This is a genomic window from Opitutus sp. sgz309028 (assembly GCF_059821195.1).
This window is the reverse complement of record NZ_JCAMRR010000006.1, coordinates 1-192,150: the sequence shown is the minus strand read 5'-3', so window position 1 is coordinate 192,150 and position 192,150 is coordinate 1. Positions and strand designations below refer to the sequence as shown.

The 192,150-nt window shown below is 63.4% G+C and carries 154 protein-coding genes and 1 tRNA gene; 59 read left to right on the top strand and 96 right to left on the bottom strand.

Features of this window, described 5'->3' with window-relative positions; all coding sequences use genetic code 11:
* Together tnpB and tnpA are read right to left on the bottom strand one after the other, a co-directional pair.
* A partial coding sequence (gene tnpB, locus AC6RV7_RS20145; protein WP_500095999.1) for an IS66 family insertion sequence element accessory protein TnpB occupies positions 1 to 238 on the bottom strand: 238 nt, incomplete at its 3' end.
* A 4-nt stretch (positions 239 to 242) separates the two neighbouring features.
* A complete protein-coding gene (gene tnpA, locus AC6RV7_RS20140; protein ID WP_500095998.1) occupies positions 243 to 521 on the bottom strand; it encodes an IS66 family insertion sequence element accessory protein TnpA in 279 nt (92 codons plus the stop codon).
* A gap of 43 nt (positions 522 to 564) precedes the next feature.
* On the opposite strand from tnpA, the gene AC6RV7_RS20135 reads away from it, so the two are divergent.
* Together AC6RV7_RS20135 and AC6RV7_RS20130 are read left to right on the top strand one after the other, a co-directional pair.
* Positions 565 to 1,134 carry a hypothetical protein gene (locus AC6RV7_RS20135; RefSeq protein WP_500095997.1) on the top strand — a complete coding sequence of 190 codons (570 nt, stop codon included), beginning with the start codon at positions 565 to 567 and terminating at the stop codon, positions 1,132 to 1,134.
* Between the two features lie 219 nt (positions 1,135 to 1,353).
* On the top strand, positions 1,354 to 3,159 hold the full coding sequence (locus tag AC6RV7_RS20130) for an ATP-binding protein (protein ID WP_500095996.1): 1,806 nt from the start codon (positions 1,354 to 1,356) through the stop codon (positions 3,157 to 3,159).
* 1,003 nt (positions 3,160 to 4,162) lie between these two features.
* On the opposite strand, the gene AC6RV7_RS20125 is transcribed toward AC6RV7_RS20130, so the two are convergent.
* The 5 genes from AC6RV7_RS20125 to AC6RV7_RS20105 form a co-directional block, all read right to left on the bottom strand.
* Positions 4,163 to 4,291 (bottom strand): hypothetical protein, encoded by a 129-nt coding sequence (locus AC6RV7_RS20125; protein ID WP_500095995.1) that lies wholly within the window; start codon positions 4,289 to 4,291, stop codon positions 4,163 to 4,165.
* A gap of 496 nt (positions 4,292 to 4,787) precedes the next feature.
* Positions 4,788 to 5,303 carry an ATPase gene (locus AC6RV7_RS20120; RefSeq protein ID WP_500095994.1) on the bottom strand — a complete coding sequence of 172 codons (516 nt, stop codon included), beginning with the start codon at positions 5,301 to 5,303 and terminating at the stop codon, positions 4,788 to 4,790.
* A gap of 46 nt (positions 5,304 to 5,349) precedes the next feature.
* Positions 5,350 to 8,658 carry a ribonucleoside-diphosphate reductase subunit alpha gene (locus AC6RV7_RS20115; RefSeq protein WP_500095993.1) on the bottom strand — a complete coding sequence of 1,103 codons (3,309 nt, stop codon included), beginning with the start codon at positions 8,656 to 8,658 and terminating at the stop codon, positions 5,350 to 5,352.
* Between the two features lie 227 nt (positions 8,659 to 8,885).
* Positions 8,886 to 9,971 (bottom strand): ribonucleotide-diphosphate reductase subunit beta, encoded by a 1,086-nt coding sequence (locus tag AC6RV7_RS20110; protein WP_500095992.1) that lies wholly within the window; start codon positions 9,969 to 9,971, stop codon positions 8,886 to 8,888.
* Between the two features lie 422 nt (positions 9,972 to 10,393).
* A complete protein-coding gene (locus AC6RV7_RS20105) occupies positions 10,394 to 13,738 on the bottom strand; it encodes a TonB-dependent receptor (RefSeq protein WP_500095991.1) in 3,345 nt (1,114 codons plus the stop codon).
* Between the two features lie 567 nt (positions 13,739 to 14,305).
* Here AC6RV7_RS20105 and AC6RV7_RS20100 point away from each other — a divergent pair.
* The 6 genes from AC6RV7_RS20100 to AC6RV7_RS20075 all read left to right on the top strand — a co-directional run bounded on the left by AC6RV7_RS20100 (position 14,306) and on the right by AC6RV7_RS20075 (position 25,226).
* Positions 14,306 to 14,584: a hypothetical protein gene (locus AC6RV7_RS20100; RefSeq protein ID WP_500095990.1), complete on the top strand. Its 279-nt coding sequence runs from the start codon at positions 14,306 to 14,308 to the stop codon at positions 14,582 to 14,584.
* Between the two features lie 190 nt (positions 14,585 to 14,774).
* Complete coding sequence (locus AC6RV7_RS20095; RefSeq protein ID WP_500095989.1) at positions 14,775 to 15,344, top strand: hypothetical protein; 570 nt, start codon at positions 14,775 to 14,777, stop codon at positions 15,342 to 15,344.
* A gap of 37 nt (positions 15,345 to 15,381) precedes the next feature.
* The gene (locus tag AC6RV7_RS20090; RefSeq protein ID WP_500095988.1) at positions 15,382 to 19,302 is read left to right on the top strand and encodes a matrixin family metalloprotease; all 3,921 of its coding nucleotides are present in this window, start codon (positions 15,382 to 15,384) and stop codon (positions 19,300 to 19,302) included.
* A 125-nt stretch (positions 19,303 to 19,427) separates the two neighbouring features.
* A complete protein-coding gene (locus AC6RV7_RS20085; protein WP_500095987.1) occupies positions 19,428 to 21,923 on the top strand; it encodes a glycoside hydrolase family 9 protein in 2,496 nt (831 codons plus the stop codon).
* A gap of 124 nt (positions 21,924 to 22,047) precedes the next feature.
* Positions 22,048 to 23,958 (top strand): apiosidase-like domain-containing protein, encoded by a 1,911-nt coding sequence (locus AC6RV7_RS20080; RefSeq protein ID WP_500095986.1) that lies wholly within the window; start codon positions 22,048 to 22,050, stop codon positions 23,956 to 23,958.
* Between the two features lie 176 nt (positions 23,959 to 24,134).
* Positions 24,135 to 25,226, top strand: coding sequence for a glycoside hydrolase family 88/105 protein (locus AC6RV7_RS20075; protein WP_500095985.1), 1,092 nt, complete (start codon positions 24,135 to 24,137; stop codon positions 25,224 to 25,226).
* A 19-nt stretch (positions 25,227 to 25,245) separates the two neighbouring features.
* On the opposite strand, the gene AC6RV7_RS20070 is transcribed toward AC6RV7_RS20075, so the two are convergent.
* Complete coding sequence (locus tag AC6RV7_RS20070; protein WP_500095984.1) at positions 25,246 to 25,620, bottom strand: TraR/DksA family transcriptional regulator; 375 nt, start codon at positions 25,618 to 25,620, stop codon at positions 25,246 to 25,248.
* A gap of 6 nt (positions 25,621 to 25,626) precedes the next feature.
* Positions 25,627 to 25,863 (bottom strand): hypothetical protein, encoded by a 237-nt coding sequence (locus AC6RV7_RS20065; RefSeq protein WP_500095983.1) that lies wholly within the window; start codon positions 25,861 to 25,863, stop codon positions 25,627 to 25,629.
* Between the two features lie 235 nt (positions 25,864 to 26,098).
* On the opposite strand from AC6RV7_RS20065, the gene AC6RV7_RS20060 reads away from it, so the two are divergent.
* The 6 genes from AC6RV7_RS20060 to AC6RV7_RS20035 all read left to right on the top strand — a co-directional run bounded on the left by AC6RV7_RS20060 (position 26,099) and on the right by AC6RV7_RS20035 (position 31,459).
* Positions 26,099 to 26,563: an aminoacyl-tRNA deacylase gene (locus AC6RV7_RS20060; protein WP_500095982.1), complete on the top strand. Its 465-nt coding sequence runs from the start codon at positions 26,099 to 26,101 to the stop codon at positions 26,561 to 26,563.
* 110 nt (positions 26,564 to 26,673) lie between these two features.
* Positions 26,674 to 27,921, top strand: coding sequence for a pectate lyase (gene pelA / locus AC6RV7_RS20055; protein WP_500095981.1), 1,248 nt, complete (start codon positions 26,674 to 26,676; stop codon positions 27,919 to 27,921).
* 264 nt (positions 27,922 to 28,185) lie between these two features.
* Positions 28,186 to 29,400, top strand: coding sequence for an FG-GAP repeat protein (locus tag AC6RV7_RS20050; protein ID WP_500095980.1), 1,215 nt, complete (start codon positions 28,186 to 28,188; stop codon positions 29,398 to 29,400).
* 286 nt (positions 29,401 to 29,686) lie between these two features.
* Positions 29,687 to 30,499, top strand: a complete 813-nt coding sequence (locus tag AC6RV7_RS20045) for a hypothetical protein (RefSeq protein WP_500095979.1) — start codon at positions 29,687 to 29,689, stop codon at positions 30,497 to 30,499.
* Positions 30,500 to 30,587: 88 nt separating this feature from the next.
* Complete coding sequence (locus AC6RV7_RS20040; RefSeq protein WP_500095978.1) at positions 30,588 to 31,127, top strand: hypothetical protein; 540 nt, start codon at positions 30,588 to 30,590, stop codon at positions 31,125 to 31,127.
* 104 nt (positions 31,128 to 31,231) lie between these two features.
* Entirely contained in the window at positions 31,232 to 31,459 is a 228-nt protein-coding gene (locus AC6RV7_RS20035) for a DUF2835 family protein (protein WP_500095977.1), read from the top strand.
* Between the two features lie 2 nt (positions 31,460 to 31,461).
* Here AC6RV7_RS20035 and AC6RV7_RS20030 read toward each other — a convergent pair whose 3' ends face one another.
* The 4 genes from AC6RV7_RS20030 to AC6RV7_RS20015 form a co-directional block, all read right to left on the bottom strand.
* Positions 31,462 to 31,899, bottom strand: a complete 438-nt coding sequence (locus tag AC6RV7_RS20030; protein WP_500095976.1) for an ExbD/TolR family protein — start codon at positions 31,897 to 31,899, stop codon at positions 31,462 to 31,464.
* A 221-nt stretch (positions 31,900 to 32,120) separates the two neighbouring features.
* Positions 32,121 to 32,747, bottom strand: coding sequence for a DUF4142 domain-containing protein (locus tag AC6RV7_RS20025; RefSeq protein ID WP_500095975.1), 627 nt, complete (start codon positions 32,745 to 32,747; stop codon positions 32,121 to 32,123).
* A 68-nt stretch (positions 32,748 to 32,815) separates the two neighbouring features.
* Entirely contained in the window at positions 32,816 to 35,116 is a 2,301-nt protein-coding gene (locus AC6RV7_RS20020) for an AI-2E family transporter (protein ID WP_500095974.1), read from the bottom strand.
* Between the two features lie 136 nt (positions 35,117 to 35,252).
* The gene (locus AC6RV7_RS20015) at positions 35,253 to 35,879 is read right to left on the bottom strand and encodes a hypothetical protein (protein WP_500095973.1); all 627 of its coding nucleotides are present in this window, start codon (positions 35,877 to 35,879) and stop codon (positions 35,253 to 35,255) included.
* 70 nt (positions 35,880 to 35,949) lie between these two features.
* Here AC6RV7_RS20015 and AC6RV7_RS20010 point away from each other — a divergent pair, with 70 nt between their 5' ends.
* Together AC6RV7_RS20010 and AC6RV7_RS20005 are read left to right on the top strand one after the other, a co-directional pair.
* Positions 35,950 to 36,936 carry a helix-turn-helix transcriptional regulator gene (locus AC6RV7_RS20010; protein WP_500095972.1) on the top strand — a complete coding sequence of 329 codons (987 nt, stop codon included), beginning with the start codon at positions 35,950 to 35,952 and terminating at the stop codon, positions 36,934 to 36,936.
* A 77-nt stretch (positions 36,937 to 37,013) separates the two neighbouring features.
* A complete protein-coding gene (locus AC6RV7_RS20005) occupies positions 37,014 to 38,387 on the top strand; it encodes a Gfo/Idh/MocA family protein (RefSeq protein WP_500095971.1) in 1,374 nt (457 codons plus the stop codon).
* A gap of 34 nt (positions 38,388 to 38,421) precedes the next feature.
* Here the strand turns inward: AC6RV7_RS20005 and AC6RV7_RS20000 are convergent, their stop codons facing one another.
* The 3 genes from AC6RV7_RS20000 to AC6RV7_RS19990 form a co-directional block, all read right to left on the bottom strand.
* Entirely contained in the window at positions 38,422 to 39,288 is an 867-nt protein-coding gene (locus AC6RV7_RS20000) for an alpha/beta hydrolase (RefSeq protein ID WP_500095970.1), read from the bottom strand.
* Between the two features lie 67 nt (positions 39,289 to 39,355).
* On the bottom strand, positions 39,356 to 40,093 hold the full coding sequence (locus AC6RV7_RS19995; protein ID WP_500095969.1) for a TrmH family RNA methyltransferase: 738 nt from the start codon (positions 40,091 to 40,093) through the stop codon (positions 39,356 to 39,358).
* Positions 40,094 to 40,141: 48 nt separating this feature from the next.
* Positions 40,142 to 41,155, bottom strand: a complete 1,014-nt coding sequence (locus tag AC6RV7_RS19990) for an SAM-dependent methyltransferase (RefSeq protein ID WP_500095968.1) — start codon at positions 41,153 to 41,155, stop codon at positions 40,142 to 40,144.
* A gap of 106 nt (positions 41,156 to 41,261) precedes the next feature.
* On the opposite strand from AC6RV7_RS19990, the gene AC6RV7_RS19985 reads away from it, so the two are divergent.
* Positions 41,262 to 42,143 carry a ThuA domain-containing protein gene (locus AC6RV7_RS19985; protein ID WP_500095967.1) on the top strand — a complete coding sequence of 294 codons (882 nt, stop codon included), beginning with the start codon at positions 41,262 to 41,264 and terminating at the stop codon, positions 42,141 to 42,143.
* 18 nt (positions 42,144 to 42,161) lie between these two features.
* Here the strand turns inward: AC6RV7_RS19985 and AC6RV7_RS19980 are convergent, their stop codons facing one another.
* Both AC6RV7_RS19980 and AC6RV7_RS19975 read right to left on the bottom strand, forming a co-directional pair.
* Positions 42,162 to 43,688: a methyl-accepting chemotaxis protein gene (locus AC6RV7_RS19980; protein WP_500095966.1), complete on the bottom strand. Its 1,527-nt coding sequence runs from the start codon at positions 43,686 to 43,688 to the stop codon at positions 42,162 to 42,164.
* Between the two features lie 295 nt (positions 43,689 to 43,983).
* Complete coding sequence (locus AC6RV7_RS19975) at positions 43,984 to 46,515, bottom strand: ATP cone domain-containing protein (protein WP_500095965.1); 2,532 nt, start codon at positions 46,513 to 46,515, stop codon at positions 43,984 to 43,986.
* 410 nt (positions 46,516 to 46,925) lie between these two features.
* Here AC6RV7_RS19975 and AC6RV7_RS19970 point away from each other — a divergent pair, with 410 nt between their 5' ends.
* From AC6RV7_RS19970 to AC6RV7_RS19950, 5 genes are all read left to right on the top strand, one after another.
* Positions 46,926 to 47,609 (top strand): DUF2062 domain-containing protein, encoded by a 684-nt coding sequence (locus AC6RV7_RS19970; protein ID WP_500095964.1) that lies wholly within the window; start codon positions 46,926 to 46,928, stop codon positions 47,607 to 47,609.
* Positions 47,610 to 47,615: 6 nt separating this feature from the next.
* On the top strand, positions 47,616 to 49,010 hold the full coding sequence (locus tag AC6RV7_RS19965; protein ID WP_500095963.1) for a DUF1343 domain-containing protein: 1,395 nt from the start codon (positions 47,616 to 47,618) through the stop codon (positions 49,008 to 49,010).
* A 122-nt stretch (positions 49,011 to 49,132) separates the two neighbouring features.
* Complete coding sequence (locus AC6RV7_RS19960) at positions 49,133 to 49,471, top strand: hypothetical protein (protein WP_500095962.1); 339 nt, start codon at positions 49,133 to 49,135, stop codon at positions 49,469 to 49,471.
* Positions 49,468 to 49,923 (top strand): Spy/CpxP family protein refolding chaperone, encoded by a 456-nt coding sequence (locus tag AC6RV7_RS19955; RefSeq protein ID WP_500095961.1) that lies wholly within the window; start codon positions 49,468 to 49,470, stop codon positions 49,921 to 49,923. Before AC6RV7_RS19960 ends, AC6RV7_RS19955 begins: the two co-directional genes overlap by 4 nt.
* 32 nt (positions 49,924 to 49,955) lie before the next feature.
* Entirely contained in the window at positions 49,956 to 50,561 is a 606-nt protein-coding gene (locus AC6RV7_RS19950) for an RNA polymerase sigma factor (protein WP_500095960.1), read from the top strand.
* 151 nt (positions 50,562 to 50,712) lie between these two features.
* Here AC6RV7_RS19950 and AC6RV7_RS19945 read toward each other — a convergent pair whose 3' ends face one another.
* Positions 50,713 to 51,468 carry an energy transducer TonB gene (locus AC6RV7_RS19945; RefSeq protein WP_500095959.1) on the bottom strand — a complete coding sequence of 252 codons (756 nt, stop codon included), beginning with the start codon at positions 51,466 to 51,468 and terminating at the stop codon, positions 50,713 to 50,715.
* 155 nt (positions 51,469 to 51,623) lie between these two features.
* Between AC6RV7_RS19945 and AC6RV7_RS19940 the strand changes: the two genes are divergently transcribed.
* From AC6RV7_RS19940 to AC6RV7_RS19930, 3 genes are all read left to right on the top strand, one after another.
* Positions 51,624 to 52,667, top strand: coding sequence for a sugar phosphate isomerase/epimerase family protein (locus tag AC6RV7_RS19940; protein ID WP_500095958.1), 1,044 nt, complete (start codon positions 51,624 to 51,626; stop codon positions 52,665 to 52,667).
* Between the two features lie 111 nt (positions 52,668 to 52,778).
* Positions 52,779 to 53,861, top strand: coding sequence for a Gfo/Idh/MocA family protein (locus AC6RV7_RS19935; RefSeq protein WP_500095957.1), 1,083 nt, complete (start codon positions 52,779 to 52,781; stop codon positions 53,859 to 53,861).
* 95 nt (positions 53,862 to 53,956) lie between these two features.
* Complete coding sequence (locus tag AC6RV7_RS19930) at positions 53,957 to 55,126, top strand: Gfo/Idh/MocA family protein (RefSeq protein ID WP_500095956.1); 1,170 nt, start codon at positions 53,957 to 53,959, stop codon at positions 55,124 to 55,126.
* A gap of 124 nt (positions 55,127 to 55,250) precedes the next feature.
* Here the strand turns inward: AC6RV7_RS19930 and msrB are convergent, their stop codons facing one another.
* The 3 genes from msrB to AC6RV7_RS19915 all read right to left on the bottom strand — a co-directional run bounded on the left by msrB (position 55,251) and on the right by AC6RV7_RS19915 (position 57,967).
* The gene (msrB, locus tag AC6RV7_RS19925) at positions 55,251 to 55,808 is read right to left on the bottom strand and encodes a peptide-methionine (R)-S-oxide reductase MsrB (protein ID WP_500095955.1); all 558 of its coding nucleotides are present in this window, start codon (positions 55,806 to 55,808) and stop codon (positions 55,251 to 55,253) included.
* Between the two features lie 174 nt (positions 55,809 to 55,982).
* Entirely contained in the window at positions 55,983 to 57,215 is a 1,233-nt protein-coding gene (gene xseA / locus AC6RV7_RS19920; RefSeq protein ID WP_500095954.1) for an exodeoxyribonuclease VII large subunit, read from the bottom strand.
* Between the two features lie 50 nt (positions 57,216 to 57,265).
* Positions 57,266 to 57,967 carry a TVP38/TMEM64 family protein gene (locus AC6RV7_RS19915; RefSeq protein WP_500095953.1) on the bottom strand — a complete coding sequence of 234 codons (702 nt, stop codon included), beginning with the start codon at positions 57,965 to 57,967 and terminating at the stop codon, positions 57,266 to 57,268.
* 162 nt (positions 57,968 to 58,129) lie between these two features.
* On the opposite strand from AC6RV7_RS19915, the gene AC6RV7_RS19910 reads away from it, so the two are divergent.
* Together AC6RV7_RS19910 and AC6RV7_RS19905 are read left to right on the top strand one after the other, a co-directional pair.
* Complete coding sequence (locus tag AC6RV7_RS19910) at positions 58,130 to 60,220, top strand: O-antigen ligase family protein (RefSeq protein WP_500095952.1); 2,091 nt, start codon at positions 58,130 to 58,132, stop codon at positions 60,218 to 60,220.
* A gap of 6 nt (positions 60,221 to 60,226) precedes the next feature.
* A complete protein-coding gene (locus AC6RV7_RS19905) occupies positions 60,227 to 61,648 on the top strand; it encodes a sugar transferase (protein ID WP_500095951.1) in 1,422 nt (473 codons plus the stop codon).
* A 22-nt stretch (positions 61,649 to 61,670) separates the two neighbouring features.
* Here the strand turns inward: AC6RV7_RS19905 and AC6RV7_RS19900 are convergent, their stop codons facing one another.
* From AC6RV7_RS19900 to AC6RV7_RS19870, 7 genes are all read right to left on the bottom strand, one after another.
* Positions 61,671 to 62,573, bottom strand: a complete 903-nt coding sequence (locus AC6RV7_RS19900; protein WP_500095950.1) for a glycosyltransferase family 2 protein — start codon at positions 62,571 to 62,573, stop codon at positions 61,671 to 61,673.
* The gene (locus AC6RV7_RS19895; RefSeq protein ID WP_500095949.1) at positions 62,570 to 63,514 is read right to left on the bottom strand and encodes a glycosyltransferase family 2 protein; all 945 of its coding nucleotides are present in this window, start codon (positions 63,512 to 63,514) and stop codon (positions 62,570 to 62,572) included. Before AC6RV7_RS19895 ends, AC6RV7_RS19900 begins: the two co-directional genes overlap by 4 nt.
* The gene (locus AC6RV7_RS19890; protein ID WP_500095948.1) at positions 63,511 to 64,584 is read right to left on the bottom strand and encodes a glycosyltransferase family 4 protein; all 1,074 of its coding nucleotides are present in this window, start codon (positions 64,582 to 64,584) and stop codon (positions 63,511 to 63,513) included. The genes AC6RV7_RS19895 and AC6RV7_RS19890 overlap by 4 nt, the downstream gene beginning before the upstream one ends.
* Complete coding sequence (locus AC6RV7_RS19885) at positions 64,581 to 65,357, bottom strand: glycosyltransferase (RefSeq protein WP_500095947.1); 777 nt, start codon at positions 65,355 to 65,357, stop codon at positions 64,581 to 64,583. The genes AC6RV7_RS19890 and AC6RV7_RS19885 overlap by 4 nt, the downstream gene beginning before the upstream one ends.
* The gene (locus AC6RV7_RS19880) at positions 65,348 to 66,601 is read right to left on the bottom strand and encodes a glycosyltransferase (protein WP_500095946.1); all 1,254 of its coding nucleotides are present in this window, start codon (positions 66,599 to 66,601) and stop codon (positions 65,348 to 65,350) included. The genes AC6RV7_RS19885 and AC6RV7_RS19880 overlap by 10 nt, the downstream gene beginning before the upstream one ends.
* Positions 66,598 to 68,853, bottom strand: coding sequence for a polysaccharide pyruvyl transferase family protein (locus tag AC6RV7_RS19875; protein WP_500096003.1), 2,256 nt, complete (start codon positions 68,851 to 68,853; stop codon positions 66,598 to 66,600). The genes AC6RV7_RS19880 and AC6RV7_RS19875 overlap by 4 nt, the downstream gene beginning before the upstream one ends.
* A 72-nt stretch (positions 68,854 to 68,925) precedes the next feature.
* Positions 68,926 to 70,284 (bottom strand): flippase, encoded by a 1,359-nt coding sequence (locus AC6RV7_RS19870; protein WP_500095945.1) that lies wholly within the window; start codon positions 70,282 to 70,284, stop codon positions 68,926 to 68,928.
* Between the two features lie 188 nt (positions 70,285 to 70,472).
* Between AC6RV7_RS19870 and AC6RV7_RS19865 the strand changes: the two genes are divergently transcribed.
* The 4 genes from AC6RV7_RS19865 (at position 70,473) to AC6RV7_RS19850 (ending at position 75,870) form a co-directional block, all read left to right on the top strand.
* Positions 70,473 to 71,162 (top strand): glycosyltransferase family 2 protein, encoded by a 690-nt coding sequence (locus AC6RV7_RS19865; RefSeq protein ID WP_500095944.1) that lies wholly within the window; start codon positions 70,473 to 70,475, stop codon positions 71,160 to 71,162.
* 51 nt (positions 71,163 to 71,213) lie between these two features.
* Entirely contained in the window at positions 71,214 to 72,629 is a 1,416-nt protein-coding gene (locus AC6RV7_RS19860) for a hypothetical protein (RefSeq protein WP_500095943.1), read from the top strand.
* An 83-nt stretch (positions 72,630 to 72,712) separates the two neighbouring features.
* Positions 72,713 to 73,657: a glycosyltransferase family 2 protein gene (locus tag AC6RV7_RS19855; protein ID WP_500095942.1), complete on the top strand. Its 945-nt coding sequence runs from the start codon at positions 72,713 to 72,715 to the stop codon at positions 73,655 to 73,657.
* Positions 73,654 to 75,870: a hypothetical protein gene (locus AC6RV7_RS19850; protein WP_500095941.1), complete on the top strand. Its 2,217-nt coding sequence runs from the start codon at positions 73,654 to 73,656 to the stop codon at positions 75,868 to 75,870. The genes AC6RV7_RS19855 and AC6RV7_RS19850 overlap by 4 nt, the downstream gene beginning before the upstream one ends.
* 5 nt (positions 75,871 to 75,875) lie before the next feature.
* Here AC6RV7_RS19850 and AC6RV7_RS19845 read toward each other — a convergent pair whose 3' ends face one another.
* Entirely contained in the window at positions 75,876 to 76,607 is a 732-nt protein-coding gene (locus AC6RV7_RS19845) for a class I SAM-dependent methyltransferase (protein WP_500095940.1), read from the bottom strand.
* Between the two features lie 61 nt (positions 76,608 to 76,668).
* On the opposite strand from AC6RV7_RS19845, the gene AC6RV7_RS19840 reads away from it, so the two are divergent.
* Positions 76,669 to 78,675 carry a hypothetical protein gene (locus tag AC6RV7_RS19840; protein WP_500095939.1) on the top strand — a complete coding sequence of 669 codons (2,007 nt, stop codon included), beginning with the start codon at positions 76,669 to 76,671 and terminating at the stop codon, positions 78,673 to 78,675.
* On the opposite strand, the gene AC6RV7_RS19835 is transcribed toward AC6RV7_RS19840, so the two are convergent.
* From AC6RV7_RS19835 to nadD, 4 genes are all read right to left on the bottom strand, one after another.
* Positions 78,663 to 80,516: a glycosyltransferase family 39 protein gene (locus AC6RV7_RS19835; RefSeq protein WP_500095938.1), complete on the bottom strand. Its 1,854-nt coding sequence runs from the start codon at positions 80,514 to 80,516 to the stop codon at positions 78,663 to 78,665. The two genes, AC6RV7_RS19840 and AC6RV7_RS19835, sit on opposite strands and share 13 nt — an antisense overlap.
* Positions 80,517 to 80,568: 52 nt before the next feature.
* Positions 80,569 to 80,913, bottom strand: coding sequence for a prepilin-type N-terminal cleavage/methylation domain-containing protein (locus AC6RV7_RS19830; RefSeq protein WP_500095937.1), 345 nt, complete (start codon positions 80,911 to 80,913; stop codon positions 80,569 to 80,571).
* A 173-nt stretch (positions 80,914 to 81,086) separates the two neighbouring features.
* Positions 81,087 to 81,563: a ribosome silencing factor gene (gene rsfS, locus AC6RV7_RS19825; protein WP_500095936.1), complete on the bottom strand. Its 477-nt coding sequence runs from the start codon at positions 81,561 to 81,563 to the stop codon at positions 81,087 to 81,089.
* The gene (gene nadD / locus AC6RV7_RS19820; RefSeq protein WP_500095935.1) at positions 81,560 to 82,147 is read right to left on the bottom strand and encodes a nicotinate-nucleotide adenylyltransferase; all 588 of its coding nucleotides are present in this window, start codon (positions 82,145 to 82,147) and stop codon (positions 81,560 to 81,562) included. Before nadD ends, rsfS begins: the two co-directional genes overlap by 4 nt.
* A 239-nt stretch (positions 82,148 to 82,386) precedes the next feature.
* Between nadD and AC6RV7_RS19815 the strand changes: the two genes are divergently transcribed.
* Both AC6RV7_RS19815 and AC6RV7_RS19810 read left to right on the top strand, forming a co-directional pair.
* Entirely contained in the window at positions 82,387 to 83,652 is a 1,266-nt protein-coding gene (locus AC6RV7_RS19815) for a tyrosine-type recombinase/integrase (RefSeq protein WP_500095934.1), read from the top strand.
* Between the two features lie 13 nt (positions 83,653 to 83,665).
* A tRNA-Leu gene (locus AC6RV7_RS19810) sits at positions 83,666 to 83,751 on the top strand.
* Between the two features lie 69 nt (positions 83,752 to 83,820).
* Here the strand turns inward: AC6RV7_RS19810 and AC6RV7_RS19805 are convergent.
* The 6 genes from AC6RV7_RS19805 to AC6RV7_RS19780 form a co-directional block, all read right to left on the bottom strand.
* Positions 83,821 to 84,795 carry a ComEC/Rec2 family competence protein gene (locus tag AC6RV7_RS19805; protein ID WP_500095933.1) on the bottom strand — a complete coding sequence of 325 codons (975 nt, stop codon included), beginning with the start codon at positions 84,793 to 84,795 and terminating at the stop codon, positions 83,821 to 83,823.
* Positions 84,792 to 85,424: a hypothetical protein gene (locus AC6RV7_RS19800; protein ID WP_500095932.1), complete on the bottom strand. Its 633-nt coding sequence runs from the start codon at positions 85,422 to 85,424 to the stop codon at positions 84,792 to 84,794. The genes AC6RV7_RS19805 and AC6RV7_RS19800 overlap by 4 nt, the downstream gene beginning before the upstream one ends.
* On the bottom strand, positions 85,421 to 86,212 hold the full coding sequence (locus AC6RV7_RS19795; protein ID WP_500095931.1) for a hypothetical protein: 792 nt from the start codon (positions 86,210 to 86,212) through the stop codon (positions 85,421 to 85,423). Before AC6RV7_RS19795 ends, AC6RV7_RS19800 begins: the two co-directional genes overlap by 4 nt.
* 625 nt (positions 86,213 to 86,837) lie before the next feature.
* Positions 86,838 to 87,626: a LamG-like jellyroll fold domain-containing protein gene (locus AC6RV7_RS19790; RefSeq protein WP_500095930.1), complete on the bottom strand. Its 789-nt coding sequence runs from the start codon at positions 87,624 to 87,626 to the stop codon at positions 86,838 to 86,840.
* A 117-nt stretch (positions 87,627 to 87,743) separates the two neighbouring features.
* A complete protein-coding gene (locus AC6RV7_RS19785) occupies positions 87,744 to 88,097 on the bottom strand; it encodes an HNH endonuclease (protein ID WP_500096002.1) in 354 nt (117 codons plus the stop codon).
* Positions 88,098 to 89,082: 985 nt separating this feature from the next.
* Entirely contained in the window at positions 89,083 to 89,631 is a 549-nt protein-coding gene (locus AC6RV7_RS19780; protein WP_500095929.1) for a hypothetical protein, read from the bottom strand.
* A gap of 491 nt (positions 89,632 to 90,122) precedes the next feature.
* Between AC6RV7_RS19780 and AC6RV7_RS19775 the strand changes: the two genes are divergently transcribed.
* Complete coding sequence (locus AC6RV7_RS19775; protein WP_500095928.1) at positions 90,123 to 90,620, top strand: hypothetical protein; 498 nt, start codon at positions 90,123 to 90,125, stop codon at positions 90,618 to 90,620.
* A gap of 232 nt (positions 90,621 to 90,852) precedes the next feature.
* Here the strand turns inward: AC6RV7_RS19775 and AC6RV7_RS19770 are convergent, their stop codons facing one another.
* The 15 genes from AC6RV7_RS19770 to AC6RV7_RS19700 form a co-directional block, all read right to left on the bottom strand.
* Positions 90,853 to 91,677 carry a hypothetical protein gene (locus AC6RV7_RS19770; protein ID WP_500095927.1) on the bottom strand — a complete coding sequence of 275 codons (825 nt, stop codon included), beginning with the start codon at positions 91,675 to 91,677 and terminating at the stop codon, positions 90,853 to 90,855.
* A 793-nt stretch (positions 91,678 to 92,470) separates the two neighbouring features.
* Positions 92,471 to 92,785 carry a hypothetical protein gene (locus AC6RV7_RS19765; protein WP_500095926.1) on the bottom strand — a complete coding sequence of 105 codons (315 nt, stop codon included), beginning with the start codon at positions 92,783 to 92,785 and terminating at the stop codon, positions 92,471 to 92,473.
* Positions 92,782 to 93,237 carry a helix-turn-helix domain-containing protein gene (locus AC6RV7_RS19760; RefSeq protein ID WP_500095925.1) on the bottom strand — a complete coding sequence of 152 codons (456 nt, stop codon included), beginning with the start codon at positions 93,235 to 93,237 and terminating at the stop codon, positions 92,782 to 92,784. Before AC6RV7_RS19760 ends, AC6RV7_RS19765 begins: the two co-directional genes overlap by 4 nt.
* A 431-nt stretch (positions 93,238 to 93,668) precedes the next feature.
* Positions 93,669 to 94,475 carry a hypothetical protein gene (locus tag AC6RV7_RS19755; RefSeq protein ID WP_500095924.1) on the bottom strand — a complete coding sequence of 269 codons (807 nt, stop codon included), beginning with the start codon at positions 94,473 to 94,475 and terminating at the stop codon, positions 93,669 to 93,671.
* The gene (locus AC6RV7_RS19750) at positions 94,472 to 95,236 is read right to left on the bottom strand and encodes a hypothetical protein (RefSeq protein ID WP_500095923.1); all 765 of its coding nucleotides are present in this window, start codon (positions 95,234 to 95,236) and stop codon (positions 94,472 to 94,474) included. Before AC6RV7_RS19750 ends, AC6RV7_RS19755 begins: the two co-directional genes overlap by 4 nt.
* 28 nt (positions 95,237 to 95,264) lie before the next feature.
* Positions 95,265 to 96,950, bottom strand: coding sequence for an autotransporter outer membrane beta-barrel domain-containing protein (locus tag AC6RV7_RS19745; RefSeq protein WP_500095922.1), 1,686 nt, complete (start codon positions 96,948 to 96,950; stop codon positions 95,265 to 95,267).
* 220 nt (positions 96,951 to 97,170) lie between these two features.
* Entirely contained in the window at positions 97,171 to 98,700 is a 1,530-nt protein-coding gene (locus AC6RV7_RS19740; RefSeq protein ID WP_500095921.1) for a type IV secretory system conjugative DNA transfer family protein, read from the bottom strand.
* Positions 98,700 to 99,236, bottom strand: coding sequence for a hypothetical protein (locus AC6RV7_RS19735; protein ID WP_500095920.1), 537 nt, complete (start codon positions 99,234 to 99,236; stop codon positions 98,700 to 98,702). The genes AC6RV7_RS19740 and AC6RV7_RS19735 overlap by 1 nt, the downstream gene beginning before the upstream one ends.
* Positions 99,233 to 99,955, bottom strand: a complete 723-nt coding sequence (locus tag AC6RV7_RS19730) for a P-loop NTPase family protein (protein WP_500095919.1) — start codon at positions 99,953 to 99,955, stop codon at positions 99,233 to 99,235. The genes AC6RV7_RS19735 and AC6RV7_RS19730 overlap by 4 nt, the downstream gene beginning before the upstream one ends.
* 267 nt (positions 99,956 to 100,222) lie before the next feature.
* Positions 100,223 to 100,627 (bottom strand): hypothetical protein, encoded by a 405-nt coding sequence (locus AC6RV7_RS19725; RefSeq protein WP_500095918.1) that lies wholly within the window; start codon positions 100,625 to 100,627, stop codon positions 100,223 to 100,225.
* A gap of 105 nt (positions 100,628 to 100,732) precedes the next feature.
* A complete protein-coding gene (locus AC6RV7_RS19720) occupies positions 100,733 to 101,077 on the bottom strand; it encodes a hypothetical protein (protein ID WP_500095917.1) in 345 nt (114 codons plus the stop codon).
* A gap of 1,369 nt (positions 101,078 to 102,446) precedes the next feature.
* Positions 102,447 to 102,764 (bottom strand): hypothetical protein, encoded by a 318-nt coding sequence (locus tag AC6RV7_RS19715; protein WP_500095916.1) that lies wholly within the window; start codon positions 102,762 to 102,764, stop codon positions 102,447 to 102,449.
* A 72-nt stretch (positions 102,765 to 102,836) separates the two neighbouring features.
* A complete protein-coding gene (gene mobF, locus AC6RV7_RS19710) occupies positions 102,837 to 105,773 on the bottom strand; it encodes a MobF family relaxase (protein ID WP_500095915.1) in 2,937 nt (978 codons plus the stop codon).
* Entirely contained in the window at positions 105,770 to 107,155 is a 1,386-nt protein-coding gene (locus AC6RV7_RS19705) for a replication protein RepA (RefSeq protein ID WP_500095914.1), read from the bottom strand. The genes mobF and AC6RV7_RS19705 overlap by 4 nt, the downstream gene beginning before the upstream one ends.
* Positions 107,156 to 107,172: 17 nt before the next feature.
* Positions 107,173 to 107,442 carry a helix-turn-helix domain-containing protein gene (locus tag AC6RV7_RS19700; protein ID WP_500095913.1) on the bottom strand — a complete coding sequence of 90 codons (270 nt, stop codon included), beginning with the start codon at positions 107,440 to 107,442 and terminating at the stop codon, positions 107,173 to 107,175.
* 174 nt (positions 107,443 to 107,616) lie between these two features.
* On the opposite strand from AC6RV7_RS19700, the gene AC6RV7_RS19695 reads away from it, so the two are divergent.
* The 3 genes from AC6RV7_RS19695 (at position 107,617) to codA (ending at position 111,295) form a co-directional block, all read left to right on the top strand.
* Positions 107,617 to 108,123 carry a hypothetical protein gene (locus AC6RV7_RS19695; RefSeq protein ID WP_500095912.1) on the top strand — a complete coding sequence of 169 codons (507 nt, stop codon included), beginning with the start codon at positions 107,617 to 107,619 and terminating at the stop codon, positions 108,121 to 108,123.
* A gap of 696 nt (positions 108,124 to 108,819) precedes the next feature.
* Positions 108,820 to 110,025: an MFS transporter gene (locus AC6RV7_RS19690; RefSeq protein ID WP_500095911.1), complete on the top strand. Its 1,206-nt coding sequence runs from the start codon at positions 108,820 to 108,822 to the stop codon at positions 110,023 to 110,025.
* Between the two features lie 10 nt (positions 110,026 to 110,035).
* A complete protein-coding gene (gene codA / locus AC6RV7_RS19685) occupies positions 110,036 to 111,295 on the top strand; it encodes a cytosine deaminase (protein ID WP_500095910.1) in 1,260 nt (419 codons plus the stop codon).
* Between the two features lie 719 nt (positions 111,296 to 112,014).
* Here the strand turns inward: codA and arr are convergent.
* From arr to AC6RV7_RS19560, 25 genes are all read right to left on the bottom strand, one after another.
* The gene (gene arr / locus AC6RV7_RS19680; RefSeq protein ID WP_500095909.1) at positions 112,015 to 112,452 is read right to left on the bottom strand and encodes an NAD(+)--rifampin ADP-ribosyltransferase; all 438 of its coding nucleotides are present in this window, start codon (positions 112,450 to 112,452) and stop codon (positions 112,015 to 112,017) included.
* Positions 112,453 to 112,648: 196 nt separating this feature from the next.
* Positions 112,649 to 113,977, bottom strand: a complete 1,329-nt coding sequence (gene xylA, locus AC6RV7_RS19675) for a xylose isomerase (protein WP_500095908.1) — start codon at positions 113,975 to 113,977, stop codon at positions 112,649 to 112,651.
* 70 nt (positions 113,978 to 114,047) lie between these two features.
* A complete protein-coding gene (locus AC6RV7_RS19670; RefSeq protein WP_500095907.1) occupies positions 114,048 to 115,127 on the bottom strand; it encodes a LacI family DNA-binding transcriptional regulator in 1,080 nt (359 codons plus the stop codon).
* Between the two features lie 148 nt (positions 115,128 to 115,275).
* On the bottom strand, positions 115,276 to 116,739 hold the full coding sequence (locus AC6RV7_RS19665; protein ID WP_500095906.1) for a tetratricopeptide repeat protein: 1,464 nt from the start codon (positions 116,737 to 116,739) through the stop codon (positions 115,276 to 115,278).
* Complete coding sequence (locus AC6RV7_RS19660; RefSeq protein ID WP_500095905.1) at positions 116,736 to 118,046, bottom strand: FG-GAP repeat domain-containing protein; 1,311 nt, start codon at positions 118,044 to 118,046, stop codon at positions 116,736 to 116,738. Before AC6RV7_RS19660 ends, AC6RV7_RS19665 begins: the two co-directional genes overlap by 4 nt.
* A 130-nt stretch (positions 118,047 to 118,176) precedes the next feature.
* A complete protein-coding gene (locus AC6RV7_RS19655; protein WP_500095904.1) occupies positions 118,177 to 121,782 on the bottom strand; it encodes a TonB-dependent receptor plug domain-containing protein in 3,606 nt (1,201 codons plus the stop codon).
* 603 nt (positions 121,783 to 122,385) lie between these two features.
* The gene (locus tag AC6RV7_RS19650) at positions 122,386 to 122,985 is read right to left on the bottom strand and encodes a hypothetical protein (protein ID WP_500095903.1); all 600 of its coding nucleotides are present in this window, start codon (positions 122,983 to 122,985) and stop codon (positions 122,386 to 122,388) included.
* Between the two features lie 138 nt (positions 122,986 to 123,123).
* A complete protein-coding gene (gene yicI, locus AC6RV7_RS19645; protein WP_500095902.1) occupies positions 123,124 to 125,454 on the bottom strand; it encodes an alpha-xylosidase in 2,331 nt (776 codons plus the stop codon).
* 48 nt (positions 125,455 to 125,502) lie between these two features.
* Positions 125,503 to 126,654, bottom strand: a complete 1,152-nt coding sequence (locus AC6RV7_RS19640) for a carbohydrate ABC transporter permease (RefSeq protein ID WP_500095901.1) — start codon at positions 126,652 to 126,654, stop codon at positions 125,503 to 125,505.
* 4 nt (positions 126,655 to 126,658) lie between these two features.
* Complete coding sequence (locus AC6RV7_RS19635) at positions 126,659 to 127,573, bottom strand: carbohydrate ABC transporter permease (protein WP_500095900.1); 915 nt, start codon at positions 127,571 to 127,573, stop codon at positions 126,659 to 126,661.
* Entirely contained in the window at positions 127,570 to 129,054 is a 1,485-nt protein-coding gene (locus AC6RV7_RS19630; RefSeq protein ID WP_500095899.1) for an ABC transporter substrate-binding protein, read from the bottom strand. Before AC6RV7_RS19630 ends, AC6RV7_RS19635 begins: the two co-directional genes overlap by 4 nt.
* A 158-nt stretch (positions 129,055 to 129,212) precedes the next feature.
* The gene (locus AC6RV7_RS19625; protein ID WP_500095898.1) at positions 129,213 to 132,263 is read right to left on the bottom strand and encodes a sensor histidine kinase; all 3,051 of its coding nucleotides are present in this window, start codon (positions 132,261 to 132,263) and stop codon (positions 129,213 to 129,215) included.
* Positions 132,264 to 132,453: 190 nt separating this feature from the next.
* A complete protein-coding gene (locus AC6RV7_RS19620; protein WP_500095897.1) occupies positions 132,454 to 133,803 on the bottom strand; it encodes a GH1 family beta-glucosidase in 1,350 nt (449 codons plus the stop codon).
* Between the two features lie 52 nt (positions 133,804 to 133,855).
* Complete coding sequence (locus tag AC6RV7_RS19615; RefSeq protein ID WP_500095896.1) at positions 133,856 to 134,461, bottom strand: molybdenum cofactor guanylyltransferase; 606 nt, start codon at positions 134,459 to 134,461, stop codon at positions 133,856 to 133,858.
* Positions 134,431 to 134,934: an MOSC domain-containing protein gene (locus AC6RV7_RS19610; protein WP_500095895.1), complete on the bottom strand. Its 504-nt coding sequence runs from the start codon at positions 134,932 to 134,934 to the stop codon at positions 134,431 to 134,433. Before AC6RV7_RS19610 ends, AC6RV7_RS19615 begins: the two co-directional genes overlap by 31 nt.
* The gene (locus AC6RV7_RS19605) at positions 134,921 to 137,110 is read right to left on the bottom strand and encodes a molybdopterin oxidoreductase family protein (RefSeq protein ID WP_500096001.1); all 2,190 of its coding nucleotides are present in this window, start codon (positions 137,108 to 137,110) and stop codon (positions 134,921 to 134,923) included. The genes AC6RV7_RS19610 and AC6RV7_RS19605 overlap by 14 nt, the downstream gene beginning before the upstream one ends.
* Before the next feature lie 38 nt (positions 137,111 to 137,148).
* The gene (locus tag AC6RV7_RS19600; RefSeq protein ID WP_500095894.1) at positions 137,149 to 138,708 is read right to left on the bottom strand and encodes a DmsC/YnfH family molybdoenzyme membrane anchor subunit; all 1,560 of its coding nucleotides are present in this window, start codon (positions 138,706 to 138,708) and stop codon (positions 137,149 to 137,151) included.
* A gap of 4 nt (positions 138,709 to 138,712) precedes the next feature.
* The gene (locus tag AC6RV7_RS19595; protein WP_500095893.1) at positions 138,713 to 140,458 is read right to left on the bottom strand and encodes a sulfite reductase subunit alpha; all 1,746 of its coding nucleotides are present in this window, start codon (positions 140,456 to 140,458) and stop codon (positions 138,713 to 138,715) included.
* 8 nt (positions 140,459 to 140,466) lie between these two features.
* Positions 140,467 to 142,332 carry a NirA family protein gene (locus AC6RV7_RS19590; RefSeq protein WP_500095892.1) on the bottom strand — a complete coding sequence of 622 codons (1,866 nt, stop codon included), beginning with the start codon at positions 142,330 to 142,332 and terminating at the stop codon, positions 140,467 to 140,469.
* A 128-nt stretch (positions 142,333 to 142,460) separates the two neighbouring features.
* Positions 142,461 to 143,690, bottom strand: a complete 1,230-nt coding sequence (locus AC6RV7_RS19585) for an alginate export family protein (RefSeq protein ID WP_500095891.1) — start codon at positions 143,688 to 143,690, stop codon at positions 142,461 to 142,463.
* An 86-nt stretch (positions 143,691 to 143,776) separates the two neighbouring features.
* Complete coding sequence (locus AC6RV7_RS19580; RefSeq protein WP_500095890.1) at positions 143,777 to 144,625, bottom strand: ABC transporter ATP-binding protein; 849 nt, start codon at positions 144,623 to 144,625, stop codon at positions 143,777 to 143,779.
* The gene (locus tag AC6RV7_RS19575) at positions 144,622 to 145,557 is read right to left on the bottom strand and encodes an ABC transporter ATP-binding protein (protein ID WP_500095889.1); all 936 of its coding nucleotides are present in this window, start codon (positions 145,555 to 145,557) and stop codon (positions 144,622 to 144,624) included. Before AC6RV7_RS19575 ends, AC6RV7_RS19580 begins: the two co-directional genes overlap by 4 nt.
* Positions 145,558 to 145,567: 10 nt before the next feature.
* The gene (locus AC6RV7_RS19570) at positions 145,568 to 146,530 is read right to left on the bottom strand and encodes an ABC transporter permease (protein WP_500095888.1); all 963 of its coding nucleotides are present in this window, start codon (positions 146,528 to 146,530) and stop codon (positions 145,568 to 145,570) included.
* 29 nt (positions 146,531 to 146,559) lie between these two features.
* Entirely contained in the window at positions 146,560 to 147,906 is a 1,347-nt protein-coding gene (locus tag AC6RV7_RS19565) for a CmpA/NrtA family ABC transporter substrate-binding protein (protein WP_500095887.1), read from the bottom strand.
* The gene (locus tag AC6RV7_RS19560) at positions 147,866 to 148,945 is read right to left on the bottom strand and encodes a CmpA/NrtA family ABC transporter substrate-binding protein (RefSeq protein WP_500095886.1); all 1,080 of its coding nucleotides are present in this window, start codon (positions 148,943 to 148,945) and stop codon (positions 147,866 to 147,868) included. The genes AC6RV7_RS19565 and AC6RV7_RS19560 overlap by 41 nt, the downstream gene beginning before the upstream one ends.
* 111 nt (positions 148,946 to 149,056) lie before the next feature.
* Here AC6RV7_RS19560 and AC6RV7_RS19555 point away from each other — a divergent pair, with 111 nt between their 5' ends.
* From AC6RV7_RS19555 to AC6RV7_RS19520, 8 genes are all read left to right on the top strand, one after another.
* Positions 149,057 to 149,995 (top strand): LysR family transcriptional regulator, encoded by a 939-nt coding sequence (locus AC6RV7_RS19555; RefSeq protein ID WP_500095885.1) that lies wholly within the window; start codon positions 149,057 to 149,059, stop codon positions 149,993 to 149,995.
* 130 nt (positions 149,996 to 150,125) lie between these two features.
* Positions 150,126 to 152,558 carry a sodium-translocating pyrophosphatase gene (locus AC6RV7_RS19550; RefSeq protein WP_500095884.1) on the top strand — a complete coding sequence of 811 codons (2,433 nt, stop codon included), beginning with the start codon at positions 150,126 to 150,128 and terminating at the stop codon, positions 152,556 to 152,558.
* A 250-nt stretch (positions 152,559 to 152,808) separates the two neighbouring features.
* A complete protein-coding gene (locus AC6RV7_RS19545) occupies positions 152,809 to 153,516 on the top strand; it encodes a hypothetical protein (RefSeq protein WP_500095883.1) in 708 nt (235 codons plus the stop codon).
* 269 nt (positions 153,517 to 153,785) lie between these two features.
* Entirely contained in the window at positions 153,786 to 156,158 is a 2,373-nt protein-coding gene (locus AC6RV7_RS19540; RefSeq protein WP_500095882.1) for a TonB-dependent siderophore receptor, read from the top strand.
* A gap of 168 nt (positions 156,159 to 156,326) precedes the next feature.
* Positions 156,327 to 157,199 (top strand): helix-turn-helix transcriptional regulator, encoded by an 873-nt coding sequence (locus AC6RV7_RS19535; protein WP_500095881.1) that lies wholly within the window; start codon positions 156,327 to 156,329, stop codon positions 157,197 to 157,199.
* An 86-nt stretch (positions 157,200 to 157,285) separates the two neighbouring features.
* A complete protein-coding gene (locus AC6RV7_RS19530; protein WP_500095880.1) occupies positions 157,286 to 158,275 on the top strand; it encodes an aldo/keto reductase in 990 nt (329 codons plus the stop codon).
* A 28-nt stretch (positions 158,276 to 158,303) separates the two neighbouring features.
* Entirely contained in the window at positions 158,304 to 158,672 is a 369-nt protein-coding gene (locus tag AC6RV7_RS19525; RefSeq protein ID WP_500095879.1) for a hypothetical protein, read from the top strand.
* 88 nt (positions 158,673 to 158,760) lie between these two features.
* On the top strand, positions 158,761 to 159,246 hold the full coding sequence (locus AC6RV7_RS19520) for an N-acetylmuramoyl-L-alanine amidase (protein ID WP_500095878.1): 486 nt from the start codon (positions 158,761 to 158,763) through the stop codon (positions 159,244 to 159,246).
* Here the strand turns inward: AC6RV7_RS19520 and AC6RV7_RS19515 are convergent.
* Complete coding sequence (locus tag AC6RV7_RS19515; protein WP_500095877.1) at positions 159,243 to 159,524, bottom strand: hypothetical protein; 282 nt, start codon at positions 159,522 to 159,524, stop codon at positions 159,243 to 159,245. The genes AC6RV7_RS19520 and AC6RV7_RS19515 overlap by 4 nt on opposite strands.
* Positions 159,525 to 159,704: 180 nt before the next feature.
* Here AC6RV7_RS19515 and AC6RV7_RS19510 point away from each other — a divergent pair, with 180 nt between their 5' ends.
* A complete protein-coding gene (locus AC6RV7_RS19510; protein WP_500095876.1) occupies positions 159,705 to 161,315 on the top strand; it encodes a hypothetical protein in 1,611 nt (536 codons plus the stop codon).
* 49 nt (positions 161,316 to 161,364) lie between these two features.
* A complete protein-coding gene (locus tag AC6RV7_RS19505) occupies positions 161,365 to 161,853 on the top strand; it encodes a hypothetical protein (protein ID WP_500095875.1) in 489 nt (162 codons plus the stop codon).
* Here AC6RV7_RS19505 and AC6RV7_RS19500 read toward each other — a convergent pair.
* The 8 genes from AC6RV7_RS19500 to AC6RV7_RS19465 form a co-directional block, all read right to left on the bottom strand.
* Positions 161,832 to 162,173 (bottom strand): antibiotic biosynthesis monooxygenase family protein, encoded by a 342-nt coding sequence (locus AC6RV7_RS19500; protein ID WP_500095874.1) that lies wholly within the window; start codon positions 162,171 to 162,173, stop codon positions 161,832 to 161,834. The genes AC6RV7_RS19505 and AC6RV7_RS19500 overlap by 22 nt on opposite strands.
* A 31-nt stretch (positions 162,174 to 162,204) precedes the next feature.
* Complete coding sequence (locus AC6RV7_RS19495; protein ID WP_500095873.1) at positions 162,205 to 162,972, bottom strand: class I SAM-dependent methyltransferase; 768 nt, start codon at positions 162,970 to 162,972, stop codon at positions 162,205 to 162,207.
* Between the two features lie 293 nt (positions 162,973 to 163,265).
* The gene (locus AC6RV7_RS19490; RefSeq protein WP_500095872.1) at positions 163,266 to 163,829 is read right to left on the bottom strand and encodes a hypothetical protein; all 564 of its coding nucleotides are present in this window, start codon (positions 163,827 to 163,829) and stop codon (positions 163,266 to 163,268) included.
* Between the two features lie 121 nt (positions 163,830 to 163,950).
* On the bottom strand, positions 163,951 to 165,174 hold the full coding sequence (locus AC6RV7_RS19485; protein ID WP_500095871.1) for an ABC transporter permease: 1,224 nt from the start codon (positions 165,172 to 165,174) through the stop codon (positions 163,951 to 163,953).
* A complete protein-coding gene (locus AC6RV7_RS19480; protein ID WP_500095870.1) occupies positions 165,171 to 165,917 on the bottom strand; it encodes an ABC transporter ATP-binding protein in 747 nt (248 codons plus the stop codon). The genes AC6RV7_RS19485 and AC6RV7_RS19480 overlap by 4 nt, the downstream gene beginning before the upstream one ends.
* A gap of 13 nt (positions 165,918 to 165,930) precedes the next feature.
* Positions 165,931 to 166,659, bottom strand: a complete 729-nt coding sequence (locus AC6RV7_RS19475; protein ID WP_500096000.1) for a LytR/AlgR family response regulator transcription factor — start codon at positions 166,657 to 166,659, stop codon at positions 165,931 to 165,933.
* A 10-nt stretch (positions 166,660 to 166,669) separates the two neighbouring features.
* Positions 166,670 to 167,800: a sensor histidine kinase gene (locus tag AC6RV7_RS19470; protein ID WP_500095869.1), complete on the bottom strand. Its 1,131-nt coding sequence runs from the start codon at positions 167,798 to 167,800 to the stop codon at positions 166,670 to 166,672.
* A gap of 91 nt (positions 167,801 to 167,891) precedes the next feature.
* Entirely contained in the window at positions 167,892 to 169,256 is a 1,365-nt protein-coding gene (locus tag AC6RV7_RS19465; protein ID WP_500095868.1) for a POT family MFS transporter, read from the bottom strand.
* A gap of 173 nt (positions 169,257 to 169,429) precedes the next feature.
* On the opposite strand from AC6RV7_RS19465, the gene deoC reads away from it, so the two are divergent.
* Positions 169,430 to 170,125, top strand: a complete 696-nt coding sequence (gene deoC, locus AC6RV7_RS19460; RefSeq protein ID WP_500095867.1) for a deoxyribose-phosphate aldolase — start codon at positions 169,430 to 169,432, stop codon at positions 170,123 to 170,125.
* Between the two features lie 14 nt (positions 170,126 to 170,139).
* Here deoC and AC6RV7_RS19455 read toward each other — a convergent pair whose 3' ends face one another.
* Positions 170,140 to 171,897, bottom strand: coding sequence for an ABC transporter ATP-binding protein (locus tag AC6RV7_RS19455; RefSeq protein WP_500095866.1), 1,758 nt, complete (start codon positions 171,895 to 171,897; stop codon positions 170,140 to 170,142).
* A 10-nt stretch (positions 171,898 to 171,907) separates the two neighbouring features.
* Here AC6RV7_RS19455 and AC6RV7_RS19450 point away from each other — a divergent pair, with 10 nt between their 5' ends.
* Together AC6RV7_RS19450 and AC6RV7_RS19445 are read left to right on the top strand one after the other, a co-directional pair.
* Positions 171,908 to 172,453, top strand: a complete 546-nt coding sequence (locus AC6RV7_RS19450) for a nuclear transport factor 2 family protein (RefSeq protein ID WP_500095865.1) — start codon at positions 171,908 to 171,910, stop codon at positions 172,451 to 172,453.
* A 14-nt stretch (positions 172,454 to 172,467) separates the two neighbouring features.
* Complete coding sequence (locus tag AC6RV7_RS19445; protein WP_500095864.1) at positions 172,468 to 173,184, top strand: hypothetical protein; 717 nt, start codon at positions 172,468 to 172,470, stop codon at positions 173,182 to 173,184.
* Here AC6RV7_RS19445 and AC6RV7_RS19440 read toward each other — a convergent pair.
* Entirely contained in the window at positions 173,181 to 174,398 is a 1,218-nt protein-coding gene (locus AC6RV7_RS19440) for a hypothetical protein (RefSeq protein ID WP_500095863.1), read from the bottom strand. The two genes, AC6RV7_RS19445 and AC6RV7_RS19440, sit on opposite strands and share 4 nt — an antisense overlap.
* Before the next feature lie 74 nt (positions 174,399 to 174,472).
* Positions 174,473 to 175,486, bottom strand: coding sequence for a Gfo/Idh/MocA family protein (locus AC6RV7_RS19435; protein WP_500095862.1), 1,014 nt, complete (start codon positions 175,484 to 175,486; stop codon positions 174,473 to 174,475).
* 85 nt (positions 175,487 to 175,571) lie between these two features.
* Between AC6RV7_RS19435 and AC6RV7_RS19430 the strand changes: the two genes are divergently transcribed.
* Together AC6RV7_RS19430 and AC6RV7_RS19425 are read left to right on the top strand one after the other, a co-directional pair.
* On the top strand, positions 175,572 to 176,324 hold the full coding sequence (locus tag AC6RV7_RS19430) for a TrmH family RNA methyltransferase (RefSeq protein WP_500095861.1): 753 nt from the start codon (positions 175,572 to 175,574) through the stop codon (positions 176,322 to 176,324).
* Between the two features lie 54 nt (positions 176,325 to 176,378).
* The gene (locus tag AC6RV7_RS19425) at positions 176,379 to 177,266 is read left to right on the top strand and encodes an alpha/beta hydrolase family protein (protein WP_500095860.1); all 888 of its coding nucleotides are present in this window, start codon (positions 176,379 to 176,381) and stop codon (positions 177,264 to 177,266) included.
* A gap of 9 nt (positions 177,267 to 177,275) precedes the next feature.
* Here the strand turns inward: AC6RV7_RS19425 and AC6RV7_RS19420 are convergent, their stop codons facing one another.
* From AC6RV7_RS19420 to AC6RV7_RS19405, 4 genes are all read right to left on the bottom strand, one after another.
* The gene (locus AC6RV7_RS19420) at positions 177,276 to 177,527 is read right to left on the bottom strand and encodes a hypothetical protein (protein WP_500095859.1); all 252 of its coding nucleotides are present in this window, start codon (positions 177,525 to 177,527) and stop codon (positions 177,276 to 177,278) included.
* Between the two features lie 416 nt (positions 177,528 to 177,943).
* Positions 177,944 to 178,855, bottom strand: coding sequence for an MBL fold metallo-hydrolase (locus AC6RV7_RS19415; protein WP_500095858.1), 912 nt, complete (start codon positions 178,853 to 178,855; stop codon positions 177,944 to 177,946).
* A 46-nt stretch (positions 178,856 to 178,901) separates the two neighbouring features.
* Positions 178,902 to 179,981, bottom strand: a complete 1,080-nt coding sequence (locus tag AC6RV7_RS19410; RefSeq protein WP_500095857.1) for a phytase — start codon at positions 179,979 to 179,981, stop codon at positions 178,902 to 178,904.
* Between the two features lie 20 nt (positions 179,982 to 180,001).
* Positions 180,002 to 182,791, bottom strand: a complete 2,790-nt coding sequence (locus AC6RV7_RS19405; protein WP_500095856.1) for a TonB-dependent receptor — start codon at positions 182,789 to 182,791, stop codon at positions 180,002 to 180,004.
* Positions 182,792 to 183,078: 287 nt separating this feature from the next.
* Here AC6RV7_RS19405 and AC6RV7_RS19400 point away from each other — a divergent pair, with 287 nt between their 5' ends.
* The 6 genes from AC6RV7_RS19400 to AC6RV7_RS19375 all read left to right on the top strand — a co-directional run bounded on the left by AC6RV7_RS19400 (position 183,079) and on the right by AC6RV7_RS19375 (position 191,694).
* Entirely contained in the window at positions 183,079 to 183,654 is a 576-nt protein-coding gene (locus AC6RV7_RS19400) for an RNA polymerase sigma factor (protein WP_500095855.1), read from the top strand.
* A 74-nt stretch (positions 183,655 to 183,728) separates the two neighbouring features.
* On the top strand, positions 183,729 to 184,559 hold the full coding sequence (locus tag AC6RV7_RS19395) for a zf-HC2 domain-containing protein (RefSeq protein WP_500095854.1): 831 nt from the start codon (positions 183,729 to 183,731) through the stop codon (positions 184,557 to 184,559).
* Positions 184,560 to 184,675: 116 nt separating this feature from the next.
* Entirely contained in the window at positions 184,676 to 185,686 is a 1,011-nt protein-coding gene (locus AC6RV7_RS19390) for a hypothetical protein (RefSeq protein WP_500095853.1), read from the top strand.
* Positions 185,687 to 186,560: 874 nt separating this feature from the next.
* The gene (locus AC6RV7_RS19385) at positions 186,561 to 190,001 is read left to right on the top strand and encodes a hypothetical protein (RefSeq protein ID WP_500095852.1); all 3,441 of its coding nucleotides are present in this window, start codon (positions 186,561 to 186,563) and stop codon (positions 189,999 to 190,001) included.
* Positions 189,998 to 190,456 carry a response regulator gene (locus AC6RV7_RS19380; protein ID WP_500095851.1) on the top strand — a complete coding sequence of 153 codons (459 nt, stop codon included), beginning with the start codon at positions 189,998 to 190,000 and terminating at the stop codon, positions 190,454 to 190,456. The genes AC6RV7_RS19385 and AC6RV7_RS19380 overlap by 4 nt, the downstream gene beginning before the upstream one ends.
* On the top strand, positions 190,453 to 191,694 hold the full coding sequence (locus AC6RV7_RS19375) for a 5'-methylthioadenosine/S-adenosylhomocysteine nucleosidase family protein (RefSeq protein WP_500095850.1): 1,242 nt from the start codon (positions 190,453 to 190,455) through the stop codon (positions 191,692 to 191,694). Before AC6RV7_RS19380 ends, AC6RV7_RS19375 begins: the two co-directional genes overlap by 4 nt.
* The last annotated feature ends 456 nt before the right edge of the window (positions 191,695 to 192,150 follow it).

The following is a 192,150-nucleotide window of genomic DNA, read 5'->3' as shown; positions in this document are numbered from 1 at the left end:
CCGGCCAGGAGAACCGGCCTTCTTCGAGCCGCTTGGCCAAGACCCACACGCCCGTGCCGTCCCAATACAAAAGCTTCAACCGTGTGCGCTCGCGATTGATGAACGCGAACACCGCGCCGCTCTTCGGATCCTCGTGCAACTGCTCGCTCGCCGCCGCCCACAGCCCGTTGAACGACTTCCTCATGTCCACCGGCTGCACCGCCACGTAGATCCGGATCGCCGCAGGAAACGCCAGCATCGCTTCAGCCCCGCAACCCTCGCACCAACGCCGCCACCTCCGCCGCGACACGGCCCCGCACCGTCGTGCCGTCCGGCAATCGCACTTCCAACCGATCGTCCATCGCATCACCCCGCGTTCCGGTCTCAGGCATCCGCAGCTTCACTTCGGCAAATCGGATCGGCGCTGTCGCGGGCGCAGTCTGACGCGCCCTCATCACCCAGTGCGCCAACGTCGTGTAGTTGATCCCTTCGCTTCGCGCGAACGCCGCCATCGTCATTCCACTGCTCTCATACGCTGCCATCAACTCTGCTCGACGCTCCGCCGTCACTCGACGCCGCCCACGATTGTCGCGCTTCTCCCCATCTTCCACCAACTCCGTCGAGATCGTTCCCATCCACCGAGACTACCGCATCCCGCCTCAACCGCCTACGAGGCACCTGTTCGGACGTTTACAAACATTCGCAGCTCAAACTGGAGCAGTCATCATCAAAGGTTATAGCAAGATCGGAGATGTGAAGGGAATGGGAACTGTGGACGTGGATTGTCGTGAGTTCACGAACGCGCAGACGGGCGAAAAGAGCTATGGAATGGTCATAAAGATCACGGAGGCCGGCAGGCTCGAGCGCGATGATAGCTCTTTCATCGATCTCGCCGAGATTCCGTCTCTCATCACAGGGATTGACTACATCGCAAAGATTAAGCCCGACGTAACCAAACTGCACAATTTCGAGGCGACATACTCCACGCGTGGAGATTTCTCCGTCACGGTATTTAATGACTCTCGAGGCAAGTTAGCTATTGCAGTCAGCTCGGGCCGCATCGGCCGTGCGACGGCATACTTGAGTCTGGAACAACTCGCTCAGCTTCGTGCCTTGGTGGTTGGCGCTCAGGAAAAGATTGAGTCCATCAAATAAGAGGAATTTCACATGCCACCGATTCCGAATCGTGTCGAAGAATGGCTGATTGCCGGAGCTGTGGCGCGGCGAATTGGGTGTCTGTCAATAGTCAACCCATGATCCCTTCGGCTGCATCCGATTCCGAAGCGTGTCGAAGATCGCCTGATTCCTCGAACGGACAATCTCCTGCGCAGCCTCGGTGCCGCCTATACCGGAGATCGGTGATATATTTTTAGCATGAAACTGCGTCGCATAGAAATAGAGAATTTTAGAGGATTCTCGCCAGCCATTGAAATCGAGGTCGATGATTTTACGGCCCTAATCGGGCGGAATGATATCGGCAAATCGTCCATTCTCGCAGCCCTTGCGATCTTTCTCGAAGGCGATGGCATAAAGATGGAGCCCGACGACGGCTGCATTCATGGAGGTAGAGAAGCGGTCAGGATCACCTGTGAGTTCGAAGAGCTGCCCGAGAAGGTGGTTCTCGATGACCAATTCGAGACATCCCTCGCTGACGAATACCTCCTCCTGGCAAATGGGCGGCTTCGCATCACCAAGCTATACGATTGCACGAAGTCGAAGGTCGGGCCGCCATCCATCTATATCGACGCGCCAACTCATCCGGTTGACTCAGCAGGCAGATCGCTGCTCCCGCTGACACTGCCCGAGTTGAAGAAACTGGCGGCCAACAACGGCGTGGAACTCGAACCAGGTGAAGCGCCGGTCAAAGCAAAGGTGCGGCGGGCCTTGGTGAACCGTGGCACTGGGTTTGAGTTCAAAGTAGCCCAAGTCTCGGTCGGCAAAAACGATTCGGAAACATTGTGGAATCAGCTGCTAAAAAAGCTTCCACTCTGCGCTCTGTTTATCTCGGATCGCGCCAGCAGCGATAAGGACAAGGAAGCGCAAACGCCCTTGGGAATCGCAGTCGAGACCGCGTTGGCAGAGGTGCAAGCAGATCTGGATGTCCTTGCTTCGCATGTTGCGAAACATGTCCAGGGTGTCGCGGATCGGACTCTCGCAAAATTACACGAAATGAATGCCGAATTGGCTTCGGCGCTGTCAGCCTCGCTGCGTGAGAAGCCGAAATGGAGGGATCTCTTCAAATACACCTTGAGCAGCAATGACGGGGTGCCTCTTGACAAGCGCGGTTCCGGAGTGAGGAGGCTTGTGCTGCTGAACTTTTTCCGAGCAGAGGCAGAGCGAAGGGCTACAGTAGAAGGGACTCGGCCGGTGCTTTATGCGATCGAGGAGCCGGAAACGGCGCAGCATCCGAACCACCAGAAGATGCTAATGCAGTCGCTTCTCGAGATTTCAGCGAAGGGGGGACAAGTTCTCGTCACGACCCATGCTCCGGGCCTTGCAGGCGAGGTTCCACTCGCCAACATCCGCTTTATAGACAAGGACGATGATTCCCGCAGGATCGTTCGCTCAATGAACGACGGCGGTCCCGAAAACTTGTTCGAGGAAATCGCAGATCGGCTTGGGATGCTGCCAGACAATCAGGTGCGCGTGCTCGTTTGCGTTGAAGGCGTAAACGACGTGCGCTTCCTGAAGCACGTAAGTCATACCCTTCATCAAACAGACGCTGCGCTGCCGGACCTGAGCAAAGATCCTCGATATGTGTTCGTTCCGATGCGAGGCGCCAATCTGAGGGATGTTGTGAACCAGCATATATTCCGGAACTGCAGGAAGCCTGAGTTTCATTTATACGACCACGACGGAACGGGCACCTACGCGGGCCAAATCGCGGAAGTTCGCGCTCGGGGCGATGCTTCGACGGCGCTTCAAACGCAGAAGCGATACATCGAAAGCTATATCCATCCAGCCGCGCTTATGCGGGTGAAAGGGGTAGCCGTTGTGATCAATGATGTCGATGACTACACAAATCTACTCGGAAGCCAACTTGGTGAGAAGAAAGCCCGAGTGAAGGCGATGCTATGCGATGAAATCGCACCGAGGATGAGCGCGGAGGAAATCGGTGAGCGCGATGGCGCAAACGAAATCCGGCTTTGGCTGCATACATTGGCTAGAATGGCCGAGTAGCCCGTGGGGCCAACTCTCCTGGCGTTCGAGCCGTCAATGGTTATCAGGGTGGGTCGGAAGGGGTCATGTCTGAACTTTTGACAGCATCCGCTCCGAGGTGCCGTGACAGGCGGCGGCGAGCGGGCGCGGGGCTGCAGCGACTTTACCGGCTTGCAGGTATTGCCTGGCAATAGCTCTTAATTCCATCCACCCGCCCCCCCATTGCGTCAGCATTACGATCGGGAATGCCCCCGTCGCTATGGGCGGCGTTCGACGGCAATGTAGTGTTTTCAGCGATCAACACCTTACGGTGCGGCGGGGCTCAAACGAAGGCGTTGTCGGAGTCTGACCGAAGGTTCTCCGAACCGTTCAAGAAGGCTTCCCGAAGGTTCGGACCAAAAGACAGCCGCCCTTCCCTTTTCTGACGTAGCCCGGCAACCGGGCTCAAATGCGGTGGCAGAGAAACGCACCGGACGGTGATCGTTGCCTTCGCGAAACTTCGCCAGCTTGGCGTCTTTGCGCTGAATCTGAGTTCGGCGTCGGACTAGGCGCGAAGGCGCGAAGATCGCGAAGATCGATCCGCAAAGCCGAGCCGACCGAACCGACCGCACGCCGCCCGGCGCTTGTCGCTTCGCTCCGGTGATGAAGGCCAAGCCAAGGTCCAAGGGTCCTCTGTTTTCCTTCGCGAATCTTCGCCTGCTTGGCGTCTTCGCGCTTAAATCCGAAAGCCAAAGGTGCGGGGTGCTGAACAAGAGAGGCGCAAAGTTTTGGCTGGTTTTCGCAGACGCAAATCAGCGTTTGCGCTCCTCCAGCTTTCGTGAGCCCGCCCTGCTCAACCCCGCTTTCGTTTTCCGCCCGCGCTCCGGATTGGCCTGCCAGCATCGCGAGCGTGATCGGTTCGGCTGCTCTCGTGTTCGGTGAAGGCATCCTCCGCTCAACTCACTGTATCACATGCCAGCGATTCCGAAACGTGTCGAAGGCCAGCTGATCGCCGGGATCCGTGGCGCTTCGAGCTACGGCTCTGTCAATAGTCAACCCATGACCCCTTCGGCTGCTTAAGCTGCTGGCCGGTGAGTTCGTGCGGCTTCATCCATTCCTCGAGCAGGATCTCGCCGGGGGTGTTATCAGCCAGAACGGGACGATTCGTTTTCATTTCAGTGATAGTCGATGATGGCTACGATCGACGGCTGTGCCGTGGTTGAAGCTCAAAGTGTAAAGTGGCAGGTCCGATCGGGCCACGAAAAAGCCGCGGGGTTTAGCGCGGCTTGAAAAGCAAGCCCGCTCGGAGAGCGGGCTCCACCTGGCGGTCGGGACGAACGCCGCTACCTTATTGGCAAGCTTCACACTCCCCGCCGTTCGGACGGCTGCGCCGTGTTGAAGTCGGAAGTTTAGGTTGAAGAGCCGATCACTGGCAGGGCGGCCACTTCCCTCCATTCGATGGCTTCGACGAGGCAGGCAGGATTATGCGGCACGGGGTGTTTTCAATCTAAGCCGTGCGCGAACTGAGGGGCGGACGTGCGCAACTTTTCCGTCCTTCCACACGACCAAAGGCACGTGCGTTTCATGCGCGCGTTGTGCAGCGACTTTCGCCGCGCGGCGCAGCGCGCGGGCGGCGGTGACGGCAAGAGAGTTGTCGGATGCAGAGCGGCTCATGGGAAATGTTTCAGCAATTTGCCGGGCAGAGTGGAATTGTCGAACACGCTCCACGCATCCGCAAGCGGCGCGTAAACCGTCTCGAAATTCCGCCAACCTCGCTGGTAGCGACGCACAATGTCCGCGGGCGGAACATCGTGTCCTCCCTGGCGAACCCGCGAAGCGACACGCGCTTTGGCAAGTTCGGGAGAAGGCAGCCACAGAAATACGATCTCTATTCGATAGCCTTGCTCCTTCCACCTTCTCAGTCGCGAGGCATACGTCCGACCGCTCAGCGTCGTCTCGAAGGCGAAATCCTCGCGCGCTGCTGCAAGCCGATCAATTTCCCGCAAATAAACACGTGCGGCAGTGGATTGCGCGAGCATCGGCGCAAAAGGCGACAGTCCGGCCGCTATCAAATCCGCGTTCACGAAATGCGGGATTCGACGTTCCTGCACCAGGAACTCGGTCGCGAACGTGGTCTTTCCCGCGCCGTTGGGGCCGGCGATGATCACGCATCGTGGTGCTTTCATCAGGTAATGAAAAGCCCCGACTTTTGTCGGGGCTTAAGAACGAGGCTTATTGGCAAGCTTCACACTCACCGCCGTTGCGCATCGCTTCGATGCTGCAGGCGAGTTTCTGCTCCTGCGTATATTCTTTCTTGGGCGTCGTGGCAGCGGTAGGGGCTGACTCGGCGCCGGCGTGGCCGCGGACTTCTTTTTTGATCGAGACCGTCGCTTTCTCGATGTTCGAAGCACCGAGGGAGCGGAGGTAATACGTGGTTTTCAAGCCGACGTGCCAGGCTTGGCGATACATGTGGCTCAGGGTTTTTAGGTCCGGAGTTTTGATCCACAGGTTTACGGATTGGCTTTGGTCGATCCACTTCTGGCGACGCGCGGCGGCGTCGATGATCCACTTGGCGTCGATGTCGAAGGCGGTCAGGTAACGCGCTTTCAGGTCCGCCGGGATGCGTTCGATGTCCTTCAGCTCGCCGTCGAAATACTTCAGGTTGTCGATCATGTCCTGGTCCCACAGGCCGCGCGCCTTGAGATCGCGCACGAGGAAGGGGTTCAAGACAATGAACTCGCCCGACAGATTCGATTTCACGAACAGGTTCTTATACGTCGGCTCTATACAGGGACTCGTCGCCGTTATATTCGAAATCGTCGCGGTGGGCGCGATCGCGAGGACGTTGCTGTTGCGCATGCCCTGCTTCGCGATCTTCGCGCGGAGCGGCGCCCAATCCATCTTGCCGCCGCGCGGAACTTCGACTTCCACGCCGCGTTCCTGCTCGAGGATTTCCAGCGTATCCTGCGGGAGGAGGCCGCGGTCCCACTTCGAGCCTTTATAGCTCGAGTAGGTGCCGCGCTCAGCCGCGAGATCGGAGGACGCTTCGTAGGCGTAGAAGGCGATCGCTTCCATCGCCTCGTCGTTGAACTCGACCGCTTCCGGCGACGCGAAGGCGTGCCCGCGCAGGTAGAGCGCGTGCGCGAGGCCCATCATGCCCATGCCGATCGGACGGTGGCGGCGGTTGGACGTCTCGGCGGCCTTCGTCGGGTAGAAATTGATGTCGATGACGTTGTCGAGCGCGCGGACCGCCGTGCGGATCGTCTCGCGGAGTTTCTCGTGATCGATCGAGCCGTCGGGCTTGAGGTGCGTCTCGAGGATGACGGAGCCGAGATTGCAGACCGCGGTTTCGTCGTTGGACGTGTTGAGCGTGATCTCGGTGCAGAGATTCGACGAGTGGATGACGCCGACGTGGTCCTGCGGGGAGCGGAGATTGCAGGCGTCCTTGAACGTGATCCACGGGTGGCCCGTCTCGAAAAGCATCGAGAGCATCTTCTTCCAGAGCTCGAGCGCCTCGATCTTCTGGCCGAAAATCTTCCCCTCCTCCGCCATCTTTTCATAGCGGAGATACGCTTCCTCGAACTTCTTGCCGTAGAGCTCGTGGAGGTCGGCGACCTGGTTGGCGCGGAAGAGCGTCCAGTGCTGGCGGGCTTCCATGCGCTTCATGAACAGGTCGGGAATCCAGTTCGCCGTGTTCATGTCGTGCGTGCGGCGGCGGTCGTCGCCGGTGTTTTTGCGCAGCTCGAGGAACTCGAAGATGTCGTTGTGCCAGGATTCCAGATACGCGCAGCCGGAGCCCTTGCGCTTGCCGCCCTGGTTGACGGCGACGAGCTGGTCGTTGTGCAGCTTCAGGAACGGGATGACGCCCTGCGACTCGCCGTTGGTGCCGCCGATGTAGGCGCCGGTGCCGCGGACCGCCGTCCACGAACCGCCGAGGCCGCCGGCCCATTTCGAGAGGAACGCGTTTTCGGCGATGCCGCGGAGCATGATGCCCTCGATCGAATCGTCGACGTAGTAGAGATAGCAGGACGAGAGCTGCGAGTGGAGCGTGCCGGAATTGAAGAGCGTCGGCGTGCTGCTGCAGAAACGGCGGGACTTGTACAGATCGTAGAGCGAGGTGACCTTTTCCTCGCGGTCGCCCTTCTCATCGAGGAACAGGCCCATCGACACGCGCATCCAGAAGAACTGCGGCGTCTCGATGCGGCGCGCGGGGCTGCGGGTTTTGTCGATGATCAGGTAGCGATCGTAAAGCGTCTGGATGCCGAGGAAGTCGAACTCGAGGTCGGACGACGGATCGAGGACGCCGGCGAGGCGCGTGAGATCGTAATCAAGGAGGCGCGGGTTGAGGCGTTTGATGGCGACGCCGTGCTCGAGGTATTTCTTGAACGCGCGCTGGTGCGCGGCCTTCAACGCGCCGATGCCGTCGCGCATGATGTCCCAGCCGAGCACTTCCTCGTAGATATAAGTGAGCTGAATACGTCCCGCGAACTTCGCGAAATCGGCGTCCTTCTCGATCAGCGTCTTCGAGTTGAGGACGATGGTGGCGTCGAGGTCCTTCTGGGAAATCTGATCGTAGACGGAGCGGCGGAGCTCGATCTCGATTTCGTCGTTGGAGAGGCAGAGATCGAGCCCGATGCGCGCGAACTCGATGCGCTTGCGGAGATCGGCGCCGTCCCAGAACACGTTGGAACCGTCGGCCTTCTTCACGACGATCATCGACGCCTGGCCGGCGATATCGGCGGGCGGCTGGCTGAGGACGGCGGTGTCGGTGTCGAGGCCGGCGAGACCGTCCATCGTGCCGTTGTCGCGCGCGATGGCGCGCTGGGCGCGGAACAGGATGTAGGCTTCGGCGACCTTGAAATGGCCGGCCTTCATCAACTCCTCCTGCACCATGTCCTGGATTTCCTCGATGTGGACGAAGGATTGTTTCGAGGCGTGCACGCGTTCGGTCACGGCGCGCGTGATGGCGACCGCGGGCGCGGAGTCGCGCTGGAGCGAGAGGAAGGTTTTGCGGACGGCAATCTCGACCTTCTGATCACTCCACGGGACGACCTGGTTGTTGCGACGGATGACGCGCAGCGACGAGACGGCGGCGGCGTCACGGTTGCCGGAAATCTTGCGCGCGCGATTGAGCAGGAGGCTCTTCGCGACGAAGTAGGCGTTGTTGTCGACGAGCGTTTTTTCGATGAGCTCGTAGAGGCCGTCGAGGGTGAGCTTCAGCGGCGAGGAGACCTTCGCCATCGCGGTGAGATTGGCGGCGAGTTCGCGGCAGATGCGCACGATCCAGGCGCGGTTCTCGTCGTTGAAGATATCCTTGTCGCCGCGCGCGAGGCACACGTTGGTGAGGGCCTTGCCGAGGGTGTCGGCGACTTCGGCGAGCACGAAACGCTCCTCGCCGTGCGGGCAGATCAGGGTGAGCGGCGGCAGCGGGATCGCCTCGGCCGTGAGCAAGTCACGCCAGGCGTAATGGGGTTTCTGTTCAACGGGGGCGTGGACGGTGCGTTTGAGGGCGAGGTCGTGCGCGAGGGAAGGATTGCTCATGGCGGCGGGCGGAGACGGGCGGAGGGACGGTTGGGACGGGAAGACAAAACGCCTGCGGCAGACGGCGCTGCGCAGCGCGGAAAAGGGAACGACGAACGAACGAAACTAAATCGAGACGGGGGCTAAGAACGCGGAGTGGAACTGCGGACGGATCTGATAGGGGAAAATGAAAAATCGGCGGGAGCGGTGCGGACGCCTCGGAGAGGCGTCCCGACCCGGATTTCCGATTACAGCTCGTCGTCGTGGGCGACGTTCAGCGAGGAGGCCTTCTGGTATTCGGTGACGCGACCCTCGAAGAAGTTCTGCTCCTTCTTGATGTCCATCATCTCGGCGAGCCACGGCAGCGGGTTCTTCACGCCGTTCGCGAGCGCGGCGAGGCCGCAGCCCTCGAGGCGGCGGTCCGCGATGAAGTCGATGTAGCTCAGGAATTCGTCGGCCGCGAGGCCGACGGCGTTCACGGGCAGGCAGTCCTTGATGAACTCCTTTTCGAGGGTGATCGCCTCGCGCATGAGGCCGCGGAGCTCCTCCTTGAATTCGGGCGTCCAGATTTCGCGGTTCTCCTCGATGAGATCCATGAACAGATTGCGGAACACCTCGATGTGGTTCGACTCGTCGCGCAGCGTGTAGCGGAACATCTGGCCGATGCCGGGAAACTTGTTCTGCCGGTAAAGCGAGAGGATCATCCCGAACAGGCCGTAGAACTGCGTGCCCTCCATGCACTGGCCGAAGACGAAGATGTTTTTCGCGAGGAGCTGCTTGTTCTCCGGCAGCGTGAGGTCGAGGTCGCGTCGGAGAGATTTGGATACGCGGGTGACGAACTCGTTCTTGCGGACGATCGTCGGCACGTCCTCGAACATCGCCTCGCACTCGTGCGGGTTGATGCCGAGGGAGGCGATCATGTAGAGCAGCGAATCGGCGTGGATGTTTTCCTCGTGGGCGTGGCGGCCGAGGACGAGCTTCAGCTCGGGGGCGGTGACGAGCTCGCGGACGACATGCTGGATGTTGTCACCGACGATGCCTTCCGCGGCGGAGAAATAGCCGATGCCCATGCGGATGATCCAGCGCTCGACGTCGGACACGGCCTTCTCGTCGCGCCACTGCTCGATGTCCTTGCCCATCGGGATGTCCTCCGGCTCCCAGTGGTTGGCCTTCATCTTTCGGTAGAGATCGTAGGCCCACTGGTATTTCAGCGGGAGGAGATTGAACGTCATCGTCTCGCGACCGTTGATCACCTTCTTGGCGGCAAACGCAGCTTCTGCTTTGGCTTGATCGAGCACGAAAGTTTTGGCGCCGACTTGGAAGGTTTTGTGCATGGGAAGACGTGACGGAGGGTTTAGCGGATGGACGGGAAAAGCGGGTGTTTTTGACGCAAGCGAGGGCTGAGCGAACAAAAGTTATTCCTACTTATGCACGGGTTGCTGACCACAACCGGTGGTGGTGTCGCCCCGCAACGACCACAACCTATTGGTTTCGGAAAAAATCGCGTCAACAGGTTTGTGGGCGGCTATCGGTAAATTTCCCGCATTTTTTGGCTTGCCGAAAAATCGTCTGCGGCCTGCCGAGGGAAAGCCGCCGATCGGCGACGCGATTACAACCGGAATCGCGCTCTGGCGGTGGAACCCGACGTCCTCGGCGGGTTGGTTCGCGAGCGCACGCCGCTAGGTGCGCCAAAAAAAAACGGCCGCGGAAACCGCGGCCGTTGATGAGAGAACTGAAGTTACGTTCTGCGGATCGATCAGAACCGGAGCCGCACGCCGGCCTGCACGCGCCAACGGCTGTCGCCGTTGTTTGGCTGGATCTGCGAGGTCGACGGCAACGAGATGTTGCCCGCGGGATCGAGCGTAGCCGTGGGAATGATACGGCCATCGGCGCCGTAGCTGGCGTTGCCGAGCACGCGGATCTGGTTGCTGTTGGTGCCGCTGGCGTTGATCGTCTCGATGTAGTTGAAGAGGTCCTTGCTCACCCAGGAGCCGAAGTTGATGAAGTCGGCGAAGACCTCCATCGAGACCGGGCCCCAGACGCGGACTTCCTGCGAGACGTGCAGGTCGAGGCGGTTCTGCCAGGGTGTGGTGAACGCGTTGCGCGGCGCATAGCCGCCGGCATAGGCGCCGAGACCGCTTTCCTTGATGAAGCGGAAATACGCATCGCGCACCGTCGGGTTCATGCCGCTGAAGTCGAAGCGACCGTCGTTCGGATCGGACGGCACGGCGACGACATCGTTGGCGTTGTTGCCGTCGCGATTGAGGTCGCCGGAGTAAACGTAGCTGAACGGCTGACCGCTGCGGCCCTCATAGTAGAGCGAAACGATCGTGCGCAGCCGGCCAAAATACTTGAACTCCTTGCTGAACGTCCCCTGCACGCGATCGCGGATCTCGAAGTCGGAGCGGGTGACCTCGACGACGCCCTGGTTGAAGAGCGTGTTGAAGGCCCAGCCCGACGACGCGGTGGAGCTGCCCTGCGGTTGCGCCTCGGTCGCGCGGCCGCGGGTGTAGGCGAGGTTGTAGGCCCAGCCGTTCTTGAACGGGCGATCGAGCACGAAGGCGACGTAGTCGGACGAACCAGCGCGGACGTTGCGCAGGCGCAGGACATTGCCGTAGCCCGGCACGAGCGGAGCGCTGCTGGCGGAGCCCGCAAAACGCAGGCGGCCGTCGGCGCCGTAGCTGGTGGCGGTCGGGCGGTTCTGCGCATCGCCGTTCAACACCTTGAGGTTCAAGTTGTCGTAGAACATCGCGTGCATGACCTCGTTGTGGATGTATTCGACGGAGAACGTCGCATCGAGGCCGGGCAGTTTGCGGTCCACCGCGAGATTGCCGCGCAGATTGGTCGGCAGCTGCAGGCCCGGATCGATCATGTTGATCGTGACGGAGCTCGCGGAGGTGGGTGACGTGGACGTCGTGCCGCGGGGATTTTCCGGGTCGAACTTGAACGCGGCGTCGCCGTTCGCGAACGAGCCCTGGAGGTATTGGCTGAGGGTCGGGGCGTTGGCGCTGGGGGCGGAGACGACGAAGCGGCCGAAGCCGGCATTGCCGTAGGAATTCGAGATCCACACCCACGGATTGCGGCCGAGGAACACCCCGACGCCGCCGCGGAGCTGCGTCTTGCGATCCTGGTCGAGGCTGTAGTTGAAGCTCAGGCGCGGTGCGACCCGGCTCGTGCCGTCGATCGTCCCATTATTCCGGATACCGGGATAGATCGAATTGAAGGCGGAGCTGAACGCCGGGTTGTAGGGCGGTTCGATCGGGCTGCCGAGGACGTCGTAGCGAAGGCCCAGGGTGACGTTCAGACGCTGCGACGGCTCCCAGCGCACCTGCGTGAAATAACCGGTCTGCTCAAGCCGGCTGACATCGGTGCCCGGGAAACCTTCCTGGGCGACGTTGCGGACGAAACCGATTGGTTTGTCGTTCGCGAGGTTGAGCGTCGGACTGTAATTGTAGGCGAAGACGCCGTAGGAACCGTTGCGGAAGAGATTGTCGAAATCGGTCTCCTCGCGGTCGAAGCCGACCTTGAAGGTGAAGTCACGCCAGACATACTCGGCGTTGCCGCTGTAGCTGATGCCGTTGATGATAACGCCGTTGCCCATGCTGCTGACCTCGGTGCCGAAGGTGAACGCGTCGTTGGTGGAGACAGGCGTCTGCGCCGAGGTGCTGGAGGTGCCGGGCACGTTCAGAATGCGGATCTCGGGGAAGATGGCGGGCGTCGCGCGCAGCGACTGCGAGTCGTTCTTGGAGAAGCTGAACTGCGTGCGCAGATCGTTCGTCCAGTTGCTGAACAACTGCGCGGCCCAGACCTCCTCGACCACGGAGAGGCTGTAATAAGACGACGAGAGGCTGGTGATGCCGTTGGTGTAGCCGGTGTTGGAGGCGCCGGGCACGGTGACCGCGGAGCTGAAGCCGGTGCCGGGATTGAAGCTGCCGAAGCTCGGACGCGAACCGCGGGTGTCGCTGTAGCGCACGGTGAGGCGGTGGTCGGCGTTGATATTCCAGTCGAACTTCAGGAGGCGCTTGATATCCGACTCCACGTTCGTGCCGGCGCTACCCCACGAGCCGAGGTCGGGCGAACCGGGCAAGGCCTTGATCTGGCCATCGACCCAGGAGAGGAAATCGTTGGACGGATTGAAGCCGGCGCTGGCGGGGCCGCCGGAAGGATTGATGAAACGCTCGTAGCTCGCAAAGAAGAACAGGCGGTCACGGATGATCGGACCGCCGAGCGTCATGCCCTGCGTGCGCTCGAGAAACGAGGTCGGACGGCGGCCCGCGGTCGAACCGGCGACGTCCTTCCCCTGCCATTCGTCGGACGTGTAGATCGCGTAGAGCGAGCCGTGAAACTCGTTGGTGCCGCTCTTGCTCACAACGTTGATCGACGCCCCGGCGAAACCGCTCTGGGCGGCGTCGTAAGGCGTGAGCGACATACTGAACTGCTCGACGGCATCCAGCGAAAAGGGATTGCGCAGCGAGAGGAGTCCGGGACCGCCAGTGCTGAGGCCGAACTGGTCGTTCAACCGCGCGCCGTCGAGCATGATGCTGTTGAAGCGGTTGTTCATGCCGAGCGCCGTGGCCTGACCGGACGCGCGCAGGGAGATGAAGGGGTTGGTCTTCATCATGTCGGCAAACGAACGTTGCGTGCTCGGCTGCAGTTCGATGCTGCGGGTGCTCAACACCGACGACGAGCCGCTGGCATTGGCGTCGAGATCGCTGAGCGAGGCCGTGGCGACAAACTTCTCCAGCACCACCACCTCGGACTTTCCAATGAGTTCCACATCGATGTCCTGACCGAGCGTCGTTTGCACGTCGGCCAGCGAATCGAAGGCGTAGCCCTCCGCGCTGGCCGAAACCGTGTAGGGGCCGCCGACCGGCATGCCCCGCAACGAGAAGCGCCCGTTGGCGCCGGTCACCGCGGTGAAACGGGTGTTGGTCGGTGTGTGCACCGCCGCCACCGTCGCGCCCGCCACCGGCGATCCGCTGGTATCCAGGAGCGTGCCCCGCATGCCGGAGGAGACGACCTGCGCCTGCGCGGTCGAAATCGCAAAAGTCAGCAGAGCTGCTGCCGCGAACAGCAGTCTCGCAATACGTAGTGTATGCATATGTGCTAAGTGTTGGCGAATGCGTCAGCCAGGCCATCACCTGATGACAAAACCGCGCCGCCGTGTGCGGTCGTAGCAAGAAACTCGCCGCTTTTTCCGTCAAGCTTCCTCCCCCCGCGCGCACCGGGTGTTGCGCAGATGTAACGGGCGTGGACCGACGGAAACCAGAGTGGCCCGGGGCATTGATCGCCGCTAGCAACCGCGCTTCTAACGCGCTCCACCCCGTCCCGCGGCAGACCCCGGAGCGATTAATACAATCCAGTGGCAAGGATGCGCAGAAGCAGGAGCGAACGCGTGCCCCCGCCCCCGCCGTCATTTGGCACACTATATAAAACCCCAAAGCGGCCGCAAGAAACCGACACGTTGGTCGCGGTGATCGTCCGGATCGCCAACGCCCACACCTCCGCAGGCCGAGGCGACCAGCCCGGCGGGGACGTCGGGCTGCACCTTGTTCCGCAGAAGGCTGCTATAGTATTAAAACCGAAACGGAGCCAGGTTTGATATAGCGGCCGACGTTCCAGCTCAGGTGCGGCTTGAAATCGCGCGAAGCCCCGTGGACGTTTCCGCATGCCCGATCGCGCCAACTATCTTGCCCGGACCTTGATTTCCCGGCTGTCGAACCTCCGAACCCGCTTTGCGGAGGAAGGCCTGCGCGAGCCGGATCGGCGGCAGCGGATTGACGAGATCGAAAAGGTGCTCGTCGTGGAACTGGGGACCGTCGACCCGGCCACCCTCGCGTCGATCGAAGCGGCCGAACCGAACCCTCTCCCCGGCCAGGCCGCCGGCGAGCGCGAAGTCGCCGCCTTCGCCGCTTTCCTCCGGCGCCAGCTGGCCGCGCTGCTTTAGCGTTCGTGACGACCGGCTGTCCGGGTCGCAAAACAATGGGCGCCAGGTCCAGTGGGCGGCGGAGATAGCAGCGGATCGTCACAGGAGGTCCGCAGCGGCGCCTACGGGAAAAGCGGAACGCGGTCTGTCGCCATGCTTTGGCTCGATTAAGGCAAGCATTCTGCATAGTCAGGTGCAGCTTACTCTCATCATGCTGCGCTCCTCCCTCTGTCTCCTGGCACTCTGCTGTGCCCTCTCCGCGCCGGCGCTCACCGTGCGGCCTCCGTCCTTCGAAGAACTCACCCGCGCGGCCGAGGCCATTCTCATCGCGGAAGTCAGCAACCTCGAAATGAAGCTGGAGCCGGTCGAGGGCCGCCCGGTCCCCTTCACCTACGTGACGCTCGCCGTGACGGAAACATTGAAAGGCCCACCCACCGCGACCGTAGTACTTCGCTGCCTCGGCGGGCAGGTGGGTGAAAACGCGTTGCGGGTCGTGGGCGTGCCGGAGTTCGTCGTCGGCGACCGGGGCTTCTTTTTCGTGCAGAACAACGGCACGCAGTTCTTCCCGCTCGTGGGCATCACCCACGGTTTGTATTGGGAAATCCACGACGCGGTGACCGGCGTCGATTTCGTGACGCGCGCCAACGGCGCTCCCCTGCACTCCACCGCCGACGTCAGCCGGCCGCTGCCGGATACCCGCCAGACACGAACGACTGGCGGCATGACGAGCGCCCTCTTCCGTGAAAAAATCAAAGCGGAGATGAAACATGCGACCCGCTAAACTGTTTGGAGCGCTGCTTGCGCTCTGCGCGGCCAGCATGGTCACGCGCGCCTTTGTCCTGATGCCGAAGCGGAACTTTGCCGCGTATTGGAATCCTGGCGAGGTCACGATTTCGCTGAGGTTTGGCCCCTCCAAAACGCTCCAGGACAACTCCACCTGGAACGAATCGGCGCAGGCTGCCCTCGCCGAATGGAACCGCCACATGACGGTGCTCAAGCTTCAGGGCGTGCCGTCGGAGGAAACGGAAGGCGGAATGGACAATGGCATCAGCGAAGCCTACTTCGCCGCGACCGCTTATGGACAGATCCTCGGTCCTGACGTAGGCGCGGTCACCTTGATAATCCCGAAGGGCAATCCGCAGCGCAATGTGGAAGCCGACGTGATTTTTAACACCGCGTTTCTTTGGGATAGTTATCGGGGGCCGCTTCAAACCTCGAACGGCAAACATCTGCTGGATTTCCGCCGCATCGCCCTCCACGAGTTCGGCCACGTCGTCGGGCTCGATCACCCGGATCAGGACGATCCCGCTGCGGCCCCGGCGATCATGAACTCAACGACGGGCGACCTTTATGCCCTGACTGCGGACGACATCGATGGCGCACAATTTCTGTATGGTGATGGAGTCCCGCCGCGTTTCGTCGAGACGCCGACCCTGAACGCGATTCCTGAACTCGGCAGCAAGCTCTCGATTGTGCCCAGGATTTCCGGGACGCCCCCGTTTCGCTGTGAAATATTCCGCAACGGGCAACTCGTCGATACGCGACACGCACAGCCGAGCTTTATTGATCATTACCCCTTCGATCTGCGATTCAACTCCGAGCGCGATTTCGGAACCTACCGCTTTGACCTCATCAACCGGGTCGGCCGCGCGAGCAGTCCGCTCTATGATCTTCGCGAGGACGGAGAGCGCGCCATTCCGATCGTGAAAACGGAGCCCGAGAATATGGCCCTCGCGACCGGCGAATCCGGTTGGCTCCGCGTAATCGTGACTGGCCGCCCCGCGCCCCGCTTTCAATGGTTCAGAAATAATCAGAGGCTACTCGGAAGAACCGCCGCAGCCTTGCGCCTCCTTGGGGCCCCCGAGGATGCGGGCGTTTACCACGTTGAGGTGACAAACTCCGCCGGCACGACCCGAAGCCGGGACGCACGGGTCACCGTATTGTCTCAAAGTTATCAGAGCACCGAATGGACCACCCTCTTCCCCTCGACCACTGGCCTCAACCCGACAGACGTGAGCTACGGCAATGGAGCTTTTGTCGCGGTCGGGTACGATGGTGCCGTTCAAACTTCGCGGGACGGCATCCTCTGGACCCCTCGCTATCTCGGAACGAACGAGAGCTTATACGCCACGGTTTTCGCAAATGACCGCTTCATCGTGGCTGGAAGCTATGACCGGGGCACCGGCCGAACACCTTTCTATATTTCTTACGACGGCGTCGGGTGGAGCAAAGTCGAGACGAGCGAGTCGCTCTACGCTATTATCCAGAGCTTGACCTATGGGAACGGTCGCTTTCTAGCCCTTGATCTTTATGGACGAGCCCTCACGTCCACAGACGGTTCGGTCTGGGAGGTCAATCCCCTTCCCGGGTTCGTGCAAAACGAAGGCGTGGTGGCTGCAACTTACGGCAACGACATGTTTGTCGCCCTTTCCCGACAAGGCAGTATCTGGACCTCTCCAGATGGGAAAAATTGGAGGCACCAATATATCGATGCACCGGTGGAGTTTGCCTCGATCGCATTCGGGAACGGCACGTTCCTCGCCGCCGCAGGCGACAAATTTCCTTCCCGGTCAACCAGCGCCACCGCAACCCTCGCGACGTCGAGAGACGGAGTGCATTGGCAGCTCGCACAGCTGCAGTCGGTTCGCGGTCTTCCGAGGGTGTGCTTCTTGAATGGCCAGTTCAATATCACGACTGTAGACGGCGATCGCCTCATCTCCACCGACGGCACCACGTGGACACAGAGGAATTTTGCTTCTGAGGACGCCGCAATTCTTGGTTACGGAAACGGAATGTATACTGGAGTCGGCAATTTCGGACATTTCTATTTCTCGGCCGATGGAACGACGTGGACCCCCACCGCGGACAGCGAAAGAACCTGGATTAGCAGTGTAGCGGCCGTGGACGACCGCTTGGTTGCGCTTGATGCGTCACTGGTTTCCACCGACGGCATATCCTGGAGCTCAATGAAGTCGGCTGGCTCCAATAATCAGGGCTGTGCCTCGGGAGAAGGCGCTTGGGTCGCAGTAGGATCCTACATCTCGAGGTCCGTCAATTTCGGCGCCTCATGGACCACGGTTCGCTGGGCAGGCGATACCACCTACGCGGCCGTTGCGTTTGGAGCGGGACGGTTTGTGGCCGCTGGCGCGAAAAACTGGCCGCACGACGGCGCGATCGCCTACTCCGACGATGGCACGTTGTGGACGAATGTCGCATTGAACGCAGCACCTCAATTGAGAGGGCTGACTTATGGACCCCACGGCTTCGTGGCCGTCGGCGCCAACGGCACTATCCTCCACTCCCTCGACGGCGCCACCTGGCAACCTCGCGACAGCGGTACGCCCAAGGAACTGCATGCGGTGATCTGGCATTCGGACCGCTATATCGCCGTCGGGGGAGACTATTACGGATCGGTTCGCGTTATAGCACCAGGCACGCCGATCGAACCCAATGTCGCAATTTGCACCTCGAAAGACGGCATTAACTGGAGCGCGAGCCTGTTACCTTACGATGATATTGTCTGTACGGTGACCGCTGCGGGAAACCTCGTCGTCGCCGGAGGAGTCGGTGGTGTCACCTTCTACTCGTTGGATAATGGAGAGTCGTGGAGGCGGGGCCCTAAAGCTCCGGGCGAGCTGTGGCGATTGGCAGCATTGGGCGACTACATTTTCGGAGCCTTCAATTTCAATCTGTATCGGATTCCGGTATCCGCCTTCCGCCCACGGTCAACATTTGCGTCGTCCCCGCGGGTTTCCCGCACCGCAACCGGAGATGTCGTGGTAAGCCTCTCCGTTGTCGACGGGATTCCGGAAACCGTCCGCTGGTTCCTCGGCCACGCCGAACTCGCGCAGTCGAATGGCACTACCTGGAAAATCCCCGCCGGCAATCTCGCACCATCCATCTACTTCGCCGCATGGGATGATCCTCCGCATCGTTTGCCGGTCGTCATCGCCCCCGCAGCGCCCGATCTCCCCTCGGGCGATCTCACGCTGGTTCGCGCCGATATCCAGCATCCCAACGGCAATATCTATGACCAGTATCTGCTCACCGGGAGACAGGCGCAGCTCCGTGCCCGGCCGGATCGGATCGCGCGGATCTCCTATATAGATCTGAACGATGATATTGTACAGGTCGAGTTCTCCGGCCACGGCGCCCTCACGCTAGTGATCGAGAATCCAGGCAGCCCCGCCAAGCCCCTGAAATACAATCAAGATATCGCTTACGTGAAAGGACACGCCCGGATCTTCATTTCCGACGCCGACGAAACGACCAACATCTCCGTCTTCAGCCTCGGCCCGCTCACCGCACTCGACCCGACACTCTTCAAATCCGACGTCACCTACGACGGCATCGCCGACATCGGCCTGCTCGCGATTCATTCGCGTAACGGCCGCTTCGGCGGCGCGCGGCTCGGCAACGCCGCCATCTGGGATCGTGCCGATACCACCGGTTTCTGGGCGCCCAACACGTCGTTTATCGGCCCCATCGTGATTGGAGACATCTCGGGTTACGACGACGCCATCGCAGGCCTCCACGTTCGCTCCGCCGCTTTGGTCACGATTGCCGGCGGCGATCTGCGGCAGGAGAACCACCGTGCGATTTCGGTCGATGCCCTGCTGGCATTGAAATTCGCCGCCGGCACCACGTCCCACCGTCAGGAACTCCCCGCGCAACTTAACCAGGCCGCGTTCCAAAAAGACCAAGAGGACGTCACGTCCCAAATGACCCTGCTGCGCTAACGCGCGACCTCCGCGTTGACTTCGTTCTGACCGGCCGGCGGGTTCGGCTCCTGTTCTATTGAGAGAGCTATCTCTCTCGGCTTCCGCCATCACTTTTCGTCGGAGGCCTCGTCTTTCTTCGCACGATGCGCCCCCCACTTCGTGCCCTGCTTTCGCAGACCCCTTACCTCGGCCTCACGCTTCTCGCACTCTCCTTCACCCTCTCCGCCCGCGCCGCCGCGCTCCGACTCAACGACCGCGGCTACTTCGAAACGCGCGGCCTCAACGTCCTCGTTTTCAGCAACACCTACGATGGATTGTTCAGCGACGCCAAGATCGCCGGCATCGAGCTCATCCACCACGGCGTGCGCACCGCCACCAACGGCGACGTGCGTCTCGCGCCCACGCCCGGCCAGTGGGACGCCGCGCCCCAACTCGTCGCGCGTCGCGTCAACACCGACGGCTCGATCGAAGCGCACCTGCGTTATCCCGATTTCGATTTCGACTTCACGATTCGCGCCGAGCCGCGCGGTGACGGACTCGCGCTCAGCGTGAACCTCGCGCAACCGCTGCCGGCTGCCCTCGTCGGGCGCGCCGGTTTCAACCTCGAATTCCTGCCGTCCGCCTATTTCCGGAAAACGTTCTTCATGGATGAACGCACCGGGAATTTCCCGCTGCATCCGACCGGTCCGATGACGCGCTCGCCGCGTGGCGAACTCGAGCCGCGTCCGCTCGCCACCGGCCGCACGCTCGTCCTCGCGCCCGAGGATCCGGCACGCCGCGTCCGGCTCGCCTCCACCAGCGGCGACGTCTCGCTCTACGACGGCCGCAATCTCGCCCAGAACGGCTGGTTCGTCGCCCGCACGCTGTTGCCCGCGAACCGGACCGGACGCGTCGTCGAATGGACCTTATCTGCGAACACGATTCCAAACTGGGTCCGGCCGCCCGTGATCGGCCGCTCGCAAGTCGGCTACCATCCCGCGCAGACCAAGCTCGCCGTCATCGAGCTCGATCCCAATGACCCGCCCGCCGCCACCGCACAACTCCTGCGCCTCCAGCCCGACGGCCCGGCGACTGAAGCGCTCGCCGCGCCCGTCCAGCCGTGGGGCCCGTATCTGAGATATCATTACGCGACCTTCGATTTCAGCGAAGTGCGCGAACCGGGGCTCTATGTCATCGACTACGCCGGCACGCGCACGGCCGCGTTTCGGATCGCCGACGACGCCTACGCGGACATCTGGCACGCGAGCAGCGACGTCTATCTGCCGGTGCAGATGGACCACATGTTCGTCAACGAAGGTTATCGCGTCTGGCACGGCGATCCGCATCGCGACGACGCCCGCCAGGCGCCGGTCAATCACGTGCACTTCGATCTCTACGCGCAGGGACCCACCACCGACACGCGTTTTCAGCCCGGCGAACACATCCCCGGGCTCAATATCGGCGGCTGGCTTGACGCCGGCGATTTCGACATTCGCACGCAGACCAATTATCACGTCGTGCAGCAACTCGCGCACATTTGGGAACGCTTCCAACCCCGCCGCGACGAGACCACGATCGACCAAACGCGCCGCTACGTCGATCTGCACGTGCCCGACGGGATTCCGGACCTCCTGCAGCAGATCGAGCACGGCACGCTGCAACTGCTCGCGCAACACCGCGCCGTTGGCCACGCGATCAACGGCATCGTCGAACCCGATCTCGGCCAATACACGCATCTCGGCGACGCGGCGTCCAAGACCGACGGTCTGATTTACGACGCCTCACTCGCGTCCGGCCAGTCCAACGGCACCCACAGTGGCACCCCCGACGATCGCTGGGCGTTTACGAGCAAATCCACCGCGCTCAACTACGGCTCGATCGCCGCCCTCGCCGCCGCGAGCCGCACATTGCGCGGTTATCGCGACGCGCTCGCTGACGACTGCCTCGCGACCGCGCTGCGCGTCTGGAACGAGGAACACGCGCAGCCGCCGCATCTTTTCCGCCACGGCAACACCACCGGCGGCATCCTCGAGGACGAGGAATTCCGCGCCGCGGTCGAACTCCTCCTTGCGACTCGCGAGCCGCGGTTCGGCCTGCGGGCCGAGGAACTCTGGCCAGTGGTCCAGCAACGCCTCCCGGCCAACGTCCCGCACGCGGTCCGGGCGCTGCCGCTTCTCGGCGAAACGTTTCGTGCGCAACTCGCCGCGAGCGCACGCACGTTTCGCGACGAAGCCGCGGCGCTGGCGAAGGCAAATCCCTACGGCGTGCCGATTCACACCGGCGGTTGGGCGGGCAGCACACAGGTGCTCCGTTTCGCGAACACGGCGTATCTTCTACACCGCGCGTTTCCGGATATCGTCGACACGCAGCCCGTGTTTGACGGTCTGCATTACCTGCTCGGCCGGCATCCGGGCTCCGAGCTGTCGCTCGTCTCGGGCGTCGGCACGCAATCGAAGGAAGTCGCCTACGGCAGCAACCGCGCGGACTTCTCGTTCATCGCCGGCGGCGTGGTTCCCGGCGTGCTGATCATCAAACCGGATTTCCCCGAAAACAAAGAGGACTGGCCGTTCTTCTGGGGCGAAAACGAATACGTGGTCAACGGCGGCCCCGATTTCATGTTCCTCGCGCTCGCTGCGCAGGACCTCGTCGACGCGCCGTAGCGTTTCGCCCGGCTCCGGACGGCGCAGCCATGCCCGGCACGGCGCCGTTCAATTGTTGGCTTCCCACGCGCTTCGACGGCCAGCCCGAGAACAAGTTTTATTTCACAGAAGCTTTCACCCCGCCATGCCTGCATCCCTTCGTCTTCTTCTCGGCCTTTTGCTGCTCTTCCCGTTCGCGCCGCTCGCCATGGCCCGGCTCCAATCCGGCGAGGTGCATGTGTGGGAGATGCAGGAGATCATTTTCGAATCCGCCCGCGACTACGCCAATCCCTACGCCGAGGTCGACTGCTGGATCGAGCTCTCGGGCCCGAACTTCACCCGACGCGTTTACGGTTTCTGGGACGGCGGCCGCACGTTCAAGGTGCGCTTCGTCGCCACCGCTCCCGGCGAATGGTCGTGGCGCTCCGGCTCGAATCAGCCCGGCGATGCCGGGCTGAACCACGGCGGCGGCAAACTCACGGCCGTCGCGTGGACCGACGCCGAACTCGCCGCCAACCCCAATCGTCGCGGCTTCGTGCGCGCGTCGGACAACGGCCACGCGTTGCGCTACGCCGACGGCTCGCCGTTCTTTCTCGTCGGCGACACGTGGCTCGCGGCGTCGACGTGGCGTCTGCCCTACAAAGGCGCGCCCGCCGCCGCCGATTACCAGCCTGGTCCCGGCATCGGCTTCGAGGAAGCCGTCGCCTGGCGGAAGCGCCAGGGCTACAACTCGATCTCGTTCATCGCCGCGTTTCCGCACTGGACCGCCGATCATCACGGCGCCACCTACGCGAACCGGGACGGCGTTTACCTGCGCAACGCCTGGGAGAAGTTCGGCACGTGGGCGCCCAACGCCCGGATCTCCACCGCCGACGGCGCCACCACGACGGCCAAGAACATGGAGGACGAACACGGAAACCGCCCGTTCGCCATTCTGCCCGATCGCGAGGGTCTCGCCGATTTCGACCGGATCAATCCGGCGTATTTCCGCTCGCTCGACCGCAAGCTCCAGCATCTCGCCGCCGAGGGCTTCGTGCCGTTTCTCGAAACCGTCCGCCGCGACCACGGGCCGGCGTGGAAGGCCTACTTCGATTTCAATCCCTCCTACGCGCGCTTCGTGCAGTATTTGATTTCTCGTTACGGCGCGTGGAACCTGATCTTCAGCGGCATCCACCTCGACTGGATTCCCCGCGACTACAGCCTGACCGGTGACGAGTTCAACGCAGCCCTGACGTATCATCATCAGAAATACGGCCCGCTGCCCTTCGGCCAGCCCTACACCACGCTGATCGACAGCTCCACGTTCAAGGTTTTCGGCCACGGGAAGCAGGCGCCGTGGCTCACGATGCACACCGTCGGCAACAAACCGCGCAATCACGCGATCTACCCCTCGCTCGAGGAGATCTTCCGGCTCGAGCCCGCTTATCCCGCCGCGAATCTCGAGCCCTACTACACGGGGTGGAACCATTCCATCAACCGGCCCGGCGGCGAAACGCCCGAGGAGAACTCCGATCGCGACAATTATTTCGCGCGGGCGATGATGTATGGCTCGGTCCTGTCCGGCGGCCTCGCCGGCCACGTGCACGGCACCGCCGCTTACGACGTCACCAGCACGGGCGAGCCCGCGGGCTGGCGGCCGCACATCTGGACGGCCCTGCGCTACGACTCGGGCGCGCAGATGCAGCATTTGAAAACCTTCGTTCTCTCTGAGGGTGCACGTTACCAGCAGCTCGTCCTCGCGTCGCACGACGTCTCGACCCGACGCACCGCCAATCCGCTCGACGAGGGACTCGAAGGCTGGACGTTTCTCATGCGCACGCCGGCCCGGGATTTCGCGCTCGCGTATTTCGAACTGCAGGCCGCGCGCGCAGAGCTCACGGGCTTCGTGCCTGACGCCCGCTATCGGTGGCGGTGGTTCGATCCCCGCAACGGAGTGTGGCTGCCCGAGCTGATCGTGAGCGCCGATGCGTCCGGGATGCTGGTAGCTCCCGTTTTTCCCGCCGGGGGCGATCGTGCGACCGAGGATTTTGCGGCGAAGATTTCGCTCGTTCGCTGACCGCGCCCTCGCGCAGGGCTGGGGCTCCGACGAGACACCCGCAGCCGTCGGAGTCGCAGAAGCGCGTTTTCGGGATATTTGACGGTTCGCACACGACCGCATCGAAAGCGTCGCGGCGGCACCTAGGTTTCGCGTCGCGCCGATCGCGCGCGGAACCCGTTGCCATTTTTCACCCCATGAAACGCCTCGTCCTCCTCGCCGGCCTTTGCGCCGCGACTTTTCTCACCTGCGCCTCCTCCGCCCTGGCGGCCTATGACTTCGGCCCGTGGGAGCCCGGCACCTCGCCTCAGGAAATCGGCCGTCGTGTCGCGGGCCGCTTCCTCACCAGTCCGTATGTCAACTGGACGCAGGAACGCCGGTTCATCATCTATCCCGAGGTCTGCACCTGGTATGGCGCGCTCACCTTCGCGGAGCTCGCCCACGAGCGTTCGCTGCGGCAGCGGCTCGTCGAGCGTTTCGAACCGTTGTTCCTTCCGGAAAACAGCTGGCGCATTCCGCCGATCAATCACGTCGACGCATGCGTCTTCGGCGCCGTGCCTCTGGAAATTTATCAGCAAACCCGCGACTACCGCCATCGCATGCTCGGCTTGGCGATCGCAGACGGTCAGTGGGATAATCCCCGGCCCGATGGGCTGACGAACCAGACGCGTTTCTGGATCGACGACATGTATATGATCACCGCGGTGCAGGTGCAGGCGTTTCGGGCGACCGGCGACCGCCACTACCTCGACCGCACCGCGCACGAGATGCGCGTTTATCTCGAGGAGCTGCAACAGCCCAACGGGCTCTTCCATCACGCGCCCGACGTGCCGTTCTTCTGGGGCCGCGGCAACGGCTGGATGGCCGCCGGCATGACGGAGCTCCTCCGCTCGCTGCCCGAGGATCATCCGGACCGCGAAGCCCTGCTCGCCGCGTATCGGAAAATGATGGACACGCTGCTCGCACTGCAGGCCCCCGACGGCATGTGGCGCCAGTTGCTCGACAAGCCCGAATCCTGGGCCGAGACGTCGGGCACGGGCATGTTTGCCTTCGCGTTCATCACCGGCGTGAAACACGGCTGGCTCGACGCCGCCACCTACGGGCCGGCCGCGAAGAAAGCCTGGCTGAAGCTGATCACTTATCTCACGCCCGACGCCGACATCCGCGAGGTCTGCGTCGGCACGAACAAGAAAAACGACTACCAATACTATCTCGATCGTCCCCGCGCCATCGGCGATCTGCACGGACAGGCGCCGCTGCTCTGGTGCGCCTCGGCGCTGTTGCGTTGAGCGCGCGCGACCGTCGGCTTCAATGCAGCACCCCCTGCGCGACGCGCATCGCCCCGCGGCGGCTCAGGCGCGTCCACGGGATCGCGCGCAACCGGGCCGGCGAGATCGGCTGGCCCGTCAACTCGCAGATGCCGTAAGTTCCGTCGCGAATCCGCCGGAGCGCCGCCTCGACTTCCGCGAGCTCGGCATCCTCCAGCTGGATTTCCGCCAGCAAGGTGTCGCGCTCGCACTTGTCGTTCGCGCGATCGACGTCGTCTTCGCCGCCGCGATCGAGCGCGGAGCGAATGGCGGAGGCATGCTCGTCGCGCTCGCGCAACAGCTCGTCGCGAATCTGCTGCAAGGCCCGTCGATGCCACTGCCACTTCCGGTCAAGGCGCGAGGCCGGCTTCTTCATGACAAGTCATCCTTTCCGGTCCGCGGGGAACAGCGTCCGCGGCTCCTTCGCGTTGCGGCTTAACTGCCACAACCATGTGCTCAGAACCGCCGTGAGCAGTGCCGCCACGAGGCTCATTCCCTGGCTCACCGTGAAAGCGCCGATCTGCACGTCGATCCGGCCCACCACGCGGCCGACATGGGCCAGGCAAACCAACGCAAACAAGACGCTGGCAACGCGCAATCCGAACGCAGGCGAGTTCATGGGTGGTCCGGCAAGAACCGGACGGCGCAATTTAGCGCAACGCATCCTCCTTGATGCGCAGTTCTTGCCGCATGCTCCGCATCGGTTGCCCGCCGCATTCTGACGCGCGGCGGTTTTACATCGCCCAACATCGGACTAGATTGTTTTCACGCCAGACCGGAACCGCCGCGGGCAGCCGCCCGTCCCCACCGGCCGGGCCGTGCCACATCAACGTTCACCACGAGAGGAGGAGCGTATGACAACGAATCGACTCAAGGCGTTTCTCGACGCCAACGGGGTCAAATACGTGAGCATCCAGCACTCACCCGCCTACACGGCATCGGAGGTCGCCGCTTCGGCGCACGTCGCCGGCCGCGACTTCGCGAAGACCGTCGTCGTCCGCATCGATGGCCGACCCGCGTTGCTGGTCCTGCCTGCAACCCGGCGCCTGCTGTTGCACGAGCTGCGCGAGATGTTCGAAACGGAGGAGGTGAAACTCGCGACCGAATCCGAGATCCGCGACCTGTTTCCCGATTGCGAGGTCGGCGCGATGCCGCCCTTCGGCAATCTCTACGGGATGGAGGTCCACGTCGCCGCCAGCCTTGCCTGCGAGCGCGAGATTGCCTTCAACGCCGGCACCCACACCGAGGTCATCAAACTCAAGTATGAGGATTTCGACCGGCTGGCCAAACCGCGTATCATAGATCTGGTTACAACCTGAACCGCCGCCCAGTGTCGGGGCGGGCAATGCCGCCGGCCGACGGTCTCATCGTCGACCGGCGCAAGAGTGGGCTTTTTTCGGCTCAATCCGCCCGCCACACTGTCGCGGTCATGACCCCGCCCCGCTCTGCCGCCCTGTTCGCATTCGCCCTCGCCGTTTCCATCCAGGCAGCTCCCGCGCCTTACGGCTGGCCCGAGCAGGCCTTCTCCCCGCTGACCGCCGAGCGCATCGCCGCCCTGCCGTCGGAGGAACGACCGGCGTGGCAGGAATATTGGGACCGGTCTGAAACCTTTCTGCGACAGCTGCCGGTCCGCCCGAAGCCCGACGCCTCCCCGCTCAAGCCGATGTCGACGCCGCCGCTCGGCGGCGCGCATAGCAAGGGCCTCCGGCTCAAGGAATCGCCGGCCTGGTATGCCGGCGCCGACGCGGCCGCGGTGGCCGATCGCGTAGTCGAGGCCCAGACCGCCGCCGGCGGCTGGACCAAGGGCACCGACTATTCGCGGCCCATCCCGCCGTCCGCGACGGAGAAGGCCCAGCCGATGTTCGACAACGACGCCACGGTGTCTGAACTGCGTTTCCTCGCGCAGGTGCTCACCGCGAGCCCGCGACACGCGCAGGCGAGGACCTGGCATGAGGCGTTCGGCCGCGGCATGAGCTACGTCTTCGCCGCGCAGTATCCAAACGGTGGATTCCCGCAGATTTATCCGCTCGTCGGCGGCTATCACGACGGCGTGACCTTCAACGACGACGCCATGGCCAACGTCCTCGCCCTGCTGCGCGACGTCGCCGCCGGCGCCCGGCCCTTCGCCTTCACCGCGGCTCCGCTGCGACAGGAAGCGGCGCGGCGTTTCGACCGCGGCATCGACTGCATCCTTTCCGCCCAGCTGCGCCGCGACGGCGAACGCACGGTCTGGTGCCAGCAGCACGACCCTCTCACCCTCCGCCCCGCCGCCGCCCGCAATTTCGAACCGATCGCCGACTGTGCGCGCGAAAGCGCGACCCTGGTGCTGCTGCTGATGGAGCTGCCGCAGCCTTCCGCGGACGCGATTGCCGCCGTGCGCGGGGCCGTGGCTTGGTTTCGCCGCACCGCGCTCTCCGATCTGCGGATCGCCCGCGCACCGGCCGATCTCCGCGGCCACGCGGTGCCTTCGCCCGGCGCGCCCCTGCTGTGGGCCCGCTTTTACCAGCCGCGGACCGCGACGCCGGTCTTCGGCGATCGCGACCGGACCGTGCACTACGATTTGAGCGAGATTTCGCCGGAGCGCGTCGCCGGTTACGCCTGGTATACGGACCTGCCGAACAAGGTCTTGGCGACCTTCGACCGCTGGAACCGGAAGGTGGCGGCGGCCGTCAACTAGCGAAGCGTTTCGCGGCGTTTTTTCAGAACATTTTGAGGCTTCCTAGGGAGCTTGGCCGTGAGACGAAGTCGGCCCATTTACGGCTTCGGGCTCCGCCGGTGCCGCGGTCGTTGACACCGGGGAGCGCCGCCCGGTTACTGCGCTCGTTGCCGAGAGAGTATCCAACTTTGGATACAGCGCTCTCACTTGCCGAACCCATTCCGTCCGCAACGCCGCCGGTTTACCCCGTTCGACGGCGTCGCGGCCGGTCAACCAGCACACACCATGAACTACGACTCCGTCCGGAGGCTGTGGACTTGCAGCCTTCTCGCGGCCTGTGTGGCCGTTTCGCTTCCCGCCGCGCTCGTCGCCGGCCAAATCAGGCTCGCCCCGCCCGAGGCATCGATCGGTGCCCGCACGGGCGCCTCCGTCAGCCTCGACGGCAACACCCTTGCGCTCGGCTCGCCCGATGACGATGCCGCCGGCCCATTCGCGGGCGCGGTGTTCGTCTTCGCGCGCGACGGAGCCAGCTGGCGCCAGCAGGCGCGACTCCTCGGACCTGCGACCACCGGCCACCGTTCGTTCGGGGAATCCGTCGCAGTCAGCCGCGACACCCTCGTCGTCGGGGCACCCTTCGACGAAGTCACCGGCGACGCTTCCGGCGCGGCTTACGTTTACGTGCGTCAGGGAGAAACTTGGGTGCAACAGGCGAAGCTGGTTCCCGCCGACCGCACTGCGGACCAGCTTTTCGGCGACTGCGTGGCCATTCATGGCGACACCATCGTGGTCGGCGCATTTCTCGACAGCGGCCGCGCGCCGAATGCCGGCGCAGCCTATGTGTTTACCCGCAGCGGGTCCGCCTGGACGCAAAAGGACAAGCTCACCGCGTCGGACGCGAGCGAGCATGCATTTTTCGGCTCCGCCGTGGCGATTCGCAATGGCACGATCGTGATCGGCTCGCCCGTTTCGGAGACGGCGTATATTTTCAAATATAGCAACTGGCACTGGCGGCAGCAGGCCCGGCTCGCGCCTGCGGACGCCGTGCCCGGCGACTACAGTGGTTTCGGCGCCGCCGTGACCGTGGATCAGGACACGATCGCGATCGGAGCGCCTGCGCAAAGCGGCGCCGATCTCGAGACCGGTGCCGTTTATCTCTATCAGTGGGACGGATCTCGCTGGGCCGCACGCGCCAAGCTCGCCGCGAGCGACGCGGCCGCGGGCGACGAGTTCGGCACGAGCGTTTCCTTGGAAGGCCATGTGCTCGCGGTGGGTGCGCCGTATTGCGGCGCCAGTAACGAGGGAGCCGTCTATACGTTCCAACGGCGCACCAGCGGCTGGTCGCTAAAAGCCCGGCATGTCGCGCAAACCACCGAGTTTTCGGCGTTTCTCGGCGCGTCGGTCTGCCTCTGCAATGGCGAGACGGTCGGCGGTGCGCCGGGATTCGTTGAATATGCCGGACGCAAGACCGCCGGCGCGGCCTACCTCGATCCGATTTGGTGACCGAACGCGAACTCACAAAAAGAGGGCGGACCGCCTACCCCTAAGCGGTCCGCCCATTATTTGCTTGGTTACCCCAAAAGTGCCTTCCCGCTAGGCGGGCAAAGCACGGCGTTAATTTAGCACGTCTCAGGCCAACTTCCAGACGCACGGAAAATCTTTCCAAAATGCGCGCCGCCTCCATCGGCAAGCTTGCGCAAACCAGTGTCGTCATACAAACGAGAGCCGCGCCTGCTCGGAGAATCCTGTCTCGTCAGCCCCGTCCCGCCGAGATGGATGCGCGTGATCCATGCTTTCGAAAAACGAACACCCCACCCCGGTCGGCGGGTTAGGCACGGGCGCTGACGCCAAACTCGCACTCGCCGCCGCTCGCAACGGCAAGGTCGCCGCGACCGTGAATCGCGTGGGCGAATTGATGCTTGGCATCCGCCAGCATGACGCGCTCCGCGACTTGCTGTCCCAACAGGGCGTCACTCCCGGCGCCTGGGAAATCGGTGGCGAGCTCCAGGTGCGCGCTCGCCAGGCCTGCGAGGAGTGCCACGGAGCGCTCGCCCGCTTGGCCGCGGCGAAGGCCGCTGTGCGACCCCAGTTGCAGTGTGCTCAGTCGCACTACCGGCAGTTTCAACATGCGCTCGCACAGGCATGCGAATCAGGAGAGGTGACGATCGGCCGCGGCCTCTCCGCTCACCTGAGGCGCGGTTTCGTGATCGAAACGGCGGCTTCCTATCTTGCCGCGATGAACACAATTCCGTCGGAGCTGCTCGCGAAGCACGGCTTCGGCCTCCACCGCCTTCACCAGGCATTGCTTCAGTTGCAGCACCTCGCCTCCTGCCAAACCGATCTGGCGGCGTGCGGCCGGCGAGTCGCCGGTTCGACCCGGGGGCGCGACATTGCCGTCCGGCAGCTCAATCTTTGGATGGAGCGGCTTCTTCACGCCACCCGGTTCGCACTCGGCCCAGCGACCCCGCCGACCGATGCCAAATCGCAACGACGGCCGCGCTCGGTGCGCCGGCGCCCCACTTCCGCCGTGCCGCCGCCGTTTTCCGCCGCCCAACCCGATCGCTTTTCGCCACCCTTTCCCGGTCCGCAGTTTCGCCCCTGAGCGCCTCGGACAAGGTCGAAAATGCTCCGGTCACGGCGGCTGGATTTCGCCCCATTTTAAAAATGCGGCAGGCGGTGAACAGTAAGGGATGAACACCGCACAACTTTCCCGTGGCCTCGGTTGGTTCAGCATCGGACTCGGTCTCGCCGAACTCCTGGCTCCGCGCCATGTCGCCCGCGCCATCGGCGTGAACGAAGAATGCGATCCCCTGCTTCGCTTCCTTGGCGTGCGCGAAATCGCCGCCGGTCTCGGTCTGATCGGACGTCCCAAACCCACGGGTTTCATGTGGGCACGCGTGGCCGGCGACGCCATGGACCTCGGTCTGCTCGCCGTCGCACTGCGGCAGCATGATTCCCGTCCGCGGCTGCTGCGCCAGTTCCGCGAGGACGACCGCCGCCGGCTCCTGATCGCGATGGCCATGGTCGCTGGCATCACAATTGTGGATACAGTGGTCAGCCTGAGGCTTTCCCAGTCGCCCAGGACCGAACCGGGCTGGCGCTATACGCCCGCGGGCGGCCGCGCCGGCATCCGCGCCGAGGCAGCGGGCGGAGTCGCCGGCCCGCGCCCTGAGGAACCGGAACGGGAACCTGCGGCGGCCGGAACCTGCACTGGCGGCGAAATTCACTGAACCGGCCAACGTCCGGCCGTGCGCCGCCCGCCGGCGCGGCGGCCGGATCGCGCTCGCCTCCACGGCGGGCGCCGGACACGCTGAGCGCGTTTCCTGCCTCAGCCATGTCCGAGCTTCTTGTATCCGTAAACCTGAGTCGCGACCAGATCGCCGCCTACTATCGCGGCGAACTGCGGGCCGTGGTGGCCCGCGCCAGCAACGGCCAGACCGTGCAGTTTCCCGCGTCGGTGCTGCACAAGTTCATCACCCTGGACGGCGTGCACGGAAAATTCCGGCTCCGCTTCGACGAGCGCCACAAGTTCGTGGGCATCGAGCCGCTCGCGCCCGCGTAGCGTCAGCCGCCGGTGTGACTCACGAGCGTTTCCAGCGAGACGTCGCGCACCCCCGCGCGGCGGGCCTCGTCAAACAGGTGCACCGCGCTGCCGTAGGTGGCCTTGTCGTCGCCGCGCACCAGCACTCTCGGCTGGGAGACGCGGTGCTTGTAATCGGCGAGGCGGACCGCGAGCTCCGCTTCGTGAACGGGCCGGGGAACGCCCGTTCCGCCTTCCTTCCAGTAGATCGCGCCGCTGGCCGAGGCCCGCAGGTAGACGGTCGTGTCGATGCCCGACGCCTCCGCTCGGGACACCGGCACCCCGATCGCCGTGAGCCGGTGGAGCGAAATCATGAGGATCACGAAGGTGGCGAGCAGATAGAAAACCACGTCGAACAATGGGCTGATCTTAATCCGGTCGCGGCACGCCGGCGCGCAGGTCAAGTCGTTCAGTGTATTCATGGGATAACGACACGTGAAAGGGCGGCGAGGGAGCCCGGACGGAGGGGTTCGTCCGGGGCCGGCCGCAGGGCTGCGCCAAGATAGCCGCTCTTCTCGATCCCGCCAGTGGAAACCCGGAAGATCACCTTGAAAGATCGCGCGGCGCGGAAACGAAAAAGGCGAGGCCTGCGCCTCGCCCGTGAATTCCGCCGAAAACGGCGGGATCGAACTGATGGCGACGATCAGTCCAGCGCCCGTTCAAGCTGCTTGGCGTGTTGCAGATGCGCCTGCAGCTTGGGCAGAGTCTTGTTGGCAAACGCGGCGATGTCCGGATCCTCGCTTTTCGAGGCTTTTTCGAAGAGGTCCACCGCGTCCTTATGGTCCGAGACCATTTCCTTCATGTAGTCCTCGGCCAGATCCTTGCCGTCCTTCTTCGTCGACCATTTGTTCGTCAACTTCGACAGGTCGTCCTTCGCCGGCAGCACCACGCCTTTCTTCTGGGCGAGCGCCATCAACTCGGCGTTCGCCTGCGAGTGATCCTGCACCATCGTCTGCGCAAACTGCTTCACCTGCTGATTACCGAGCCGGTTCATCACGGATTCCGAGACGGCTACCTCCTTGATGCCGGACTTGGAGGCTTTCTCGAAAAAGTTCCGATCCGCACGGCTCAGGTGCTCGCCGCCACGCATGTCCGCCCGGCGTTCCGTCGCCATCGGAGCCGTCGGATCGGAGGTGGCGCGCGTCGAGGTGGTGTTCGTTTCAGCCAACAACGTGCCGCCCAGCGACACGGCAGAAGCAAGGATCGCGCATCGAAGCGCGGGAGCGATGTGAGTTTTCATACGAGGCCATTGTGCGGCGGCGACGCGCACAGTTTCCGCCAAGCCTCCGGCAAGGCGCATGCGCTTTTTACCGCAGGACATTTCCCGATTCGCGGCACTCAGGCTTTTTCTGCCGATGGGGGAGCCGGCGCGGCCGCCGAACCGGGCGGAGGCACCGCCACGTCCAGCACCTCCATCAACTGCCCCGCCAGCGCCTCAATCAACTCGCGATCCGCCGGCGAAAACTCGCGCGGCTTCGTGTCGAGCACGCAGAGGTTGCCGACCCGCGAGCCGGTGCGGGTGCGCAGCGGCGCGCTGGCAAACGCATGCACGCCGCGCTTCACCAGGAGCGGATGCGTCGCGTAACGCTCATCCTTCGCCAGATCCTCCACGATGCACGCGGCATCGAGTCCGACGATCCCCTCGAAGCCGATCTTTTCTCCCGGCGCAGTGCCCCCTGCCAGACGGCTCCAGAATTCGGGATTCGTTTCGACAATCGTCACCAGCGACACCGGCACGTCCAGCGCGCGCGCGAGTTCGCGCATCACCGTGTCGGTCGCCTCGTCCGGCGAAAGTCCGGCGAGCTTGCGCTCGGAGCGATCCAGGGTGCGGCTGGTCGGCGTTTCGCTCTGCGGCGCGTTGGCCTCGACCGGCACGCTGAGCAGCGTCCGGATCTGGGCCAACGCGTCCGACAACCTCGTCACGATGCCATCGGCGCCGGCTTGTTTCAGCCGGCGATGCAGGTTCTCCATCTCGCCGCCGGCCGCCCACACGCCGACCACCACCGTGGTGCTGCGGCGGCGCTCCTTCACGCGACGGCACACGCGCGCCGCGGCGCTCAAGGTCGCCGGCGGCAGGGCCGAGATGAACACGACCGGCTGCTCCTCCTCGGTCTCCAACCACTCGTGTCCCGGCGCCACGCGCACCGGACGCACCCGCGCCCGGAATCCGTTCTCACGTAAAAGATGCCCGAGCATGAGGGCCACCAGTTCGTCGGCCTCGTCGCGCGCCGGCAGTCCGATCACCTGTCCGGAGCTCGCCTCGGGTTTCTCCGGCGCATTATCGTCGTCCGGTCGCTGGCTGAGGTCCTCGATCAGTTCCTGACTGGACTCGAAGATGAACCGTTGCCGCACCTCGGCGAGCGCGCCTTTGTGACGATCGACTTCGGACATCAGCAGCGCCGGCACGAATACATCGTCGTAAAACCCCGCCAGCCCGCGCTGCTGCACGTGCGCCTCGGCCTGCAAAAACATTTCCTCCTGATCCATCGAGAGCATCACCTGGTAGAACTGCGCCGTCGGCTCGAGGGGCGGCTCGCTTCCGATCAAGACGCCGAGGAAACGCATCCCCGGCACATACTGGCCGAGCACCAAGAGACAGACGGTGAGCGGCGTCGACAGAAACAACCCCGGCAAGCCCCACAGCCATGACCAGAATACCGCGGCCGCGAGCAGCGCGAGCGTCGAAATGCCCGTGCTCGTGCCATAAACGAGGACCTCGATGATGTTGTTCGTCACCAACTCGGCCACGATGTAGAGCCCCGCGGTCCAGAAGAGCATCGTCCAGCCGGGATCGACCGCGCACGACAACGCCAGCGGAAACGTCACTGCAATCAACGGCCCGAGAAATGGGATGAAACGCAGCAGCGTCGACGTGAGTCCCCACAACGGCGCATGCGGCACGCCGATGAAAAACAGGCCCAGCCCCACCGCCACGCCGAAAATCGTGTTCACCATCAGCTGTGCGAGCAGGTAACGTGAGACCCGGCGCGAGGCGTCGTCGATCGCCTCGATCGCGGTGTTCAGCTGCCCGCCGCTGATCACGCGGATGAAGCGGTTGCGGAGGTCCTCGCGCTGGAACAGCGTCGCGATCACCAGCACGATCACGACGCCCGCGATCCCCACCGGCTTCACCAGTCTCCGCACCACCTCGGTCGCCATCTCCATCGGCGTGTCGGAGTCCTTCACCTGCACCGGCACCGGTTTCTGCCCATCGGCCGCGGCCGGCGCGTGACCTTCGTCATCCTGTTCCAGGCTCGCCCAGAACCGCTCCACCGTGCCCAACGCCCGCGACAAGGCCCCGGTCGATTCCGGATTTTTCAACGCTGCGATTTTCGCCGTCACGTTCTGCTCATACTGCGGCAGATCGCGCAGCAGCTGCATCGCCTGCGTCGTCACCAGCCAGCCGATCGCCCCGATCGTCAGGAACGCACAGGCGGCGGTGGTGATGACCGCGAGGGTCTTCGGCACCCGCCAACGCGTGAGTTTCACCACGAGTGGCGATAGCAGAAACGCGAGCAGCAGCGACAGCGCGACCGGCATCATCACCTCCTCGGCAACGCGCAGCACGAACACGACCAGCACAAACGACGCAAACGTGATGAAACGCGACAGTCCGGAGGTTTCCTTGTAGAGGCGCATCGGGGTGCAACGCCGCCGCCGCCCTCGCGACGGTTTCGGATGTTGCGCGCGCCTCGCAGACCGACCCCCGCCGGCGCTGTTCCTTCGCCGACGCGGAGTGCAGGTTTCGCCTGCCGCCGGCAAAACCCGCCGCGCGTCAGGCGGCGAGCGCGTGCCGCGTCCGCACCAATTCGCGATCCGTGATCGCCGGCAGCCGCTGCAACGCGAAGAGCGTCGTCGGCTCCCACAACATGCTGCGCACCGGCTCCAGCAGCCGCTTGGGCAGGTCCGGATCGACGATATTCTGCAACACCGACAGCGTCTGCCGCGACGCCGGCAGGCCCAGCCACTCGAGCAGACCGAAAATGCCGCTGCGCTCATGCACCGCGTTGATCTCGTCCCAGCATGCGCCCTCGCTGCCGCGCAGGCTGGCGTGCGACGCGACGAACGCCGTCAACACCGGCGTCTCCGTCAGCGCGGCCAGCAGCTCCGGACTACGCGCTGCCACCTGCAGCGCCTCCATACGCGTGAACTTGAACAACTCCAGAAACGCGCGGACCTCCGCCGGCACGAATTCGAGATACGGCTTCCACGCCGCTGCCCCGCATTCCTGCGCCGCCGTGGCAAGGGCGTCCTCGGTGGGCGACGTCGGGATCCATTCGTCGCCATAGAGACATTCGAAGCGAACCTCCGGCCACGCAGTCACCCGATACAGGGCGCCGCAATGCGACCACGAGAGCGCGAGGGGAACGTAGCATTTTTTCTGACGGCGGAGCGATTTCATGCGCCCACTCTAGGCCCAGGGGTGGGACATTGCTTGACCCAGGCCACGGGAACCTGGTTTTTTCTTTGTTATGACCCCTCGCGCCCAGCTCTCGCGGCCCCCGCTCGAACGCATGTTGAAGATTCACGACGAGCTCCGCCGCGGCGCACTCACGAACTGCACGAAGCTGATGAAGCTGCTGGAGGTTTCACGAAAGACCGTCGTGCGCGATATCGCCTTCATGCGCGACCGGCTCGAGCTGCCGATCGAGTTCGACGTGCAGATCCAGGCCTACCGTTACACGCAGCCGGTAAACGCGTTTCCGACCGTCAACGTCACCGAAGGCGAGCTGCTCGCGCTGCTGGTCGCGCAACGTGCCCTGCAGCAATACCGCGGCACGCCGTTTCACCGGCAGCTGGAGATCTCCTTCGAAAAACTTTCCCGCAGCCTGCGCGACCGCATCTCCTTCTCGCCCGCCGACGAGCTGCAGACCGTCTCGTTCAAGAACATCGGGCTCGGCCGGACCGACCTCGCCGTCTTCAACGCTCTCAGCGCCGCCGTCCTGCGCCAGGAGGAGGTTGCCTTCGCGTATCGAAAACCTGGTGACAGCCGCAAGTCGCTGCGTCACGTGCGCCCCTACCATCTCGCCAACCGCGAGAACCTCTGGTATCTGGTCGGGCACGACCGTCAGCGCGATGCCCTGCGCACATTCGCGCTGCCGCGCATCGAGGAGGTCGCGAACACCGGCAAACCGTTCACGCGCCCCGCCGATTTTTCGCCGGAGAAATTCTTCGCCAACGCCCTCGGCGTGCTCGGCGGGGCCGGCGATTTCCGCGTCGTCATCCGTTTCTCGGCCGCCGTCGCCGAACGCATCCGGGAGCGTGAATGGCACGAATCCCAGGAAATGAGCAATCTTCCCGACGGCGGCCTCGAGCTGCGCCTCCGCCTGGGCGCGTTGTCCGAGGTCGAGCAATGGGTCCTCAGCTGGGGCGCGAACGCAGAGGTCATCGCCCCCGCCGAGCTGCGCGCGAGCATCCGCCGCGCCGCCACCGCGCTGGTTCAGCGCTACGATCGCTAGCGCCGCGTTTTCACGCGCCGCGTCAGCCCGCCACATTGCTTGCATCCGCGGCCCGCGTCGTTCGTCTTGCAGGACGCATGAAATCGGCCCCTCCTTCCGACGCTCCCGCCCCGTTCAACGTCACGCGTCGCTCATTCCTCAAGCGCTGCACGATGCTCGCCGCCGCCACCGGCCTCCCCTTGTGGTTCGTCGAGCGCCAGCTGCGTGCCGCCGAGGACCCCGTCAAAAAACTCTCCGCCAACGACCGCCCGGGCATCGCGCTCATCGGCTGTGGCGGGATGGGCAAGGTCGACGCCGCCAACGCCAGCAACTACGGCGACATCGTCGCCGTGTGCGATGTCGATTCCGGCCGCGTCGCCGAAGCCGTCGCGAAGTTCACCACCGAGGACGGGCGGAAGCCCGATGGCTACGGCGACTTCCGCCGACTGCTCGAGCGCGGCGACGTCCACGCGATTGTGAACGGCACGCCCGATCATTGGCACTCGTTGATCAACATCGCCGCCGCGCGCGCGAAAAAGGACATCTACAGCGAAAAGCCGCTCACCCTCACGATCGACGAGGGCCGCCACGTCATCAAAGCCGTGCGCGACCACAAGGTCATCCTCCAGACCGGCACGCAGCAGCGCAGCTCCACGCGTTTCCGGCTCGCGTGCGAACTCGTGCGCAATGGCCGCATCGGCCAGCTGCGCGAAGCGAACGTCTGGCTGCCCGCCGGCCTGCGTGACGGCCCGTTTGCCACCGCACCTGTGCCCGCGGGCCTGAACTGGGATTACTGGCTCGGCCAGGCGCCTTTTGTCGAATACGTGCCGCAACGCTGCCACGGCACCTTCCGTTTCTGGTATGACTACTCCGGCGGCACGATGACCGACTGGGGCGCGCACCACAATGATATCGCCTACTGGGCAATCGGCCTTCTCGCCCCGACGCACGTCGCCTCCACCCGGCTCGCCGAACCGATTGCGGGCGGCTACGACGCCTATTCCGAGTATACCGTGAACTACACGTATGCGAACGGCATCCGGCTCAACATCCACACGACGCGCGACGACTCGATCTACGGCGCAGTGATCAACAAGGACGGCCAGCGCAACGGCATCCGCTTCGAGGGCTCCGACGGCTGGATCTGGGTGAATCGCGATCGCATCGAGGCCAGCGATCCCGAGCTCCTCCGCACGCCGCTCCCCGAGGGCGCCGAGCGGCTCTACGTCAGCAAAAACCACCACCAAAATTTCTTCGACTGCATGCGCACGCGGCAGCAGCCGATCTGCGACGTCGAGACCGGCCACCGCTCCGCGACGATGTGCCACCTCGGAGCGATCTCGCTCCGCACCGGACACGCGCTGACGTGGGACCCCGAAACGGAAAGATTCACCGGCGAGCACGCCGCCGAAGCCAACGGCTATCTCCGCCGCGAAATGCGCGGGCCTTACGACTACAGTTTCGTGAGCTGACCCGCGCCCGCGGCTTCGACGCGCCGCACCGGTCTCACCGCGCCGCCCGGTGAGCCGGGTCCGGATCGAGGATGGAATTGTCCGCCATCCAGTCGTGCACTCGCTCGCGCCAGTGCTGGAGCGTCGCGAGTTTCGAGCGCTGCCCGAGATTGAAGCCATGTCCTCCTCGCGTGAAGACATGCGCTTCCACGGGGACGCCGGCCGCGCGGTATTTCGTCAGGAGATCGATCGTGACCGGCGCAAGATCGTCGTCGCCCGCCACGAGCAGAAACGCCGGCGGCGCCTCGGCCGGAATCTTGTCCGGCACGCCCAACGGCCCCGGATAAATCGCGACCGAAAAATCCGGCCGGCAACTCTCCCGGTCGATCGGATCCGTCGCGTCCGCTTCTCCTTCCGTCGGCGAAAACACGACCCACGACACCACCTCGCCGCCCGCCGAAAAGCCGAAGATGCCGATGCGCCGCGGATCGAGGCTCCACTCCGCCGCGCGATGACGCACCAGCCGCAACGCCCGTTGCGCGTCCTCGCGCGCGTGTTCGCCGAGCCGATACGGCGAGCCGTCTTCACGAGCCAGGCGATACTTCAACACAAACGCCGCCACCCCGATGCTATTGAGATAACGCGCGACCTCCACGCCTTCGGCATTGAACACCAGCAACCGATGCCCGCCGCCCGGCACGACCACCGCCGCCGCACCAGTCGCCTTGTCCTTCGGCGGCAAAAATATCGTGAGCGACGGATCGTGAATGTTCTTCACCCAGTAATCCTGCGCCTGCTCCGGCTCGCCGCGCCGCGCCTCGGATCCCGGCGCGCCGTCCGGCCAGAGCCGGATCACGTCCGGTTCCGCAAACGCTGCACGCAATGAAACCAAGGCGACCACCAAACAGCAGAAAACACGCATGGGGGGTAAGGGTTCGCCTCAACCCAACGCCTCCGCCGCCGGCTGACAAGCGAGCATTCGCCCGCCGTCAGCGCCGCCCGATCAACTCCCACATCAACACCGCCGCTGCCACCGACACGTTCAGCGACTCCACTTTTCCACTACCGGGAATCGTGACCAATCGCCCGCACGCCGCCTGCACCTCCGGCGCCAATCCCGTTTCCTCGTTGCCGAGGACCAGCGCGACCGGCTTGCCCGCACTCGCGCCCGCCTGCGGCCGCCCGCCCCGCGTCGCGGCCCCAACCACGTCGTAACCCGCCGTCGCCAGCTCACGCAAAAATTCCGGCAGCCGCGGCACGCTCAGCACCTCGACGTGCGCCAGCCCGCCTTCCGCCACGCGAAAGGCCGCCTCGCCCGGACGCGCCGCCGCCGCGTCCGCCGGCAGCACCAGCCGCGGCACGCCGAAAAATGCCGCCGTCCGCGCGATCGCGCCGAGATTGTGCGCGTTGCCGATGCGATCGAGCACGAGCAACGCTTCGCGTTTTCGCACCCAGGTTTGCAGTTCGAAGAGCGCCGGCGCGCGCAACGCCGGCGCGCTGATCACCGCCACGATGCCGCCGTGGTGCACGGTGCCCGCGATTTTCTCGAGCTCGGCCGGCTCGACGCAGCGATAAACCTTCTTCGCCTGTGCGAGCGCCTTGCACATCACGCCGATCTTCCGGCTCGTCGCGTAATCGAAGAACAGCCGCTTGATCGCGCCCGGATCGGCCGCGAACTGCGCGCGCACTGCCGGCAACCCACATACGGTGACTTCGTTCGATTTCACGCGCTCAGCAAAGGGCTCCGCTCCGAAAAGACACGCCAAACTCCACGCTCAACGCCGCACGTCGCCCACGACGGTGAATTCCTCGCGGTCGTGAAACAGATGCACGATGCGCACGTTTTCCCCGTGCAGCAGCAACGGCGAATTCGCCCCGCGCAGTTCGCGCAGCAGCGCGATCGGATCCACGCGGCCAAACTTGAAATTCAACACGAAGGCCCGGCACCACCCGCGCGCGAGCCACGGTTCCACGATGTGCCGCAGCACGTGATGCGGCTCCTCGACCATGTCGCAAAACAACCAGTCGAACGCGTGCCCGTCCGCCGGCGCGAACTTGAACGCGTCCTCGCGCCGGTGCTCGATCTGCGGGTGATCCGCCGCGCCGCCTTTGAGCGGGCCATTGTCGATCGCCACCACGCGCGCGCCACGCTTCGCCGCGCTGTAAGACCAGCCGCCCGGCGCCGCGCCGAGATCGCACACCGTTTCGCCTTCCGCCGGCTCGCGTCCAAGCACGACGTAAGCCTCTTCGACTTTCAAATAGCTCCGCGACGGCGCCAGTGGATCGTCCGCCATGCGACGCGGCCCGTGCACGTGCGCCTCGCGCGCCACCCACGCCCGCCCGAAATCCACGAAGAAAACAAACAGCCCCCGCGCCACGCCGATCCCGCGCGGTCGCTCCGACGTCGCGAGTTTCGCCACGCGCGAGAGTTTCTTTTTCAGCAATTCGCCAAACGCCGCTTCCACCGCGCTCATCCGGCGGCCAAGTCCGACGAGCTCCGCCGGCCCTTGCCAAAGATTCGGCCACGCCGCCTCGATGCGTTCGCCCCGCAGCGCGCCGAGAAAATAATCCGCGATGCGCTGCGCGAGCGCGTTCACCGATTCGCCCTGCACGAGGACTGGTTCGCGCAAGGTCAGGTGCCCAAACGCCAGCTCCGGCACGTCTCGTTCCGATCCGCCGTTTTCAACCCGCACCCACCCGGGGCCTTGCTCCGCGATGGCCGTCTCGTGCAGCTCCCGCAGTTCGCGCGCGAGCAGCGATTCGAATCCGGCCTGACAGGTGTGCAGCATCCGGCGAACCTGTTCCGCGCCCGAATGGCGTCCACTCAAAACTCCCGACTGCGTCCTTGACTCCCACCGCGCCGCGGCGGCAATCGCAGCTCACCCCACGTTCGCCATGTCGCCCCGCATCCTCGTTCTCACCCTCGCGTTGCTGCTCCCGTTTTCCGCCGAGACCGCTCTCGGCGCCAACGCTCAACCCAAACGCGCCCTCCTGATCGCCGGCCGGCCCAGCCATGCACCGGGCGATCACGAGCACAACGCCGGCGTCCTGCTGCTCCAGCAATGTCTCCGCGACATCCCGCATCTCGTCGTCGACGTTTCCCTCAATGGTTTCCCCGCCGATCTCGGCCTCGTCGATCGCGCCGACACGATCCTCATCTACGCCGACGGCGGCGACGCCCATCCGGCGCTCGAACCGAAGAATTTCGCCGCACTCCAGCGCGCGATGCAACGTCGCGCCGGCCTGGTGCTGCTGCACTACGCGACCGAGCCGACGATCGAAAACGGCGAAACCGAATTCCTCGCGTGGGTCGGCGGCGCCTTCGAAATCAACTGGTCCGTCAACCCGCACTGGACCGCGAATTTCAACGCTCTACCAGACCATCCCGTGACGCGCGGCGTCGCGCCGTTTTCGTTGCTCGACGAGTGGTATTTCCACCTTCGCTTCGCGTCGGGCGTCACGCCGCTGCTCGCCGCCGTGCCGCCGCTTTCGACGATGCAGCGACGCGACGGTCCGCATTCCGGCAATCCGCACGTGCGCGCTGCCGTCGCGCGCGGCGAACCGCAGACGGTCGCGTGGACGTTCGAACGGCCCGACGGCGGCCGTGGTTTCGGTCTCACCGGCGGACACTTCCATCGCAACTGGGGCCAGCGCGATTTCCGCACCCTCGTCCTCAACGCGATCCTGTGGACCGCGCAGATGGACGTGCCCGCGGACGGCGTGGCGTCGGTCGTCACCGCCGAAGACCTCGCGCGAAATCTCGATCCGAAACCGTAAGCGCGCCATCCGCCGCGCTCACGCCGCGAGCACGGGAGCGCGCGTTCGGCGGGAATCTCGCTTCCCGTCGTCGATCGTTTTCACCTCCAGGATCGGCCGAAACCGGCCGGAAAGATCGCCGTCGCCGCCGTCGACCAATCGCCGCAGTTGTCGCACGGACTCGCGCTGGGCCGCGGCTTGCGCGGTCAACTCTTCCGCCGCCGCCGCCGACTCCTCCGCACTGCCGGCGTTGTCCTGCGTGATCTTGTTCAACTGGGCCACCGCGGAATTCACCTGGTTGACGCCGCGCGCCTGTTCCTCGGACGCGGTGTCGATCTCCGCGACGACGGCATGCACCTGCCGCGCCGTTTCGAGAATGCGGTTCAACGCTTCCGTCACCTCCACGGAAATCGCCGACCCGGCTGAACTGCGGCGCGTGCAATCCTCGATTTTCATCGTCGTTTCGTGCGCCGCCTCCGCGGCCCGCTGGGCGAGGTGACGCACCTCGTCGGCCACGACCGCAAATCCGGCACCGGCGTCGCCGGCACGCGCGGCTTCGACCGCAGCGTTAAGAGCGAGGATGTTGGTTTGAAAGGCGATCCCGTCGATCGACTTGATGATCTTCGAAATGCCCTGCGACGACGACGCGATCGCGTCCATCGCCGCCGTCATTTCGCGAACCTTGCGCGAGCCCGCTTCGGCGGCGCTGCGGGTTTCCTCGGCAAAACTGCGCGCGCCGGCGGCGCGTTCGCGGTTCTGCCGGCTCATCGCGGCGACTTCGTTCACCGACGAGCTCGTCTCCTCCAGCGACGCCGCCTGTTCGCTCGCCGCCGAGGCGAGCGACTGGCTGGACGCCGACACCTGGTTCGCCGCCGCTGCGATCTGCTCGGCAACCTGGTGCAACTCTCCCGTCGATCGCCGCAGGATCCGGCCCAATCCGATCACGAGGACCGTAGTGGCGGCGACGCCGACCAGGATCGCGGCAAGGCCGCCCGCGAGCACGAGGGCGATGTCGGTTTTCACCTGCGTGGCAATGCTGGCGCCGTTCGCGCGCGCCATGCCGGCATTGTATTCAACCAATGAATGCGCCGCGGCCGCGTAGGCGGAGAACGCCTGCTGCATCGGTCCGTTCGCGAGCGCGACCGCGCGGGGGCGATCGACCTCGACCGCGCGTTGAAATTCCTCGGCCACGACGAGATAGTCGCGGCGCACCGTCCGATACGACTCGAGGCGCGCGCGTTCCTCGTCGTCGACGATGATCTTCTCGTAAGCGGTCACCGCGGCCGTCACCTGACGGCTGATGTCGGTCAGCTCGGCCGCGATCTCCGCGCGCCGCTCCGCCGATTCCTCGAACAGCATCAGGAGCTTGCGCAGATGCGCCTGGGCGAGAAACGAGTCGATCTTCGCCGCGTATTCCATGCCCGGAATCGACGCGTCGATAATCGTGGCCGTCGAGCGGCGCAATTGGATGAACCGAAACGTGCAGAACACGGCGAGGCCGGCGATGACGAGACAGAGAAACGCCGCGGCGCCGATCAAGCGGCGGGCGATGGTCATGGGTTTCATGGCAACAAGGAGCAAAAGTCCTTCCGCACGCCTCGCGTGCGGAGAGCCCCGGCGAAGTTTCTCAGGCCCCGGGGGTGGCGGTCGGCACGTCGCCGTGTCGAGTGCCCTCTTTCGACACCCGCTCGTGCAACTTAACGACACTACACACGTTGTTGTTGCATCTTATGAGCAACGCGAGACGACCTTATTGCAAAACCTTGGTTACGATGCAGCGTTCGCCCGAAGCGCGAAAAAGGCCCGACGCGATGGTCGGGCCTTGCAAGGGAGCGGAAGCTGGCTGCGGCGTCCCGGCGGCTCAAACAATCTCGCACGCACCGCCTGCGCAGGCGACGGTCGCCTTCAGTTCGGTGACGTCGGAGTCCTCGTGCATCTTCGTGTAGTCGACGCGATAGGGATGCAGCGAATTCCACTTCGTGACATCCGCTTCGGTCGACACCTCCTCGCGCGGCGCCTGCGCGTAGGCTTTGTCGCCCGCATCCTGGAGCAGCGAGATGCCGGTGAAATACTTCCGGTTCGCCCAGATGAAATCCGCCACCTCGTCCCACTCCTCGGCGCGCACCGTGCACGTGTTCGACACATTGTGATGCAGCTCCGGCGAACGTGAGCCCGGATCACCGCCGGGAATCACCCACGACTGCTGCACGAGTTTCACCAATTCCAGGAATTGGATCGCGGTGAGGTCCTTGCGCAGGATCGCTTTTTTCGGCGCCTCGACAGGAAACGTGATCACATCGTCGGTATCCGGATTGTAGACGGACACCTCCGTCATCTGCGGATTCGCGGCCTTGAAGAAGGCGTAGACCGGCTCCTTGCGGTTCGCCTGCACGCGGCGGAAATAGCGGCGCGCGTGGTGCGGGTGGATGCCGGACGCGGCGCCGAGAATCAGCGAAGCGGTGCCCTCGGGTTTGCAGGTGGAGATCTTCGCCGCCGGGTGGATGCCGATCAAAGCGGCGATCACGCGATTCGTGGCGCGGCAGAGCCGGGCGCCGTTCGTCAGGATCTCCGAATCGAACAACACGTTCGGGTTGTCCATGAAGCCGCAGATCGAGACACCGAGCAGCGAGTCGCGCTCGTTGATCAGCCGCGTCACCGGCCCGAGATACGGCATGTCGGTGTAGGCGGCCTGCAGCGTGCCGATGACGGTCGCCGCGATGCACGCGCGGTAGAACGCCGCCTCGGTCGTCGCCGCCTGGCCGTTGATCGTGGTGAGATTGCAGTGCTGGAAACCGGAGAGCCGCGTGGTGCCGGGCAGGTCGCCCTTGTAGCCCCATGCATAAAGCTGGCTCAGCTCCTCGGCACTGAGCTCCCAGTCGACGACCGGGAGGAGGTTGATCTCGGCGCAGGGATTGCAGCCGGCGTCCGGGTGATCGTTGAAGAAGAAACCGGGTTCGCCGAACTCCTTCTGCGCGCGGAAGAGCTTCTTGAAATGCTCGATGTTCTTGTCGCTGCGCGACAGCACCGCGGAGTTGTTCGACGCCGACCGCTGCGGGTGTTTCTCGAACCAGTTGCCCGTCTTGGCATTCATCATCTCCTCGTCGTCGGGCGAGAAGAGGCAGATCGTCGCAGAACGGCGGATACCGCCCGCGAGCACCGCCTTCGCGATGAACATGTTGATGTCGTAAACCTCAATCGGGCGCAGCGCACGACCGGCGGCGTCGGCCAGCAGTTCCTCGACGCGGTTCAACGCCTTCTTGAGCGGCAGGTGGCCGGGGGCCTTGCCGCCGGAGGTTTTCAGCGGCGCGCCGCGCGGACGGATGCTCGAATAGTCGAACTCGACCTTCGTCCCGTCGTAGAACGACTGGAAGAGCGCGTGCAACGCGTCGGCCCAGCCTTCGATCGTGTCCTCGATGTGGTAATGCACGACCGGCAGGTCGTGCTCGGGCGCGCGCGCGGGCAGCGGCCGGAGCATCGCGATGTGATGCTTTTGCACCGAGAAACCGACGCCGCAGCCGCTCAGCAGGAGATAGAAGTATTCACGGAAGAACTCCACGCGGTCGACGTTCGAGAAGCTGCAGTTGAACATCCGGCTGTGGTTCTTGAGGATCGCGTCGCCGCCGAACTGCATCGAGCGCATGCTCGGCAGCACCTTCTTCGCGGCGACCTGCGCAAAGACGTCGACGACGATCTGGTCGAGCCGCGCGCCGCCGAGCGTGCGCTCGAGCAGTTCGCGATTCTTGCCCGCGAGTTCGACGACGTCGGGCGTGAACGCGAGCGGCACCTGAAGGTCGAGCTTCGGGCCGAAGAATTCGAGGTGCATGTCGCGCACGCGCTCGACGCCCTCGACGAAAATCTCGCGCCGCCCGAGCTCCGGACGGTAGCGCGCGTATTTCGCCATCGCGATGTAATCGGCCATGCCGTTGTCCGCGTATTGCGCGAGCCGGCGCTCCGCGTGCCGCGCGCGATAAAGCATGTAGGCGCGCGCGACTTCCCAATGACCCTGCGCCGCGATGGCCTTCTCGGCCGCATCCTGCACCTGCTCGATCGTCGGGTGGCGACCGTTGCGATAATACAACTCCAGCATCTGCGACACCGCCTCGGCGATGCGCGCGACTTCCTTGAACGTGTCGCTATCGAGGCCGTAGCACGCGAGCGGATGATCGCGATCGGGATTCGGCGCGTTGTCCGTGCGCACCTCGTAAAACGCGAGCGCGATGCCGCGCGTGACCTTCATCTGATCGAACCGCGCGCGCGAACCGTCGCGCTTCAATACCATGCGGGCATCGACCGGAATGGCGCGATCGAGCAGCTGCGCACCTTTGCGCAGCGCGGAAATATTGGACGCGAAGGGAGTGGCGGAACGTTGGGACGGAAGGACGAGCGTGCTCATGGCAAAGTCAGCGGGGTGGCGGTGAAGAACGGTTGGAGGCGAACAGAGCAAACACGGCTCTGCTCCAGATCGGAAGGACGGGAGGCACCACTACCAGTCGCGGTTGACGAGAACGTCAACCCCCACCTGTTGGGGTCCCGGGATTATTACCGACCTTCATGAAGATTTCATAATCCGAAGCGTTTCTTGCGCACAAACCTGCCGGAGGGAATGCCCTGCGAGCTTCGGCGGGCAGGTATAAGCACAGGTTCTCGGCATCCCAATTTTCGCGCTGTGCGCGACATGAATGCGGTCAAAATTTGCGCATTTTCCTCGGAGGCTGCACGCGACTTTCAAATCCGCGGTGGTGCGCGCGATTCCTGCGTGTCGACTTGCTTCACGCCCGTTTCTCTCCGCAGTTTCCTGCCCGCATGTCCTCCGATCCGAAGCGCGACGACCTCCCGCACCATCATGCGCGGCGGCTCCGGGCCAAAAAGCTGCTGCGATTCGTCCCGCGGCGGGCGGTGTTTCACCGCTATCCGCTCATCGGACGCTTCGCGGACTTCGCCCGCAAACGCGCTTACCTGTGGTCGTTCAAATCCGAGAACATGCGGCCCGCATTCTACGCCGGATCGATCCTGTCGCTGCTGCCCGTGATGGGCGTGCAGTTGCCGCTCGCGCTGCTACTCAGCCTGCTCCTGCGGGCCAACTTCATGGTCACCGGCGGACTTCAATTCATCACGAATCCGTTCACCGCCGCGCCCATTTACTACGCGACGCATCAGCTCGGCGCGAAACTGATCCAGGTCTCCGGCTTTGGTCACAGCATCGATGTGGTGGACCCGGTGCCGGTCTCGAATTCAGCCGAAATGCCCCGCCTCGAGCCCGCCCGGCCGACCCCGCCGGAGGAGCCCGGCCAGATTCATTGGACGAAGCGCGTCGGCACCGCGATCAATGCGCTCGTGATCGGCGGCGTCGTCTCCGGCACGCTGCTCGGCCTCGCGCTCGATCTGATTTGGAAGATGACGTGGGCCGAACATCACCGGCCCGGCCGGAAAACCCCGCGCCGACGCCCGCATTCCCACTCGACGGACCCGACGGCGCCGCCAAAGTGACGGCCCATGCCCGGGCTTTTCCGCTCCTTCTCGGTCGAGAATCTTTTCACTTCCCTCGCCCTCGCTTTCGGCCTGCTCGGCTGCAGTGCGAGCCAGCCCCCCAGCCGCCCGCTGGCCCCCGCTACGCCGGTCGCCGCGACTCCGACTCCCCCGGCCCCCCGCTATTTCACGCCGCGGATCGCACAGCCCAGCACGCCCCTTGTGTTGCTGGGCGTCGACGTGTTGGAAGCGCAGGGCTTCGCACCGATCAAGGGCAAGCGGGTCGGCCTCCTCACGCACGCGGCGGGCGTTAATCGCAACGGCGTCAGCTCTGTCGAGGTCCTCCGCCGCGCGCCCAACGTCAAACTCGTGGCCCTCTTCAGCCCGGAGCACGGGCTCTACAGTCTCGAAAAAGCGTCGGTCAACGTCGCCAGCGGCACCGACCCGCGCACCGGCCTGCCGGTGTATTCACTTCATGGAGCTGCCACGAAGCCCACCAAGGCGATGCTCAAGGGTCTCGATGCGCTCGTGGTCGATCTGCAGGACATCGGCACGCGCAGCTACACTTACGTCGCCACGATGAAACTGGCGATGGAGGCGTGTTTCGAAAACAACGTCGAATTCGTCGTCCTCGACCGTCCGAATCCGCTCGGCGGACTGAAGGCCGACGGCCCGCCGCTGGACGCGAAATGGGTGAGCTGGAACGTCGGCTCCTTCCGCGTCCCGTATGTCCACGGGCTCACGATCGCCGAACTCGCGCGCATGGCGAAGGAAGCGCCGGGCGTCCTCGGCGTGCCGGATAATGTCCGCGCGCGCGGACGGTTGACGATCGTCCCGATGCGGGGCTGGCGGCGCAGCATGCGCTGGCCCGAGACCGGGCTCAACTGGGTCCCCACGTCGCCGATGATCCAGGATTTCGCCGCGGTGCTCGGTTATCCGATGGTCGGGCTCGGCGCCTTCGCGAATCCGCCCAAGATCGACACCGGTTTCCGCCACGGCATCGGCACGGCTTATCCGTTTCGCGGCATTTCGCACAAGACGGTCAAGATCGACATCCTCGAGCGCGAACTGCTCGCCCTGAATCTTCCCGGCATTCAGTTCCGCCGCGTCAGCGCCCCCGATCGTGACGGAAAACCCGCCGTCGGCCTCTACGTCGAAATCACCGACTACGACGAATGGCGTCCGACGGAGCTGAATTTCTGGCTGATGAAACTGGCGTGCAAGTTGTCGCCGCAGAACCCCTTTCTTCCCGGGCCCGGCCGCGATTTCAGCGGCTTCCTACGGCACATGGGCTCCGAGCAATTCCTGCAGGCGCTGCAGCGCGACGGCGCGCGGGTCGACGTCGCGGCGTTCATCGCGGATTGGGAACGGCGCGCGGCGGTCTACCGCGCGGCCACCAAGCGTTACTGGTTGTATCAGTGAGCTTGGCGGCGGGCGGCGGGAAACCAGAGCGCGCGTTAGCGTCCCGGCAGATTCGCGGAGTTTTTTGAAGGGCGTCCGGTGGCGGCGGTGTTATAAACGTTACCACCGAACCCGTTTTCGCCATGTCCTCCCGCGATCCCCTCGATCCTCTGCTCGATCATTGGTCCGAGACCCCCGAACCCTCGCCGCGCCTTGCCTCCGAAGTCTGGCGGCGCATCGCGCTCGCCGAGGAGGCGAGCCATCCGCACCCGACCGGTTTCCGGGCGATGGTCGAAGCGTGGTTTGCGCGCCCGCCGTTCGCGGCGATGTTCGTGGCGTCCTGCGCGCTGCTGGGCCTTTTCCTCGCGGAGGTCCGCGTCAACGCCCACCAGCAGGAGCGCAACGCCCAACTCGCCCGCAGCTATCTTCAGTTGATCGATCCGCTCCTCAAGAGCGACACGATCGCCCTCCACCAGCCATGAACCGCACCACGCTCATCCTTCTGCTCGGACTGGCGGCGGGCATCGGCTCGCACACGGCGTATTACCGCCTGCACCGGCCGGCCGGCCTCGATTCGCTCGACGGCCAGCTGCTGTGGATCAAATCCGAGCTCAATCTCTCCGACGCGCAATTTACGCAAATCAAGGCGCTCCACGAGGAATCCAGCCCGCGCCTCCGCGCGCTCGCCGCCGAAGTCGCCCGCATGCAGGAGGAGTTCGCCGCCTTCGAAAACACGCGGCGCACGTCCGATCGCGTCGACTTCCTCGAGTTCGCGCAGTTCGTCGAGACCCGTCGCCACATCAATCGCGAATGTCTCGAGTCCACCCGCCGCCTCGTGCAGGCGACCGCCGGCGTGATGACGCCGGAGCAGCGCACGCGTTATCTCGGCATGGTTTCCGCGTTCGAATCCCACCAGGAGCGTCAGCTCAATTGAGCGCGCGCCACTGCCGGCCCACCCCAGCGGCTGTGATTTCCGACCCCGCCACCGATCGCGCCAGCCTCGCCGCGCTCCAGCACGGCGACACGACGGCGCTGAACCGGCTCATCGCGCGCTGGCAGCAGCCGCTGATCAGTTACGCGTTCCGCTACGTGCAGAACTCCGCGGACGCGCACGATCTCGTGGCGGATGTGTTCGTGCGGTTTTATCAACAGCGCGCCCGGCTGCGGCCCGACACCAATGTCTCCGCCTGGCTTTTCACCGCGCTCACGAATCTTTGCCACAATCACCATCGCTGGAAACGCCGGCACCCGACCGTGCCGCTCGATCCCGCTCCGCTGGACGGCGACCGCGACACGCCCGCGCCCGAGCGCGAGATCGCGTCGCCGCTGCCCGGCCCCGGCGCGCTCGTCGCGCAGGACGAGATCCAGGACGCCGTGCGCGCCGCGATCGCGGAACTGCCGCACGATCTGAAAGCCGCGATCCTGCTGCACCATTACCAGCGGCTTTCCTATCGCGAGATCGCCGAGATCACCGGCTGCTCCGAGCGCGGCGTCGAAACGCGACTCTACCGCGCCCGCCAGCAACTGCGAAACCGGCTCGCCGGCTTGATTCGCGAGACGTCGAGTTGCTGACGCCGCGGCGTTCAAGAGCTCCGCAGTCCTTCACGAAAAGCCGATCGCGTGGCTCCTGCGCCGCGCGTTTTTTGTGTCTGAGTTCCGCGACAATAAAAAACCCGGCAGCGCTACGCCGCCGGGTCGAAACCCCAAGAGGATTGTAACCAAATCAGTCGTTCAGCGCCTCGGGCGTGGCGGGACCGGGATTGAAGTTGAAGTCCTGCCGGGCGGCCACGAGGACCGGCACGCCGTGCGACATCGGAGGTTCGAATTCCCACTGCGACACCGCCTCGACCGCCGCCGCCGCAAACGCACCGAGCGATTCGCTCGTCTCGCGCGACACCGCCGGCATCCGGACGTGACCTTTTTCATCGATGAAGAAGTTCACCGTCACCGAGGCCGCCTGCGGTGGCTTCGACGGCTCGATCGGATACAGCGGCCGCACCACCTTGGTCGGCGTCGGGATGCGATCGAGCTGCTGCAGCGTGCCCACCTTGTAGCTGTAAGCGCTCGGCCGCAGCTGGTAGTTGCGCATCTCGACGTAGGAGGAAACCGTCATGTCGACGACCACCAAGCCCTGCCGTTCGAAGTTGAACGTCAGGTCCATGATCGCGCCCACCGGCTGACCGCCGACCCACGCCGGCTCGTAACGCCATTGTTTGAGCGCGGCGACCGCGCTGTCGGCAAATGCCGGGTGCGAATAGGCTGTGACGAGCGCGTCGGTCAGCTTGCCTTTTTCGTCGACCGAGATGGTGACACGTGCCTCACCGGCCGTGACGCCCAGTTCGTTCACGCGGAGCGGGAAAATCGGCGTCTCCGTCTGGATGATCTTCATCGGCGTGTAACCCGCCGTCTGGGCGGACACCGCCGGAACCGTCGCCGCGCACACCAGCGCGGGAATGAGAAGGAAAGCTCGGGAGTTCATGATAGCGAGGGTTGCCCGGCATAACACCGCAGTCCCGCCCACCCCTTCATCTTCGCTCGCCGGCGGCGAAATTCGCCCTTGCCGCCCTTCGCCGCCGGGGCGAAACAAAAGCTCCTCCGGCGCGTCTCGCCGCGCCGTAAACCCCGATTACTCTTATGCCCAGAACTGTCACCCTCTTCACCGGCCAGTGGGCCGATCTTCCCCTCACCGAGCTCGCTCCGCTCGCCAAGAAAATGGGCTACGACGGCCTCGAGCTCGCCTGCTGGGGCGATCACTTCGACGTCGACCAGGCGGCGTCTTCCAAAAAATACGTCGCCGAGAAATGGCAGCTCCTCGCCGATCACGGCCTGTCCTGCTTCGCGGTTTCCAACCACCTCGTCGGCCAGGCGGTTTGCGACCTGATCGACGAACGCCATAAGGCGATCCTCCCGCCCGACGTCTGGGGCGACGGCAATCCCGAGGGCGTCCGCAAGCGCGCCGCGAAGAAGCTCGCGCTCACCGCGAAAGCCGCGCGCGCCTTCCTCGACGCCCGCCCGAAAAGCCTCGGCGCCGCCGACTTCCCCGCCGTCGTCAACGGCTTCACCGGCTCCTCCATCTGGCACTCGATCTACGCCTTCCCCCCGACCTCGCAGGCGTATTGGGATGCTGGATTCGCCGACTTCGGCAAACGCTTCGGCCCGATCCTCGACGCCTTCGACAAGGTCAACGTCAACTTCGCGCTCGAGGTGCACCCGACGGAAATCGCGTTCGACATCGCCAGCGCGCAGCGCGCCCTCGCCGCCGTGAAGCAGCACAAGCGTTTCGGCTTCAACTACGACCCGTCGCATCTCGGGTATCAGGGAGTCGATTACGTGAAGTTCATCCGCGCCTTCGGCAACCGCATCTACCACGCCCACATGAAGGACGTCTGGTGGGGCCACGGCAACGGCGAGGCCGGCGTCTTCGGCGGCCACACGACGTTTGGCGACGCCCGTCGCTACTGGGATTTCCGGTCCGTCGGCCGCGGCGACATCAACTTCGAGGAGATCATCGTCGCGTTGAACGACGTCGACTATCGCGGCCCGCTCTCCGTCGAATGGGAGGACATCCGCATGGACCGCGTGCATGGCGCGACCGAGTCCGCCGCGTTTCTCCGCCGGCTCGACTTCGCCCGCAGCGCCGTCGCCTTCGACGCCGCCTTCGACAAAAAGAACCAGTAACAATCGAAACCACGAAATACACGAACCACACGAAAAGGCCGATCCACCAAGGCCCGGATTCTTTCGTGTATTTCGTGTGTTTCGTGGTTCCTCATTTCTGAACCTCCTCTCATGAGCACCAAAATCGCCATCATCGGCGCCGGCGGCATGGCCGCCTATCACGCCACCGGTTTCCGCAATGCCGGCGCCGACATCGTCGCGCTGGCCGACGTCAACCAGGCCGCCGCCGAACGCGCCGCCGCCAAGCACGGCATCGGCCGCGTGTTCACCAGCGTCTCCGAGATGCTGCGCGACGTGCCCGAGCTCGACGCGGTCTCCATCATCGTCCCCAACAAATACCACGCCCCGCTCGCGCTCCAGGCGCTCAAGGCCGGCAAGCACGTCTTCTGCGAAAAACCGCCCGCGATGAACGCGCGCGAGATGACGCAGATGCAGGCCGCCGCCAAGGCCGCGAAACGCACGTTGATGTTCAACTTCAACAACCGCGCGCGCCCCGAGAGCTACGCGATGATGGACTACATCCAGCAGGGCGTCGTCGGCCGCATCAATTCCTGTCAGGCAAAATGGATCCGCCGCACCGGCATCCCTGGTTTCGGCGGCTGGTTCACCACCAAGGCGCTCTCCGGCGGCGGCCCGCTCATCGACCTGCTCCACATGGTTGACCTCGGCCTCTATTTCATGGGCTACCCGGAGCCGGCGCACGTGCTCGCGCAGACGTTCAACGACCACATCACCGACAAGAACTTCAAGGGTCCGTGGGGCATTCCGGACGTCGCGAAAGGCGCGACCGACGTCGAGGCCGCGGCGCACGGCTTCGTCACCTTCACGACCGGCCAGACGCTGTCGTTCCAGGTTTCCTGGGCCGAGATGAACAAGCGCGAGGAAGTCTCGGTCGTTTTCCAAGGCACCAAGGCCGGCGGCATGGTCCAGCGTCTCTTCGGCCTCGACGGCCTCGACCACACCGCAATCGACGCCTGTGAACTCTACACCCAGGACAACGGCCGCTCCGTCAACCGCAGCATCATCGTCCCGCCCGACGAGCCGATGGGCCGCGTGCGCTCCGCGATGAATTTCGTCTACGCGCTCGAAGGCAAAGAAAAGCCGTTGAACACCCCGGACCAGGCCCTGTCGCTGATGAAGATCATCGACGGCGCCTACAAATCCGCCGCGACGAAAAAGCCCGTCGCGCTGTAATATCCAAAGTAGCGAGCATCGAGTAGCGGGTAGCGGGCATCCCAAGTCTCGCGCCCCTACTCGCTACCCGCTACTCGCTACCTCCTTCCCTCACCATGAAACTCAACCGCAAACTCCGCATGGGCATGGTCGGCGGCGGCCGTGGCGCCTTCATCGGCGCCGTGCACCGCATGGCCGCCCGTCTCGACGGCGAGATCGACCTCGTCGCGGGCTGCTTCTCCTCCGATCCGCAAAAATCGAAGCTCTCCGGCCAGGACCTGTTCCTCGATCCGGCCCGCGTTTACGCGACCTACGAGGAGATGGCGCAAAAGGAAGCCGCGCTTCCCGCCGACCAGCGCATCGACTTCGTCTCGATCGTCACGCGCAACAACACCCACTTCGCCGTCGCCAAAACGTTTCTCGAAGCGGGCTTCCACGTCGTGTGCGACAAGCCGCTGTGTTTCACCCGCAAGGAAGGCCTGAAGCTGCGCGAGATCGTCCGCAAGACCGGCAAGGTCTTCGCACTCACGCACAACTACACCGGCTATCCGATGGTCAAAGAGGCGCGCGACTGGGTGCGCTCCGGCAAGCTCGGCAAGATCCTCAAGGTCGTCGTCGAGTATCCGCAGGGCTACGCCATCACCGCGCTCGAGGAAAAAGCCGACGGGGCCATCTCCAACTGGCGCATGGACCCGTCCGTCTCCGGCGTCTCCAACTGCATGGGCGACATCGGCACGCACGCGCACAATCTCGCCCGCTACATCACCGGCCTCGACATCGACGAGATCTGCGCCGAGCTCTCCACCTTTATCCCCGGCCGTCCGCTCGACGACGACGGCAACTGCCTGATCCGTTTCGCCGGCGGCGCCAAGGGCATCCTCTACGCGTCGCAGATCTCCCACGGTGAGGAAAACAACCTGCGTATCCGCGTTTATGGGACGAAGGGCGGCCTCGAGTGGCACCAGGAAGATCCGAACGAACTCGTGTTCAAGCGCGCGGATGCACCGCCCGTGGTCTCGCGTCGGGGCAACAGCTATCTCAGCGATGCGGCCCAAGGCGCCACGCGCACGCCGTTCGCGCATCCGGAAGGCTTCATCGAAGCGTTCGCCAACGTTTACCGTTCCGCCGCGACCGCGATCGCGGACGCGGTGGCGGGCCGCAAGCCACCCAAGGGCGGCTACGATTTCCCGACGGTGGACGACGGCATCGCCGGCATGGCCTTCATCGAAAGCGTGGTGAAGAGTTCCAAGTCCGGCGCGAAATGGGTGAAGTTTCCGCGGGATTAGGGTCCGGTTTGTCATTGCGAGGAGCAAAGCGACGAAGCAATCCATCCAGCCTCTCGACTTCAGCTGGATCGCCACGTCGTCCCGCGTCCGCGGGACTCCTCGCGATGACAATGGGCGTATGCCCCTACTTCGCCGCCACCGTCCCTTGATTCTTCGCCACCCACGCTTCGTAATCCTTCCGCGGCATGAAGCGCAATGAGGCGCTATTGATGCAGTAGCGCAGACCGCCTTTATCGCGCGGGCCATCCTCGAACACGTGGCCCAAATGCGCCCCGTCGACGGCGCAGTGCACTTCCGTGCGAACCATGCCGTAACTCACGTCACGCGTCTCGCCGACAAACGCCGGCTCGATCGGCTTCGTGAAACTCGGCCAGCCCGTGCCGCTCTCGAATTTGTCCCGGCTGTCGAACAGCGGCGTGTCGCTGCACACCGAGAAATAGACGCCGTCCTCGTGGTTGTTCCAATACTCGTTGCGAAACGGCGGCTCCGTGCCCTGCTGCCGCGCCACGCGATACTGCGTCGGCGTCAGCAGCTTTTTCCACTCCGCGTTGCTGCGTTTCACCTTGGTTTTCGACATGTCGATCACGACATGCGACGGCAGCCCGCAGGCCGATTTCTCGCCGTCAATGGCGCACGCCGCGTCGCCCGGCGCGGTCGTTTCGGAAGCTTTGGTCGATTTCATAGAAGTGGCCGCGACGGCCGCCGCCGCTGACAGAAGAAAGGGGAGCCAAGCGAAGCGTTTCATCGTGTCGGTAAGAGTAGCACCAAACCTCCAATATTCCACCGCTCACCTCCAGCCACCGCAAAAACCAGAGTGTCATATAATGGATGACACTCTAGTTTCCCGCGCGATCGTTCACTCCGCGCGCACCGGCAGCGTGCCGTCGCCGAATTCGGCGGTGAGTTTCTGGCCGCTCGCGACGTCCTTCCGGCGAGGCAGCGGGCGGCCCTGCTCGTCGCGCATGATCACGAAACCGCGGTTCAACACCGACTGCGGGCTCGCGCCTTGCAGCCGTTTCCACAGTGCCAGCAAGCGATGCGATTCGATCTGCACGCGCTTCTCCGGCGAGCGCTGCATCAGGAGCGAACGCGCCTCCGCCAGCCGCTGCCGTTTCCCGTGCAGCTCCGCGCGCCACGCGCCCGCGAGCCGGTTTGCCAAATCGTCCAGCCGCAGAAATCCCTGCTCGATCTGCGCGGTCGGCGACAACAGCCGCAGCCGCGAGCGCGCGTGGTCGACTCTACCCGCGGCGCGCTCGAGCGTGTTTTCGCCCGCGGCCAGCATCGCCTCGCTCGCCCTCAGCGCCCGCTGCGCCGCCGCCACGAAGTGACTCGAGATCAACTCCGCCGCCGCGCTCGGCGTCTCCGCGCGCACGTCCGCGGCAAAATCGCACAGCGAGAAATCGATCTCGTGCCCCACCGCCGAAACGATCGGCACCGCGCACGCCGCCACCGCGCGCACGAGCGGTTCTTCGTTGAACGCCCACAGGTCTTCCAGGCTCCCGCCCCCGCGTCCGATCACGAGCAGGTCGAAAATCCCAAGTCGCTGCGCCACCTCCAGCATCGCCACCATCTCCGCCGCGGCGCCGTCGCCCTGCACCTTCGCGGGCAGCACGACCACACGGCCGCGCCAGCCGCGCCGCTTCAAGATTCGCAGAAAATCCTGCACGGCCGCGCCGGTCGGCGACGTCACGAATCCGATCGTCGCCGGCATCTCCGGCAGCGCGCGTTTTTTCTCGCTCGCGAACAATCCCTCCGCCGCCAGCCGCTCCTTCAGTGCTTCGAACTCGCGCCGCAGCCGGCCTTCGCCGTCGTCGATGATCGCGCGCACGATGAACTGATACTGCCCGCGCGCCTCGTAGAGGCTGATCTCGCCGAACACCACGATCTGCAATCCATCTCGCAACTTCACCGTTTGCCGCACCGCATCGCCCCGAAACAGCACGGCGTTCATCGCCGCACCCGCGTCCTTGAGACAGAAATACACGTGACCGCTCGCCTGCGCGCGCAGGTTCGACACCTCGCCGCGCACCCAGCCCGGACGCAGCCCGCGCTCGAGCAGCGTCTTCACGCGCCGCGTGAATTCGCTCACCGATTCGACACGTTCGTCCGCGTTTGAAAACAAACTCTCGTCCCGCGTCCTCATGGGCCGGTTTCTCCTTCCAAGCGCTGCGCCGCTTTCTTCTTCCCGTAATGCTTCCGCGCCCAATGCGTGGCCACGACCGCCAACACGAGCACGCTCGCCGCCAGCATCGCCAGGCGCCCCTTACCGTGGAGCAGCGCATCACCAAAAAGCACGAAGCCGGCCGTGTAGATCCACGTGACCACGCACGAAACCAGCAGATATCGGCCGAACGGCACGCCCGCCAAACCGAGCAGATAGTTTTGCACGAAGAACGGCACGCCCGGCGTCACGCGCGTGATGATCGCGAGGTCCGTCAAATCGCCCGCGTCCATCTCCGGCAGCTTGTAACCGAGACGCGTCATCAGCCGCTCCAGAAACGGCCGCAGGGCACGACGCGCGAGCGCATAGGTGATCACCATGTTCACCGTCATCGCGATCAGCGACAGCGTCACCACTAGCGGCAGTCCAAGTTTCGGCCCGAACACCGGTCCGGCCGTCAACGTGAAGGTCAACGCCGGCACCCCGAACGCCGGCAAAATCGCCATCGCCGTGAAGTAAATTTCCGGCCCCGCCGTCCGGATCAACGCCAGCCCTTGCTCGACAAGGCCGCGCACATCCACGCCTCGCATCACCACCACCGCCACCGCGATCAAGATCGCCGCGACGATCGCGAGCTTCAGCAGCAAGGCGTTCTTCTTTGGTCCGTCGGCTCCAGCCATCGCGGCAGCCTGCCCGCGCCCGCGCGCGACCGTCAAGCCCACCGGGTTAAACAAGCGTAAACCTGCCGCCCAGCGCGCGATCCGCAGCCACGGCCGCAGCCTCCGGCTTGCGCGAGCTCGCCGCGCGCGCTGAGATCGACGGATCCGCCTTCGTTCCCTTTCATGGCTTCACCCGCATCGCCCTCGCTCCGCTCCGCCGACGCCACCGCTTCGAGCCAGCGCGTGCTGATCGCCGCAGGCGCGACCTTGGTGACGACGCTCTCGCTCCTTTCTCCGTCGACCAGCCGCATCCTGGTCTGGCCCTGGGCCGGTTTTGCCGCGGCGTTCTGGCTGCTGCCGATCGCGGTCGCGCTGTGGCGGCTCGCATCTCGCCGAGAACACAGCCGGCTCGGCGGCGCGCTCGATCTCGGGTTCGGATTGCTCGCCGGCGCCGCCGTCTTGTCCGCGCTCGCGAGTCCGTTGCGCGGTATCAGTTTGGCGGCGACACTGCCGGTGCTCGGCGCCGGCGCGTTGCCGTATGCCTTGCGGCCGTTGTTTGCCGGATCGAGCAATCGCACGACTCGCGTTTTTCTGCTCATCGGCGCTCTCGCCTTCGCCATCGTCGCCGCGAGCGGACTCGCCTGGCTGATTGGTGTTGTGCAACGCGGCGGGATCGCGGCGCGCAACGCTTTTCCGTTCGGTCACAGCAATGCCCTCGGCAGTTTCAGTGTGCTCGCGGCATCATGGCTGTTCGTCTGTGCCACGCGCACTCGAACCTGGATCCGCGCGCTTTCTGCAGTGAGCGCAAGCTTGGCCGTGCTGGTCGCGGTCTCGTCGGCCAGTCGCGGTGCCGTTCTCGCGCTCGGCGCCGGATTTGCCGTCGCGGCGGGTCTGTATTTCTGGCGTCGCGGCCAGCGGCTTCGTTTTCTCGCGCTCGTGGTCGCGGCCCTGCTGCTCGGCGTCGCGACGAATGGCCGCTTGCGGGATCTCGCGCTGCACGGGCGCTGGGCACCCGTCGCGCAGGAGAGCAACGACCAGCGTCTCGCGATGCTGCTCGGTGGCGCACAACTCGGCGCCGAACGCCCTGCGCTCGGCTGGGGCCCAGGCACCGTGCCGCACGTGTTTCCGCGCGTGCGCGGCGATTTGCCGGGCTCGGTCGACAACTTCCTCCATCTCCACAACGCGTTCGCGCAAACGTGGGCGACGCTCGGACTCGCGGGCTTGTTAGCCGTCGTCCTGATCGCTTTCGGCGTGCTCCACGGGTTTTGCGCCGAAATCCCCTGGCCGCCCGAACGGATCGCGCTCGCCGCCGGACTGGTGGCGACTGCGACCGTTGTGTTGTTCGACCATCCGCTGGATATTCCCGCGTTCGCCGTGCTCGCCGCCGCGCATCTCGCCGCGTGGGTCCGTTCGAATCCGCCTCCTCCGCCGGGTCGCCCTCGGGTGGTCGCTATCGTTGGCGCAGTCGCGCTCGTGCCAGTCCTCGTCATTTCAGCTCGCGATCTTGCCGCGCGCGCCGCGTATGCGCACGCGCTCGACGCGGCCGCGGAGAACGATCCCGAACGCTATGTCGCCCTGTTGCGACGCGCCGACAGGCTGATGTCGGGCGATCCGTTTTATCTCCAACAACTCGGCGCCCACTTCGCCACCGGACATCCCTTTCCGGATCAATCCGGCGCATCGGTTGACGCCGCCAGCGACGCGCTTCAGCGCGCGTTGCTCGTGAATTCGGATCTTGAATACGCACATTACAACCTCGGCTGGCTGCTCCTCGAGCGCGATCCCGCCGGATCGGCGCGCCACTTCCTCGCCGCCGCGCGTCTCGCGCCACGCCGCGGTGGCGTCTACTTCGGCCTCGGGCTGGCGCAGCTGCGCACCGGCGACCGTGCCGGCGGGGTGCGCGCCTTCGCCACTGAATGGTTGAACGATCCGGCCTTCGCGTTTTCCGAGCTTTGGTTTTCGCCGCCGTTCGGCGCACTGCGCCCCGAAATCGTCCGCGTCGCCGCCGCGGCTCTGCCCGCCGACGACGCGAGGTCGGCCGCCCTCGCGAAGATGTGGCGGGAACAAACCGTGGCCGTTCCGTCCGGCCCCGCTTTCCGTCGCGTGCGCGCCGGCTACGGTGTGCTGGCCGGCCATCCCGACGGCCCGCCGCCCATTGACGTCAACGTGCAGGCGACGCCACTGCTGACGCCGGAGCTCCGTCGACGCTGTCCGCCGAAGGGCTGGCTGCGCGGCGGCTTCCTGCTCGAATTTCTCTCCGCTCCGTCCCGCTAAAACCTTATGGCTGCCCGCCGTTCCGCCCCGCTTCGCCAGACCGTGCTGCCTTCGCTGCTGCTCGCGGGCGACACGCTCGTCGCCTTCGGCGGTTTATCGCTCGGTTACTGGTTGCGTTATCACACGGCACTCGGACGCGTGGGGCTGCTCGTGCCCGATGCGCGTTTCCGCGATTACCTGCCGCTGTTGTTGCTCGGCACGGCCTTTCTCGTCGCGGCTTTCGCCCACCTGAATCTCTACGAAGAACGCTACCTGCTGCGGAAATTTCAGTCGCTGAATCTCATCATCAAGGGCGCCACGTTCTGGCTCGTCGCATATCTGAGCCTCTCACTGGTGCTCTATTTTCAGCCGCCAATTTCGCGGTGGTTCGTGATCCTCGCGTATGTCGTGACACTCGCGCTGATGTTCCTGTGGCGGAGCGCCATTTATGCCGTGTTCACGCGCACGACGCTGCTCGATCGCCTGCGGCAGCGCGTGGCGGTGATCGGCTGGAGCGACGAAGCGGCGGATCTCGTCAATGACGTCGCGGCCTTGCCGGCGCACCCGTTCAAAATCTGCGGCGCGATCACGCTCGACGACGAGCCGGCGGCCGCCGGCCTGCCACACCTGGGCGCAGCGGAGCAACTCGCCTCGGTGTTACGCCGACACGAGATCGACGTCCTGATCGCCGCGCGCAGCGAGTTCCCGCGGGAGCGCCTGCAAGCCATCGCGGAAACGTGCGAACGCGCGTTCGTAGAATGGAAGATCGTGCCGTCGGCATTTCAGATTCTCACCAGCGGACTGCGCCTGCAGGCCGTCGGTCGCGTGCCGGTGCTCGGCGTCGAATCGCTGGCGATCAACCGGCTCTTCAATCGCGCGGCGAAACAGGCACTCGACCTGCTCGGCGCCACGCTCGGGCTCGTGCTCTCCGCGCCACTGATCGCGATCCTCGCCGCCCTGATCAAACGCGAGTCGCCCGAGGGTCCGGTGTTTTTCGCGCAGACGCGTGTGGGGCTCGACGGCCAGCCGTTCACGTTGTGGAAACTCCGCAGCATGCAGCCCGATGCGTCCGCAACGGATCACGAACGCGTGAGCACCGCCGGGGCGGACGGACGCCGGCTTCGGATCGGTGCGTTCATGCGCCGCTGGAATCTCGACGAGTTGCCGCAGTTCTGGAACGTGCTCCGCGGCGAGATGAGCCTCGTCGGCCCGCGACCCGAGCGGCCGTTTCATGTCGACCACCTCTCGCGCTCGATCCCGCACTACCTGCCGCGCCATCTGGCGAAGCCGGGCCTGACCGGCTGGGCGCAGGTCAACGGCTTCCGCGGCGAAGGCAACCTGCTGCGGCGCGTGCAGCACGACATCTACTACATCGAGAACTGGTCGATCTGGCTGGACCTGCAGATCCTCGGCCTGACGCTTCTCCGCTGGAAAAATCCTTCAGAGTGAACCGCCAGCATCTGCGCTAACCTCACAGCGGGCGCACCCGCCGATGACCGCGCTGGCGCGCCCGCCAGAGGGCGAGACGTTTCCACAGCCCAAACAGCAGCCGCCACTTCGCGCGCGCCCACGGCGTGGTGCCGAAATGCTTCAGGTAGACATCGCGATTCGCGTCGAAGATCGCCTGCGACATGCGATCGAACTCCTTCGCGACGCTCACGCCTTTGAGATGCGTGATGCTCACGCGGCCGTCGTAAACGATCCGCCAGCCGGCACGCGCCACGCGCAGGCAAAGATCGAGGTCGTCGCCATACATGAAGAACGCCTCGTCGAACACCTTGCCGTCGGGCGCGACCGCCTGCAGCACGCGGCGCGGCGCCAGCATGAAGGCACCATTGATCGCGCCGACGTCGCAAGACGCGCTTTCCGGCAGGTGCGTCAGATTGTATCCGGAAAATAACTTCGTTCGTGGAAACCGCGCCGCCACCCCGCTGGCACGGCAAAAACCGTCCCAGGCGGTGGGAATCGAGCGCCGGCAGGCGAGGTCCATGGAGCCGTCGGCGAGCACGAGCTTCGGCGAGATCAGCCCGATGCGGGAGTCGTGCCGCAGCCTCTCGACGCAGTGCTCGAGCGCTGGCGCGTTGGCGACGGTGTCGGGATTGAGGAACAGCACGAACTCGCCGCGCGGATCCGTGTGAGCGAAGCCGAGATTATTCGCGCGCCCGAACCCGAGGTTCGTCGGCGCGGGGACATAGTTTACCGACGGGAAACGCGCGCGAATGAGTTCGCCCGCCCCCTCGCCGGGCGAGTTGTCGACCACGATCACCTCGACCGTGCCGCCGGCCATCGTCGGTGGAAGCGAAGCAAGACACGCCCCGATCTCATCGCGAGAGCGGTAGGCGACGATGACGATGGAAAGCCGGAGCGGACTCATGTTTCAAACGTCCTTCGTCGCGAAAGAGGACATGGGCCATTGTGGCCGCACAGGCCGTCCCAGGTGCCAACCAGCATCGCGCGTAGCTTTTTGAGTTTCGCCCGTTCGAATGCGACTACCCGAAAAACCCAAAGCGCCGCCGCACAGACCTCAAAGAGCACCCAATGCACTTCGCGGCGGCCGTGTCGCCGCAGCAGCGGAACACGATTTCGTGCGATGTAATAATGCCGAAGCGGCGAGTGATGGGTCGGCGTTGCCTCCCAGCCAAGAAACCGCCGCACCTCCCGGTTCCCCAAGCGGTGCTGCAGGCAGGCCGACGAGGTGGCCAGAATCGTCCAGCCCTCCGCCCGCGCTTTCAGACAAAAATCCGTATCCACATAATCGATAAAGAGCCCCTCATCGAAGCGCCCCACCGCCTCCCATGCCGCGATCCTCACCAGCGAGCCCGAGGTGATGACCATCGTGACGGGCAGGACCGAGTCCGTCATCGGCGTTTTCGAAAACAGCCAGCGAACCCGATCGTCGGCGCGCAAGAAACGATGACTGCGCCCCGTGGCCGCATCTCGAAAGTTCGGCCCGATCGCCGCGATTCGAGCGTTGCCCGGATGGTCGGCGACATCCCTCGCCAGCCGCTGACCCAACGACCGCGGCGGCTCGCTATCCTGATCAAACAGGAGCGCCCATGCGCAACCGCGATCACGGAGGCGCGATACTCCTTGGTTCAAAGCCGCCGCCAGACCGATGTTCTCGACGTTCGCCACCCACTCGCCGCCCAGCCGCGCCGCTTCGAAGGCGAGCAAACTGCGCTCCGCTGGGGACGATCCGTTGTCGACCACGACGAAGAAGGCGCCCTGGCACCGCATCGCCTGGAGGCGGGCGCCCATTCCCCCGGACGGCCGATGCGTGACCACCACCACACCGATTTCACCTGTCTCATTCATATCACATCCTCGCCCCGAAGCGCCCGTTGCAGGCGATCGACCGACGCTTCGAAGCGCCATCCCATCGCATCGACCTGCCCTCGCGTCGCGAGCCGCTGACTCAGGCCGTCGTCGGTCAGCAACCGGAGCAGATTTGACGCGAAGCGGGTGGTATCCCCGGCCGGATGGAGCAACGCATTCTCCTCATTTCGCAGAAACTCGCGGTGCCCGCCGATATCGGTGCCAGCGACAGCACAGCCGCATTGCTGAGCCTCGAAAGGCGGCAGCCCCCATCCTTCTGCGTGGCTGGGCGCAGCGAACACGCGAGCCTCGTTGTAAAGCCGCCTCAGCTCCGCGGGAGCGGGGTTTTGGTGGTAGCGAATCCCATCTCGTTGCGGCCCTCCAATCGACGCGACTCCGAACGCGTGGACGGACAGCTCCGGCAGCTGGGCCCGCAAACGCGGAAGGACCGCCAGCACATCGGCCGCACCTTTTTGCGGATGCGAATGGAAGGGCCACAGGAGGTGCGGCGCTTTTCTTAACTCAATGGGTCGATCTACACCAAAATGAATCGGATCGGCCCCGTTGGGCAGGTAGACCGCCGATTCCCCCGTCGCCTTTATCAAATCGCAAAGCCAGCGGGACACCGCGAGCTTCACGAAAGGCAGCCGCCATGATGCCTTCACGCGCTCGGCCGGGAAATCCCAGGTTTCATAGCCTTGCACCAGATAGAGCAACCGCAGGCCCGAAGCAGGCCAATGGGAAATTGATTCCGCAGTCTGGACCGAGGTTGCAATCACGACGTCCGCCGAGGCGGCCAAGCGACGAAGATCCTGCACCCAATCGATACCCACGCCCGGCAGAACCTGAAACCATCGGTGGGGTGAGTAGCCGCGATTGAAACGCCACCACCAATATCGTGTCTGCCGGGCTTTTTTTCCCCACCAGCCTCCCGACCCGCGCAACGCCGAGGGCAGGATTATCGAGACCGTCCACCCGCTGGCCGCGAGCGCATTGGCGTAGCGGAGAGCCATGCGGGCGCCGCCGCTCGGGACAGCTGCCCCACCGGGAAGAACGAACGACACTTTCATTCGGAGAGCACGCGGCGATCGCGCCGGCCGGAACGGCCATCGGGCCAGAGCCGGAAGGCCTGCAGTAGACGTCGGCCAGCGCCCAATACCTGCCGGCCAACGGCGAGTGCGATCCGTCCTGAATATTTCCGGAGCACGGCCGCCTCTTCCGCCCGAGCCAGGCGGCCTTCGTCGCGTTCGCTTACGCCTGCGCGTGCAAAACGTGCGAAGGGTCGAGAAATCACGTCGATCGCAACATCGTCGCGAATGAGACGCTGCCAGAGTTCGAAATCCATCGCCACCCGCCAGCGCGCATCGAATCCCCCGGCCGAGCAGAGCCGCTGGCGACGAACAATCGTGGCGGGGTGCATCAGCCAGCAGCGGACGAGCGGCCATTGATACTTTAGCGGTGGGGCCGGCCGAGGAGCGGCATCTCCGTCAAACTGCAGCGCCCCCGTGATGACCTCGGCCCGCGTGTGCTGCAATAATGAGATCAACCAGCCGCACTCCAGCGTCTCGTGCACGGCATCGCCGCCGTTGAGAAACCAAACCCACTCGCCTTGCGCCGAGGCCAAGCCGGCACCGAACGCTTCGGCAATCCCATCGGTGGGCTGCACGATGATGCGTGCCGAACTGCCCATCGCCCGTATTGCTGAGGATGTATCATCCGCCTCCGAACACACCGTCACCACAAGGTGCTCGACGCTATCATTGGATATTCGTCCCGTGCTGCGGAGTGTGCGCCCCAGACCCGCCGGGTCTTGTTTCGTGATTGTGATGATCGTCAGGAGCATGACGGCAACGGGGGCTGCTCTCCTGTAGTATCCAGGACGGTTTCGTAAACCAAGCGCAGTCGCCTCGCATGGACGGCATAGGAGAAATTCGTTTCGAAGTGAGAACGGCACTCCACCGCGACCATTTCGGCCGGCCGGCCGCGCGTTATCCAGCGCACGGCTGCTTCGGCGAGGGAAGCGGCCGACTGCTCAGATACCAGCTCTCCCGTGACGTCATCTCTGACAATGTCACGAATGCCACCCGAGTCGAACGCCACGGTAGGACAGCCGCAAGCCAGCGCCTCGACCGCGATATTTGGCAGGTTGTCCTGGGTCGATGGCAGCAGCAACAGGTCGGCGGCGCGATAAACCGCGGCTAACTTAGCCGGATCTTCTATTGGACCGAGGGCCCTTGTATTCAGACGCGACTCCGCGGACCCGGCCACACCGCGACCGAACACAACCAGAATGCAAGGGCGGCCGAGCCTGTGCTGCGCCAGACGGACGGCCTCGGGCAGGAAATGGGCGCCCTTACGGCGTTCCCTCAGGTCGACGGCGCCGGCAGCGAACACCACGGCATTCTCGGGAAGCTCCAGTCGCCTGCGCGCGCTCGCTCGATCGCCTGGGCGGAACACGGTTCCGTCCAGACCATTTGGAACGATCTCGACTTGGCTGCCGGCAGCCAGGGGGCTTTGCCGCGCGAGGTCTCGTATCCAAATACTGGGTGCGATCCACCGGCTGACTCCGGCGAACGCGCGGCGCTTCCGCGAAAAATTACGTGCGCTCAGGTCATCCCCGATCGTGGAGCTCAATTGCGGACAAGAGCCACAACCGGCAGCAAAGCGGCGGCAGTCGTCAGGATAATGACAGCCGCCGGTGAGCGGCCAGGTGTCGTGCAAGGTCCAGACGATCGGCATCGGAAAGCGCTTCAACTCCTCCACGCGAACGAAACCGCCGCCCAGCCAGTGGAGGTGCACCAGATCCGGTGCGCTTCGCTTCACCGTGCGCGCAATCCGGGAAGGCAGAACCGAATTCGACCATTCCGAAAAAAAGCACCGGCGCGGATAACGCCAGAGCGGCCACCGATCGATGCGCCCTCGCCACCCCGACCAACGGGGACTTCGCACCCGCCGTCCGCCTTCATCCGGCGGATCTGCGGTCCAGAGTTCCGCCTCGATCCCCACTTCTCGGAGCGCGGCGACACTGCGCCCGGCAGCGATGCCCGCCCCTCCGGACGCACTGATCGTGATATGCGCGACCTTCATACGCTCGAGGGAGCTTGCGCGACGGCTCGCGCCAGCGCACGCAGCGCATGCCGGTAAACTTCCTCACCCTCGGCCAGCGAGGGCAAACGCGGCTTGCCGCCAGCCGCGATCTCAGCGCGAAGACGCAGCGCCGACTGGCGGCCATCGAACTGCTCGGGCGATACGAGTCTCTCCAGATTACCGGTGTCCCCGAGCAGGCCGGCGATTTTTCCGCCGCGGGTATAGTCGAGCGCGAGGAATGGTTTGCCGAGACCGAGGGCGAAGACGCATGAATGAAAACGCATCGCGACAATCGCATCCACATCCTGCAAACGTTTCACCACGTCGCCAGGAGTGGGTCGAGGGCCCGCCAGTTGGGCCAACAACTCCGGATGGTGAGGGAGCAACCGCCTGTAGAAGTCACGGTCGTCTCCTCCCACCGGCAGGGAGTGCATGCACACGAGATCAATCTCAACGTCGCCCCACTGCTGCAAAGTCTCGACCAATCGCACGAGTTCGAACTCGAAGCGCCCCTTCGCATGCTGCGCACGCGCAGCAGATAGATCGAACGCATATTCCTCCAGCGGCCAGTCGCGAAGGGCGAGCGCGATGGCAAGGGGCTTCGAGCGGCGTTCGGTGTCCGAGCGCTGCAGACGCGACCACAGGAACGCGGGATCAGGCGCGGTCAATACCGGCCTTGCTCGTCCCAACCGGCGCGCCTGCCGCGCACCCGCCTGGTCCCTCAGAATACATACGTCGGCGAGCTTCACCATGGCAGCAACTGCGCCCCGTCTCGCCCCACCATTGCGCAACGGACCGATTCCGCAGCCGAGCAGGGCCGTGCACGCACCCACGGCCCGCCCCGACGCCAGCAACTGCCAGAGGTCGATGACCTCTTTGATTGAAGTCATCAGCGGCCCGCCTGCCACAGCGACGAGGGCATACGACCCTGCGGCCACCTGCCGTTTCGCCGTAGGGATATCCAGAACCGCGCGAACCTGCATTTCGGGCATGACCCGGCAGGTCTCGCGGGTGACATAAGGCTCGAGACTGGCAACATCGATCGGAGCGCCGGGCATCTCCTCGGCAATCAGCCGGCACAACCCCGCGAGAATCGCGCGGTCGCCAAGTGTCTCCGTGCCATACCAGCCACAGAGCAGAACCGCGTCGCCCATGCGCTGGTTTCCGCACGCCGCGGGCCGGAGCAACTTCACCCACTCTCCCCAGTGCCGCGCCTGGCCGAGCGCGGCCTTCGCCGGCGGCTTCAAACCCGCCGGCAGCCGCTGCCAAACTCGTCCAAGCCAGTAGCGCAGCAACATGCGGCGGCTGCCCATGCCATCGTAATCGTGACGGCAGTCCGCGCAGCGCGTGTCCTGGATCTGCCGCAGTACATCGCGATGCTCGCGATACACCTGCCCCGGAGCGCTCCGACGTCCGTTTCCCAATGTCGGACTGGCCACCGCACAGAACGCAAGCTCCCCGCGCGGCCCGAGGGTTGCGCCCCGATTCCGCCAAACACAGCCCGCCCGTCTCGGCGCCTCATACACGAGCTGATCCCGCAAGCTGCGATAAAACGTCCGCCGAAAGGAATCTCGTTCATAGCTATGAACGAGCGTATCGAGGAACGCCGCCACGTGAAACACCTCGCCGGGACTCAATTGAAACGGCTGCTGGAGCGAGCCGGTGTAAAGTCGCGGATGAGGGATACCCAGGCGGAACCGGGCATACACACCGCGACCCCGTGCGAACTCCAGAACCTCCTCGAGGTGGAAGACGTTCTCTCGAATTATCGTGCAGCCGATTCGGTAGGAGGTCACCCACTCCGTCGCGGCAAGGTAATCGAGCACCTGAACCGCGCTCCCGAAGTTCCCCGGAACTCCGCGGACCCGGTCATGCACATCGCCAATTCCGTCCAGCGACACCATCACGTCGAGCAGCTTGCCGTGACGACGGCAAAGGCGCCCCAACTCCTCGATCGATTCGATGACGCGTGGTCCGCGGATTGCGTTCGTGATTAGAGCCAGGCTTCGAAGTGACGGCAGGGCCTTAATCACCTCGGCAACGACCGCGACGAGATCGCGACGCAGCGTCGGTTCGCCTCCGTTGATCCCGACATTCTCAACGTCGCGGTAGAATGGATCCCGCAAGACGGCTCCGATCTCCGCCGGCATCATCTCGTCGTCACGCTTGCGCTGCCAGATGTGGCACATCTGGCAGCGCGAATTGCATATGTCGTTGACGGGAAACTGGAGCGCGATCGGTCGCCGAAGCACGGGACGGGCGGACGTATCCTGCCACGCTCGTACTGCGCGTCGAAGCCGGATGGAGGACAGCACAGGCACAGTCTAGATGGAGATGCGCAGACCTGGGCGAAGCAATGCCCGAACCTGGCACCATCCCAGTTCGCGCGTCGGGCGATAAACCAGTGTCGTGAGCAGGGCTGCGGTGGCATGCGCGACAACGGTCGCCACCGCGGCCCCGGCTGCGCCCCATCTTGGAATCAACGCAGCGTTAAGCACGACATTCACGCCGCCGCCGATCACCGCTGTCCACATGGCGAACCGGGTCAGACCGCGAATGACGAGCACTCGCCCGCGGGCCACGCTGATTGACACAAACACCACCGAGAGAAGGTGAATCTGGGCAATCGTGGACGCGTCGGAAAAGTCCCTCCCGTAGGCCAGCGGCACCACTAATGGAGCAGCGGCAATCAAGGGGATCACCAGTGCATAACCCAACGCAGCACTGGCGCGGACATATCGGCTCAGCAACGCCGGAAATCGAACGGGGTCCTGCGCTGCCGCCGTGAGCGTCGCCATTGCACTGGCCCCTGCCAAGAAAGGAATGGCATAGGCCGCGTCACTAAAGCGCGTTGCCGCGGCATACAGCCCCACCGCGTCGGCGCCGGACAGCCAGCGCAACATGATCTGGTCGACGCGCATGTAGAGCGTGGCCGCAAGCGCGCCCACCAGCAGGGGCCACGCCTCGTGCAGGAGAGCCTTGCCCTCGCACCAGAGCTGCTGGAACTCCAGCCGGCCGCCCCGCCGGGTCATCGCCCCAAACACCAGCAACGGCGCCCCCACCGTTTCGATCGCACTCGCCCAGGCAAACGCGAAAGGCGAAGCACCACGCCAGAGGAGCCACAGCCTCAGCGCTGTCACCAAGCCGAATCCCCACAGTCCCGCGCGGACCGCCACCCGCGCCTGAGTCCGGGCCTGAAACCAGAGCATCGGCACGGCGAACGCAGGACCGAACGCCCCAAACAAGGCGATCGCAAGCAATCCGCGCTGTAGTGCCCCAGGTCCGGAAATCCAAGGCAGGGCCGCGGCAATCATCGCCGCCGCCAACGCGCCGATCACAAGTCGCCAGACAAACGCCGCCGCCATGATTCGAGCAACCGAAGCGGGTCTGCTCACGGACTCCCGCACCACAATGCTGTCCAGACCCAGATTGGCGAACGCAGCGCCAAAGGACACCACCGCCCCAGCATAACTGAACCAGCCAAATACCTCCGGCCCCATTTGACGGCCAATTGCTCCGGTCACCGCAAATCCCACAGCCCCCCGGATCAACCGATCTGCGATGAAAACGTAAAAATCGGTCCGCACCGGACCTGACACTCCGAGTGCAGGTTCGGTGCGCAATGCTTCTCCAGCGGTGGATCTCCGGGACAATGGTGTTTCAGGCTTCACTGCAGCGTCCACCGCTATCGCGGCAGAGTTGGCAAAACGGTGTTGGACCCGACATCCGGCGGCGAGCCTGCAGCAGCCCCGACATCCGTCAATCCATCGGCAACTTCGTCGACCCCTTCACCGCGGCCGGTTCAGCCGCAGCTGTCAAATTGGCTTCCCGTTCAGCGGTCGGCCCCAATCATGGAGACACCGCCACTTCAATGAAGCTCTCGATCGTCATTCCTTGCTACAACGAGGCCGGCACCATCCGCTCGATCGTCGAACGCGTGCGCGCGGCGCCGGTGGCCGACAAGGAAATCATCGTCGTCGACGATTGCTCGCGCGACGGTACCCGCGACATTCTACGCCTCCAGATCGCGCCGCTCGTCGATCGCATCATTTATCACGACACCAACCAGGGCAAAGGCGCCGCGCTCCGCACCGGGTTCGCCGCCGCCACGGGCGACGCCGTCATCGTCCAGGACGCCGACCTCGAATACGATCCGCAGGAATATCCGAAACTGCTGAAGCCGCTCGTCGATGGCCGCGCCGATGTCGTCTTCGGCTCGCGTTTCTCCGGCGGCGAGGCGCACCGCGTCGTCTACTTCTGGCACATGGTCGGCAACAAGCTCCTCACGCTGCTCTCGAACATGGCGACTAACATCAACCTCACGGACATGGAGACATGCTACAAAGTTTTCCGCCGCGAGGTGCTGCAGAAGATCACGATCGAGGAAAACCGCTTCGGCTTCGAACCGGAGATCACCGCCAAAGTCGCGCGGCTCGGCGTGCCCATCTACGAGGTCGGCATCAGCTACTACGGACGCACCTACGCCGAGGGAAAAAAGATCGGCTGGCGCGACGGCTTCCGCGCGCTGTGGGCAATCGTCAAATACAACTTCCTGCGGTGACACCGCCACGCCGCGCGTCGCTTGAGGCGAGCCGTTCCATCATCGTTTGATATGGACGTCTCTCCGCACTCCCTTCGTCCACTCGAGATGCTGTGCGGCGCGCTGGCGGGAGCCGCACTCGCCCTTTGGCTCTGGCGTTCGTTCTGTCTGTTTCCGTCCTATGGTTGGAACGAGATCCGGCTCGCCCCCCTTTATTTGTGGCAGCAAGGCGCCTCGTTGTATCCGGCGTCTGCCACCGGTCCTTCCACGACGTGGATCTACGGCCCGGTGCCGCTGCTCGCCTTTGCGCCGTGCCTCGCGATGGGCGGCGTCGCCCCGGCGCTGCTCCTCGCAGCCGGTATCAATCTTGCAGTTACACTGATTCCTCTGGGCATCGTGTGCGCAAGCTGGCCCGGAAGCGCCGCCACGCGAGCCCCGGCGTCGCGTCTGGCCGCGTTCGCGTTTTGCCTCGCCCTCTGGCCGGCAGAAAATCTTCGCTTCCTGCAATCCGACAACGTCGCCGTCGGATGCGGCCTGCTCTCGTTGCTGATGATCCCCCAAGGTTCCGGCCCGAACCCGCGCCGGCGGTGGTTGGCGGCAGCGTTCGCAGCGGCGTCCTTGCTCAGCAAGCAGACGCTGGTCGGACTCGTCGTCGCGCAAGCGGTCTATCTTTGGATCGCCGAAAGGCCCCGCGCCGCCCTGGAGTATGGTCTGTTGGTCGTATTACTCACGGCGCTCGGATTGGCCGTGACGGTTGCAGCGAGCGGGCCCGGCGTGATCCAAGCGCTGTTCGTTTTCCCGGCCGCGATTCCGTGGGTGCATTCGGTCGCGCACCGGCTGGCCGAGTTCTGGCCGCATCTGGTGTTCCATGTCGGGCTGCCCGTGGCGCTGCTTTTCTTCGCCGCAAAACAGGTGTGGCGACGCGATTCCGTGTGGCTGCTCCCGGCGCTGGTTTGGCTGGCCACTTTGCCGCTCGATCTGGCGGCCTTGCTGAAGATGGGCGGCGCCGTCAATTCGCTGCACGGGCTCGCGCTCGCGCTGCCGTTGGTGGTCACGACGACGTTCGTGCAGAGCGGACGTCCAATCGTGCGCGCAACCGCTTACCTCGGCGCAGCTGCGATCGCAGGCTGGCACCTCAGCGGCGTCGGCCCCGGCAACTGGCGTCCGAAGACGCAACATCTCGCCTCCGGCATCGCGCTCGCCCAGGCGCATCCGGGCGCAATTTGGTTTCCGTGGCATCCGCTGATCACCGCCTATAGCGAGGGGCGGATCGACGAACCGGAGGACGGGTTGTTCATCCGTTCGCTGACGGGGCATCCCGTGCTACTTGGGACGGCTCACCTCCCGCCCCGGTTTGGCGCCATCGCCTATCTCGGCCGGGAGATGGAATGGGGCATCGCGCGTCAGCTGATTCCGCCGGCTACACCCGCCGAGGCGATCGACGTCTGGACCGTGTATCGCTGGCACGTTGAAAACCGCGGCGATTGAATCGTTCGTGAAACGCGCCGGCCAGGCGCACGAGGCCGGCTTTGAGGTTTACTGATTGGGCCCGGCCGGTTTTCGTAACTCCGATGCCCGAGGAGACATCTCCGACGATCGTGATCGTCACGCCCATTCTCAACGAAGCGGCGGTGCTGCCCGAGTTGATCGGCCGCCTGACCGCCGTCTTCGATCGCACGGGCGACCTCCGCTGGCGCGCGATTCTTGTCGACGACGGCAGCACGGACGATTCGCGGGCGCTCGTGCGGGCGGCCACGGCGCGCGACCGAAGGTTCGAACTGGTGGAGTTGTCACGAAATTTTGGATTCCAAAGTGCGCTGACCGCCGGGCTCGCCGCCGCCGCAGGCGCGGATGCCGTGGTGACGATGGACGCCGATCTGCAGGATCCGCCGGAGGTGATTCCGCAGTTGGTCGCCGCCTGGCGCGAGGGCGCGGAGGTGGTTCGGGCGGTGCGCCGCACGCGCGCGGAAACCGGCGGACGCCGCTGGGCCTTCGACCTTTTTCATGCGTGCTATGGGCGGCTGACGGACTTCCCGATCGAACCGAACTCGGGCACCTTTGGGCTGCTGAGCCGCGAAGCCGTGGCGGCCTTCAATGCGCTGCCGGAGCGCAACCGCTTTTTTCCGGGCCTGCGCGCGTGGATCGGCTTCAAGCGGGCGGACGTCGTTTACGACCGGCAGGCCCGCGCCGCGGGCGAGTCGCAGCAAACGCTCCGGCGCCTCGTGCGCTACGCGCTCGACGGCCTGTTCAGCTTCTCGCATCTGCCATTGCGGCTGCTCACCTACAGCGGACTGTTCGTGGCGTTCATCGGGTTCGCGCTTGGCGGGTTTTTCGCGGTGCGTCGTATCCTCGGCGTGGAGACGGCGGCGACAGGTTTCACCACGCTGGTCACGCTGATCCTCTTTCTCGGCGGCGTGCAGCTGATCGCGATCGGCGTGCTCGGCGAATATCTCGGCCGGGTGTACGACGAGGTGAAGCGCCGGCCGAACTACATCGTGAAGAAGGACCGGCCTTGACCGCGCCCGGGATCAGGCGCAACGGATGGAAATGGGGCGCGCTCGGGCTGCTCGCGGCCGGGCTGGCGGTGACCGGCTACTGGTTGCTGTTCACGACGTTCATGCTCTACGACGACGAGGGCTACGTGCTGCTCTCGTTGCGCAACTTCTCCGCGCACGGCGCCCTTTACGACCGCGTCTACACGCAATACGGGCCAGTGCCGTATCTGATCTACGACGCGCTGCACCGCCTCCTGGGATTTGAGTTCACGAACGTATCCGGACGCTGGATCACTCTCGTGAACTGGCTCGGCGCAGCCAGCGCCGGCGCGATCCTCGTCGCGCGGGTCACACGCTCGCTATTGTGGAGCGCACTCACGCTCGCGATCACGTTCGCCTACTTGTGGATCATGATCAACGAGCCGATCCATCCCGGCGGATTGCTCGCGCTCCTCGTGGCCGCGGGCACGGCCTGGAGCGGAGAACTCTGGACGCGGGGCCGGCTGCGTGAATTCGCAGTCGTCGCGGGCGCAACGGCAGCGCTCCTCGCGCTCACCAAGATCAACGTTGGCGTCTTCTTTCTCGGCGCGGCGGTCTGCTGGCTCGCGGCCAATGCCGCCCCCGCGCGGCTCGCGCGATTTTTCCTTTGGGCCCTCGCGGCCGGCTGCGCGCTGCTGCCGTTCGTTCTGATGCGATCGCTCTTCGATCAGCCATGGGTGCGGATGTATGCGCTCGTGTTCGCCGGCGCCGCGCTGTCGCTGACGCTCACGCTTCCACGGGTGACGCAACCGCGCGTCGGCGCGCCAGGATGGACGGAGTTTGCGATCGCGATCGGTTTGGTCAGCGGTGGCATCGTAGCGCTCACGGTCGCCCGCGGCTCGAGCCTCGCGGGGCTGCTGCAGGGAGTGCTGCTCGATCCGCTCAGACATCCGGGAGTCTATTTTTTCGGAATGAACTGGCGCGTCGGCACCGGCGTGCTGGCGATCGCGTCGCTGGCAGGTGCGGCGCTCGTCGCGCGGCAGCAGGCATGGGAGCACCCGCGTTTCCGCAGCTTGGTCGCGCTCGTGCGCGTGGTCGCGGCCGCGATTTTTCTTTGTTCTCCGCTGCAGCTCATCCCGACGAGCATGGCAGCGTGGGGCATGTGCTACGGGGTGACGCTCGCGTGGCTTTTTGTCGTGCCGCTGCAATCGAACCGCGAGGCGGCGCAGCTCCGCGGCTGGCTCGCGCTCGTGCTCGTATTTCAGTTTCTGCAGGGCTATCCCGTTGCCGGCAGCCAGATCAATTGGGGCACCTTCCTCTGGGTGCCGCTGCTCGCGCTCGGACTCGCCGATGCCGCGCCGGTGCTTCGCTCGCTCGCACTGATGGGAGACGGCGGCATTCGCCGACTCGCCATCGCCGCGGTGGCGGGGGTCACGCTCTTCACCGCCGGGCAGCTCGGCAAAATCGGCGCGGAGCGTTTCTATTCGAGCCAGCCGCTGGCGCTCCCCGGGGCGGAGAGCCTGCGGCTGCCTGACGACATCACTTACGATTTGCGCATCATCACCGAGAATCTTCGCGCGCACGCGGATCTGTTGTTCAGCTTTCCCGGAATCTTCAGCGCCAACCTCTGGAGCGGACTTCCGCCCCCGACGCCCGCCAACGCCACCCACTGGTTCTCGCTGCTTCGTCCGGCTCAACAACAGGAAATTGTCGACCGGCTCGAAGCCACGCCCCGCGCGGCCGTGCTCGTGCAACGCGATCTGCTCGAGTTTCTCGACCGGCAGCACTTCTCCACGGCGAGCCCGCTGCGCGATTGGTTCGTCGGCCATTTTCAGCCCGTACTGAAAATCGACGGCTACGAGATCTGGCTGCGACGCGGCCGCACGATCGCGCCGCTCTCGACCGCGCGAATCGGCTCGCTGGCATCGTCAGGTGAGCCGCTCGAAATCACGCTGACCTTGAAAGCCCCTGCGGCACCCATCGCGCGAATCGAACTCTGCGATCTGGCCCACCCTCAAACTCCCCGGCAGGTGTTCGATGCCGGGAACACCCGCGCCTCGGTCGTCGCCTGCGATCTGAGCGGCCAGCCGCACGGCCAGTCGCGTGAGGCGGCGTTTCCGGTGCACCTGCCGCCCGTCGGCCAGCTCCAGCTTCGCACGTCCACGGCCACGGCGGGCATCGACTGGAGCCGCGCCTTGCTCGTGCTGCGCGACACGGAAGGTCGCGTCGTCGCGGAGGCGCGCGTGATTCGTTGATCCGGTCAACGCTTCCGCGCGACCAGGATCAGGCTGACCCCGAACGGCCATGGAAACCGCGTTTGTCCCAACTTCACGAATACACGATGCAGCCGCCGGTTGAGCCACGGCGACGGCAACCGATCCTCGGCGCGGGCCTGTGCGGGCGCCGGTCGCAGCCGGCGCCATTTGCGAATCGCCCAGACCGCGGGGAAGACGAGCACGTTCGTGTAGTTCACGTATTCGATCGTCCACTCCGCCTCCGGGAAAAGCGCCGTGAGGCCGCGGCGATCGTAGCGGCGGAAATGATGCAGCGCCTCGTCCCAGTCGCTCCACAACGCCATGCTCGCGGGCACAGTCACGACCGCGACGCCGCCCGGCTTCAGCAGGCGATGAAATCCCTGCACCACCGCGGCGTCGGCGCGCACGTGTTCGAGGACGTCGAGCGCGGTGATGTAGTTGAGCGATGCGTCGGGCAAGGGAACCGCGTCGCCCGAAAGGCTCAGGACCTGCTCGGGGCGAAAACGCGCGCGCAAGAGCCGCAGCGCCTCCTCGTGATCGTCGAGCACGAGGACGCGACAACGCTCCTGCAGCTCGAGCGCGAAGCGCCCGGTGCCGGCGCCGCAGTCGAGCAAGAGGTCGTCGCGCCGCAGCGGGCCGGCGCGATCGAGCCACCATCGAACCAACTCGCGCTTGCCTGCATAATACCAGTGCACGGGTTCGACCGCGTCCAGATTGGCGTATTCGGCAGGATTCATGGCAGCGGTTGAGAGAAGCGTTGTTTCGGACGAAAACGTGTCCACGCTATTTGTTCGCCGCATGCCATTCCCGCGATCGAGCGCTCTCCGCCCCATCGTCACTGCACTCGCGGCCGCCCTGCTCGCGCTGCATGCGTGGCTCGCGTTGAGCGCCACCATCGGACTCGGCGTCACGGCCGACGAAACCGCGCACCTGGTTGGCGGCTACAGTTACTGGCGGTTCGACGATTACCGGTTGCAGCCGGAAAACGGAAACCTGCCGCAGCGCTGGGCGGCGCTGCCGTTGCTGCCGCAATCACCGCATCTCGACCCGGCGGAACACGCCGATCTGTGGCGACGGTCGCAAGTGTGGCTGATCGCGCAAAAATTCCTTTTCGAGTCCGGCAACAACACGGAATTTCTCCTTTTCTGCGCCCGCGCCGCGATGACGCTGTGGAGCGTCGCCACGGGCCTGCTGGTTTTCTGCTGGTCCCGCCGACTCTGGGGTGACGGCGGCGCGTTGCTATCGCTGGCGCTGTTTGCGTTTTCTCCGACCACGCTGGCGCACGGACCACTGGTGACGTCTGACATGTGCGCGGCGTTCTGGCTGCTCGCGGCGACGGGTGCATGGTGGCGGTTGACGGAGCGCATTACGCTCGGACGCCTTGCGCTGAGCCTCGCCGCGGCCGGACTGCTGGCGGTGGCGAAATTCTCCTGCGTGCTGCTGCTGCCGGTCGCGGCGCTGATCCTGGTCTGGCGGGTGATTCGAAACGCGGGGCTCCGCATCGGACGCAGTCGCGAGCTGACCGGCCGCGCCGCGACGTTTTTCGCGCTCGGCGCGCTGGCGGTCGTGCATGTGGTCTTCGCCTGGGGCATTGTCTGGGCGTTCTTCGGTTTCCGTTACGAGGCATTCGCACCGGACCTCCCGGAGGCGGGAAAATATTTCGTCGCTTGGCCGGCAGTGATGCCGGCGGACGGCTTCTGGCACTGGTTTTTCGCGACCACGCGGGCGTATCACCTTTTTCCTGACGCTTACCTGCAGGGCTTCGCGTATGTGCTGAAAGCGTCGCAACAGCGCGGCGCGTTTGCGGCCGGCCATTTCAGCAGCACCGGCTGGTGGTGGTTTTTCCCGTATGCGTTTCTCATCAAGAGTTCGATCGCGGAACTCCTCGCCGCGACAGGCGTGGCCGCGATCGCTCTGGGGCGCTGGGTGCAGCGCCGCGGCGCAACGCTGGCCACCGATCTCGAACGTGTGTTCCCGCTGCTGGCGCTGGCGGCAACGGTCGCCGGCATTTCGATCGCGAGCCAGCTCAACATCGGCCACCGCCACATTCTCCCGCTGTATCCGATTTTGTTCATCGCCGCCGGAGCGCTGGCCCGGCGCGATGGCGGGCCGAAGACGTGGTGGATGGCCGGCGGGTTCGTGGCTTTGGCGGCGATCGAGTCCTTCGCCGTGCGACCGCACTACCTGGCGTTCTTCAACCGGCTCGTCGGCGGCCCCGCGGCGGGCTGGCGTCACCTCGTCGACAGTTCGCTCGACTGGGGACAAAACCTGCCGCGACTGTCCGCGTGGCTGCGCGATCACCGAGGGCCCGGCGAACCCGTTTACGTTTCGATGTTCGGGAGCGACGATCCGTTTTATCACGGCATCGAGGTGCAGGAGCTGTCGCCTTATTACAGTTTCGGGCGCACACGGCGATGGATCGAACTTGAGGGCGGGCTTTATTGTGTGAGTGCAACGCTGTTGCAGGATGTCTATAGTCCGCTGAGCGGTGCATGGACGGCGGAACGCGACGTCGCGTATCGGCAGATGCTGGACATGATGCGGCGCGAACTGGCCGCGGGCGCGCGCACGGATGAACTCGGCGAGTTCGGCGAGGGCATTGAGGGGCCGCTTTGGAATCTCGATCGCGCGCGTTTCGCCCGCCTCTCGCTTTATCTCCGCCATCGGAAGCCCGATGCCGTGATCGGCTATTCGATATTTGTCTTTCGGTTATCGGAGGCGGAGGTGCGAACGGTGGTCGATGGCAGCGCGACGGACTTCGTGCGCGCAATCGAGGAGGCCGCGGCTTCCGCTCAGGGCAACTGACGGAGCCAGAGCAGCAGGTGATCGTTCTCGGCCGGCGATAGCACCGGCTGGTTTTTCGGTTCGTCCGCGGGATGCTCGCGCCGCTGCTTGGCCCAAGCCCGCAACTTTGCCTCGTCGATGCCGACGATCCGACTGAGCCGGACGAGATAAAGTGGCGCGAACGCCCGCTCCTCGACTGTCTCCAGCGTCAACGCATCGCCGAACGCGTCGCGCTCGCTGACGAGGCGTTCGCCGGTCTGTACATTCGGGGTGATGCGCTGCACGACGAAGAAGTGCGCGAAGGAACGATTCCGAAAATGCAGGATCAACGCTTCCGGGCGTCCGGCGACCGCGGTGGGCGTGATGCTGGACTTGTTGTATACGAACCACTGCAGGCCGGAGTTGGTGTCGATCGCGAGCGCACTCTCGTCACCGAGCGCTCGGATATGTTGCCCGAGCCAGTTGGTGGCGCGGGCGGCGAAATTGACCTGCGTGAACCGATGCAGCGCGTTGCTTGGCATGGTGAACCCGACGAGGTAAACGAGGCTCACGCCGGTGAGCACCTGCCAGCGACGTCGCGTCGTGACGATGCGCGGCCAGACGAGAATCAGCGAAAAGATCAGCAGCACGTGCGCCGGAAGGCTCAGGCGGTGGATGATGGTGTCATCCCACCGGCCCCAAAAATAGCAGAGCATGAAAAACGTATGCGCGCAGAGCCCGAGCAGGAAGAGGCTCAGCACAGCAGTCGCCGGCTGATCCGAAAACATCCGGCGATGCTCGCGGTAAAACAGCAGCACGAAGAACCCGACGCCGAGCGCGCCCGCGACGGCGACCAGCACCGAATTCGGCTGCTGGCCATCGAGGCAGAGGAAAAAGTTCAGCGCGTGTCCGACGTTGTCGTAGAAATAGCTCAGGCTGAATGGAGCGGTTGCGCCCGCGATGTCATTAAGCTGCCACGCCGCCTGCGAGAGTTTGAACACATTGTGGTGCAGCGGGCACACGACGAGCAACAGCGGCGCGAGTAGAAGTCCCCAAGGCAGCGCAATTTCGCGCCGCCGCCACCAAAGGTAGATCACGGTCGCGCCGACGGGCGCGAGGAACAGCACGGACTCGTAGCGCACCTGCGCGAGCAGCACGCCGGCGAGGACGAAGGCGTTCAGGCGCTCCGAATCTGCGGGCGCTTCCGCGGCGCGCTGGCCGAGCCAGATCACGGCCGCGATCATCACCAGATTAAGCAGTTCGAAACCGGCGCCGCACGCGTTCTGCGCGACGAGCGGGATGGTGGCGAGCAGCAGCACGGCCGCGATACCGGCGGGCCAGCCGCCGACGCGGCGGCCGATCAGCAGCATCAGAATCATCAATACGACCGAGAGCGCGGCATTGAGCGCGAAAACGTTCGCGGGCCGGTAGCCGGTGAGGTCGTGCAAGACCGAGACGAGAAATGGAAAGAGGAGCGGGCGCTTGTCGACGATGCTCGCGAAGGAGGTGAAATTGCCCGCGTAATCGTAACCCCGCACCATCAGCGACGCTTCGCGCGTCTCGTGCATCTGTTTCGCGGTGAGCTGAAGCACGACCTCGTCGGCAACGATCTTGTATTCGTGCGGCTCGTGCAGATGGAGAAAACCGGCCGCGGCCACGGCGATGACGACCGGGCCGAGCCAGGATCTCCATGCGCGCAATTCGCCCCACTCCGGCCGAAGGCTGCGCCCGAGCGCAAAAAGAAACGCCGCGGTCGCGGCGAGGATCATCCAATAACCGGCGAGCCGGACGAAGGACACGGCCTGCCAGGGCGTCAGCGACCAGAGGCCGAAGACGAGCGCGAACGCGGCGATCAGGATGAACAGAAGCAATCGTCGAGACATAAAAAAGCCGCCCGCAGAAATGACGGGCGGCTTGAAAGGAGACGACTCTATATCACTGAGCGTAAGTCAGCGTGCGGGCACCCGCGACGCCCGTCACCGTGATCGTCTCGCCCTGCGTGTAGGCGAGCGGATAGGTTTCGTTCGCGACCGTGTTGAGCGCCTTGATATAGGCCTGCGAACCGACCAGCGACGTGATGGCGACGGTCGAAGTGCCGTTCTCGAGGAAGTATTGATCGGCCGCCGCACCGAGCTGGCGCATGTTGTTCATGACCGCCTTGTCCTGCGAGGACTGACGGACCTTCTGGAACGCGGGAATCGCCATCGCGGCCAGAAGGCCGATGATGACAACCACGATCATGATTTCGACGAGCGTGAAGCCCTTATTGTTCTTCTTCATGTGATGGAATGATGGATGATATGAAGTGCTCAGAGGTGAGCAGTGAAACGGAGTAAGCCCTATGAGGGAAACACTGACAAGGTCAAAGTCCTGTTAATAACCCCTCCAAGCCGTTGACATACGCGCACGTGCGACGGCGAAAACGAACCGACTTCGACACAATCGTGCGCGACTTAAGTCTTCTTTTTGCGCGGCGTCGTCGCCTTTTTGGCGGCGGTTTTTTTGGTCACGGTTTTCTTCTTCGTGGTCTTGCGGGCGGCGGCGGGCTTGCGCGGCTTCGGCACGGCGAGCAGTTTGGGCACGGAGATCTCGACCGCATCTTTCCAGAGATTCTCCAAGCCGTAGCGCGTACGCGTATCGGGGGCGAAGATATGCACCATCACGTCGAACGCATCCACGACGATCCAGCCGCTCTCTTGTACGGTTTCCATGCCCACGATCCGAGTGCCGCTGGCGTCGATCGCCTTTTCGAGCTCGATGCGCAGGGCGCGCAGGTGCGGCTCGGACGAGCCGGTGGCGATCACGAGGTAGTCCGTGATGGACGAGTGGGCGCTCACATCGAGCACGCGGAGATCGATGGCTTTTTTCTCATCGAGCGCACGGCAGCAGAGCTTCACCAATTCGAGCGAGGCGGGGGATGTCCCTTTCATGTAGTTTCGCGATAAAGGCGTTTTTCCTGGATATAAACAATGGCTTTGTGCGGCACGAAATAATCGAGCGACAAATGGTGCTTCACGCGTTCGCGGAGTTCCGTCGAACTGATGGCGAGCAGGTGGCCGTCGCACCGGTGCAACCGCAGGCCGGGAATCTCCGGGTGCGCTTTCACGGGGTAACCGGGCCGCTCCAGAAAGATGAATTCGACCAGCTGCACGAGCTCGTCGATGTCTTTCCATAAATGCAATTTCGGCAACTGGTCGCCGCCCACGACCCAGAACAGCTCGTCCTCCGGATACCGCGCCCGAAAGTGGCGGGCAGAATCGATCGTGTAACTCACGCCGCCGCGACGCAGCTCGAAGTCGGAGATCTCGAAACGATGATCCCATTCCACGGCCGCGCGCAGCATCGCCAGCCGATCCTCGGCGCTGCTCTGGACGTCGTTCGGCTTCAGCGGCGCCTGGGCGGCGGGCACGAGGACGAGCCGGTCGAGCCGGTGCTGTTCGAAAGCGTCCTGCGCGGCGATCAGGTGGCCAAAATGAACGGGATCGAAGCTCCCGCCGAGAAAACCGATTTTCACTCGCGCGCAACGTGATGTGGCCGCTGACGGCCGGCAAGGGCGATCTGCGACGACGGGCTGCCCGGCGACAGGGAGATTGACGGAGCGGACGGCGACTTTGAAAGTCGCCAGCGTGCCGCCCGCCCGGGTGGTGGAATGGTAGACACTAGGGACTTAAAATCCTCTTCGTCTTCGTCATGTGATTATGCTACTAGTTATTTTATAGCATATTACCGTTTTATCTGGTGTGATTTTCCTGTTTGTGCTGCGATTTGTGCTACTGGCGCAAGAACGCGCACAAAGTGACAAAAACAAACAGCGAAAGCGCAGATAAACACCGGTTCGAGAATGCCTGCGATTCTCGCGGCAGACCGATTCGCGGTCTGTGGGTCCGAAACAAGGATCGCTACTACGTTCAACTTCGCGTACCAGGCTCGGACGGTTTCAAAAAGCCGAAACGCGTGCCGCTGAAGGCGCGTTCGCTGGCTGCGGCCGTAGCCGAAGCGGAAGAGGTCCGCGTCCGGCTTCGCTCAGGTGAAGAGCTGCCATCGACGGGGAAGAAACCGCTGCTTTCCGGCCTGATCGACAGGTATCTAGAATTCTATGACGGAAATGCCGCGAAGCGCGTTTCGACCATGAAGGGGGAAAAGAACATGCTGAAGGTATGGCGTAGGGAGTTGGGCGGGGTGCGAGTCGATCGCCTCAATCGCGCTATGATTCTCGGCGTGATCGAAAAAAGAGCAAAAGAAGGACGAACCAACCGCACGATTAACCACGGCATGGTTGTGCTGCGGAACGTCTTAAAACACGGCCAGCAACTTGGATTCTTGCAGCGCCTTCCCTCAGATGGAATTGCAGCTCGCCGCGTGGTTACTCCGCATCGAGCATGCATTCGGCCCGACGAGTTGAACCGGTTGTGTGCGGCTGCAATCGCAGAATGTCCTCGAACTGGCGAACTGCTGAGTGATTTTCTTCGTTTCCTTGCCTACTCCGGGGCGCGAGAACAAGAAGCAATTCGCACGCGCTGGCAGGATGTGTCCTTCGATCGTAAACAAGTAATCATCGGCGCCGACGGCTTTGCGAAGGCCGGCAAGTGGCGTGTTGTGGACTTCAACCCGGCCTTGGAGCGTCATCTTCGCGAGATGGCGGAGCGTCGCGTGCCCGGCAGTGACTACCTCTTCCCCAGTCCACGCCGCACCTCTCGGCAACCAGACCGCCCGGCTAAACGGCTGCGCGGCGCACTCGAAACCGCGCGCTCGGCGGCCGAGCTGCCGAAGGTAGGCTTCCACGATATGCGCAGATTTTTTATCAGCTATGCCGTGATGTCGTCGGTACCATCACTTACGATCGCCAAGTGGGTCGGTCACGATTCCGGCACAGTCCTAATCGATCGTGTGTACGCCCATCTGACGCCCGAGCACATGTCATCGGAAGCTACAAAGTTAAGCTTCGCCGATCCTGCTCCGAGGTTTGCTGGCACTTCGTCGAACGAAGCCTCGCCTTCGTCGACGACCGAAGCAAGTTGAGGTGCGGTCAGACGCCCGAGTGGTGAAATGGTAAACACTAGCGACTTAAAATCGCTTGCCTGAAAAGGCGTGCCGGTTCGAGTCCGGCCTCGGGCACCATTACTGTGCAACGCGTTGCGAATTTCAACAGCAACGCGAGCACGACGTCATCTTCGTTTGAGTGCTCAATCATCGACTCTCATATCTCATGCAGATAGCCCGCTTGAGCTTCTGCACGCGCTGGAAATGAGCCAAGTCGTAGCGATCCACTACCATTTGATCCTCGATTAAAGTAATCCGAGTTCCTCCACGGCACGGCATTCCCGATGCTGCCGGAAAATATCCAATAAGCGAATTGCCGTCGAGGACACCTTTGTAATCCCGTTGGCCAGCCTCCGTATGGCACTGCCTTGTGATTTGAGAGCAGAGCACACGGCACTGGTTCCACGCCAGTTCCTCGAGATACGCCTTTCGCGGATGTCGGTGCTGGTTGAAGGAGCCAACAGAAATAAAAGAGCGTATAGGGGCGATCGAAGGAATGAGGTGTTCGCTACGGTCGAGATCACCAGGCGCGCCGTGATGCGGACCTGTTATCCATCGCGACCGGCGGCCAGCAACCGACCGATGGACACTGCTCAACAGTGCGTCCCCTGCCCAGACAACCTCCAAATGATCACGGATCTCGAGTGCCAAGATTCCGCAGGTGTCATTCGATCGTCGCGCTGGGATGTTGTCTTCGAAGTTAGGAAAAAGAACGGAAAGTCGTGCGCCGATCGTGGGATCCTCCCAAAGAGGGCCGCGAGTCGGACTATGCTCAAGCCGTTCAAGAGTAAGCCGACCGGCCGCCTTCATCTCGAGCACTCGCCGAAATAACGTGTCGAAAACAGGATTGTCCCGATCCCGATCAAGCAGCATCCAAAGACAACCGTAGTCAGGTCGATCAAGACCAAAAACACTGGGCAGTGCGCCAATATGGTCAGCGTCGTTGTGCGTTAGGATGATCGCCCTACACTTACGTCGAGCGCGTTGCGGATGACTTAACCAATCGATGACAGGGCTATTCTTCGGGCCGACGTCGACGAGAATGAACGATCCATCGGGCAAGTTAATGACCGATGCATCGCCCTGTCCGACGTCGACAAAGTCTACGGACAGGCGTGTCACACTTCGGCAGATGGCACTGGAGCTTGCACCGGAATCACCCTCTCAATATGAGACGCCTTTCCGTCCGCTGAGAATTTCGCGAAGCAGCTGAAATACTCCCCGACGTCAACTAGCTCAAGCACGCTAGAGAGGTGGCGCGAAATGAACTCCGTTGAGCCATCATGCCATCGCACCCTGACCACATCGCTCCGAGCCAGTAATTGGCCCTCGGCGTAGCGAGGAACGGACTGTTCGTCCGCAAATGAACGCATGTCGACATTATCCACAACGTGAAGCCAATGGTCGCCATCCGCTTCACTCAGAGTGTTTGCCTGAGCCTTATTCCAAAGCTCCAGAAATCGGCGAACGATCAACCTAGGCAAATGCGGCGCATCGCCGATCGAAAAACGAAGCCCCCACCCTTCCAGCTCTAGCTCAGTATCCTCAGATATATTGACTACCGGCTCGCTTGTTAGCCGAAGATTGAATCGCCCCCCCTCCCACGCATAAGTCGTCTGCTGAAACTTGAACGACTTAAGTCGGCTGGGCTGCACTTCAGAATTCGCCTTCATCTTTGCGACTGGAGCAGACTCCGATGCCGCATAGGACATCGCGACAGGCGCAGATGTTTCAGGGGCGAAGTGGATCATAACGGTTGGAACGATTTTTTCGCTTCATCGGTGAACGAAGCTTCAAAAATCTTGATCATCCAAGCGTGCGCCACAAGCATTTCCTCTGCGATAGCAGTGAGGTCAACGCTCCGAGTCGCTTGAGGGCTGCGAACCTGAAAAGACAGCTGTAAACCTCGTTGATTTGGCGCCATCATAACGCGCGATTCCCAGCCCGTCGGTTTTGGCAATTTGAAGTTTAGTTCGCAATGTAATGGCGACTTCATAACCATCCCTTCAACTGGTGGGCGCGGAACCAGCGTCAACACGCGGCCGATATCGATTAGGTTGTCTCGGGTAAACGAAGGGATCGTGTCGACCGTCAGGAAGTTCGTGTAGTCCAGGACGATGCCACTCATTGAGGTCACCGAGAAGTGCTCCACCCAGCGCGCAAGCCACTTTTTCCATAGCGCGTAAGCGTCATCGAAACAAAATACATCTTGCCCATCGCGCACCAAGTTGATCGAGAACCGATCTACAGCTGCAAGCAGCGCTCTGCCACGAGGAGATTGCTTAGGACTATGCTGCCAAAACCAATTCGAAATATTCATAGTAGCGCCGCCCTCAGCCAATGTCGGCACTCCATTCTTCTCCTCGATGTTCACGTCCCACTCAACACGGGGATGAAATTCAGGAAAATCCTCTCGGACGATTGACTTCCAACCTTCGATGAGCGCTGGAAAACGTTCGGCATCAATTTTACCCAACACAGCCAGAACCCGCTCAACGATAGGGGGCTTAGCGTATCGGGGGTAAGCAGATTCAGCCATGGTCGTGATGCACGACCGGTCAGATGCCCTAATACATGGCCTGAGACAACAACTAATCCGCCCCATCGCACTGCGATGGGACGCCGAACAGCAGGGAGCGCCACCTCCATTCACGATGCCATGACATGGCTTCCAGAGGAACGCCAGGGGGGCGTGTCGAATACGGCCCCTGGACGCTCCCTTAGGCGACTACCCCAAATTGCCTCGTCCGAACAGGCAGGCGCTCGTCTCAGTGACGGCCAGCGCGAGGCTTACTTCAAATTCCCGCCCTATTCCCACTTGAAACGCGGCCCGCCTCCCTTGTGCGGAAAAGATCCGATCCGGGGCGGGTCGTCAGATGATCAAATCCACGCCACGGATCGGTGTTCACCATGCTGCCCAAAGAAGCACGCCTGAAGCAACGCTCCGACCGCGCACGTCCACGCCCTAAACCTGTGTCGATGCAGGAACGTCCATAACCCTGCGCCTGACTAAGGATTGCACGGCCGCCGACAAAGTCTACGCAGGCCCTCGGATTCGCGTGACCTTGGCTGCCGATGCGTCAGGACGACCATCCCCTTCGCCAAAACGCGCTTGTTTCCAACTCTGAGCTCTGCTGGGCGGACACTGTGTCGAGGCGCAACAGTTAGGTAAATCTTTTCGCGATTGCCAAACCAAGCGCGCTCAGCCCTACCAGCAAACCCAATGTCGATTGCTCGGGAATCGCACTGTAAAATCCAAGATCTGACGAGGGTTCAAACGCCCCACTGTCGAAAGAAAAGAACTCAACATCGTCAACCAGCCCCGCCAACACTGAATCCCCATCCGTCCCAGCAAATGCATACCACAATGAGCTTGGATCTCTATAGGGCGCGGAAGCGTGTCCCTGCAACACCCCATTCACATAGACATTCATAACGCCCTCTTTAACAACTGCCACGTGCAGCCACCCATTCAGCCGCTCCTCCGGTGGCAAACCAAAATAGCCGCCGCCGCCCCAACCATTAGAAAATGCTCCGTAATATCCATCTGATTCAGGATAGAAACCAAGCGACACTCCATCGCCACTCTCATCCCCCCATGGCTCTCCAAATGAAACTATAGTATTTATGAATGCCGACCCTACAAAATATGGATCTTTTATCCACAGCTGGATTCCATAATTGTCGGACAGAGCCCCCGAATAGTTTGTCCCAAATGCAAACGCAGCCCCATTTAGCACGCCAGATGCAACATTACCTTGCGTGGGCGGCTTATCATCAAAATTCAACTGAGGCTCACCCTGGTAGTTCGAAAACTGAACACTGCCCGAGGATTCCCACGGATCAATGGGATCATCGAACGAGAAAGTCACAAGATTCGTAATAGCCGCACTCAACACGCCAGATTGCATACAAAACATTGCCATCGCGATGTAATTTCTTATGCTTTTCATATATTAGAAACTTGTAGCGGAATATCAAAGATCAGTCACACGCCCGCTCGGCGCGGCCCTTGCGCAAGAACACCGCAACAAGTATATGTGTTGGCTGTAGCGTTTGGCTGAGCCCTCTTAGCGTGCATGATCTATGCGACCAAGCTCGCGAAGAAACTCTTCGTGCGTCTTGCGCCCTTTCTTTAGATTACAAGCCGCGCAGGCTAATACAAGATTCGAGCGCCGATTATTGCCCCCCCGGCAAATCGGTCGCTTGTGCTCCAAGTGAACAGCTGTCGGTGGGAACGACACCTCGCAGTAAAAGCACACAATCAACGAATCTCCAGACGCCGATTCCCCTAACAAAACGCGCTTCAAGAAGCGGGCTGCGCTCCGAATGGCGGGAGATCGTTCAAGATACGAAATTCGCTGCTGATAGCGACGTGCAGCCGTCCGTTTTTCGCGGGCTTTTGCCTCGGCCTTCCGGGCCATACGAGCCGCTAAATAACGCAACTCCCCTTCGCGCGATGCATCCCTCAACGCCTCATACTCGATGGCTTCCGCATTAACGAGCGCGCCGTGGGCCACGCGAAGCGTCTCTTCGAGTGGCTGAATCACTGAACGTCTATAATCAGAATTGAATCCAAGCCATGACCCGATACTGGAAATCCACGACTCCGATTCCCTTGCCTGCGCTAGCATTTGGTAGGCGTTAGTATATGCGGCCTCTGCAGCCTGTCTCCTCGGTTTTACCAACGCGCGAGCTTCGGCGCGAGCCGCGTCTTTGGCGCGTTCTAGATGATATTGATACCACTGCTTGCGCGTTCGGCGTTGCACAGATTTTCTGCCCAACGTCAAAGATGAGCCACACGTGTGCGAGAAGCAGTCCCCGCACAAGAATGATGGCACGCTGCAAGCATACGTTCTGGCTGTTGCGCCAGCCTCGTCTTTTTCATATCACACGCTCCATTTCATTTAGCGGGGCCGAAATTGCGGTTTCGACGAGGCGTTCGGAAATATCAAAAGCCCACGCCTTCTGATCTACACCATGGCGCATACAAAGAGCCTTGTGAGAGAGCGTCCAGGGCTCATAGCCAAATGGCTTAGCACAGCGATATTCGTCTGTGAGACGGAGCCCTGCGATAAATCGCCGTCGACTGATAAACGGACGGAGACGCATGAGCGCTTGCCGAAGCTGCACAGTGCTTTCCTGAACGAACGTTTGAGTTACTGGCTGGTAAACCGCTGATGTAACCTCTGCGACAAAGCGGTCAAACGCCTCCCTGCGACGTAGCAACAAACTAGCGCAGTAGCCTGCGCCAGCGGAGAGGAACCCGCCCGCGACAGCACCGACTAACACGGTCAGTAGTTGGGGGTCCATCGTGCCAAAGGTCAAAGTTGAGCCACACGCATGCCTGGCACCCAAAGCGGCTCCGCCACCGAAATGGCGACCAAACGCGTTGGCTCTGGGTTCTTGTTAGGCATTTAACGCCTTCCGCTTTGGAGCCTCTACTCGCGAACTCCACTCTGCCCACATCCCTCGCATAACTTCGATGGCGCCAAGCAGACTCTTGCTCTCCTTCGAATCGGGCACATGAAAATTAGAGACCAAATGCCGTAGGAACGGGATCGAATGATTCAGCGCTTCGTGCGAGGTATTATAAATCTCGTAAGATACCGCGCCGCGTTCTGCCTGCCTTGTCGTCGGATGTGCGACCCGCTTGTGAAGCTCCTCTATGTCCGCGTCGCTCAAAAACCCTCCCGTCGCCGAATAACCAAAAAGCTCGGACTTGAGATCGTCCGGAAACCGAGGGTTCGAATGCCGAAAGAACTCATTCAGCTTCCGATAGAACATGAGCTGCGCTTCGATGACGGCATTCTCAATAAGCGTGGAGTGCAGCGGGGTCGGCAAGTCGGCGAGCCGCGGTTTCACGCGTGTTGTCCACGAGTACCAAACGAACATCTCTTGGACGAGATAGAACGCGTCATTGGCGGCGGTCTCTAGTCGGTCACGTGTGAGAAACATTTCTGCCTAACGTTAAAGGTCACCACACCTGTGCTCAGCACGGCAGCGCGTAGCAGCAGCCGAACGAACAAAGATAGTGGAGCGCATAATAGAATCAGGGAGATCGATTTCGCCTAACAATATTACTTAATTGCTAACTGAAATCGAAGTATAACACGGAATGTCCTGCAACGTTTTTGTGTTAGCTGCCAGCGAAATCCAGCTTCCATAACCCCGGACGAAGTTCCCGGCTGCCTGCTGCGGCGCAAGTGATCACGGCTTCGCCTCGATACCTCACCAGTGACCATTAAGCTTAAGCGGCGTTCTTGCCCACTCTATGAGCCACCATGCTAGAAACGAGTCCGTTCCTTCCGTGCCTTTTTTGGGTCGCAGAATTCAGAGCCCAAAGCCCCCCCTCTTCAGGCGCGTGCCGCGAGACGATCTCAAAGCTACAACCGCGGAACGATGCGGTCTGCACTTAGGCTCAGCACCAATTGGTCGATGAAAGGTTGATGCAACCGCTTGGACCATTAATCAACGACGAAGTCCCTTCGCCTACGAACATCACATTAACGTCTCCTGTAAAACCAGGTGCTCAGTTCACGTTTTCGGTGTGTCCAGAAGATCCGCCGTTTTTCTATCTATCAAGCCTCGACTGGGCATTGATTTCGCTCGAGGAGATCAATCGGAAGTTACGTGATGAAAACTACTTCTACTACGACGCAATGTTTGGGCCTACTAGAAACTGGTCAAAGCGGGATAATGTCGCGCGATTTCTATCGGGGCGCTCCGGCGTGTGGATGCCAACGATGTTCTTCCAAGATTATTTTAACCATCGCCAATCCCACGATAAGCTCACATTCAAGGATGGACGTCACCGATACACCGTATTGCTAGAGGATTATGGGTTTAATGTGCTCCCAATTGCATTTCCTCCCGATCAACGCGCGTTTTTCCAGCCATATTTTGCGAAAAGCCAGCCGAAGCGACACGCAAATTCAGCAACCTAGGCGAGAACATGGAAATCCCGCATACTCCCAGAGAGAATACAAAGGAACAGTGCCACTGCAGAAGCGATTCAAGCCCGAGTCATTCGCGAAATCGGTGAGCGAATGACTCTCCAGCAAGACCAAAGAGAGATCCTAATTACAAAGTCCGACCTAATCACACAAGATGCAACGGAACAGGGCGGTAAGCTCCTGGTCGGCGATACAATGATAGCAGTGGCAGCAGGCGATGGTCTCACCGCAGTCCATACAAGTAGAGCAGTGTTGCCCAACCCGACGGCAATATCCGAGGTGCTTCCGTCAGCTCTCGACCATACTTCACGATCATCTCCAGCATGTGACGGGCCTGAAAAAACGCTTCGAGCATCGGTCGGGTGTGACGGTGCCATTCGGCATTGTGCGAGATTTTCCACACTTTGCCCGTCCCAGATCGAACTATGTCGCAAAACGCGCCGTGCAGGTAGCGATCGGGCATCAAGTTTTGGATCGCCCGAAAGATCGTAAGCGTGGTGTCTTGGACTCGATAGACTTTAAAGGAACCGTGGTAGTAGCGGTACACGGGATCTTCGTAGGCCCACTCAGAGCAGACGCGCTGCCATAACCCGTCCAGCTCGAACGTGCGCCCCTTTATCGCCTTTAGTAGGTGCGTGGCCCGTTCCTGGCGATCGTCACGAATTGCGATCGGCCGTGTGTGCAACCGGCGTCCCGCAACAAACTCGAGTGCTGTGCCGTCTGCCGAGATCGTGACATCCAGCTCGAAAGAGTATCCTCCGCAGATGCCAACGTCCCGTCGAAAGTCCTCTTCCGTCGGGTATCGGACGAAGAAGAGTTCCCCATCAGGCGACTGAAACGGGCGCTCTAGTACCCATACGGCCGGTTCCTCTCCGAGCTGTCCCAAGCTTGTCTCCGGCGGTGCCGGCAGCAGACGCCATCCGCCGTTGCGGCTCATGGCGCTCGATATTCTGGTCTGAGGACGTGGTCCGTTGGGATTGGCACGGCATTCGGCTGCCGCTGTCGTTATCCATCCGCCAATGTCGAACGATTTTTCTTCGTCAGCCATCCTGCAGTGTGAATGCACCGAACGCCGCGCGCCGCAAGAACGCTCCTGCTAACCACTGAAGAGCTAAGAGCGTTTCTGGTCTGCCCTCGCAAGCCGCAGCACCGGCTTGCCCGGTGCGAAGCAAGCGGCCGGCGAGGCGATGACTCCAGACGAAGCAAACCTCGGTTCAATGTTTTCGCCTCATCGAGCATCCTGGGTGAGAGAGCCGGGCGCGGCTGGCGCGCTTACGCGCTTGGTGCCGCGATCCGGGAGAGGGCTACGCCCTTTCCGGGGGTCGGGGGCGGCAGCCCACGTGCGAGCTGACGCGAGCAGCGCCGCCGCAGGACGGCGCAGGCGATTTGGCTCCCCTTCGGTCGAACACCGGTGCCCGCATATGTGCGGACACCGGGCCTGCCTCCAGACGATCGACGTAATTCCTTGATCACATGATCAGCCGGCCGCGCAGTTTCGCGCCGACACTGCCGGGACTCTGCCTAACCGAGTGGAAGTGGATCAGACGATCGAACGAAATACTCGCTGTGTCGTGGGCAGGCAAAGGCGTGGAAGCCCCGCCTTCATCGCAGTTGTCCATAGGTTGACGCTCGATCGCACCCGAGAAACTGTTGTTCAGGATACCCACCGGCACGGCATCACCCCAGTAGACAGCCCCCGATTGTCCACGTAGCGGCCGTGGACCGCTGCGCAGCGGCAGCCACGCAGCTCATACGGCGTCAAGGCGACGATGTCGTGGCACTTCGAGTACCAAAGAAGCTTTATCGTCGCCTCTTCTCGCAGTTTTGGATCTTGACCGACCTCATAGCGATGGGAGTTTTGCCAGTCTGACAGCCCTGCCATTGCCGGCGTGAAACATGGCTAGTGCATCCGCAAGTTGTGTTGCCGCTGCATCGACTGAACAGAGACAACACCACCGCCACAGCTTTGTGCGCTGCGATTTGAACTTGATGAAGATCACGAGCGCAAGTCGTTCAATTACAGCGGCGACAGCACGACCGAGATAACGTTGGCAATCGCGTCCGGTGACGGTCCACGGGACCACACCGTTTTTCGAAATGCCGTCGATGAAGGTGCGCCACTTCTTGGGTCCCGTGTATTTCGGTTCTTTCATCATCGCGTGGAGCGTTTCCGTGCCTGTTCTCTTGGCCTCTGGCCGGGTTTAAAGACCTTTATACCCCCGAGCCATTCGGCATGTCGTGTAGCCCCGGCACGCATCAAGTAGGCCCCTTGGGCACGCCACCAGTAGCCGTCGCTCAACCCGAAGAAACGATCCAGTGCGAGCGCGGTAACAACGCCAATCCACGAATCATCCGGATCTGCACGGATGAAATTCTCCAGTGTTTCCTGGAAGCTGCTCGCGTCGAAAATTCTTCCTTCGATCTCAAGCGGCGGTATGGCCTGTGCAATCTTCGCTGCCGTTAGTCCAAACGGCTTCATGAAATCTTCGCGCAAACACTCACCTGGATGCCCGAGGGAAAGGCGTTTCAAGGTTTCACTCTCTGCCCAGTCATGCAATTGGTGGGTCGTCGCGGTTCGCCGCGTCTTTCTAGCTCGTTTCTTTTTCATCGCACATTCCTCGAAATTACCAGGTGCTCGCGTCGCCAAAACGTCAGCTTGTAGGCAACACGACCTCGAACCTTCTTCCACCTAACGGCATCGCCTGCGCGGAGATCCAGCCTGTTGCGCAAGGCAAGTGGAAGTTGCATCCAGAGTTCGCGGTTTTGCTCGAAAACAAGCAGCTTCCAATGATCAGATCCAACCTTACGAACTTTGCGTACAAAAACGATCGAGCTAGCTGCTTTTGTTTTACTCATGTGCCGATGCCGCTGCTCGACGAACAGAATGTATAGGCAACAGCCGAACATCAGGCTGATCTCTCTCAATAACAAGCCTACTCCTCAGAGCATGCATGGCATAGTCAACGGATATTAATATATTATAATAGTATCCGCATACTTTTCCATAAACCGAGCCCGACACGGACTGGAACCAGCCGATCAGTTCCGGTGATCGACCGCCGACGCCAGCACCTCCAGTAAGGATCTCGATTCCTTTAGCCGCACTTCCGCCTCGTTTAGGGCTTTGGTGCTCGCATCGATTTCGCTCTTGAGCGTGTCGTAATTCGCGCCGTGGAGGAGCTGTTCTTTGGCCTCGTCAACCATCCGATTGTGAGCGTTCACCTGCTTATTGTAAGCGTCCAGGTTCAGACTGTGGATGATCCGATATGCGCTGTGTTCGGCCGCCGGCAGTTTTAGCGCGTGCGCTCGCGCGCGATACGCTTTGCACCTCGCATGATCGTTGGTGCCCGCCAAAGCTCGCTCGATCTCCTCCTGTAGTCGTTTTTCGGCAAGCCGCTGCGCTTCTTTGGCGGTTTTGATCGCACCGTGACCTTTTGCGATGTCCCGAATCTCCACGAGTGCATCGACGGAAGTATCTGCCGTCAGTTTCCCCGCGAATTTGGCTTCAGGATCAACCGCCGCGGCAACGGGCGGCGTCTGTGCCGGGATGGCCTCCAGTGGGCGCTTGGCTGCGCTGACTCGCACAGCCTCCGTCCGGACGGGGGCATCGGCAGCCGGTTCCTTCGGCAACGACGGTCTTTCAATGGCCGGCAGGGGCACTTCGCGTGAACTTCCCGTCAGTTCCCGCGCTGTCCGTTGTGCTTCCATACGCTGCACGGCCCCCCAGCTAATGGCGGCAGGAGCAGCCAACACCGCGATGCAGGGCACGTAAAAGAGCACGCCACGCACGACGTTTCGGATTACGCGCTGTTTTGGAGTGTAGTTTCCCTTGATGTAAAAGCTCATGCTTTATCCTCCTTGCGGGTTGTGGGTGCGAGTAGGGATTCAAATCCCGCGAGCGGATTTCCGCTGACTTGACGAAGCGCCACCGCTTCGGCCGGGGTGCAAAGGCCGTTCGGCACCACCCTGCCTTCTTTCGTCGTCCTGCCAGAGATGCTCGCGAGCATCTGCTCGCGTGTGATGCTGCTGTCGATCGTGTCCAGCACCGCCTCGCGGGCTTTGTAGGACCGCCAGACGTATTCGAGGTACAACGCAATCGCCGCCACGATCAGATAAACGCCGATTCCAGGGGAAAGAAACGCCAGTACGAACCCGGCAAAGGCCACGCCTGAAGGGAGAACGACGCGGTTCGTGAAATCGTCATCCGCCAACCCGAACCGCGGCACTCCCATGAACTGCGAGTGCCAAAAGATGCCTTTTTCTTGGCGCGAGCGAATCTCGTTCCTCACTTGACGATCCGCCACGTAGAATGCCGCCACGACCAGGACGCCGACCACAGTGGCGACAATCCCAAGGGTGGTTCCGCCCTCCGGGAACTGCACCGTCAACGGCCGCGCGGCAGTGAGCAACAGCAACGGGGTTGGGATCGCCAGCCAGATGAAAAGCGCACGCCCGAAGGGCGCCACTCGATAGTATCGCTCGCCAAGCTGGTGCCGAGTAAGCACGACCAGAGGAAAGGTGAATGCGCGGAGCAGTCGGATTAGCAGCGGCGGGTAGAGCAGCCAGCTTACCCCCGGAATAGGCGGCAAGGGTTGATCGGTGAACATGGTTATTGGTCTTTTGAGCTACGACTCGTTACCAGGAATAGCGGCCATGAAGCCGACCAGTGATCGCCCAGCGATCACCTGAAAAACCGCGGTCTCCTGATACGTTAGCGCCGAGGGTGAATGCGTCGTGGATCGGAAAACTGCAGGCCACTTCGAGTTGCGCCCACGCGCCGCCAAGGTCAGAGTGAAACACCGCTTGCTCGTTTGCACTGGTCATTGTCGTGCGAGAGTCCCCGGCGAATTCATTCCAAACGTGTAGGCCGATCGATAGCTTTCCGGACCGGGCGGGATGAACGATTCTTGCGCCCACGCGCCCGGCAAAACTCTCGCTTCCTGCAAAGGCGGCTCGCATAGGATCAGCGCCTGCCGCGTCGAGAGTGACGCGTTGCGCGGTGATCTGGGCCAACAGATCAAGCCGATGCTCCCCGACTAGCAGACACATCCCGCCTTGGACAGAACCAGCAATACCCCAGCCATTGGTCGCCAACTCCGGCCGATCCCGTGGGGCAGCAGCGAACTGATAGCGAGTGGCATGGGCGAGAACGTCAACATACCCGCGATTGCCCGATCGATGCGTCCAACGGATGCCCGCCGTGTAAGCGTCCGTGTTCACGGTCCCTGCGTCGTAGCCACTTCGACCGTGAACGTCAGCCTGCACGCGTCCTGCAACGGCATAGACGCCGAGTCGGTCTGCAAAGCCACCCGGCCGGTAGGTGCACCAAAGATCGGTGCCAACTTGGACGCCACCCAGCGAATAATCATACGCCGAACCCCGGCTCGGGGTGCGATTGCCGGTCTCGCCGATCAGCCGAATCCAGCCGGAGCGATCGATCGCGAAACCGGGACCTGCATGCGCGACGCAGTCGGTCGCAACTGGCTGATCGATTCCCACAGTGAGTGCACGCGCGTAGTCATGCGCCAGCGATGACAGCGTGGGAGCAACGAGAACATCGTTGGCTTCGACGGAATGGAGGAACCAGTCTCCTGAGTCTGTCGTAAGCCAGTAATCGTAAAGACCCGGTCTGCTGCGATCGATGGCGAAGGCGTCAGGTCCCACGGAAGCGCCATTACGTGAGTCCACCACTTTGATACCATACTCATCCGTGATGCCGCTCCCTCCCGTATTTACGATGCGGAGAATTGTTGTGCGGTAGGTGACAACACTCGAGCCGTCGAAAACCAGTTGGTCGGCTGCTGTGCTGGCCGGGCTAACATTCACATTCATTTCGATGACTCCGCCGTCGCCGAATCCATTCGTAACCGTGAGCGTGTGATACTGCTCCGAGTGCCCGTCGTTTAGGTCAACGAGACTGCTACCATGAATCATCAGCGTCCCAATAGTCGATGATCCGGTGAGCTGCCACGAGCTCTTCTCATACAACCAAAGCGAGGACTTTTTATCTACTTTAATAGTGCCGTGCAGCGAGCTGTCGAACATCTCTACTGCAATGGAACGCTCTTGTGCTCTCTGGTGAATGGCTCCTCGCAACTCAGCATTCTGAAACACGTGGATCTCGGATGTCCACGGCGGCGTGCCATCGCCTCGGAAGCTTTGTGTCCATCCACCAGTGCTCACCGTGATAGTGACGTCCGTCAACGGCGGCACGATATAGATTGATTGCGCCCGGAGGCGTTCGACGCCTCCAATCGCTAGAATCGCACCAAGTGCGAATGGAGAGAGCAGCGCAGCAGCGCTGCGAATACATGTTTTCATTGTTTGTTGTTGAACTGGCAGAAATGGGCAAGGCAGAGCCTACCCCCGAGATTCAGTAATCTCCGGTTCAGTCTCGAACCCGCGGCAGCCTCAGATCAGGAAAGCAACAGAGTGAGTACGCCGATGAGGCAGAAGTACGATGTAACTAGCGCGACAGCGACGGCTCGGACAATTTTTGTGAACAGATCGATGCTCATGGCTACTATATGGGCCTCTATTATCAGGGGAACTGCTTGAAATACACTCGTTGCCACGTCCTTTGCGTCGATGTCCAGATTCGGCCGTTCTGGAAGAGGTAGGCATCTACCATGAGTGAATTCTCACTCCCACCTTTACGCAGGGCGGTGAATTCTCTTGGCTGGATTTCGTAGTCCATCTGCTCACTGTGGCCCGAGCTTGCCCCAATGTTTAGCGCGGAATCGTGCCCCAGATTGAGGCCGTTGTTCTTGTTAAGATTACGGCGATTGTGCAGACGCTTACCGATCAGGTCTGCAGCCCACTGGTTCGTTTCTTTGTCACTGTTCGCGTGAAAAATCTTGGTGTTCAGGTTACCGAGCAGGGAATCGACACGCGCGCGCCCATTCACCTCACCTCCAATCGCGGCTATCAAGTTGCTGTAATTCTGAGTAAGATACACAGTAGACGCCCGCGAACTCCGCGCCGTTGTCTGGTAAATCTGATCGTATTTTGAGATAAAATATTGGCACTCGTCGGCCCAGATGAACACCGGGCGACCCCTCTTGTGACCGTTGTCACGACGACGTTCGATGGCTTTTTGTAAGAGGTATTTCCATAGCACGGCTGCGTAACGGCCGGTCTCGCCCCATTCTTTTACTGGCAAGTCGACGATGACGATTTTGCCTGCCAAAATGTGCTCTGGAATGATCGTCGTCCCGGAGCAGAAAAGCTCTCTCATCTTTCCTCTCATTAATGACTCGGCCATCGTGACGAACATTTCAACGACACTGCCGCGTGGTCTAGGGTCGAGGCCTGGGAATCGTTGCAGCCAATACCCTCTAACCTCGTTGAAATCGATTGCTGCCGACGTGCCGTTGGTGTTCGCTTCGGCCTGCTGCAGGCAGGCCCAGCAGGCGGATGCTCCTTGCCAAGATGCGGAGCGAACGGACGCCGCGTCTCCCGGCGCCGAACGGATCACGTCGAACATCGCGTGAAGTGTCAGCGGCCGTTTGGCCATCAGCAGCAGCTCGACACAGTTTCTGATAAGCGACTTCATCGAACGATTCCAGAACGGATCGTCGCCCTTGCCGCCGACCACTTCGCCGTCACCAATTGCCGCCACCTCCACGAAGAGATTCACCAGATTTTCGGTCAGTCCTGCGCCTTCTCCAGGTCGATACGCCTCGTAGTCCACGAAGTTGAAAGAAAGCGTCGCATCACGACCGAAATACAAAACGTCTTTGGACCGTCCGGTTTCTTCCGCGTATTGCTTCCAAGTGTCCGGTTCGTCGCGCTTGGCGCACAATACAAGCCCGCCAAACGCGCCTTGGAGATAGCTATAAGCTAGACTGTGACCACTCCCTGATGTTTTTCCGCTGCCTGTCCCGCCAAATATTATCACGCCCTCGCACGCGTCCCGTAACAACCACGGATCGCCGTTAAAGTTCATCAACAGCTCATCGTCTCGCCATCCATCGGCAGCCGGCTGCTGGTTTCTAGTTGGTGACGGCGGGGCCACTGTATTACTATTAACACCAGCAAAGGCGCGCAGGATGTCTGTGAATGATTTCATTATCTACCCCGGAACGTGAGCACCGCGACGGCTGCAAGAATCCCGGCGCTTGCGCCAAGGCCGAAAACCGCGAAGAGCGCTCGATTCGAGAAAACGCGAATGTGATTGTTGAATTTGTCTGCCGCCTGCGTGAATAGATGGATATTCGAAAACAGAGCAGAAGCTGCATTGGTAATGACCTCAGCTTTTGCTTGAACTTCGCCTTCAGCCTCCGCCTTCGCTCGAGAGATCGCCTCCACCAAGATTGCAGCCTCGCTCTGGGCAGCCTCCAGCCGCCTAACGTGGTTATCTAGCGCGCTAGCAAACGCACGACTGCCACCCTGAAACTCGTCGCGTAAGTTCGCGAGATGCTGAGCTTGAACCATCTGTAGCTGCATAAATGAAGCATCCGCGGCCAACACGGCCTCGACGATGAGCGTCACCGGATCATCCGGTGTGACTTGAAGTGCATTGTAAATCGTCGCCCGATTAGGCACGCCATCGGGGCCGATGCTCTGTGCGACGATCTGAGCCAAGCTCTGTTTTCGATCACTCATATGCTCGGAAGCAGCGTCTTCTTCGCTCGGTCGAATTCCGCAAAAACCTTGGACACCCACCGATGAACATACGAACGACACGCGAGAGGTAGACGCTTGTCCTGCGTAGCAGCCGACCACCGTAAGGTGTGCCTATCGGCGAGAGAGAAAGTCTCAGCATCAAGCGCAGGTATCGAGAGTTCCACCGCCCCCAACTCAGACGTTAGCTGCGCTCGTGTCTTGCTTTCTTGCCACAGCGACCATGTTCCCGGAATCGCTTCGCTACGAGCGATCACGTAGGAGACTCGATCACCATACTGGCCGGCGAGAATCTTGAGCAACCCGATCGAATCTGCGGAGGGTGCGAGAACAAACACGAAAACAACGCGAGCGCCCATCTGCCTAGCAATATCAACAAATCCGGAATGATCGGCGAACTGTGCCAGCATGATGGATGTCCCAGCGCCAAGATCCGCAAGTTGGCACGGCGTCTCTGATTCGAGGTTGTTAATCAACGGTTCGAATCCTTTGACTGATTTCGTGTGGATGCGCTGCGCTTCGGGAAAGAATCGCAGGAATGTCGGATTAGCGTCGTCACCATCATAGGCGAGATGAGGCGTTTTCTCGCGCTCAAGATATTCGGCCAGTGCGCGCGCGAGCGCGGATTTTCCCACGCCGCCTTTGTCGCCGCACACAACTAGGATCGTTTTCTTGGGGTGTTCGCTTTTCTCGTTTTTCATCAGGATTGAAGAAGAATCAAAGGGAACCGAGGAAGCGGCGCATGTGATCGACACCGACTCCGAGTCCGTGCCGCCTACGGAGCTGCCGCACAATATCCTCGGCACTTCTACCCTGCTTGTGCCAACGCCGCAGTGTGCCCCGGAATCCGGAAAGCAGCCCGCTGCTGAATCGCCAGCTCCAATCAGCGAGCGCACTGATTTCCTTGGCGGTCTCGACCTTGCTTGGATGCCCCGTGGCCTGCCGGGCAACGTCCATCGCGTCCATGCTCATTGCTTCTCCTCCGCGTCCATCGCGTGGACCTGCTCCCACGTGAGTGCCCCCGCCTCCCGATGCTCCGCAGGATTATTCGCAGTCCGAAAAACTACTATCGGATCAGACTCATAGCACTCGTGACCTTTCGCCCAACCAGTCACGAAACCAAGAACCTCCGCCGGTGACTCCTGTTCATCGACTGTGTTATTAGCGTCGAACGCATTGCACTGGGGATACAGCAACTGCATCACCGCCTGCGCCATCTGCCGCGCCCTCTCGCATTGCGTGGCGAAAGGCGCAACATCCACCTCGACGCACACGACGCGTTCGACGGAATAGCCCTCAACGCACTCGCCTTCCGTGTTCTCGCGCCACGCACTCACGATCGAGCGCCACCGCACACCACGATATTTACTCATGATTGCGCCTCCAAAGCCGACGCCAATTTCCCAGAACTGGTCTTCGCCTCCGGCTCGGAATGGGGCTCTGCCCCCTCAGACCCCCTCGGGCCGCTGATAAGGGAATCACAAATCTTCTGGTTTAGCCGGCGCATATTGAGCGTGAGGGATTACTTTTCCGTGGCTGCCAATTACGGATGCCCCATCGATCGCACCCACGTCGACGACCCGAGCAGCCAGTTCGGCGACGATGTGCGGTGGCGCTGATTTTCGTCGTTCCGGCGCAATATTTTCCGGAAGCTGGATGGCATAGACCTTTCGGCCGCGCGACCGCACCCGAACGAAATGCCAGACCGCGTTATAGCTGATTCTGAGCCCATGCCGTTCGGCGAGCAGCTCAGCGATTCGCTGGTAGGTGGTCGGCGGAGTAGTCGCGCGCAAGCCAGCGATTTCAGCAGCATAAGGAACCAAGAGAGATCGATACGGCTTTCCGGCAGGCATTTGCTCATAGTGCTTTTCTCAGGCGACCGTGAACTACACGCTTTTGTGTGTCAATGTGTGTTAATGTGTGCTTTCCTTTCTTCCTAATCAGTGGCTAGATATGAAACTAAATTCTCGATTTGGCGCCGCCTTCATCACATCTAGATCACAAAATTGCACCGGAAGCTGTGATTGAGCTGTGAAAAATGAACCTGCTTTTGCCAAAGCGCGCAGCGCTTAGGGATATTGCGTCTCTACATATTCATATCACCGCGCGAAGCGCGGCGCCCGTGCCTTCGTGGCGACTCCGCACAGCCACGGCAATCGTGGCCAAGTCGAAAGGAGGTAGTTGACCGAAGTCGCGAACCACAAGGGGCGTAGTTGAACTAGCTGTGCTTGCCGACCGCAGCCTTTGGCGCCGGGCAGAGTGCTAAACCCGAGGTCGTGTTCGAACTAAACCGAGGGGTGTAGTTGAACCAAAACGCACGAGCCGTTGCATTCAACTGATTTACGCTGCGATCGCCGCCCCGATCGGTTGTATTTGACCGAGGGTCGTATTCGGGTTGGCCAAAAATTCGGGGGTGTAGTTGACCGAAGTCCTCCGCTGCACCAGCGATTCGAATTTCTCTTACCAAGTAGCTATTTTACAGTAGTTAGCGCCCCCGTTAACCACCGGATCACCGCACGAAGCGTTCGCAGTGACTCAGCGCAACCAAGGCCGCGTGGCCATGCGTCACGGGGTGCAAGTGCCGAAGCCGCGCAAAGGTTGCGCTCGAAACAGTTCGCTCTGCCAACAAACCCGGGATGTCGTTGACCAAAATCCGAGGGACGCTTCCGCCACCAAAGAATGGAAAATGCCCATCAACATTCCCCATTCGCCCCCGGTATCGGATAATGGGTTTTATATCGCTATACAGGAGGGGCAACTTCAGAGGAGACGCAGCCACCGAACTACGCTAAGTTTGCTATCAAACTACGTGTCCGCTGTCACCAAACTACGCTAGGTTTGCCACCGAACTACGCGTTCGGCGCCACCAGACTACGCTAGCCACCAAACTACGTGTCACCCGATATCCACCGCTTCGATCCGCATTCCGCCGAGAAATGGAAATCGTGAACCACGCGGTCGGCCCCGCGGCATAAAGGGGGGGGGGTGTAGTTGACCCAAGTAGCTATGGGGTTGGGGAGCCGGGCAGAGACCATGTAATGCAAAAAGACCGACCCTTCAAACTGGGTCGGTCTTCCCACCTTTCGGCGGTCTGCGGTCGGCGCGGCGATCAGGTCGCATCCCTGCGGATGCCCTATCCTCCGCGCCGAAATTGAAGCCAAGCTTTGTTTGTCAAAAGGCAGCCATCGGTCTTCATGTGATTGCGGGCTCGATGCTCAGTTCGCCTGATTCGATCTTCGCGACGGCAATGAATGGCGCTCCCGCCGCTCGTATGGCGCGGTATCGCTCGCCACGCTCATACAGCCGACCGCCATGGCCCGCGCTCAAGGAATCCGCAATTGGTAACAACCCTTCGCCCTGGAGAACGAGGGTCTCGGCGCCGACGCGAACCCTCAGCACCTCGTAGTGGTTCCCGTCGGGCGAATTGGCATGCGCACTTGCCGGCTCATGTGCCCAACCGATCAGCACATGTAGTGGCCAGCCGTGAAGCTGGCCGTTGAGCAACGTCACGGTCAAGCTTGGCCGTCCGTCGTCATCGAATGAAATCGGAAGCGAATGTGAATTTTCCATAGATGTCTCGGATCATCGCTGCTTGGCCATTTCTGGCGCTGGCTTTGCCGCACGGCCGGGAAGGTTGCGGGTAATAAATGCCGGCAAACGAGCGAATGTGCTCCGGGTGGCCACGGCCGCCATCGCTACACGGCAACGGGTGAGGGCAACGACGTGGCGCAAGGTAAGAAGGAACGCCCGGCTGGCAGCCGGCCGGCGCATCTGCCCCAAACGAGCTATTGCCGGCGGAACCCTTTGCGAAGGATTCGGCTGAACCGGAGTCGGCGCTGGCCACGTGGGCACGACAGGGACAGACGGAATGTGTTGAGGCGGTTTTATTGCATTGTTCGCGTAGTCCAGCGCGGACGGGCGCGCTCTGATCGCGTTGCCGATCTTCGCGACCAAAGCGCCCTTCTCTGGCACGTGAACCTCAACAGTTTTCCGTCCTCGAGATGTAGCGACGTAGAGACGCCGCGCGTCGATGGCAGATCCGGCAACGATCGCGTGATCTACAGTTGCCCCCTGGCTTTTCTCAGCGGTGACGGCGTAACCATGCGAGAAGGTCTGGTACGAAGATGTGGGAATGATCGCATCTACGACCTTATCGCCCCGTGGAAATTGAACGTGGATTTGCTCGGGCATGAATTTCGTGACCGTCGCAACATCGCCGTTGGTCAGGTTCTGACGGCGATCGTTACCTTGAAGCAACAGACGATCGCCGACACGAACGCCGATTTCGATCCGTCGTCCGATCTCTAGTTTGTGGCCGCTTTTCTTGAGGTCTATCGCGTCGTGACCGCGTAGCTGGATCTCCCCGTCACGCACACCCTTCACCTCATACCATGTCCCGCGTTTCAAGCCGGTAACGGGAGTGGTGGCGCGCACAACCATCCCCGGCTCGTAAGTTGAGGCCCGCCGCTTCTCTGCCCTCGTAGGGTTCAATGTGTCCACAACACAGAATCTCCGCTCAGGCCCTTGTAGTTCGCCCCGTGCACCCAACGTCTCACGCACACGTTCGTTAAGTTTGTCGATTTCGGACCATGTGGGTGCGACGAGTATTGCGGACCCACCGTCAGCCCGTTCGGTATAGGCACGCGCGGCGGCTTCGAGATAACCACCTTTCCCTTCCTTCACCCTCCCTTGTCGCTCCAACTTTGCGAGGCCATCAGCAACTCGGCCGTCGCTCATATCCTGCATAGCTGAGCGGTATTCAGGATCGTGCTGGCGCCGGATTTCCGTTAGCTCTGGCATCAATAGCCTGGAATGTTTCTTCAGAATCGCGAGGAAGTCACCGGCCTCGACGGCTGTGAGTTGTTTTTCGTCGCCGACCAGAAACACACGCGCTCCCGCTTTGGCCGCTTGTCCAAGCAGCGCGTGTCCTTGCTGCGTTGACAGCATGCCGGCCTCGTCCACGACGAGGACTCGTCCCTTAAGTGACGCGCGCCCGGTTTTCAGGTTCTGAAGGAACTGGGCCACATTCCAAGGCCGCTCGAACCCTTCTTCAGCCAGAACGTTTTTCGCCTTGTTGGTTGGTGTCACATAAACCGGCTCAAGGCCGGCCTCCCGAATCGCCCGATCGAATTCCGTCAGTGTCCGCGTCTTGCCAGCACCAGCAGGCCCCCTCATCGCGACAACGCCGTCCCGAGAGTTCAAAATCGTTTCGAGCGCCGCCCTTTGGTCCAGCGCCAGCGCCGGAGATAGATTTTCAGTTGGAGCGAGTGGCGCGCAGGTGCCCATCTGTGCGTGCACGCGAGCGATTATCTCTTGTTCGTATGCGAGATTCGCTTTGGTCGTCATGGCCTGGCTGCCAGTTGGCGCCTGACGGTCCCGCTTTCCGCCAATCGCCACGAGTTCTGCTTTTCCCCTGACTGCCTGCCGCAACGCTCCAACTTCTACTCGACCCATCGAGTGCTCCAGCGCAGCCACGATCAGATCTTTTTCCGTCGCGACCGCGTGCCGCTCGAAAAGATGCTCGCCAGCCCATTCCACGGCCGCCGCTGCCGAGCCTGGAGGCATCGACCTAACCGGACCCCGAGAGCGAGCATCGCTCACGAGAGCAGCTAATCGGCGAGTGCTGCGTTCGGAATGTTTGCCGCGCTGCATTGCCCTCACTTCGGCCGTCGTAATTTCGGTCAACTTTCGACCGCGCGTGGAGGTCGCAATTACGTGAGTTTCCGCGGTGGTAGGCGCGCGCCCATATTCGGCTTCAAATTTCGCGATTTCGGCCTCGATCTGACGCCGGCGGGTTGACTGTGCGGCGCGGTCCTCCGCAGTTACTCCGACGATCTCGAATCCGCGCAGAACACCGTTTTCGCGATCTTCAGCGATATGATAGCCCAACGATTGCACTCGGACGGCCAATTCGTTCTGATACACACGACCGGCCAGATTGACCGCACGAAACATTTCCCGATTCTGGAGCGCATACCATCTTCCGTCGCTCGCATCGTGGGTCGCGTTTGCGCAGACAAGATGGGTGTGTAGCTGGGCATCGAGTTCACGGCTCGCGTCGTGCGTGAAAGCGGCAGCAACAAGATTCCCGGTAAAGCGCACCTCATCGAGCCACGCCTTATCACCCGCACGCTCGCGGCGAGCGGCCCATTCTTCCAACTCCCGAAACGCGACTGCAACCGCCTCGTCGTGAGCCCGGCGTAAACGCTCGTCGTCGAACGTGACCGCGAGGATCGAGACACTTTTGGGCGCCGAGCACTGGAAATCATAGAATGCGATCCTATTCGATTGTGACCGAGAGGTGAGCGGTTCGTCCGTGCCCGGATGCTGGTTGGTGCGTAACGCTTCGAATGCGGCGTCTTTCGGACCAATCGCGTTACCAACAATCCCGAGCAATTCGGCACCTTTTCCCATCCAGCGACCACTTACCGTCTCGTCCGGCGCGTAGTAGTCGTTCGCTACGAGATGCTGACTCAGGTAAGTCCCGCCGTTCTTGATCGGATTTCCGCAGGTGATCATCGGCGTATGGCCTGCCCCCTACGAGGAACCGGAAGCGGGCTCTGCCGGAGAACCAATCCGTCTGGCGTGAGATCGTAGTTGAGCCCTCCTCGCCAAAAGCAGGCTGCGTTTTCGATGGCGCCGGAAAATTTGCCGCGGAACGCGGAGATGCGCGCAAACGAAGCGCCGAATTGCTCGTGCAGGTCGGGCCACTTGACCATGAGCTCCTTGCGCCCGTATTCTAGTATCCACCACACACGTGTCGCGGCCCAGACGTAGAAATCGAGCGCAAGGGTGCTGCGGCGAAGCTCCCGGATCGCGTCGAGATCAACGGGGAAAGCAGAATCTCTGATCTCAAGAAAGAACTTCTCCGTTAGCTCCACCCATCCGCCGAGCAGATCTTCGGCTCTCGCGCGGCTGCGCCACCAGAGGTGAACTTCGGAAGCGATCGGGCAAGCAACCCAATCGAACGTGCTCAACGTTGCTTCATCATCGGATTCTCCTTGAGCGGAAGCCCTCTGAGAACTCCTCTGAGAACTGATGCTGGCAGTAAACAGACTCGTGAGCTGCGTTCGTGCAGCACGGTAATTTTCCGCGCCATTGGACAGGCCAAGCGCCTTCAAGCAGGCAAAGACGCTGTCACCGAGGCACACACGCGGGCTACCTGTCCGCTGCACCTCAGTGACGATGTAGATTAACAGCAGGCGCGGGATAACTCCGTAGGGATAGCCGCTGCTCTGTATCCCGTCGGGCGTCGCTATCCGACTGGGAACTATCACGAGAACATCGTCGCGATTTCGTCGACTCCAGTAGGGGACGCTGCCAGGATCGCGGTGCGGCAGAGAAACCCTGATGAGGTGGCTGCTGTGGTAGCAAAGCGAGCCCGTAGTAACGAAATCATCGAACGAGCTTTTCGTTTTGATCCGATCTGCCGTGTCGATGCGTCGCAAGATTCGCGCTTCGCGGCGAGCGGAGGAGAAGGGCGTGAGAGTCTGATCCGGATCCTTTTCCGAAACGGAGGAAATGACCGCAGGGGCATAGTGCGGTCGAACAAGACGGAATTCTCCCTTTGCGAGCCGCGACAGAAAGCGTCCGATGCATGCCCCGGTCGGATTTTTGATCTTTGTGCCGACGTAGGCGTGTCCAACATTCGCAGCGGAAATCCTTTCCTCTGCGAATTCCCCCACGAACGCCGCGAACTCACGTGCGCTTACGAGGGCCTTCGCCCGTTCCCAGAAGCGGCGACTTGTCGCGAGATGCACATCTCCTTGCGCCAGCTTCGTCTCTTCGTAGTCGTCGAGACCTTCTGGGGCGATTCGGACGAAGTCATCGGCACTACCGCCTGCACGCTTCCACGCGATGAGAAGCCGCGACTCTGGGCGCTCCACAGTGTTTGAGACCATCGTCGAGAGCGCCCCGGCTATGCTGTGACAAGCGAAGCATTCTCGCCTCGGGCCTTTCTTCCGCCACTAGGCTTCTTGTGAAACTCCCCCTTACCGGCCCGACAAAGAAAATCTTCGAGCGCGGCGGCCGTGACGTATTTCCGACCGTAGATGTTGACCGCCGAGATCACGCCGCCACGAACCCACTTTCTAATCGTCGAAGGGCGCGTATCGAGCAGGGTTGCGACGGACTCAAGCGTGCGGAGCAGTGGGATAGAACCGGCTGTCTCGTGCGATTGATCTTTCATCGGCTCAACGCGTAAACAAGCATACTTGTGTGTCAATGTGTGTTTTTATATGCTGTCGTTACTAATTGAACCCCTGCGATCTTCCGGGAATATTTCGGCTGTGGTCGCGCTAGATCGTTACGCACCTCACTGTGCCTTGACGTGCTTTTGTATGCTGGGCAGCATCTCTTCACTATGCCGCGCAAAAAAGCCCGAGGTATTACCGTCTCAAACCGCATCAGTATCACTGCTCGCGCCGAGTGTATTCCCGCACTTCTCAGAGTCGCCAAGGAGCTGGAATCGAATCCAAACGCCGTCATGAACGACTGCTTGGAGGGTTGCCTTACGGAGATGCAGCGCCCAATTGGAGCCGAAGTCCGGGTGCCCGCGATAATCACCGAGTACCGAAGCAAGGTTGGATCACTGCCACCGGTGGCTCCAACAGAAGACGCGACGGCCAGCGCACTCGCCCTGCACATTGGAAGCCTGATTGCCCTCTTGCGAGAGGAGATGGACGCGGCACAGATTGGTAAATCTCCTCGCAATGCCATTGCTCTCGCAGCAATTAACGCCGCGATCGCTGAGGAGTCGCGGTTGCTTGGCGAAATGCATCAAGAAGTAGAGCAGCGGCGTAAGGACATGGAGGCCGCGGGATATGTCCCCGTCGGACCCCGCGGCGATCTCAAGATGAAGAAGGAGTAGCACAAACGCGACGTGCTACGATTTGTCTACTTTGCCGGCATCACTTACTAGGCGCTGATTGCCAGTATTTTATCAAAGGTGATGTTAACCGGCTTTTCGCAAAGCGGTGTGGCGCACACACATCAAGTGACATAAAACACACAAACAGCATGTTGCGACATACTACTTAAAATCCCTTGCCTGCAAAGGCGTGCGGGTTCGAGCCCCGCCCCGGGCACCAACCGCCTCCCGGCGGAGGACGCGGAAACGCGGTGCGCGCCCCGCGGCTCTCCGACTGCCCAGGCCGGAACGACGACCGGTCCACGCCTCGGGGGCGACGTCGCATGCGGGGCTGAGGTTCCACGCCGATCGGTGCGGACGCATCTCGTTCAGCTAGGAAACCCGTGGTGGTTTTGTGAATACGAGCGGCGCGTCTCGTGCGCCCTTTAACCCCCAGCTGCGGAGCCGCCGCCGAGCCAGCCGGCGTCGCGGATCCAGCGTTCTGCGTGCGCCCGCGGCCCTCCGCCCCTTCGCGTTTCCGTCGGCGGGTGTCGATGCGACGAGTGGCGGAGGTCGGCCATTTGACCCGCGGCACGAACCGGCACAGCGTAGGGAGCTTCCGCGCTGCGCACGTTCCGACGAGCGTCACCGGGGCGGGAGTCCCATCTGCGACGCGCGACATCCGACGCTCATCCGAGACCCTGCAAAAGGAGGCCCATGTCCGCAATCGCGCCTTTTGGTGAACGGCCAACGTTTTCGTGGTTTGTCTTCGGCCTGATGGCCAGCGTCACGTTTGTCGGGATTCTGTCGGAGTTGGTCCCGTCAGGCATCCTGCCGCAGATGACGGACGGTTTGGGAGTGGAAGAAAGCGAAGTGGGCTTCTTGGTCGGGGTCTACGCGCTGGCTTCGGCCGTCGCCGCGATCCCGCTGGTCAGCGCCACCCTTGCCATGAATCGCAAGCGGCTGCTGATGGTGCTGCTGATCGGATTCGCGGTCTCAAACCTCGTCGTGGCGCTGTCCTCGTCGTATGGCGTGATCGTGGCGTGCCGGATCGTGGGCGGCGTTTGCGCCGGTGTGATGTGGCCGATGATCGCCGCTTACGGAACCCGGCTGGTGCCGGAGAACATGCACGGCAAGGCCATTACCGTCATCATGTCCGGCAACACGCTCGGCATCAGCATCGGCCTGCCCGTGATGACAACCATCGGCATCAGCTTCGGCTGGCGGGCGGCGTTCATGGTGTTGGGCGTGGTAGTCGTGATCATTGCCCTCTTGTCTCATTTCTACCTCCCTGCGGTGGCCGGGGAGAAGCTCAGCAAGAGCAATTCGCCGCTGGCGGTGCTGCGGATGCCATCGATTCTGATCGTGCTGTTGCTGACCTTCCTGTCGGTGGCCGCGCACTACGGCATCTACACCTACATCACCTTGCTGGTAGAGCTGATCGATTTCGCGGGCGGCATCGGCGTGGCCCTGCTGATCTTCGGGATCGGCTCCGTGATTTCGGTGATTGTTTCCGCCAAGTATATCGATGCGCATTTGCGTCCCTTGATCGTGGTCATGTTGGGAATCGGCGCCCTCTCGATGGCGATGTTCCTTGTCTTCAAGGGCGCCCTCGTCCTTTCGCACGCCGCGTTTTTCCTGTGGGGCCTGGCCTTCGGTCCGCTGGTGACGATGTATCAAACCGCCGTCAGCAAGCAGGTGGAGGAAGGCCGCGACGTCGCCACTTCGCTGCAATCGAGCGTGTTCAACCTCTCGATCATGATCGCCACCTGGGTCGGCGGAAGGCTGCTGAGCGATTTTCCAACCACCGGCGTCAAGCGCGTCGTCTATCAGTCTCTCGTCTGCTTCATCCTGGCCATCGTCATTGCGTTCCTGGCCAAACGCACCCTGCGGTCTTCTCCCGTTTCGACCGTTCAACCCTGAAGGAGAAACCATGAAGAAGTTCACCAACGCCCTCGTCTACCGGCAGCACGACCACGCGAGCGAGATCCTGGTCGACCACGGAGTCATCCAGCAGATCGGCCAGAACCTCCCCAAGGCCGAGGAGGAAATCGACCTGAAGGGCCGTCTCGTCGTGCCGCCCTACGTCGATCCACACCTCCATCTGGATTACGTTTACACCGGTCGCAGCGAGGGCGCCACCAACGCGAGCGGCACGCTGTTCGAAGGGATCGCCCGCTGGCACGATGTGAAGAAAACGCAGACGCTCGAAGACGCCCGCGAACGGGCGCTGCGCGGCATCGAGGAAGAGGTGTCGAAAGGCGTCCAGTTCATCCGCACCCACATCGACGTGGACGACCCGAAGCTGACCGGCCTGAAGGCGATGCTGGAAATTCGCGAACAGCTGAAGGACAACGTCACCCTGCAGATCGTCGCGTTTCCGCAGGAAGGCATGTATGCGTATAAGGGCGGCGACGAGATGATCGAGGAGGCGCTCAAGATGGGCGCGGACTGTGTCGGCGGCATCCCGCACTTCGAATGGGCGCGCGAATTCGGCGAAAAATCCGTGCACCGCACTGTGGAGCTGGCCGAAAAATACGGAAAACTGATCGACGTGCATTGCGACGAAACCGACGACGCGATGAGCCGCTTCGTCGAGTTGCTCAACGCCCTCGTGATGATCGAGGACCTCGGCGTCCGCTCGACGGCGAGTCACACCTGCTCCTTTGGCGCGGCGGACAACGCCTACGCTTTTCGCATGATGGGCCTGTTTCAGAAATCGGGCCTGAACTTCATCGCGAATCCCACCGAGAACGCCTACCTGCAAGGTCGCCAGGACACCTACCCCAAACGCCGCGGCCTCACGCGCGTGAAAGAGATGTGGGAGAACGGCATCAACGTCTGCTTCGGCCAGGATTCCATCAACGACCCGTGGTATCCCGTCGGCAACGGCAACCTGATGAACATCCTCGATCACGGCATTCACCTCGCACACACGATGTCGTTCGACGAGCTCGACCGCTGCCTGGACCTGATCACCTACAATGGCGCCAAGACCTTGAACATCGAGGACCGCTACGGCCTCGAAGTCGGCAAACCCGCCCATTTCCTCGTCCTCGACGCGAACTCGCCTTTCGAGGCGGTGCGCCAGCGCGCCGACGTCCTCGCCTCGATCCGCCACGGCGAATACCTCTTCAAACGCCCCGACCCAAGCTACGACATCAAGCTCGATCTGTTCAGGAAAACCAAGTGAGTCCCCGGCCGCGCGCAGGCGCCGAAAGCGATGCCATCGGTCCGGCGGCGGAGCGGATGCGGCATTGTCCTCATTTTGCTCCCCGCGGTGGCGGCGATGCCCGGCCAAACTATCTTGTGCCATGAACTCAGCGCCTTTTTCTCCGCCTCGATCGCACCACCCGTCCGCATCGCCGGAACGATCGGCGAGGGAGTTGAACGATGCCCACGCCGCCAAACGACGCGCCGTGGAGCGTTGGGAAAACGAGGGCGGAAAAGTTCCGGAGTTGCCGCCCAGCGACCATCCGCTCGCGGCAAGGAGCCGGAAATCCCGCGACGTCCGCTGAAACCGTAGGGCCGCCGCCGTTCACGCTCCACCGGGCCGCGCCCCGGTCGGCGCCCGCCGACCAGCGGAGGGCCTCGGCCGCGCCGAAGTGGCTCCGCCTGCGCGGCCGCGCGTCATCAGCGGGCACCTGCGAGTGCCCAAATAGTGGATACGCAAACTTTGCGTTCACCGCATGCAACTGAAGCAACTCACTCGGTCGTCCGTCCCGCCCGGCGAACGCCCTGTCGATTGTCCCTCCGCCCGCGCGGCTTAGGCTCGCTTAAGTTCGTGAGCACGAGCTGGCTCAGCTCCTTGAAACCGACGCCCCCCTTCTCGCTGTCACGGCCGAAGCCGCCGTCGCACGCTCCGGCCTGCTCGCTGGGGGAATGCCTTAACGGGCGGCTACAAGGCGAAGTTCAGTCGTCCATCGCCTCGTGGCCCAACGCCTTCAGGCGGGCAATGCCTTCCTTCATTCGCTGGATCTCCTCGGAGGAATGCCCCTGCCATTCACTGACTTCGCCAATCACCCGCACGGGCAGCTTCGAACGATAGGACTTGGTCGGGTTGCCCGGGAATTTCTGGTCGGTCAGATTGGGATCGTCGGTGAACGGACCAGTGGGCTCCACGATATAGATCCGGCCCGGACCGTCGCCTTGGGCCAACTCTGCGCCCCAGATCGCCGCTTCCAGCGTCGCCGAGAAATAAACGTGGTTCGCCGTTTTGCCGGTCCCGTAATTCGACATGTATCCAGGCTCGATCAGGTCGCCGGTATTCCGGTTTATCCGCGTACCATGGTAATACGGCGGTGGGCTCGGATAACGCGGAGCAATCTCAGGAGAATTCGGATGCGTCATCGTATTCGTGTTCTGGTGACCGCGACGACGTGAACGGCCGCGGAGTGAAAAATGCCGCGCCATCACGCGAAGCGTGGGATGCGGCGCCGTCACGCGATCACGCCCTGCAAGCACGTCAAAGTAAAACGTCGCCCGCAAAAAAAAGCGGCAGCCTGGTGCAGGCTGCCGCGAAACGATTTGAAACGCTGCCGGCCAATCAGCCGTGCAGGTAGGTGTTGAGCAGGTTCTCGAGATATTCCTGCTTGCCGGAACGCGGCTTCGGTTCGCCGAGCTTCGTGAGCACCAGCTTGCTCAATTCCTTGAAGCCGACGCGGCCCTTCTCGATGTCTCGGCCGTAGCCAGCGTCGAACGTCGCGTAGCGGTTCGAGACGAACTGCTCGAACTTGCCTTCGGCGAGGATTCGGCGCGCGAGCTTGAACGCCAGCGCATACGCATCCATGCCGCCGATGTGCGCGTGGAAGAGATCCTCCATGTCGATCGACTGGCGGCGGAGCTTCGCGTCGAAATTGAAACCGCCCGTGCCGAGGCCGCCGGCTTTGAGGATCGAGACCATCGCGAGCGTGAGTTCCTTCACGTCGGTGTTGAACTGGTCCGTATCCCAACCGAGGAGCAGGTCGCCGGCATTCGCGTCGATCGAACCCAGCATGCCGTGCGCGGCCGCGACCTCGATCTCGTGCTGGAACGTGTGACCGGCCAGCGTCGCGTGATTCGTCTCGATGTTGAACTTGAAATATTTCTCGAGGCCGTAGGTCCGGAGAAATGCCACGCCGCTCGCCACGTCGAAATCGTATTGGTGCTTCGTCGGCTCCTTCGGCTTCGGCTCGATGAGGAACTGGCCCTTGAAACCGATCTCCTTGGCGTAATCGACCGCCATGTGGAGGAACGCAGCGAGGTGATCCTGTTCGCGCTTCAGATTCGTGTTGAGCAGCGTCTCGTAACCTTCGCGGCCGCCCCAGAAAACGTAATTCTCGCCGCCGAGCGCCTTCGTGACATCCATCGCCTTCTTCACCTGCGCCGCGGCGTAGGCGAAGACGTGCGCGTCGGGATTCGTCGCGGCACCGGACATGTAGCGCGGATTCGAGAACAGGTTCGCGGTGCCCCAGAGGAGCTTGATGCCGGTCGCCTTCTGCAGGTCCTTCGCGTGCGCGACGACGCGGTCGAGGAGCTTGTTGCTCTCCGCCAGCGAGCGGCCTTCCGGCGCGATATCGCGATCATGAAAGCACCAGAACGGCGCGCGGATCTTTTGGAAAAACTCGAACGCCGCGTCCATGCGCGTCAACGCGATGGACAGCGCATTCTTGCCGTTTTCCCACGGGCGCACGATGGTGCCGGGACCGAACGGGTCCGAGCCCGTGCCGCGAAACGCGTGCCAGTAGGCGATGGAGAAGCGCATGTGCGCGGCCATCGTCTTCCCGTCGACATCCTCGTCGGGATTATAGTGGCGGAACGCGAGGGCGTTCGTGCTCTTCGGGCCCTCGTAACCGATCACGGGGATCCGAGGAAAAAACGGGCGGTTCTTTTTCATGGGGAAAAATTCATCAATGAGCGCCGTCCGGCCGATGGCCAGCCGAGAAGGCGGGCAAATCATGCGAACATTAGGGCACTTTTCGATCCACCGCCGGCGGTGAGGCGACCGAGGCGCGTTCCACGAGTTCGACCGGAAACACCAGCGGGTTCTCCGACTCGGGCACGTCGGCGCCGCCCTGGCGCTTGATCGAATCGAGCAAAACCTCGACCGCGCGCGCGCCCATCGCCTTCAGCGGCTGCCGCATCGTCGTCAGCTGCGGAACGCACATCCGCGCCGCCAGGGTGTCGTCGAAGCCCGCGACCGAGACATCGTCGGGCACGCGCAGCCCCGCCTCGGCGAGCGCCTCCATCGCGCCGATCGCCATGCCGTCGTTGGCGCAGAAGATCGCCTGCGGCAGCAGCCGGCCGCGATGCTCGCCCAGCCAGCGCCGGACCTCGCCGCGCGCGATCTCGGCGGAATACGAGCCGAAGAGCAGCAGCGAATCATCAAAACGGATACGCGACTGCGCCAGTGCCCGCCGGTAGCCCGCGATCCGCCGCTCGGCGCCGACCTGCCCGCGGTCGCCCGCGATGTGCATGATCCGGCGATGGCCGCGGCCGATGAGGTGGCGCACCATCTCGAAGGCGCCCCGCTCCTCGTCGCTCTCGATGTTGACCACGTTCGGCAAAACCGAGTTCGCATGCAGCGACACGAACGGCGTGTGGACCGGCAGGGTCTTCACCGCCTCGCGCGTGAACATCGGCGCGATCAGAATCAGACCGTCGATCCGGCTGTCGCAGATCTGATGCAGCCGCGAGGTGTCGCGTCCCCAGTCGTGCAAGCCGAACATGGTCGTGCTCTGGTCGTGGTGGGCCGCCTGGCCGAGGATGCCGAGGAACACTTCGAGCGCATAGTCGTTGAGCTCGCCTTCGCCGATGATCGCGGCGACGCCGATCGTGTTCATGCGGCGATTCACGAGCGCGCGCGCCGTCGCATTGGGCCGGTAACGCAGGCGCGCCGCCGCATCGAGGATGCGCTGGCGGGTCGCCTCCGAGATGCGCGACGAGGTCTTCGCGCCGTTGAGGACGGCGGACGCGGCCATGGCGGAGACGCCCGCGGCGCGGCCGACATCGGCCAGCGTGGCCGCGCGAATCGTTTTGTTTTTCATGTAAGCGCGAGCGGGACTCGCGAACCGGGGAGAAGCGAAGCGTGGCGGTGCGCCATGACGAAGCAGTGCACGAAGAGAAAGCCTTGGGAACGCCGCGGTGCAAGCCTCCGGACGGCAGGTAGCTTCCGGATCCTGGCTGCGCGCGCCATCACCGGAAAGAGACACCCGGTCGCGCGAACGGCCGGCCAAATGTCTGCTGGTAAGCGGCCAGAAGGCTGTCGACTTCACGACGCGGCACGCGTGGCTGCTGTTGCACCCGGCCGAGCCACTGCCGCGCGGCCGGTTCGTCGCGCGAGGAGATCGCCTGGAACGCGAGCGTCATCAGCACGAAAGGATGCTCCGGCTCCGCATTCAGGGCGCGGTGAAATTCCGCTATCGCCTCGTCGCTGCGTCCGAGCCGCAGCAACGCCATCGCCAGCTCGATATAAGCATCGGCCTCCGTCGGGCGGAGCCGGATCGATGTTTGGAAGAACGGAATCGCTTCCGCCAAATGTCCGGCCGCAACCAATTGCTTCGCGCGCATGCGGTGCAGTCCCGGCGAATCCGGACAGTGCGCCAGTCCGGATTCGAAGGCCTGCCGGGCGCCGGCTTCGTCGCCGAGCGCGATCAACGCGCCGTAAAGATAGGCCCAACCGTCCGCGAACTTCGGATCGAGCTCAGTGCAGCGCACCAGCTGATCGCGGGCGGCGCGGGTGTCACCTAGATCGAGCAGCAGGAGCGCGAGCTGGAAATGCAGGTGAGTGTTGTCCGGCGCGATCGAAAGGGCGCGCTCGAGCCAGCGGCGCGCTGCCGCCGTTTCGCCGCGCGTTTTCGCCGCGCCGGCGGCGACGGACAGCTGCATCGCGTCGAAACTGCGGTCGTTGAGCTCCTCCATCCACGGATCGGAAAAATCGCGAAACGCGCCCGACGCCTTGGCCGCACCCCGCGCCTCGTCCGCGAGTGTCTCGAGGCCGAGGTGCTCATAGACGGGCACGATCAGATCGTAGCCGAGCTTGTTGCCGCTGACCCGAAGCGCGGTTTCCAGCCGCCGGCGCGCCTCCATCCAGTCGCCGCGGTCGATCGCACATCGCGCCAACCCCAGCAAACTATACGGCTCGTCCGGCGACTGCGCCTGGACCGCGGCGAAGATCGCGGCGGCGCCGACGACGTCGTCCTGTTTCAACAGAATATCGCCCCAGCGCAGCCGCGCCGGCACATAATCGGGCGCCCGCCGGACCGTGGCGGCGAGCAAGTCGACCGCGACCGCCAGTTCGCCGTAACCGGCCGCAATCATCGCCGGCCGATAGGTCCAGCGGCCGTCGTCCGGATCGAGCTGCGCCAGTCCTGCATAGCAGCGGCGCGCTTCGGTAAAATATCCGTTGGCGTGATACAGCGCGGACAATTCCGCCAACCCATCGACGCCGCCCCAAAACGCGCCGGCACTCGTCTCCGCGTCCGCAATGCCGGCCGCCAGTTCGCTCGGCCAGCCGTCCAGCGCGGGACGGACGGGCACGGCGGCCAGGACCGATTCGCGCTTGTGCCAAGCTATCCAGAAAACGAATACGATCAGCGTGGCGCATGCCGCCGTGAGCGTCCACCGGATCGCGCGAGCGCGCGAGGATGCCGGGGTCATTTCACCGCCCTCCACCGCGTGATCCGTCCCATGTGGGGAGCGGGAGCGAAAACATAGAATCCGCCGGTGACGAGACTCGGGCGCCCCGTCCCGTCGAAATCGCCGACCGTGACCGTCACCTGGTGCTGCGGCCGGAACGCCAGCGGACGTTTCTCGAAGCTCAAGTCGCCGTTGTTTCTGAACCAGACCACCGAGGGCACGGGCTGCTGGCGGGAATCCTTCTCGATGAAAGCCGCCACGGCCACGACATCCAGCTCGCCGTCGCCGTCCAGATCGACGACTTCCGGACAATAGGCGCCGGACATGTCACCAATCCGATGATACGCGAAGTAGCCGTCGCCGCGGTTCTCCAGCCATTGCAGGCCGTGATACGACCGCGGGCCGGGCACGACGGCGGGTCCGAAACCGTCGCCGTTGGCGAACACGAGGTCGGGGCGGCCGTCCCGATTGAGGTCCGCGACGGTCATGCCGCTGCTGCCATAGTCCTCGTTGGCCGAACCCCAGATCCGGCTGCGGGTGAATTCGCCGCGGCCACGATTGGTGAAGAGATAAATTTCCTCCCACTGCTGCGACATCTGGGCGGCGACATCGGGCAAGCCGTCGCCGTTGAAATCGGCCACGCAGACGTTCATGGCCCCCGAAAGCTCGAGCAGGGTGCGCGGCTCGAAGGTCCACGGCGCGGTTTGTCGCAGCCAGCGCACCTCACCCTGGTCATAGCCGAACTGGCCGAGCACGAGGTCGACGCGCCCGTCGCCGTCGAGATCGGCGGCCTTCACGTCCGTCACGCGGGAAGTGTTTTCGAGAATGACACGTTCGACGAAACCACGCTCGCCGCGGTTCTCGAGGACGACCACGGTGCCAATGCGATCGTTGTTCGGGAAAACGACGCCCATCGCCGCGACGAGCACATCGAGATCACCGTCGCCATCGAGGTCGGCGACCTCGACATGCACGGGCGCCTTCACGGTTGCGGGTAGAACCTGTTCGACGAAATGGCCGCGCTCCGTCTGGCGCAGCCACAACACCTGGTTTTCCTGCGCCTCGCACGCCAGGACATCGAGGAGTCCGTCGCCGTCGAGATCGCAGGCGCGAAGATGCGCGATCCAGGGATTGCCCTTCACCGGCAGACCGATGGCGTCAGGAATGAAGGCACCGGTGAAATCCGCGCTCGCAGCGGCGACAGCGCGGGCCGGCGGAGAGCGGCGATTCTGACGGCTGCACGCTCCGCTTAACATCAACGTCGCAAGGCCGCTCAGGCAGAGCGCGTGTCCGGCGCGAAAGAAGCGCGGCGACATCATTTTCTTCATCGTGGAAAGAGCGTGGTGTGGCGCAACGGAGAAAAAAATGGCGCCAAGGCCGAGACCTTGGCGCCACGCAAGTCCCCACCCACAACCGGCAGCGACTTGCAAACCGCCGGTTGGAAGTGACGTCCTTGGGTTAGAACGAGAACGTGTTCGACAGGGTCCAAACGGTCGGCTCGGGGATGCGTCCCACCGCCAGGCTGCCGTCCGGCTGGACGGTGACAGGGATGAGATCCTTGTCGCCAAAAGCGTTGCGGACATTCAGCTGCACGCGCCACGTGATCCCGTGGGACAACTTGCGCGTGTAACCGACCCAGAGGTCGATCGCATCTTCCGCGGGCCCCTTGTAGGGATGCGCGAGGTCGAAGGAACGCGGGTCGGAGAGCGTCGCGCCGGGGAGGACCGGATAGCCGACGACCAGCTTGTCCTGCCAGCGATAGCCACCGCCGACATTGATGCCCTTCAACGTACCTTCGTCGAACGAGTAGTTCGTGACGAGGTTGAAGCGCCACGGACGGAGCTCCGGCACATTCGAGCCTTCCTGGATGCGATACAGCCAGTAGCCCGACATGAACTCGCGGAGGTATTTGCCGCGGAGCGTCTCGTTGTCGTTGTAGCCGCCGTTCCAGAAACGGAGGTCGCCGATCACGGCCGTGCGATCGCCCGAGGGCGTGTGCAGGGTGATGGGGGCGTTGTTCAACGTCACCGGGGTGTTGAACACCTCCCAGCGGGATTCGACGAAGTCGATCATCGACTGGGCCATGTTGATGCGCTGCGCCTCGGTCTTGGCGGCGTTGATCGAGATGTTCCAGTTCTTGGTCGGCTGCGCGGTGAGCTCGATTTCCGTGCCCTTCGACAGCGTGTCGCCGGTGATGGTGAAGCCGGCCGGCTCGTTGCCGCCGATGAAGCCACCCGCATCCGCGGTCGCGAGATCGAGATTCCAGAGCTTATACCACTCGTTGGACGGACGTTTCGCCATGTAGGCGTTGACGATCGCATCGCCCACGCTCTGGGCATAGGCGACCTGCTCCGGCGTCCAGCCGCCGGCCGGCGTATTCGCCGCGACGATACCCTGCGGATCGTAGCCCTTCGTGAAATCGGCCCAGCCGCCCGCCGCGACGCGGTCGAGATTGGCGCGGCCGAAGTTGTAGGCCCAGCCTTCCGCACCCCAGGTCATATAGGCGCCGCCGAAGCTATCGAGGCGGGAGTTCGTGACCTTGGTCTCGTAGCGGTTCACGCGCAGCGTGAGGCGATCATCCAGCGTGGAGATCATGAAGCCGTAATCCTTCGTCTCACCCTTCGGAGAGGCCAGCGAGTTGCCGACGATATCGATGCGGCCGGCGGCAGGCTGGAAGTTTTCCGAACGGTTGTAGAAGAGCGACAGGCCGGTGTTGCCCCACATTTTCTCGCGAATGCGCTTGGGCGTGTGCAGCACGACGCTCCAGCTGGTGGTGCGGCCCTTCTCGATGTCGTCCGGAGCGTCGGGCAGACGATAGTCCGGCGACGCGAAATCCACGACCTTGCTGCCATCCGGGCGCAGCGGCCCCTGGTTCAGCGCGTAGGACTTCTGACGGTCGATGCGCACGCCATAGCTCGGAACGAGCACGCCGTCGAACAGGTAGGCCTGCCAGTTGCCAGCATAGGAATCCGTCACGGTCCGCGTGAGCTGGCCGAGCGTGGTCAGTTCCGTGCGGCCACCGGCGTCGGCACTCGTCACAGCCACGCCGCGCGTGCCACCCCAACCCACATAGTTGGCGGGATTCTCAGCCTGGGTGACCGTATCGCCGTAAGGGTTCACCCAGGTCGCCGAGGGGCTCACGCCGGGGTTTTTCCAGTTCATGTTATAGAACATGACCGGTCCGGACTGCGGCGTCTGCGTCGCATGGAGACGGCCGATGTTCGCGCCCGACAGGCTGTCGCGACCGGCAATGCTCGTCGTGGTCAGGTAGTTCGCGGTGTTGACGGCGCGGCTGGTCATGACCGGATCCTTGACGATCTCGAGACCGTAGCCGGCGTCGGCGGCATAACGGGTCCAGTTCCGGCGCTCCGTCTTGTAGTCTTCGTTGCTCAGCAGGCCGTTGACGACGTGGCGACCGATGATCTGCGCGAGCTTGGTGTTTTCCTTGATGAAATCGTCGCCGCGGATCTCTCCGAAGGCGGTGATGCGCCACGACTCGCGTTCCGTGTCGAGGCTGGTGTTCGCATATTGGTCCGACACGACGACGGCCTTGCCGTAGTTCGGGTTCACCGCGCCGTTCACGAGATGATTGTTCAGGTCGATGGTGATCGCCTGACCGTAGTCGGAGAACATGTTCACCTGGCCGCGATCATAGCGCTGGTTGTCGAACACGCCTTCGAAACCGATGCGGTTGTCGAGGAAGGTCTGGGAAACCGACGCGTTGAACGCTTCGTGATTCGACCACTCGCGCTTGTTGGGACCGTCGAGCAGGTTGTTGTAGTAATCGTAAATCGAACGATCCTTGAGAACCTCGTCGCGATAGAAGTCATAATTCGGCAGCTTTTGGACGGTGCCTTCATAATCCTTCCGCGGAATCACGCCGGACATGATCGTCCAAGGCAGCGACTTCACCACGGAGGTGACGTTCTTCGACAGCTCGCTGATGATGAGCGAGGAGTCGCTGCTGTTCGGATCGGGAAACACCGACAGCAGGCCGCCGTAGTTACGGCCGAGCGGACCGATGCCCTTGTTGTAGTAGGTGGAGTTGTCGCCGCGCAGACCCGCGCCGAGATCGCCCGCTGCGCGCAGCGCCTCGATGGTCGCGGCGTCGCTGTAGCCGATCGTGAGCGGATTCAAACCGCCGCCTTTGCGGACGGCTGCGAGCGCCGGATCCCGCCACCACGCGGTGATGAGATCGCCGGGGGGCAGGATGCGCGGACGGTTCGCGCGGATCTCGCCCGTCTCGAATTTGGCCTTGATGGAGGTGTGCGAACCCGCGCCTTTGAAGAGCTGGGGATCGTAACGCATCGCGGCGAAGAGGCGCTTGTCGTGGTTGAACGCCGGCTTCTGCCGATACTTGGTATCGTCGTCCAACGCGGACACGCGGAACGCGAGCTGGTTGGGAATCGCGACGTAGTTGTAGTCGCCCGACACGCGCACCGTGCCGTAGTTGTCCAGGCGGAACTCGACCTGGCCGCCCTTTTGGAAGGAGGCGTCGTTGGTGGAGGCGTTGATGATACCCGCGGGTGCGCCCATGCCGAAGAGGATGGCGTTGGGGCCGCGCTGCAGGTCCACCCGACCCACGTTGAACGAATCCCACGGAATATCCGTCAGGAAGAAGTCGCGGGTGTTGTCCGCCTGGCCGAGGCCGCGGACGCGGGTGTTGGTGTGCGGAGCCAGACGTTGAGCGGTATCATCCAGCGTCTTGTTGTCGCCGAGACCGGCGAAGTTGCCCATGATACCGCTGACTTCGGTGCTGACCGTGTATTGCAGCAGCGTCTCGTTGTTCGTGGCGCCCGTGTCCTGGAGGAACTGGCCCGTCACGACGGAGATCGCCGATCCGACGTCTCGCAGGTCGGTGCGGATGCGCGAGCCGGCCAGTGTGGCCGTCGCTTGATAGCTGCCCTTGTCTTCCGTCGCGTCGACGACGAACGGCGAGAGGACAATAGGCTCGTCCTCCTCCACCGTCGTCACCGGCGCAGTTTGAGCCAGGGACTTTCCAGACGTAAGTGCCAGCACCAAGGCGGATGCCAGCACGGGTCGAGGTATGCTGAGTTTTTTCATGGATGGGGTTGGTTTGCTTCTTACCTGCAGGCGCCGTCTTCCAAGAGGGGAAGCCAAACGTTCTGCCGGTAAAACTCAGGGGCGCCCGCTGCGAGTCTCGCTCGCCGAGCCAGGCGCATTCTCTTCCGCGTCCCCATACTTCCTCCCGCCCTCTTCCCGTCGCGCCGCGATGGCCGCGCCCGCTCCGCGGGCACATGACGCTGCGCATGAAACGCTTGATCGCTGATTCCAAACATCGGGGTGCGGGGTAGGGGAAACTCCAGGGTTTAGCGTTAAATGTTTTAACGTTAAATTAACCGATACAATCTTCTTTTTTAGTGGGCGGGCATTTTTATGCCGCAGGCTTCAGTTTCGAAAACCGGCTAGGTCCGGCCTCAGCGCGCCTCGTCGGAATCCCCGTCTCGACCGCGACCGCCGCCGGGAGAAAGACCGGGAGGGACAGAACATTCGCGGGACGATCGAGTTTTCACCTGTGCCGACATGAGAGGTAGGAAAACTGACGGCGCGGCTGCGCTTGGTTTAGCGTTAAACTTCTCAGCGCCGGGGCGCCGCGGTGCAATCTTTTTCCCGTCGCCTTACGCCTCGCTCCGTCTCGGCGGGGGGCTACAGCTGCGGCAGCCCCAGCGTCGAGCGCATCGCCGCCTTCATCCACGCCGGCACCAGCCATCCCTGATGGATCACCACTTTCCGGCCATCTGCCTTCGTAATCGTAAAACGAAAAATCCTCATCGTGTCCCCGAGTTGCCCGAGCCAGGCGACCGCGGCATTGTCGGCCTGCATATCCGGAGTGACCGCCATCCACCGGTTCTTTTCCAGCTTCGGCTCCTTGTCTTCCACGAGCAGAACCGGCGCTTCACCCGCGACATCCTCCACCACCACGCTCTTCGCGGGCACGCCGCTCTGGTCGGTGTAGGCAAACATGTACACCACCGTCTTTCCATCCTTCGCGCGGGTCGGCAAAAGCCCGGCGTTCAATATCTCGATGCTGCCTTGGACGGCCTTGCGCGGCATTCCCTTCTCCAGCGGAAATTCCAGCCGCTGCCCGTCGTAGGTCCTCGCCACATACGTATACTGGCCCGTCGCACAGCCCGAAAACGCGACGCCCGCGGCAAGTCCGAGCATCGCCGTCAGGATCGTTCCTCCCGCCAGCCGGGCCGTGAATCGTTTACGCTCGGGACAAACGGACTTCGTCGGGAATTTCATGAGGGGTCCGGATCATTCGGCCCGCCGCCCGCGCGCGTCAAGGTCAGCCACCATGACAACCACGCAAAGGCGTGACTGAAAAAAGGCGCGGTCCGCACACCACCTGCGGACAACGCGCCTTCAAAGGAGGTCGCGGATCTACTCCGCCAATTCGCACTCCAACCGAGCCGTCCCCGGCGCCGCCGGCACGCACACGCCGTGAACGTCTGCACGGGTCACGATTCCTGACGGCATCCGCGCCGACGTCACACCCGCCAGCTGAATCTGCCACCGCGTCGGCACCGGACCGGAAAGCTCCGCGACGACCTTCGCGCCGTGCCGTCGCGCGACCAGGCGCACGCCCGGGCCGCCGTCCGCCGCCGGAATTTCGCAGGTCGCTTCGCCACCGTCCGCCAGTCCGTAGATCCGGAAGATGACACCTTCCGCCAGTTCGTAGTCCGGCCGGTCCTCCTGTTCGCCCCATGGGATGACCGTGCCCGGACGAACGAAGAGCGGGAGTCCCAGGAATCCATACGTTTCGCGATGCCAGCATGCCCCCTGTCGCACCTCGCCGGTCAGCAGATGCGTCCACTCGCCCGCCGGCAGATAATAATCAACGTGTCCCGATTCCGTGAATACAGGCGCGACCAGCAGCGAGCCGCCGAACATGTATTGCCGGTCAACCGTGTCGCACGCCGGATCGCCCGGGAACTCGAGGACCATCGCGCGCATCACCGGCACGCCTTCGCGATGCGCCTCGACCGCGGCGCCCCAGAGATAGGGCATCAACCGGCATTTCAATTTCGTGAAAAAGCGCACGACGTCGCACGCCTCGTCGTCGTAAGCCCACGGCACGCGATAGCTCGAGCTGCCGTGCAACCGGCTGTGCGACGACAACAACCCGAACGCCGCCCAGCGCTTGTAAATATACGCCGGCGCCGTCCCCTCGAAACCGCCGATGTCGTGACTCCAGAATCCGAAGCCCGAGAGGCTCAACGACAGCCCGCCGCGCAGCGATTCCGCCATCGACTCCAGCGTCGACCAGCAGTCGCCGCCCCAATGCACCGGGAACTTCTGCCCCGACGCATACGCCGAACGCGCGAACAACACCGCCTCGCCGCGACCGCGCTTCGCCTCGATCGCGCGGAACACCGTTTCGTTGTAAATCACCGAGTAGAGATTGTGCATCTTCACCGGATCCGATCCGTCGTGATAAACCACGCCTTCCGTCGGGATCCGCTCGCCGAAGTCCGTCTTGATCGTGTCGACGCCCATGTCGAGCAGCCGCGTGATGTGACCGGCGAACCACTCGCGGGCCGCAGGATTCGTGAAATCCACGATCGCCATGCCTGGCTGCCACAAATCCGTCTGCCACACGGATCCGTCGGTGCGCTTGATGAAGTAGCCTTTCTCCGCCGCCTCCGCGAACAACCGCGAGCGCTGACTGATATACGAATTGATCCAGAGGCTGATGCGCAGCCCGCGCTCATGCAGCCGCTTCAACATACCGACCGGATCGGGGAACACCGCCGGATCCCATTCGAAATTGCACCAGTCGAATTCCCGCATCCAGAAGCAATCGAAGTGGAAAACGTGCAGCGGCAGGTCGCGCTGCTTCATCCCCTCGATGAAGCTCGTCACCGTCGCTTCGTCATAGTTCGTCGTGAACGACGTCGACAGCCACAGTCCAAACGACCATGCCGGCGGCAGCGCGGGCCGGCCGGTCAATGCCGTGAGCTTGCGCAGCACGTCTTTCGGCGTCGGCCCGGCGATGACGAAATATTCGAGACTCTCGCCCTCGATCGAAAACTGCACGCGTGTCGTTTTCTCCGAGCCGACTTCGAACGACACCGGACCGGCCTCGTTCACCAACACGCCATAGCCGCGGTTCGTCAGATAAAACGGCACATTCTTGTAAGCCTGCTCGCTCGCCGTGCCGCCGTCTTTGTTCGTGCATTCGACGACCTGGCCGTTCTTCACAAACGCGGTGAAGCGTTCACCCAACCCGTAAACGCACTCGCCCACGCCGAGTGCGAGTTGCTCGTGGACATGATTTCCCCCGTCTGCGTCCTGCACGTAGCCGATGCCTCGCCAGCCGCTGCGCGTCAGCACGCGACCTTCGTGCTCAAACGAGAGATCCCAGCCGGGCTTCGCCACCCGCGCAGTCAATCCGCCGCTGCGCAGCGTCGCCGCATCCGCGCCATCGTCGATCGTCACGTCGGCGTCGACGACCACCTCGAGGGGGATCTGCGGCCCCTTCGCCTTGCCGCCGACATAGTGCTCGATCCGCACCCGGATCACGTCCGGCAGCGGCGAGCTCAACGTGATCGTGAGCAGCGGGCCCTGCAACGTGTCGCCGCGATGCCGGATCGGACGCGTGGGCGAGTGCACCACGAGCCGTTTGGGCTCGACCGTGATCGAGTGCGCTTCGGTCGCATAGTGCGCCGTCACGCCGCGACGCAGCAACCATTGTCCATCGGTGAACTTCATGAAGAGATGTTGGGTGGATGAAAGTTTCAGGCGCCGTTCGTCGCGGTCTCAGCCCTTCGATCCCGTGGTCGCGATCCCCTGGATGAATGTCCGCTGCGCGAAGAAAAACAGCACCACGATCGGGAGAATCGTGACCGTGCTGGCCGCCATGAGGTAGTGCCACTGCACGCCGCCATTCTGCGATTGATAAGCCTGCAGCGCGAGCGAAAGCGTGAAGGTTTCCTTCCGCGTCAGATAAAGATACGGCGCGAGGAAATCGTTCCACGCATACAGGAAATGAAACAGCGCCGCCGCTGCGAGGACCGGCTTGCTCAGCGGCAGCACAACGCGCCAGAAGATCGTCCACTCGTTGCCGCCGTCGATCCGCGCCGCCTCGCTCAGCTCCTCCGGAATCCCGAGGAAAAACTGCCGCATCAAAAAGATGTTGAACGCGCTGCCGAAAAACGCCGGCACCCACAGCGGCAGCAGCGTGCCGATCCAGCCCAGCTCACGAAACACGCCGTAGAGCGGCACCATCAGCACCGGAAACGGCACCATCAGCGTCGCCAGCGTCACCGCGAAAAACGCATCCCGTCCGCGCCACCGCACGCGCGCAAAGCCGTAGGCGACGATCGCGTTCGAGATCACCGTGCCGATCACGCCGAGCACGCAAACGAGCAGCGTGTTGCGCAGGAAAACCCAGAAGCTCACGCCGCCCTCCCCCGTCGTCGGATCGGCCGCGCCGCCGAGCGCCGCGAGCGCATTCGGATAATTGTCCCAGCGAAACTTGATCTGCGTGCTCACCGCCTCGGACGGCACCACATCCCAGCGCGGCACGGTCGCGGCCGATTCCGCCTGCGCCAGCCGCTCAGTCACGCGTATCCATCCCGCACCGACGCGATGCGCGTTTCGCAACTCCTCCGCCCGCGCAAGGGCCTGCTCCGGTGTCAGCAATACGCGGCGACCCGCCTGGTCGCCGGCGATCGCATCCGCCACGACGGCCGCGCGCGGCAGCGTGTAGTCGATCAGCACCTCGATCCGCTCGCCGTCGATGGTCGCATAGTGTGCCCGCGGAAAAATCGTCGGCGGCATCGCCATCGCCTGTTCGATCGGCTTCAGCGACGAAACCACCAGCCAGGCAAACGGCACGACAAACACCGCTGACGCGGCGATTAGCAGCGCGTAAACCATCGAGCGGGTGAAATGACTGCCGCGTTTCATGCGTTCAGTTCAGCCGGTCCCGCGACACCCGCGTCGCCAGCCACGTCAGTCCCGCGATGATCAGAAAGAGCACATACGCCATCGCACTCGCGTAGCCCATCCGCAGATCGTAAAACGCCGTCGCGAAGAGGTGCATCGTATAAAACAGCGTCGAGCGCGCGGGGAATCCGTCCATCTCCGTACCCGTGCCGCCGCTCGCGGCCGACGACATCACGATCGCCTGCGTGAAGATCTGCAGCGCGCCGATCAGACTCATGACGACGTTGAAGTAAACCACGGGCGCGAGCTGCGGCAGCGTCACGTGCCAGAACCGGCGAAAGCCGCTCGCGCCGTCGATCTCCGCGGCTTCGTAAAGTTCGCGCGGGACATTCTGCAGGCCCGCGAGATAGATCACCATGGCGTTGCCCGTGCCCCACAGGCTCATGATGATCAGCGCGGATTTCGCCCACGCGGGATCGACCAGCCAGCCCGGCGGCGTCAACCCGAACGGCTCCAGCAGCGGCGCGAGCACCCAGTTGAGCAGGCCCACCTGGCCGTTGAAAATCCACATCCACAACATCGACGCCGCCACGAGCGGCACGATCGACGGCAGATAAAACAGCACGCGAAACAGCGGCCGGCCGCGCACATCCTGGTTGAGCAGCAGCGCGAGCGACAACGCGACGACCGCGCCCAGCGGCACCGACACGCCCGCGTAGATCAGCGTGTTCTTCAACGACAGCCAGAAGAGTTCGTCGCTGAACAACTCGGTGTAGTTCGAAAGTCCGCACCACACCGGCGATTTCAAAATCGAGTAGTCGCAAAAACTATAATACAGCGACGCCAGCACCGGATACGCCGTGAACAGGCCGAGCCCGACGATCCACAGGCTCGTGAAACCCAAACCGGTGAAAAACTGACGCCGTTCGCGCTTCGTCACGGAGCCAACGCTCCTTTCTTCGCCGGGATCTGGCCGTGCAATTCGAGGCTGCGCCGATGCCGCGCCCAGCTTTTTTCCAATCGCTGTTGCGCGCTGGCCAACGCCGCTTCCGGCGTCTCCAACAACAGCCGCACCCGCGTGAATGCGTTCAACACCTCGCGTTGATACTCCGTCCAGATGCCGATGTCCGGCGTCGCCTGCGCGTGCGGACTCGCCGAGAGCTCGCGAAACGCCGCGATATACGGATGCGGGTGATGCTGCGCGAAAAACGGGCTCCATTCCCGCAATGGCGAATTTTTCTCCTGCAGGTAGCAGAGCAGTTCGCTGCCTTCGAGTTCCTCGCGGCGCGTCGCGCGGGGATTGTTGCGGTTCACGTATTTGATGAACTCCCACGCCTCCTGCGGATGTTTCGCGCCGCGCGGGATCACCATCAGGTCCGCTTCCGCCATGCCGAAATCGTCGATGCCCGGCGCCGCCGAGGGCCACGCCGAGGCCGCGCCGTAATCGAGGCCGGGTTTATATTCGCGGATGTAGTTGTTATACCAAACGCCCTGAAACACCATCGCGACCTTGCCGGAAAAAAAACCGGATTGCGGCGAATTCATCTGCCCGGCGAAGCCCGACGCAAACCGCGCCAGCGCCTCCGCGCCGTAAGTCTGGCTGTAGCTCGCGACCCAGCGCATCGCCGCGAGATTCCGCGGATCGGTCGCAAGGGTGATCCGCTCGCCATCGAACAACTCGCCGCCAAACCAGCGGCAGAAGATCCACGGCCACCAGCCCGGCTCCTGCGGCAGAAACCCGATCTGCGTGATCTCGCCGGTCTGCGGATCGCGCTTCGTCAGCTTGCGCGCATACTCGTCGAGTTCCGCGACGGTCCGCGGTGGCCGCTCGGGATCGAGGCCGGCCTCGCGGAACAGCGTCTTGTTCCAGTGCAGCGTGATCATCGCCGGCGTGCTGATGCCCGCGTAGATGCGGCCGTTGTGCTGCACGATCCGCTGGTAAACGGGATAATACCGCTCCAGCCACTGCTCGGGCGTGAGCCCGTCGCGACGAATAAACTCCTCCAGCGGCATCAGCGCCTCCGCGTCCGCAAACGACGCGAGGTTGTGCCCGTAAAGCCCCGCGATGTCCGGCGGATCGCCGCCCGCCGTCGCGACCAGCGTCTTCCGATCAATCGGCGAAACCGTCATCACTTCGACCACGATGCGATCTTGCGAACGGTTGAACGCTTCCGCCACCGCCTTGATCGAGCGCGCCTCGGGCCCGACCCACTTTTCCCAATACGAAACCCGGACCTTCGCCCGCCCTTCGTCTGCGCCGTCCGCCCACACGCCCGGCACTCCGATACCCAGCAGGATCGCCGTCAGCACCACGCTGCGCACGCGGCCCGTGCGGCGAGACCAGCGGCTCCGCCTCTCGCCCGTCTCGGCCGCCCGTCGTCCCACTTTCCCTGCATCCCACGCCGCAGCTCCGCCTTTCACAGGCTGGCGAACAAGGGGTCCGGATGGGCGGGGGCGGGCCATGAAGCACGCCGACGGAACCACGAAATCAGAACCGAATCAATCCACGATTTAACATTAAATTCCCACGGCGCAAGCGCGGGCCCAAGCGAACGATTTTCTGTTGGCGCCGCGCCAGCTTAAGCGCCGGCCTCGCCGAGCGCGGGCACGTTTTGCCGCGGAGCTTCGCCTCCCGCCGCCGGATCCAGCGCGGGCAGCCACACGTGAAAGGTCGAACCGCGGCCGAGCGTCGACTCGACTTCGATCTGCCCCCCATGGCGTTTCACGATCGAATACACCGTCGCCAGCCCCAAGCCGTTGCCCTGCTGTTTTGTCGTGAAATAGGGTTCGAAAATTCGCGCGAGCGTCTCCGGCGGAATCCCCGCGCCGGTGTCGCTCACGCTCAGTTTCACATACTTCCCTGGCGCGAGTCCCGCCCTCACTTCGGTCACTGTCTCGTTCCTGAGCGTGACCTGGACCTTTCCTTCCTCCGCCATCTCCTGGGTCGCGTTGAGCAAGATGTTCTGCACCACCTGACCGATCTGTCCCTTGTCGACCTCGACGCTCCATAACCCCGGCGCGATATCGAACTCCACCCGCACGGCGGCGCCGTGCAGCGCGAACTGCGTCGATTCGCGCACGATCTCCTCCAGTTGCACAGCATCCCGGACCGGCGAACCGCCCCGCGCAAACGTGAGCAACTGCTGCGTAAGATCGCGCGCCCGATGCGCCGCCCGCTCGCTTTGCGCCAGACAGCCGGCGCTTTCCGGACTCAACCCGTCGTCGAGCCGCGCGAGCGTCAGATTTCCCAGAATCACCGTCAGCAGATTGTTGAAGTCGTGCGCGATCCCGCCGGCAAACACGCCCAGCGATTCGAGTTTCGACGTGCGCATGAGCTCCGCCTCCAGCCGCGCCGCTTTCTCCCACTGCGCCCGGATTTCCGCGGTCTGCCGTGCCACGCGGCGACGCAGCAGCACCACCCACGCGAGCCCCGCGATCCCCACCGCCACCAGCACTTCCATCGCGATCAAAGCCCGCCCTTCCGTCCACCACGCGGCCCCTTGCAACACCTCGACGTCGCGCGGCGTGCGCAGCTGGATCCGCAGCGCGCGCGGCCCCGCGCTTTCGTCCAAGTCGAGCTGATACAAGCCGGTCAACCGCAAGCGACTCCCGGGCCGCCAGTCGGTCCACGGACCGGCCCGGCTTTCATCCAGCAAGGCATCGAAGATCACGCTCCCCGACTGGCCGATGAGCTCGACGCGTGCGCGCCGCCGGGTGGATTCCAAAACCGTCGCCTCCACCTGCACCAGCAAGCCGTCCAGATCCGGATCCAAGCCGCGCAGCTCCCCGAGAATGCGGGGGTCCGGCTGCGCGCCGCCGCTGAGCCGGCGATAAACCGCCTCGCGCAACACGAATTGACGTCCCTGCCGGCCGGGGAAGCCCACGGCCTCGACCTTGTCGCCCGGCGTCAATTCCGTGCTGTCGCTGCTCAACACCATCAGGCCGTCCGCATCGTGCTGCAGGTGCAGGGACTGCCCAGGCTCCTGATGCACGAGCACGCCTTGAATCCGCACGCGCCGGTTGAGCGCCTCCGCCGTCGCAAACTGCCGCAGGCTCGCGATGGGGTGCAACGGCACGGCAAACGGATCCGCCGGCCGCGGTTCCTCGACGCGGATGTCGTCGATCGACTGCACCCAAAGCTGCACGGCGTTGAGCTGACGCCGGTCGTTGGCCCGCACCGCACAGACGCCGCGCACGCGCACGACCGAGCCTGCCAGATCGCTCACGCGCGCGTCCCGCGGCAACTGCACCACCAGCGCGCCGGTGGGCGTCGTGATTTCGAGCCGGCTCCATTTTCCATCGCTGAACACCGTGCGCACATAACCGCTCACGGCCACGCTCTGGCTGTCTTCCACGCCCGACATGAGGTGCTGCAGCGTCGTCTCCGGTGGCTCCGGCAGAGGCAGCGTTCCCGTGCTCGAAAGATTCTCCAGGAGCACCACCGGCGCGAATTCTCCTACCGCGCTACGGCCGTTCAGGTCGACGCGGGCACCGGCCACCGGGATCTCCCCCTGCCAGTCCGTGCGTTCGATCCGCAGCCCGGCGCTCACATCGCGCACGTAAAAGAAACGCGCATTCGGATCGGACCAGGTGACCACGCCGCGCAGCCGCACGGGATAACCGCGGCCCGCTTCCTCGACCGGCAGCTCGCGCACCTGCTCCGCCAGTCGCAGAATCGGCAGCCCGCGCACTTCCGGCGCCGGGACCATCTGATCCACGCGCCGATAGAGTGCCTGGTTCAGCACCATGCGAAGCCCGTCCGCCTGTGGCTGACCGATGGCCTCAATCGCCGTGCCAGGTTCGAGCGTCTTCGCCAGCGCGGTGTGCAAGGTCACCTGACCGGTCGCGTCGCGCAGCACCACTTCCTGGCCGAGCTTCTGCGAATGAACGCTGCCCGCCACACGCACCCACTTCTCCGACGAAATCGGGCCCAGCTGGTCGACCGGCGTCACGGGTTGATCGAAACGCGGATCGTTTTCGAGCCAGCCGAGAATCTTGAGCTGCGTCGGCGACGGGCACCAAAGTTCCACCTGTTTCGGAGCGCCCTCGACCTCACGAAGAATGTAGACACCCGACACGCGCACGAACGCACCTTCCAGCTGAGGGATCGGCGCGTTGGCCTCAACGAGCACGCGGACCGTGGTGCGCACGCCTTCCACATCCAGATCCAGGAGAAAATGGTTCGAGTCTTCATCGACCTGCCGGCTGACGCACCCTTCCGCCGTCACCAGCCGGCCATTGAGCGTTGCCGCGTCGAGCAGCCGCCCCCGAGCGTCCAACGGCACGACCTCGTCGTGCTCCGCGAGGACCGCGATTTTGAGTTCGCTGAACACAAAGCCTTTGGCGGGAACCACGACCCCCTCGACGCGAATGCGCTGGCCCGCTCGAATGCCAGCGGTAAAGCCCTGCGTCGGCAAATAGCTCGGAATCGACGAGTCCTGGGCCCAGAATAAATTCGGCCAGAACGGATCGTAATAAGTGATCTGCAGGTCGAGTTTGATGCGGCACGGCTCGTTGGGCGCCACCGTCGCCGCGGTCCAGTATTCCGTTATCGTCGTGACGACCGGTGTGGACACGCCCGACGCCCCCTCCTCCGCGCCGCGAACGACTGACAGGAGGACAACAAACACCAGCGAAAGCGCAGCGCCGGCTCCGCGACAGGAACGTGGAAGCGAGAAGATCAATTTGGCCAAGATCTGGCTTTTTCTTAACGGCACCGAAGCCGCCAAGGTTAGCCCAAAATCAGCCTGGCTCCGTAGCTGCCCGGCTGCGACCAAGATCTGACAGAGAGAGTTGGGACGGCGGAAAGGCCGGCCTCCGCTAAACGATGCGGTTCTCCTGCATCACCTTCGCGTAATACCGCGCGGAGAGCTTCGGCGTGCGCACCTGCGTCTTGAAATCGACATGCACGATCCCGAAGCGCCGCTGGTAGCCGTCCTCCCATTCGAAGTTGTCCATGAACGACCACAGGAAATAGCCCGCGATCGGCACGCCGTCGCCGATCGCCCGCAGCAGCTCGCGCAGGTAATTGCGCAGATACTCGCGCCGATGCAGATCGATTACTTCGCCATCGACCACCGGCTCGTCGTTGTAGCCGCAGCCGTTCTCCGTGATGTAGATCGCCTTCACGCCGTAGCACTCCTGCACAAAGCGCGTCGCCCAATAAATCGCCTGCGGCGCGAGGTGCAGCCACGGGCTGTCCGCGCGCGGATAACTGGCGGGCAACGCCAGTCCTTGCGGACGCCCCTCCGCGCCGGCACGCACGAAAAAACCCGTGTAGATGTTGAGCCCGAGAAAATCCGTCGGCCGGCTGATCAGCGCGAAATCGCCCGGCTCCACCCGCGGCGCATCTTCGCCGCAGCGCGCCAGATACTCCGGCGCATAGCCGCCGCCGTAGATCGCGCCGAGCAGGTGCACGTTCTGGTCCACGAACCACGCGCGCGCCGCCGCGATATCTTCCGGCGTCTCCATGACGGGGATACTCACGTCGCAATTATCCGTCAGCCCCACGCGCGCGCCCGGCCCCCCGTGCTCGCGCACCGCGCGAACGCCGTGACCGTGACACAACAGCGCATGATGATAAGTCTGATTCAGCTGCGCCGCCGATACCGCCCGGCCCGGAGCCTTGTTGCCCGCGGTCGGCGAGTAGGCCATCACCGTGAAACAGCGGATTTCGTTCAACGTGATCCAGTTTTTCACCTTCCCGCCGAACTCCTTCACGATCGTGTCCGCATAGCGCGCAAACGCCTCCACCGTCACGCGCTCGCACCAGCCGCCGCGATCCTCCAGCGCCTGCGGCAGATCCCAGTGAAACATCGTCACCCACGGCGTGATCCCGTGCTCCGCCATCGCATCGAACAACCGGTGATAAAACGCCAGACCCGCGCGATTCACCGCACCGTCGCCCTGCGGGAAGATCCGCGGCCACGCGATCGAGAGCCGGTAATTCCGGACGCCCAGCTGCCGCATCAACGCGAAGTCCTCGCGAAACAAACGATAATGATCGCACGCCACGTCGAGCGTGTCGCCGCCGTGGACCTTGCCAGGCCGCCGCGCGAATCGATCCCACACCGACTCGCCTTTCCCGTCGGCGAAGGCCGCGCCTTCGATCTGCGGCGCCGCTGTCGCCACACCCCAAGTAAAGCCCGCCGGAAAACTCGCTGCTTGCATGTAAAGCGCGCAGTGACGCAGAGCCGCCGAAACGCGTCCAGACCCAAACGGCCTACCTGCGATCTTCCGGCGAGTTCCAGTTCGCCAGTTGCAAAATCCTGTCCGGCTCGACCGTGAGTACCCGCAGGCGCCGCGCCCGCACCAGCTCCGCCACAAAATCCTGCAGCGATCCGCGTCCCGCTTCGAGCCGCCGGCGCGCGATCCTCTCCGCCTCGACCGGATAGATCGTCACCAGCGGCTCGTAACCGCGACGCGTCCGCGTCACCGCCCCGATGCCCGTCGCGCATCGCGCCCCCAACCATCGAAACCACTCCGGCTCCAGCCGCGGCATGTCCACCGCCAACACCGCCACATGCGACGCGCCGGCAAACGCCGCGAGCGCAACGTGAACTCCCGCCAGCGGACCCACGCCCGAAAAAAGATCCGTCAGCGTCCGCGTGCCCGCCTGCAACCGCGCCTGTTCCGGCCGGCGCACCACCGCGATCGCGTTCACGCCCGCGGCGCGCAACGTTCGCACCTGCCGCCGCCACAAGACTTCGCGACCGATGCGCACGTGCGCCTTGTCCGTGCCCATTCGGCGCGACTCTCCGCCCGCGAGCACCGCGCCCGCGAGCGTTCCACCCGCAATCACCTCTGGTTGGTGCTCTCGTGTTTCCATGCGCCGCTCACCCCTGCCTCACGCCGCAGCCAGCCGTCGCTCAGAATCCGACAGCGCAACCCGCCGCGGCCTTTCAACCACGACTCCGCGCCCCGACCGAGCGCCGTGTCCATCCAGTAACACGGCCGGCACTCCTCCACGCCCGCCAGCCGCACGCCCTGCACTTCGAACTCCGCCCCGATCAGCGCGCCCAGGTCCGCGCCGCGCACGAGCAGGTTCCGCCGCAACGCCGCAGGACTCGCGTTCGGAAGATCAAGCTCGCGACACATCGCTTCGAAAATCTCCGCGGCAAACAGCGTCACCTGGCCCTTGTAATTTTCCTTGTATCCAAAAAATCGATCTCCGCGCAGCCCCCGTCCGGCGACGCATGCGACGGCGCTCACCTCCACGATCGGATGCACCGCCGCGCCCTGACCGTGCCGGCCGAAATAGCTGTGCCCCGCGGCGAGGTAGATGTGCTCAATCGTCATCATGACAGCGCTCGAGCCGCACCGCGGCGGCCTTGTAGGCCGGTTGACGCGAATGCGGGTCCACCGCAGGAAACGTCAGCCGGTTCACCTGCGCGAAATGCATCGGTAAAAACACCTCGCCGCGTCGCACCGTGGGTGTGACGAAGGCGACCGCGACGCAGCTCCCGCGCCGCGAGCTCACGCGCACGGCCTCACCGGCGCCCACGCCGATCCGCGCCGCATCCGCCGGGTGCACTTCCACATACAGCCGCGTCGGCGCCAGCTTGCGCAATACCGCGCTCTTGTCCGTGCGCGAACCCGTGTGCCACTGCGCCGACGAGCCCCGGCCCGTCAGCAACAGAAACGGATACTCCCGATCCGGCGGCTCCGGCAGCGGCCGCGGTTCGTCGAAACAAAACCGCGCGCGCCCGTTCGCCGTGAAAAATTTCCCGTCCGCAAACAGCCGCCGATCCCGCCACGCGACGGTGTCGCCTTTCGCCCACGCCTCCGCTTCTGCCGCCGCAAACGGCCACTGCAACCCGCCCGCGCGCTCGATCGCCGCGTAATCCGGAATCCCGCTGAAGTCGCACGGCTGCCCGCGCGACAGCTCTTTCAAAATCTGAAACACCGCCTCTGGCGACCGCCACGCGCGAAACATGTCCCCGCACCCCCACGCCTCCGCGACCAGCTTGAAAATCGCGAAATCGCTCAACGCCTCGCCCGGCGCGCGTGCCACTTTCCGCACCACGCCCAGCCGCCGCTCGCTGTTGATCATCATGCCGTCCTTCTCGCCCCACCCCGCCGCCGGTAGAACGAGATCCGCCTGCCGCGCCGTTTCCGTCGTCACATACAGGTCCTGCACGACCAGAAACTCGAGCTTCGCGCGCAGCTCCGCGAAACGCCCCTGATTCACCCACGAATGCGCCGTGTTCGTCGCAATCACCCATAATCCACGAATCTCCCTGCGGTCGATCGCGTCGAGGATTTGATCGTAGGCCAATCCCGGCGCCTCCGGGATCGCCGCCGCATCGATCTCCAAAATGCGCGCCACGTGCGCGCGATGCTCCCCACGGCCAAAATCGTATCCGCCCAATAACGACGTCGCATTTCCAAACAGCCGCGAACCCATCGCATTGCACTGCCCGGTGATCGAGTTCGCCCCCGTGCCGGGCCGGCCGAGGTTTCCCGTCATCAGCGCCAGATTGATGATCGCCTGCGCCGTGCGGGTCGCCTCGTGACTCTGGTTCACTCCCATCGTCCACCAGAACGACACCCGCTCCCGCTCCGCCACGATCGCCACGAGGCGCTCGAACGTCTCCCGCGCCACGCCCGTCTCCGCCACGGTGCGCTCCGGCGTGAACGCCGTGACGAACGCGGCAAACGCCTCGAAGTTTTCTGTGTGCGCCGCCACGAATTTCGTCTTCACCGCGCCACGCGCGATCAACGCGTTCGCCAGTCCATACAGCAGCACGAGATCGCTTTTCGGCCGCAGCGCCACATGCAGCGTCGCCGCCATCGCCGTCTCCGTCCGCCGCGGATCGACGACGACGATCTCCGGATTACGCCGGTTCATCATCACCCGCTGCCACATGATCGGATGCGCGATGCAGGGATTCGCCCCGATGAAGATCAGCGCGTCGCCCTCCTCGAAATCGCGATAACTGAACGGCGGCGCATCGAACCCGAACGACTGTTTGTAGGCGACATGCGACGTCGCCATGCACTGCCGCGTATTCGAATCTACATGACGCATCCCCATGCCGAACTTCGCCAGCGCGCCGAGCAGCGCCATTTCCTCGGTCACGATCTGACCCGTGCTGAGAAACGACACCGCCGCCGCGCCGTGCCGGGCCTGGATCCCGCGAAACCCGTTCACAAACGCTTCCAGCGCCACCGGCCACGACACCGGTTCCAGCTTGCCGGTCGCGCGATTGCGCAACAACGGAGTCGTCGCTCGGTCCGGCGCCGACAGCGGCGTCAACGCCTCCCAGCCTTTCGGACAGGCCATTCCGAGATTCACCGGGTACGCCGGATCCGCCGAGAGGTTGATGGCCCGCCCTTCCGCATCGAGGTGAAGCTTCAAACCGCAGCCCGTGCTGCAAAACCCGCAGACGCTCGTCGTGGTCCCGACCGGTTTCAGCCGCGCCGGCACGCGCCCGAGTCCGAAATCGCCGGGCCGCTGCACCAGCTCCGACGTCATCGGTCCCGTCGCCGCGCGCAGCCATTCCTCCAACGCGCTCACGTCACCACCCCCGGCATCTTCGGCGCATCGACCGCGCGGAAAAACAGATAACGTTCCACGAGCTCCCCCGCCGCCAGCAGCGCCATCGCGAGCCATGGCAGCCAACCCGGCGCACCGTCCATGCGCGCCGCCATCGGCAAAAGCATTCCACCGCTCACGCCCGAGATTCCGCGCAACGCGAACACACGCCACAGCGGTCCTTTCAACAATCGCGCCGATGCCACGAGTCCGGCTGCCGGCGCGTCCTCGTCGACTCCGTCCAACGTCCGCAACACGCGGGCATCGCAGGCCAGCTTCGCCACCACACCCGCCGCCATCACGGTCGCCGCCGCCACAGACATTTCCGCCAACCACACCACGCCCGCGCCGAACACGACAGCCGTGCCGAGAATCTTGGTGAGCCCGAAGCCCGCCGCCCAAAACGCACGCCGCGTATCGGCATAAATCATCGCCGAGCACACGAGCCCCGCCGCTCCGACCGCGGCGGCTGGGCCCGCCAGCGCCGGCCACCACCACGTCGCGATCGCCAGCGGCAACCACGCGCCGAACACCATCGCTTCGCGACTCAACCAGCTCCGCCGCCACCCTAAAAACACCCGCCACGCCCGCCCCGGCTGCCCCAAATGCCCCACACTCACCGCCACCCCCATCACTCCCGCGACGGCTCCTGAAAGTGTCATATAATGTTTGACACTTTCCTCTCCCGCTCCGCGGAAGGAAACCGCCGCCGCGGCGGCGAAGCAGCCGACGGCGAAGGGCACGAGCGTGAGGGTTCCGACGAGCGGCCAGTGCGCGGGTTGCACGCGCAACGCGCTCGCGTCGGCGGCGCGGACGTTTTCCGGCAACGGGCGGCGCGAAACATAGCGCGTCGTCGGTCGCGTATACTCCGGCGCGGGCGCGGCCGGTAGAAAATCGCCGGCGGCGTCCCCCGCCGCGCGCGGAATCGCGATCGGCACGGTGACGATCCGGATCGCGTGCGTGGGACACGCCTGCACGCACGCCGGCGCCTCCCCGGCGGCCAGGCGCCCGTGGCACAGGTCGCACTTCCGCACGATGCCGAGACGGGCGTTGTATTTGGGAACGTCATACGGGCATTTGAGCACGCAATATTGGCAGCCGATGCACTGATCGTCCAAGTGCCGCACGATGCCGGTCACCGGGTCCTTTTCGTAAGCGAGCACCGGACAACCGTTCAAACAGCCGGGATCGGCGCAATGATGGCACGCGGTCGTCACGGTTTGCTGAAACGGCGCCCGGTCCGCCCCGCCCACCAGCAGCCCGACGTCGCGCCACGTTTCCGTGTCGTCGAGTCCGTTGAGCGCGTGGCAGGCCGACACGCACGCCTTGCAACCCGTGCACGCGTCGAGGTCCACCTCGAACGCGAACTGCTCGCCGGGTTTCGGCGCCGTCAGCGGAATCAAGTCGCGATAAACCGGCTCCAACGCCGGCGCCGCCGAAGCGTGCGCCGCGGAGAAACGCGCCACCGGTGTGGCCAGCTGCTGCTGTTCCGCGAGCAGTTCGCGCAGCAGCGGGAAATTGTCGCGCGAGGCCACCATGGGCTCAATACACGTCGCGCGCGTAACGTTTCGCGGTCCGCAGGCGCGCGACATAGTCGGCCGCTTGCTCCGCGGTTTTTCCGCCGCCGAGTTCGATCGCGCGATGCAATGCCGCGTCGACGTCCTTCGCCATCCGGCTCGCATCGCCGCACACGTAAAAGTGCGCGCCCGCCTCGAGCCACGCGTAGAGCTCGGATGCGTTTTCCAGCATCCGCTGTTGCACGTAGATCTTCTCCATCTGGTCGCGCGAAAACGCCGTGTCCAAGCGCGACAACACGCCCTCGCGCCTCAGCTCGCCGAGCTCCTCGCGATACAGGAAATCCGTCGTCGCGCGTTGATCGCCGAAGAACAACCAGTTTCTCCCTCGCGCACCGCTCGCGCGCCGCTCGTGCAGAAATCCGCGGAACGGCGCGATCCCCGTCCCGGGCCCGACCATGATCATCGGCGTGTCGCCGCTCGGCGGCGGACGAAAGGCCTTGTTGGCGTGAACGAACACGCCGACGCGAGTCGCTCCCGGTTGCGCCCGGTCGGCGAGAAACGTCGAGCACACGCCCTTGCGGCGCCGTCCGTCCTTTTCGTAGCGCACCGCGCCGACGGTGAGGTGCACCTGGCCGGCATGCGCGCGCGGCGAGGACGAGATCGAATACAACCGAGGCTGCAGTTTCTTCAACGCGCGCACGAACTCCGCCGGATCCGGCTTCGTCGCCGCGGTGGCAATCACGTCGATCACGTGATGCATCACGAGCGGAGTGGCTGTTGCGATCGCCGCCCCCGCAGCCGTCGGCACCGTCAGCAACGCCAGCAGTTCGGGTGTCGGTTTTCCCAAATCGTAAAACTCCGCCAGCGCCCGCCGCAGCGGCAGGCTGCTGCCGTCCGGCGCCGGCACCGCCTCTTCGCCGTCGCAGCCCAGCACCGTCAACACGTCATGCACCAGCTCCGGACAGTTCTGCGCGTAGACGCCGAGCGCGTCGCCCGCTTCGTAAACCAGGCCGGAGCCGGCGAGGTCGAACTCCACGTGATGCACCTGTTTCGCCGAGCCGGGAGCGTTCAGGTTGCGCGACGTCAACAGCAACGCGGGAAACGGATTCGCGCGCGAGTGTCCGGCCGGCACGGCCTTCGCCGCCGTCTCGCTCGCAACGTCCACCTGCGGCGCCGCGCCTGGCCCAATCTCCGCGGCGCCCGCAGCGAACGCACTCAGCGCCGCGTTCAGCCAACCCGCGAACTTCTCTTCGTAGTCCAGATCGCAATCGACCCGCGGCGCCGCCCGCGACGCGCCGCAACGTTCGAGCCGTGTATCGAAATCCTGGGCACATTGGCAGAACCGCGTGTAGTTCGTGTCGCCGAGGCCGCAAACCGCGAAGCGCACGCCCGCGAGCGTCCGCGGGGCGGCTGCCGCGAGCGCGGCGTGGAGCGCGCGTGCGTTGTCGGGCGGTTCGCCATCGCCATAGGTGCTCGTGATCACGAGCAGGTTTTTCTCGCCGGCGAGTTTCGCGAGATCGGTCTGCGCCATGTCGAGCACCGTCGCGGCGAAGTTGCGTTTGCCGGCCTCTTTCGCCGCGCGCTTGGCGAGACTTTCAGCCGTGCCGGTCTGCGAACCGAAGAGGATCGTGAGCGGCGTTAGCGACGGCGGCGTCGTGGCGGCCGCGGGATGCTGCTGACGCGAGAAGATACCGGCGAGAAAGCCGTTGAGCCACGCGCGCTGCTCGGTGGAAAACGGCGCGCTGTCGGGAATGAAAGGAATCGCAGTCATGACATCGTTCATTGGCTGAATTTTTCCTGGAGCTCCTTGAGCGAGTGGCGGCGGGCCCAGGCGACGAAGGTTTCGCCCGGCTGACGCTCGGCCGTGAACCGACGCAGAAACTGCTCGACGAGGGCGTTGATCTCGCTGGCGCGCACGCCGCGAAACAGTTCACGTGCGATGCCCTGCTCGTGATCCATGCCGCCGCCGAGAACGACGTGATAGCCCTCGCTGCCGTCGGACAGCCTCACGGCGACGAAACCCACGTCGCCGCAGTAATGCTGCGCGCACGAGTGTGGACAGCCCGTGAAATGAACGTTCACCGGCGACTCGAGCAGCGCGCGATTCCCGAGATGCTTCAGCAGCGACACCGCGTGAGCCTTCGTGTCGGCGCTCGCATATTTGCAGCCGCGGCTGCCCGTGCAGGCGATGATCCCGCCGGCCGCGGCGGACGCTTCGTGAAAAAATCCGAGCCGCGCGGCGGCGCGCTTCAAGGTGTCGACGAACGCGTCAGGCACGTGCGGCACGATCACGCCTTGCCACACCGTCAGCCGCAGCTCGCCACGACCGTAGTTCGTCGCGAGATCGGCGAGCGCGTGCATCTGCCGCGCATTCATCCGTCCGACCGGCACGCCCAGCCCAATGGAGTTGAGGCCCGGCTGTGCCTGACGCGCCGCACCGAGCCAGCCGTGTTTCACCACCGGCGGACGCGGTTCGCAGGCCGCCAGGGGCAGTCGCATCAGCGGAAACGCCAGGCGCTTCTGCGTTTCGTCGAGAAACTTCTCCACGCCCCACTGCTCGAGCAGGTATTTCAGGCGCGCCTTCTTCCGATTCGTGCGATCGCCGTTTTCGGCAAACACGCGTATCATCGCGGCGGAGACGGCGACCGCTTCGCCGGGTTTGACCAGAAGTCCGGTGTCGCGCGCGAAATCGCCGTGGCCGGTGATCCCGCCGAGTTGGACGCGAAAATAGACTCCCGGCACCACGGTGGAACCCGACGTCCCCGTCGGGCTCAGCGGCGAGCCCGCGTCATTCGGCCCGCCGGCGCCGTCAGGCGCCGCCATGCATGACGCGAGCGATTTCTCCGTTACCCGCACGGCCACGAAACCGATGTCGTTCGTGTCGGCGGCGACGGAGATGCTGCCGCCATTGTCGAAGGCGACGTTGAACTTCCGCGGCAGGCCGTAGAGGTCGCGGTGGTTGAGAATGTAATGGTGCAGCGCTTTCGCGAACGGCCGCACGTCGATCAGCTCGGTCGGATCGAAACCGCTGTTCGGCGAAGCGGTGATGTTGCGGATATTATCGGCGCCGGCGCCGCGCGAGGTGAGTCCGAACTCCTGCACGCGCATCAAGACCTTCACGATGTCGCGAGGCTTGAACTCGCGAATCTGCAGATTCCCGCGCGTGGTGATGTGCGCGTAGCCGCCGCCGAGTTCGTGCGCGAGATCGGCGAGCCCGTGCAACTGCACCGCGCTCAATTCACACGCCGGCACGCGCAGCCGGATCATGAAACTGTCTTGCGCCGGCGCGACGTAGAAGAGACCGAAGGTCTTGAACCGATACGTGTGCTCGACGTCGGGGATCTGGTTTTCCTCGGCGTGGCGCACGAGCCGTTCCCAGGCGTCGAGCGGATTCTCGTCGTATTTCCAGCGTTCCTCGCGACAGAGATCGCCGAGCGGCGTGCCGTGAACCGTGTCCTCCGCCGGCGCGGCCGCGAGATTCTGCGGCGCCGCGCCCGCCTCCGCGGCGATCAGCCCGCCGGCAGTGTGACCGACAAACGGCACGAGTCCGCTCGCGGCCACTCCCGCCATGAAGCCTTGGAGGTATTCTTTTTGCGCCGCGGTGAAGGGCGCGTCGGAAGCGTTGATCGGGTCTGCGGTTGCCACGGGAATCTAACCCGCAGTTCAGCACCGCATGTGCCACGGCCCGCCGCCCGACCGATCAACGCGCTGAATTGTTTTAATCTCTCGGATGAAAACCGTTCATCCGCGACGCAACGCGTTTTCCCTCAGGTTTAGAAGTTGAACTCGACCTGCACCCAGAGCTTCCGCACGTCCGGCACGGTGAGGCTGTCGCGCGCGAAGTCCGCATACTTCACGACGCCCGTGAAATACTTCCCGAACTTGCGCGACACCTGCACGTCCCACTCTTCGCCCAGATCGACGCCGGTGTCGGTTTCGAACTGGTGGTAAAACACCAGCAGCGCGATGCCCTCCGGCAGCGTGGTCGAGGCCTTCACGTAGCGATCGCGCAAGCCGCCGCCGGGCGTCGTGAGAAACACGTCCGCCCAGCCGTTGAACGCGTGCAGCGTGGCAAGGGGCGTCTTGAAGCCGACATTGTTGTCGGTGCCGAGCACCTCGTAGCCGAGCGACAGCCCGCCGGGCTTCGCGAGCGCGCCGAGTTCGAGCGCATAGTAGTCGTTGCGGTAATCCTGCGGATTCGAGCCGTAGTCGGACTGCGTCGCGTATTCGGCGCGGTAGGACAACTTCACGCCGTCCGCGATCGCCGGCGTGCCCGTGAGGCTGGCGCCAACGGTCGCGCTGCTGTTGGTCGCGGCGTTGTCGAAATCGAGCAGATACGCATAGCCCGTCAGCGTGCCAAACGGCAGCCCCGCGTAGCTCGCGTTCAACACATGCGAATCGCTGTCCCAGCGGCCTTGCGCGTGCCGGTGCGAGAACACGCGATTGATCCGGTAAAGATAACCGTAGGTGAGCGTCAGCGACTCGAAGGTTTTGTCGGTGACAGTCACCGCGTCGAAGGTCTGTGTGTTCTGCCGCCAGCCGACGTCGCCCACGAAGCGCGCGTTATCGAGCACGAGCCGCTGCCGGCCGGCGGTAAGCGCGGTCTGGCCCGTCGCATACGCGAGCCAGGCCTGGTTGATTTCGGTGCTCTCGGGATCGGCGACCACGGCGCGGCCGGCGCCGCCCGGGTTGAGTCCGGCCTGCGAATAGCGGTCGCCGTCGATCGCGGTGACGTCCTCGGCTTCGATCATCGCCTTGAATCCGTTGATCGGCGCGGTGGTGAAGCCGAGACGTGTGCGGACGGTGTAGGCCTCGGCGTCACGCAGACCCGTTTGGTCGACGCCCTCGTAGCGGGCGCGGACATTGATCGACACCTTTCCCTGGCCAAAGGCTTCGCCGATCGAATCGGCGGAAGCGGCGGCGTCGGCGGCATACGCCGGAACGCTGAAACTCCAGGCAGCAAGCGCGCCCAGAACGATGATCACATTACGGTTGGTCTTCATGGCTTGGTATCAGAACGGTCAGGACAAAAGCAGCGGCCACGTGTCGCGGGAGCAACACGGATCGGGACGGCAAAGGCGCCTCGCGCTCAGACGAGCGAAAACAACCGCTTTCCGGGCCGCGGCTTCGGCGCGGCGGGCGCGTCCGGCCGGGCCGGTTTGAGATGCGACCGATGATTGAGGAAGCCCATAAGCTGCTCGCGCAGCTCGTAGTAGCGCGGATCCTCGAGCAGCGCGCCGCGGTCGCGCGGCCGCGCAAACGGAATCTCCACGATCTCGCCCACCTGCGCCTCCGGACCGTTCGTCATCATTACGACGCGGTCCGCCAGATAGAGCGCTTCGTCGACGTCATGCGTCACCATGAGCGCAGTCTTCTGGTCGCGTTGCCAGAGATCGAGGAGCACGCTTTGCAGTTCGAAACGCGTGAGCGAATCGAGCATTCCGAACGGCTCGTCGAGCAGCAGCATCTTCGGCCCGAGCGCAAACGCCCGCGCGATGCCGACGCGTTGCCGCATGCCCTGGGAAAGTTCGGCCGGGCGCTTGTGCATCGCGTCCGCAAGACCCACGCGCGCCAGATAATATTCCGTCAGGTCGTGACGATCCGCCTTCGAGGCGGTGAAGAACACCTGGTCGACGCCGAGTCGCACGTTTTGATACGCGGTGCGCCACGGCAGCAGGCATGGCGCTTGAAACACGACGCCGCGATCCGGGCCGGCCTCGGTCACCTCGCGTCCGTCGAGCACGATGCCGCCGATCGTCGGCGCGGTCAGGCCCGCGACCATCGACAACACCGTGGATTTGCCGCAGCCGGAGTGACCGATCAGCGCGATGAATTCGCCCTTGCGCACTTTCAGATCGAAGTCGCGCACGACCGACACCGGGCCGCTCGGACCGTCGAAGGTTTTCGTGATGAAAGAAATGTCGAGAAAGGCGCTCATGAGCGGGAGGTTTCCACGGTTTCGTGCTGCAACTCGCCGCGCCGCCGCGCGGGCCGGCCGGGAAAAGCGCGGTCGATCCAGGTGACGTGATCGAGGTTTTCCGGGATCAACGCGGGGAGTCGCAACGTGCGCTGCGACGACGCGGATTTGCGGCCGGCCGACGCGAGCAGCCAGTCGAGGATGTCCTTGCGCAGGCGCTTAAAATGCGGGTCGTGATTCAGCGACTGGCGGTCGCGCGGACGCGGCAGATCGATGTTGAACGAAGGTCCGAGCGTCGCGGCGGGACCGGCGCTCAGCGGCACGACGCGATCGGCGAGCAGAATGGCTTCGTCGGGGTCGTTGGTAATCAGCACGACGCTTTTCCGCTGGTCCTGCCAGATGCGCGAAATCTCGTCCTGCAGCGTCGCGCGCGTGAGCGCATCGAGCGCGCCGAGCGGTTCGTCGAGCAGCAGCACGCGCGGATCCATCGCGAGCGCGCGGGCGACCGCGACGCGCTGCCGCATGCCGCCGGAAAGCTGCCGCGGGCGTTTGTCGCGCGCGGGCGTGAGGTTCACCATCGCGATGAACTTCTCGACCTGCGCGCGCCGCTGCGCGGTGTCGAGGTGCGGGAACACGCGATCGACCGCGAGCGCGACGTTGCCGTGGACGGTGAGCCACGGCAGCAGCGAATAATTTTGAAACACCAGCGCGCGATCGGGACCGGCGGCGGGTATCGGTTTCCCGTCGAGCAGCGCCTCGCCGGTGTCAGGCCGCGCGAGGCCGGCGAGCAGGTTGATCAATGTCGTCTTGCCGCTGCCGGAAAAGCCGACGATCGCGAGGAATTCGCCCGGGTGGAGCTGGAGGTCCAGCCGGCCGAGCACCTCGGTGCGATTAGCGGCGGGGCCAAAGCCCTTCGTCGCGCCGCGCAGTTCGATCACAGGAGTGGAGCTCATGGCGGGAGGTTCAGCGAGCCGGCGCGCCGAAACTCACGGCGCGTTGCAGCGAGAGCATCGCGCGATCGAGCGCGAAACCGATCAGGCCGATCGCGAACACCGCGACCATGATCTGCGCGAGCGTCTGGCTGCTGCCGTTCTGAAACATATCCCACACGAATTTCCCGAGTCCCGGATTCTGCGCGAGCATCTCGGCCGCGATCAGCACCATCCAGCCCACGCCGAGCGAGAGCCGCAGGCCGGTGAAGATCATCGGCAGCGCGGCGGGCAGCACGATCTTCCAGACCTGCGCGAACCAGCCGAGCCGGAGCACCCGCGCGACGTTGAGATAATCCTGGTCGATCGACGCGACGCCGACGGCGGTGTTGATCAACGTCGGCCAGAGCGAGCACAGCGCGACAGTGATCGCGGAACTGAGAAACGCCTTTTCGAACAGCGGCTCCGGCGGATTGTAGAGCGCGCTGACGAGGATCATCACGATCGGCAGCCAGGCGAGCGGCGAGACCGGTTTGAAAAGCTGGATGAACGGATTGAACGCGAGGTTCAGCGACTTGCTCAACCCGCACACGATTCCGAGCGGCACGGCGATCAACGACGCGATCACAAACCCGGTGAACACGGTTTGAAGACTCGTGAGAATCTGCCGAAAGAAGGTGGGCCGAAACGCATATTGGCGCTCCTTCCATTCGCCCTGCGGATTCTTCGCGAGAAACGCGGCCTTGCGTTCGGCCTGACGCGCGTAGAACTCGCGCTCGCGCACGCCCTCGGCGCGATGCTCCTGCCAGAGATTGCCGAGCTCCTTCGCCACGGCGGCCGGTCCCGGCAGCGAACCGAAACTCACCTGGATGTTGCGCGACGCGAGCGACCAGAAGCCGAGAAACACGGCGAGCGAGAGCGCGGGAATGCCGACGTTACGGAGGACGGCGCGCAGGGCACCGTCGAACTTGGAAGAAAACGAAGGGGATATGTTCATGCGTTCACAGGTTGTGGCGGCGGGGCGCGTCAGTCCTTGCGACCGATCGCGAGCCGGCGGAGATAGGCGTTGGGTTCGCGGCCGTCATAGCGGACGCCGTCAATAAATTCGTCCGTCGGTGCGCGGTAGCCGTCGGTTTCCGGCACGTCGGCCGGGAAATGTTTTCCCTCGGCGATGAGCGCCTGCGCGGCGGTGCGGTAGATATCGGGTTTGTAAACAGACTCAGCCGTTTCGCGATACCACGCATCGGGCCTGGCCTCGCCGATCTGGCCCCAGCGCCGCATCTGCGTGAGATACCAGATCGCGTCGCTATAGAATGGATACGTCGCGTGGTGGCGAAAGAAGACGTTGAAGTCCGGCAGCGGCCGCGTGTCGTCGGCCGTATACTGCCAGGTGCCGGTCATGCTGTTGGCGATGACCTGGTAGTCGGCGCCGACATACTCCGGACGCGAGAGCAGGCGGCAGGCTTCGACGCGGTTCTGCGGGCTGGCGTCGAGCCACTGCGCGGCGCGGATGAGCGCCTTCACCACGGCGACGTGCGTGTGCGGATACCTGGCGGCCCAGTTGGCGGTGACGCCGAAAACTTTCTCGGGATTGTTTTTCCAGATCTCGTAATCGGTGATCACCGCGACGCCGATCCCGCGGATCACGGCTTGCTGGTTCCACGGTTCGCCGACGCAGTAGCCCTGGATTGTGCCCTGCGCGAGTGTCGCGGGCATTTGCGGCGGCGGCGTCACGGAGATGAGCACGTCGCCGTCGACGGTGCCGGTGGTGTCCGTCGGCGTGTAGTAGCCGGGATGAATTCCGCCGGCGGCGAGCCAGTAGCGCAGCTCGTAATTGTGCGTGGAGACGGGAAACACCATGCCCAGCTTGAGCGGCGTGCCGGCGGATTTCAGGCGCTGGACGACCGGCCGCAGCGCGTCGGCTTTCACCGGACGCGGCGTCGGCGTCGCTGCGAGTGCAGGACTTGCGGCGAGCATCTCCTCCCAGATGGAATTCGCGAGCGTGATGCCGTTGCCATTGAGATCCATGGAGAAGGCGGTGACGACATGGGCCTTGGTGCCGAAACCGATCGTCGCAGCGAGCGGCTGACCGGCGAGCATGTGCGCGCCGTCGAGTTCGCCGGTGATCACGCGGTCGAGCAGGATCTTCCAATTCGCCTGCGCCTCGAGCGTGACATACAGGCCCTCGTCCTCGAAGAAGCCCTTCTCCTTGGCGACGACGAGCGGTGCGCAATCGGTGAGCTTGATGAAGCCGAATTTCAGATCGGGCCGCTCAGGCTCGTTGGCCAGAACCGGGAGCGCGAGGGTGGGAACGACGAGAACGCAAACGGCATCAAGCCACTTGCGGAACGGTGGGCGAAGGCAGGAAATCATGGTGTTCGGAAAGGGAAAGAGCGGCGTCGTAGCGGTCTTCGCGAAAGAGCCGCGCGGGCAGATCGGCGGGCGTTTCGGCCGGCAACAGATTGGCGTCGGCGAGCTCGCGTTGAATCGCGAGCGCCTTGTCCGCGGTGGGCCGGTTGGCCCGGTCGCGATGAAAGATCACGAAATCCGGCACGGACTCGACCCGGCCGCGGCCGCAGTCGAAGACGCCGGTGAGTGCCGGCGCGATCACGCGCGCGGGGAGATTCAGATACCGCGCGGCGCTGAGCAGCTGCGCGAGCTCGGGACGGTTTTCCGGCACGTCGCACCAGCGCGCCGCCTCGTCGAGCGCGTTCACCAGCGCGACGTGTTCGGCGGCGCGTTCGCTCGCGAAACGCTCGGTGACGAGCAGGACTTTCTCGATGTGAGCGGGCGACTGCGCGCCGCTCCACGTCGGGCACCACGCGATCCCGGCGCGGACGGCGAACGAGTTCCACGGTTCGCCGGCCCAGAAACCGTCGATGGTGCCGGCCTGCAGGTTGCGAAACATCTGCGCGGGCGGGACGACGACGATGCGGACATCGGCGTCGGGCTGGATGCCCGCCGCGGCGAGCCATTGCCGCAAATGGAGATGGTGCGAGGAAAACGGATACACGACACCGAGCGTCAGGCGGCGCTCGCCGCGACGCCCGCGGGCGAGATCGCGCAGGCTCGCGGCGTCGCGCACGCCCGCATCGTGCAACGCGTTGGAAAGCGTCAGCGCGTTGCCGTTCAGGTTGAAAATGAAGGCGGTGCTCGCCGCGGTCGGCACGCAGCCGAGACCGAGGTTGACGGACCACAGCATCGGCGCGAGCGCCTGCGCGGCCTCGAGCTCGCCGTAGATGATCTTGTCGCGAATCGTGGCCCAGCCGACCTCGCGCTGGAGGACGACCTTCAGACCGTGCCGGCGAAAGAGGCCACGCTCCTGCGCGACGACCAGCGGCGCGGCATCGGTGAGCGCGAGAAACCCGAGGCGCAGGGCACGCGCGGACGAGGCGGCGGGAAAGGAAGGCACGGGAAGCGTCATGATCTGCGGCCGCTTCTAGCCGCCGACATGCCAGCCGTCCCGCATGGCGCGATAAGTGCTGAGCAAAGATTTCATGACTCGGATGAAAGGCTTTCATCGATGAACCGGCCGCTTGACAGCCGGCAGTTGCTCGCGTTTTCCGCGCTGGCGCGCTGCCAGAGTTTTACGCGTGCGGCGAAGGAGCTTTATCTCACGCAGAGCGCGATCAGCCATGCGATCAAGGCGCTCGAAGAGGAGGTCGGCAGCCGGCTGGTCGATCGCGCTGGACGGCGCGTGTTGCTCACGCAGGCGGGCGAGCAGTTCCTGCGTCACACCGAGCGCATCCTGCGGGAGATGGACGCAGCGCGCTCGGGGCTGGATGCGCTGTCGCGCTGGGGCCATGGGCGGCTGCGCGTCGGCGCAAGCACCACGGCGTGCCAGTATCTGCTCCCGACGGTGTTGCGGGAGTTCAAGCAAAGTTTTCCAAAGTGCGTGATTACGGTGGAGCCGGGCGACCACGCGCAGCAAGTGGAGTTGCTGCAGGCGAACCGGATCGACCTTGCCATCATGCTCGAGCCGGAAACGACGAACGAGTTCGAGTTCGTGCCGCTGTTCACCGACGAGTTGCGTTTCCTCACCTCGCCGCTGCACCCGTGGGCGAAGGAACGACACCTTATTCGCGAGACGCTCGAAGCCGAGACGCTCGTTCTATATAACAAGGCAAGTTACACGTTCCGGCTCGTGAACGAGTATCTGCGCGCCGAGCACGTGAGCTTCGGCCACTACATCGAGCTGGGCAGCATGGATGCGATCAAGGAGCTCGTGAAGATCGGCGTAGGCGTGGGCGTATTGGCGCCGTGGATCGCGCGGGCGGAACTCGAGGCGGGGGCGCTGGTGGATTTCCCGCTTGGGCGGAAGCGGTTGCGGCGCACCTGGGGCGTCGCGCATTTACGGGGACGCCGGCTGCCGCTCGGCGAGGAGACGTTCATCGGGCTCTGCCGATCGGTGACGGAGAACTTCGGCGACGCCGCGGCAAAACCGGGCCGGCCGCCTACATAAGGCTTTTACCGAATGGAATAAGGCAGACTTTACCAGTGCGCGTTTGGCGAGAATAGACTCGCGAGCCGGGGGCTGCGCGGGCACAACGGGCCGCGTCCCACACCGTTCTTTCTCGCTACCCCTCCCTCTTATGAAGCTACCTCACTTCGTAATTCGGGGCGCCGTCACGGCGGCGCTGTCCTTGCTTTCTACCGCTCGCGCGAGCGAAGCGGACATCAAAATCCCCGACCTCACCCAGGTCAGTTTCGACGGTCTTGGCGGCACCAGCGGGCTCACGCTCATGTATATAGGCCTCGCGCTCTGCATCGTGGGCGCGATCTTCGGCCTCATTCAATACCGGCAGACGAAGGCGCTACCGGTGCATCCGACGATGGCCAGCGTTTCCCACATGATTTGGGAAACGTGCAAGACCTACCTCATCCAACAAGGGAAGTTTCTCGCGATCCTGTGGGTGCTGATCGCGCTGTGTATTGTTTATTATTTCGTCGGCCTGCAAAGCAGCGGGATCGGACATGTCTCCGTGGTGCTCGCCTGCTCGGTGCTCGGCATTCTCGGCAGCTACGGCGTCGCGTGGTTCGGGATCCGGATCAATACGGTGGCCAACTCACGGACCGCGTTCTCCGCCCTTGAAGGCAAAGCCCTCCGGACGCTCGGCATCCCGCTGCGCTCGGGCATGAGCGTGGGCCTGCTGCTCGTCTGCGTGGAGCTGTTCTTCATGATCAGCATTCTCGTATTTCTGCCGCGGGATCTGGTCGGGCCGTGCTTCATCGGTTTCGCGATCGGCGAATCGCTCGGCGCCTCCGCGCTCCGCATCTGCGGCGGCATCTTCACCAAGATCGCCGACATCGGCTCCGACCTGATGAAGATCGTGTTCAAGCTGCCGGAAGATGACCCGAAGAATCCGGGTGTCATCGCGGACTGCACCGGCGACAACGCCGGCGATTCGGTCGGGCCGACGGCGGACGGTTTCGAAACCTATGGCGTCACAGGCGTGGCGCTCGTCGCCTTCCTCGCGCTGGCGCTCGCGGCCAACGCTTCGGTGTGCGCGATCCTCATCATCTGGCTCTTCACGATGCGCGCCCTGATGATCGTGACCTCGCTGCTGTCGTATTCGATCAACCAGGTCATCACGCATGCGAAATACGGTCATCAGAAGGATTTCGATTTCGAGGCGCCGCTCACGCACCTGGTCTGGCTCACGTCGGCGGTGTCGATCGCGATCACGTTTGCGGCGAGCTATTTCCTGCTCGCACATCAAGCCGGGATTCATCCGAGCCTCTGGTGGGTGCTGTCCGTGATCATCAGCTGCGGCACGATCGCCGGCGCGCTGATCCCGGAGTTCACGAAGGTTTTCGTCAGCACGAATTCCCGCCACGTGAAGGAGGTGACGAACTGCTCCCGCCACGGCGGCGCGTCGCTCAACATCCTCTCAGGCTTCGTCGCGGGTAACTTTTCCGCGTTCTGGATGGGGCTGTGTATCATGCTGCTGATGTGGATCTCGTATCACTTCTCCCAAAACGCGGGCCTGCTCTCGATCATGCCGGAGAAGTTCGTCTTCGCGGCGCCGATCTTTGCGTTCGGCCTGGTCGCCTTCGGTTTCCTCGGCATGGGACCGGTGACGATCGCCGTCGACAGTTACGGACCGGTCACTGACAACGCGCAGTCTGTCTACGAGCTCTCGCAAATCGAGGGGCGCCCGAACATCGGCGCCGAGATCGAACGGGACTTCGGCTTCACGGCCGATTTCGCCAATGCCAAATACCAGCTCGAGAAAGGCGACGGCGCGGGCAACACCTTCAAGGCCACCGCCAAACCCGTGCTGATCGGCACGGCGGTCGTCGGCGCCACGACGATGGTGTTCGGCATCATCATCCTGCTCGAGAATCTGTTCGGCGGCGTGATCACGAAGCTCTCGATCGTCCAGCCCGAGGTGATCCTCGGCCTGATCATGGGTGGCGCCGTCATCTACTGGTTCACCGGCGCGAGCACGCAGGCGGTCGTCACCGGCGCCTACCGCGCGGTCGTTTACATCAAGGAGAACATGAAGCTCGACGCGTCGATCGCCTCGGAGAAGGACTCGAAGGAGGTCGTCCGCATCTGCACGATCTATGCGCAGAAGGGCATGTGGAACATCTTCATCGTGGTGTTCTGCCTCGCGCTCGCGCTGCCGTTCTTCAACGCGTATTTCTTCATTGGATACCTGATCGGCATCGCCTTCTTCGGGCTGTTCCAGGCCATCTTCATGGCCAATGCCGGCGGTGCGTGGGACAACGCCAAGAAGATCGTCGAGGTCGAGCTCCGGCAGAAAGGCACGGACCTGCATGCGGCGACGGTCGTCGGCGACACCGTCGGCGATCCGTTCAAGGACACGTCGTCGGTCGCGATGAATCCCGTGATCAAGTTCACCACGCTCTTCGGCCTGCTCGCGGTCGAGATCGCGGTCACGATGACGAACGAAAGCGTGAAGCACACGATCGGCGCGGTCTTCTTCCTCGTCGCGCTCGCCTTCGTCTATCGCAGCTTCTACGGCATGCGCATCCCCGCCGACAACACGGATGCCTGAGCGAGTTTAATGTAGGGCGGGGTCTCCTATCCCCGCCTTCCGACCGCGGCGCCCGCCGGGGCACCCTTCGGGCGGGTCTTCGGACCCGCCTCTTCTTTTTTCCGTCCGCCCGATCGCGCATCGGAAAACTTCCTCAGAGACTCCGCCCATTTCCCCTTAGCGCCGGAACCGTCGCCACACGCCGGCAGACTATTGCGTGGCCCCGGCGTTCGCCGCCAGCGCGAGCGTCCGAATCCAACCCACCGTTCCCATGAAGACGAAATTCATCCGCCTGTTTCCGCTGGTCTCCGCCTCCTGCTTGCTCGCCCTCTCGCCCGCGCTTCGCGCCGGCGAAAACGCCGCACGCGCCGACGCCGCCGTTTCCGAAGTGAAAGGCGACGCCGCCAAAGCCGCGCTCGACGGCATCGACGCCGAAATCGATCGGCTCGACGCCCTCGTCGACAACGCGCCCACCGCCGAAGAGCGCGACGCCGCCCGCCTGCGTCTCGAAGCGCTCAAAAGCCGCCGCAACGAGCTCCGCAAAACCTACGTGAAGGCCCGCTACGAGGAACTCAAGGCCGACGTCCGCGAGGAAGCCAATCGCCTCGCCGCCTGGGCCAAACGCACCTTTGCCAACGCCGACGACAAGCTCCGCGCTGCCGCGGGCGATGCGAAGGAGCACCTCTCCGCCGCCGGCGATCGCATGCGCGCCGCCGCCCGCGAGTTGACCGATTACAAGGCCCGGCCAACCGACCGCAACAAGGACGAAGCCAAGTCCGCTCTCGACGCCGCCGAGGCGCGGATCGACCAGCTCGACGCGCGGGTGGATCAGCTGCCCAGCGGCGTCGACCGCGACGCGGCGAAGCAGCGCGTCAAGGACCTCGAGGACCGGAAGGACGCGCTGGAAAACAACTTCAACAAAACGAGCTTCGACGCGCTGGTCGACGACATCGAGGCCGAAGCGCGCCGCTTCCGCTGAGCGATGACCGCCCGCGCGGCAGCGAGGTCGGCTTGGAATCCGCTGCGATCCGGTCGTGGTGCGATCGACGACGGACGGAGCCGTCCGTCCGCTGTATCCGTGTCCTGGTGACGCGCACGCGTCGATCGGCGACGGCGGCCGTTCCCCGGAGGGCGGTGAGCGTTTTGTGCTATTTCATGAGCGTCCTGCTCGCTTTACAGCGACGAAGGGCGGGGGTTTGGGTCAGTCTCGCGCCGGTCCCACGGCACGGTTGTCCCCTTTTCCGTCCTATGAACCCCCTGCACAAACACCTGGCATTGTTATGCACCGGAGTGGCCGCCACGCTGCCGACCGCAGCCTGGAGCCAGTCCCAGCCGTCCGCCGCTGCGGCCGGCGACGAGGAAGTCACGCGACTCGCGACTTTCACCATCACCGAAACCGCCGCCAACCCGTATCAGTCGGGTCAGGCACTGTCCGCCTCGCGCGTCGCGATGCCAATCCAGGACATCCCGCAAACGGTGTCGGTCGTCACCAACGAGTTCCTGAAGGACTCGATGAGCTTCCGCATGCTGGACGCGGCGAAGTATGTGACGCCGATCAGCGAATCGACGCTGCCCTACGGCGGCGATCGTTACACGATCCGCGGCTTCCAGGTCTCCCACGAGTTCATCGATGGCACCGAGATCTCCGGCCAGGACGGCTATAGCATGTCGATCGTGCCCTATAACATCGAGCGCATCGAAATCATCAAAGGCCCCAACGCGATCCTCGTGCCCGGCGGCAGCCCCGGCGGTCAGATGAATCCGATCACGAAATCGCCGATCATGAAGGACCAGTCCTCGACCACCCTTCAGCTCGGCCAGTATTTCAGCAACGCCCTGAGCACCGATCTGAATCGTGTGCTCAACGACAAAATGGCCGCCCGCCTCGTGCTCGCCTACTGGGACAGCGACGGCTACGCCCGGAACCAGTTCCGCCGCGGCTACATGATCGCGCCGTCGTTCAGCTGGCAGCTCACGCCGACCAACAAGCTCGTGGTCAAGGCGGAGTTCATGCAGAACCGCGAGACCAATCTCGGCGGCCTGCCCCTCGATCCGAGCGTCGGCACCGACACGTCCGCGATGATCGCGAAAGGCCTGCCGCGGGACTGGTCGTTCGCGGGCGATGACCGCTGGGATCAGCGCCACCGCGCCACTGAGCGCATCACGATGGAGCTGTTCTCCGATCTCGGCGACCATGTGTCGTCGCGCCTGCAATTGATGGCCAACCATGTCACCCGCGAGGATCAGGGCGGCACCAGCGCGGCCATCAAAGGCACCCTCGGCTCGCGCAATCCCAACACCGGCAAGTATGAGCCGGGCGTGATCTGGGCGCTCGATCAGACCGGTCCGACCGCGGTCGCCACCTCCTCCCCCGTGGCCATTCCCGATCCGGGCAGCTATGTCTATTCGCGCACCTACGGTGCCGTCGACTTGTGGTATTCGGAGGCGCACCTGCGCAACGAATACGCGATCAAGTTCGACACCGACCTGGTCAAGTCCACGACCGTTGCGGGCCTCGCGGGCAACTTCTCGAAAGTTCAGTTCAAGTCCTACGAGGGCGTGGCCCGGCCCGACGTGCCTGCCAACGCGCTCGGCAGCGCCACCTACCCGCACCTCACATACCTCGAGCCGGCCCTCACGAACACCGGCGGCAACCGCACCGGCAAACAGGAGGACCTGCAGCTCTTCGTCTACGAGAATGCCTCCTTCCTGCGCGATCGCGTGCAGCTCTCCGGCGGCGTTTCCCGCTTCTTTGGCCAGCTGTCCCGCATCGATCAGACCGGCCTGGCGCCGGCGATGACCTATCCGAGCTACAACCTGTCGACGACCGCGAAGACCTTCGGCGCCGTCATCAAGCCGATCAAGCCCGTCTCGCTCTTCTACGGCTACAACACCAGTGGCGGCACGATGCCGAGCTCGCTCAATCCCGGCACCTACGCGCCGAATTTCCGCGTCGCCGCCGGCACGCAGAAGGAATACGGCGTGAAGGTCTCCACGCTCGACGGCCGGCTCACCGGCTCGTTCTCCTACTTCAACATCGAGCAGGAAAACTACGCCGTCCCGAACAGCGAATACTACTCGCTCGTCGCCCTGGGCAAGTTCGCCGAGGCCGCCGCGCTCCAGAATCCGCTGTATCTCAACCTCACCTCCAAGGGTTGGGAATTCGAGGCGACTTACGCGCTCAGCAGCAACCTGACGCTCATCGGCAACTACACGTCCTACAAGGCGCGCCAGCCCATCACCGAGGTGCCGATCCGCGGCGTGCCCGATCACGCCGGCGCCATCTACGTCGATTACCGTTTTACCGAAGGCGCGCTCCACGGCTTCAGCGTCAACGTCGGCGTCGACTACAAGAGCGAAGTCGCCGGCGACTCCGCGACGGGCTACACCACGACCAAGCCGCTCCCCGGCGGAAACTTCGTGCCGAACCAGCCTTCATTCTATGTCAATGGCCGCACGCTCGTGAACGTCGGGTTCGCTTACAAACGCGACCAATGGACGGCCCGCCTGCAGGTCAGCAACGTCTTCGACAAGGACTATCTCCTCGCCTCGCTCAGCCGCACGGCCGTGCTCGTCGGCGACCCGCTCAACGTGAAGGCGTCCTTCACCTATAACTTCTAAGGTCGATCGTCCTCAACCTTCGACCGCGCAGGCCGGCGTCACCACGCCGGCCTTTTTTATTGCACCAATCCCCGCGCGCGCGGTCGGACTGACCGAACCATCGCCGACTAGCGGCGCCTCCCGCTCGCGCCCATCTTTTGCGCCAGCAGCACCCCCAACCCCTCTTCCATGCTGCGCTACTTCGCACACGGACCCGTTCGCTGGAAAAATGGCATGCGCTGCAACACGCGCACCAATTGGGAATTCTATGCCGTCACCTCCGGCCGCTGCGGCGTGAAGTTCACCGACCGCCAGCGTCCTCGTTTCCGCGAGAAAACCCTCTGGTTGTTCGCGCCGGACTGCTCCCACGCGTGGGCGAACCACCAGCAGCGTCACTACGAGCGCGTTTCCCTGCACTTCGGCACCGTGCCCTACCCGCTCGACGAACTCGTCCGCCAAAACGGCGGCTGGCTCGAGCGCCCGCTCTCACCGGGCGAGCTGACCCGGATCCAGGCGTGGGCCAACGAACTCGAGCCCGCCTTCCGCCGTCCCACCCTCATCAGCCCGCTGCTTTTTCAACGGCGGCTGCTCGACCTCTCGCTGCTCATGCTCGAGGGACGCGAGTGGGACGACGCCCCGCTCGCCCTCACCGATCTCGCGACCTTCAAGACCCAACGCGCCGTCTCCTGGTATGACGAGCACCTCGCCCAAAACCCCACGGTCAAGCAGGTCGCCGACGCCATTCACGTTTCCCCCAGCCACCTCCGCCGCCTCTTCTGGCAGACGCGCAAGGCCAGCCCGAAGGCCGTCTTCCGCCACCTCCGGCTCGACAAGGCCAAGGAGCTCATGAGCAGCACGTCGCTGACGCTCGACGACGTCGCGCGGCACTGCGGCTACGCCAGCGCCAGCCATCTCTGCCGCGATTGCCGCGACGTTCACCACTTCTCGCCGACGACCTGGCGCAAGAAGCTGATCGACCGGTTTGTCCATCCGCTGCCGCCCGGCACCCAACCCGTCCGCGAATACAGCATCCGACCGGAAGAGCGGACGCTGCCCGCCTGATCTCCGGTTCCACGCGGGAAATTATCCCGGCGTTTCCTCATCGAGGGGCTGACAAGCGGCAGCCGTTGCTGCAACGTTGCCGTCCCATGAAATACCGGCCTTTCGGCAAACATCCTTTCAACTGCTCCGACATCGGTTTCGGTGCCTGGGCGATCGGCGGCTCGTGGGGCCAGCAGGCCGATACCGACTCACTCGCGGCGTTGAATCGCGCGCTCGATCTTGGCGTCAACTTCATCGACACCGCCGCCGGCTACGGCGATGGCCGCAGCGAACGTCTCATCGGCCAGGTGCTCCGCGAACGCGCCGCTGCCGGAAAAAAGGAGAAGGTTTTCGTCGCCACCAAGACGCCGCCCTCCGCCGGCCCGTGGCCGCCATCACCCTACTGCCGCGTCGAGGACCGCTACTCCGAGGCTTACCTGCGCGAAAACGTCGCCGTCCGTTCCGCCAACCTCGGCGTCGAGAAGATTGACCTATTGCAACTGCACACCTGGACGCGCGCGTGGAACCGCAACCCCACGCCGTTCAAAATCCTCCGCGAACTCCAGGCCGAGGGAAAGATCGGTCTCGTCGGCATCTCCACGCCCGAACACGATCAAAACAGCGTTATCGAGCTCATGCGCGGCGGCTGGGTCGACAGCGTGCAGGTGATCTACAATCTGTTCGAGCAGGAGCCCGCCGCCGAACTCCTCGACGTCGCGAAGGAATGCGGCGTCGGCATCATCGTGCGCGTGGTCTTCGACGAAGGCGTGCTCACGGGCAAGTTCACCAAGGACACGAAATTCGCGGCCGACGATTTTCGCGCGAACTACTTCGCCGGCGACCGGCTCGAACGCGCCGTCGCGCGCGCCGAGGAAATCCGGCAGGACCTCGAGGGCTCGGGCTACACGATGGCGCAGGCCGCGATCAAGTTCGTCCTCGCGCATCCCGCCGTGTCGACCGTGATTCCGGGCATTCGCAATGTCGCCCAGGCCGAGGCCAATTGCGGCGTGAGCGACCTGCCGCCGATGCGCGCCGATCTCCTGCTGAAGCTGCGCCGTCACAACTGGCGTCGCGCTTTCTGGTATAACGGCAAATAAGCCGCGTCCGCCGCCCGCAGCGTCCGTCATGAACGCCCTCCTGCTGCTCGCGCCGCTGTTCCTCGGGTTCGAGTGCTGGCAGCTGGTGATGGGCGAGCGTTATCTCGGCATCAAACAGATCGCCCGCAACGCCGACCCGCGCACGCTCGGGCTGGGCGAGTTCACCGCGTTTTGCTGGACCGCCCTGCTCTTCGCCTACTGGGCGTGGATGCTCCTCCTGCTCGCGACGCCCGCGGCGCGGTTGCCGGCCCTGGTCCTTCTCGCCGTCTCCGCCACCGGCTACGCGCTGCGACGCAATGTAGGCCTGAAATGGATACTGGTCGTCCTCACGATCGAGGGCGCGGTGCGCGTCGGCTTGCTCGTCTCGCTGACCGTCGTCGCCTGGCGGCGACTCTAGCCGGGCTGCCCGGCGCATTCCCGTCCGCCAGCAAGAAGACGACACGATCGGCGCTGTGCTCTCTGGTCGCCAATCCGTTGCCCGCGCCATGCCCGGCTTCACCGAAATCGTCCGCCCTTCGCCCAACGTCACGCCCGACCGGACGCATGAACGCTGGGGTGTGCTGTTTCACCACAGCGTGCTTTCCTTCGAGGACACGATCGCGTTGATGACCGATCCCGCGAGCGAGGTGAGTTACCACTGCCTCATCGCCGCGAGCGGCACGCGCTGCACGTTCGCGCCCGACGAACGCATCGCCTGGCATGCCGGCGCGTCCCGCTTTCACGGTCGCGCGCGCTGCAACGATTTCCTGCTCGGCGTGGCGTTTGCCGGCGACACCTACGCGACGCCGCTGACGCATCATCAAATCGCCTCCGCTCTCGAGTGGCTGGACGCCCGCTGGGTTCGTTACGGCTGGAGTCTCGACCGGCTCGCCGACCACCGCACCGTCGCGCCCGGGCGCAAGGACGACCTCGCGCCCGCGGAATGGAACCGTCTGCGCCGCGCGATCGCGGCGCACTTCGACGCCGCTTAGCGCGCGAGCCGCCGCATCGCCGGTTTCGCCACCGGCTCGGCCAGCGATTCGCGGAAAAACTCCTGCGCGGCGTTGATCAGCTTGCTGTATTTGCCGTAATCGCCCGCCCACGAATTCGGCACACAGACGCGCTTGATCACACCCTTGCCCATCTGGTCCGGCGCCTCGCGGTCCGGCGTGAGCTCCATCGAAAATTTCGGGTCGTGCGTGTGCACCACGTAGTGCCGGGATCCGTCGCGCTCCTCCCGCTCGATCCGGAGAAAATTGGCCAGGCTCATCGGCTGCCACGGAAGCACGTTGGCCGCGCGAACGCAACCCGTCGCTCGCCTCGGCGGCTCCAGGCGTGCGCCGCACCACTCCGAGGTTGAAAATTTCTCCCCGCACCCGCAGAAACGTGCCACCGCCCGCCCGCGGGCGCTCGCTCTCCCCTCGCGGACACGGACACCTGCCGCCCTTTCATGAGCCTTCCCGACCAGACTCCGAAACTGCCCAAACTGCCGTTCCTGATCGGCGACGCCGCCCTGCTCGTCACCGGTTGGTATATCGCCTACCAGAGCGACGGTCCGCTCTCGCTCGCCGGCACCGCCGTGGTCGCGGGCTGCGTGATCGCCGGCGCGATCATCGGTGCGATCCCGTTCCTCACGGATTATGCGCGCAAGCAGGACGAGGCGCTCGACGAACGCCAGCGGAGCCTCGACGCCCTTTCCCGCACCGTCAGCGGCGCCGCCGAACAGATCGGCATCGCCGCTACCGGTTTCCACCAGATCGCCGAGATCGCGCACAAGACGCTGAAACAGGCCGAACAACTGCCGCACCGGCTGCAGGACAAGATCGCCGAGTTCAACGCCCAGATCGAGAACGCTCGCGAGGACGAGCGCGAGGAACTCGAGAAGGAAATCGCGGAGCTCCGCGCCTCCGAATCCGAACGGCTGGAAACGTCGGCCGAGAAAATCAACAAAGCCATCGCCGAACTCGCCCGCCTCGACGCCGCCGCGCAGAAACAGATCGCCGCTCGCACCGAGGCCCTCGAGCGCGCCACCCAAGCCGTCACGAAGGCGCAGTCCGACAGCTCAGCCGCCGTCCGCGAGGCGATTTCCGCGGCGTTACGCGATCTCGCCGAAGCGCAGAGCCAGGCGCTCGCGGCCATCGATCGCAAACTGGCCGAGCGCACCGCCGCCGCGGTGGCGGCCATCGAGGCATCACTCGCCAAAGCGTCGACGGCCGTCGCGCCATCGATCACCACGGCTCCTTCCGCCGCCCCTGAAGCGTTTGCGGCGCCATCCGAAGACGTTGCTCCGCCGGTCAAGCGACCCCGCAAAAGTCGCCGTGAAGAGCCCGAGGTCGCCACCGAAACTGCGTCCGAGTCGCCCCCGGAAGCTCCGCCAGCCGCCCCCCTCGTGGCTGTGGCGGACGTCGAGCCCTCCGATCCCGCTCCCTCCACGCCCAGCGAGCCGCCGGCGGAAGCAGCCGAGCCCGCGCCTGTGGTGGCGGAATCCATTTCCCACATCGCACCTATCGCGCCCGCATCCGCCGACCCGTTTGGCCTCGCCCCGGCGACCGTCACCGAAGCGGAGGTCGCCGACCCGGTCGCCGAGCCGGCGCCTGCCGCGGCGATTGAGGGCGAGCCGGTCATGGCTGCGACCGCCGTTGAACCGCCACCCACGGAACGCTCCGGCCGCAAGCGGGCCAAAGCCGCGCCCGTGGATCCGACGCCCGATTTGTTTTCGCAAAGCTCGCCCGATGAGTTCGCACTGGTCGGCGACGAAAGTCCGGTTACGGCCGGCGAGGTGGTCGAAAGCGTGATGTCCTCCGACGGCGCCACCCGGCTCATCGCGACCGCCTACATCGGCATCGGCAACCGGCTCTTCATCCGCGGCGACGGCCCAGGCTTGAGCTGGGACAAAGGCGTGCCGCTGCAATTTATCTCGATCGGCAAGTGGCGCTGGGAAACCAGCGATCCCGCCGGGCCGATCCGCTTCAAGCTCCTGAAAAACGACGAGACCGAATCCTCCCTCGGCTCGCTCACGCTCGAGCCCGGACACCAGCAGGAAGTCACGGTCAAATTCTAGCGACCTCCTCTCCCGGCTGTCCGCGGCGAAACTCTGATCCGAAAAACTCATGAGTCTCTCTTCCGCCGATCTTTACCGGGAACTGATGGCTGAAATGCGGTGGCGCCGCGACACCGAGTTCAAGCTCCTCACCGTTCACATCGCCGTCTCGAGCGCCGCCGTCGCCCTCGTCACCCAAGCCCAGGGGAAAGGAGCAGGCCTCGAAATTCTCGCGCCGGTCACCGCCGTCGCCCTGGTCACCACCAGCTGGCTCGCGATCCGTTCGAAGGTGATCAGCGAAAACAAAATCTACCAATACCTCGGCGCGCGCGTCGTGCGGATCTGGGAGGAAGCGAAGCTGTTCACGGCCGCGGCCGAAGGCGTGCCGCCGTTTCTCGAGGAGCGCAGCCGGCGCTTCGGCACCGGCGCCGGCAGCAAGCTCACGCTGCGGAGCCTGTTCCTCGCGTGGCTCGCCACCGTGCTGTTCGCGTCGATCGTCGTGCTGCGGACGCTCCTGGCCCTCGCTGCCGAAGCGGGCTACGACTGCGATTTTCCGTAGGCCCGCTCCACCCGCGCGATTCGCACCTCGTAGTCCGCATACCACGACGCCCGCCCCGCGGCCTGCGCCTGCTCGTGCTCCGTGTCGCGCTTCCAGGCGCGGATGGCCGCCTCGTCACGCCAGTAGCTCACGGTGATGCCGAAACCGCTCGCGTCGCGGGCGCTGTCGATGCCGAGAAAACCATCGTAACGCGAACCGAGCTCGAGCATGCGTTCGGACATGCGCTGGTAACCGTGATCGCCGTCGGTGCGCTGCGAAATGAAGATCACGGCGTAATACGGCGGTTCGGGCGTGCGGGCCAGGGGGCGGGACGGGTTCATCGTAGTGGAAGTTTGGTTACGGTGGAAGGTTTCAGGCGGCGCAAGCCTGCGGCCGGCGGTTGAGCACGAGCATCGCGCCGCTGCCGCTGAAGAACTCATAGGCGACGGGCACGACTTCGCTCGTGATTCCGCGCGCCAGCAGCTCGCGCTGCAGCCGCGGCAGTTCCGGGTAGCGCTTGCCGTCCGCGCCGCAGAGCGGATGCAGGCGAACCTCGCCCGCGCTCACCCGCGCCAGCTCGCGGCAGGCGGCGAGGTGCCATTCGAAGTCGAAACGTCCGCCATAGACGAACAGCAGGTGTGCGCACAGCACCAGGTCGAAGGCCCCGTCGAGAAACGGCAGCTTCGGCAGCGCCGCGCCGACGTAGCGTCCGTGCACGAAATGCGCGGCATAGTCGGCCAGGAAACGCTGCGCCGCCGCGCGCCGTTCGACTTCGGCCTCGTCGATCGAACTGAAATACGCGTTCGCACTCTGCCGGGCCGTGCGGAACAGCCGCGGCTTGGCCCGCATCTGGGCAAACATCTTCGCGTAATCGATCTGGACGTGCGCCGTGAGCGCGTCCACCGGCGAGCCGTAAAGCGGATCGACCGCAACCGCATCGACACCGCGGCGGCACGCTTCCGCCGTGAACGAGGCCGGCCCCGCGGCCACGTCGAGCACGGCGCGCCCTCGCCACGCGAGCGGATCGATATCGAAGAAGCGCGTGTATTCTTCCAGCGAGCGGCCGAAGAACGAAATCGACGGCAATTCCAGTTGGACAGGTTCGGGCGATCTGGGAGGAGCAGCGAGGGCGGTGGTCATGACGGAGCGGGGAATGGAGAAGGGAAAATAAAAAACCCGACTCGGAAGAGTCGGGCTCGGCGGATGGTTTTGATTTTCAGCGCGGCACCTGGGCCGCAGGGCGCTTTTCGCACCTCACCATCGTCGCCGGGCCGACCCAAGGCGCCAGACGCGTTTACCCGCCGTCATGGAGATGACGGACGCGGCAGCGCGAGCGTGGGCGACGAGATTCATTGCGCGTCGTGATGCGCGAGCGCCTCCGTGCGCGCAAGCGCAAAGTTGCCGGCGACTTGCGGACCGACGGTGTGGACCGGTCAGCGGTTGCCCTTGAAAACCGCCTTGGCCGCGAGCAGCGGCGCCTGGGTCAAACGCTGCACCGCCGAACCTGCCGGCCGCGCCGGCGACGCCGGTTCGGCGCGCTGTTGCTCCTGCGCGCTGACGCGGCCTTCGCGTTCGGTCACTTCTTCCTCGCGCCGCTTGAGCGTCAGCTCCAGTTCGCGCAGGGCGATGCGTTCGTCGCGCATCTGTTTCTGCTCCGCTTCCAGTAGCGCGCGTGCGCGATAGAGTTTTTCCCAAGCCGCCTCGAGCGCGGGGTCGCTCGCAAAGGGCGTCGCGCTGGATGGCCGCAGGAAGGGCGAGGCGCTCGCGGCCGGCGGCGCGGTGCGGCTGGCGGCCTGATCCAGCTGCGTCTGCCACGCGCGCAGCCGGCTTTCGTAATTGCGCAGATTCATCTCGCGCTCGCGCAGCGCCTCGAGATCGGCGGCCAGCTGTCCGCTCATCGAACTGGCGGGAGTGCCTTCGCCCGGGCCCGTTTCGCCGGCGCGACGGGGAAGGTGGAAGCCAGACGGATCGTGGTCGAAGGGGGGCGTTGAGTTCATGGCGTGCCGAAGTGGCGGCGCGCGATGTTATACAGGTTCCTCGGCCGCTGCCTATGGGCCGCCGCCGTTTTTACCGCCACTTTACCAGTCGCCCCGTAGTGGAGAATCACCTACGCGACGCTCAGCTCCGGAACATCACGTCTTCGCGCTCGAACATCCGCACCGCCACCGCCAGCGCCACCGCCGCGTAGACACAGGATGAACCGAAGATCAGGGCGATGTAGTTCCAGTGCCAGACGCCGGACAGCATCTCCTTGCACACGAGCGAAAGGTTCAGGATCGGCACCAGCGCCAGCTTCAGGTTCAGGTCGATGCCCGGGAGCATGCCGACGACGGCGGGCATGATCACGACGATCATCAGCGGTCCGACATAGCTCTGCGCCTCCTTGAAGCTCTTCGCATAAAGCGCGATCGTGAATACGACGGCCGAGAACAGCACCGCCACCGGTATCACCATTAACACTACGCCGAGGATGCCGACCGGATCGATCATCGGCACGAAGCCGCCCGTGCCGGGTCCGGCCGGGGCCGCGCTCCCGCCCGGCGGCGCCAGCAGTCCCATCAACGCGGCCGTCGTGCCGAGCGACGCGAGCGACATCGCCATCGCGGCCAGCGAACCCGTGAGCACCATGAGAAACTTGCCGAGCACGATCTCGATCCGCGACACCGGGCTGCACAGCAGCGTCTCCATCGTCCCCCGCTCCTTCTCGCCGGCTGTCAGGTCCATGCCCGGATACATCGCGCCGGTGAAACAGAGGATGATGATCACGTAGGGGACGAGACCGCCGAACAGGTTTCCGCCCACCTTCTCCGGCGCGGCGACGTTCTGGCTGCTGATCTCGAAGGGGCGCACCAGCGTCGCCGGCAGCGAACGCTCGGCGAGCAGCGCGGTCACCGCCTGCTCCCGCAACTCCCGAAAAAACCGATCGATCGCCTCGCGCGCGAAGCCCGACTTGATCTCCCCTTCGTAGTGATAAATCACCACCGGCGGCGCGTGACCCGCCTGCAACCCCGCGTCGAATCCCGCCGGGATCTCCACCGCCGCGCGGATCTTTTTCTCCGAAATTTGCGAGCGCCACTCCGCGCTCGCCGGCACGAGGCGAAACTGTTTCGCCGCGGCCAGCTGGGCCCGCACCGCCGGCGAATCCTCGCCACCGAGCACCATGATCGCCGGGATCTCCTTCCGCGCTTTGGCGAAGATCTGCGTCGCGATCTTGCCGAGGCCGAACATCAGCAGCGGCATCACCACGGTCGGGATCACGATCGTGGAGATCAGCGTCCGCCGGTCGCGGAGCGAGTCCTTCAACTCCTTCAGGTAAACCGTCAGAATGCTGCGCGTCGTCATGACTTTCGTTCCTCCCAGCCCACCGCCTTGACGAAGAGTTCCTCGAAATCCTGCTCCCCGTAGCGCTCGCGCAACTCCGCCGGCGAGCCCTCGGCGAGCAGCCGCCCGTCGTGGATGATGCCCACCACGTCGCAGAGCTTTTCCACCTCGCTCATGATGTGCGTGGAGTAGATCACGGTCTTGCCGCGCTCGCGACAGTCGCGGACGAAGCGGACGATCGCGCGGGCGGTCATCACGTCGAGGCCGAGCGTGGGTTCGTCGAAGATCATCACGGAAGGATCGTGGACGAGCGTGCGCGCGATCGAGGTCTTTTGCTTCATGCCGGTGGAGAGCTTCTCGCAGCGCCGGTCGAGAAACTCGTGGAGCCCGAGGTCGTCGGCGAGTGTCTGCACCCGTTGCGCCACCAGCGCGTCGTCCAGTCCGTTGAGCCGGCCGAAATACGTGATCATTTCCCGCGCGGTGAGCCGCCCGTAGAGCGCGGTGCTCGCCGCGAGGAAACCGACGTGCGCCCGCACCCGCCGGGCCTCGCGGACGACATCGAACCCCGCGATCGAGGCGGAACCGTCCGTCGGCTTGAGCAGCGTCGCCAGCAGGCGCAGCGTCGTCGTCTTGCCCGCGCCGTTCGCGCCGAGCAACCCGTAGATGCGCCCGGGCTCCGCGCGGAGCGAGACGTTGTCCACGGCGCGGATGGGCCCGCGCTTCCGATCGGCAAACACCTTGGTGAGGTTACGGGCGACGATCATATCGGAAATTAAACTACAGGCTCATCCGCTCGCGAAACTCCTGCGCCTGCCGGCGGCTGAGCTCCACCTGGGCTCCGCCTTTCAGGTGCACGAGCAGGCCGCCGCTGAACCAGGGTTCGATCTGGTCGATCCACGCGAGATTGATGATCTGCCGCCGGTTCGCGCGGAAGAAATATTTCGGATCGAGCCGCTCCTCCATCGCGTTGAGCGAGCGAAAAAGCTGCGGCTGCGCGGAATCGAAATGCACGCGCGTGTAGTTGCCTTCGCTCTCGAGCAGGCGGATGGAGCCAACCTCGACGAACCAGCACCGGTCCCCCTCGCGCACGAACACCTTGTCCTCGGCCGCGAGCCGCTCGCGCGACGGCTTGTCCGGCGCGCTCACGGCCGCCGCGCGGCGCGTGCGCAATCGCTCGATCGCCGTCGTCAACCGCGCCGGGTCGACGGGCTTGAGCAGATAATCGAGGGCGTTGAGCTCGAACGCCTTCACCGCAAACTCGTCGTAAGCGGTGGTGAAGATCACGTCGGGCACCGGCGGTTCGAGCGAGTCGAGCAGCTCCAGTCCGCTCTCGCCCGGCATCTGCACGTCGAGAAAGATCACGTCCGGTTTTTGCTCCGCGATCAAGGGCCGCGCCTGCTTTGCGTTCGCTGCCTCGCCGGCAATCTCCACGTCGGCAAATTCGGCCAGAAGCCGGCGCAGTTCGTTGCGCGCGAGACGCTCGTCGTCGATGATCAACGCTTTCATCGCGGACATCTCAGCTTCGCGACGCCTGCAACGGCACCACCGCCTCCGCGATCACGAGCGCGGATCCGGCTTCGCGCAGGTGCAGCGTCGCCCGTTCGCCAAACAGCAGCCGCAGCCGCTCCGCCGCGTTGCGCAATCCCAAGCCGGTGGAGGCGGAGCGGGGCCGCTCGGCGCCCGACAGCTCGCCGGGATTGGTGACTTGCAGCCGCAGCGCGTCCCGTTCGCGCCGCGCGATGATCGCGACCTCGCCGCCCTCTGCTCGCGTCGAGATGCCGTATTTGACGGCGTTCTCCACCAGCGTCTGCAGCAGCATCGGCGGGATCGGGAGTTCGAGCGTGTCCGCGGCGACGTCCAGCCTCACCCGCAGCCGCTCCTCGTGACGCACCTGTTCCAGCGCGAGGTAATCGCGGGCGACGCGCAACTCCTCCTCGAACGGGACCGTTTCCAGCTGACCGCTCTGCAGCGAATAACGCAGCAGGTTGGCCAGCTGCGTCACGGCCTCGCGTGCCCGCGCCGGATCCTCCTCGATCAGCGCGCGAAGCGAGTTGAGCGCATTGAAGATGAAATGAGGATTCACCTGCGACTTCAGCGCCCGCAGCTCGGCCTCCTTCACGTGCGCCGTCAGCCGCAGGCGTTCGATCTCGGACCGGTTAAAGCGGTCGAAAAGATGATAGAAAAAATACAGGCAGAACCAGCCGACAAAGAGCAGCGTGCCGTTCAGGCAGCTGAGAAAGACCACCACCACCGGGCTGTATTTGGCCGCGGGCCACGGCTGGCGCAGCACGCCGTAGGTGTAGCCGTAACCGAACATGCTCCACAGCACCGACATGATCACGGCCGCCAGCACCACTCGCGGCACGAGTTGTCGCCAGCCGAGCTGTTTCCATCCGAACCGCGCGACATACCGGCGCGCGTAATGACTCAGCAGCAGCCCCGACAGCATCACCATCACCACCGACGCAGCCGTATTCGAAATATCGCTACGCCCTTCCTGCAGGGTGAAATAGACCGCAAAGAAGAGCTGGATCGCCAGAAAGAAGCCCCAGCCGCCCACCTGCAGAAAGACGTAAAGCCGCTCCTTCGCGCGTTCGCGGCGGTGCGTATCCTCGATCACGACGGTGGTGCCAGCCGGCGGTTCCATGGCGCCAGACTAGGTGGGCCGAATCCCGGGACAGGGCAATCTTTGGACGAACGGCGTCCGTTTCGGATGAGCGGCAATTGTCCCCGCATCCTCAACCGGCAGCCGCCGGCTCGTCGCCCTGCAGATAGGTCTTCTCCTGGTAACGCCGAGCCACGACGACAAACACCGCCACGCAGCCGATCGAGAGCGCAGCGAAAAAGTTGTAGTAGGACGCGCCATGGAGCTTCGCCGTGCCGTCGGGATTGGCGATGAACCAGTGCACGAGCGCCGTGAACGCGTTGCCCGCCGAGATCGACAGGAGATAGAGCGACATCACGACGGACTTCATGTGTTTCGGCGCCTGGGTGTAGGCAAACTCCAGCGACGTGATCGACACCATCACCTCGCCCGCCGAGAGCAGCGCGTAGGCCGGCAGCTGCCAACCGATGCTCGGATGCAGCCCCGCGGCGATCTGCGTCTCGATCCACGCGCTCACGAGAAACGAGCCGCCGGTCACCACCAGTCCGAGGCCAATCTTGCGCAGTGGCGTCAGCGGAAACACGCGGCTGATCGCCGGGTAGATCACATATTGAAACAGCGGGATGAAACTCAGGATCATCACCGCGTTCACCGCCTGCACCTGCGCCGACAGCAGCTCGAAGTTCCAGCCGAAGAGCGACAGGTTGCGGTCCATTTTTTCCGCCTGCAGCACCCACTCGCCACCACTCTGATCCCACAGCGACCAGAAGATCGCCACGAACGCGTAGAGAATCGCGAGCCGGCCCATCGCCGAAAGGCCTTCGCGATTGAAGGTCTGCCGGAGAAACGCCTTCCCGGTCGGCGGGATGTGCACGAATTTATAACGGCCCGCCCAAAACACATACGTCGCGATCAGCATCAGCACCGCCGGCACGCCGAACGCCGGCGCGGGACCGTAGCGGTCGAGCAGCACCGGGATCAGCATGATCGAGAAAAACGACCCGAAGTTGACCGAGAAATAAAACCAGCCGAACGCCCGCGAGAGCAGGTGCTGGTTGAGCGGTCCGAACTGGTCACCCACGTTGGCCGAAACGCACGGCTTGATCCCGCCCGCACCAAGCGCGATCAACGTGAGCCCGGTGAACAATCCGAGCCGCGTGTGATCCACCGCGAGCGCCACGCTCCCGAGGCAATACACCAGCGAGAGCACGATGATCGTCTTGTATTTGCCCCAGAACGCGTCCGCGAGAATCGCCCCGAACGCGGGGAAAAAGTAATTCGACGCGAGAAACCAGTGATACCACTGGTTCGCCTCGTTCTCGCTCATCGGCGCCAGCGCGCCGTCGCGGCCCATCAAATACTGGGTCATGAAAATGACCAGCACCGCGCGCATCCCGTAGAAATTGAACCGCTCGGCGGCTTCGTTGCCGACGATGTAGCGAATGCCCGGAGGCATCGTGCTGATCCTCTGGGGGACGGTGAGATACGATTGAGCCATGGGACAACAGGATGCGGTAAGCCACGGCCGCACCTTCGCGCCGGCCGGTTCGATTTCCGCCAGCCTGCGCCGCCGCCGCCGAACGAGTCAAATCGCAACCCGCGGCCATGCCCACCCGCGCGTTGCTATAACGCCGGCTTTCGGCTCCCTTCGTTTCTCCTTAGCGCTCCCGCATGAAAACCGCCGCCATCGCCCGCTTCCTCGACTCGACGAATCTCCGGCTCGACGCCACCGACGCCGACCTCCTGCAACTCTGCGCCGATGCCCGCCAGTGGAATCTGGCCGCGGTGATGCTGTATCCTTCCGGAGTCGCCCTCGCCCGCGCCGCGCTCGCCGAATCGCCGGTGCGCGTCGGCACCGTAATCGGTTTTCCTCACGGCCGCGGGCCGACGTCCGCCAAAGCCGCCGAGATCCAGGCCATGGCGGAGGCCGGCGCCCACGAGGTCGACATCGTGATGAACTACGCCGAGCTCCGCGAGGGCCGCCGCGCCGCCGTCGCCACCGAGCTCAATGCCTTCGGCGAACTCGCCCGCCAGCTCAAGCTGACGACCAAGGTGATCGTCGAAACCTGCTATCTCAACCGCGACCAGAAGCTCGCCTCCCTCGCGCTTTGCGAGGACGCCGGTATCGATTTTATCAAGACATCCACCGGCTTCGGCGCCGCCGGCGCGACGGTCGACGACGTAAAACTCTTCGCCGACCACCGCCGGGGCACCATCAAGATCAAGGCCGCCGGCGGCATCAAAACCCTCGCGCAAGCGCGCGCGCTCATCGCCGCCGGCGCCGAACGCCTCGGCACGTCCAATGGCGTCGCGCTCGTCCAGGAGGAAGCCGGCGCGGCTCCCGCCCAGGCGGGCAGCAGTTACTGACAGACGGCCGCGGCTTACGCCGGTTCCTGAAACTGCAGAGCGTGCAGGCGCGCGTAGAGTCCGCCGCGTGTCAGCAGTTCCGCGTGCGTGCCGCTCTCGGCCAGCCGGCCCTGCTCCATCACGAGAATCACGTCGGCCTTCTGGATCGTCGACAGCCGGTGCGCGATGATGAACGCCGTGCGGCCTTTCATCAGCCGCTCCATCGCCTGCTGGATCAGCCGCTCCGACTGCGTGTCGAGCGCGCTCGTGGCTTCGTCGAAGATCAGGATCCGCGGATCGCGCAGGATCGCGCGCGCGATCGCGATGCGCTGCCGCTGACCGCCCGAGAGTTTCGCGCCGCGTTCGCCGACCACCGTCGCATAGCCGTCCGGCAACGCCGAGATGAACGCGTGCGCGTTCGCCGCCTCGGCCGCCGCGCGGATCTGCTCCGGCGTCGCATCCATCCGGCCGTATTTGATATTCTCTTCGAGCGTCCCCGAAAACAGCACGTTTTCCTGCAGCACGATGCCGATCTGCCGGCGCAGTGACTCGGTCGTCACGTCGCGCACGTCGTGGCCGTCGATCAAGACACAGCCGGTGGCGACGTCGTAGAAGCGTGCGACGAGATTGATGATCGTGCTCTTGCCCGAGCCGCTCGGGCCGACGATCGCGACCACCCTGCCCGCCGGTATCCGGAAATTCACGTCAGTGAGCGTGCGCGGCCGGCCATGGCCCGGCGGCTCCAGTTCGTAGTCGAAACAGACGTTTTGAAACTCCACCTCGCCCCCGATCGGCGGCAGCGGTTGCGCGCCGGGACGGTCCGTCACGTCCGGCCGCGTATCGAGCATCGACCACATGTTCTCCAACGCGGTGTTCGCCCGCTGGAAGATCGCCGCGAGATCGACGAAGCGCACGATCGGCGGAAACACATACGCGATGTAGGCATTGAACGCGACGAGCGTGCCCACCTCCATCGCGCCCTGCACGACCAGCCAGCCGCCGTAGCCGAGCACGATCAACGCGCCGAGCGAACCGAGCAGATCCGCGATCACGGAAAGGCGGGTGTTGCGCATCACGATCTGCGAGTAGTTGAAATAATCGGCATTGATGCCGCTCGCGAAGGTGTTCGTTTCCGCCGCCTCACGCGTGAAGGATTTCACGACCCGCGCCGCGGCCACGCGCTCGTGGAGAAAGCCGACGACTTTGTCCCAGTTGTCGCGGTGCACGCGGCTCTCCTCGCGCATGCGGCGGCGGTTGTGCAGGTAATTCACGACGAACAGCGGCAGGACGAGCGTCACCGCCAGCGCCAGCCGCCACTCGACCCAGAACAGAAATCCCAGCACGCCGAGCACCGTCACCGAATCCGCGATCACCGTGATCAGGAAGCCGTTCGTCAGCTGGTAAACTTCGTTCGTGTCCTGCGTAATCCGCGAGATGACCTTGCCGGTTTGGTTCGCGTCGAAGTAGCGCAGCGAAAGTGTCTGCAGGTGCGCGAAGAGCCGGATCCGCAGGTCGCAGACGATCCGCATCGCACTGAACTGCAGGATGCGGTTGCGCAGCATCGTCAGCCAGCCACGGAGCAGAAACAGCACCGTGAACGCCACCAGCAGCCAGCCCAGCTGGTGCAAATCGCGGCGGGGCAGCGCCTCGTCGATGATCAGCTTGAAGATCCACGGCGCCGGCAGCGTCAGCAGCGTCGCGAATAATATGAGCAGCACGCCCAGGGCGATCCGCCAGCGGTGCGGACGCGTGAGCGCGAGGAAGCGGGCAAAGGTGCCGGTCCGGTCGGGCATCGAGTAAAAGGTGACTCTCCCCGAAGGCGCCCGCGGCATCCAGCCGATACTTGCCAACGGCGCCATCGGCTCGCATTTCACTTCCGTGCAACGTCTCCTCCCGTCCCTCCGGTGGCTCGCGCTGCTCGTCTTGCTCTGGCCGGTCTTCGCCTGGGCCGAACCCGCGGAATTCGCCGCCGTCGAACGCGCCGACCGCGCACGCATCGCCGCCACCATCGCGGGCGACGTGACGGCGCTCGGCCAATTGCTGTCGGACGATTTGCACTACGCGCACTCGGACGGCCGCGTGCAGACCAAAGCCGAGTTCCTGGCGGCCGTCGGCGCCAACCGGATCCGTTACCTTTCGTTCGATCCGCACGACGTGAAATTTCAATCGATCGCGCCCGGCGCCGTGGCCATGAACGGCCGCGCCCGGATCGCCGTCGAGGCGGGCGGACAGCGGCTCGAGTTCACGTTGCGCTTCCTCGCCGTCTGGCGAGCCGAGTCGGGCCAGTGGCGGCTGCTCGCGTATCAATCGTCGCAGTTGAAGGAAGCGGCGGACGCCGCCGGCCGCTGAGTCCGGCTTTCGCGATGTGGCTCATGCGCCGGAGCGGCCTGCGATTCCTGATTGGTTTCGCAGCGTTGACGTCCGCGCTGACCGCGCGTGAGGTCCAGCAACACGGCCTCGTCTTCGAGCACTGGATCTGCGACGCGTTCTTCGATGGGTATCGTCCCCTCAACTACACGCAAAAGTGGGACATCCCCGCGGAGATTAACACCCGCCATGGCGGCGTGCCGGTGAATCCCAAGGCCGCCAAATACGGCACGGCGGTCGATCTCGGCGATGCGCTCCGGCAGTTCGACATCGCGGAGCCGTTCATCCTGGTGATCGGCTACTGGCAACAGCAGGGCGACGTGAAGCGCTTCGTGAACATCGTCGCCCCACGCATCGAGCCAGACCAGTGGCGCACCTTGTGGGGACCGGTCACCCGTGCCGACCTGGAACGACTCGACGCGGTGATCAAGGACCGCTCGCTCAGCCCGGCGCAGGCCCGCGCCGCCGCGCAGAAGATCAAGAACGCGCCGCCGTTCTCGCAGGCGATCATCGCGCTAAACCCCAAGATCGATTCGAAAACGCAGCGTCGGCTGCAGTGCAGTCTGCGTTTCGCGGATGTGTTCACCAAGCTCGCGCCGGCGGCCGATCCCGCGCCACAGCCGGCGCCGCGCCTGTGGGGACGCGCGTTTCCCGGACCGATTTCCTCGCAGCCGCGCGTGTTGAAAAATGCGGCGCCTGTCGCCGCGGACTAGACCACCTGCGCCCGGGCGGCCGTGCCGCCGAACAGGTCGCGCATCATGCTCCAGGCCTTCCGCAAACCGGCCGGACGCACCCCACCCGCGAGTCCGTAGATCGTGACGATCGTCTCCTCATGTCCGCGGTAACGCGGCGGGAGCAGGAAGAGGGACTCCGATTCGTGACGGATGATGCTGGAGAAAAACAAACCCTGGCCGACCGACAGCGTCGCCCGGTCCACCTCGACCGGCGCCGTCCGCTCCGGCAGGCACAGCCACGGCCGGTAGGAGAACTCGTATCCACCGTTTGAGGTCAGTGCGAGGCGGCCATACGTGCGCACCGGCACACCCGCAAGATTGCCGCCGGAGAACATCCGGTTGCCGTTCTCGCGCGGGCGGAACCGCCGCCGCCGGCGCGTGAGGAAATCCCAGGAGAAGATGGAGCCGAACACCGTCAACCGGAACGACCAGCCCGCGACGAAATACGCCACCACGATCAGTGCGAGCGACAGCAGGGCCGAGATCCATGGGTTGAACGTCGCCGTGATTGTCACCAGGCCCAGCAGCCCCGTCCGCGCGCTCTTTAGCGCCGCATCGATCGCGCCCCACGGACTGAGCAGGATCAGCACATTGATCGCATGCGAAGCCATCCACACCACCGCGAACACCGCCACGCCCAACGGCACCGTAAGCAGGTTCAACAACCAGGAAACATCGAACGCGCCGAGCGGCAGCATCGCCAGTCCGGTCGGCACCACCGCGTGCGCGGCGGCAACCTTGGACCCGACGATCATTTTTGAAAACGAAGCCATCGTGATCGGCACGACCGCGCCCGCGGCCACAAGGCCGCTGATCTTGTTTTCAACGGTCTCCAGCACATCGAGGGGTTTTTTCAACCCCGGCGGCACGACCGCGCCGAACGCGTCTTTCGCCGCGCATGCGCCGACGAGCGCCAGTGCGGGCAGCCAGAAGGTCGCCTGCGCAAACCACGGCAGTGCGGCGCGCGCCGCCTCGTCCTTCGCCGAAAACCACTGATAAGCTCCATACGCTCCGGTGCCGAGCAGCGGTGAGATCGCGATGCCGGTCACGGTCGAAACCGCTCCGGCGATCGCCCCCGCCGGCGAATGGTCCCCGGTTTTCGTTTCGGCGGGCTGCGTCGCCGCCAGCGCCCATGGCGCCGCGATCAGACTCAACGTCGCCACGATCAGCCCGACCGGCAGGAAGCGTTTCATGCGGCTTATTCTAGAGCGATTCTTCCGCGGCTTGCCAGTCTCGTGTGTCCGCGAAGGGAGCTCACCCTCCCGGGTTACGCGTCCGGCAGATCCCGCCAAGCGTCGAGCACCGCCATGTTTCCGAGCGAATCCGCCACGCTCATCTGCGGCACGTCGCGCCGCCCGGCCGCCAACGCGTTGGCAAACGCATCCGCCTCGAGCCCGTAGAGCCACTCGCCCGTTTGCAGCACGATTTCCTCCGGCACCGTCGCCGCGCCGCGATAAAGGTGGAGTTTCACGACCCCGCTCTCGCGCGCCGGTATCCAAGGTTCGGGCACATGCAGCCACGCTTTCTCGCCGTAGATGCGCGCCGCATTGTCCTGCGTCACGGCAATGCTCGTCGACACCTGCGCGATCATTCCGCTGGGAAAGCGCAGCGTCGCCGCGGCCCAGGTGTCGACACCCGTGTGCGGATGCCGGACGACCTCGCCCGTGACCCGCAGCGGATCTGCGAACGGCTGCCCGTCATCCGCTCCGGCGATCAGTCGCGCGAAGGAAACTGGATAGCAGCCGACGTCCAAAATCCCGCCGCCCCCAAGCTCGCGACTCCAAAACCGGTTCGACGCATCGAACGGGTTCGCGAAGCCAAACGCCGCCTGCACCAGGCGCACGCGACCGAGCGCGCCGCTGCGGACAATTTCGACGATCTTCGCCGTCTGCGGATGACACCGATACATGAACGCTTCCATCAGGAGCACGTTCGCCTCGCGGCACGCCGCCGCGGCCTGCTCCGCCTCCGCGCGCGTCATCGCGAGGGGCTTTTCGCACAGCACGTGTTTCCCGGCCCGCGCCGCCCGGATGGTCCACTCCGCGTGCTGCGGATGCGGCGTCGCGATGTAAACGGCCTCGACCTCGCGATCCGCGAGCAGCGCGTCGTAGCTTTCATACGCGCGCGGGATCGACAGCTCGCGCGCGAATCGCTCCGCCGATGCGCGCGAGCGGCTGCCGACTGCGACCACGCGACCATGCTTCGCGTGCGCCACGCCGAGTGCGAAAGCGCGGGCGATGCCTCCCGTTGCGATGATTCCCCAATTCAGCGGAGCAGCCATGGCCGGAGGATGAAGCGATGCGGCGGCCCCGCGCAAGCTGCGCGCCGCACTTGCGCCGGCGCCTGCCCCTCGGCCACGCTGTCGCATGCTCACCAGGGCCGAGTTGCAACGCCTTCGTTCGCTGCGCGAAAAAAAACACCGCGAAGCGAGCGGGCTCTTCGTGATCGAAGGCGAGAAGGTCGTCGGCGAACTGCTGGCCGCAGGTTTTCCGTTCGAGGAACTCTACGCCACCGCCGGCTGGATCCGGGCACAGCCCGCCCTGGCCTGCCCGTCGTCCGGGCGTCTTCGTGAAATCGCGCCGGACGAGATGGCGCGCGCCAGCCATTTTCCGACGCCGTCGTCGGTCCTGGCCGTCGGCCGCATCCGTCGCACTCCGCTCGCTCCCGACGCGCTCGCCCACGGTCTCACGCTCGCGCTCGATGGCGTGCAGGACCCCGGCAACGTCGGCACGCTGCTGCGGATCGCCGACTGGTTCGCGCTCGACCGCGTCCTGCTCTCGCCCGACAGCGCCGACCTGTTTCATCAGAAGGTGATCAATGCCAGCATGGGCTCGTTCGCGCGCGTGACCGTGCACGCCGTCGATCTGGCCGAGGCCCTCGCACATGCGCAGGTGCCCGTGCTCGGCTGTGATCTCGCCGGTGACGACGTGCATGACCTCCCGCCGATCGCCCACGCGGTGATCGTCATCGGCAACGAAGGTCGCGGATTGTCGCCCGCCGTGGCCTCCCTCGTCAGCCGGCGCATCACGATTCCGCGTTACGGCGGCGCCGAGTCGCTCAACGCCGGGATCGCGGCAGCCATCGTCTGCGACATTCTCCGTCGTCAGCGACGCCCTTGAGGCACCCGGCTCGCCGGAAGTCGACAGATCGCGCTTCATCGTTTCACTCGGCCCATGAGGCTCCTGTTCCGAGTGGTGTTTTCGACGATCGTTTTCACCGCCGCCGCGTCGCTCGCCGGCGCCGATCAGGCCGCCGCGCCCGCCCGTGTCTTCGACTACGATCGTTCGGCGTCGCTGGATCTGCGGGAGATCGGCCGCGAATCGCGCGACGATGCGGTGATTCAAGACGTGACGTTCACGGCGAACGGCGACGCGATTCCCGCCTACATCGTTCGTCCGAGCGGCAGCCACCGCTCGCTCGCGGGCGTGCTCTACGTCCACTGGCTGGGCCTGCCCGCGACCACCAATCGCACCCAGTTTCTCAACGAAGCCGTGGCGCTCGCCAGCCAGGGCGTCGTGTCGGTGCTGGTCGAGGCGATGTGGGCGGCGCCGAAATGGTATGAAAACCGGGTGCCGGAAGAGGATTATTCCCGTTCGGTGCAGCAGGTGATCGCCCTGCGCCGGGCGATGCAGCTACTGGTGCAACAACCCGACGTGGATCCGCAACGGATCGGGTTCGTCGGCCACGATTTCGGTGCGATGTATGGAATCATCGCGGGCGCGCTCGACGGTCGCGCGCGCACCTATGTTCTGATGGCGGGCACCCCGCGCTTCGCCGACTGGTATCTTTTTGCTCACCAACCGAAGGACCTGGGCGCTTATCGCGCGCAAATGGCCCCGCTCGATCCGATTCGCTTCGTCGGCCAGCTCGCGCCCGCCAGCGTGTTTTTCCAGTTTGCCGCGCGCGACGAATACGTGAGCGCCGCGGCGGCGGCCGAGTCTTACGCGGCGGCGGCGCCGCGAAAACAATGCGCGACCTACGACGCTGGGCACGATCTGCAGGCCACGGCCGTTGCGGCCGACCGGATCACCTGGCTGCTCCGCGAACTCGCTCCGCGCTGAGCGCGTGGCTCACTTGTCCTTGGCGGCGCCGCCGCGGCGTCCGCCGGACTTGCTGCTGTGGAGCAGCGTGCCGGCCAACACCCCCACGGCGAACACACCGAAATAGATCAGCGCCGCCGGCGCGTGAATGGGATGTTTCGCCGTGGTGCCCGCGATCGGAAACTGAAAATCGATCTGCTGGGGGTTGTTCATCCCCACGTAGAGCATCACGAAAAGCAGCGCGAGGAAGATCACGGACTTGATGACGGCCTGGAAGCTCATGCGCCTCCAGTCGTGAACAAAACCGCCCTGATTGGCGAGCGTTTGCCGGCCGCGATTCCGTTACTCAGCGCGCGGGGCCGAGATTCCAAAAAAAGTCGGGCTCGCCGATCGGACCGCTCTCCAGCGAGCGACGCACGACCGCGCGACAATACGCCTGCGACAGCTGTGAAGCGCGCGTCGACATGCGCCACGAGGCACGCCAGAACCAACGGCGGGCCCGGTTTACCGGGTGGGAAACGAATCGACGATCTTGGGCAGTCATGACGAAGGCGGTTGCCCGGAATCTATCCAGTTTGGCTCCGCGCGATATACGGGTATCTGCGTAACCCCTGGTCCGGCACTGCTACCCCGGATGGGTCCGAAACTGCCGCCCGGAAGTTCCGGGAATAACTCTGCGACGACGGGAACTTCCGTCGCTACCCGCGGTTTACCTTCAGTTCGTCGTAAGCCACCGACAAATTCGCTCCGAGCCGATTCGGCAATGGCGCGTGAAACTCCTCGAAGCCGGGGAAATTTTCGAGCTTAACGAGTTCGTCCTTCGAGCGGCCGGCCGCAATCGCGCGCTGCACGTGCGCGAGCAGCGCCGAGAGGTAGTCGCGAAACACGCCGAGATCGGCGCGGGTGCCGGTCACGCCGAACTTCGCGTTGCCGTGGCCAAAGACATACAGCGCGTCGGCCGGATACGTGTCGGCGATCTGCTCCAGCACCGTCACCCAATTCTGGATACTCGCGCCGCCCGGACGATCGATCACCGGATAGATCCGGTTGAACGTGAGATCGCCCACGTGCACGACGTTGGCCCGTTCGAAATGCACCGCGATGTCGCCCTTCGTGTGCGCCGGGCCGAAATACTGCGCCGTCACCGTCTCGTCGCCGAGATCGTGCCGCCACGCCTCGGCGAACGTGGTGTCGGCAAACACCTGCTCCGCCACCGTGCCGTCCTGCTCGGCGCGGGCGAGCTGGAGCTTCGGCGCGTTTTCGTGCGCGACGATCGTTTTCGCCGCGGCCTTGAAGACGCCGTTGCCCCGGGTGTGATCGGGATGGTGATGCGTGTTGATCACCACGTCGAGGCGACGGCCGCCGAGCCCCGGCAGCCCCGCGAGGCAGGAGGCCGCTGTATCCGGAAACTGGGTATCCACGACCGCCGCCGCCTCGGCGTTGACCAGCCAGCCGATCGTGCCGCCGCGCCCCGTGAACAGCCCCACGCCGCGGCGCAGCTCGCGAAACTCGCCGAGCGGCCGCGACGCCTCCGCTCCGCGCAAACCGCGCGGCAGCATTCCGGCCAGGGTCAGAAGGGACGAGCGGAGAAGGAAATCGCGGCGGTTCATGCCGGCAGCGTAGCCCGCGAGCGTTCGCGATAAACCCAAATTTGCGTCAGCGCTCCTCCAACGCCGGCACCGCCGCCGCAACCTCCTCCCACGCGTAATAGTGAAACACGCGGCCGTTCGACATCGCGACGAACAGCCCGTGCGGAAACTTCGACCCGAGCGGCACGCTCGTCACCTCGCTGCCGTCGCTCTCCACCGCGGCCACGGGGAACGACCCGATCTCCGGATGGGAATGCCGATCGCCGGGAACGCCCGCGCGGGGAAACACCCGAAACCGATCGGCCTGCTGGTCCGAAACCAGAATCCAGCCTGTGCCGTCCGGCCGGCGATAAATCGAGATGCCTTCGTGATCCCGCGTGAAACCAGTCGTTGCAAACAACGCCAGCTCCTCGTCGGCTCGCTCCGCCTCGGGGTCCGCGCGGTATTTCCGCACGCCCACGGTTTCGTCGGAATAGTAAACGTAGCCGAGCTCCGCATCGACCGCGATGGCCTCGATTTCCTTTTTGCCGCTGTAGCGGCCGAACTGGCGCACGAAGGTCATCTTTACCGTGCCCGCGCCATTATCCTCGAGCCGATATTGGCCGAGATAACCCTCGGCCGGTCCCGACTTGCCGCCGACGATCGCAAACAGCGCCCCGTCGCGCGGCCGCGGGTAAAGCGCGACGCCCATCGGCGCGCGTTCCGCGTCGCCGTCAAACAGCACCAGGTCCCCGCGATCGATGCAGGTCAGGTCCGGCAGGCGGTAAACCCGCAGTCGTTGCTGTTCGCGCTCGGTCACGACCGCCACATCCATCCGCTGCCCGCCCAGCCGAAATCCGTAGGCAACGTCGACATTGTTCGGCCGCTGCAAACCCGGCACGACGTGCACGACCTTGCCATCGAGATCGTAGGCGTAGAGCGCGCCGTCCGAGTCCTTGTCGGTGCCGAGCACGAGGCTTTTGGCCGGATCCTCCGGATTGATCCAGATCGCCGGATCGTCGGTGTCATGCTTCGTCGGCTCGGTCACGACCTGCGGTTGCAAGGCCCGCGGATCGACCCTCGACGAGCGACACGCCCCCGCCGCGAAAACGAGCGACAGGAGCGCCAGGGAAGGAACGTAAAACGGCCGGAGAATTTGGGCGCGCATGATGTTGATTATAGTAAAGATTACAGGGACCACCGGACGCCGAAGTTCGCGCTCCAGCCGTATTCTTCAAACTGCGCCAGACGTCGCCCCTGCGTCGTGCCGGGCGAACGGAAGTAGACGCGGAACGGATCGTCGGTGAGATTGATGCCTTCGGCGAACACTTCCCAGTTGTGATTCAGGCGGTAGCGCACCGTCAGATCGAGCTGCGTGAAATCGTCGACGTAGCGATCGCCCGCCGCATCTTCGCCCACCGGTTCGTCTTCGCGCAGCCGTTCGCTGCGGAAGTTGAGCGCGAGCCGCACGAAGAACCCGGCCTTTTCATAGGAGAGCGCGAGATTGCCGATGCGTTTGGAGTTGCCGATGAACGGCAGCTCCTCGCCCGGTCGCGTCGGGTAGGTCGCACTCGAATCCGTAAAAGTCACGTTCGCGAGCAGGCCGAGGCCGTCGAACGGCGCCGGCAGAAACCGGAGCTGCTGCTGATACGCAAGCTCGAGGCCGCGGATGTCGCCGTCCGAGCCGTTGCGGAAGGTGATCAGGTCGTAGCCGGCAAACGTCGGATAACCGTTCGCCGCCGCGTCCAAGGTGATCTCATACGAGAAGTTTTCGATCTGCTTGTAAAAGACCCCGGCGGACAACACGCCCAGCGACGGCAGATAATAGTCGATCGACGCGTCCCAATTGGTGGACTCGAGCGCCTCGAGATACGGATTTCCGGCGGTGATCTCCTCGTCGTCGGGATTGATGCCGACAAAGGCCGCTGAGTCGCCGAACGACGACCGGGCGAGCGAGTGCGACCACGACGCGCGCGCGACCGTGCGGGGCCCGAGATCGTGCCGCAGATAAAGGCCCGGCAGCCATTGATCGTAACTCCGCGATACGCGATTGCGCCCGAGCACGGTTTCATTTTCGAGGTCGACGTTCTTGCCCGTGAAATCCGCCTCCGTGCGTTCGTAGCGCACGCCGCCGATCAACAGGGTCGCGCCCACCTTCACCGAACCCATGGCATACCCCGCCAACACGTCCTCGCGCGTCCGCCAGTCGCCGAGCTCGCTGTCCTCGAACACGCGCTCGCTGGCGAACTCGGCGCGGTTCGGATACAATGCCTGCGACGCGCGATCGCCATCGACACGCGGCACGGCGAGATACGGATACGCGCTCAGGCCGCCGTTGAGGTTCGCATACGTGAAATCCGTCGGACCATCGGTGAGCTCGAACGCCTCCACTTCCTGGTCCTTGTTCTTCGTGCGATAAAGCCCGCCGAATTTGAGATAAGCGGGCGCAGCCGTCGCCAGCTCCACGCGGGCATTCACCGCCGCGTCGAACTCCGTCTCGTCGCCGGCATCGTCGCTGTAGTCTATCCGTTGAAACGCATACGTCGACGGATCGGCGATGCTGCCGCCGGCGAGCTGTTCGACCGAAAAGCCATACGGTCCGTCCATCCGGTAGCGAAACGCACCATCGCGTGCGTTGTGGCGGAAGCGCAGCGACGCCTCGCCCGGGTTTTCCTCGTGGCCCTTCGACCACGCCAGCCGGCCGTCGAACCGCCAGTCGCCCACGGCGGTTTCGCCGCCAGCCGTGATCGCCGTGAGCTCCTGGATTTTTTCGCGCAGCCGGACGTCGCGCCGCCAGCGGCGCATGTCATTAGACTCGGCCGAGGTCGCGTCCGCCGCGACGAGCGTGCCTTCGGTAAAATCGAAGACCGAGCGATTGCGATACTCGTGATCCGTGAACTTGTGGTAGGTGCCGTGCAAATACAGGTGCGTCTGTTCCGCGGGCTTCGCCTCCAGCGCCGTCGTCAGTCCGTAGCGCTCGCGCTCGATCTGGTAATCGCGAAAGTTCACCGCCTCGAGCAGGTAGTAATCCTGGCGGTCCGTCGGCGAGGTCTCGAGCGAGTAGCCGTCCTCCTCGTAATTGTAGGAGCCGAATTTGCGCATCTGATACGTCGGCGCCACCAGCACGCCGAACTTGCCGTCGGCGGTCAGGTTCGACGCGGAGGCGTTGACCTTGTAGCCGAGCTCGTCGGCGAGATGCGAGTAGAGCCCCTCGAACTTCAACGACGCATCGAAACCGTCCACGTCGAACGGACTCTTGGTCTTGATGTTAACCTGTCCGCCGAGCCCTTCGCCGTCCATGTCGGGCGTCGCGACCTTGAAGACTTCCACCGACGACAACGCGTCTGACGGAATCACGTCGAGCGCGATGCCGCGATCGCCTTCTTCGGGCGAGGCGATCTTCGCGCCGTTGAGCGTCACGGAATTGAGCGCGTAATTCACGCCGCGCACGACGATGTAGCGCCCCTCGCCCTGGTCGCGGTAGAGCGCGAGCCCCGGCACGCGCTGCAACGCCTCGGCCGCGTTCTGGTCGGGAAACTGGCCGATCTCGTCGGACGCGACGACGTTCATCAAGGTCGCCGACGCCTTCGCCTGGTTGATCGCACGCGCCGCGCCGACCGCCGAGCCGGTGATCACATAATGATCCATCTGCACGACATCCCGGTTGAAAACGAGATCGAGGCGCATCGGGCCGTGGACGTCGATCGCCTGACTCAACGGCTCATAACCGACGTAGCTGACGACCACGTTCTGCACTCCCGCGGGCACGCCCGGAATCGCGTAATCGCCCGTGGAGTCGGTGTAGGTCTCCAACGCGGTGCCGCGCACCGTCACGCGCGCGCCGCCGAGCGCAAGCTTGGTGAGTCCATCCGTAACGCGGCCCGTCAAGGTGCCGGCGCTGCCCGTCGGTTGGGCGGATAGGCCCACCGCCAAAACCAGCGGGACCAGAAAACGAAAAAGTCGGTGCAAGGTGTTCATCGCCGCGACCCTGCACATCCGGGAAAATCCCGGTCAAGCGACCGGCGGCCGCGTCACCGAATTATCACCCGCCGGTCACGCCACCGTCGCAAAGGGGCAGTTTCCCGTCGTCCGGCAGGCCGCGATGAACGGCGAATCCCGCCGCGAAAGTTTCCGGTAACCTTTCGCGCGCGCGCCGGTTTCCCTCTGCAACTTCCTCATGCTTCCGTCCCGCCGTGATCGCTTTGTCCTCAGAAATTCGTGTCCCCTCCCGCCCGCCTGCCGCTAGATTCGGCGCCGACGCTCCCGTGGAAACCGCGACCGCTCCCCTCTCCGATCACGAACTCATGCTCGCCGTGCGCGACGGAGAACTCGACGCCTTGGGCGAGTTGTTCGAGCGGCATCACGGGCCTCTGTTCGGTTTCTTGGTGAAACTCACCGGCAGCCGCACCGCCGCGGAGGATGTCGCCCAAACGGTGTTCCAGCGCATGCTCAAATACCGGCACACTTATCGCGACGACGGCAGTTTCTGCGCCTGGATGTATCATCTCGCGCGCCGCTGCGCCGCCGATCACTTCCGCAAAACGTCCCACGGCCCGGCGTCCACCGATCCGGTTCAACTCGACGACCGCGCCGACGAACGCCCCGACGCGAGCCAGGACGCCGCCGCGCGCGACGAGCAGGCGCTGCTCCACGTCGCCCTCGCGCGCCTCGACCGCGACGACCGCGAGATCCTTCTGCTCAGCCGCTTCCAGGAGCTCTCCTTCGCCGAAATCGCCGGCATCCTCGAATGCTCCGTCGGCGCCGCCAAAGTCCGCGCGCACCGCGCCCTCAAGGAACTGCGCGACGTCTTCCTCCAGCTCCAACGCACCGGCCGCTCCTGATCGCGCCCACGGCCACTTTCCCGCCCACCGTCCCCATCACTTTCACTCTCACGGTCACTTCGTCCCCTCCTCCCATGGATTGCACCCGCGCCCAAACCCGGTTTCCGGAACTCCTCGACGGCCGCCTGTCCGAGGCCGACACCGCCGACGTTCGCGCGCACCTCGCGTCCTGCCCGTCATGCCAACGCGAATACGCGTCGCTTGCGCAGACGCTCAACGCCGTCGATCAGCTGCCGGCCACCCGTCCGGGTCCGCGTTTGCGCGCCAACTTCTACGCGATGCTCGAAGAGGAGAAAAACTCCGCCGCCAGCCTGCGCGCCGCCGTCGTCCGCCGCCGCCACGCCGCCCGCGTTTCACTCTGGCGCTGGATTCTCTCGCCGCTCGCCGCGCTCGCGATCGCTCTTGCCGGTTTCAATCTCGGCACGCGCTACGGCGCTCCCGCGACCAGCACCCCGGCGCCGGTCGCGGATCTCGAAACGAAACGCGAGCTCGCCGACCTCCGCTCCAAATTCGATTCGATGAGCCAGGTGATCGCCACGTCGTTGCTCCAGCAGCAATCCACGAACCAGCGCCTGCAGCAGGTCCTCGCCACGCTCGATCAAAAGAATCCGAACCAGAAAGTCCTCGCCGACCTCATCGGCGCGCTCGCGCTCGACCCAAGCGTCAACGTCCGCCTCTCCGCGCTCGACGCACTCTACCCGCACTCCGACCAGCAACTCGTCCGCACCGGCGTGCTCGCCTCGCTGCCGCGCGAGCAGAACCCGCTCGTCCAGGTCGCGATGATCGATTTCCTCGTCGCCGCCCGCGACCGCACCGCGGCACCCGAGCTCGAAAAGATCGCGCGCAGCGAGACCGTCGATCGTGCCGTGCGCGACGCCGCGAAACGAGGCCTCGCCCAGCTCTAGTCCTTCAACGGTCACCCACTTTCGTTCGAACGGAATCTTCCGCGGAGTCGCCACCCAGGCGCGCCGTGTTTTCCCACTCTTCAACCTTCTCCCTGCGCATCCCGTCGCATCCTTTTATGAAAATCCCTCCGCTTCCTCCCTCCCTCGTCGCCGCCTTCGCGATGAGCCTCCTGCTCTTCCCGGCCGCCCGCGGCGAGGCCGAAACCTCCACGATCAAGTTTTCCGATCCCGCCAAACCGGGCACCTTGCGGATCGCGGTCTCCAACAGCGACCTTCGTATCCAAGGTTCGGATTCACCCGAAGTCAGCGTCCGCTCGGAGCTGCAGCAGGAGCGTGGCACGACGCGGCCCGACGGCCTGCGCGTCCTCACGTCCTCCTCGAACTACACGCTCACCGAAAAGGACAACGTCGTCTCGCTCACCTACGGCACGGAGGGTTTTCCCGGCCCCGGCGGCCAATTTGAGATTCAAGTGCCGCGCAACACCAACGTCGTTGTCGCCAACTCGTTCGGCGGCGAGATCGCCGTCAACGGCGTCGCCGGTGACATCGAGGTCAAAAGCCTGAACGGCGAAGTGAAGCTCGGCGACATCGCCGGCGCCGCGCTGGTGGAAACGATGAATGGCGAGATTCATGTCGGCGTGCGTTCGCTGGCCGAAGGGAAGCCCCTGTCGTTCACCTCGATGAACGGCGCGGTGGAGATCCGGTTGCCCGCGGCATCGAAGGCCAACGTCCGCCTCCGCTCCCACAATGGCGCCATCCTGACCGACTTCGACGAGAAGCAACTCGTGACGAAGACCGCCGCGTTGAAAGCCAACCAGGGATTTCTCTCGAGCAAGGACGCCGCGGAGATCCGCGACACCGTGCGCGAAGCCGTTCGGACCGGCATGGAGGCCGCCCGCGAGGCCACGCGCGCCGCGCGCGACGCGATCCGCGAAGCCACCAACGAGACAGGTCGCCCCGGCCCCTACGTTGCGGAGGAAGAAGTCGGACACCTCCCGCTCCCGCCCATTCCGCCGCTCCCGCCCATGACCGGCGGCAAGATCGTCACTGGCACGCTCAACGGCGGCGGCCCGGAAATCCGCGTCACCACGATGAACGGCGACGTCACCCTGCGGAAGAGCCAGTAACCGCACCCGCGATTTTCAACTGCCGCGCCTTTCTCGCAGCCGGAGCTCACCCGCTCCGGCTGTTTTCTCTTTCCCGGTCGACCCGTGCCCGCGCCCGTCATACGTCCGTGGCGCCTGCGCCAGATTCTTTTGAAATCGGTCAGCCCGCTCACACCGAACGGATCCAGCACCGGGTATCGTCCCTGTCGCGGAAAGCCTATCATGGCGATGAGCGACCGCCCTTTTTGGCAGGACTCTCCTCGGAGACGCCATTAATCCCGCTTGTCGGCGAGTAGCCCCCAGTTGGCAAAACGCGGACAATCGCCGTTGATCTTGGCAAAACGCGGATTCGCCACCCTCGACATCGGTGGGGCATTGAGGCGGAAACAACCACGGAAGGCACGACACCCGCTCTCCCGAAGCTATCGCCGGTGGCGAAAACTGTTCGAAGACGTCGACCGGAGCATCCGATGGTCGCTCCGACTTGCTGATTGGCGGCTGGAAGAGCACGCAAACAAAGCGGCCGAATGCGCCCAGCCACACAGAAACATCTAGAGAAGTCCTTGAACGAAGGATCGACACACCACCGAGTGATTCCGCTTTCTCGACCGCGATTCCACGAAAAAAAGCCAACAAACCCCGGATAGCGACGTCGGTTCGATCAGCCGCCCAGAGGTGGCGGGTTCTGCAGAAGGAGACCAACGGGGAACTCGCATCGAGGGGCGCCGCAGGACGCATCGGGAACGCGTGACGCCGGCGGCCGCGAATGACAAGAAACACGTCAGACATGACCGCGGTAGCTATGGCTTAGGTTTTCCCCGAGGCCTATTCGGGATCGACTGGCAATGCACACTGGCCTAAAGTTAAGGTTCTTGCCTTAACTGCCTCTTGCTCGATGCCCACTAAACAAAGTATATTGGAGCGCAAAGTTGTTCGAGAACTATTGCGGTCGGATTCAAGAAGATCAAGGATGTGGGCCATCTCGGTGTTGAAAGAAAGTGAGGATTGGCGCACATCAGCCGCGACTCTTCGATCTCTTTCTACGCAGCAAGTTGCGCCTCTCGTCGGGGGCCTAATTCGAGCTAAGACATACCACGATTTAGCATCAGGGGGACATACAACCTTCTATACGGCGGACGTGCGCCTAGAGTTGAAATGGCTGCTGACGGAGCTGATTGGGTTCTCATCTCTGATCAAGAAACACCTAGAATCGACGCCCGCCATTTACACGAACCTTTTGTTTGGCGATTACTCTCAAGCCAGGGCTGCTATAAACACCTATAGAGATCGGTGTGGCATCACCTATTGGCTAATCGAGCGGGAATTACTTCTCGAAGAACAAGAGCGGGGGCTCGAGGGCAGCCTGGAGAAACGAGCCGAACTCGAAGCCGGCATCAATACAGGCATTGGTGTTTTGCTAGCATACTATTTGGCCATTAAAGTTCAGCGAAGAAGCTCGCTCCAAAGTATATGTTCACGTATTGAAAACGCTTGGATCGACGTCGACTCCGAGCTTCGGACAGAGCTGACCGAGTTCTGGTGGCTGCTGGTCGTTCACCACAAGCCCGTGTCAACATGCACGGATCCGGGCGCGCTCGCCTATAACATCGAACGGTTACCGCTATGCGACCGTTATGTCATCGCTAAGCGCCTTATCTTGGCCCTCAAGAGTCAACAGAATCCCATTTTAGAGGAGTTAATGCCGCAGCTAAATGAACTCTACGCCTGCATGAATGACCCCCACTTAGCAGCGATAATCGATCGTGATGTACGAGATCGACCTGCTCTGTGGCTAGCGCAGAAGGACTCTTTTTGCCACTTGGAGGATCATTATATAAGAGGCAAATACGACCAAGTAATAAGCGCAATCAATGCTCGACTCGACGCTAAGGTAGCCGATTTCGAGGAGCTTCTTCTTTTGGCGCGATCGGAAGTGTGGCAGCGGAAATCGATCGAGGGTGAGGGCAAATCTTCCCCCATTGCTGAGCTCTTGGCAGCGCTCCGGACGTTGGAAACGCCGAATGAAAGCATATCCGACGTCCGCCAGGCTCTAGAGCGCGCAGTCTTGATCACGGGAGACACCCATCTTGGGCTTCAGCTGGGCCACCTGCTAGAGGTCCCGATAGGCGATCTGCTCGCGCCCAAACCAGACTACCGTGGAGTCGAAGGACTCCAGCACTCGCTGGCGAGCCAAGGGACGGCGAGCCCGGCGTCGGCCTGTAGTCCCGGAGCATACACCAGCAATGTCGGAGCGAGATTTCTCATGGCGGCTACGCCATTGCCTGGCGATATGGAGGATCTGCCCAGCGCGCGACAGCTTGAGTGGAAGGCGCGTCTAGCCCAATCGTTGGACCAGCGGGCAGAGGCATTTGCCTTATTCGGCCAGGCTCTGGAGCAGCTCTTGCACGATTGCGCACCTGTCAGCGAAGTGCGGCTCGTTTTTAGGGACCTTTTGAGACTCGGACTCCAAAGTTCTGCTCTTGTCGCCCCACTTCAGTGGACTGCAACACTTTACTTACGAAATCCAGGGTTCCTGCATAGAGGAGAGCTTAAGTTGCTGGCTGAAGCGCTAATCGCCGATTCATCCGTACTACGCGACTCCATAGCGCGACCGATCGCGCTTGCGATCGCTGGCGCCAACAACCGAATCTTGCATAATGCATACGCCGCATTCTTGCGAAGCCGTGGTGTAAAGCGGCCACGATCACTTTTGACCGAAAGTACAGGTGATGACCCAGCCCTGCGGCTGCTCTTTCTTCGCCTCGTCTGCACCAAAGACGTGCTATCGGAATCGATTGAGTTTGCATCCACTGATGAACTCGAAACCGAGCGGCTAGCCATCTGCGATCATCTCCTGCAAAAAGACCGGTCCAATTCGGCGCAATATGAGTTGGAAATCAAGGCGCTTACCGACTCCCTTGCAATAAGGCGAGGTCTCAAGAAAGTCGCGGAGACGAAAATATTCGTTGATGTTGCCGGGCTAAAGACTGCTCGTGACACCCAGTATCGCGGCTACTATTCCAGGTTCAAAGATTCGCTCGTTTTCGACAAAGCGGTCGGAGTCCAGATGTCAGCAAAAGAACTGTTACCTGACGTAAAGGACGAGAATCTTCGCAAAACAACCATTATCGTCGTCCAGGAGCCTGGGTTTCAAGCGTTCGCCGAAATATTTCGGAAGGTTCGGGACGATTTCGTCCTCAGCAACGAGTATGGTCTAGATTCATATCTAAGCGTTCGAGTGCGCCACGGAGTGCTACTGGGACAATTACGTCGGCCGTTTGAGCGTCACCTCCTGATCACGAAAAAGTCCTCCGTCAGCGGGCAGTACTTTATTAATGAACGATGGGAAAGCCTTTTTGGACGAGAAACCGACTCTGCAGCGCAGCTTCAGAAGGTCCTCGCCGGCCTTTCGTCGAGCGTAGACGAGCAAATAGACGCCATAAACGGTAGCTGGCTTCGCGTTTCGACGGAACGCAATCCACGGGAGGGATGTTGCTTCGATTTTTCATACAACGACTTGGAGCTGCTTGCTTTGCATTCTAGAATCCGCTTACTCGACCTCTCCGAAGAGACATTCATCGACCACGTATTCGATGAGCTCTGGGGTAGAACTGAGAAATGTTTAAAGCGGGTACGGGACCAGCTATCCGGCGTCGCGCTACCATGTCTGCTAGACGCTATGGCTTCGGTTGAACGAGAGATATTGCGGATCGCGTCGTCGTCAGCAGCACCTATAGATGAACTGCTACAACAACTTCTTGTCTGTAAAACTGAGGTACAAAATGAAATCAGTTATGTTGCTTCTTGGTTCCATCTAGTAAGGACGGAACAGGAGGGGGATTTCGAAATCCACGCGGCCGTCAACATCGCAAAGCGCATCGCGTCGGATCTGCATCCGAAGATCGAACTCCGGTTTGTGTCCGAACTCGCATCGTCTTGCAGTATCGATGCTCGGCATTTCACGACGTTTGTTGATATCTTTCTGCTCCTCTTCGGCAACGCGCTGAAGCACTCGACCCAGAAGCATGACGTCGCAGAGATCCGTATTGCTGGTGAGTGCTCAAGAGAACACATTGTGCTTGAAATGAGTTCGCTGGTTTCTGAAAATGAGAAGCTTGGCGCGGACGTTGCATCAGCAATCGAATGCCTGCGGAAGGCAAACGAGGGTACCGATTTGGACGCAGCTCGACGGGAGGGGAAGAGCGGTATTTACAAACTCTTGAACCTCCTGCGATACAAGCTGGGGGTTGACGGGGAGACTATTTCCTTCCAGGCGAGGGATCGTCTCTTTGTGGTTACGGTTACAATTCCCAACAGTCAATCTGTGTTACTATGACGATCCTCATTGTTGAAGACGACCATAATAAGCTGACGCAGATCAGGGGCTACCTTTCCCAAGAGTTTTCAGACGCATGCCTGTCGGAGGCATATTCGTTCCGTTCGGGGCTGAAGCATATTGTTGAGCAACACCCCAGCTTGGTACTGCTGGACATGAGTCTTCCAACTTACGACATCACGGCTGCTGAGCCAGGACACCGCTTTCGTCAGTTTGGTGGGAGGGAAATTCTGGGAGCGATGGTCGACAATGGGATTCGGTGCCGAACGATCGTAGTTACACAGTTCCCTAGTTTCGGGGAGGGCACAGGGAAACGGACGTTGGCGGAACTTGATAAAGAGCTTCGCGCCGAGTTTCCCGGAATTTATTGCGGGTATATCGCTTATAATCCATCTGAAGAAGCATGGAAGGAGCAGCTCAGGAACCAAGTGGTCGACACGATGAGCAACCAATGAAAATACTTGTCGTTGAGGATATAGCTGAGAAGGCAAATGACATTGTTCTGGTCCTGACCAAGTCTGCGGGCGTTGATGCTTCGGATGTTACAGTGGTAGTAGATTGCATTCAAGCGAAGCGGGCGCTTGCCACTGAGCGTTACGATATGTTATTGCTCGACTTGCTCATTCCGCTCAGGTTTGGCGATAGACCAGAAGCTTGCAGGGGGCTTGATCTGCTATCGAGTATCGAACAAGACAACGGTATTCAGAAGCCGGGAGTAATCGTCGGGATCACGGCCGACGACGTTGCTTATAACGACACACTATCACTTTTTGCAGACCGACTGTGGTTTTTGCTCAGGTACGAGCGTGGTAAAGACGGGTGGGCGCGGTCAATTTGTAACAAGGTCGAATACATCCGGAAGATCGGGAAGAGCACTGGCACGGAGCAAGCGCGGGCGTTCAGAACTGATGTGGCAGTCGTCGCGGTATTACCAAGCCCTGAGTTCACCGCCCTGAAGAGCCTGCCTATCGAGTGGATGATCGACATTGTCAGCGGTGATTTTGGCGAGTACGCTACCGCGGTCGTGGAGAGTTCGGCCGGCGCTACTTCTATCGTTGCTACCAGTTGCCCTCAGATGGGAATGCCTGCCGCCGCCGTGGTCACCGCCAAGATGATCGAGCACTATCGGCCACGGCACGTCGTCATGGTAGGCATCTGCGCTGGTTACCGAGATACTGCGGGACTGGGCGATGTGATAATCGGCGAGCAGTGTTGGGATGCTGGAAGCGGCAAGATCTCCGTCGAACGAGGAGAGCGGCGATTCCTTCCGGAACCGCGGGTAATAAGCCTCGATGGAAATATCCGAGAGGCGTTAGGGCCTTATATCCAGGAAGCGCGGGTGCCAATTCGCGGAGGTCTTAGGTGGGAGGGCGCGGTCCCGAGTAGCCAGCCAAGGGTCATTGCCGGACCTATTGTGTCTGGCGCAGCTGTCGTTGCGAGCGCTCAGGAGGCAGCGACGTATCGAGCTGTGCATCGCAAGATAGCCGCTATCGATATGGAGGCCTACTCAATGGTCTACGCGGCCCAACATTGCGGACGGCCGGCACCGTCGGCGCTAGTAATAAAATCCGTGTGCGATTTCGCAGATGAGTTGAAATCCGATGATTACCAGGCGTACGCTGCTTTTAACAGCGCGGCGTTCTTTTACGCTCTCGTCGTCGACGGCTTCTTTACATCGCGCCGTTTCCGATGACTGACCGACTGGTAGTTAGCTTGGCCAATGACTTTCTGCCCGGCGAAGCAACAATGGGTGCCAACATTACCTCCATCTGTTGCCCCGAAGGAATCTCTCAACTTCTGCGTGCGAGTAGATCTTCGTCCGTAGGTAAGGCAGCGATTTGAGCAGGCCCCGCGCTTCCAGCCGGTAGATGCTCACCTTCGAAACTCCGAGCTCTACGCTCAACTCGGCGAGCGAGTAAGCCAGTTTCTGCCGAATCGGCCTGACTGACTCGGGCGCTGGTGCTGTCGGTCGCGGGTCCGGCGCCTTGGGCGTGCTCAAGCGCATTCCAATAATCTCAGCCACGCGTTTGGCCGTAAGCGTCCGACGTTCTGCCTCGTAGACGAGTCGTAGTTGTGACGACTACGAACGCTCGTCTGGCATAGTTGTGACAGCTACGAGGCAGTTTTACGAGGGCTGCCACTGTGCCGG

What these genes read in the sequence shown, in the direction of transcription:
- tnpA (WP_500095998.1), bottom strand. Translation starts at nt 521, where the DNA reads ATGGCAGCGTATGAGAGCAGTGGAATGACGATGGCGGCGTTCGCGCGA.
- AC6RV7_RS20130 (WP_500095996.1), top strand. Translation starts at nt 1,354, where the DNA reads ATGAAACTGCGTCGCATAGAAATAGAGAATTTTAGAGGATTCTCGCCA.
- AC6RV7_RS20125 (WP_500095995.1), bottom strand. Translation starts at nt 4,291, where the DNA reads ATGAAAACGAATCGTCCCGTTCTGGCTGATAACACCCCCGGCGAGATC.
- AC6RV7_RS20120 (WP_500095994.1), bottom strand. Translation starts at nt 5,303, where the DNA reads ATGAAAGCACCACGATGCGTGATCATCGCCGGCCCCAACGGCGCGGGA.
- AC6RV7_RS20115 (WP_500095993.1), bottom strand. Translation starts at nt 8,658, where the DNA reads ATGAGCAATCCTTCCCTCGCGCACGACCTCGCCCTCAAACGCACCGTC.
- AC6RV7_RS20110 (WP_500095992.1), bottom strand. Translation starts at nt 9,971, where the DNA reads ATGCACAAAACCTTCCAAGTCGGCGCCAAAACTTTCGTGCTCGATCAA.
- AC6RV7_RS20105 (WP_500095991.1), bottom strand. Translation starts at nt 13,738, where the DNA reads ATGCATACACTACGTATTGCGAGACTGCTGTTCGCGGCAGCAGCTCTG.
- AC6RV7_RS20100 (WP_500095990.1), top strand. Translation starts at nt 14,306, where the DNA reads ATGCCCGATCGCGCCAACTATCTTGCCCGGACCTTGATTTCCCGGCTG.
- AC6RV7_RS20095 (WP_500095989.1), top strand. Translation starts at nt 14,775, where the DNA reads ATGCTGCGCTCCTCCCTCTGTCTCCTGGCACTCTGCTGTGCCCTCTCC.
- AC6RV7_RS20090 (WP_500095988.1), top strand. Translation starts at nt 15,382, where the DNA reads ATGGTCACGCGCGCCTTTGTCCTGATGCCGAAGCGGAACTTTGCCGCG.
- AC6RV7_RS20085 (WP_500095987.1), top strand. Translation starts at nt 19,428, where the DNA reads ATGCGCCCCCCACTTCGTGCCCTGCTTTCGCAGACCCCTTACCTCGGC.
- AC6RV7_RS20080 (WP_500095986.1), top strand. Translation starts at nt 22,048, where the DNA reads ATGCCTGCATCCCTTCGTCTTCTTCTCGGCCTTTTGCTGCTCTTCCCG.
- AC6RV7_RS20075 (WP_500095985.1), top strand. Translation starts at nt 24,135, where the DNA reads ATGAAACGCCTCGTCCTCCTCGCCGGCCTTTGCGCCGCGACTTTTCTC.
- AC6RV7_RS20070 (WP_500095984.1), bottom strand. Translation starts at nt 25,620, where the DNA reads ATGAAGAAGCCGGCCTCGCGCCTTGACCGGAAGTGGCAGTGGCATCGA.
- AC6RV7_RS20065 (WP_500095983.1), bottom strand. Translation starts at nt 25,863, where the DNA reads ATGAACTCGCCTGCGTTCGGATTGCGCGTTGCCAGCGTCTTGTTTGCG.
- AC6RV7_RS20060 (WP_500095982.1), top strand. Translation starts at nt 26,099, where the DNA reads ATGACAACGAATCGACTCAAGGCGTTTCTCGACGCCAACGGGGTCAAA.
- pelA (WP_500095981.1), top strand. Translation starts at nt 26,674, where the DNA reads ATGACCCCGCCCCGCTCTGCCGCCCTGTTCGCATTCGCCCTCGCCGTT.
- AC6RV7_RS20050 (WP_500095980.1), top strand. Translation starts at nt 28,186, where the DNA reads ATGAACTACGACTCCGTCCGGAGGCTGTGGACTTGCAGCCTTCTCGCG.
- AC6RV7_RS20045 (WP_500095979.1), top strand. Translation starts at nt 29,687, where the DNA reads ATGCTTTCGAAAAACGAACACCCCACCCCGGTCGGCGGGTTAGGCACG.
- AC6RV7_RS20040 (WP_500095978.1), top strand. Translation starts at nt 30,588, where the DNA reads ATGAACACCGCACAACTTTCCCGTGGCCTCGGTTGGTTCAGCATCGGA.
- AC6RV7_RS20035 (WP_500095977.1), top strand. Translation starts at nt 31,232, where the DNA reads ATGTCCGAGCTTCTTGTATCCGTAAACCTGAGTCGCGACCAGATCGCC.
- AC6RV7_RS20030 (WP_500095976.1), bottom strand. Translation starts at nt 31,899, where the DNA reads ATGAATACACTGAACGACTTGACCTGCGCGCCGGCGTGCCGCGACCGG.
- AC6RV7_RS20020 (WP_500095974.1), bottom strand. Translation starts at nt 35,116, where the DNA reads ATGCGCCTCTACAAGGAAACCTCCGGACTGTCGCGTTTCATCACGTTT.
- AC6RV7_RS20015 (WP_500095973.1), bottom strand. Translation starts at nt 35,879, where the DNA reads ATGAAATCGCTCCGCCGTCAGAAAAAATGCTACGTTCCCCTCGCGCTC.
- AC6RV7_RS20010 (WP_500095972.1), top strand. Translation starts at nt 35,950, where the DNA reads ATGACCCCTCGCGCCCAGCTCTCGCGGCCCCCGCTCGAACGCATGTTG.
- AC6RV7_RS20005 (WP_500095971.1), top strand. Translation starts at nt 37,014, where the DNA reads ATGAAATCGGCCCCTCCTTCCGACGCTCCCGCCCCGTTCAACGTCACG.
- AC6RV7_RS20000 (WP_500095970.1), bottom strand. Translation starts at nt 39,288, where the DNA reads ATGCGTGTTTTCTGCTGTTTGGTGGTCGCCTTGGTTTCATTGCGTGCA.
- AC6RV7_RS19990 (WP_500095968.1), bottom strand. Translation starts at nt 41,155, where the DNA reads ATGCTGCACACCTGTCAGGCCGGATTCGAATCGCTGCTCGCGCGCGAA.
- AC6RV7_RS19985 (WP_500095967.1), top strand. Translation starts at nt 41,262, where the DNA reads ATGTCGCCCCGCATCCTCGTTCTCACCCTCGCGTTGCTGCTCCCGTTT.
- AC6RV7_RS19980 (WP_500095966.1), bottom strand. Translation starts at nt 43,688, where the DNA reads ATGAAACCCATGACCATCGCCCGCCGCTTGATCGGCGCCGCGGCGTTT.
- AC6RV7_RS19975 (WP_500095965.1), bottom strand. Translation starts at nt 46,515, where the DNA reads ATGAGCACGCTCGTCCTTCCGTCCCAACGTTCCGCCACTCCCTTCGCG.
- AC6RV7_RS19970 (WP_500095964.1), top strand. Translation starts at nt 46,926, where the DNA reads ATGTCCTCCGATCCGAAGCGCGACGACCTCCCGCACCATCATGCGCGG.
- AC6RV7_RS19965 (WP_500095963.1), top strand. Translation starts at nt 47,616, where the DNA reads ATGCCCGGGCTTTTCCGCTCCTTCTCGGTCGAGAATCTTTTCACTTCC.
- AC6RV7_RS19960 (WP_500095962.1), top strand. Translation starts at nt 49,133, where the DNA reads ATGTCCTCCCGCGATCCCCTCGATCCTCTGCTCGATCATTGGTCCGAG.
- AC6RV7_RS19955 (WP_500095961.1), top strand. Translation starts at nt 49,468, where the DNA reads ATGAACCGCACCACGCTCATCCTTCTGCTCGGACTGGCGGCGGGCATC.
- AC6RV7_RS19945 (WP_500095959.1), bottom strand. Translation starts at nt 51,468, where the DNA reads ATGAACTCCCGAGCTTTCCTTCTCATTCCCGCGCTGGTGTGCGCGGCG.
- AC6RV7_RS19940 (WP_500095958.1), top strand. Translation starts at nt 51,624, where the DNA reads ATGCCCAGAACTGTCACCCTCTTCACCGGCCAGTGGGCCGATCTTCCC.
- AC6RV7_RS19935 (WP_500095957.1), top strand. Translation starts at nt 52,779, where the DNA reads ATGAGCACCAAAATCGCCATCATCGGCGCCGGCGGCATGGCCGCCTAT.
- AC6RV7_RS19930 (WP_500095956.1), top strand. Translation starts at nt 53,957, where the DNA reads ATGAAACTCAACCGCAAACTCCGCATGGGCATGGTCGGCGGCGGCCGT.
- msrB (WP_500095955.1), bottom strand. Translation starts at nt 55,808, where the DNA reads ATGAAATCGACCAAAGCTTCCGAAACGACCGCGCCGGGCGACGCGGCG.
- AC6RV7_RS19915 (WP_500095953.1), bottom strand. Translation starts at nt 57,967, where the DNA reads ATGGCTGGAGCCGACGGACCAAAGAAGAACGCCTTGCTGCTGAAGCTC.
- AC6RV7_RS19910 (WP_500095952.1), top strand. Translation starts at nt 58,130, where the DNA reads ATGGCTTCACCCGCATCGCCCTCGCTCCGCTCCGCCGACGCCACCGCT.
- AC6RV7_RS19905 (WP_500095951.1), top strand. Translation starts at nt 60,227, where the DNA reads ATGGCTGCCCGCCGTTCCGCCCCGCTTCGCCAGACCGTGCTGCCTTCG.
- AC6RV7_RS19900 (WP_500095950.1), bottom strand. Translation starts at nt 62,573, where the DNA reads ATGAGTCCGCTCCGGCTTTCCATCGTCATCGTCGCCTACCGCTCTCGC.
- AC6RV7_RS19895 (WP_500095949.1), bottom strand. Translation starts at nt 63,514, where the DNA reads ATGAATGAGACAGGTGAAATCGGTGTGGTGGTGGTCACGCATCGGCCG.
- AC6RV7_RS19890 (WP_500095948.1), bottom strand. Translation starts at nt 64,584, where the DNA reads ATGAAAGTGTCGTTCGTTCTTCCCGGTGGGGCAGCTGTCCCGAGCGGC.
- AC6RV7_RS19885 (WP_500095947.1), bottom strand. Translation starts at nt 65,357, where the DNA reads ATGCTCCTGACGATCATCACAATCACGAAACAAGACCCGGCGGGTCTG.
- AC6RV7_RS19880 (WP_500095946.1), bottom strand. Translation starts at nt 66,601, where the DNA reads ATGAAGGTCGCGCATATCACGATCAGTGCGTCCGGAGGGGCGGGCATC.
- AC6RV7_RS19865 (WP_500095944.1), top strand. Translation starts at nt 70,473, where the DNA reads ATGAAGCTCTCGATCGTCATTCCTTGCTACAACGAGGCCGGCACCATC.
- AC6RV7_RS19860 (WP_500095943.1), top strand. Translation starts at nt 71,214, where the DNA reads ATGGACGTCTCTCCGCACTCCCTTCGTCCACTCGAGATGCTGTGCGGC.
- AC6RV7_RS19855 (WP_500095942.1), top strand. Translation starts at nt 72,713, where the DNA reads ATGCCCGAGGAGACATCTCCGACGATCGTGATCGTCACGCCCATTCTC.
- AC6RV7_RS19845 (WP_500095940.1), bottom strand. Translation starts at nt 76,607, where the DNA reads ATGAATCCTGCCGAATACGCCAATCTGGACGCGGTCGAACCCGTGCAC.
- AC6RV7_RS19840 (WP_500095939.1), top strand. Translation starts at nt 76,669, where the DNA reads ATGCCATTCCCGCGATCGAGCGCTCTCCGCCCCATCGTCACTGCACTC.
- AC6RV7_RS19835 (WP_500095938.1), bottom strand. Translation starts at nt 80,516, where the DNA reads ATGTCTCGACGATTGCTTCTGTTCATCCTGATCGCCGCGTTCGCGCTC.
- AC6RV7_RS19830 (WP_500095937.1), bottom strand. Translation starts at nt 80,913, where the DNA reads ATGAAGAAGAACAATAAGGGCTTCACGCTCGTCGAAATCATGATCGTG.
- rsfS (WP_500095936.1), bottom strand. Translation starts at nt 81,563, where the DNA reads ATGAAAGGGACATCCCCCGCCTCGCTCGAATTGGTGAAGCTCTGCTGC.
- AC6RV7_RS19800 (WP_500095932.1), bottom strand. Translation starts at nt 85,424, where the DNA reads ATGATCCACTTCGCCCCTGAAACATCTGCGCCTGTCGCGATGTCCTAT.
- AC6RV7_RS19795 (WP_500095931.1), bottom strand. Translation starts at nt 86,212, where the DNA reads ATGGCTGAATCTGCTTACCCCCGATACGCTAAGCCCCCTATCGTTGAG.
- AC6RV7_RS19790 (WP_500095930.1), bottom strand. Translation starts at nt 87,626, where the DNA reads ATGAAAAGCATAAGAAATTACATCGCGATGGCAATGTTTTGTATGCAA.
- AC6RV7_RS19785 (WP_500096002.1), bottom strand. Translation starts at nt 88,097, where the DNA reads ATGGCCCGGAAGGCCGAGGCAAAAGCCCGCGAAAAACGGACGGCTGCA.
- AC6RV7_RS19780 (WP_500095929.1), bottom strand. Translation starts at nt 89,631, where the DNA reads ATGTTTCTCACACGTGACCGACTAGAGACCGCCGCCAATGACGCGTTC.
- AC6RV7_RS19775 (WP_500095928.1), top strand. Translation starts at nt 90,123, where the DNA reads ATGCAACCGCTTGGACCATTAATCAACGACGAAGTCCCTTCGCCTACG.
- AC6RV7_RS19770 (WP_500095927.1), bottom strand. Translation starts at nt 91,677, where the DNA reads ATGGCTGACGAAGAAAAATCGTTCGACATTGGCGGATGGATAACGACA.
- AC6RV7_RS19765 (WP_500095926.1), bottom strand. Translation starts at nt 92,785, where the DNA reads ATGATGAAAGAACCGAAATACACGGGACCCAAGAAGTGGCGCACCTTC.
- AC6RV7_RS19760 (WP_500095925.1), bottom strand. Translation starts at nt 93,237, where the DNA reads ATGAAAAAGAAACGAGCTAGAAAGACGCGGCGAACCGCGACGACCCAC.
- AC6RV7_RS19755 (WP_500095924.1), bottom strand. Translation starts at nt 94,475, where the DNA reads ATGAGCTTTTACATCAAGGGAAACTACACTCCAAAACAGCGCGTAATC.
- AC6RV7_RS19750 (WP_500095923.1), bottom strand. Translation starts at nt 95,236, where the DNA reads ATGTTCACCGATCAACCCTTGCCGCCTATTCCGGGGGTAAGCTGGCTG.
- AC6RV7_RS19745 (WP_500095922.1), bottom strand. Translation starts at nt 96,950, where the DNA reads ATGAAAACATGTATTCGCAGCGCTGCTGCGCTGCTCTCTCCATTCGCA.
- AC6RV7_RS19740 (WP_500095921.1), bottom strand. Translation starts at nt 98,700, where the DNA reads ATGAAATCATTCACAGACATCCTGCGCGCCTTTGCTGGTGTTAATAGT.
- AC6RV7_RS19735 (WP_500095920.1), bottom strand. Translation starts at nt 99,236, where the DNA reads ATGAGTGATCGAAAACAGAGCTTGGCTCAGATCGTCGCACAGAGCATC.
- AC6RV7_RS19730 (WP_500095919.1), bottom strand. Translation starts at nt 99,955, where the DNA reads ATGAAAAACGAGAAAAGCGAACACCCCAAGAAAACGATCCTAGTTGTG.
- AC6RV7_RS19725 (WP_500095918.1), bottom strand. Translation starts at nt 100,627, where the DNA reads ATGAGTAAATATCGTGGTGTGCGGTGGCGCTCGATCGTGAGTGCGTGG.
- mobF (WP_500095915.1), bottom strand. Translation starts at nt 105,773, where the DNA reads ATGATCACCTGCGGAAATCCGATCAAGAACGGCGGGACTTACCTGAGT.
- AC6RV7_RS19705 (WP_500095914.1), bottom strand. Translation starts at nt 107,155, where the DNA reads ATGGTCTCAAACACTGTGGAGCGCCCAGAGTCGCGGCTTCTCATCGCG.
- AC6RV7_RS19700 (WP_500095913.1), bottom strand. Translation starts at nt 107,442, where the DNA reads ATGAAAGATCAATCGCACGAGACAGCCGGTTCTATCCCACTGCTCCGC.
- AC6RV7_RS19695 (WP_500095912.1), top strand. Translation starts at nt 107,617, where the DNA reads ATGCCGCGCAAAAAAGCCCGAGGTATTACCGTCTCAAACCGCATCAGT.
- AC6RV7_RS19690 (WP_500095911.1), top strand. Translation starts at nt 108,820, where the DNA reads ATGTCCGCAATCGCGCCTTTTGGTGAACGGCCAACGTTTTCGTGGTTT.
- codA (WP_500095910.1), top strand. Translation starts at nt 110,036, where the DNA reads ATGAAGAAGTTCACCAACGCCCTCGTCTACCGGCAGCACGACCACGCG.
- arr (WP_500095909.1), bottom strand. Translation starts at nt 112,452, where the DNA reads ATGACGCATCCGAATTCTCCTGAGATTGCTCCGCGTTATCCGAGCCCA.
- xylA (WP_500095908.1), bottom strand. Translation starts at nt 113,977, where the DNA reads ATGAAAAAGAACCGCCCGTTTTTTCCTCGGATCCCCGTGATCGGTTAC.
- AC6RV7_RS19670 (WP_500095907.1), bottom strand. Translation starts at nt 115,127, where the DNA reads ATGAAAAACAAAACGATTCGCGCGGCCACGCTGGCCGATGTCGGCCGC.
- AC6RV7_RS19665 (WP_500095906.1), bottom strand. Translation starts at nt 116,739, where the DNA reads ATGACCCCGGCATCCTCGCGCGCTCGCGCGATCCGGTGGACGCTCACG.
- AC6RV7_RS19660 (WP_500095905.1), bottom strand. Translation starts at nt 118,046, where the DNA reads ATGAAGAAAATGATGTCGCCGCGCTTCTTTCGCGCCGGACACGCGCTC.
- AC6RV7_RS19655 (WP_500095904.1), bottom strand. Translation starts at nt 121,782, where the DNA reads ATGAAAAAACTCAGCATACCTCGACCCGTGCTGGCATCCGCCTTGGTG.
- AC6RV7_RS19650 (WP_500095903.1), bottom strand. Translation starts at nt 122,985, where the DNA reads ATGAAATTCCCGACGAAGTCCGTTTGTCCCGAGCGTAAACGATTCACG.
- yicI (WP_500095902.1), bottom strand. Translation starts at nt 125,454, where the DNA reads ATGAAGTTCACCGATGGACAATGGTTGCTGCGTCGCGGCGTGACGGCG.
- AC6RV7_RS19640 (WP_500095901.1), bottom strand. Translation starts at nt 126,654, where the DNA reads ATGAAACGCGGCAGTCATTTCACCCGCTCGATGGTTTACGCGCTGCTA.
- AC6RV7_RS19620 (WP_500095897.1), bottom strand. Translation starts at nt 133,803, where the DNA reads ATGCAAGCAGCGAGTTTTCCGGCGGGCTTTACTTGGGGTGTGGCGACA.
- AC6RV7_RS19615 (WP_500095896.1), bottom strand. Translation starts at nt 134,461, where the DNA reads ATGGAAACACGAGAGCACCAACCAGAGGTGATTGCGGGTGGAACGCTC.
- AC6RV7_RS19610 (WP_500095895.1), bottom strand. Translation starts at nt 134,934, where the DNA reads ATGATGACGATTGAGCACATCTACCTCGCCGCGGGGCACAGCTATTTC.
- AC6RV7_RS19605 (WP_500096001.1), bottom strand. Translation starts at nt 137,110, where the DNA reads ATGACGTCGGAGCTGGTGCAGCGGCCCGGCGATTTCGGACTCGGGCGC.
- AC6RV7_RS19600 (WP_500095894.1), bottom strand. Translation starts at nt 138,708, where the DNA reads ATGGTGGCCTCGCGCGACAATTTCCCGCTGCTGCGCGAACTGCTCGCG.
- AC6RV7_RS19595 (WP_500095893.1), bottom strand. Translation starts at nt 140,458, where the DNA reads ATGACTGCGATTCCTTTCATTCCCGACAGCGCGCCGTTTTCCACCGAG.
- AC6RV7_RS19585 (WP_500095891.1), bottom strand. Translation starts at nt 143,690, where the DNA reads ATGAAGACCAACCGTAATGTGATCATCGTTCTGGGCGCGCTTGCTGCC.
- AC6RV7_RS19580 (WP_500095890.1), bottom strand. Translation starts at nt 144,625, where the DNA reads ATGAGCGCCTTTCTCGACATTTCTTTCATCACGAAAACCTTCGACGGT.
- AC6RV7_RS19575 (WP_500095889.1), bottom strand. Translation starts at nt 145,557, where the DNA reads ATGAGCTCCACTCCTGTGATCGAACTGCGCGGCGCGACGAAGGGCTTT.
- AC6RV7_RS19570 (WP_500095888.1), bottom strand. Translation starts at nt 146,530, where the DNA reads ATGAACATATCCCCTTCGTTTTCTTCCAAGTTCGACGGTGCCCTGCGC.
- AC6RV7_RS19565 (WP_500095887.1), bottom strand. Translation starts at nt 147,906, where the DNA reads ATGATTTCCTGCCTTCGCCCACCGTTCCGCAAGTGGCTTGATGCCGTT.
- AC6RV7_RS19555 (WP_500095885.1), top strand. Translation starts at nt 149,057, where the DNA reads ATGAACCGGCCGCTTGACAGCCGGCAGTTGCTCGCGTTTTCCGCGCTG.
- AC6RV7_RS19550 (WP_500095884.1), top strand. Translation starts at nt 150,126, where the DNA reads ATGAAGCTACCTCACTTCGTAATTCGGGGCGCCGTCACGGCGGCGCTG.
- AC6RV7_RS19545 (WP_500095883.1), top strand. Translation starts at nt 152,809, where the DNA reads ATGAAGACGAAATTCATCCGCCTGTTTCCGCTGGTCTCCGCCTCCTGC.
- AC6RV7_RS19540 (WP_500095882.1), top strand. Translation starts at nt 153,786, where the DNA reads ATGAACCCCCTGCACAAACACCTGGCATTGTTATGCACCGGAGTGGCC.
- AC6RV7_RS19535 (WP_500095881.1), top strand. Translation starts at nt 156,327, where the DNA reads ATGCTGCGCTACTTCGCACACGGACCCGTTCGCTGGAAAAATGGCATG.
- AC6RV7_RS19530 (WP_500095880.1), top strand. Translation starts at nt 157,286, where the DNA reads ATGAAATACCGGCCTTTCGGCAAACATCCTTTCAACTGCTCCGACATC.
- AC6RV7_RS19525 (WP_500095879.1), top strand. Translation starts at nt 158,304, where the DNA reads ATGAACGCCCTCCTGCTGCTCGCGCCGCTGTTCCTCGGGTTCGAGTGC.
- AC6RV7_RS19520 (WP_500095878.1), top strand. Translation starts at nt 158,761, where the DNA reads ATGCCCGGCTTCACCGAAATCGTCCGCCCTTCGCCCAACGTCACGCCC.
- AC6RV7_RS19515 (WP_500095877.1), bottom strand. Translation starts at nt 159,524, where the DNA reads ATGAGCCTGGCCAATTTTCTCCGGATCGAGCGGGAGGAGCGCGACGGA.
- AC6RV7_RS19510 (WP_500095876.1), top strand. Translation starts at nt 159,705, where the DNA reads ATGAGCCTTCCCGACCAGACTCCGAAACTGCCCAAACTGCCGTTCCTG.
- AC6RV7_RS19505 (WP_500095875.1), top strand. Translation starts at nt 161,365, where the DNA reads ATGAGTCTCTCTTCCGCCGATCTTTACCGGGAACTGATGGCTGAAATG.
- AC6RV7_RS19500 (WP_500095874.1), bottom strand. Translation starts at nt 162,173, where the DNA reads ATGAACCCGTCCCGCCCCCTGGCCCGCACGCCCGAACCGCCGTATTAC.
- AC6RV7_RS19495 (WP_500095873.1), bottom strand. Translation starts at nt 162,972, where the DNA reads ATGACCACCGCCCTCGCTGCTCCTCCCAGATCGCCCGAACCTGTCCAA.
- AC6RV7_RS19490 (WP_500095872.1), bottom strand. Translation starts at nt 163,829, where the DNA reads ATGAACTCAACGCCCCCCTTCGACCACGATCCGTCTGGCTTCCACCTT.
- AC6RV7_RS19485 (WP_500095871.1), bottom strand. Translation starts at nt 165,174, where the DNA reads ATGACGACGCGCAGCATTCTGACGGTTTACCTGAAGGAGTTGAAGGAC.
- AC6RV7_RS19480 (WP_500095870.1), bottom strand. Translation starts at nt 165,917, where the DNA reads ATGATCGTCGCCCGTAACCTCACCAAGGTGTTTGCCGATCGGAAGCGC.
- AC6RV7_RS19475 (WP_500096000.1), bottom strand. Translation starts at nt 166,659, where the DNA reads ATGAAAGCGTTGATCATCGACGACGAGCGTCTCGCGCGCAACGAACTG.
- AC6RV7_RS19470 (WP_500095869.1), bottom strand. Translation starts at nt 167,800, where the DNA reads ATGGAACCGCCGGCTGGCACCACCGTCGTGATCGAGGATACGCACCGC.
- AC6RV7_RS19465 (WP_500095868.1), bottom strand. Translation starts at nt 169,256, where the DNA reads ATGGCTCAATCGTATCTCACCGTCCCCCAGAGGATCAGCACGATGCCT.
- deoC (WP_500095867.1), top strand. Translation starts at nt 169,430, where the DNA reads ATGAAAACCGCCGCCATCGCCCGCTTCCTCGACTCGACGAATCTCCGG.
- AC6RV7_RS19455 (WP_500095866.1), bottom strand. Translation starts at nt 171,897, where the DNA reads ATGCCCGACCGGACCGGCACCTTTGCCCGCTTCCTCGCGCTCACGCGT.
- AC6RV7_RS19445 (WP_500095864.1), top strand. Translation starts at nt 172,468, where the DNA reads ATGTGGCTCATGCGCCGGAGCGGCCTGCGATTCCTGATTGGTTTCGCA.
- AC6RV7_RS19440 (WP_500095863.1), bottom strand. Translation starts at nt 174,398, where the DNA reads ATGAAACGCTTCCTGCCGGTCGGGCTGATCGTGGCGACGTTGAGTCTG.
- AC6RV7_RS19435 (WP_500095862.1), bottom strand. Translation starts at nt 175,486, where the DNA reads ATGGCTGCTCCGCTGAATTGGGGAATCATCGCAACGGGAGGCATCGCC.
- AC6RV7_RS19430 (WP_500095861.1), top strand. Translation starts at nt 175,572, where the DNA reads ATGCTCACCAGGGCCGAGTTGCAACGCCTTCGTTCGCTGCGCGAAAAA.
- AC6RV7_RS19425 (WP_500095860.1), top strand. Translation starts at nt 176,379, where the DNA reads ATGAGGCTCCTGTTCCGAGTGGTGTTTTCGACGATCGTTTTCACCGCC.
- AC6RV7_RS19420 (WP_500095859.1), bottom strand. Translation starts at nt 177,527, where the DNA reads ATGAGCTTCCAGGCCGTCATCAAGTCCGTGATCTTCCTCGCGCTGCTT.
- AC6RV7_RS19415 (WP_500095858.1), bottom strand. Translation starts at nt 178,855, where the DNA reads ATGAACCGCCGCGATTTCCTTCTCCGCTCGTCCCTTCTGACCCTGGCC.
- AC6RV7_RS19410 (WP_500095857.1), bottom strand. Translation starts at nt 179,981, where the DNA reads ATGCGCGCCCAAATTCTCCGGCCGTTTTACGTTCCTTCCCTGGCGCTC.
- AC6RV7_RS19405 (WP_500095856.1), bottom strand. Translation starts at nt 182,791, where the DNA reads ATGAACACCTTGCACCGACTTTTTCGTTTTCTGGTCCCGCTGGTTTTG.
- AC6RV7_RS19395 (WP_500095854.1), top strand. Translation starts at nt 183,729, where the DNA reads ATGGATTGCACCCGCGCCCAAACCCGGTTTCCGGAACTCCTCGACGGC.
- AC6RV7_RS19390 (WP_500095853.1), top strand. Translation starts at nt 184,676, where the DNA reads ATGAAAATCCCTCCGCTTCCTCCCTCCCTCGTCGCCGCCTTCGCGATG.
- AC6RV7_RS19385 (WP_500095852.1), top strand. Translation starts at nt 186,561, where the DNA reads ATGCCCACTAAACAAAGTATATTGGAGCGCAAAGTTGTTCGAGAACTA.
- AC6RV7_RS19380 (WP_500095851.1), top strand. Translation starts at nt 189,998, where the DNA reads ATGACGATCCTCATTGTTGAAGACGACCATAATAAGCTGACGCAGATC.
- AC6RV7_RS19375 (WP_500095850.1), top strand. Translation starts at nt 190,453, where the DNA reads ATGAAAATACTTGTCGTTGAGGATATAGCTGAGAAGGCAAATGACATT.